General features: G+C 62.9%; 159 protein-coding genes, 1 tRNA gene, 3 pseudogenes and 1 riboswitch. Of the genes and pseudogenes, 63 read left to right on the top strand and 100 right to left on the bottom strand.

The features are described from left to right. Positions 1-360: 360 nt before the first annotated feature. From AK81_RS09500 to AK81_RS09460, 9 genes are all read right to left on the bottom strand, one after another. Positions 361-1,134 carry an enoyl-CoA hydratase gene (locus AK81_RS09500; RefSeq protein ID WP_043198529.1) on the bottom strand — a complete coding sequence of 258 codons (774 nt, stop codon included), beginning with the start codon at positions 1,132-1,134 and terminating at the stop codon, positions 361-363. A 13-nt stretch (positions 1,135-1,147) separates the two neighbouring features. Further along, positions 1,148-2,275: an acyl-CoA dehydrogenase gene (locus AK81_RS09495; protein ID WP_043198528.1), complete on the bottom strand. Its 1,128-nt coding sequence runs from the start codon at positions 2,273-2,275 to the stop codon at positions 1,148-1,150. Positions 2,276-2,283: 8 nt separating this feature from the next. Beyond that, on the bottom strand, positions 2,284-3,477 hold the full coding sequence (locus AK81_RS09490) for an acetyl-CoA C-acyltransferase (protein WP_043198526.1): 1,194 nt from the start codon (positions 3,475-3,477) through the stop codon (positions 2,284-2,286). An 11-nt stretch (positions 3,478-3,488) separates the two neighbouring features. Further along, complete coding sequence (locus tag AK81_RS09485) at positions 3,489-4,256, bottom strand: SDR family NAD(P)-dependent oxidoreductase (RefSeq protein WP_043198525.1); 768 nt, start codon at positions 4,254-4,256, stop codon at positions 3,489-3,491. A gap of 13 nt (positions 4,257-4,269) precedes the next feature. Further along, positions 4,270-5,916, bottom strand: a complete 1,647-nt coding sequence (locus tag AK81_RS09480; protein ID WP_043198524.1) for an acyl-CoA synthetase — start codon at positions 5,914-5,916, stop codon at positions 4,270-4,272. Positions 5,917-6,040: 124 nt separating this feature from the next. Then, the gene (locus AK81_RS09475; protein WP_050491856.1) at positions 6,041-10,534 is read right to left on the bottom strand and encodes an NEL-type E3 ubiquitin ligase domain-containing protein; all 4,494 of its coding nucleotides are present in this window, start codon (positions 10,532-10,534) and stop codon (positions 6,041-6,043) included. Between the two features lie 103 nt (positions 10,535-10,637). Further along, positions 10,638-15,122: an NEL-type E3 ubiquitin ligase domain-containing protein gene (locus tag AK81_RS09470; protein ID WP_043198523.1), complete on the bottom strand. Its 4,485-nt coding sequence runs from the start codon at positions 15,120-15,122 to the stop codon at positions 10,638-10,640. A 76-nt stretch (positions 15,123-15,198) separates the two neighbouring features. Continuing rightward, positions 15,199-16,221 carry an AraC family transcriptional regulator gene (locus tag AK81_RS09465; RefSeq protein ID WP_043198522.1) on the bottom strand — a complete coding sequence of 341 codons (1,023 nt, stop codon included), beginning with the start codon at positions 16,219-16,221 and terminating at the stop codon, positions 15,199-15,201. A 38-nt stretch (positions 16,222-16,259) separates the two neighbouring features. After that, positions 16,260-17,123 (bottom strand): LysR substrate-binding domain-containing protein, encoded by an 864-nt coding sequence (locus AK81_RS09460; RefSeq protein ID WP_043198521.1) that lies wholly within the window; start codon positions 17,121-17,123, stop codon positions 16,260-16,262. A gap of 112 nt (positions 17,124-17,235) precedes the next feature. Between AK81_RS09460 and AK81_RS09455 the strand changes: the two genes are divergently transcribed. From AK81_RS09455 to panB, 3 genes are all read left to right on the top strand, one after another. Then, the gene (locus AK81_RS09455) at positions 17,236-18,342 is read left to right on the top strand and encodes a 2-aminoethylphosphonate--pyruvate transaminase (protein WP_043198519.1); all 1,107 of its coding nucleotides are present in this window, start codon (positions 17,236-17,238) and stop codon (positions 18,340-18,342) included. Between the two features lie 34 nt (positions 18,343-18,376). Then, a complete protein-coding gene (gene phnX / locus AK81_RS09450; protein WP_043198517.1) occupies positions 18,377-19,204 on the top strand; it encodes a phosphonoacetaldehyde hydrolase in 828 nt (275 codons plus the stop codon). A 274-nt stretch (positions 19,205-19,478) separates the two neighbouring features. Continuing rightward, the gene (gene panB, locus AK81_RS09445; RefSeq protein ID WP_043198516.1) at positions 19,479-20,294 is read left to right on the top strand and encodes a 3-methyl-2-oxobutanoate hydroxymethyltransferase; all 816 of its coding nucleotides are present in this window, start codon (positions 19,479-19,481) and stop codon (positions 20,292-20,294) included. On the opposite strand, the gene AK81_RS09440 is transcribed toward panB, so the two are convergent. Continuing rightward, positions 20,282-21,691, bottom strand: coding sequence for a PLP-dependent aminotransferase family protein (locus AK81_RS09440; RefSeq protein ID WP_043198513.1), 1,410 nt, complete (start codon positions 21,689-21,691; stop codon positions 20,282-20,284). The genes panB and AK81_RS09440 overlap by 13 nt on opposite strands. Before the next feature lie 51 nt (positions 21,692-21,742). Continuing rightward, positions 21,743-22,807: an AI-2E family transporter gene (locus AK81_RS09435; protein ID WP_043198512.1), complete on the bottom strand. Its 1,065-nt coding sequence runs from the start codon at positions 22,805-22,807 to the stop codon at positions 21,743-21,745. 133 nt (positions 22,808-22,940) lie between these two features. Between AK81_RS09435 and yegQ the strand changes: the two genes are divergently transcribed. From yegQ to AK81_RS09405, 6 genes are all read left to right on the top strand, one after another. After that, a complete protein-coding gene (yegQ, locus tag AK81_RS09430) occupies positions 22,941-24,275 on the top strand; it encodes a tRNA 5-hydroxyuridine modification protein YegQ (RefSeq protein ID WP_043198510.1) in 1,335 nt (444 codons plus the stop codon). 81 nt (positions 24,276-24,356) lie between these two features. After that, complete coding sequence (locus AK81_RS09425; RefSeq protein WP_430297973.1) at positions 24,357-26,054, top strand: copper resistance system multicopper oxidase; 1,698 nt, start codon at positions 24,357-24,359, stop codon at positions 26,052-26,054. Further along, positions 26,047-26,910, top strand: a complete 864-nt coding sequence (locus AK81_RS09420; protein ID WP_043198506.1) for a copper resistance protein B — start codon at positions 26,047-26,049, stop codon at positions 26,908-26,910. The genes AK81_RS09425 and AK81_RS09420 overlap by 8 nt, the downstream gene beginning before the upstream one ends. Before the next feature lie 14 nt (positions 26,911-26,924). Next, positions 26,925-27,353, top strand: a complete 429-nt coding sequence (locus AK81_RS09415) for a DUF411 domain-containing protein (protein ID WP_043198505.1) — start codon at positions 26,925-26,927, stop codon at positions 27,351-27,353. Next, positions 27,353-27,790 (top strand): YqaA family protein, encoded by a 438-nt coding sequence (locus AK81_RS09410; RefSeq protein ID WP_043198504.1) that lies wholly within the window; start codon positions 27,353-27,355, stop codon positions 27,788-27,790. Before AK81_RS09415 ends, AK81_RS09410 begins: the two co-directional genes overlap by 1 nt. Positions 27,791-27,865: 75 nt before the next feature. Beyond that, the gene (locus tag AK81_RS09405) at positions 27,866-28,864 is read left to right on the top strand and encodes an alpha/beta fold hydrolase (protein ID WP_043198502.1); all 999 of its coding nucleotides are present in this window, start codon (positions 27,866-27,868) and stop codon (positions 28,862-28,864) included. A gap of 117 nt (positions 28,865-28,981) precedes the next feature. Here the strand turns inward: AK81_RS09405 and zapE are convergent, their stop codons facing one another. From zapE to AK81_RS09380, 5 genes are all read right to left on the bottom strand, one after another. Further along, complete coding sequence (zapE, locus tag AK81_RS09400) at positions 28,982-30,088, bottom strand: cell division protein ZapE (RefSeq protein WP_043198500.1); 1,107 nt, start codon at positions 30,086-30,088, stop codon at positions 28,982-28,984. A 190-nt stretch (positions 30,089-30,278) separates the two neighbouring features. Beyond that, positions 30,279-31,430: a PQQ-dependent sugar dehydrogenase gene (locus AK81_RS09395; protein WP_043198498.1), complete on the bottom strand. Its 1,152-nt coding sequence runs from the start codon at positions 31,428-31,430 to the stop codon at positions 30,279-30,281. Positions 31,431-31,452: 22 nt separating this feature from the next. Continuing rightward, positions 31,453-31,770 carry a hypothetical protein gene (locus AK81_RS09390; RefSeq protein ID WP_043198496.1) on the bottom strand — a complete coding sequence of 106 codons (318 nt, stop codon included), beginning with the start codon at positions 31,768-31,770 and terminating at the stop codon, positions 31,453-31,455. 227 nt (positions 31,771-31,997) lie between these two features. After that, complete coding sequence (speB, locus tag AK81_RS09385) at positions 31,998-32,963, bottom strand: agmatinase (protein ID WP_043198495.1); 966 nt, start codon at positions 32,961-32,963, stop codon at positions 31,998-32,000. Between the two features lie 25 nt (positions 32,964-32,988). Next, the gene (locus tag AK81_RS09380; RefSeq protein ID WP_043198493.1) at positions 32,989-34,068 is read right to left on the bottom strand and encodes a polyamine ABC transporter substrate-binding protein; all 1,080 of its coding nucleotides are present in this window, start codon (positions 34,066-34,068) and stop codon (positions 32,989-32,991) included. A 102-nt stretch (positions 34,069-34,170) separates the two neighbouring features. On the opposite strand from AK81_RS09380, the gene AK81_RS09375 reads away from it, so the two are divergent. Then, complete coding sequence (locus AK81_RS09375; protein ID WP_043198492.1) at positions 34,171-35,061, top strand: LysR family transcriptional regulator; 891 nt, start codon at positions 34,171-34,173, stop codon at positions 35,059-35,061. A 114-nt stretch (positions 35,062-35,175) separates the two neighbouring features. Here AK81_RS09375 and AK81_RS09370 read toward each other — a convergent pair whose 3' ends face one another. Continuing rightward, a complete protein-coding gene (locus tag AK81_RS09370) occupies positions 35,176-37,602 on the bottom strand; it encodes a TonB-dependent receptor (RefSeq protein WP_043198491.1) in 2,427 nt (808 codons plus the stop codon). 212 nt (positions 37,603-37,814) lie between these two features. Continuing rightward, positions 37,815-38,939: a sigma-70 family RNA polymerase sigma factor gene (locus AK81_RS09365; protein WP_043198490.1), complete on the bottom strand. Its 1,125-nt coding sequence runs from the start codon at positions 38,937-38,939 to the stop codon at positions 37,815-37,817. A gap of 135 nt (positions 38,940-39,074) precedes the next feature. Between AK81_RS09365 and AK81_RS09360 the strand changes: the two genes are divergently transcribed. Continuing rightward, complete coding sequence (locus AK81_RS09360) at positions 39,075-39,557, top strand: LEA type 2 family protein (protein ID WP_043198487.1); 483 nt, start codon at positions 39,075-39,077, stop codon at positions 39,555-39,557. Between the two features lie 17 nt (positions 39,558-39,574). Here AK81_RS09360 and AK81_RS09355 read toward each other — a convergent pair whose 3' ends face one another. Then, complete coding sequence (locus AK81_RS09355) at positions 39,575-39,838, bottom strand: hypothetical protein (protein WP_043198486.1); 264 nt, start codon at positions 39,836-39,838, stop codon at positions 39,575-39,577. A gap of 129 nt (positions 39,839-39,967) precedes the next feature. Between AK81_RS09355 and AK81_RS09350 the strand changes: the two genes are divergently transcribed. Continuing rightward, positions 39,968-40,288: a DUF883 family protein gene (locus tag AK81_RS09350; RefSeq protein ID WP_016500661.1), complete on the top strand. Its 321-nt coding sequence runs from the start codon at positions 39,968-39,970 to the stop codon at positions 40,286-40,288. 22 nt (positions 40,289-40,310) lie between these two features. On the opposite strand, the gene AK81_RS09345 is transcribed toward AK81_RS09350, so the two are convergent. Beyond that, positions 40,311-40,928 (bottom strand): tRNA-(ms[2]io[6]A)-hydroxylase, encoded by a 618-nt coding sequence (locus AK81_RS09345; protein WP_043198484.1) that lies wholly within the window; start codon positions 40,926-40,928, stop codon positions 40,311-40,313. A gap of 157 nt (positions 40,929-41,085) precedes the next feature. On the opposite strand from AK81_RS09345, the gene AK81_RS09340 reads away from it, so the two are divergent. Then, positions 41,086-41,949, top strand: a complete 864-nt coding sequence (locus tag AK81_RS09340) for a universal stress protein (RefSeq protein ID WP_043198482.1) — start codon at positions 41,086-41,088, stop codon at positions 41,947-41,949. 177 nt (positions 41,950-42,126) lie between these two features. Here AK81_RS09340 and AK81_RS09335 read toward each other — a convergent pair whose 3' ends face one another. The 7 genes from AK81_RS09335 to fepB all read right to left on the bottom strand — a co-directional run bounded on the left by AK81_RS09335 (position 42,127) and on the right by fepB (position 50,599). Beyond that, positions 42,127-42,330 carry a formate dehydrogenase subunit delta gene (locus tag AK81_RS09335; protein WP_043198480.1) on the bottom strand — a complete coding sequence of 68 codons (204 nt, stop codon included), beginning with the start codon at positions 42,328-42,330 and terminating at the stop codon, positions 42,127-42,129. Then, a complete protein-coding gene (gene fdhF / locus AK81_RS09330; protein ID WP_043198479.1) occupies positions 42,327-45,209 on the bottom strand; it encodes a formate dehydrogenase subunit alpha in 2,883 nt (960 codons plus the stop codon). The genes AK81_RS09335 and fdhF overlap by 4 nt, the downstream gene beginning before the upstream one ends. Continuing rightward, entirely contained in the window at positions 45,206-46,765 is a 1,560-nt protein-coding gene (locus AK81_RS09325) for a formate dehydrogenase beta subunit (protein ID WP_043198476.1), read from the bottom strand. Before AK81_RS09325 ends, fdhF begins: the two co-directional genes overlap by 4 nt. Further along, positions 46,759-47,241, bottom strand: coding sequence for a formate dehydrogenase subunit gamma (locus tag AK81_RS09320; RefSeq protein ID WP_043198547.1), 483 nt, complete (start codon positions 47,239-47,241; stop codon positions 46,759-46,761). Before AK81_RS09320 ends, AK81_RS09325 begins: the two co-directional genes overlap by 7 nt. 414 nt (positions 47,242-47,655) lie before the next feature. Then, complete coding sequence (locus AK81_RS09315; protein ID WP_043198545.1) at positions 47,656-48,696, bottom strand: FecCD family ABC transporter permease; 1,041 nt, start codon at positions 48,694-48,696, stop codon at positions 47,656-47,658. After that, on the bottom strand, positions 48,693-49,697 hold the full coding sequence (locus tag AK81_RS09310; RefSeq protein ID WP_050491855.1) for a FecCD family ABC transporter permease: 1,005 nt from the start codon (positions 49,695-49,697) through the stop codon (positions 48,693-48,695). Before AK81_RS09310 ends, AK81_RS09315 begins: the two co-directional genes overlap by 4 nt. A gap of 2 nt (positions 49,698-49,699) precedes the next feature. Beyond that, the gene (fepB, locus tag AK81_RS09305; RefSeq protein ID WP_043198473.1) at positions 49,700-50,599 is read right to left on the bottom strand and encodes a Fe2+-enterobactin ABC transporter substrate-binding protein; all 900 of its coding nucleotides are present in this window, start codon (positions 50,597-50,599) and stop codon (positions 49,700-49,702) included. A 109-nt stretch (positions 50,600-50,708) separates the two neighbouring features. Between fepB and AK81_RS09300 the strand changes: the two genes are divergently transcribed. Then, positions 50,709-51,500: an ABC transporter ATP-binding protein gene (locus tag AK81_RS09300; RefSeq protein ID WP_043198471.1), complete on the top strand. Its 792-nt coding sequence runs from the start codon at positions 50,709-50,711 to the stop codon at positions 51,498-51,500. Between the two features lie 144 nt (positions 51,501-51,644). On the opposite strand, the gene AK81_RS09295 is transcribed toward AK81_RS09300, so the two are convergent. After that, positions 51,645-52,463, bottom strand: a complete 819-nt coding sequence (locus AK81_RS09295; protein WP_043198468.1) for an IclR family transcriptional regulator — start codon at positions 52,461-52,463, stop codon at positions 51,645-51,647. Between the two features lie 219 nt (positions 52,464-52,682). Between AK81_RS09295 and AK81_RS09290 the strand changes: the two genes are divergently transcribed. Both AK81_RS09290 and AK81_RS09285 read left to right on the top strand, forming a co-directional pair. After that, the gene (locus AK81_RS09290) at positions 52,683-54,767 is read left to right on the top strand and encodes a TonB-dependent receptor (protein WP_050491854.1); all 2,085 of its coding nucleotides are present in this window, start codon (positions 52,683-52,685) and stop codon (positions 54,765-54,767) included. Between the two features lie 139 nt (positions 54,768-54,906). Further along, positions 54,907-56,214, top strand: a complete 1,308-nt coding sequence (locus AK81_RS09285; RefSeq protein ID WP_043198466.1) for an NtaA/DmoA family FMN-dependent monooxygenase — start codon at positions 54,907-54,909, stop codon at positions 56,212-56,214. A 150-nt stretch (positions 56,215-56,364) separates the two neighbouring features. Here the strand turns inward: AK81_RS09285 and AK81_RS09280 are convergent, their stop codons facing one another. From AK81_RS09280 to AK81_RS09260, 5 genes are all read right to left on the bottom strand, one after another. After that, positions 56,365-56,946 carry a hypothetical protein gene (locus AK81_RS09280; protein WP_043198464.1) on the bottom strand — a complete coding sequence of 194 codons (582 nt, stop codon included), beginning with the start codon at positions 56,944-56,946 and terminating at the stop codon, positions 56,365-56,367. A gap of 94 nt (positions 56,947-57,040) precedes the next feature. Continuing rightward, positions 57,041-58,135: a dimethylsulfone monooxygenase SfnG gene (gene sfnG / locus AK81_RS09275; RefSeq protein ID WP_043198463.1), complete on the bottom strand. Its 1,095-nt coding sequence runs from the start codon at positions 58,133-58,135 to the stop codon at positions 57,041-57,043. Between the two features lie 176 nt (positions 58,136-58,311). After that, the gene (locus tag AK81_RS09270; protein ID WP_043198462.1) at positions 58,312-58,599 is read right to left on the bottom strand and encodes a DUF3077 domain-containing protein; all 288 of its coding nucleotides are present in this window, start codon (positions 58,597-58,599) and stop codon (positions 58,312-58,314) included. A gap of 147 nt (positions 58,600-58,746) precedes the next feature. Continuing rightward, positions 58,747-59,004: a hypothetical protein gene (locus AK81_RS09265; RefSeq protein WP_043198461.1), complete on the bottom strand. Its 258-nt coding sequence runs from the start codon at positions 59,002-59,004 to the stop codon at positions 58,747-58,749. Positions 59,005-59,410: 406 nt separating this feature from the next. Continuing rightward, positions 59,411-60,043: a hypothetical protein gene (locus AK81_RS09260; protein WP_043198459.1), complete on the bottom strand. Its 633-nt coding sequence runs from the start codon at positions 60,041-60,043 to the stop codon at positions 59,411-59,413. Between the two features lie 207 nt (positions 60,044-60,250). On the opposite strand from AK81_RS09260, the gene AK81_RS30615 reads away from it, so the two are divergent. The 3 genes from AK81_RS30615 to AK81_RS09250 all read left to right on the top strand — a co-directional run bounded on the left by AK81_RS30615 (position 60,251) and on the right by AK81_RS09250 (position 63,208). Beyond that, positions 60,251-60,373: a hypothetical protein gene (locus AK81_RS30615; RefSeq protein WP_275452971.1), complete on the top strand. Its 123-nt coding sequence runs from the start codon at positions 60,251-60,253 to the stop codon at positions 60,371-60,373. A gap of 108 nt (positions 60,374-60,481) precedes the next feature. After that, a complete protein-coding gene (locus tag AK81_RS09255; protein ID WP_241496068.1) occupies positions 60,482-62,542 on the top strand; it encodes a TonB-dependent siderophore receptor in 2,061 nt (686 codons plus the stop codon). A gap of 105 nt (positions 62,543-62,647) precedes the next feature. Then, a complete protein-coding gene (locus tag AK81_RS09250; RefSeq protein WP_043198458.1) occupies positions 62,648-63,208 on the top strand; it encodes a nucleotidyltransferase family protein in 561 nt (186 codons plus the stop codon). Positions 63,209-63,211: 3 nt separating this feature from the next. On the opposite strand, the gene AK81_RS09245 is transcribed toward AK81_RS09250, so the two are convergent. The 6 genes from AK81_RS09245 to AK81_RS09220 all read right to left on the bottom strand — a co-directional run bounded on the left by AK81_RS09245 (position 63,212) and on the right by AK81_RS09220 (position 69,438). Then, positions 63,212-64,423 (bottom strand): MFS transporter, encoded by a 1,212-nt coding sequence (locus AK81_RS09245; protein ID WP_043198457.1) that lies wholly within the window; start codon positions 64,421-64,423, stop codon positions 63,212-63,214. 114 nt (positions 64,424-64,537) lie between these two features. Beyond that, on the bottom strand, positions 64,538-65,092 hold the full coding sequence (locus AK81_RS09240) for a helix-turn-helix domain-containing protein (protein WP_043198456.1): 555 nt from the start codon (positions 65,090-65,092) through the stop codon (positions 64,538-64,540). A gap of 139 nt (positions 65,093-65,231) precedes the next feature. After that, positions 65,232-66,590, bottom strand: coding sequence for an aspartate aminotransferase family protein (locus tag AK81_RS09235; RefSeq protein WP_043198455.1), 1,359 nt, complete (start codon positions 66,588-66,590; stop codon positions 65,232-65,234). Positions 66,591-66,660: 70 nt separating this feature from the next. Then, positions 66,661-67,434 (bottom strand): gamma-glutamyl-gamma-aminobutyrate hydrolase family protein, encoded by a 774-nt coding sequence (locus AK81_RS09230; RefSeq protein WP_043198453.1) that lies wholly within the window; start codon positions 67,432-67,434, stop codon positions 66,661-66,663. 75 nt (positions 67,435-67,509) lie between these two features. Beyond that, positions 67,510-68,856: a glutamine synthetase family protein gene (locus tag AK81_RS09225; protein ID WP_043198452.1), complete on the bottom strand. Its 1,347-nt coding sequence runs from the start codon at positions 68,854-68,856 to the stop codon at positions 67,510-67,512. Positions 68,857-68,883: 27 nt separating this feature from the next. Beyond that, a complete protein-coding gene (locus AK81_RS09220; protein ID WP_043198450.1) occupies positions 68,884-69,438 on the bottom strand; it encodes a helix-turn-helix domain-containing protein in 555 nt (184 codons plus the stop codon). A 213-nt stretch (positions 69,439-69,651) separates the two neighbouring features. Here AK81_RS09220 and AK81_RS09215 point away from each other — a divergent pair, with 213 nt between their 5' ends. The 4 genes from AK81_RS09215 (at position 69,652) to AK81_RS09200 (ending at position 72,309) form a co-directional block, all read left to right on the top strand. Continuing rightward, positions 69,652-70,545, top strand: a complete 894-nt coding sequence (locus tag AK81_RS09215; RefSeq protein ID WP_043198540.1) for a LysR substrate-binding domain-containing protein — start codon at positions 69,652-69,654, stop codon at positions 70,543-70,545. A gap of 99 nt (positions 70,546-70,644) precedes the next feature. Then, positions 70,645-71,349 carry an SDR family oxidoreductase gene (locus AK81_RS09210; RefSeq protein WP_043198448.1) on the top strand — a complete coding sequence of 235 codons (705 nt, stop codon included), beginning with the start codon at positions 70,645-70,647 and terminating at the stop codon, positions 71,347-71,349. Positions 71,350-71,408: 59 nt separating this feature from the next. Beyond that, on the top strand, positions 71,409-71,963 hold the full coding sequence (locus AK81_RS09205) for a pyridoxamine 5'-phosphate oxidase family protein (RefSeq protein ID WP_043198445.1): 555 nt from the start codon (positions 71,409-71,411) through the stop codon (positions 71,961-71,963). Between the two features lie 55 nt (positions 71,964-72,018). Continuing rightward, on the top strand, positions 72,019-72,309 hold the full coding sequence (locus tag AK81_RS09200) for a DUF1330 domain-containing protein (RefSeq protein WP_043198443.1): 291 nt from the start codon (positions 72,019-72,021) through the stop codon (positions 72,307-72,309). Between the two features lie 338 nt (positions 72,310-72,647). On the opposite strand, the gene AK81_RS09195 is transcribed toward AK81_RS09200, so the two are convergent. Both AK81_RS09195 and AK81_RS09190 read right to left on the bottom strand, forming a co-directional pair. Further along, on the bottom strand, positions 72,648-73,364 hold the full coding sequence (locus AK81_RS09195) for a murein L,D-transpeptidase catalytic domain family protein (protein WP_043198441.1): 717 nt from the start codon (positions 73,362-73,364) through the stop codon (positions 72,648-72,650). A 109-nt stretch (positions 73,365-73,473) separates the two neighbouring features. Then, positions 73,474-74,508: a L,D-transpeptidase gene (locus AK81_RS09190; protein ID WP_043198440.1), complete on the bottom strand. Its 1,035-nt coding sequence runs from the start codon at positions 74,506-74,508 to the stop codon at positions 73,474-73,476. Between the two features lie 227 nt (positions 74,509-74,735). On the opposite strand from AK81_RS09190, the gene AK81_RS09185 reads away from it, so the two are divergent. Continuing rightward, positions 74,736-76,325 (top strand): NCS1 family nucleobase:cation symporter-1, encoded by a 1,590-nt coding sequence (locus tag AK81_RS09185; protein ID WP_430297970.1) that lies wholly within the window; start codon positions 74,736-74,738, stop codon positions 76,323-76,325. A 392-nt stretch (positions 76,326-76,717) separates the two neighbouring features. Here AK81_RS09185 and AK81_RS09180 read toward each other — a convergent pair whose 3' ends face one another. Together AK81_RS09180 and AK81_RS09175 are read right to left on the bottom strand one after the other, a co-directional pair. Next, a complete protein-coding gene (locus AK81_RS09180; protein WP_043198437.1) occupies positions 76,718-77,002 on the bottom strand; it encodes a hypothetical protein in 285 nt (94 codons plus the stop codon). Positions 77,003-77,015: 13 nt separating this feature from the next. Next, positions 77,016-77,609, bottom strand: a complete 594-nt coding sequence (locus AK81_RS09175; protein ID WP_043198436.1) for a hypothetical protein — start codon at positions 77,607-77,609, stop codon at positions 77,016-77,018. A 233-nt stretch (positions 77,610-77,842) separates the two neighbouring features. Between AK81_RS09175 and AK81_RS09170 the strand changes: the two genes are divergently transcribed. The 3 genes from AK81_RS09170 (at position 77,843) to AK81_RS09160 (ending at position 81,864) form a co-directional block, all read left to right on the top strand. Further along, complete coding sequence (locus AK81_RS09170; RefSeq protein WP_043198435.1) at positions 77,843-78,346, top strand: sigma-70 family RNA polymerase sigma factor; 504 nt, start codon at positions 77,843-77,845, stop codon at positions 78,344-78,346. Positions 78,347-78,359: 13 nt separating this feature from the next. Further along, on the top strand, positions 78,360-79,328 hold the full coding sequence (locus tag AK81_RS09165) for a FecR domain-containing protein (RefSeq protein WP_043198434.1): 969 nt from the start codon (positions 78,360-78,362) through the stop codon (positions 79,326-79,328). Positions 79,329-79,410: 82 nt separating this feature from the next. Continuing rightward, a complete protein-coding gene (locus AK81_RS09160) occupies positions 79,411-81,864 on the top strand; it encodes a TonB-dependent siderophore receptor (RefSeq protein WP_050491853.1) in 2,454 nt (817 codons plus the stop codon). Positions 81,865-81,925: 61 nt separating this feature from the next. Here AK81_RS09160 and AK81_RS09155 read toward each other — a convergent pair whose 3' ends face one another. Together AK81_RS09155 and AK81_RS09150 are read right to left on the bottom strand one after the other, a co-directional pair. Beyond that, complete coding sequence (locus AK81_RS09155) at positions 81,926-82,393, bottom strand: hypothetical protein (protein WP_043198433.1); 468 nt, start codon at positions 82,391-82,393, stop codon at positions 81,926-81,928. A 184-nt stretch (positions 82,394-82,577) separates the two neighbouring features. After that, entirely contained in the window at positions 82,578-83,789 is a 1,212-nt protein-coding gene (locus tag AK81_RS09150; protein WP_043198432.1) for a DUF559 domain-containing protein, read from the bottom strand. A 330-nt stretch (positions 83,790-84,119) separates the two neighbouring features. Here AK81_RS09150 and AK81_RS09145 point away from each other — a divergent pair, with 330 nt between their 5' ends. Both AK81_RS09145 and AK81_RS09140 read left to right on the top strand, forming a co-directional pair. Beyond that, positions 84,120-84,740: a tyrosine-type recombinase/integrase gene (locus AK81_RS09145; RefSeq protein WP_043198430.1), complete on the top strand. Its 621-nt coding sequence runs from the start codon at positions 84,120-84,122 to the stop codon at positions 84,738-84,740. A 424-nt stretch (positions 84,741-85,164) separates the two neighbouring features. Then, positions 85,165-85,410: a hypothetical protein gene (locus AK81_RS09140; protein ID WP_033733270.1), complete on the top strand. Its 246-nt coding sequence runs from the start codon at positions 85,165-85,167 to the stop codon at positions 85,408-85,410. Between the two features lie 226 nt (positions 85,411-85,636). Here AK81_RS09140 and AK81_RS09135 read toward each other — a convergent pair whose 3' ends face one another. The 6 genes from AK81_RS09135 to AK81_RS09110 all read right to left on the bottom strand — a co-directional run bounded on the left by AK81_RS09135 (position 85,637) and on the right by AK81_RS09110 (position 93,431). Continuing rightward, entirely contained in the window at positions 85,637-86,752 is a 1,116-nt protein-coding gene (locus AK81_RS09135) for an HD-GYP domain-containing protein (RefSeq protein ID WP_028614250.1), read from the bottom strand. Next, positions 86,745-90,686, bottom strand: coding sequence for a response regulator (locus AK81_RS09130; RefSeq protein ID WP_028614249.1), 3,942 nt, complete (start codon positions 90,684-90,686; stop codon positions 86,745-86,747). Before AK81_RS09130 ends, AK81_RS09135 begins: the two co-directional genes overlap by 8 nt. Positions 90,687-90,991: 305 nt before the next feature. Further along, on the bottom strand, positions 90,992-91,447 hold the full coding sequence (locus AK81_RS09125; RefSeq protein ID WP_043198428.1) for a methyltransferase family protein: 456 nt from the start codon (positions 91,445-91,447) through the stop codon (positions 90,992-90,994). Positions 91,448-91,541: 94 nt separating this feature from the next. Beyond that, complete coding sequence (locus AK81_RS09120) at positions 91,542-92,249, bottom strand: anti-sigma factor (protein WP_043198427.1); 708 nt, start codon at positions 92,247-92,249, stop codon at positions 91,542-91,544. Then, positions 92,246-92,794: a sigma-70 family RNA polymerase sigma factor gene (locus AK81_RS09115; RefSeq protein WP_043198425.1), complete on the bottom strand. Its 549-nt coding sequence runs from the start codon at positions 92,792-92,794 to the stop codon at positions 92,246-92,248. Before AK81_RS09115 ends, AK81_RS09120 begins: the two co-directional genes overlap by 4 nt. Positions 92,795-92,903: 109 nt before the next feature. Further along, the gene (locus tag AK81_RS09110) at positions 92,904-93,431 is read right to left on the bottom strand and encodes a DUF3455 domain-containing protein (protein WP_043198424.1); all 528 of its coding nucleotides are present in this window, start codon (positions 93,429-93,431) and stop codon (positions 92,904-92,906) included. A gap of 216 nt (positions 93,432-93,647) precedes the next feature. Between AK81_RS09110 and AK81_RS09105 the strand changes: the two genes are divergently transcribed. The 8 genes and pseudogenes from AK81_RS09105 to AK81_RS09065 all read left to right on the top strand — a co-directional run bounded on the left by AK81_RS09105 (position 93,648) and on the right by AK81_RS09065 (position 104,052). Then, positions 93,648-94,049: a GFA family protein gene (locus AK81_RS09105; RefSeq protein WP_043198423.1), complete on the top strand. Its 402-nt coding sequence runs from the start codon at positions 93,648-93,650 to the stop codon at positions 94,047-94,049. 115 nt (positions 94,050-94,164) lie between these two features. Further along, entirely contained in the window at positions 94,165-94,650 is a 486-nt protein-coding gene (locus AK81_RS09100) for a sigma-70 family RNA polymerase sigma factor (RefSeq protein WP_043198422.1), read from the top strand. Continuing rightward, entirely contained in the window at positions 94,647-95,591 is a 945-nt protein-coding gene (locus tag AK81_RS09095) for a FecR domain-containing protein (protein WP_043198420.1), read from the top strand. The genes AK81_RS09100 and AK81_RS09095 overlap by 4 nt, the downstream gene beginning before the upstream one ends. A gap of 97 nt (positions 95,592-95,688) precedes the next feature. Further along, positions 95,689-98,214, top strand: a complete 2,526-nt coding sequence (locus AK81_RS09090) for a TonB-dependent siderophore receptor (RefSeq protein ID WP_043198419.1) — start codon at positions 95,689-95,691, stop codon at positions 98,212-98,214. Positions 98,215-98,392: 178 nt separating this feature from the next. Next, a complete protein-coding gene (locus AK81_RS09085) occupies positions 98,393-99,262 on the top strand; it encodes an AraC family transcriptional regulator (protein WP_043198417.1) in 870 nt (289 codons plus the stop codon). A gap of 136 nt (positions 99,263-99,398) precedes the next feature. Continuing rightward, a protein-coding gene (locus tag AK81_RS28045; RefSeq protein ID WP_154100751.1) for an IS5 family transposase occupies positions 99,399-100,255 on the top strand; the annotation gives its coding sequence in 2 pieces (ribosomal slippage) (positions 99,399-99,740 and positions 99,743-100,255; 855 coding nt in all). Between the two features lie 669 nt (positions 100,256-100,924). Next, positions 100,925-102,322, top strand: coding sequence for a hypothetical protein (locus AK81_RS09070; RefSeq protein ID WP_043198411.1), 1,398 nt, complete (start codon positions 100,925-100,927; stop codon positions 102,320-102,322). 293 nt (positions 102,323-102,615) lie between these two features. Further along, positions 102,616-104,052: pseudogene (locus tag AK81_RS09065) on the top strand (IS1182 family transposase). A gap of 378 nt (positions 104,053-104,430) precedes the next feature. On the opposite strand, the pseudogene AK81_RS09060 reads toward AK81_RS09065, so the two are convergent. After that, a pseudogene (locus AK81_RS09060) lies at positions 104,431-105,518 on the bottom strand (tyrosine-type recombinase/integrase). A gap of 80 nt (positions 105,519-105,598) precedes the next feature. Here AK81_RS09060 and dusA point away from each other — a divergent pair. The 3 genes from dusA to AK81_RS09045 all read left to right on the top strand — a co-directional run bounded on the left by dusA (position 105,599) and on the right by AK81_RS09045 (position 109,958). Next, positions 105,599-106,609: a tRNA dihydrouridine(20/20a) synthase DusA gene (dusA, locus tag AK81_RS09055; RefSeq protein WP_043198409.1), complete on the top strand. Its 1,011-nt coding sequence runs from the start codon at positions 105,599-105,601 to the stop codon at positions 106,607-106,609. A gap of 364 nt (positions 106,610-106,973) precedes the next feature. Next, positions 106,974-107,900, top strand: coding sequence for a transaldolase (tal, locus tag AK81_RS09050; protein ID WP_043198408.1), 927 nt, complete (start codon positions 106,974-106,976; stop codon positions 107,898-107,900). A 219-nt stretch (positions 107,901-108,119) separates the two neighbouring features. Further along, entirely contained in the window at positions 108,120-109,958 is a 1,839-nt protein-coding gene (locus AK81_RS09045; RefSeq protein WP_430297949.1) for an alkaline phosphatase D family protein, read from the top strand. A gap of 130 nt (positions 109,959-110,088) precedes the next feature. Here AK81_RS09045 and rssC read toward each other — a convergent pair whose 3' ends face one another. Then, a complete protein-coding gene (gene rssC / locus AK81_RS09040; protein ID WP_016500715.1) occupies positions 110,089-110,571 on the bottom strand; it encodes an anti-sigma factor antagonist RssC in 483 nt (160 codons plus the stop codon). Then, positions 110,568-111,749: a two-component system response regulator RssB gene (rssB, locus tag AK81_RS09035; protein WP_043198537.1), complete on the bottom strand. Its 1,182-nt coding sequence runs from the start codon at positions 111,747-111,749 to the stop codon at positions 110,568-110,570. Before rssB ends, rssC begins: the two co-directional genes overlap by 4 nt. A gap of 281 nt (positions 111,750-112,030) precedes the next feature. Between rssB and AK81_RS09030 the strand changes: the two genes are divergently transcribed. Then, positions 112,031-112,330 (top strand): PilZ domain-containing protein, encoded by a 300-nt coding sequence (locus AK81_RS09030; RefSeq protein WP_043198405.1) that lies wholly within the window; start codon positions 112,031-112,033, stop codon positions 112,328-112,330. Positions 112,331-112,363: 33 nt separating this feature from the next. On the opposite strand, the gene AK81_RS09025 is transcribed toward AK81_RS09030, so the two are convergent. Continuing rightward, positions 112,364-113,071 carry an MlaA family lipoprotein gene (locus AK81_RS09025; RefSeq protein WP_043198404.1) on the bottom strand — a complete coding sequence of 236 codons (708 nt, stop codon included), beginning with the start codon at positions 113,069-113,071 and terminating at the stop codon, positions 112,364-112,366. A 201-nt stretch (positions 113,072-113,272) separates the two neighbouring features. Here AK81_RS09025 and AK81_RS09020 point away from each other — a divergent pair, with 201 nt between their 5' ends. Together AK81_RS09020 and AK81_RS09015 are read left to right on the top strand one after the other, a co-directional pair. After that, positions 113,273-113,839 (top strand): phosphonoacetaldehyde phosphohydrolase-related protein, encoded by a 567-nt coding sequence (locus tag AK81_RS09020; RefSeq protein WP_043198402.1) that lies wholly within the window; start codon positions 113,273-113,275, stop codon positions 113,837-113,839. Between the two features lie 122 nt (positions 113,840-113,961). Next, positions 113,962-114,225, top strand: a complete 264-nt coding sequence (locus AK81_RS09015; protein WP_019471256.1) for a DUF4404 family protein — start codon at positions 113,962-113,964, stop codon at positions 114,223-114,225. Positions 114,226-114,368: 143 nt separating this feature from the next. On the opposite strand, the gene queF is transcribed toward AK81_RS09015, so the two are convergent. Next, positions 114,369-115,199, bottom strand: a complete 831-nt coding sequence (gene queF, locus AK81_RS09010; RefSeq protein WP_043198400.1) for an NADPH-dependent 7-cyano-7-deazaguanine reductase QueF — start codon at positions 115,197-115,199, stop codon at positions 114,369-114,371. A gap of 68 nt (positions 115,200-115,267) precedes the next feature. Beyond that, positions 115,268-115,777, bottom strand: coding sequence for a cupredoxin domain-containing protein (locus AK81_RS09005; protein ID WP_043198398.1), 510 nt, complete (start codon positions 115,775-115,777; stop codon positions 115,268-115,270). A 305-nt stretch (positions 115,778-116,082) separates the two neighbouring features. Here AK81_RS09005 and cinR point away from each other — a divergent pair, with 305 nt between their 5' ends. After that, positions 116,083-116,763, top strand: a complete 681-nt coding sequence (gene cinR, locus AK81_RS09000) for a two-component system response regulator CinR (protein WP_043198397.1) — start codon at positions 116,083-116,085, stop codon at positions 116,761-116,763. Beyond that, complete coding sequence (locus tag AK81_RS08995) at positions 116,760-118,112, top strand: heavy metal sensor histidine kinase (protein ID WP_043198396.1); 1,353 nt, start codon at positions 116,760-116,762, stop codon at positions 118,110-118,112. The genes cinR and AK81_RS08995 overlap by 4 nt, the downstream gene beginning before the upstream one ends. Positions 118,113-118,253: 141 nt before the next feature. Here AK81_RS08995 and AK81_RS08990 read toward each other — a convergent pair whose 3' ends face one another. The 3 genes from AK81_RS08990 to AK81_RS08980 form a co-directional block, all read right to left on the bottom strand. After that, positions 118,254-119,495, bottom strand: coding sequence for a lipoprotein-releasing ABC transporter permease subunit (locus tag AK81_RS08990; protein WP_043198536.1), 1,242 nt, complete (start codon positions 119,493-119,495; stop codon positions 118,254-118,256). A 61-nt stretch (positions 119,496-119,556) separates the two neighbouring features. Beyond that, positions 119,557-120,240, bottom strand: a complete 684-nt coding sequence (lolD, locus tag AK81_RS08985; RefSeq protein ID WP_169725112.1) for a lipoprotein-releasing ABC transporter ATP-binding protein LolD — start codon at positions 120,238-120,240, stop codon at positions 119,557-119,559. A 7-nt stretch (positions 120,241-120,247) separates the two neighbouring features. Next, entirely contained in the window at positions 120,248-121,498 is a 1,251-nt protein-coding gene (locus AK81_RS08980; protein WP_016500727.1) for a lipoprotein-releasing ABC transporter permease subunit, read from the bottom strand. 93 nt (positions 121,499-121,591) lie between these two features. Between AK81_RS08980 and AK81_RS08975 the strand changes: the two genes are divergently transcribed. Then, complete coding sequence (locus AK81_RS08975) at positions 121,592-122,176, top strand: PilZ domain-containing protein (RefSeq protein ID WP_043198395.1); 585 nt, start codon at positions 121,592-121,594, stop codon at positions 122,174-122,176. A gap of 31 nt (positions 122,177-122,207) precedes the next feature. After that, positions 122,208-122,924 carry a glycerophosphodiester phosphodiesterase gene (locus AK81_RS08970; RefSeq protein ID WP_043198394.1) on the top strand — a complete coding sequence of 239 codons (717 nt, stop codon included), beginning with the start codon at positions 122,208-122,210 and terminating at the stop codon, positions 122,922-122,924. Positions 122,925-122,972: 48 nt separating this feature from the next. Here AK81_RS08970 and sthA read toward each other — a convergent pair whose 3' ends face one another. From sthA to AK81_RS08955, 3 genes are all read right to left on the bottom strand, one after another. Continuing rightward, entirely contained in the window at positions 122,973-124,367 is a 1,395-nt protein-coding gene (gene sthA / locus AK81_RS08965) for a Si-specific NAD(P)(+) transhydrogenase (protein WP_043198393.1), read from the bottom strand. 204 nt (positions 124,368-124,571) lie between these two features. Beyond that, a complete protein-coding gene (locus AK81_RS08960) occupies positions 124,572-125,570 on the bottom strand; it encodes an FAD:protein FMN transferase (protein ID WP_043198534.1) in 999 nt (332 codons plus the stop codon). A 227-nt stretch (positions 125,571-125,797) separates the two neighbouring features. Further along, the gene (locus AK81_RS08955) at positions 125,798-127,261 is read right to left on the bottom strand and encodes a glyceraldehyde-3-phosphate dehydrogenase (protein ID WP_043198392.1); all 1,464 of its coding nucleotides are present in this window, start codon (positions 127,259-127,261) and stop codon (positions 125,798-125,800) included. A gap of 167 nt (positions 127,262-127,428) precedes the next feature. Here AK81_RS08955 and mfd point away from each other — a divergent pair, with 167 nt between their 5' ends. From mfd to AK81_RS28030, 3 genes are read left to right on the top strand one after another with little or no spacing between them, the layout of a single operon-like run. Further along, a complete protein-coding gene (gene mfd, locus AK81_RS08950) occupies positions 127,429-130,878 on the top strand; it encodes a transcription-repair coupling factor (RefSeq protein ID WP_043198390.1) in 3,450 nt (1,149 codons plus the stop codon). A gap of 9 nt (positions 130,879-130,887) precedes the next feature. Beyond that, the gene (locus AK81_RS08945) at positions 130,888-131,460 is read left to right on the top strand and encodes a CsiV family protein (protein ID WP_043198389.1); all 573 of its coding nucleotides are present in this window, start codon (positions 130,888-130,890) and stop codon (positions 131,458-131,460) included. A gap of 1 nt (position 131,461) precedes the next feature. Beyond that, positions 131,462-134,809: a DEAD/DEAH box helicase gene (locus AK81_RS28030; RefSeq protein ID WP_081042033.1), complete on the top strand. Its 3,348-nt coding sequence runs from the start codon at positions 131,462-131,464 to the stop codon at positions 134,807-134,809. Between the two features lie 197 nt (positions 134,810-135,006). On the opposite strand, the gene nagZ is transcribed toward AK81_RS28030, so the two are convergent. Genes nagZ through AK81_RS08925 form a run of 3 tightly spaced genes read right to left on the bottom strand, consistent with a single transcriptional unit; the run spans position 135,007 to position 137,300 of the window. Continuing rightward, a complete protein-coding gene (gene nagZ / locus AK81_RS08935; protein ID WP_193393752.1) occupies positions 135,007-136,005 on the bottom strand; it encodes a beta-N-acetylhexosaminidase in 999 nt (332 codons plus the stop codon). Between the two features lie 22 nt (positions 136,006-136,027). After that, positions 136,028-136,552 (bottom strand): L,D-transpeptidase, encoded by a 525-nt coding sequence (locus AK81_RS08930; protein WP_043198385.1) that lies wholly within the window; start codon positions 136,550-136,552, stop codon positions 136,028-136,030. Between the two features lie 40 nt (positions 136,553-136,592). Beyond that, entirely contained in the window at positions 136,593-137,300 is a 708-nt protein-coding gene (locus AK81_RS08925; RefSeq protein WP_043198384.1) for a TetR/AcrR family transcriptional regulator, read from the bottom strand. Positions 137,301-137,515: 215 nt separating this feature from the next. Here AK81_RS08925 and lexA point away from each other — a divergent pair, with 215 nt between their 5' ends. Next, entirely contained in the window at positions 137,516-138,124 is a 609-nt protein-coding gene (lexA, locus tag AK81_RS08920; protein WP_016500740.1) for a transcriptional repressor LexA, read from the top strand. Positions 138,125-138,137: 13 nt separating this feature from the next. After that, a complete protein-coding gene (gene sulA, locus AK81_RS08915; RefSeq protein ID WP_043198382.1) occupies positions 138,138-138,614 on the top strand; it encodes an SOS-induced cell division inhibitor SulA in 477 nt (158 codons plus the stop codon). Positions 138,615-138,664: 50 nt separating this feature from the next. On the opposite strand, the gene AK81_RS08910 is transcribed toward sulA, so the two are convergent. From AK81_RS08910 to AK81_RS08880, 7 genes are all read right to left on the bottom strand, one after another. Next, positions 138,665-138,898, bottom strand: a complete 234-nt coding sequence (locus AK81_RS08910; protein WP_004376430.1) for a hypothetical protein — start codon at positions 138,896-138,898, stop codon at positions 138,665-138,667. A gap of 50 nt (positions 138,899-138,948) precedes the next feature. Next, positions 138,949-139,464, bottom strand: a complete 516-nt coding sequence (locus tag AK81_RS08905; protein WP_043198379.1) for a DUF6586 family protein — start codon at positions 139,462-139,464, stop codon at positions 138,949-138,951. A 188-nt stretch (positions 139,465-139,652) separates the two neighbouring features. Continuing rightward, the gene (gene topA, locus AK81_RS08900; RefSeq protein ID WP_043198376.1) at positions 139,653-142,262 is read right to left on the bottom strand and encodes a type I DNA topoisomerase; all 2,610 of its coding nucleotides are present in this window, start codon (positions 142,260-142,262) and stop codon (positions 139,653-139,655) included. A gap of 100 nt (positions 142,263-142,362) precedes the next feature. After that, the gene (locus AK81_RS08895; RefSeq protein WP_043198375.1) at positions 142,363-142,614 is read right to left on the bottom strand and encodes a DUF1653 domain-containing protein; all 252 of its coding nucleotides are present in this window, start codon (positions 142,612-142,614) and stop codon (positions 142,363-142,365) included. A 76-nt stretch (positions 142,615-142,690) separates the two neighbouring features. Further along, entirely contained in the window at positions 142,691-143,866 is a 1,176-nt protein-coding gene (gene fadA, locus AK81_RS08890) for an acetyl-CoA C-acyltransferase FadA (RefSeq protein WP_016500745.1), read from the bottom strand. A gap of 31 nt (positions 143,867-143,897) precedes the next feature. Further along, on the bottom strand, positions 143,898-146,045 hold the full coding sequence (gene fadB, locus AK81_RS08885) for a fatty acid oxidation complex subunit alpha FadB (RefSeq protein ID WP_043198373.1): 2,148 nt from the start codon (positions 146,043-146,045) through the stop codon (positions 143,898-143,900). A gap of 623 nt (positions 146,046-146,668) precedes the next feature. Beyond that, the gene (locus AK81_RS08880) at positions 146,669-147,106 is read right to left on the bottom strand and encodes a hypothetical protein (RefSeq protein ID WP_043198371.1); all 438 of its coding nucleotides are present in this window, start codon (positions 147,104-147,106) and stop codon (positions 146,669-146,671) included. 110 nt (positions 147,107-147,216) lie between these two features. On the opposite strand from AK81_RS08880, the gene AK81_RS08875 reads away from it, so the two are divergent. Beyond that, positions 147,217-147,657, top strand: coding sequence for a universal stress protein (locus AK81_RS08875; RefSeq protein ID WP_043198370.1), 441 nt, complete (start codon positions 147,217-147,219; stop codon positions 147,655-147,657). 125 nt (positions 147,658-147,782) lie between these two features. Here AK81_RS08875 and AK81_RS08870 read toward each other — a convergent pair whose 3' ends face one another. Next, positions 147,783-149,711: an ATP-binding cassette domain-containing protein gene (locus AK81_RS08870; RefSeq protein WP_043198368.1), complete on the bottom strand. Its 1,929-nt coding sequence runs from the start codon at positions 149,709-149,711 to the stop codon at positions 147,783-147,785. Between the two features lie 221 nt (positions 149,712-149,932). Here AK81_RS08870 and AK81_RS08865 point away from each other — a divergent pair, with 221 nt between their 5' ends. Then, positions 149,933-151,858 (top strand): transglycosylase SLT domain-containing protein, encoded by a 1,926-nt coding sequence (locus tag AK81_RS08865; RefSeq protein WP_043198367.1) that lies wholly within the window; start codon positions 149,933-149,935, stop codon positions 151,856-151,858. 129 nt (positions 151,859-151,987) lie between these two features. Here the strand turns inward: AK81_RS08865 and AK81_RS08860 are convergent, their stop codons facing one another. Both AK81_RS08860 and AK81_RS08855 read right to left on the bottom strand, forming a co-directional pair. After that, positions 151,988-152,791: an MOSC domain-containing protein gene (locus tag AK81_RS08860; protein WP_043198366.1), complete on the bottom strand. Its 804-nt coding sequence runs from the start codon at positions 152,789-152,791 to the stop codon at positions 151,988-151,990. A gap of 55 nt (positions 152,792-152,846) precedes the next feature. Continuing rightward, positions 152,847-153,782, bottom strand: a complete 936-nt coding sequence (locus AK81_RS08855) for a chemotaxis protein CheV (protein ID WP_043198364.1) — start codon at positions 153,780-153,782, stop codon at positions 152,847-152,849. 351 nt (positions 153,783-154,133) lie between these two features. Between AK81_RS08855 and AK81_RS08850 the strand changes: the two genes are divergently transcribed. The 3 genes from AK81_RS08850 to AK81_RS08840 all read left to right on the top strand — a co-directional run bounded on the left by AK81_RS08850 (position 154,134) and on the right by AK81_RS08840 (position 156,555). Further along, positions 154,134-154,643, top strand: coding sequence for a hypothetical protein (locus AK81_RS08850; protein WP_043198363.1), 510 nt, complete (start codon positions 154,134-154,136; stop codon positions 154,641-154,643). Between the two features lie 366 nt (positions 154,644-155,009). Next, positions 155,010-155,906 carry a sensor histidine kinase gene (locus tag AK81_RS08845; protein WP_043198362.1) on the top strand — a complete coding sequence of 299 codons (897 nt, stop codon included), beginning with the start codon at positions 155,010-155,012 and terminating at the stop codon, positions 155,904-155,906. Further along, positions 155,896-156,555 carry a response regulator gene (locus AK81_RS08840; RefSeq protein WP_043198361.1) on the top strand — a complete coding sequence of 220 codons (660 nt, stop codon included), beginning with the start codon at positions 155,896-155,898 and terminating at the stop codon, positions 156,553-156,555. The genes AK81_RS08845 and AK81_RS08840 overlap by 11 nt, the downstream gene beginning before the upstream one ends. On the opposite strand, the gene yegS is transcribed toward AK81_RS08840, so the two are convergent. Further along, positions 156,539-157,426, bottom strand: a complete 888-nt coding sequence (yegS, locus tag AK81_RS08835; protein ID WP_043198359.1) for a lipid kinase YegS — start codon at positions 157,424-157,426, stop codon at positions 156,539-156,541. The genes AK81_RS08840 and yegS overlap by 17 nt on opposite strands. A gap of 309 nt (positions 157,427-157,735) precedes the next feature. Here yegS and AK81_RS08830 point away from each other — a divergent pair, with 309 nt between their 5' ends. Further along, positions 157,736-158,983, top strand: a complete 1,248-nt coding sequence (locus AK81_RS08830; protein WP_043198358.1) for a glycosyltransferase family 4 protein — start codon at positions 157,736-157,738, stop codon at positions 158,981-158,983. Here the strand turns inward: AK81_RS08830 and AK81_RS08825 are convergent. Together AK81_RS08825 and moaB are read right to left on the bottom strand one after the other, a co-directional pair. Continuing rightward, positions 158,972-160,159 carry a molybdopterin molybdotransferase MoeA gene (locus tag AK81_RS08825; RefSeq protein WP_050491857.1) on the bottom strand — a complete coding sequence of 396 codons (1,188 nt, stop codon included), beginning with the start codon at positions 160,157-160,159 and terminating at the stop codon, positions 158,972-158,974. The genes AK81_RS08830 and AK81_RS08825 overlap by 12 nt on opposite strands. Positions 160,160-160,181: 22 nt before the next feature. Beyond that, on the bottom strand, positions 160,182-160,721 hold the full coding sequence (gene moaB / locus AK81_RS08820; RefSeq protein ID WP_043198357.1) for a molybdenum cofactor biosynthesis protein B: 540 nt from the start codon (positions 160,719-160,721) through the stop codon (positions 160,182-160,184). Positions 160,722-160,907: 186 nt separating this feature from the next. Between moaB and AK81_RS08815 the strand changes: the two genes are divergently transcribed. Then, positions 160,908-161,129: a YgdI/YgdR family lipoprotein gene (locus AK81_RS08815; RefSeq protein WP_043198356.1), complete on the top strand. Its 222-nt coding sequence runs from the start codon at positions 160,908-160,910 to the stop codon at positions 161,127-161,129. A gap of 80 nt (positions 161,130-161,209) precedes the next feature. Continuing rightward, positions 161,210-161,286: transfer RNA gene (locus AK81_RS08810), tRNA-Pro, on the top strand. Between the two features lie 54 nt (positions 161,287-161,340). On the opposite strand, the gene AK81_RS30775 is transcribed toward AK81_RS08810, so the two are convergent. The 3 genes and pseudogenes from AK81_RS30775 to AK81_RS08800 all read right to left on the bottom strand — a co-directional run bounded on the left by AK81_RS30775 (position 161,341) and on the right by AK81_RS08800 (position 164,911). Further along, positions 161,341-162,054 carry a methyl-accepting chemotaxis protein gene (locus tag AK81_RS30775; protein WP_430297968.1) on the bottom strand — a complete coding sequence of 238 codons (714 nt, stop codon included), beginning with the start codon at positions 162,052-162,054 and terminating at the stop codon, positions 161,341-161,343. A 171-nt stretch (positions 162,055-162,225) separates the two neighbouring features. Further along, positions 162,226-162,384 (bottom strand): annotated as a pseudogene (locus tag AK81_RS30770) (HAMP domain-containing protein); the annotation flags it as partial. Between the two features lie 763 nt (positions 162,385-163,147). Continuing rightward, positions 163,148-164,911, bottom strand: coding sequence for an ABC transporter transmembrane domain-containing protein (locus AK81_RS08800; RefSeq protein ID WP_043198354.1), 1,764 nt, complete (start codon positions 164,909-164,911; stop codon positions 163,148-163,150). Positions 164,912-165,120: 209 nt separating this feature from the next. Between AK81_RS08800 and AK81_RS30210 the strand changes: the two genes are divergently transcribed. Further along, positions 165,121-165,294: a PA1571 family protein gene (locus AK81_RS30210; RefSeq protein ID WP_193393751.1), complete on the top strand. Its 174-nt coding sequence runs from the start codon at positions 165,121-165,123 to the stop codon at positions 165,292-165,294. A gap of 221 nt (positions 165,295-165,515) precedes the next feature. Here AK81_RS30210 and pdxB read toward each other — a convergent pair whose 3' ends face one another. From pdxB to AK81_RS08775, 4 genes are all read right to left on the bottom strand, one after another. Beyond that, on the bottom strand, positions 165,516-166,658 hold the full coding sequence (gene pdxB / locus AK81_RS08795) for a 4-phosphoerythronate dehydrogenase PdxB (protein WP_043198353.1): 1,143 nt from the start codon (positions 166,656-166,658) through the stop codon (positions 165,516-165,518). 60 nt (positions 166,659-166,718) lie between these two features. Further along, on the bottom strand, positions 166,719-166,961 hold the full coding sequence (tusA, locus tag AK81_RS08790) for a sulfurtransferase TusA (RefSeq protein WP_016500764.1): 243 nt from the start codon (positions 166,959-166,961) through the stop codon (positions 166,719-166,721). Positions 166,962-167,330: 369 nt separating this feature from the next. Next, positions 167,331-168,862, bottom strand: a protein-coding gene (locus AK81_RS28010; RefSeq protein ID WP_430297935.1) for an IS3 family transposase whose coding sequence is annotated in 2 segments (ribosomal slippage) — positions 167,331-168,397 and positions 168,397-168,862 — 1,533 coding nt in all. Because the reading frame shifts where the segments join, the coding sequence is not laid out codon by codon here. 531 nt (positions 168,863-169,393) lie between these two features. Further along, positions 169,394-169,945: a glutathione peroxidase gene (locus tag AK81_RS08775; protein WP_043198350.1), complete on the bottom strand. Its 552-nt coding sequence runs from the start codon at positions 169,943-169,945 to the stop codon at positions 169,394-169,396. A 138-nt stretch (positions 169,946-170,083) separates the two neighbouring features. Between AK81_RS08775 and AK81_RS29265 the strand changes: the two genes are divergently transcribed. After that, positions 170,084-170,254, top strand: coding sequence for a YhfG family protein (locus AK81_RS29265; RefSeq protein WP_154100748.1), 171 nt, complete (start codon positions 170,084-170,086; stop codon positions 170,252-170,254). Continuing rightward, a complete protein-coding gene (locus AK81_RS08770) occupies positions 170,254-170,850 on the top strand; it encodes a putative adenosine monophosphate-protein transferase Fic (protein WP_043198347.1) in 597 nt (198 codons plus the stop codon). The genes AK81_RS29265 and AK81_RS08770 overlap by 1 nt, the downstream gene beginning before the upstream one ends. Here the strand turns inward: AK81_RS08770 and AK81_RS30610 are convergent. The 14 genes from AK81_RS30610 to cobO form a co-directional block, all read right to left on the bottom strand. Next, positions 170,847-170,969 carry a hypothetical protein gene (locus AK81_RS30610; RefSeq protein WP_275452970.1) on the bottom strand — a complete coding sequence of 41 codons (123 nt, stop codon included), beginning with the start codon at positions 170,967-170,969 and terminating at the stop codon, positions 170,847-170,849. The genes AK81_RS08770 and AK81_RS30610 overlap by 4 nt on opposite strands. Then, entirely contained in the window at positions 170,966-172,168 is a 1,203-nt protein-coding gene (locus AK81_RS08765; protein ID WP_043198345.1) for an MFS transporter, read from the bottom strand. The genes AK81_RS30610 and AK81_RS08765 overlap by 4 nt, the downstream gene beginning before the upstream one ends. A 64-nt stretch (positions 172,169-172,232) precedes the next feature. After that, entirely contained in the window at positions 172,233-172,637 is a 405-nt protein-coding gene (locus tag AK81_RS08760) for a MarR family winged helix-turn-helix transcriptional regulator (protein WP_043198344.1), read from the bottom strand. Positions 172,638-172,698: 61 nt separating this feature from the next. Then, the gene (locus AK81_RS08755; RefSeq protein ID WP_154100747.1) at positions 172,699-173,814 is read right to left on the bottom strand and encodes a glycoside hydrolase family 5 protein; all 1,116 of its coding nucleotides are present in this window, start codon (positions 173,812-173,814) and stop codon (positions 172,699-172,701) included. Positions 173,815-174,025: 211 nt separating this feature from the next. Next, on the bottom strand, positions 174,026-174,748 hold the full coding sequence (locus AK81_RS08750; RefSeq protein ID WP_043198340.1) for an adenosylcobinamide-GDP ribazoletransferase: 723 nt from the start codon (positions 174,746-174,748) through the stop codon (positions 174,026-174,028). Between the two features lies 1 nt (position 174,749). Next, positions 174,750-175,316 (bottom strand): alpha-ribazole phosphatase family protein, encoded by a 567-nt coding sequence (gene cobC, locus AK81_RS08745; protein WP_043198338.1) that lies wholly within the window; start codon positions 175,314-175,316, stop codon positions 174,750-174,752. Next, positions 175,313-176,368, bottom strand: coding sequence for a nicotinate-nucleotide--dimethylbenzimidazole phosphoribosyltransferase (cobT, locus tag AK81_RS08740; protein WP_043198335.1), 1,056 nt, complete (start codon positions 176,366-176,368; stop codon positions 175,313-175,315). The genes cobC and cobT overlap by 4 nt, the downstream gene beginning before the upstream one ends. Further along, complete coding sequence (gene cobU / locus AK81_RS08735) at positions 176,365-176,886, bottom strand: bifunctional adenosylcobinamide kinase/adenosylcobinamide-phosphate guanylyltransferase (RefSeq protein ID WP_043198333.1); 522 nt, start codon at positions 176,884-176,886, stop codon at positions 176,365-176,367. The genes cobT and cobU overlap by 4 nt, the downstream gene beginning before the upstream one ends. Before the next feature lies 1 nt (position 176,887). Then, positions 176,888-178,342: a cobyric acid synthase gene (locus AK81_RS08730; protein WP_043198331.1), complete on the bottom strand. Its 1,455-nt coding sequence runs from the start codon at positions 178,340-178,342 to the stop codon at positions 176,888-176,890. Then, complete coding sequence (gene cobD / locus AK81_RS08725; RefSeq protein WP_043198328.1) at positions 178,339-179,331, bottom strand: threonine-phosphate decarboxylase CobD; 993 nt, start codon at positions 179,329-179,331, stop codon at positions 178,339-178,341. Before cobD ends, AK81_RS08730 begins: the two co-directional genes overlap by 4 nt. Beyond that, positions 179,324-180,232, bottom strand: a complete 909-nt coding sequence (gene cbiB, locus AK81_RS08720; RefSeq protein WP_043198326.1) for an adenosylcobinamide-phosphate synthase CbiB — start codon at positions 180,230-180,232, stop codon at positions 179,324-179,326. The genes cobD and cbiB overlap by 8 nt, the downstream gene beginning before the upstream one ends. Next, on the bottom strand, positions 180,229-180,879 hold the full coding sequence (gene bluB / locus AK81_RS08715; protein ID WP_043198324.1) for a 5,6-dimethylbenzimidazole synthase: 651 nt from the start codon (positions 180,877-180,879) through the stop codon (positions 180,229-180,231). Before bluB ends, cbiB begins: the two co-directional genes overlap by 4 nt. Continuing rightward, on the bottom strand, positions 180,876-182,171 hold the full coding sequence (locus AK81_RS08710) for a cobyrinate a,c-diamide synthase (protein ID WP_043198321.1): 1,296 nt from the start codon (positions 182,169-182,171) through the stop codon (positions 180,876-180,878). The genes bluB and AK81_RS08710 overlap by 4 nt, the downstream gene beginning before the upstream one ends. Beyond that, complete coding sequence (cobO, locus tag AK81_RS08705; protein ID WP_043198530.1) at positions 182,168-182,779, bottom strand: cob(I)yrinic acid a,c-diamide adenosyltransferase; 612 nt, start codon at positions 182,777-182,779, stop codon at positions 182,168-182,170. Before cobO ends, AK81_RS08710 begins: the two co-directional genes overlap by 4 nt. Before the next feature lie 121 nt (positions 182,780-182,900). Further along, a riboswitch (cobalamin riboswitch) is annotated at positions 182,901-183,121 on the bottom strand. Positions 183,122-183,474 lie beyond the last annotated feature (353 nt).

Genomic DNA, 183,474 nt, shown 5'->3' with positions numbered 1-183,474 from the left:
GTGTGTGGGATGTTATTTTCGGTCCAATCATCCTCGGTAGGATCGATGTGCGTGATGCCGTTGATGGCTATCTGACGCTCAAGGTGTCACCTATGTGAGTGTACTTTTATGTAACCCATGTGGGTGACCTGTACATGCGCTCCCATCATCCGGCCCCTACGCTTCGCTCCGGGGTCCCCTCGCTCCGGGCTTGCTCCCAGGAGGACCGCGCTGCAGGCCCCATCCTGGGGCCCAGCGCGTGACGGGCATCCATGCCCGTCACCTCCCTTCGCAAGCCCTGCGCTCGGCCTCCTGAAGTCGCAATCTGCGTCGCCTGAACTATCGCGCGCTTAAAAGCAAAAACAACGGCAACGAATCTGATCAACGATCCTTGAACTGCGCCTCGCGCTTGGCGATGAACGCAGCCATACCTTCCTTCTGGTCTTCAGTGGAGAAGGCCGCATGGAACACCCGACGCTCAAAGCGCACACCCTCGCTAAGGGTAACTTCGAACGCCCGGTTGACGCTTTCCTTGACCATCATGCTCACCGGGATCGACTTGCTGGCGATGGTCGCCGCCACCTTCAGCGCCTCTTCCACCAGCTCTGCCTGCGGCACGATACGCGCCACCAGGCCAGCACGCTCGGCCTCTTCAGCGCCCATCAAGCGGCCGGTCAGGCACAGTTCCATGGCCTTGGCCTTGCCCACCGCACGGGTCAGGCGCTGGGTGCCGCCCATGCCCGGCAGCACGCCAAGGTTGATTTCCGGCTGGCCGAACTTGGCGTTGTCCGCGGCGAGGATAAAGTCACACATCATCGCCAGCTCGCAGCCGCCGCCCAGGGCAAAGCCGGATACCGCAGCAATGATCGGCTTGCGCCGGTTGGCAATGCGGTCGGCATCGCTGAACAGGTCATCGACGTAGATCTGCGGGTATTGCAGGTCGGCCATTTCCTTGATGTCGGCGCCAGCGGCAAAAGCCTTGGCCGAGCCTGTCAGCACCACGCAGCCGATGTTCGGGTCGCGCTCGAGCTGGTCCAACGCCTGGTTGATCTCGCCAACAATCTGCGCGTTCAGCGCATTCAGTGCCTGCGGGCGGTTGAGGGTGATCAGGCCGACCTTGCCGTGGATGTCCAACAGGATGGTTTCGAATGCCATGCAGTCTGCTCCTTCAAAGATTGCGCGCAATGACCATGCGCTGAATATCGCTGGTGCCTTCGTAGATCTGGCAAACCCGAACGTCGCGGTAGATCCGCTCCAGCGGGAAGTCACTCAGATAGCCATAACCGCCCAGGGTCTGCAAGGCATCCGAACAGACCTTTTCGGCCATTTCCGAGGCAAACAGCTTGGCCATGGACGCTTCCACCAGCGCCGGGCGCCCGGCGTCACGTAGCGCGGCGGCGTGCAGCACCATCTGCCGGGCCACGGCAATTTTCGTCGCCATGTCGGCCAGGCGGAAAGCCACGGCCTGGTGTTCGATCAGCGCCTTGCCAAAGCTTTGCCGCTCATTGGCGTAGTCACGCGCCACTTCGAACGCCGCACGGGCCATGCCCACAGCCTGCGAGGCGATACCGATGCGCCCGCCTTCCAGGTTGGCCAGGGCAATCTTGTAGCCCTCGCCTTCTGCGCCCAGGCGGTTGGCCACCGGCACACGCACGTTGTCGAAGACAATCTGGCAGGTGTCGGACGCGTGCTGGCCGAGCTTGTCCTCGACCCGCGCCACCTGATAGCCCGGCGAATCAGTGGGCACGATAAAGGCGCTGATCCCGCGCTTGCCGGCCTCGGGATCAGTCACGGCAAACACGATCACCACCCCGGCGTTCTGCCCGGAGGTGATGAACTGCTTGCTGCCATTGAGCACATAGTGGTCACCGTCCAGACGCGCACGGGCCTTCAGGCTGCTGGCATCGGAGCCAGCCTGCGGTTCGGTGAGGGCAAAGGCACCCAGCATCGCGCCAGTTGCCAGGGGGGTGAGGAACTGCGCCTTCTGCTGCTCGCTGCCAAAACGCAGGATCGGTACACAGCCTACCGAGTTGTGCACGCTCATGATGGTCGAGCAGGCACCATCGCCAGCGGCGATTTCTTCCAGGGCCATGGCGTAGGCCACATAACCGGTGTCGCTGCCGCCCCACTGTTCTGGGACCAGCATGCCGAACAGGCCCAGCTCAGCCATCTCCTCGATGGCCTCCTTGGGGAAGCGGTGTTCCTTGTCCCACTGCTCGGCAAAAGGTTTAAGCCGTTCCTGGGCAAAAGCGCGTACCGCATCGGCGATCTGTTGTTGCTCGTCAGTTACCAGCATGGTTCACCTCAGTACAGGCATTCGACGGCCATGGCCGTGGCCTCGCCGCCGCCAATGCAGATGGCCGCCACGCCGCGGCGCAGGTTGTTCTGGCGAAGGGCCGACAGCAGGGTCACCAGGATGCGTGCGCCGGAAGCGCCGATCGGGTGGCCAAGGGCGCAGGCCCCGCCGTGGATGTTGACCTTGTCGTGGGGCAGGTCAAGGTGTTTCATGGCCGCCAGGGTGACCACGGCAAAGGCCTCGTTGATCTCGAACAGGTCGACTTCGGCCAGGTTCCAGCCGGTGCGTTTCATCAGTTTGTCGATGGCGCCGATCGGCGCGGTCGGGAACAGCGCCGGGGTGTCGGCGAAGGCCGCATGACCGTGGATCACTGCCAATGCTTTGAGGCCGCGCTTGTCGGCTTCGGAGCGGCGCATCAGTACCAGCGCCGCAGCGCCATCGGAAATCGAGCTGGAGTTGGCTGCGGTCACCGTCCCCCCCTCACGGAAGGCGGGCTTGAGCTGCGGGATCTTGTCCAGGCGCGCCTTGGGCGGCTGTTCGTCATCCTTGATGAGGCGCTTTTCCTTGCCCTCGGTGACTTCCACGGGCACGATTTCGGCGGCAAAGCGGCCGCTGCTGATCGCATCCTGGGCACGGGTAAGCGAGGTGATAGCGAACTGGTCCTGGGCTTCGCGGGTAAAAGCATTGGCCTGGGCGCAGTCTTCGGCGAAGGTGCCCATCAGGCGGCCTTTGTCATAGGCGTCTTCCAGGCCGTCCATGAACATGTGGTCGATGATTTTGCCGTGGCCCATGCGGTAGCCGCCACGGGCTTTGTCCAGCAGGTACGGGGCGTTGGTCATGCTCTCCATGCCGCCCGCCACCACCACGTCTGCGGTGCCGGCCAGCAGCAGGTCATGGGCCATGATCGCGGCCTGCATGCCCGAGCCGCACATCTTGTTCAGGGTGGTGCAGGTGGTGTGCTTGTCCAGCCCGGCCCCCAGCGCCGCTTGGCGTGCCGGCGCCTGGCCCAGGCCGGCCGGCAGTACACAGCCGAACAGCACTTGCTCGACACTGGCAGCATCGATGCCGGCACGTTCCACGGCACCACGGATGGCCGCGCTACCCAGTTGTGGCGCGGTCAGGCTTTTCAGGTCGCCCTGCAGGCCGCCCATGGGCGTGCGCACGGCGCTGACGATTACGATCGGATCATTGGCGAGGGCCATGTTCGCTCTCCTTACTTGGCAGCCATGCGCAGTGCACCGTCGAGGCGGATCACCTCGCCGTTGAGCATGCTGTTCTCGATGATGTGACGGGCCAGCGCAGCGTATTCCTGCGGGCGGCCCAAACGTGGCGGGAACGGCACGCCGGCAGCCAGCGAAGCACGCACTTCCTCGGTCATGCCAGCCATCATCGGCGTTTCGAAGATGCCCGGGGCAATGGTCATTACGCGGATGCCGAAGCGTGCCAGTTCGCGCGCGGCCGGCAAGGTCAGGCTGGCGATCGCGCCCTTGGAGGCAGCGTAGGCAGCCTGACCGATCTGGCCGTCATAGGCAGCGATGGAGGCGGTGTTGATGATCACCCCACGTTCGCCCGCCTCATCGGCTGCCCCTTCAGCCATGGCTGCAGCGGCCAGGCGCAGCAAATTGAAGCTGCCGACCAGGTTGACGTTGATTACCTTGGCGAAGCTGGCCAGGCCATGCGGGCCCTGCTTGCCCAGCACTTTCTCGGCACCAACGATGCCGGCGCAATTGACCAGCCCTTGCAAGCTTCCAAAGGCGCTGACGGCTGCATCGACGGCAGCCTGGGCAGCCTGCTCGTCGCTGATGTCGGCCACGGCGAAGCGGGCGTTGTCACCCAGCTCACGGGCCTTGGCCTCGACGGCCTGGGCATTGAGGTCGACCAGCATGACCTTGGCGCCGGCCTCGACCAGCATCTGCGCCGTGGCAGCACCCAACCCGGAGGCGGCGCCGCTGACAATGAAGTGTTTATTGGCTATGAGCATGATCGGTTTCCTTTCAGACGCTGGCAGGGGTGGCCTGTTGCGCTTGTTGTTTGGCGACTTCCTGGTTGCGCAGGATGAAGCGTTGCAGCTTGCCGCTCGGGGTCTTGGGCAGCTCGCTGACGAATTCGATTTCGCGGGGGTAGGCATGGGCATACAGGCGCTGGCGTACATGCTGACGCAGCGTTTCTTCCAGCTCGGCACAACCCACGACGCCTTGGGCCAGCACCACGAACGCCTTGATCAGTTCGGTACGTTCCGGGTCCGGCTTGCCGATGACTGCGGCCTCGACCACCGTGGGGTGCTCGATCAACGCGCTCTCGACGTCGAACGGCCCCACGCGATACCCGGACGTGGTAATCACGTCATCGCTGCGGCCAACGAAACTGATGCTGCCATCAGCGTTAAGCTCGACGGTGTCGCCACTGAGGTAGTACTTGCCGATGAACGCCTTGGTCGGCAGGCCGTGGTAGCCGCCGAACCAGCAAAGGGGCGATTGCTCGCGGTCGACGGCCAGGGTGCCCGGCTGGCCAGGCGGCAGTTCGTTACCCTGCTCGTCCAGCACCACGATGCGATGGCCGGGGATGGCGAAACCAGCCGACCCCAGGTGTACGGGGTGTGACAGGCCATGGTGGTTGCACAGCACCATACCCAGCTCGGTCTGGCCGTAGTGGTCGTGGATGGTCACGCCCAGCTCGTCGGCGAACCAGCGGATCACCTCCGGGTTGAGCGGTTCACCGGCACTGCTGACTACGCGCAGGCGGCCTTTGACAGGCGCCGAGAACGCACTGCCGGCAGCAATCAGCAAGCGGTAGGCGGTGGGCGAGCCTGCCAGGTTGGTGATGCCCAGCTTGTCGATCACCCGCGCGCAACTTTCGACGCTGAACGGGCCATCGTAGAACGTGGTGGCATGGCCCAGCGACAACGGGCCGGTGACCGCGTAGTACAGGCCATAGGCCCAACCCGGGTCGGCCAGGTTCCAGAAGTTGTCTTCGCTGCGCAGGTCGATGGCGTCGCGCATGTAGCCCTGAAACGCGACAATGGCACGCAGCGGCACTTCCAGCGGTTTGGCCGGGCCGGTGGTGCCTGACGTGAACATCAGCAAGAACGGGTCGTTACCCGAGCGCATTACCGGCTCACAGTCGCTTGCGGCACCCTCCAGACACTGCTGGAAGTCCAGCTCGCCGACGCGGGCCTTGACCGTGATGATGGTCGGGCAGGCATGCACGTCGTCCAGCTTGCCCCGGTTAAGGCTGTCGGTAACCACTACGCGGGCATGCGACTGCTCAAGGCGGTGCTCGATGGCCTTGGGGCCGAACGCTGTGAACAACGGCTGGTATACGGCGCCAAGGCGCCAGGTGGCGAGGATGGTGACAAGTAGCTCGGGGGTGCGTGGCATCAACCCAGCCACCCGGTCACCGGCGCCTACGCCTCGTGCTTTGAGCACATTGGCAAAACGGGCAGCCTGCGCCTTGAGCTGGTCGAAACTGTACCGCACAGTGTTGCCATCGCGGTCTTCGTGGATCAGCGCCAGCTTGCCGTCACCGGCATGGCGGTCACAGCATTCGACACAGGCATTGAGGGCTTCGAGGTGGCCATGCAGCGCCGCCGCAGCAGCCTGGCCATGGTCGAACGCACGAGCAGCCTCGGTGTAATCGCGCATCGTCAGACTCCTGGTTTCTTGTTTTTGGAGTTAACCATCGGTCTGACGATGTTCGCGCCGCTCATGCACGGCGGCAATGGCCAAAGCTGTCAATCTGGATGACTGGTTTGGCCGCCTTTGCGGGTCAGGCGGCGCCCCGGCCCAGGCTATGCAAGTAAGACTCGGTCAACACTGCCATCAGTCGCTCTGTGTCGCGTAGCTCCTGATCATCCAGATCAGCAAGCTGCGAGCGCAGCCGTGCAGCCGGAGCGGGAGGCTGCACAAGGCGCAAGTTTGCCCTGCGCTGGAGATAGTCGGTTCTGAGGGACTCGAACAGGGCCCGGTGCTGCTCACGAAGACAGGTTTGCCAGAACAATCGACTCACCAGGCTTTGAGTCAGCGCCTCGATCGTCTCGTTGGCGAGCACACCCGCGGCCACGCCGTTGACTTGTTGGTCGCTCAAGGCGACAGAGTTCGGGTAGCGCATCGCGCGTGGTTGGCCGGGCAAATCAAGACGCTCGCGCAGGCGCACACGGTATGCCAGTGCCAAGGCCGAGCGCCCCACCTGTTCACCCTCGCCGCCCTGGCGCAGTATCGCCCGGTTGGCCTGCTGCCACACCTGATCAAGCCGAAACAGCTGCCGGCCGAATGCCATCAACTGTGCCCGTTGCGTCAGGTCCCGCGCGTCGGTTTCAGCCTTGGCAAGCAACACCCTCACATTCAAGTTACTGAAACGATCGCTGACCATGTCCGAGCAGGAGACCGGTTGATTGGCCTCTTCAAAGACGCGTATCCGCAATGCCGGACTGCCCTCGATCGCCAGCAGCGCGGCCCATACATCACGCGCAAGTGCGTCCCGGCCGCCTCCGGCAACTACCGATTGATAATCGGCCGTATGCTCCAACAACGCCAAAATACGGAACAAGCCTGCGGCGCTCGGGTCGGCCAACAGGCCGTCCCACAGTACTGCGCGCGCAGCTCGATCGGCATCAGGGACATGCTGCAGCCACAAGGAGCGCGCATGAAGCAAGTCGATCCTGGCCATCGGTTCTGGCAAATGTCCATGCTCCTCGATGGGGTCCAGTGCGAACAAACGTTGCAATTGCCCCCCGCTCAGCGGGTTGCGGTCGACGAGAAGGGCCCGGCGCCAGGCATAAGGCATTGCCATCAATGCCTCCGGTGGTGCCAGCAACTGGTTGTCGCGCAGGTCACAGTGCATCAGCAAGCCGCACAGCTCGATCCGGTTGGGCCAGGTACCCAGCCGACAGTGGCGCAGGTTCAGGTGAGTCAGGGTCGAGAAATGGTGGAAGCTCAGGTCGAGCTGTTCCAGCCGGTTATAGCTCAGGTCAAGATGGGACAAGCCAGGCATTGCCTGCAGCACTCCGATTGCTTGCGCATTGAGGCGGATCTGATTGTGCGCCAGGCGCAAACGCTGCAGTTGCGGCAGGTAGGCAACCCCGAGCGGAAGGTTACGCAGCCGGTTGAAACTCAGGTCCAACTCGGTCAGCGTGGTAAACGGGCGCAAGAAGTCCACTGGCACCGCGTCGACCGCCGACTCCCGCAATCGCAGGCTGGAAATACGGTGGAAATCGATGGCAACCGGTAGCTCCGGCAGACTGGTGAGCAGCATGCCGCCCAGCGACAGGCGCTGACCTGTCGGAGAACCCGCAGCGTTGTAGATCCACTCTCCCTGCAGGCGCCAGGCCCGCACGATGACATCGGACACTCGCCGGCGAATCATCTGGCGCCCTTCGCTCAGTTCGGCGCTGATCCAGAAATTGAGGTGGCGAACCAACTGGTCATGGTCGTCCTCGAGTTCGACGAGGCGCTCATAGACGGGCCGCTGCCCATTCATCAAAAGTGCCTGTTCCTGATCCAGCTGCGCCTCGTCCAGCCCGGGATAAAGCTGGCGTAAACGCTCACGAACACGCGCTGACAGAGAACGGCTGTCACCCGCAGTACGGCCACTGAGCAAGTAGCCAACCCGGCCGTCTGCCAAGCGGCGCCCAGGGTTCAACCACTGCATTTGCGTCGGCCATTGCAAGAGCTCGGCGACCCCTTGGTGCGTGGCAGGAAGCCTGGCCAGCAGCCGCTGGCGTAGTTGAGCCCCGGCATCGCCTTGAACCATGCCAAGCGCCGCATGATGCTCAGGCGCCAAGGCAGCCGCAAGCATGTCGTAGAGGCTTGCCGGGTTGCCAGGGCCGAACGGCAGCCCACGCCCCAGGCCATCGTAAAGCTGGAACCGTCCCGCGTTGTGCACCACTAACCTGCGCACGAGGGGGTCGACAGCGGTGCCCACAGCCTTTAGCAAACGCCCGTCCGGTCCACTGTCGCGCAATTCCAGGCTGAGCGCTTCGCCAGACACGCCTGCGCTGCTTTCCAACTCGCCCTGGAGTAGCGCGAAAGCCAGTTGCCCGGTTTCGTTGCGGTAGCTAGCGGGCAGGTAAAGCCCCTCGAGCGTACGGTTCAATCTGGCCAAGCGCAGCAGGGAGCGGGCCTTGCTCGCGAGCCCCAGCGTCAAACGCCCGCCTGATGTCGCCAGGAACCGTTCGCCTTCGCTGGCCTGCGCCACCAGCGCCTGCGCATAGGCTTGCGGCAAACCGGCAAAGTCACGTTTGATCAAGGCCAGCAGCGCGTCGTCGGTAGCAGGTGGGGTGCTCAAATGCTCGAGAAGTGGCCCCTGCAGGGCAGCGCGCTGGCTCAGCAGGACATCGCTGTCGGTACTGGCAGAACGCGCCTGACACCACTCCAGCAATGCACTGTCTTGCGTGGCAAGCGAGTAGCTGGCCAGGCGAGTGAAGAACGACTCGATACGTGCATCGGCCTCGAAGCGCCGCAAGGTCTCGCGCAGGTTGACGGGCGCCGGCCGGTTTTCTACCAGCACGCCGCGCAACTCCTCGGCATCCACACCCGCCACTCGCAGCACCTGCGCCGCCCGCTGTGCATCCATGGCAGGATGCTGCGGCCACAGGCTGTCGAGCATCAGGCGCACGTCGCTCCAGCGTTGCGGTTGATCTTGCAGCAGGCGCCAGCCGCGCTCGCCGTTGTGCAGCACCGTCGGCCCGTACGCTGTGTTGCCGCCAGGGTGACGCAGGCGGTAAGGGGCCTCAGGCTCACTGCGCTGTACTTCATAGTAATGCTGGCCCCTGCGCATCCAGCACCTGCTCTCGTCACCATAAAGCCCATCATCACGCAGGGCGATGGTGCCCGGGTTCGACTCATAGGCCGTGATGTCATCGGAACACAGCAGGCCACGCCGCCCGCCCACGTTCACAGGCTGCAGGCTATCGACAAAGGTGCTGCGCAGAAAGCTCACAGCGCCCACGGTCACCGCTGTCGCAGCCACCGTCTCGGCAACCCCCAGCATGTGCTCCAGCGCCTCGTGCTGGTGCCCCCGGGCCCAGTCTTTGACGCCTTCGAAGACCTCGCCAAGCGTCTGCGCCACCAGCTGGCCGAGCAGTAGCGCGCCTACGACAGGGATGAAAAGCCCCGCCAGGTTGAGCAAGTCGAGCCCCGCGGCATGCCAGGCCCCATGGCGAGCGCGGGCGGCGGCAGCATCGGCGTCCGCGGTGGGTACCAGCAACAGCCGGGCGTCGTCCTTGACCCGCTGCAGCTGTTGCGCGGCCAGCGCGGCGAACAGGTCCCCAGACGCTGTAGCGCCCTTCAACGCCAGATCAGGCTGCGCATCCTTGAGGCGTCTACTCAGCACACCTGCGGTGCTTGCCCGATGTCGCAAGCTGATCAGCTGAATGAAGTAGTCTCGGTAGGCCTTCCCTTGCAATGCTGCAGCCATCGCGGCGTTCATGGCCTCTGTGGTATCGAAGCGGCGCAGGGCCTGCACGGGGTCGCTAGGCAGGTAAAGGACCACACCTCGGTCCTGGCCAACACTGTCTCGCAAGCGAATGAACAGCCCGTCAGCCACACGCTGGCCCAATACCTCCAGCAAGCCGGGGTAGCCATGCAGGCCAGTGTCGGAATGGGCACCAGCACCCTCTACCATCTTGCCCAAGGCCTGCTGCACCTGCTCGTCGATGTCGCCCTTGAGCGTCGCAACCTGCGCAGCCAGTGCCAAGCCTGAACGTTTGTCCTGGGCAAGAATGTCTTCGGTGGTCGCGTTGAACGTACGCTGCAGCTCGGCCTGGTAGAGCCTGCCCACATCCAGCGCACGGCATGTCGCAACCAGTTGCTCGGGCGTGCCGGTCAACACGTCATCCCGACCAGGGGATACCAGCCCGGTGCCCAGGTAAAAGGATTCGTCAGGGCCGAAGTTGCCCATCAGCCTCAGCAAACCACCCTGCCGGGCCGCCGAGTATTGGTAAGTCTGCTGAAACGTGCCGGGCAATGTTCCAACGCGTGGTGATACCTGCAGCCATTCCAGCCCTGCGAGGGCCATGCCTTCCGGCAGTGGCTTCACCAGCACGCCCAGCAGGTGCTTTTCGGCGAACACCTGCAGAGGTTGCAGGGTCAGCGTGAGCCCGCGCAGACGGGCCTGGCTGGCGTGGTGGGCATTGAGGCTGGCGCGCAGGCCGGCGATCTGGGCCTGGCTAGCGCGTTTCAGCCAGTCGGGTAGCCTGGCAGCGATGAAATCATCGGTTGCTTTTTCATGGTTGATCACAGGGTTGGAGGTGCTGGAAGTCATGGATGCCCCGGGAGCGAGAGGTGAGGTTGGCATGCTCGCCAACCTGCCCTGGACAAGGCACACGGAAATACAACCGTGCCCGTGCTTCGCCCCCCGGCTGCCTTCAGGACGGCGCCAGCAGCGCTTCGCGTGTCAAGCGCAGGGCCAATGCCTCCAGCGCCGCATCACGGTCCTTGCCTATCTGGTTGGCCTGTTGCACGTACGCTGCGCTGCCTAGTGCCTCCTTGCCCTCATCGAGTGCCTGCAATCGGGTGTCGAACTGTTGCTCAAGCGCCTCGAAAGCCTCTGCATGTTGCACCCGCAGCACCGGCAACCAGAAATCACGCTGGCTGATGAAGACCGCCAGTTCGTCGCTGGCTTCAGCTGCCTGCACGGCGCGGTACACCCTGTCCAGGTCATGGCGGGTCACCCCGGCAATCGCGCGAAACTGCATGGTACGTGGTTGACCGATCAGATCGAGCCGCACCGACAGCCCTGTCCGATAGGCGAGGCTGACCTCCACCTCGTCCACCGCTTCACCATTCCCGGGTTGTGACCGGGCCTCGAAGTCCTGACGTGCGAACGCTTCAACACGGTCCAGCCGGAAGAGGCGCCGAGCCAACTGCAGCCGCGCGTCACGCGTGGTCAGTGGGTCGCCTCCATGGGTGGCCTGGAGCACCTGCTGGCGCACTTCAAGGTGGCCGAAACAACTGGCAACGCTGTCCACGCAAGTGCGCGGATCAGCCGCCAGTTCGAACAGTTCCTGGCGCATGCGCGTGTCCTGGTTGAGCGCCTCGATCATGGCCCAGACACGCCGGCTCAGGTCAGTGCGCACCAGGCGATAGTCCGAACTCCCAGTAAGCTCGTCGAGCAACTGGAAGAACGCCGTGCTTCCCGGCTCCTGCAGCAATGCGTCCCATTGGCGGCGTGAATGTTCAATATCCGCCTCCTCCAGGGTAGCGAGCCAGCAGGCCTTGCCATCCACGGTTTCCGCTGCCTCGCCCCCCACGTGCACGTGCGGAGCCTGGGCATACAGGCGCTCGGTGATGTGCGCGGGCAATTCATTGCCTTGTACGGCTATCACGCGACGCAGAGGCTCCGGCGCATCGAGCAATGCTTCTGGCAGATCGCTGAGCAAGTTGTTGCGCAGGTCTACATGTTCCAGCATCCCCAACCACTCCAACCCTGTCGGCACCCGCAACAAGCCGCAGCGGAACAACCGCAAGTCACGCAGGCCGGACAACTGGTTGAACTGAAGGCTGATCGCACCCAACGGGTTCTCACTCAGGTCAAGCGTTCGCAATTGGGGTAACTCGGTCAGGGCGCTGGACTGATTTGCCGTTACCCGTATGCGGTTGCGCCGCAGGTTCAAGTGCCGCAACAGAGGAAGCCCGCGCAAATGGTCAGGCAAGGCGGCCAAGCTATTGTGACTCAGGTTCAGACTTCGCACGCCCGGGAAGCTGCGCAGAAAAGCGGCCGGCAGGGCTTCCAGACGCAGCCCCTCCAGCCGCAACTCGATCACATGGGCAAAGTCTGTACCGGCGGGTAAGGTTGGCAGCTCTCCCACCGGCCAACCGACGAGACTCAAGCGCAAGCCGGTCGCTTCTCCGCTGCCATCGACTACCTGCTCGCCCTCAAGCCGCCAGGCACGCCGGAAAGCGTCGGCGACCTCCCGCCGGGCATTTCTCGCACGGCCCGACACCGCCGCCGTCCAGCTTTGCAAGTGCTCATCGAGGCGCTGATACTCTTGCTCCATGCGCAGCAGGCCCGAGTAGACCGAGCCAGGAGCGCGCAGGAGAAGCTGCAGGAAGCGCTCGACTTCATGCTGATTGAAGCCCGGGTAAAGGCTGCGAATCCGCTGACGCAAAACCTGCCCTGAAGACACGGACGATGCGGCCCGACCACTGAGCAAGTAGCCAACCCGCCCGTCAGCAAGGCGCTTCAGGGCAGAAGGAAGCGTGCGTGCTTCACGCCAGCCAAGCAAACGAAGCACCCCCTGCCGTTGTGCTGGGACCCAGGCCTGCATCGACGCCCGAATGCGTGCCGGGGCATCTTCACCCCGCCAGCCGTGACGCTGCCGATAGGCTTCTGGCAGGCAAGCTGCCAATACTTCGAATATGCCTTGCGGCTCGGCGACTTCCAGCTCGCTGTGCAGCCCGTGTTCGTCGTAGAGATCGAAAGCGCCTTGCCGCCATACCAGTACAAGGCTGGGCTGACCACTTGCTTCGGGAAACAGCCTCGCCAGCACAGGGCCGAACTCGGACCCGTCACGCACTATCAGGTTGAAAGGAGACCGGCCAAGCCCATGGTGCCGTAATAGCGCAAAAACCAGTTCAACCACATCGGCACGGTAGCTGCCCCGCAGGTACAGCGCCTCGCGTAGTCGAACCAGACGGGCTTCCTGCAGCAAGCTGCGTGCGCGCTCCGCCAACGCCAGTGGCAGCCGCGCTTCGGCGCGCATGCGCAGACGCATCGCTTCATCGGCCGGTTGCAATACCTCGAGTGCATAGGCGTCAGGGAGCGTCGGGAAGTCTCTTTGCACCAGGCTCAGCGCCTCGTCTTCGACGAGGTACCGGGTGGAGAAATGCTCTAGCAAGCGCGGGCGCAAGCTGGCAGCACTGGCGTGGATCGAAGCGGCCTGCTCATCCTGTACCCTGCCTGCCAACCTCAGGTTATCGACACACCAGTGCCAGATGCCGGTATCGGCCTCGCTCGGCGCGGCAGCCTGGAAAAACCGTTGGATACGCGCATCCACCGTGAATCTCTCCAGGGTGTCGCGCAAGCGGACCGGCAAACGCCGCCCCTCCACCAGCAAACCACGCAGGTGTGCTTCGTCGACATCGGCGACCTTAAGGATCTGCCCTACGCGCTCGCTGTCCAGATCTCTGGCCGATGGCCAACACCGGCTCAACAACTCGACTTCGCCCTCCCACTCCAATGGGCGCTCCAAGGCCAGACGCCAGGCACGCTCGCCATTACCTTGCAGGCACGGCCCGAACGTGTCGGGCCGCTCTCGATGCAGCAGGCGCCAGGTACCTCGGGCATCCTGCGCCACCCGATAATAGCCTTGCCCATCACGCCACCAGTGCCCGTGGCCATCGCTATACAGCCCGCTGTCCAGCTCCACCAGTGACACGCTGGGCGCGGGCTGGCGGTAGGGTTGCAGGTCATGCCGCCACAAGCGTTGCGCACCCGCTTCGGTAGTGACAGGTTCCAGCACATCGAAGAACGCACTGCGGGCCGCGACGACGCCTCCTGCCACCAGACCTGTGGCAGCAAGGCTGGCCGCCAGTTGCAACAGGTGTTCAAGGGCTTCGTGCTGATGCCCTTGGCTCCAGTCCTTGGCCCCTTCATAGACGTGGCCAAGCAACTGCCGTCCCCAGTCGATCAGCAACAGCGCGCCAATCGCTGGCACGAACAAGCCCGCCAGGCTGAGCAACGCAAGGCCAGCGCTTTCCAGTTCGCTCTGTCGCCGGGCTGCAGTTGCGGCATCCGCCTGCTCCGTGGGCACGGCCAAAAAGCTTGCGTCGCGCTTGACCCGCTGCACATGCCAGGCGGCCAGCCCCCTGAAAGCGCCTTGCGAACCGGGTACCAACGCGGGTTGCAGGTCGGGCTGGTCATCGCCCAGGCGCGTGGCGAGCAATGTCAGGTAGCGAACCCGATCATGCAGCGTTGTCCGCTGCGCGAAAGCCTGGCGGAAACTGTCCTCTGCCAGGGCCGCAACCAGCCCCCGGTTGGCCGCTGACCAGTCATCGAAAAAGCGTAACGGCTGCTGTGGATCATCCGGCAGGTAAAGCAACACGCCCCGGGTTGCCTGCGGTAGAGGGATAGGGTGGCTGGGCAGCTCCCACGATCCCAGCAGCTCGAATGCCAGCACGCCATCCAGTTGGCACCCCAATACCTTGAGGCCGCCCACTACCACTCGCCGGCTTCGTGGATGGCTGACTGCCACACCGCGAATCGCCTGCTGCACCATCCGCAGATCATGCTCCGTCAATTGCCGCTTCATGCTCGTCGTCTCGGCCGCCACTGCCAGCTCCAGGCGCTTGTCGTCGGCCAAGGCGCGTTCGAAGTCATCGGTGTACACCTGCGCCAGGTGCCGCTGGTAGGCTGCGCCAACATCGGTACTGCGGCACAGGCTGACCAGGCCATCGATGTCACTGCACAGTACCTGTTCGCTTTGCGCGCCCGCCTGCGCAGCTTGCACCACGGCGGTATGGGCAAAGAACGATTCAGCCTCCTCGAAGTTTTGCACCAGCTTCTGCAGCGCAGGGCCCCTGACAAAGTAAGACGTGAATTCGCGTATCGTCCCTTGCGAAATGTCCAACCGCCGGCGCTCTTCCCGCCACAGCGCTGTGTCCAGATCAAGCGTCACGCCCATCCTGGCCTTGATGGCCGGCTCAAGCAGATGCTTGGCGAACGTGGGCAATGGCTGAAGTTGCCGGGTCAAGGCCGACAGCCGCCGCTGGCTGGCGAGATGCGCCCTGACCTTGGCGCGCAGGTTCTCTATTTGCAAGCCGCTGGCATTCTTCAGCCAAGTGGGCAGGCGCTGGGCAGTGAATTCAGCATCGGCATTTTGCACGCGGGTGTCAGTTTCAGTCTGTGGCATGGTCGGTTTCCTGGATGGGTGACGACCGACAACCTGCCTACACACCACCGCCAGCGGCAGTGGGAATCACCACCCTTCAGCCTGCCGTGCCCCTGGCCTGAATCAGCGCACGGTACTGGCCAGGGTTGCAGCCGAACCACTTGCGAAACGCCTTGTAGAACGAACTGCCATCGGCAAAGCCAAGGCGCTCGGCAATTTCCCCCATGGGCGCCTCGACCTGGCTCAACCACGCAATGGCCAGCTCACGCCGGACGCTATCCTTGAGCACCTGGTAGCTCTGCCCTTCCTCCGCCAGCCGACGCCGCAAGGTTGACGAAGACAGGCACAGTTTTCGTGCCAGGGCATCGGCATCGGGCCAACGCGACGGGTCCAGTTGCAGCAGGTCGGCGCGGATACGCCGCGCCAGGCTGGCCGGATCACGGTACTTGACCAGGATGTTGCCGGGCGCCTCGGCCAGAAAGCGCTGCAGGTCCTCGGGGCTGCGGCGCAGTGGCACGTCAAGGCAATCTGCACTGATGATCATGCGGGTGCTGGGCCGATCGAACTGCAGGTTCTCCGAAAACATCACCCGGTAATCGTCGCAGTACGGTGGTTCGGCACAGCGCAACTCGATGGCCAGGATGGCGATGCGTCGCCCGGCCAGCCAGCAGGTCACGCCATGCACGATCATCCAGAAGGTGAAATAGGTGAACGCGCGCCGTGGGAGATCGCGCGGCTCATTGATGACAATCTCGGCCAGGCCCTGCTGACGCACCAGGCTCGGCTGCAAGTCCTCGAGCATCAGCGATAGAAACGCCAGCGCGGTCTCCACGCCCTCGCCCAAGGTGGGCTGGGCCATGCTCGCCCGGCACAGGAACGCCAGGCTGCCGCTGCGCAGGCCGCGCGGGTCCATGGCAAAGAACTCGTCGTTGCAACGCCGCGCCAGCAAGCGCCAGAGGCGGGCATAGGCCTCGGCGCTGACCCGTGCATCCGGGGCCTGCAACTGCCCGGCATCGATACCGGCACGGGTCAGCAACCCCACATCCGGCTCACCCGCCGGGCAGGTCTGCAACAAGGCTTCGCGCACCAGTTGCATGGAAATGGTGTCTTTCTCGCTCATCAGCTGTCCATCAGGTTATGCCGGCATCTCAGGCCGGCTCAAAGGCTGGCCGCCAGGCCCAGGAATGCCTGGATCAAGCGTAACTCACGGCGCCGCTCCAGGCAGCCGACCATGTGCTGGTTGACCAGCCCCTGCCCGCCCAGCGGTCGCGCCACCACCCGGGGGTCGTTGGCCACTTCCGTGGACGACACCACACCGATGCCCAGCTGCGATGCCACCGCCTCGGTGACCGCCTCACGGCTGTCCAGCTCCAGCTGCACCCGTGGCTGCACACCGGCAGTAGCGCAGGCCTTGTCGAAGGTGCGCCGGGTAGTCGAGGTGGGTTCGCGCAGCACCATGATCTGTTGGTGCAGCTCGGCCAGGGGCAAGTCAACTTCGCCGCCAGCCCAGGCATGGCCCGCTGGCAACAACGCGCACAAGCGCGATTCGCACAGGTTCTGCAGGTACAGGCCCTTGCGTGGCTCAATCTCGGTCAGCACCGCCACGTCGGCATGTTCGGACAACAGTGCAGCCAGCGTCTCCTGCGCGTTACCCAGCCGCAAATTGACCGTGATGCCGGGGTAGCGCTCGCGTAACTGCGCCAGCATGGGCATGACCCGGTGCGGGCCATCGGCAGCCACCTCCAGGCGCCCGGTCAGCAACTGCCGGTTGGCTTCGAGCATGGCCTGCGCCTCCTCAGCCAGGCCGAACATGGCCCGGGTGATGGCCGCCAGCCGCGTGCCCTCTTCGGTCAACTCCACGCGCCGCGCGGTGCGCCGCAGCAAGGTGATCTGGTAGTGCTCCTCGAGGGCCTTGATGTGCCCGGTCACTGCCGGCTGGCTGATGAACAGGCGCTCGGCAGCACGGGTAAAGCTGCCCTCACGGGCCACGGCGTCGAAGGCACGTAGCTGGAACAGGTTCATATTTATCGGCCTGACTTATAGCTGGGATAACAACAAACAATTTGATTGATAGCAGCCCGAATTGCAACCTAGGCCCCGTAGTTTCACCCCACCGCTTGTGAGGAAAAACGGAATGAGCAACGCCCCTATCTTGCTGACCCCCGGTCCCCTGACCACATCAATCCGCACCCGCCAAGCCATGCTGGTGGACTGGGGCTCCTGGGACCGTGATTTCAACCAGCTGACTGCCAGCGTCTGCGAGCAACTGCTGGCGATTGTCGACGGCACCGCCAGCCACCACTGCGTGCCCCTGCAAGGCAGCGGCACCTTCGCCGTGGAAGCGGCCATCGGCACCCTGGTGCCACGCGATGGCAAGGTACTGGTACTGATCAACGGCGCTTATGGCCAGCGCCTGGCGAAGATCTGCAAAGTGCTGGGCCGCACCTACAGCACCTTCGAAACCGCCGAAGACCAGCCGACCACCGCCGCCGATGTCGACCGCCTGCTGGCTGCCGACCCCGCCGTGACCCACGTGGCATTGATTCACTGCGAAACCAGCACCGGCATCCTCAACCCGCTGCCCGAAATCGCCCAGGTGATCAAACGCCACGGCAAGCGCCTGATCATCGATGCCATGAGCTCGTTCGGCGCGCTGCCGATCGATGCCCGCGAAATCCCCTTCGAAGCGTTGATCGCCGCCTCTGGCAAGTGCCTGGAAGGCGTGCCCGGCATGGGCTTCGTCTTCGCCGAAAAAGCCGCCCTGGCGGCCGCCGAAGGCAATGCCCACTCACTGGCCATGGACCTGCACGACCAGCACACCTACATGGCCAAGACCGGCCAGTGGCGCTTCACCCCGCCCACGCATGTGGTTGCCGCCTTGCACGAAGCACTGCAGCAGTACTTTGAGGAAGGCGGCCTGCCAGCCCGCCACCAGCGCTACGCCGACAACTGCAAGACCCTGCTCGACGGCATGGCCGCCATCGGCCTGCGCAGCTTCCTGCCCGCCGACATCCAGGCGCCGATCATCGTCACCTTCCACGCACCGAACGATGCCCGCTACCAGTTCAAGGACTTCTACGAACGGGTCAAGGCCAAGGGTTTCATCCTCTACCCGGGCAAGCTGACCCAGGTCGAAACCTTCCGTGTCGGCTGCATCGGCGTGGTCGGTCCGGACGGCATGCAAGCCGCCGTGAATGCCGTGGCCGATGTGCTGCGGGAAATGGAAGTGCTGGACATCTGACCCTCTGCCCACCCGAATTCAGGAATTAGCGCACATGAACTACAGCAACCCAACCCAGCTGCAAGCCGCCATCCTCGACTGGGCTGGCACCGTGGTCGATTTCGGCTCGTTCGCCCCGACCCAGATCTTTGTCGAAGCCTTCGCCGAGTTCGACGTGCAAGTGTCCATCGAAGAAGCCCGAGGCCCGATGGGCATGGGCAAGTGGGACCACATCCGCACCCTGTGCGACGTGCCGGAAATTGCCGAGCGCTACCGCCAGGTGTTCGGCCGCACCCCCACCGACGATGACGTCACCGCCATCTACAACCGCTTCATGCCACTGCAGATCGAGAAGATCGCCGTGCACTCGGCGCTGATCCCCGGCGCGCTGGACACCCTCACCGGGCTGCGCCAGGAGGGCCTGAAGATCGGCTCGTGCTCGGGCTACCCGAAAGTGGTAATGGACAAGGTGGTGGAGCTGGCCGCGCAGAACGGCTACGTGGCCGACCATGTGGTGGCCACCGACGAAACCCCGAACGGCCGCCCATGGCCGGCCCAGGCCCTGGCCAACGTGATTGCACTGGGCATTGACGATGTGGCGGCCTGCGTGAAGGTCGACGACACCGTGCCGGGCATTCTCGAAGGCCGCCGTGCCGGCATGTGGACCGTGGCGCTGGTGTGCTCGGGCAACGCCCTGGGCCTGACCTGGGAAGGTTTCCGCGCACTCAGCGCCGAGATGCTGGAAAGCGAGCGCACGCGCATCCACGCACTGTTTGCCAGCTCGCGCCCGCACTACCTGATCGACACCATCAACGAACTGCCCGAAGTGATTGCCGACATCAACCGACACCTGGCCAAAGGCGAGATGCCGCAAACCTTCTGAAGCTTGCGCGAAACCTGCAGGAGCGGCCTTGCCGGGGCGCCGGACCGGTCGGATAGGGCTGCGCAGCGGCCCCGGCGATTTCGGTGTTGCGGCTGAAATCGAGGGGCCGCGTTGCGGCCCGATCGCGACACAAGGCCGCTCCTACAAAGGCCCGCGGCAGCCGGACGGAGCAAGCAGGTGGCCTGGGTCGCTTTTCAGCTTGGATCTGTGCATTGAGTTGCCGCTGCAAGTTCCCAAAAATGGGCCATCCCTATCCTGAGATGCCCAGCCCCCGATGAGCACACACACCCGCACCAGCCGCCTCACCGTCCCGCAACTGGTGGCCATGAAAGGCCGGCAGAAGATTGTTTCGCTGACCGCCTACTCAAGCGCCATCGCCCGGGTGATCGACCCGCTGGTCGACTTCATCCTGGTCGGCGATTCCACGGCCATGGTCGGCTACGGCCGCCCGTCCACCCTGGGCATGCGCCTTGAGGAGACCATCGCCCATACCCGCGCCGTGGTCGACAGTACCCGCCTGGCCTGCGTGATCGCCGACATGCCGTTTGGCAGCTACCAGGAATCCCACGAACAAGCCTTTCGCAACTGCGCTCAGGTATTGGCCAGCACCGGCTGCGACGCGCTCAAGCTTGAGGCCAACCAGGCGTTGGCGAGCACCGTCGAGTTCCTGGTTGCACGGGGTATCCCGATCATGGCGCACATCGGCCTGATGCCGCAGTTCGTCAATGCCATGGGCGGCTACAAGGCCCAAGGGCTGAGCCCGGACAGCGCTGCGGCGCTGCGTGCCGATGCGCAAGCCAACCTGCACGCCGGTGCCTTCAGCCTGCTGCTGGAGGGTGTGGCCGAGCCCGTGGCCCGCGCCATCACCGAGGCCAGCGACAAACCAACCATTGGCATTGGCGCCTCACCCGCCTGCGATGGCCAGGTACTGGTCACCGAAGACCTGCTGGGGCTGGGTGGTGACCACCTGCCCCGCTTCGTCAAGCAATATGCCGACGTCGGCCAGGTGATCCGCGAGGCCTGCGCCCGCTATGCCGACGACGTACGCGATGGGGTGTTCCCTGCCCTGCAGCACTGCTACGGGGCTTGAGCTTCGTCCTGAATGGCCTTGACCAGGCATTGCAGTGCCTGGGCGATATCCTTGCTCCAGTCCAGCGTGCAGCACAGCCGCAGGTGGCTGCGCCATAGGCCGCACTGGCTGAAAAGCTCCCCGGGGGCGATAACGATGCGCTGCGCCAGCAAGCGCTCGAAGACCCTGCGCATATCCACCGGCCGGGTCGCCTGCAACCACAGGCTGGCCCCGCCTTGCGGCTCGGCTATGCGCAGCCAGCCCTGGCCGTGCGCTTGCAGCAGCACTTTCATGTGCTGCAAGCGCTCGCACAACATGGGCAGCAAACGCTGTACATGCAGCTCGACCCGGCGCGAGGTAAACAGCCTGGCGATGGCCTTTTGGCGAATCGGTGACAAACGGAAAGCACGTTCAAGGAACAGCTGCTGCAAACGCTCGGTATGCTGCCGGCAAAGCAGGTAGCCAAAGGGCGCCTCTGCCCCAATCAGCTTGTCGAAGGTCGAAAACACCAGCAGCCGCTCCGGGTCGGCGAAGTCCCGGTAGCGCGCCGCTGACGCGTCGAAACACAACTCGCCGTAGCCATCGTTTTCAAACAGCCACACCGCGTGCTCGGCCAGCCAGTGGCAGACCTGCTGCTTGTCCGCCGCCGGCATCAGGCCACCTTGCGGCACGTTGGCCGCTGACGACAGCACTGCCAGGCGCACAGGCTGATCGCACAGCAGCCGGTGAAACTGCGGCAGGTCGAAGCGCCCGTCATCGCCCAGTGGCACTTCGATGATGGTCATGCGCGCAGCCTGCAACTGCCTCAGCACCGCCCAGTTACAGGGCGACTCCACCAGTGCCACCTGGCCTTCCAGGTCGAGGGCGCGTAACGACAATTCGAGGATGCTGCGCAAGTCCGCGCCGATGAACACCTGATCGGCGCTCCAGTAGTGCTGCGCCGAGCGGGTGTAGCGGTCGGCCAGTACGCTGCGCAACTCGGGCTCACCGAACGGCTGGAACAACGGCGCCAGTGAGTGCGGATATTGGCGCGCCAGTTCGCGCTCGATCATCAGTAGCGGCTGCTGCAGCGACAGCAACATGGCCGGCGCATCACTGCCCAGGGCCAGCATGCCCGGCTGACGGGCGCTGGCGAATACCGTGTCGAGCAGGTTCTGCGAATGCTGCCCATGCGTGGCGGGGGGACGGGTACGGCTGAAGTAGCCCAGCTTCGGCCTCGCATACACCCGCCCTTCGTCTTCCAGCAGCGCATAGGCGTACTTGGTACTGGATACCGAAACGCACAATTGCCGGGCAAGTTGGCGCAGCGACGGCAAGCGCTGCTCCACATCGCAAGGTGCAGCCTCGAGCCTGTCGAGCAAGTAGCGGTATACCGCCTGGTAGGTGTAGCTGGGCTTGTCGATCTGGCTGTTTTCCATAACGGCGTCTGTGACCGCATTGAACCCAACCTTGGGCACCTCGGTAAACCCCTATTGTGGCAATTGCACCTGCGGCTTGGTCGCGGCAAAGATCGCCCAGCTGGACACGAACAGCGCCGCGATCAATGGCCCGATCACGAAACCGTTGAGCCCGAACACCGCCAGCCCCCCCAGCGTCGACACCAGGATCAGGTAATCCGGCATGCGCGTATCCTTGCCCACCAGGATCGGCCGCAACACGTTATCCACCAGGCCAATGACCAGTACCCCGAACGCGGTGAGGACAACCCCCGGCAGTATCGCCCCGGTGAGCAGAAAATACGCGGCCACCGGCGCCCAGACGATGCCCGCGCCCACCGCTGGTAGCAGCGACAGAAACGCCATCAGTACCGCCCACACCAGCGCACTGGGAATGTCCAGCACCCAGAAGATGAACCCGCCCAGCGCCCCTTGGGTAATCGCCACCAGTACGTTGCCTTTCACCGTCGCCCGCACCACACGGTTGAATTTCAGCTGCAAACGGCGCTTCTGGTGCTCGGGCAGCGGCACGGCCTGCCTTACCCGGCGGGCCACTTCCGGGCCGTCGCGCAGAAAGAAGAACAGCAGGTACATCATGATGCCAAAGCTGACCACGAACTCGAACGTGCCCTGGCCGAAGCTGAACGCCTGGCTGGCCAATGCCTGGCTACCCTGGGTTGCCCATTTGGTGATCTTGTCACGCAACCCGTCGAGGTTGCCCATGCCCATGTTGTCCAGGCCATGCTGGGCGAATGCCGGGAGCAGGTCCTTGCCGTGCTCGACGTAACCGGCGATGTCCAGTTGCCCGCTCTCGATGCGCTGATACAGCGTGGCGCCCTCCTGGACCAGCAGCGCGCTGGTGATGATAACCGGCAGGATCGCCACCAACAGGCACACCAGGGTGGTCGTGGCCGCGGCCAGGTTGCGCCGCCTCCCGAAGCGGATCAGCAGGTGGCGCTGCAGCGGGGCAAACAGGATGCCGAGGATCACCGCCCAGAAGATTGCACCGTAGTACGGCAGCAGGATCCAGAAGAAGGCAATGGTCACCAGCGCCAGGAGTACTGCCAGGGCTTTGTTCTGAAGCGCGGTTTCGTTCATTGCAGTTTCTCACATGGCTTGTGAGTGTTTAGTGCACGGCACTCGGGCAAAAGTGCCGTGCTCACTTGACGCAAATCAATACGCGCCTTGTCCATCGCCCCTAGCATCCCGGCCTTTTTCCCCCGGTGCGCACATGAACCCTACCGCCAAGCCCGAACTGCTGGCCCCCGCCGGCACCCTCAAGACCATGCGCTACGCCTTTGCCTACGGCGCCGACGCGGTCTACGCCGGCCAGCCGCGCTACAGCTTGCGGGTGCGCAACAACGAATTCGACCACGCCAACCTGGCGCTGGGCATCCAGGAGGCGCATGCCCGGGGCAAGCGCTTCTACGTGGTGGTCAACATCGCCCCGCACAACGCCAAGCTCAAGACCTTCCTCAAGGACCTGGCACCGGTCATCGACATGGCACCGGACGCGCTGATCATGTCCGACCCCGGCCTGATCATGCTGGTGCGCCAGCACTTCCCGCATATACCAGTGCACCTTTCCGTGCAGGCCAACACGGTCAACTGGGCCAGCGTGCAGTTCTGGCAGCAGTTGGGCTTGAGCCGGGTGATCCTGTCGCGGGAGCTGTCCCTGGAAGAGATCGAGGAAATCCGCCAGCAGGTGCCGGGCATGGAGCTGGAGGTGTTCGTCCACGGCGCCCTGTGCATGGCCTATTCCGGCCGCTGCCTGCTGTCGGGCTACCTCAACAAGCGTGACGCCAACCAGGGCACCTGCACCAATGCCTGCCGCTGGAAGTACGACGCCACGCCGGCCACCGAGAACGCCACCGGCGACATCGTGCGCGAAGTGCAGCCCACCCTTGGCCTGGGTGCCCCTACCGAGCAGGTTTTCCTGCTGCAGGAAAGCAACCGCCCCGGCACAGAAATGCCGGCGTTCGAAGATGAGCATGGCACCTACATCATGAACGCCAAGGACCTGCGCGCCATTCAGCACGTCGAGCGCCTGGCCGGCATGGGCGTGCATTCGCTGAAGATCGAAGGCCGCACCAAGTCGCACTTCTATTGCGCCCGTGCCGTACAGTCGTACCGCCAGGCGATCGACGACGCTGTGGCCGGGCGGCCATTCGACCGTGCCTTGATGGGCAACCTCGAATCCCTCGCCCAACGCGGCTACACCGAAGGCTTCCTGCGCCGCCACGTGCACGATGAATACCAGAACTACCAGCGCGGCAACTCGGTCTCGGACCGCCAGCAGTTCGTCGGCGAGCTGACCGGCGTGCGTGTCGATGGCCTGGCCGAGGTCAAGGTGAAGAACCGCTTTGCAGTGGGTGACCACCTGGAGCTGATGACCCCGCGTGGCAACTACCACTTCGACCTGCACCGCTTGTGCAACCGCCAGCAGCAGGCCATCGACGTGGCACCCGGCGACGGCCATGTGGTGTACCTGCCCATCCCTGAACAGGTTTCACTCGAATACGCCCTGCTGATGCGCGACCTGCGCGCCGACGAGGTGGCAAGCTGACAACGCTGTAATGTGCGCCTCAGCTACCTGACAGGCACCTGCAGCGAACATCGTGGCTCCCCCGCATGAGGCCACGCCATGTTGCGCAACCCCACCCGCCGTACCTTCGTCAAAGGCCTGGGCGCCGCCACCACACTGGCGGGCCTGGGGCTGTGGCGCCCGCTGGCCCAGGCCGCCGAAGGCCAGGACCTGGCCGGCCAGCACTTCGAGCTGTTCATCGGCCAGACCCCGGTCAACATCACCGGCCGCCCACGCACCGCACTGACCATCAACAACAGCCTGCCCGGCCCGTTGCTGCGCTGGCGCGAAGGCGACACGGTGACCCTGCGCGTGCGCAACCGCCTGGCACAGGACACCTCGATCCACTGGCACGGCATCATCCTGCCGGCCAACATGGACGGCGTACCAGGCCTGAGCTTCGCCGGCATCGAACCCGGCGGCGACTACCTGTACCGGTTCACCCTGCGCCAAAGTGGAACTTACTGGTACCACAGCCATTCGGGGCTGCAGGAACAGGCCGGGGTATACGGGGCCATCGTGATCGAGCCGCGCGAACCCGAACCGCACGCCTACAAGCGCGACCACGTGCTGCTGTTCAGCGACTGGTCGGACCAGGCGCCGGAACAGCTGATGGCCACCCTGAAGAAACAGTCCGACGCGTACAACTACCACAAGCGCACGGTCGGCGATTTCATCGATGACGTGGCCGACAACGGCTGGAGCCCCACCGTCGCCGAGCGCACGGCCTGGGCGCGCATGCGCATGAGCCCTACCGACCTCGCCGATATCAGCGCCGCCACCTACACCTACCTGCTCAACGGCCAGCCGCCGGAGGGCAACTTCACCTGCCTGTTCCAGCCGGGCGAAACCGTGCGCCTGCGGCTGATCAACGCTTCGGCCATGACCTACTTCGATTTCCGCATCCCCGGGCTGAAACTGACGGTGATCGCCGCCGACGGCTTGCCGGTAACGCCGGTGAGCGTGGATGAGCTGCGCATTGCCGTGGCCGAGACCTATGACGTGCTGGTGACCGTGGGCGACCAACCTGCCTACACCCTGTTCGCCCAGAGCATGGACCGCACCGGCTTCGCCCGCGGCACCCTGGCCCGCGCCGCCGGGCTGCTGGCCCCAGTGCCTGCACCCGACCCGCGCCCGGTGCTGAGCATGGACGACATGGGCCACGGCGGCATGGGCAGCATGGCGGGCATGGACCACAGCAACATGGCCGGCATGGACCACGCCGCCATGTCGGCGATGCAACAACACCCGGCCAGTGAAACCGGCAACCCGCTGGTGGACATGCAGACCATGGCCCCGCGCGCCAACCTGGCCGACCCCGGCATAGGCCTGCGCAACAATGGCCGCCGCGTGCTGACCTACGCCGACCTGCGCAGCCCCTACCCCGACCCGGACGGCCGCACGCCATCGCGCGACATCGAGCTGCACCTGACCGGCCACATGGAGCGCTTCGCCTGGTCGTTCGACGGCATCAAGTTCAGCGACGCCGCGCCGCTGCGCCTGACTTACGGCGAGCGGGTGCGCATCACCCTGGTCAACGACACCATGATGACCCACCCCATCCACCTGCACGGCATGTGGAGCGACCTGGAAGACGAGCACGGCCAGTTTCTGGTGCGCAAGCACACCGTCGACATCCCGCCCGGCAGCCGACGTTCCTACCGGGTGACTGCCGACGCCCTTGGCCGCTGGGCCTACCACTGCCACCTGCTCTACCACATGGAGACCGGCATGTTCCGCGAGGTACGCGTCGATGAATGACACCCGCAACCGCAGCATCGTGGCCGGCGTCGCCCTGCTGACCCTGCTCGCCAGTGAACGCGCGCTGGCCGCCGGCATGGAGCACATGAACCATGGCCAGATGAACCCTGAAAGCATGGGCCATGGCCCGGCAACGCCCAGCCAGCCGCGCACGCCCCTGCCTGCCATCACCGACGCCGACCGCCGCGCGGCCTTCCCGCCATTGCTTGGGCACCAGGTGCACGACCGGGCGATGAACTGGGCAGTGATCGTCGACAAGCTCGAATACCAGCACTTCGAGAGCAGCAGTGCCCTGAACTGGAACGCCACGGGCTGGGTCGGTGGCGATATCGACCGCCTGTGGCTGCGCACGGAAGGCGAACGCGAGCAGGGCAAGACCCACAAGGCCGAATTGCAGGCGCTGTGGGGCCATGCCGTGAGCCCGTGGTGGGAACTGGTGGCCGGCGTACGCCAGGACTTCAAGCCCGCCAGCGGCCAGGCCTGGGCCGCTTTCGGCATCCAGGGCACGCCGCTGTATGGCCTGGAGCTGCAAGCCACCGCCTACGCCGGCGAGCGGCAACAGACCGCGCTGCGCCTGGAGGCCGCTTACGCTATGCTGCTGACCAACCGCTGGATACTGGAACCGACCCTGGAAGCCAACCTCTACGGCCGCAACGACGCCGGGCGCGAGCAAGGCGCAGGGCTGGCCGACAGCGAGGTGGGCCTGCGCCTGCGCTACGAGATCACCCGTGGCTTCGCCCCCTATGTCGGGGTCAGTTTCAACCGCCTGCACGGCAAGCGTGCCGACCAGGCCCGCGAAGACGGCGAAGACCTGGGCCAGACCCGCCTGGTTGCCGGTGTCCGCCTGCGTTTCTAAAGGAGTGCTCCACCATGCTGCGCAAACACCTGCTGACCCTGGGCCTGCTGGCCATCACCGGCCTGGCCCAGGCCGCCGAGACCATCGACGTCTACCGCGACCCCAACTGCGGCTGCTGCAAGGCCTGGATCAGCCACCTGCGTGACAACGGTTTCGCCGTCAACGACCACGTCGAGCCGAACATGAGCGCGGTCAAGCAGCGCCTGGGCGTAGCACCGCGCCTGGCCTCATGCCACACCGGGGTGATCGACGGCAAGTTCGTCGAAGGCCATGTGCCGGCCGAGCAGGTGCGCCTGCTGGCCAAGCGCAGCGACCTCAAGGGCCTGGCCGTGCCGGGCATGCCCATGGGCTCGCCCGGCATGGAAATGGGTGACCACAAGGATGCCTACCAGGTCATCGGGGTCACCCAGGATGGCCAGGACACCGTTGTAGCCAACTACTGATGCTCAGCCTGTGGGCGCTGTTCCTCAGCGCCTTTGGCGCCGCCACCTTGCTGCCGCTGCAATCGGAGGCCGTGCTGGTCGGCCTTTTGCTGCGCCAGCCCGAGGCCTGGGCAACCCTGCTGCTGGTGGCCACCCTGGGTAATGTGCTGGGTTCGGTCGTGAACTGGCTGCTGGGCCGCGCCGTCGAGCACCTGCGCGACAAGCGCTGGTTCCCGTTCAGCGCCGCCCAGCTGGAGCGTGCGCAGCAGCGTTACCAGCGTTGGGGGCAATGGTCGTTGCTGCTCAGCTGGATGCCGGTGGTCGGCGACCCGCTGACGTTGATCGCCGGCATCATGCGCGAGCCGTTCTGGCGCTTCCTGCTGCTGGTCACCCTGGCCAAGGCTGGCCGTTATGCGGTGCTGGCGATGATTACCCTGGGCTGGTTTCACGCCTGGTAACACCTTTCACGTTCCCGGCGCGCGCCTGGCTGCTAAAGTCGCCCTTTCCTACATGGCCCTACACGGAGTGCCCCCATGCTGCGCGCAACCGCCCTGGCCCTGGCCTGCCTTGTCGGCAGCCCGGCCATCGCCGCCGAAACGCCTACCTACGGCCCCCAGCTCGAAGGCTTCAGCTACCCCCACCCGCTCAAGCATTTTGAGTTCAAGTCCCAGGGCCAGGCCCTGCAGATGGGCTACATGGACGTCCCTGCACAAGGCCAGGCCAACGGCCACAGCGTGGTGCTGATGCACGGCAAGAACTTCTGCGCCGCCACCTGGGAAACCACCATCGACGCACTGAGCAAGGCCGGTTACCGGGTCATCGCCCCCGACCAGGTCGGCTTCTGCACCTCCAGCAAGCCAGCGCACTACCAGTACAGCTTCCAGCAGCTGGCGGACAACACCCATGCCTTGCTCGAACAGCTGGGCATCAAGCAATCCATCGTGCTCGGCCACTCCACGGGCGGCATGCTCGCCACCCGCTATGCGCTGATGTACCCGCAGCAGGTGGAACGCCTGGCCATGGTCAACCCGATTGGCCTGGAAGACTGGAAAGCCCTGGGCGTGCCCTATCGTACGGTGGACCAGTGGTATGCCCGCGAGCTCAAGCTCGATGCCGAGGGCGTGCGCGAGTATGAGCGCAAGACCTACTACGCCGGGCGCTGGAAGCCGGAGTACGAGCGCTGGGTACAGATGCTGGTGGGGCTGAACAAGGGGCCGGGGCATGAAGCGGTGGCGTGGAACTCGGCGCTGATCTACGACATGATCTTCACCCAACCGGTGTACCACGAGTTCAAGGACCTGCAGATGCCGACCCTACTGCTGATCGGCGACAAGGACACCACCGCCATCGGCAGCGATATCGCACCGCCGGACGTGAAGGCGAAACTGGGCAAGTATGAAGTGCTGGGGCCACAGGTGGCCAAGCTGATCCCCAAGGGTGAGCTGATCACTTTTGAAGGTATGGGGCATGCACCGCAGATCGAAGAACCGGTGCGGTTCAACCGTACGCTGGTCGAGTGGCTGGCCAAGTAACACGGGGGCGCTTTGCGCCCCTATCGCGACACAAGGCCGCTCCTACAGGTCATTTCGCCGTACCTGTGGGAGCGGCCTTGCGTCGCGATAGGGCCGCAAAGCGGCCCCCTGCAATCTTCAGCCAAACCGCTGTAGTTGCATCTCCCGCAACCGGCTCAAGGTGCGCTGGTACGGGAATGCCAGATACCCCTGCGTATACAGCTCTTCCAGCGGCACCTCGGCCTCCAGGTACAGTGCCACACGGCGGTCATAGCACTCATCGACCAGGGCAATGAAGCGGCGCACCGCATCGTCCTTGGGCGACAGCGCTGGCAGTTCACGGTCGCCTGCCACCACCCGCGCCGCACCATCTTCAGTGCCACGCGCAATGCGACCGGCCTGCTGCTTACCGCCCAGCGCCGGAATACCCGACACCAGGATGGCCGGAAAACGGTCGCACAGCGCCATGAATTCCATGGCCGCCAGCGGTTGTTCGCACAGGTCGGTGAAGCGGCACCAGATAGCCTGCTCGCTGCGCCGCACGACCTGCACATGCCTCGAGCCGATAACCAAGGGCTGATCAGTACCCGTGTGATCCGGGCTGAACTGGCAAAACACCTCGCCCAGCTTGCTGGCCTCCCCCGCCCCTGCCACCCAGTAGCGCTGCCGCTCTGCACCCGGGTGCAGGCGATGGTCTTGCTCGCCCGACACCGGCAGTACCTGCATGTGCCGCTCAATGGCGGCGATGGCCGGCAGGAACCGCTCGCGGTTGAAACCGTCGCGGTAGAGCTGTTCGGGTGGCTGGTTGGAGGTGGCGACAATCACCACGCCCTGGTCGAACAGTACCTGGAACAGGCGGCCGAGGATGATCGCGTCGCCGATGTCGTTGACGAACAGTTCGTCGAAGCACAACACGCGGATCTGCCGGGCCAGCTCCCGGGCCAATGCCAAAAGCGGGTCGGCGGTGCCATTGAGCTGGAACAGGCGCTGGTGGACCCAGGCCATGAAGTGATGGAAGTGTTGGCGCCGGCTGGGTACGCACAGGCAACGGTGGAACTGGTCCATCAGCCAGGTCTTGCCCCGGCCGACCGGGCCCCAGAGGTAGATGCCCTGCGTGAGGCGGCCCTGTTCGACGGACTGGAAGCAGGCTTGCAGGCCCTCGACGGCACGGGCCTGGGCAGGATCGGCGACGTAGCCATGAATGCTCAGGGCTTGCTGGTAAAGAGATTGGGGTGTGATGGCCATGCGGCATTCTAACCGAATGCCGCAACACACCTCATGGGAACAAACAACTTGTGCAAATACAGAAGGCTAACGCGGAACCCTGTGGGAGCGGGCATGCCCGCGAAGCAGGCAGCCCGGTGAATGGCACGGGCTTCGCCCGTGTTCGCGGGCGCGCCCGCTCCCACAGGGGACCGCGTAACATGCCGAGTGCTCAAGCTTCGTCGGCCAGGCCTACCTTCAGCAATGCGCCGTCCTTGTCGTCGGTCAGTACATAGATGTACCCATCCGGCCCTACCCGTACATCGCGGATACGCGCCTTCAAGTCACCGAGCAAACGCTCCTCATGCACCACCTTGTCGCCCTTCAGCTGCAAGCGGATCAGCTCCTGTGTCGCCAGCGCGCCAATGAACAGGTTGTGGTCCCAGGCCTTGAATGTCGGGCTGTCGTAGAACGCCATGCCGCTGATACCTGGCGACTTCTCCCACACATGATGTGGGTCGACCATGCCGTCCACATGCTTGCCCTTGGCCTCGGGGATCGGCAACAGCGAGTAGTTGATGCCATGGGTCGCAATCGGCCAGCCGTAGTTCTTGCCGGGCTCGGGGATGTTGATTTCGTCGCCGCCGCGCGGGCCGTGCTCGTGGGTCCACAGCTTGCCGGTCCAGGGGTTGAGCGCGGCGCCCTGCTGGTTGCGGTGGCCGAACGACCAGATCTCCGGCCGCACGTTGTTCTTGCCGACGAAGGGGTTGTCCTTGGGCACTTCGCCATCGGGCAAGATGCGCACGATCTTGCCTTGCAGCTTGTCCAGGTCCTGGGCAGTGGGGCGCTGGTTGTTCTCGCCCAAGGCGATGAACAGATAGCCGTCGCGGTCGAACACCAGGCGCGAGCCGAAGTGGTTACCCACCGACAGCTTGGGCTGCTGGCGGAAGATCACGCTGAAATTCTCCAGCCGCGCGCGGTCTTCGGACAGTTGGCCACGGCCGACAGCGGTACCGGCCTTGCCGTCACTGCCCTCCTCTGCGAAGGACAGGTACACGGTGCGGTCCTTGTCGAACGCCGGCGACAGCACCACATCCAGCAAGCCGCCCTGGCCCTCGGCCCAGACCTTGGGCACGCCGGTGATCGGCGGGCCGACCTTGCCTTCAGCGTTGACCAGCCGCAGGTTGCCGGCGCGCTCGGTGACCAGCATGTCCTTGCCGCCCGGCAGAAACGCCAGCGCCCAGGGATTGCGCAGGCCGTCGGCCAGGGTGCTGACGGTCAACGTGCCTTCTTCGCTGCGAAACTGTTGCTCTGCCGCCGCCTGTGCCAACAGGGGCATGAGTGCGGCGGCAGTCAGGGTGGCTAGCCAGGTTGCTCTGGGCATGCAGGATTCCTTTCATATGGGCTCACGGCGCACGCGTGCTGTCGCGGGGCGGCCGGGTCGGTTCCAGGTTCGGGGTTTGTTGCTGCCGACGCAGGTTGTCGCCGTTGCCGATGCCGCGGTTGTCCAGGCTGGGCGTGCGCTGGTACGGGTCGGTAGACGGCCCCCGCACGGGCGGCGCGGCCGGCATGCTGCCTTGGCGGCTATTGGGGTTGGCGCGCTGGATCGGGCTGTTGTAGGGGTTGTTGTTGCCGGCCGCAAGCTGCAAAGGCTGCTGCGGGGCCGCGTGCGCGGGCAGGCACAACGCCAGGCCGAGGGCCAGGATGGGCAATGTCGGGGTCATGCTTCACCTCCTGTACGAAAATGCCGCGCCTGGTGGGTTTGATAGCCTAAGGCGCTAGGGGTTCGCTGCAAAAGTGTGAATGCGGGTGGAGTTGATTCCTGATGTTTCAGTATGCGCCCATGGGGCTGCTTTGCAGCCCATCGCGACGCAAGGCCGCTCCTACAGGGGAACGCGTACCCGTGTAGGAGCAGCCTTGTGCTGCGAATGGGCCGCAAAGCGGCCCCAAATTACTGGCCCCTATCCACTTTGTGCCGCGCCGCATACAGGCACAGCATCTCCATCGCCAGCGTCGCCCCCGCCAGCGCCGTAATATCGGCATGGTCATAGGCCGGCGCCACCTCCACCAGGTCCATGCCCACCAGGTTGATGCCCCGCAGCCCGCCCAGAATCTCCAGCGCCTGCACGGTGCTCAACCCGCCACACACCGGGGTACCTGTGCCAGGCGCATAGGCCGGGTCGAGGCAGTCGATATCGAAGGTCAGGTACACCGGCCGCTCGCCCACGCGCTGGCGAATCGCTGCAATCACCGCCTCGGTGCCCTGGCGGTGCACCTGCCGTGCATCGAGGATGGCAAAACCCTGGCTGTCATCGTTGGTGGTGCGCAGGCCGATCTGCACCGAGCTGGCCGGGTCCACCAGCCCCTCACGGGCGGCATGCCAGAACATGGTGCCATGGTCGATACGTTTGCCCTCCTCGTCCGGCCAGGTGGCGCTGTGGGCATCGAAGTGGATCAGCGCCAGCGGGCCATGGCGGCGGGCGTGGGCCTTGAGCAGCGGGTAGCTGATGAAGTGGTCGCCACCGAGGGTAAGCATGGCGCAGCCCGCTTCCAGAATATGGTCGGCATGGGCCTCGATGCTGTCCGGCACCGACTGCGGTGTGCCGCTGTCGAAAGCGCAGTCGCCATAGTCGATCACGGCAAGGTGGTCGAACGGGTCGAACGCCCACGGCCAGTGCCGGGCCCAGGCCTGCTGCACCGAGGCGGCGCGGATCGCCCGCGGGCCGAAACGCGCGCCTGGGCGGTTGCTGGTGGCGGTGTCGAACGGCACACCGCTGACCACCACGTCCACACCACGCAAGTCGCGGCTGTAGCGGCGGCGGGAGAAACTGGTGATGCCGGCGTAGGTACTTTCTGCGGCAGTGCCATACAGGCTGTCGCGGGTCAGCGCCTGGTCGTTGCTTGCGGCTTGCTCCACGGTCGGGCTCCTTGGTTGTTATCAGTCACTGGCGGCTGCGGAAGGCTGTCCATAGGCGGTTGCGCTGGCGCAGGTCGGCCAGGGCCATGCTGCGGTCGGCGAACAGGCGCTGGCGCACTTCGGCAGGCGGGTAGATGTCCGGGTCGTTGCGCACCGCCTCGTCCACCAATGGCGTGGCGGCCTGGTTGGCGTTGGCGAAGAACAGTGTGTTGGTCAGCGCAGCCACCGACTCGGGCTTGAGCATGAAGGCGATGAACGCCCGTGCGGCCTCGGGGTGCGGGGCGTCCTTGGGGATGACCAGGTTGTCCTGCCACACCAGCGTGCCTTCGCGGGGGATGCGGTAGATCAGCTCGAACGGCTTGCCGGCGCGGCGGGCCTGGTCGGCCGCCATCGCGGCATCGCCGTTGTAGGTCAGCGCCAGGCACACACTGCCATTGGCCAGGTCGCTGATCTGCCGGCCATTGGCGACGTAGCTGATCGAGGGTTGCAGCTGGCTCAGCAGTTTCTGCGCGGCGGCCAGATCATCCTTGTTTTGGCTGTAAGGGTCCTTGCCCAGGTAGTTCAGGGCCACGCCGATCACTTCCTGCGGCGAATCAGGCATGGCGATGCCACAGTCCTTCAGGCGGCTGGCGTATTCGGGTTTGAACAGCAGGTCCAAGCTGTCCAGCGGCACGTCGCCGAGGCGCTGGCGCACGGCCTCCACATTCACCCCAAGGCCCAGCGTACCCCAGGTGTACGGCACCGCATGGCGGTTGCCGGGGTCGGCCTCGGCAAGCTTGGCCAGCAGGTCCTTGTCGAGGTTGCTGTAGCCGGGCATGGCCTGGGGGTCGAGCGGTTGCAGGGCATTGGCCTTGAGCGCCCGGGCCAGCACGGTAGATGACGGCACCACCACGTCGTAGCCGCTACCACCGGTCAGCAGCTTGGTTTCCAGCACTTCGGTGGTGTCGAAGGTGTCGTAGCGCACCTTGTAGCCGGTTTCCTGTTCGAAGCGCTGTAGGGTTTGCGGGGCGATGTAGTCCGCCCAGCTGTAGAGGTTGACGACCTTTTCTTCGGCCTGCAGCGGCAAGGCCAGGATCAGGGACAACAGGCACAACGATCGACGCATGACGGACACCTCGGCAAATGGGTGGATGCCGCGAGCATGCCAGCCGGGTTACATTGCAGGAATGGCAAGTTTGCAAAGCTGACATTCATCAGGAGCAATGTAATGCTCGGACAAGTGCACGACCCCGACCTGCACCTGCTGCGGCTGTTCGTCACTGTAGTCGAGGCCGGCGGCTTCAGCGCCGCGCAAGGCGTGCTGGGCCTGAGCCAGCCCACCATCAGCCAGCGCATGGCGCAGCTGGAAGCACGCCTGGGCTACCGCCTGTGCAGCCGCGGCAAGGGCGGCTTTCACCTGACCGAGAAAGGCGCGTTGCTACTGGAGGCAGCGCGCGGCCTGTTGCTGAACATCGAGCAATTCCGCCGGCAAGCCAACGGCGTTGCCGGGCGGTTGCTGGGGAGCGTGCGCATCGGCATGGCCGAAAACCAGGACAAGGCAGTGAGCCTGCGGCTGGCGGCGGCCATTGCGGCGTTCCGCAGGCGAGAGGAGTCGGTGCAGCTGGAGCTGATCAGCGCGCCGCCGGCGGAGCTGGAGCGGTTGTTGCTGGAGCAGCGGCTGGACTACGCCATCAGCTACTTTTCCGGCAACCAGGCAGCCTTTGATTACCAGCCCTTGTTCGAGGAGCGGCAACGGCTGTATTGCGGCAAGGGGCATGTGCTGTTCGGCGAGGCGGATGTCGGGCTTGAGCGGCTGCTGGAGATGGACCAGGTGCGCCATCCGTACCGGTTTCTGAAAGGGGGTGAGCCGTTTCAGAGCCGGCGCAGCATGGCGGTGGCGGAGCAAATCGAGAGCGTGCTGACGTTCATTCTGTCGGGGCGGCATATCGGTTATCTGCCCTGCCATTGCGCGCTGGGGTGGGAGGCCGAGGGGTCGTTGTGGGCATTGGACCCGGGGATGGATTTTGTGGTGCCGTTTACCCTGGCCCGGCATCGGGCCCAAGTAGCGGGAGAAGCACAGCAGGCGTTTGTGCGAGATTTGCTGGCAGCATTTTCCTGAGCCGGCCTCTTCGCGGGCTCGCCCGCTCCCACAGGAATCTCACGATGCCTGAGGGCGGCGCCGTACCTGTGGGAGCGGGCATGCCCGCGAAGAGGCCGGTTCAGGCGACAGCTGTCAGTAAGCCATGCTCCAGGTCAGGGTGTAGGTACGCCCGCGCCCTTGGTAGTCATACAGGTACGCCGGCCCGTAGGTCGGCGAATAGAACAGCGTCGCGCGCTGCCCCCAGACCGTGCTGTATTGCTTGTCCAGCAGGTTCTGGATACCGGCACTGAAGGTGCCGAAGCCGGTGTCCTGGCTGCCCAGCAGGTCGAAGGTGGTGTAACCGTCGATCTCGTGATCGGCATCGTCCTTCAGGCTGAACGCATGGTTGGCTTGCAGCCGCGCACTGCGGCCATCGCCTTTCCAGCCAACAAATGCAGTGGCCTTGGACAAGGATGCATAGCGGGCATCACGCTTGTTCCAGCCGCCGTCGGCAGCCTCTTCCTCGGAGCGGGTCAGGTGCAGGGTACCGCCCGCTTCCCAGCCCGTCTGGAAGTGCCGGGTCAGCGCACCTTCAAAGCCGAAGTCGCGGCTCTTCTGCTCCTCCACGTTGATGGTCAGCGTTTGTGAATCGACGTTGATGATCTTGTCCGACCAGATGTAGTACAGCGCCGCCTGGGCATCCCAGTCCAGGTCGGCATAGCGCCAGCCCATTTCCACCTGGCGGCTCTTGATGCCAGCCAGCGGGTTGTCGGCCACGCTCAGGCCCGGCTTGCCGTAGTACTTGGCAGGGTCCGGCAGGTCGAAGCCTTCGCCATAGTTGGTCCACACCTGGTGGCCGTTCTTGAAGTCGTAGATGGCGCCAACGTTGAACAGGTTGACCTGGTAATCGTTGCTGCCGCCCGGCACGCCCTTGAAGTCGCTGACGTCCACGTCCATCTGCTGGCGACGGGCGCCGCCGGAGAACGTCAGGTTGTCGGTGGCATGCCAGTCCAGCTGGGCGTACACCGACACGCCATCGACCCGGTAGCTGGGATAGCGCGCGGCCTTGCTGTCCTTTTCCATCTCCAGGCCACCCGATTCGGACGAGGTCAGGGCGTTGAAGGTGGTCTGCTCGGCATTGAAGCGCTCGCGATCCAGGTCGACGCCGTAGGTCAGTTTCAGCGTGTCCCACTGCTTGGCGAACAGGCCTTTGAGGCTGGTGACCTCGAAGTTCTGTTGCGAAGCCGCAAAGTACACCCCGCGCGAGCCGGTGGGCGTGGCGCGGTTGTAGTACGGGAACGGGTAGAAGTTGTCGTCTTCCTTGCGGTACGAGGCCTGCAGGTAGAAATCCTGGCCCAGCACGTCGCTGTGGTGGTAATTGGCGTTCAGCAACAAGCGCCGGGTACGCGGTTCCAGGTCGGACGAATAGCCGCTGCGCAGCTCGGCGTCTTCCAGGTCGGATGGCGCGTTGTAATTGAGGTTGGGGAAGTAGATGCCCGTGCTGCCATGGTTGCCCGAATCGTAATACTGGGCCAACAGGTCGAGGTTCTGCTGGTCGTTCAACTGCAAACCCAGGGTGCCAAGCACGTCGATGGTGCGGTTGTACTGCAGGTCGGTCTGGGTGTTGTCGATGAAGATCTGGTCGCCGGCACCGTCGTAGAAGGCTTCATTCTGCTCACCGGAAATACCTAACCGGGCATTGACCCGCTCGTTGCCGCCACTGATCGACTGGGCAAAGCGGGTGGCCAGGTCGTCGCTGTTGTTGAAACCGCTGCTGGCGCCGAGCTGGGTTTCGAAGCGCGCCGGGCCGGGCTCGCCCTTCTTGGTCACGATGTTGATGATACCGCCGGTTGCACCGCCGCCGTAGATGGCGCTGGCACCAGACAGCACTTCAACACGCTCGACGTTGAACGGCGAAATGCTGTCGAACTGGCGCGACAGGCCGCGCGAGCTGTTCTGGCTGACCCCGTCGATCATCACCAGCACATTGCGCCCGCGCATGTTCTGGCCATAGTTGGTACGCCCTTCCGGTGCCAGGTCGAGGCCCGGTACCAGCTTGCCGATGGCTTCTTTCAGGCTGACGCCGCTGTCGATCTGTTCGCGCAGCTGCTGCTGGTCGACCACCCAGACGGTGCCGGGGATTTCGCTGATTGCGGTGCTGGTGCGCGAGGCCACGCTGACTTCGATCGGCTTGAGGTTCACCGCCTGTGGCGCTGCCTGGGCCTTGCGCAGGGTCACGGTGCGCGCGTCGCTGAAGTGCCAGCTCATGCCGCTGCCGGCCAGCAACTGCTGCAGGGCCTGCTCGACGCTGTAGCTGCCGTGCAAGGCCGGGCTGGCAACGCCTGCGACGTCACCTGTGGTGTACAGCAGGTGCAGGCCTGCCTGGTCGGCGAAGGTGGTCAGGGCCTGGTCCAGCGGCTGGGCTGGCAGGTCGAGCTGAACCTGGCGAGCCTGCATCTGGGCCTGTTCGGCAGTGGTCGCGGCCCACGTATGCAGGGGGCCGACCAGCATGGCCAGGGCACTGCAGGACATCAGGGCGTGGTGAAGAGGACCGCGAGGGCGGTGCAAGGGCTTGAGCATCAGAGGCACGAATGAGCTTCCTGACAAGTCGTAAATGAGAATGGGTTGCTGATCAGTCCCACTACGACGATCTGGCTTGCAGGAACTTGCAGTGCCAAATGGAAAATATTTTTATTTCTGTGCCAGCCTCTTCGCAGCGCAAGGCTGCTCCTACAGGCATGTGCGATCCCTGTAGGAGCAGCCTTGCGCTGCGAAGAGGCCGGTACAGGCAGTCAATGAACAACAGCCAACCACGGCAGGTAGGTCACCTTCAGCCCATAGCGCTGCTCCAGCGTGCGCAACAGGGCCTCAGGCTCGTCAAGGTCAAACACCCCGCTCACCTCCATCGCCGCCAGCTTGCTGTCGGACAGCACGATGCGCCCATGCCGGTAACGCTCAAGCTCGGTCAGCACCTGCCCCAGCGGCTTGCCGTTGAAGATCAGCTTGCCGCGCTGCCAGGCCATCTGCGCACCGGCATCGGCCGCCACCGCCAGTTCATGTTCGCCAAGCTTGGCTTCACCGCGTGCCAACACCACGCGGCCATCGCGCCGCACGCTGAAGGTGGCGGCACCACCCTGCACCCGCTCGCCTGCCGTATCGACCACAAACGGCCGCGGGTCATCAGTGGTCTCGAACAAGGCCTCACCGGCATCCAGCACCACCCGGCGTTCGTGCTCACTGAACACCACACTCAGCGCACTGGCAGTGTTCAGTGTCACCCGCGTGCCGTCCGCCAGGGTAATCACCTGCCGTTCACCCACCGCAGTGTGGTAGTCCGCCAACAGCATCGGCGCCTGCTGCCAACCCGCCACAGCGGCGACCAGCAACACCACGGAGGCTGCCACACCGGCCTGCTTGAGCCAGTCGCGGCAATGGCGCAGGGCCTGGCCGATATATTTGGCCACCATGCTCTCGGAAACCCCCAGCCGCTGTGCAATCTGCGCCTGGGTCAGGCCTTCGACACGGTTCAGCAACAACGCCTGGCGGGCATTGTCGGGCAGTTTCAGCAGCGCATCGTCGAGGATTTGCAGGCGTTCCCGGGCCAACAACATCGCCTCGGGCGCTGGTGCCGGGCAGGTCAGTTCACCTGCGCCGTCACAGTCGTCATGGCTGGCAGCAAGGCGCTGCTCGCGGCGCAAGGCATCGATTGCCAGGTTACCGGCCACGCGGAAGATGAAGCTGCGGGCGTGCAGCACCGGCACCGCCTGTTCATCGACTTTCACCAGCTTCAGGTAGGTTTCCTGCGCCACGTCGGCGGCGCGCTGGCGGTCGCTCATGCGCCGGGTCAGGAACTGCAACAGGTCGTCGTAGTGCTCCTGGAAAGTCGCCAGCAGGCCCGACACGGGTGACGTCAGCATGGGTTTGGGCACTGCCAGCAGGATGAATTATCGGGCGTTAATGAGAAACAGTATCTTTCATCTGCAGGGAGACTTTCAACGCCGACGCGCATTTGCCACACTGACGGTTCGCTCACTCTGGCAAGGTCGCCCGCAATGACTGCCCGCCTGCACCACTGTACCCGCCTGTTTCTCGTCCTGCTGATGGCGTATGGCCTGGGCGCCTGCGCACTGTTCCAGCCACGCGACCCGGTCAACATCAGCGTGATCGGCATCGAGCCCCTGCCCGGGCAGGAACTGGAACTGCGCATGGCGGTGAAAATGCGGGTGCAAAACCCCAACGAGTCGCCAATCGACTACAACGGCATTGCCCTGAACCTGGAAGTGAACGGCCAGCCGCTGGCCGCCGGGGTCAGCGACCAGCAGGGGCACATTGGCCGCTATGACGAAGCGGTGATCGTGGTGCCGGTGAGCATCACGGCATTTTCCTTCCTGCGCCAGGCCTATGGGCTAGGCACCGTGGACTCGCTGAAGGGGTTGCCCTACAAGCTGCGCGGCAAGCTGGCAGGCGGGTTGCTGGGGACCGTGCGCTTTACTGACGAGGGCAAGCTGGACCTGCCCAAAGGCGCATACTGGTAAGCACCCGCCGGGGGTGTTCAGCGGCTGGCGCTGGCGGCGGCCATCAGCTTGTTGACTTCGCTGCGCACCATGCTGGCGTATTCGGGCGGCGACATGCCTTCCAGTTCGGCGCGCACCCACTCGGCCCATTTACCCTTGCGCCGCGGCTTTTCGGCGATCAGCCGGGCCGCATCGCCCTTGGCCTTGCCCAGGCTGCTTTGCCACAGCTCGAACAGCCGCGCCTTCTCTGCCTCGATCTGCGCCCGTTCCTCGAAGCTCATGTTGGCCAGATTGAAACTCATGAAGGTACCTGCAGGTTTGAAAATGGCCGCTATCTTACACCCAGGCAACGCAACATCGGAAAGCCGCCGCAACTTTCCCGACGCAGCGGCATCCATTGTTCACACCACCCCATCAACGAGGACGAGTTCATGGCCCGTAAAAACGCCACACTGGCGGACAGCGATCAGATCAAGGACCAGGTATTCAGCGAACTGCAATCGCTGATCGAAGAATCGGAAAAACTGCTGAACGACAGTGCCGCCCTGGTGGGCGAAGAAGCAGAAACCCTGCGAGCGCAGGTCAGCCTCAAACTGAAACAGGCGCGCCAGGCCGCGGGCACCATGCGCGACAAAGCGCAACCGGTGGTGGACGCCACCCAGGACTACATCGGCGGCCACCCTTGGCAGACCGTCGCCATTTCCGCCGGCCTGGGGCTGGTGGTGGGCCTGCTGCTGGGGCGGCGCAACTGAAGCCTTGGCCGCCTGGTGCGAATCAGGCGGCCAGCGCTTGCGGGATACCGCTGTGGAAGCGCAGCTCCTGGTCTGGGGACTGGATCAGCTCCATTTCTGCAGCGCGCACCAGTTCAACCCGGCGGGCAATGTCCGCCTCATCACCGTAGTTGTGCGCCAGTTTCAGGTAGCCCTGGTAATGGCGCGCTTCGCTTTTCAGCAGGCCGTGATAGAAGCGGCCCAATTCTTCGTCCAGGTGCGGCACCAGCGCAGCAAAGCGCTCGCAGCTGCGTGCCTCGATGAACGCCCCCACCACCAGCGTATCCACCAGCTTGACCGGCTCGTGAGAGCGCACCAGCCGGCGCAGCCCCGAGGCATAGCGGCCCGCTGACACCGGCCGCAGTGGCACGCCACGGCGCTTCATCAGGCGCAGTACCTGCTCATGGTGCACCAGTTCCTCGCGGGCCAGGCGCGACATCATGTTGATCAGGTCGAGGTGGGTGTTGTACTTGGCCATCAGGCTCAAGGCGGTGCTGGCGGCCTTGAATTCGCAGTTCTTGTGGTCGATCAGCAGGGTTTCCTGGTCGGCGAGCGCCGCTTCGATCCAGGCGTCTGGCGTCGGGCAGCCAAGAAAGGCATCGATTTCGGGGATCAGGGACATAAGCGTGCAACCACACAGAACAGGCAGGGCCGGCGATTATACCGGCGGCGGCGGGCGGCGCCAGTGGCTATGCTTCTTGATGTACATCAAGCGCCAGCGGGGGGCGCGCCGTCTATAGTCAGGCATCGGTCGCCACCTTTGAAGGGAGCTAACGCCCATGCAAGCCGTCCGCAGCATCCTCGTCGTCCTCGACCCAGAGCACGCCCACAGCCGGGCGCTGACCCGGGCCAAGCTGATTGCCGGCGTCACCGGCGCACGCCTGCACCTGCTGATGTGCGACAAGAAGCATGACCACCACGCACTGCTTAGCTTGCTGAGCAGCCAGTTGCACGATGACGGGTACGACAACGTCACCCATGAGGAGGCCTGGCGCGACAACCTGCATGACACCATCATCTATGTGCAGCAGGCCGAGGGCTGCGAGCTGGTGATCAAGGAGCACCGCCCGGACAACCCGCTGAAAAAAGCCCTGCTCACCCCCAGTGACTGGAAGCTGCTGCGCCAGTGCCCGTGTGCCGTGCTGATGGTCAAGAGCGAACGGCCGTGGACCGGGGGCAAGATTCTGGCTGCGGTGGACGTGGGCAACCAGGACGACGACCACCGCCGCCTGCATGCGAGCATCATCGACCATGGCTATGCCATCGCCGGGCTCGCCAAGGGCGAACTGCATGTCATCAGTGCCCACCCGTCGCCAATGCTGTCGGCCTCGGACCCGGCGTACCAGTTGAGCGAGACGATAGAAAACCGCTACCGCGAAGCGTGCAAGGCGTTCCAGGCTGAATACGGTATCAGCGAAGATTGCCTGCATGTGGCTGAAGGGCCGGCGGATGTGCTGATCCCGTTTACCGAGAAGAAGCTTGATGCGGTGGTGACGGTGATCGGCACCGTGTGCCGCACGGGGATTTCCGGGGCGTTGATTGGCAATACGTCGGAGGTGGTGCTGGATGCGCTGGAGGGGGATGTGCTGGTGCTCAAGAGCGAAGAAGCCATCGCTCACCAGGCCGAACTGGCCCGCGGCTGACGCAATTGACACGATTGGCGCGGTCCCTGTAGGAGCGGCCTTGTGTCGCGATGGGCCGCGAAGCGGCCCCAAAATCTGCACCCCGGATATTCCTGACAGACCGCACTCGCTGGTTTTGGGGCCGCTTCGCGGCCCATCGCGACACAAGGCCGCTCCTACAGGGACCGCGCAGACCCGCTAGGCAAACGCCTCGCGCACCTTCGGGTCCAGCCCCTCCCCCGCATTTTCCTCGATCCACTCCGCCAGTTGCCGGCGCATGGCCGGCGTCCAGAAGCTCTGCAAATGCTGCCGCACCCCTTGCACCGCCAGCGCCCGGTTTGGCTCACTGTCGAAGTAATGGGCAATCTGGTTGGCCATCTTGACCAGGTTGTCGCTGCTCATCGGCGCACCTCGGCTTTCTCCGCTGTACGGCGTTCCTTCAGCAAGCGCCGCTGTTCGTCACTGAAGTCCTGGTAGCGCTTCTGCCATTGCGATGGCTGGAACACTTTCACCACTTCCACTGCCGTCACCTTGTACTCGGGGCAGTTGGTGGCCCAGTCGGAGTTGTCGGTGGTAATCACGTTGGCCCCCGACTCGGGGAAGTGGAACGTGGTGTACACCACCCCCGGCGCCACCCGCGCGCTAACCTTGGCACGCAGCACGGTCTGCCCCGCGCGGCTGCCAATGCCGACCCAGTCACCGTCCTGAATGCCACGGCTTTCGGCGTCGGTCGGGTGGATTTCCAGGCGGTCGGCATCATGCCAGGCGACGTTGCCGGTGCGCCGGGTCTGGGCGCCGACGTTGTACTGGCTGAGGATGCGCCCGGTGGTAAGCAGTAACGGGTAGCGGTTGTTGACCTTCTCGTCAGTGGGCACGTAGCCGGTGAGCATGAAGCGGCCCTTGCCGCGCACGAACTGGTCGATGTGCATGGTCGGCGTGCCGTCGGGCGCAGCGTCGTTGCACGGCCACTGCAAGCTGCCATGGCGGTCGATCTCGGCGTAGCTGACGCGGCGGAAGGTCGGCGTCAGGCGGGCAATCTCGTCCATGATCTCGGACGGGTGGCGGTAGTTCATCGGGTAGCCCAGGGCGTTGGCCAAGGCTACGGTCCCTTCCCAGTCGGCCTTGCCGGCCAGCGGCTCCATCACCTTGCGCACCCGCGAAATGCGTCGCTCGGCGTTGGTGAAGGTGCCGTCCTTTTCCAGGAACGAGCTGCCCGGCAGGAACACATGGGCGAATTTGGCCGTTTCGTTGAGGAAGATGTCCTGTACCACGACGCATTCCATGGCGCGCAAGGCCGCCGTGACGTGCTGGGTGTTGGGGTCGCTCTGGGCGATGTCCTCGCCCTGGCAGTACAGCGCCTTGAAGCTGCCATCCAGCGCCGCTTCAAACATGTTGGGAATACGCAGACCCGGGTCGGGCTGCAAGGTCACGCCCCAGGCGCGTTCGAACTCGGCGCGCACGCCTTCGTTGGAAATATGCCGGTAACCGGGCAGCTCGTGGGGGAACGAACCCATGTCACATGACCCCTGCACATTGTTCTGCCCGCGCAGCGGGTTCACCCCTACCCCTTCACGGCCGATGTTGCCAGTGGCCATGGCCAGGTTGGCGATGCCCATCACCGCAGTGCTGCCCTGGCTGTGCTCGGTCACGCCCAGGCCGTAGTAGATGGCCGCGTTGCCACCGGTGGCATACAGGCGCGCCGCGGCGCGGATCTGCTCGGCGGGCACGCCACAGACCGGGCCCAGCACCTCGGGGGCGTTGTCTGCCTGGCTGACGAAGTCGCGCCAGCGGGCAAAGTCTTCGGTTTCGCAGCGGGCGTCGATGAAGCGCTGGGCAAGCAGGCCCTCGGTGACGATCACGTGGGCCAGGGCGTTGAGCATGGCCACGTTGGTGCCCGGGCGCAGTTGCAGGTGCAGCTCGGCGCGGGCGTGCGGCGAGTCGACCAGGTCGATGCGCCGTGGGTCGATCACGATCAGCCGCGCACCCTGGCGCAGGCGGCGCTTGAGCTGCGAGCCGAACACCGGGTGAGCGTCGGTGGGGTTGGCGCCGATCACCAGCACCACATCGGCCTGCATCACCGAATCGAAGCTTTGCGTGCCGGCCGACTCACCCAGGGTCTGTTTCAGGCCATAGCCGGTAGGCGAGTGGCACACCCGTGCGCAGGTATCGACGTTGTTGTTGCCAAACGCCGTGCGTACCAGTTTCTGCACCAGGTAGGCTTCTTCGTTGGTGCAGCGGCTGGAGGTAATGCCGCCAATCGAATCGCGCCCGTATTTGAGCTGGATGCGGCGGAACTCGCTGGCAGCGTAGGTCACTGCTTCGTCCCAGCTCACTTCCTGCCACGGGTCTTCCAGGCGCTTGCGGATCATCGGCTTGGTGATGCGGTCCGGGTGGGTGGCGTAGCCCCAGGCGAAGCGGCCCTTGACGCAGGCGTGGCCGTGGTTGGCGCCGCCGTTCTTGTCCGGGACCATGCGCACCAGCTGGTCGCCTTTCATTTCAGCGCGGAACGAACAACCGACACCGCAGTAAGCGCAGGTGGTGATCACCGAACGCTCGGGCTGGCCAAGCTGCACCAGGCTCTTTTCCGTCAGCGTCGCGGTTGGGCAGGCCTGCACGCAGGCGCCGCACGACACGCATTCGGACGCGAGGAAGTTGTCGCCACCCGCTGCCGCCACCCGCGACTCGAAACCACGGCCGGTGATGGTCAGGGCAAAGGTGCCCTGGATATCTTCGCAGGCGCGCACGCAGCGGCTGCAAACGATGCACTTGCTGGGCTCGTAATCGAAATACGGGTTGGAGACGTCCTTTTTCTCGGCCAGGTGGTTGGCGCCGTCGTAACCGTAGCGCACCTCGCGCAGGCCCACCTGGCCGGCCACGGTCTGCAGCTCGCAGTTGCCGTTGGCCGAGCAGGTCAGGCAGTCCAGCGGGTGGTCGGAAATGTACAACTCCATCACGTTGCGGCGCAGGCCGGCAAGGCGTGGCGTTTCGGTACGCACCACCATGCCTTCGCTGACCGGCGTGGTGCAGGAGGCCGGGTAGCCGCGCATGCCGTCGATTTCCACCATGCACATGCGGCACGAGCCAAAGGCTTCGAGGCTGTCGGTGGCACACAGTTTGGGGATGCTGGTGCCAAGCATGGCCGCAGCGCGCATCACCGAGGTGCCGGCAGGCACGCTGATGGCGCGGCCGTCGATGCTCAGGCTGACCTGCACATCGCTGTCACGGGCCGGGGTGCCGAGGTCGCTGCTTTTATCAGAAGCGGGGTCGAAGAAATTGATCACTGCGCGGCCTCCGTGGTGGTCAGCCCAAAATCGGCGGGGAAGTACTTGAGGGCGCTGGCCACCGGGTAGGGAGTCATGCCGCCCATGGCGCACAGCGAGCCGTACTGCATCGTGTCGCACAGGTCGCGCAGCAACAGGGCCTGGTCGTGGCGCTCGGTGAAATCAGTCGTTGCGATCAACCGGTCGACCACTTCCATGCCGCGGGTGGAGCCAATGCGGCACGGGGTGCACTTGCCGCAGGATTCTTCGGCGCAGAACTGCAAGGCGAAGCGCGCCATGCTGGCCATGTTCAGGGTGTCGTCGGCCACCACCACACCGCCGTGGCCGAGCATCGCGCCCATGGCGGCGAAGGCTTCATAGTCCAGCGGGGTGTCGAAGTGGCTGGGGGGAACCCAGGCGCCGAGCGGGCCACCGACCTGCGCGGCCTTCAGCGGCCGGCCACTGGCCGTACCGCCGCCGTAGCCCTCCACCAGCTCGCGCAGGGTCAGGCCGAACGCACGCTCTACCAGGCCGCCTTGGCGGATATTGCCGGCCAGCTGGAACGGCATGGTGCCCAGCGAGCGGCCCATGCCGAAATCGCGATAGAACGCTGCGCCCTTGGCCAGAATGATGGGTACTGAAGCCAGAGTGAGCACGTTGTGCACCAGCGTGGGCAAGCCGAACAGGCCCTGTAGCGCGGGCAATGGCGGTTTGGCGCGGACGATGCCGCGCTTGCCTTCGATGGATTCCAGCAACGCTGTTTCTTCGCCGCAGATATAGGCGCCGGCACCCACCCGCACTTCAAGGTCGAACGCCTGGCCGCTGCCGGCTACGTCGGTGCCGAGGTAGCCGGCGTCACGGGCGATGGCGAAGGCCTGGCCGAGCACGCGGATGGCATCGGGGTATTCCGAGCGCACATAGATGTAGCCCTTGTCGGCCCCCACGGCGAGGCCGGCAATGATCATGCCTTCGATCAACAGGAAGGGGTCGCCTTCCATCAGCATGCGGTCGGCAAAAGTACCGGAGTCACCCTCGTCGGCGTTGCACACCACGTACTTCTGCCCAGCGCCGGCGTCACGCACGGTGCGCCACTTGATACCGGCAGGGAATGCCGCACCGCCACGGCCACGCAGGCCGGAGTCGAGCACGGCCGCGACCACATCGGCACCGTTCAGGGCCGCGGCCGCTTCAAGGCCGGCGAAACCGCCATGGGCGCGATAGTCGGCCAGCGACAACGGGCGGGTGATGCCAGCGCGGGCGAACAGCAACCGCTGCTGGGTTTTCAGGTAAGGGATTTCTTCGACCAGCCCCAACGCCAGCGAGTGGCCACCGGGTTCGCCGGCCAGGGCATCGAGCAGTGACGGCACGTCTTGCGCAGTAACCGGGCCGAAACCCAGGCGCCCTTGCGCACTGTCGCACTCGACCAGCGGCTCCAGCCAGTACAGCCCGCGTGAGCTGGTGCGCTGGATGTCCAGCGGCAACTGGCGGCGTTCGGCCTCGCGCTGCAGGGCATCGGCAACGTGGTCGGCCCCTACGGCACGGGCCACCGAGTCGCAGGGGATGTAGAGCTTCAGCATGCTGCGTCCTCCTGGCAAGCGTTCACCAATGCGCGTAGCCGCTCAGGGGTAAGCCGCGCATGCACCTGGCCGTCCAGCTCCAGCGCCGGCGAGCAGGCGCAGGCACCCAGGCAGTACACCGGGCGCAGGCTGATAGCGCCGTCGGCGCTGGTGCCATGGTCGTCCAGTGCCAGCTGATCACGCAGTTGCGCGGCCAGGGCCTCGGCGCCACGGCTTTGGCACGATTCGGCACGGCACAGGCGCAGGGTATGGCGCGCCGGCGGCGATGTACGGAAGTCGTGGTAGAAGCTGATCACCCCGCGCACTTCAGCCAGGCTGAGGTTCAGGGCATGGGCAATTTCGGGGATAGCAGCCTCGGGGATGAAACCGATGTCGTGCTGGATGGCATGCAGGATCGGCAACAGGGCGCCGGGGGCGTCTTTGTCGCGGGCCAGAATGCGCTGGATCACGGGCAGGTGGAGCAACTCATCAGACATACAGCGGACCTCGGCATCACGGACCCCGCCTGAATTGTTGTGGGGGCAGGTATCCGGCGTGTTCTGCTGCGGCGCGTCGGCCACGTCACGGTTGCGCGGCGCGGACGGCCTCCTTGCCCACGGCCGCGCATCTGCGCACGCTGGTCCGAAGGCATCCTGCAAGCATGGCACTTGTGGCGCCAGGGGGTTGTGTGCGAACGACCAGGCGCATCCTGAAACCGACGCGGGTATTTTCTGCAGCTGCGCAGTCTGCTTCTGTGGGAGCGGGCATGCCCGCGAAGAACCCAGCGCGGTGGATGGCACCGGCTTCTCCGGTGTTCGCGGGCACGCCCGCTCCCACAGTGATCGAGCAAACTCTTAGATTTTGAACAAGACAGTTGCTCCCACAAGAGCAGACCGCGCAAGGCTTTGCAGCTATTGAGGGTGCTGTGGTCGCTGGGTCGTAATCAACCACAGCAAATAGCAACCACCCAACACCCCGGTCACCAGCCCCACCGGCAGCTGCGCCGTGGCCGCCAGGCGCTGGCTCAGCCAGTCAGCCACCAGCAGCAACGCTGCCCCCATCAAGGCAGCGCACACCAGCGGCACCCCCGCTGTGCGCGTCAGCCGCCGTGCCAGTTGCGGGCCGGCCAGGGCGATGAAGGCTATTGGCCCCGCTGCGGCAGTGGCAATTGCCGTAAGGCCCACAGCGGCAAGTACCAGCCGCAACCGCGAACGCTCCACCGCCACGCCCAGCTGGCTGGCCGTGCCATCGCCCATTTCCATCAGCGCCAGTTCACGCCTGTGCAGCAAAGCCACCGGCACAATCAGCGCCAGCCCCAGCGCAGCCGGCATCACATGGGCCCAGGTGCGGGTGTTGAGCGAACCGGCCAGCCACAGCTGGGCGAACAACGCCTGGTCGAGGTCGCCGGTAACCAGCAGCAGCTGGTTCAGGCCCGACAGCGTGGCGCCCATGCCAATACCCACCAGCACCAGCCGATAACCCTGGCTGCCCTGCCCGCGACGCGCCAGCAGAAGCACCAGCAGCGCGGTAAGCATGCCGGCTGCCACCGCCGCCAACGCGGTGGCCAACGGCCCGGCATCGAACAGGATGATCTGCACGATGGCACCGCTCGCCGCACCGGTGGTAAAGCCGATGACATCGGGCGAGCCCAGGGGGTTGCGGGCGATCGACTGGAAGATCGCCCCGGCCATGCCCAGCGCCGAACCTACCAGCACCGCCGTGAGCACCCGCGGCAAACGCACGCGGCTGACGATGCGGTCCACCACCGCGTTATCCCCCTGCCCCAGCAGGCTGGCCAATACCTCGCTTGCACGAATCGGCAGGCTACCCGTCCCCAGCAGCAGCACCGCCAGGCCTATCACCAGTAACGACAAGACGCTGCCGACCAGCACTGCACGCAGGCTGAAGCGCAGGCTCAGGCGCCCACACCGAAACACGCGCAATCCATTCACAGCTGACATAGCCGAAACCTGCCGATCAGTACGATAAAGGCCGGCCCGCCCAGCAACAGCGCCAGGGTCCCGGCGGCCAGCTCCGCGGGTGCTGCCAGCACGCGGCCAAGCAGGTCGGCACCCAGCAGCAACAGGGCCGCGATCAGTGCGGCATACGGCAGCATGCGCCGGTAGTCCGGCCCAACCAGCAACCGTGCCAGGTGTGGCGCCACCAGGCCGACAAAGCCGATCGGCCCGGCAATAGCGGTTGCGCTGCCGGCCAGCAGCATCAGCGCCACGCAGGCCAACGCCCAGGTCATGCGTACATTCACACCCAGCGCCCGGCCCAGATCACGGCCCAGCGCCAGGGCGTTGAGTTGTGGCATCAAGGCTGCCGACAGGGCCAGCCCCAAGGCGATGGCCAAGGTCGGCAATGGCAATGCAGCCGTGCTGCTGCCAGCCAACGAACCTGCCGCCCAATGGCGGAAATGGTCGTAGACCTGCGGTGGGGTGTTGAGCACCACGATCGCCGTGAGCGAGGCCAGCAGCATGCTCAGCCCCGCCCCGGCCAGTATCAGGCGCACCGGGTTACTGTCGGCAGCCCCCGCCTGCCCAAGCAGGAACACGGCAATACCGGCGATGCCAGCCCCGAGCAAGGCCAGTGGAATGTACTGGCTGACCTGGGTCAGGCCAAACAGCGCGACGCCGAGGATTACCGCCAGCGCGGCGCCGGCATTGACGCCCAGCAGCCCGGGCTCGGCCAACGGGTTGCGCGTCAACGCCTGCATCACCGTACCCGCCGCGCCCAGCGCCAGGCCAGCCAGCAATGCCACCAGCGTGCGTGGCACGCGCAACTCGCGCACGATCAGGTGCTCATCGTTATGCAGATCGGGCTGGTAGAGGGCATCGAACACCACGCCGAAGGCAATCGGGTGCGAGCCGATCAGCAGGCTCGCCAGCGCTGCCACCAACAGCATCAACAGCCCTGCCAGCAGCGCAGGGCGCAAGGTTTGGCCAGCCATGGTCAGCGGAAGTAGCCGGCGACGGTGTCGAGCATCTGCCGCCCGGAGTAATAGTCGATGCGGAACGAGCTCGGCCCCAAGGGGTATACGCGCTGGTGCTGCACCGCAGGCAGGTTGGCCAGCACCGGGTCGCTGAGGAATGCCTGGGCGTCTTTGTCGTCGGCGCTGAGCAGGAACACATCGGCATCACCAATGGCGGCGGCCAGGTTCTCGCGGGAAATGAACTGGAACTCGGTGGCGCGAATCACCTGCCCTGCCATGGCCTCGGGCAGCTCGCGCACCTGGAAGCCGAGCGCCGTCAGCAGTCGGGCTTGCGGGCTGATGGTGCGGCCGATGGAATAACTGCCACCGATGTTGTAGCCGATCAGCACCACCGGTCTTGGCGAGGGTTGCAGGCGGGCTGCCGTTTCGCGGGTGTAGTCGTCGAACTGCTGGATCACGGCCTTGGCCTGCTGTTGCAGCCCGGTGCGCGCGCCCAGTTCGGTGGCCAGTGCCTGCCAGGACTGGTTGGAGTAGTTCACCACCAGCGTCGGTACGCCCTGGGCCTTCAGTTCGGCCAGGTGCGGCGCAGCGCTGTCGGCCCCGGTAGCAGACACCACCAGCAGGTCCGGCGCGCTGGCCACCACGGCCTCGATATCGAACTGCAGGTTGCGGTACAGCACCTGCACCTCACGCTGGTCGGCCACGGCGGCCCATTGCGAGAAGAAGCCCTTGCCATCAGTCAGGCGGCTGGGGGTGGCTGCGGCGCTGGCCACCAGCGGCGCCTGCATGGCCAGCAGGATGCCGGTCACGCTCGGGGTGGTGGAGACGATGCGCGCAGGCGCGGCCGCTGCGGTCGGGGTTACGCCAGCCAGCGTCAGGGCGACGGCGGCCAGTGCTGCACAAACTCGAAAACGCTTCATCGATGGGCTTCGCCTTGGGGGAGTCAGCTGCGCATGATAATACTTCTCATGCAGATAATTCCATCATGTAGAATACGTTCCGCAAATCATGCATTGCCAAGGACCGACCATGAGCCCTCGCCTGCAAGCCCGCGCGCTGACGCTGCGCCGCGATAACCGAACGCTGTCGCACGACCTGTCGCTGGACATCCCCGATGGCGCCTTCACCGTGATCGTCGGCCCCAACGCCTGCGGCAAGTCGACCCTGCTGGCGGCACTGTCGCGGCTGCTGGCGCCCAGTTGCGGCCAAGTGCTGCTCGATGGCCAGAACATCCAGCTTCGCCCCGCCAAGGACGTGGCCCGGCGCCTGGCCCTGTTGCCACAGAGTGCCAACGCCCCGGACGGCATCCGCGTGGCCGAGCTGGTCGCACGCGGCCGCTACCCGCACCAGCGCCTGTGGCAACAGTGGTCGGTCGAGGATGAGCAGGCGGTACAGCGTGCAATGCACGCAACGGGTATCGAAGACCTGGCCGAACGGCCGCTGCATGCGTTGTCTGGCGGCCAGCGCCAGCGTGTGTGGATTGCCATGGTGCTGGCGCAGGACACACCGCTGTTGCTGTTGGACGAGCCCACCACCTACCTGGACATTGCCCACCAGTTCGAATTGCTGGAGTTGCTGCGCGACCTGAACCGTCAGGGGCGCACCATCGTGGCAGTGCTGCACGACCTGAACCAGGCCTGCCGTTATGCCAGCCACCTGGTGGCCATGCGCGATGGGGCCATCGTTGCCCAGGGTGCACCGGCGCAAATTTTTACCGAGGCGCTGGTGCAGCAGGTGTTCGGGTTGTCGGGGCTGGTGATTGAAGACCCGGTAAGCGGGACGCCGATGCTGGTGCCGCGTGGGCGTAATGAAGCGCGTTAAGGCCGTTCACACAAGCCCGGCCAGCCCGGCACCCTGTGGGAGCGGGTTTACCCGCGAAGAATACGACGCGGTGCATGGCACCGGCTGCGCCGGTGTTCGCGGGTAAACCCGCTCCCACAGGGATCGCGCAGGCTTTGGATACGCTTAAACGGGTAGCACTGGCTCAGGCGCACCCAGCATGCGCCCACCGGTAGCCTGGTTGACCTGCCCGGCCTCATGGAACAACGCCTGGCGATCCTCCGGCGCCCGCAGCTGCCCCAGGTCGGTCACCGTGGTCATCACGCACACAATCTCTTGCTGCGCATCGAACACCGGCGCCGCCTGCCCCGTCACGCTGGACAACAGATGGCTGGTCAGTTCGGCCCAGCAATGCTGGCGGATCTGCTCCAGCACCTTGGCACTGGGCGGGGTGCCGCGAAAATGCGCCGGCTGCAACTTGCGTGCGGCATCGATGGTGGCCTTGGGCAGAAACGCCTGGAAGATCAGCCCACAGGCGGTGTTGTCGATGGGCAGGATGTCGCCCAATGCCAACGGGTTGATCGAGAAGTAGGCGCTGCGGTACCAACGCACCAGGGTCGGGCCACGGTCGGTCCAGATCGCCACCCCACCGCTGGCAGCATGCCGCTGGGCCAGCCCCTTCATGTGCCGGGCGGCGATTTCCACTGCATCCACACGCTTGAGGGCGCCGATGCCGATGCTGAGCGCGGCAGGCCCAAGGTCGTATAGCGCGCTGGCCGGGTCCTGCTTGGCCAGCCCCTCCTTCACCAGGCTCTGCAGGTAGCGGTGCGCCGTAGAACCGCCGGTACCGGTGCGCCGGGCCACCTCGCCCAGGCTAAGTTCGTTCTCCGCGTTGGCCAGCACATTCAGGAACCGCGCAGCGATCGACACCGACTGGATGGTGCCGGAACGCTTCTCGCCCGGGCTCTCCGGCTCCGTGTCGGCGGGGGACTGCAAAGTGTTCAACGGGGCTATCTCCTCATTTCTGATTATCCGGCCAGGCGCCATCACGGTGGCCGGTTAGCGCGGCTGCCTATCATACCGCCCGCAACCCGGCCTGGCGCGGGTGCTGGAAAATGCAGGCATAACCATACCACTTTGAGGAATAGATTCTTTATTGCGGAATGCAATGGCACCGTGATACCTTGCGCCGCAAACGAGGATCGTTCTCATTTGGAGGTTGTCTTGAAGTACCCTGCGCAACGCTCGATCAGCCATGGATTCGGTGTGCTGACCCTGTCTACCCTGCTTGCTGCCCCCCACGCCCTGGCCGAGCAAGCCCCCACGGCCGGCAGCTCGCAGCTGGTTCTCACCCCGGTGCTGGTCAGCGGCGAAAAGGTCGAGCGAGACCTGCGCAACACCGCCTCGTCGGTATCGGTGAAAAGCGCCAGCGAAATCGACAGCCTCAAGACCGGCAACGCCTCGGTGCACGAAGTGCTCAACGACGTGCCCAACGTGATCTACACCGACTCGGTGGGCGCACCGATCATTCGCGGCCAGGACACCCAGGGCCCGAACAACGGCGCCAACGTGTTCTGGGGCGGCACCGTGCCGCGTGCCACCATCAACCTCGATGGGCACTACCTGAACTACAACGAGATGTACTTTGGCGCGCCGTCGGTGTGGGACGTGGACAGCATCGAGGTGTATCGCGGACCGCAGACCACCAGCCAGGGCGCCAACGCCATCGCGGGGGCCATCGTGGTCAAGACCAAGGACCCGACCTTCACCCCCGAGGCCGCCTACCAGGCGGAGATCGGCAGCTACCATTCGCGGCGCAGCTCGCTGGCCGTGTCCGGTCCACTCACCGACAACCTCGCCGGGCGCCTGGCGCTGGACTATTCCGCGCGCGACACCTTCATCGACTACACCAACCCCGCGTTTGCCAGCCGCAACACCGACCAGGACTTCCGTGCCCTGAACCTGCGCGGCAAGCTGCTGTGGCTGCCCGAAGCGGCACCCGGCCTGGGCCTGAAGTACACCTTCGCCCACGGTGACTCCAACCGCCCCACCCAGGAAGCGGCCTCGCGCCCCTTCCACGACCTGAACCACACCGGCGCCACCATGCCCAGCTGGCACCAGCAGAGCAACACGCATATCGTCGACGTGGATTACGAACTGGACAACGGCATGAAGCTGTTCAACCAGACCCAGTACTCGCTGTCCAACGTGCACCGGGTAACTGGCGTGGCGAACGGCGGCGATGCCGATATCCGCCAGAAGAACTTCTCCAACGAAAGCCGCATCACGTTCGGCGAGCAGCAGGACACCCTCAGCGGCATGGCCGGCCTGTACCTGGCGCGCACCGACTCGGACGAAATCCTGTATTACGGCGGCATCTCGGACTTCGACGACACCAAGCGCAACCTGGGGGTATTCGGCGAAGTCAGCTACCGCCTGAATGACCGCTGGACACTCACCACCGCCCTGCGCCTGCAGCAGGACAAGGTCCAGCGCAGCGGTACCTCGCCGTTCGCCGCCAATGGGCTGGACTACGACAAGACCTTCACCGCACTCCTGCCCAAAGTGTCGCTGGCCTACGCCCTGACCCCGCAATGGACCGTCGGCGGCATGGTCAGCCGCGGCTACAACCCGGGCGGCGTGTCGCTGAACCTGAGCAGCAAGCGCTTCGAGGAATTCGACGATGAGCGCATGTGGAACTACGAACTGTTCGCCCGTGCCAGCCTGCTGGACGACCGTCTGCACCTGAACGCCAACCTGTTCTACATGGACATGCAGGATGCCCAGTACAACATCCCGGTGGTGCTGGCCTCCGGCCTGACCCAGTCCTACACCATCAACGCCGAAAAGGCCCATGCCTATGGTTTCGAGCTGTCGGCGGACTACCGGGTGCTGGACAACCTCACCCTCAAGGCCAGCGCCGGTGCCCTGCAAACCCGCATCGACGACATCGACGCGAACAGCAGCTACGCCGGCAACGAGTTTGCCCGCTCGCCCGGCTACACCGTCAGCTTCGGCCCCAGCTGGGACATTACCGACCGCCTGAACTTCAATGCCCAGGTGCGGCACATCGACGGCTACTACTCGGACGTGGCCAACACCAAGAGCTATGCCATCGACGGCTACACCGTGGCTGACGCGCGCATGAGCTACCGCTTCAACGACCAGGTGCAGGTGTACACCTACGTGAAGAACGTGTTCGACGAGCGCACCCCGACCTATATGCAGACCAACCGTGGCATCGGCGGTATCGAAGCGAGCATGACCGAGCCGCGCACCGTGGGTGTCGGCATCAAAGGCGCCTTCTGATATCAACCGGGGCCGCTTTGCGGCCCTTCGCGGGCACGCCCGCTCCCACAGGTCATCACCCCCCCCCTGTGGGAGCGGGCGTGCCCGCGAAGGGCTGCAAAGCAGACCCACCACCAAAAGCCAGCATCTGGAGACACTGATGACATTCAAAAAAGGCCTGCACATCGGCATGTCGCTAGCCCCCACCTGGCTCAGCGGCGAGGGCTGGCGGCGTGCCGACAGCCGCGTAGAAACGCTGTTCGGCAGCGACTTCGCCATGGACATCGCGCGCCGCGCCGAAGCCGCGCACCTGGACTTCGTGTTCCGCCCCGACGTCAGTTGCGTGGTGGCCGACGCCCTGGAAAGCGGCTCGGGCTTCACCAGCCTCGACCCGACCGTGCTGCTGGCCGCGCTCACCCGCGAGACCAGCCGTATCGGCCTGGTGTCGACTGTTTCGACCACCTTCTTCCCCCCCTACCTGGTAGCGCGTCAGCTGCAGTCACTGAACTGGCTGAGCCAGGGCCGGGTTGGCTGGAACATCGTCACCGCCCTGCAAGGCCACGAGAACTTCGGCCTGGCGGCCATGCCCAGCGCCGAAGAACGCTATGCCCGCGCAGCCGAGTTCACCGAGGTGGTGCAGCGGCTGTGGCGCAGCTTTCCGCAACAGGCCCTGCGAATCGACCGCGAAAACGGTGTTTACGCCGACCCGGCGCAGGTTCAGCCAATCAACCACCAAGGTGACTTCCTGCAGGTGCAGGGCCCGCTCAACCTGCCCGAACAGGGCGCACGCATTCCGCTGATCCAGGCCGGCGCATCCGACAGCGGTCGTGACTTCGCGGCCCGCGTCGCCGACATCGTTTTTGCCCCTACCCCCGACCAGGCCGCGGCCGCGGACCTGCGCCGTGACCTGTCACGTCGCGCGCAAAAGCATGGCCGCCAGGCCGACGACGTTCGCCTGCTGCCTGGCCTGAGCCTGTACCTGGCACCCACCCGCCAGCAGGCACGCGAACTGTTCATGGAAACCCATGCCCGGGTAGACAAGGCACGCAAGTACGCCGCCATCGAGAAGATGATCGGCATCGACCTGGCCAGCTGGCCGAGCGACCGGCGTATTCATGCAACCGACTTGCCGCCGCTGCAGTTGCTGCCCGGCGCCAGCCGGACCCATGTGAGCCTGCTACGGCGCTTGATCGAGCGTGAGTCGCTGCTGCCTGAAGAACTGCTGATGCGCCCGGAAGTGCTGTCGGCGGCGCACTGGCAAGTGATCGGCACGGTAGATGATGCCGTTGCGGAAATTGCCGACTGGGCCGAGGCGGGAGTGATGGATGGCTTTATCGCCGCGCCGGGGGGCTCGTTTGGCTCGGTGTACAGTTTTCTGGATGATGTGGTGCCGCGGCTGGTGGAGCGCGGGTTGTTCCGTGAGCGGTATCACGGGGCGACGTTTGCCGAGCATCTGCAGCGGTATTGAAGGGTCCAAGGGGCTGCTGCGCAGCCCATCGCCGGCAAGCCAGCTCCCACAGGAATGTGGTGGCGCCAGCCACAGCGCTGAACCTGTGGGAGCTGGCTTGCCGGCGATACGGCCCGCGAAACCAGCACACCTGGCGGAGCTACCCTAAGGTCAAGGCGCACCCTTCGCCTCTACCGCCTTGGCGGTCTCAACGAGCTTGTCGAACTTGCGCCTCAGCTGGGCAGACGATTCATCACTCTTGGCCCGCGCTTTGATATTTGTTTCCGAGCTGGCTTTGTCGGCAATGGTCACCACCGTCCAGTCCCAGGATTTGGACACCCAGTAAACCAGTTCACCGTCCGCAGAAAACGCTTCCAAGCGGCCATTGGTATTCGGCACCTCCCTGGCCTGCTTCGTCATTGGCACCAGCTGCTGCACCCGCGCCTCATCGGTGGTTTCCAGCCGGACCTCAACCTGGCGAAGCTGGTCGGCCTCATTGAAAGTCGCCTTCACTTGCGAGATGGGGATACCGCCCAGGTTGTAATTACCCTTGGGGTTATCACCCTGGAAAAAATCGGTAGGCACCTGATAGTGCCACCCCGCCAAATGCTCAACCTTGCCAAACTGCTGCTGCAGAATGGCCAAGGCCTGTGGCTTGGGCATGCCCAGGGTAAACTCGCCGACTTCAAGCGCCGACCAGGCTTGCAGGGGGAAAATCGCGCAGGCGAACAGGAGCGGAAAGGTCCGTTTCATGGGGAAGTCTTCCTTGAAAATAGCCCGCCAACCTAACTCCTGCACGGCAATCAGACAATACTGGCAGGGTGCCAAGCCCACCCTGCCCCAAGCCTTAGGCCACTGCCTTGTCTATGCTGCGCCCGGCTTCCAGCTCACGCACCAGCGGCAACACGTGCTCGCCGAAATACGCCACTTCCTCCTGGAAATGCAGGAAGCCGGACAGGATCAAGTCCACCCCTACAGCCTTCAGCGCCACGATACGCTCGGCAATTTGCCGTGGCGTGCCGATCAGGTTGGTCTTGAAGCCATCGTTGTACTGCACCAGGTCCTCGAAGCTGGATTTCGCCCAGTTGCCCTCGCCCTCCGGGCTGGCAGCCCCGGCGTGCTTCACCTCCTGGCCAAACGCCCGCACCGCCTCGGGGTTGGCCTTGTCGATGATTTCCTGCAACACCGCACGCGCCTCTTCCTCGGTGTCGCGGGCGATGATGAAGGCATTCACCCCAACCTTGACCGAGTGGCCGTTGGCTGCGGCCTTGGCGCGGAGGTCATCGACCTGGGCCTTGATCCCTTCCACGCTGTTGCCGTTGGTGAAGTACCAGTCCGACACCCGCGCGGCCATGTCCCGCGCCGCACGCGAACTGCCGCCCTGGAAGATCTCCGGGTGCGGTTGCTGCAGCGGCTTGGGTTTGAGGTTGTAGTTACGGAAGCGATAAAAGTCGCCGTTGAAGGTGAAGTTGTCTTGCGTCCAGATGCCCTTGAGCGCGCGGATGAACTCCTCGGAACGGCGATAGCGCTCGTCGTGGTCCAGCCACGGCTCACCGACCGCATGAAACTCGCCCTTGAACCAGCCCGAAACCACGTTGATGGCGATGCGGCCATTGGTGAACTGGTCGATGCTCGCCAACTGCTTGGCCGCCAGCGTCGGGTTCCACGGGCCAGGCAGAATGGCAGCAATCACCTTGAGTTTTTCCGTGGCGGCCAGCAGCGCGTGGCTGATGGTGACCGACTCGTGCTGATTGTCGGCGCCGTAGCCGGCGGTAAAGCGGATTTGCGACAGGGCGTAGTCGAAGCCGGATTTTTCAGCGATTTGCGCAAGCTTGCGGTTGTAGTCGATGTCCCAGCTGGTGCGCTGCTCGATGGTGCTGACCACCAGGCCACCGCTGACGTTGGGTACCCAGTAGGCGAACTTGATCGGGGTGTGGCTCATAGGGTGGCTCCTTGAGAATCCTTGGGGTTCAAGGGGACAGGAGCAGCAACTGTGCCAACGGCTGAGTTGCTTTACTTTCAACGCGTTAGCGATATGGGCCGGCGATGTTGGCTGCATGTGGTCAAACACGCTGTCGGATCACTGTTGCCTGCGCAACATCGCCGCTTGCTGCTAACTCACCGGTTTTTGCGCATGCCCATGTGCGCGTCATCCATCAAGGCCTTGGCCATGTCGCAAAGAAAGTGCGACGCCCAGACCAGCACCGGTTCGTTGTCCATCACCCCGATAAACGATGCGCGCCGCGAGCAGTCCATCAACACCGAGGCCTGTTCGACGGCATGGTCACAGCAGTTACCGGGTTCGACACGGAACAGCTTCTTGCCGTCGATGATACCGTCCAGAAACGTGGCCGAGCCTACAGTCAGGCCCAAGGTACCGGTGTCGTCATCCAACTCTTTATCCATCTGAAACCTCTTCTGATTTTGCCGGCCAGTGAAGCTGCCCTATTGCAACGGCCCTGCTACGCGGTCGCGAAGTAGTCAGAACCTGGGGCTGCTCCCCCTATCCTGTGGGAGCGGGTTCACCCGCGAACACGGGCGCAGCCCGTGCCATCAATGCAACGTATGTATCTGCGGCCTGCCCCTGAGCTGCACCTGCGCAATCGCCGACTCCAGCAACGAACGCACAGCCTCCACTTCATGCATGACCGCCAGAGTCATGATGGTGGCGGGAGACTTGGGTAGCGTGGAGATGGCGTGATGGCCTACGGACAAGGCACAGAGTACGTATTCGGTGGCCTGGATCAGAGTGTCTTCCAGGTGGTGCGATGGGTCGGAGGAAATGGGTGGATCCGGGACAATTTTGAGCATGGTCACATCTCGATTTCGTGAGAGAAAACCACACCCCATCCCTTGCAGAGAATGGGTGGCGGCTGCGTACGGGCCTGCAAGACCGGGGAAGATCGAGAAACCCGGCTGACCCGAAGGTCACCCGCACGCAGCCACCATTAAGCACAACCATTGGCGCAGGCCAACGGCTAGAGGGTGAGCACGCTTTCGATACTTCCCCGGGCTTGCAGACCCGGTCGTTGAATTTGCAACGACAGGTCGAGACTAGGGGGCTCAGGTTTCCATCGCAATGGCGAAACGGCTTGAAAAGGATGATTCAGAAATGGACTACACGGAAGGGAAAAAAACTGATTCTTTCTTGTAGGACCAAGCAGGCCTTCCCTGAATATTCCTTGCACCCCTCACAACTTCGCGTGGCTTGTGCCCATCAAAGAGCCAACCGCGCCAGCCGTTGCAGGGCCAGAATCACTTCCTCGTCCTGCTCCTCCAGTACATCTGCCTGGATAAGAGCGATCACAGCCTTCAACAACTCGGTCTGGTTCACCCCTGTTTGTTGTTGCAGCGCAAGCATGTCCTGCGCCATGTGCGGGTTGACCTTCATCGACAACCGTCGCGTAGCACTGGAGCGCGCGAGCCCGCGCTGCTCTCTCTGTTCATTCAGCGCCTGGACGAATGTTTGGTGCGCAGCCTGCAATTGCCCATCCTGCTGCACCTGCGCCAACTGTTGGAAATAGTACGCAAGAAACAACTTGCGCAGATTGGCCCCCGCCTCGCGACTGACCGCATGCATGGCCGCATCCAGCACATCCAGGTAGACCGCCGGCAAACGCGCCTCGATCGACTTGAGCTGCTGCTGGCGCGCCTCGTGAATGGCTGGCGTGGATTGCGGTGGCAGCGCAACCACGCCATCGCAATGGGTACACACGCCCACCAGAATGTCCCTGGCCAACCCCTTGCCATCGCTGAACGGTACATCGCGTCGGGTATAGCGAGTGGGCACCACTGCCTGGCAGTGCTCGCACAGTGCTTTTCCGCTATCCCCTTCGAACAGAATCTTCATGATCTGGGTACTCACTGGTGAACGCTTATGAACCAGGTGTCAGGTTCGATAAAAAGAATGCGCGCTGGGCCTCCCTGAAGCCGATCTTCATAACTCACCCCTGCCAATACGAAAATCATCGTACAAAATCCGGATCAAATCCACAGCCCGCTAAGACAACGCGACCAGCGGTGCGCCTGCCGATTCGAGCGATAACCCGGAACACGCATGAACTATGGCCCTGACAGCCGCAAGGCGGCGCAAGGCAATGTAACCATTGTTTTCATGGCTGCTCGCGATGTGAAGAAGCATGAAAAATTATTTATCAATATATTTTCTCATTTGATGTAGCTTCTCATTCGCACAGAAATGCCCCCATTACCATTCTCCCGCCTCAGGACTTCTCCCTTGAAACGTCACCTCCCTGCCCGCCTCCTGCTGGTCGGCGCATGCAGCGCCATGCCTGTCGTTCATGCCGCCGACAACCTCACCCTGCCCGCGACCGAGATCGACAGCACCAGCGAAGCGGTGGATGGCGTGAGCCAGGGCTACGAAGGCAGGGCTTCTTCCAGCACCACCAAACTGGGCCTGACCGACAGGCAGACACCTCAAGGTGTGACGACCATCACCCGCCAGGCGCTGGACGATTTCAAGATCACCGGTATCAAGGACGCACTGCGCGCAGCACCCTCGGTAACCGTCGAGCAAACGGAAACCGACCGCACCGAATTCACCTCGCGTGGCTTCGATATCAATACCTTCGAATACGACGGCATGGGCATGCCCTTCGTAAGCAGCACGCTGGTAGGTGACCAGGACCTGGCCGAGTACGAGCAAATCGATGTATTGCACGGCGCCAATGGTTTGATGAGTGGCGCCGGCAACCCGTCGGCCACTGTCAATTTCGTGCGTAAACGCCCAACCGACACCTTCCAGGCGCAGGTCGATACCAGCGTCGGCTCATGGGACAGCCGCCGCATCGACGTGGATGTTGCCGGCCCGCTGACCGACAGCGGCAATGTGCGTGGCCGCTTCATCTATTCCCACGACAAGGGCAATTCGTGGATGGACCGCTACAGCCACGAGCGCAACGTCGCTGCCGGCCTGCTGGCGTTCGATGTATCCGATGTCGACACTGTGACCGTGGGTTTCTCCCAGCACAACAGTGACTCCAACGGCAGCACCTGGGGCAACCTGCCGCTGGTGGACAACGACGGCAATGCCATTCATTACAGCGGCCGCAGCAGCAGCATCGGGCAGCCGTGGACCTACTGGAACCTGCACACCCAGCGGGCCTTCGTCGAGCTGAAGCATGACTTCGGCAATGACTGGAACGCCACGCTCACGGCCACCGGGCAGCAGGAAAAGCAGAACACCAACATGCTTTATGTGGGTGGCGTCTCCGGTGATGTTGCCGACGCGTATGCCAACCACACCCGCAGCGAGGCACACCAACTGCTGGGCGAGGCCAAGGTGCAAGGCCCGTTCAGCCTGTTCGGTCGCGAACACCAACTGACCTTCGGGGCCGCGTATGGGCGCACGCATCAGAAAGGCCAGGAGTACGACGAAGACCTGGAACATGGCAGCTTCTTCAACACTTCGTTCTCGGGCATCCTGGCGGGCAATACGCCGATGCCCTCGTTTGGCGTCACCAGTGACGACCTGGCGCAGAACTTCCAGGACACGCAAAAAAGCGTCTTCGCCGGGGCACGCTTCAGCCTGGCCGACAACCTGCACTGGATAGCCGGTGCACGCATGCTCAGCGCCGACGGCAAGGGTGAGAGCTACGGTTCGGAACACTCCACACGTGCCCATGGCAAGGTCACGCCCTACACTGGCCTGGTCTATGACCTGAACGAGGCATGGAGCATCTACGGCAGCTGGACCAAGATCTACAACCCGCAGTACAACGTGGTCGGTACCGACGGCAAGCTGCTCGACCCTCTGGAAGGAAAGAGCATGGAAGTGGGCGTCAAGGGCAGCGTGATGGACGAACACCTGCACCTGACCGCTGCGCTGTTCAAGACCGAGCAGCGCAACGTGGCAGTGGATGCCGGGTTCGACGGGGTTCAAGAGGTTTACACACCGGGCGACTTCAAGAGCCACGGCGTAGAGTTGCAAGCCTCCGGCGAAGTGGCGTCGGGGCTGGACCTGCTCGCGGGCTACACCTATGTACGGATTGACGATGACAACGGCGAGCGTGCGCGCAAATATGTGCCGACCCACAGCTTGCGCGGCCTGGTCACCTACCGCTTGCCGACCCTGCCACAGATGAAGGTTGGCGCCCGTGTCAGCTGGCAGACCGGCGTGGAGAATGACACCAACAGCGCCATCCACCAGAACGCCTACGGCCTGGTTGACCTGATGACAAGCTACGACATCGACAGCAACTGGAGCACGTCGCTGAACCTGAACAACGTCACCGACCGCAAATACCTGCTATCGCTGTACAACAACGCGACAACCGCCAGCTACGGTGCTCCACGCAACCTGACGGCTTCGGTGACCTGGAAGTACTGACTTGGGTTTTAGTGTGTTGCAGCGGGCTGGAAGGCAGCATGTGATGGATTGGGCGTCATTGAGGTAAGCTCAACCCCTGTAATGCAACTATCAAGGACGGTTTCCATGCATTCACTGACTGACGATCAGGTTTTGGCGATCATCCACGAAAACCCGGTAAACCCGGCACTGCTGGCCGTGCTGGCAACGCTGGACATCCCCCGCTGCATGCTGGTGGCAGGTGCCCTGTTCCAGACCTTCTGGAACCACCGCGCAGGGCTGCCTGCCGGCTGGGGCATCAAGGACTATGACATTGCCTATTTCGACGCTGACCTGTCCTGGGAAGCAGAGGACCGGGTCATCACAAGGGTTCAGCAGGCGTGCGCACACTTGGGTGTCAACGTGGAGGTGCGCAATCAGGCCCGCGTTCACTTGTGGTACCACGCGAAATTCGGCGGCGCTTACACACCGTTGCTCAAGGTCACGGATGGCATCGACCGGTACCTGATCCGCTCGACCTGCCTGGGCGTTGACGTGCATACAGGTGTGCTCTACAGCACGCATGGCCTGGAAGACTTGCAGAACAACCTGCTGAGGATGAACGAACTGAACCCCCGCCCCGGTTTATTCAGGGCAAAAGCCGCCAGCTACCGGGAACGCTGGCCATGGCTTGCCTTGGTTGAGTGAAATCTACGCCATGGCGTTGCGTACGTTGGCCTTGCGCCAAACCAGCCGCCCAAGCGTGATCGACCAATTGAGCAAGGAAATACCCAGAAGAATCAGCAGCATCATCGATAGCCCGTTATCGATGATGATTTTGCCGGCCAGGAACGGAAAACCGAACACACCGACAAAATACGAAAGGCTGAACAGCAGCAGGGACTGGGTAGTGGTGCCTTCTGGCGCCTCGTTGGCTGCAAGGCCGTTGATCACCGAATAGGTCAGGCCATAACCGACACCCAGCACAATCGCCGCCAGAAGGTACCCAAGGCTACCGGCCACAACGAACTTGAACATCAGCAGGGATACCACGATCAACCCCGACAGCAGGCAAGACATCCGATAGGGGTCGCGCTTTACCACCAGCCCGGCTACAAACATGCGCCCAGCGATGGCAGCGCTCATGAAGCCAACAAAAAACAGCGAGTAATCGAGTGCTTTTTCCTGGGCATAGCTCGTTTGAAAACTCGACAGCCCGCCAAAGATCGCACCGCCCAGGCCAACCATGAGGATCGGGAACAAGGCCCTTGAGCCCAGGACTTTTTGTGTGGCCTGCCAAGACAGCCTGGAGACAGCAGCACTAAAGCGGTCGGGCAGTTGGCCCAACGGTTTCGCCATACGCCAGAACAGGGCCACACCGATCAGGCTGGCCAGCGCTGCCACATAAAACGTTGCCGTTACCGGCAGGCCCATCTGGCTTGCCAGGCGCCCGACCAGGGGCGCCGAGCCGATACCGCTCATCATGCTGCCCGAGAGCAGCGCAAAGTACCGCGAGCGCTGTGCCGGCGGCACGATCATGGCCACGATTATCGGGCCCAAGGTGTAGAAAACGCCCCAGCCCACACCCAGCAGCAAGCCGAACATCATCAGCAGATGCTGGTGGCTGGCACTCACGGCGAACCCAAGGTTTGCAATGACCAGCGCCAGGCCGCACAGCGCAATCGAGCGTGCCGCACCGAGGCGGTCCGACAAATGCCCGGACACCAGCACGGCGGCAAATGTACTAAGCATGGCGGCTGAAATCACATGGCCGGCATCCTGCTCGTTGCCACCATGCGCCCCCACCAGCAATGCCAGCAGGAAGGTGGAGCCATAAGACAGCGACAACAGGTAGCTGGCAAAACAGAACAAGCTGAACAGGGGCTTTGACACGGCGATCGTGTGTTCATCCTGAAAGTGCATGAGAAACCCTGAATTGTTGGACCAGGCGCGCAGTGTGCGTGGCAAGCGCAAACAGGGTAAATCCAGGATTGCTGATCTGAAGGTAAGCGACAACCAACCTAAGCCCGTGCGCTTTTAGCTGAATACCCAAAGCACGCGGGTGGGTTTGTCGGTGAGGTTGGCGTAGCGAAAACTGGCGTGGGGTTGCAGCTGAAAACTGTCACTGGCGTGCAGCGTTACCGGCTCGCCGCCATCCAGCCAGACGGTCAGCTCGCCTTCGAGCACGAAGCAGCCCTGCTCTGAGCTGTCGTCCAGGTACTCCTCACCACTGCTCGCCCCTGGCTCCAGGTGGCTATCGAGCATGGAGAACGCGCCCGTTATCGTGGGGGATGCCAGCACATCGGTGATGCCACCGGCCAGGTGAAGCGTGCGCCGCTCGTGAGGGCGGGTGACCCAGTCAAGCTCGCGGGGCTTGTCCAGTTTGTAAAAGTAGGCGGTGGAGACGCCCAGCTCTTCGCTGATGGCGGTGAGGTCGGCCACGGTCGGGCGCGACACGCCCCGTTCGACCTGGGACAGAAAGCCCACCGAACGGCCGATACGCTGAGCCAGCTCGCCCAGCGTCAGGCCTTTGAACTTGCGCAGGTCGCGAATCAGTACTGCCAGGCCTTCGATTTCTTCGTGCACTTTCATAGTTGAATCGCGACTTTCGGACGGGAAAATGAATGCCCTGAAAAGTACATGATTCATCTCATAAAGCAAAATTGTTCAAGGATTTGCAGCCTGTGAGGCAAGCAATCTGGGGCCGCCTTGCGGCCCAGTCACACTATCTTCAGCGAACAGCCTGATAAGTCAGGTCCAGGCACTTGCGGGCTTTTTCCACCAGTTCGTCGATCTCCTCGATGCTGATCACCAGCGGCGGCGCGATGATCATGGTGTCGCCCACGGCGCGCATGATCAGGCCGTTGTCGAAGCAGTGCTGGCGGCAGATCATGCCGACGCCTTTGCCTTCGTAACGGGCGCGAGTGGCTTTGTCTTTCACCAGCTCGATCGCGCCGAGCATGCCCAGGCCGCGCACTTCGCCTACCAGTGGGTGGTCGGCCAGTTCGCGCAGGCGTTGTTGCAGGTAAGGCGCGGTTTTGTCGTGCACCTGCTGGATGATCTGCTCGTCACGCAGGATGCGCAGGTTCTCCAGGCCCACCGCAGCCGCCACCGGGTGGCCGGAATAGGTGAAGCCGTGGTTGAAGTCGCCGCCTTCACTGATCACCTTGGCCACTTCGTCACGCACGATCACCCCGCCCATGGGGATGTAACCAGAGGTCAGGCCCTTGGCAATGGTCATCAGGTCGGGCTTGAGGTCGTAGTAATCGGTACCGAACCACTCACCGGTACGGCCAAAACCGCAAATCACCTCGTCGGCGACGAAGAGGATGTCGTACCTGGCGAGGATTTCCTTGACCTTCGGCCAGTAGCTTTGCGGCGGAATGATCACACCACCGGCACCCTGGATCGGTTCGGCGATGAAGGCGGCAACGTTGTCCACGCCAACTTCGAGGATCTTCTTCTCCAACTGCTCGGCCGCCCACACACCGAAGTCGGCCTCGGTCATGTCACCGCCTTCGCCGAACCAGTACGGCTGCGGGATGTGCACGATATCCGGGATCACCCCGCCCTGCTGGTGCATGCCGCTCATGCCGCCCAGGGCCGCACCGGCCACGGTAGAGCCGTGGTAACCGTTGATGCGGCCAATGATGACGTTCTTGTTCTTCTTGCCCTTCAGCGCCCAGTAATGGCGAACCATGCGCAGCACAGTGTCGTTGCCTTCGGAACCGGAGCCGGTGAAGAACACATGGTTCATGCCTTGCGGCGCCACATCGGCGATGGCCTTGGCCAGCTCCAACGCGGGCGGGTGCGCGGTCTGGAAGAACAGGTTGTAGTAAGGCAGCTGCTTCATCTGCTGGCTGGCGACGTCGGCCAGCTCATCGCGGCCATAGCCGACCGCCACGCACCACAGGCCCGCCATGCCATCGAGAATCTTGTTGCCCTCGCTGTCCCACAGGTACACGCCCTTGGCCGAGGTGATGATGCGCGGGCCTTTCTCGGCCAGCTGTTTGACATCGCTGAACGGGGCCAGGTGGTGGTCGCGGCTCATCGATTGCCAGGCAAGGGTCTGCGAATTCTTTTCACTCATTGACTTCTACTCCATCAAGTTGCGCAGCCAGGCTGCGCAAGTACTTTTTATAGTTGGGAACGGTCGGTGTTCAGGCCGACAGCAACAGCCTCTGGCGCAGTACCGAGCGCTGCCGGCAGGCCTTGCCAAAGGACTGGAAGATGGTCAGGTAATGCGGGTTGTCCATGACCTGGAACTCGGGGTGCCATTGCACGGCCAGGGCAAACCCCTTGCCGTTCTCGACCGAAATCGCTTCCACCAGGCCATCGGGTGCCAGCGCTTCCACCCGTAGCCCCGGGGCCAGTAAATCGATGCCCTGGCCATGGATGGAATTGACATCGAAGATCGCCGGCAAGCCCATGCGGTCGAGCAGGCCGCCGGGCTCCACATGCATGGTGTGGCGCGGCCCATATTGCTGGTCGATGGGCTCACCCTTGCCTTCGCGGTGGTCCATGAACACACCGGTCTCGTGGACCTTCTGGTGCAGGGTGCCGCCCAGTGCCACGTTCATTTCCTGGAAGCCACGGCAAATGCCCAGCACCGGCACGCCGGCGGCGATGGCCGCACGCATCAGCGGCAAGGTGGTGGCATCACGCAGCGGGTCGTGATGGGTGCCCGCTGCACTGGCCGCGCCGTTGTAATGGAACGGCTCGATGTTGGACGGCGAACCGGTGAAGATCAGCCCATCCACCACGTCGAGAATATCGGCGCTGTCCATCAGCTCACCGAGGCTGGGAATGACGATGGGCAGCCCACACGCCGCCTTGGCTGCCGCGCGTGCGTACTTCTCGCTGATGGTCTGGGTTGCATGCAGCTCGATCATGCTGGTGCATGCGGTAATGCCGATAACGGGCACACGTGGCATATCTTCCTCCGGCAAATCCATATTGCGCGTTGTGTTGAAAGGGAGGGTGCAGCGTCGCTGTTCGAACTTCGGCACCTACAGGAACCAGCGGTATTCGCGGGCATCGATGTGGCGCATGAAGTCCAGTTGCTCCTGGTATTTGTTTTCGCAATAGACCATCACGAACTCACTGCCCAGGCCTTCGTTGACCACCGGGTGGTGACGCATGGCGGCCAGGGCACTGAGGGCATCCTTGGGGAAGTCGATGCCGCTCTGACGGTTTTCGTTCAGCGGGGCGATGGGCTCGACGCCGCGGTCCAGGCCATGCTCCATGCCGGTCAGGATGGCCGCCAGCACCAGGTACGGGTTGGCATCGGCGCCAGCAAGGCGGTGTTCGATGCGCAGGTTGCGCGGGTCGGACTCGGGGATGCGAATGCACGCATCACGGTCTTCGAAGCCCCAGCTGGCTTTGCTCGCCGCGTTCACCATGGCGCCGTAGCGGCGGTAAGCATTGTGGTTGGGGGCGAAGATCGGCATGCAGTGCGGCAGCAGCTCCAGGCACCCCGCCACCGCATGGCGCAGCTTGCGCTGTTCAGCGCCCGCCAGGATGTTGTTCCCGGCAGCGTCATACAGGCTCACGTGCACATGCATGCCGCTGCCCGGCGCGTCCAGGTACGGCTTGCTCATGAAGCTGGCGCGGTAGCCGTGCTTCATGGCGATACCGCGGGTACTGCGGCAGAACAGCGCCGACCAGTCCGCCGCGCTCAGGGCATCGTCGCTGTGGGAGAAGTTGATCTCGAACTGGCCGGGGCCCAGCTCTGCGGTGATGACGTTCGCCGGCACGCCCTGCTCGTTGGCGCCATCGACCATCTCGTGCAGCACTGACGAGAAGCGCGAAAGCCGCTCGATGTGCATGTTCGGCTGGTCGTCTTCGTCGCCGGTCGCCGTGTCGCGTGGGTACTGTGGCAGGCCGTTGTCGAGCTTGCGGTCGAACAGGTAGAACTCCAGCTCGAAGGCCACCACCGGGCGGATGCCACGCTTGGCCAGGCGCTGAATCACCCGGGCCAGCACTTCACGGGGCTCGAACTCGATAGGCTTGGCGGTGCCGTCGGAGGTGATGAGCATCTGGGCAATCACTTCCTTTTCCCAGCGCACCGGCTTCAGAGTACCCGGCACCAGGCGCCGGGCAGCATCCGGGTCGCCGTCGGCAAAGCAGTAATCACCAATCGGGTAAAGGCCACCCTGAGTGCCCAGCAGCACGCAGTTCTGCGGCAGCTTCAGCGGCGCACCGGCTGCGACTTTCTCCAGCATGTCCATGGGGTAGCGCTTGCCGTAGAAGTGCCCGGGGATGTCCAGCGCAATCAGGTCGACATAACGAATGTCTGGGTGCTCCGCTCGGAACGAGCGCACTTCAGCCAGCAGATCCGCAAAGATGACACTCATCTTCTTATCCTTGTGAGGTGAACGAATTCAATTGAAGACCCAGAGCACGCGGGTGGGTTTTGCCGTCAGGTTGGCGTAACGGAACTGCGCGTGGGGTTGCACCTGGAAGCAGTCGTTGGCCTGCAGGGTCACGGCCTCGCGGTCGTCCAGCCAAACCGTGAGTTCGCCTTCAAGCACGAAACAACCCTGCTCGGAACGGTCACTCAAGTACGCCTCGCCACTGGTGGCGCCAGGCTCCAGATGGCTGTCGAGCATGGCGAAGGCACCGGCGATGGTGGGCGAAGCCAGTACATCGGTGATGCCCGACTCCAGGTACAGCGTGCGCCGCTCGTGGGGGCGCGTGACCCAACCAATGCTGCGGGGCTTGCTCAGGTTGTAGAAGTACGCGGTGGACACGCCGAGCGCTTCGCTGATGGCAGTGAGGTCCGCCACGGTCGGGCGCGAGACGCCACGCTCGACCTGAGAGAGGAAGCCGACCGAGCGGTTGATGCGCTCGGCCAGCTCGCCCAGGGTCAGGTTCTTGAATTTGCGCAGGTCGTGAATAAGGATCGCGAGGGCTTCAACCTCTTCGTGCATCTTCATCGATTGGGCTGCCGTGAAATTTTTAGTGTTATTTTTCATGAAAAATTACATGAAAATTTTCACGAGTCAAGCCGAACTCTGAATTTGTGCAGTCGCGAACAGAAGCAGCGGGGGGCAAGGATGCGGATTGGCAACGGTGCCGCGGGTTTCTTTAAAGGTGCTCAGGGAGTAGCCTCGGCGGTGAATCTTCCCAGCCCGGCCATTGCCCTCGTCATGCCAAACGGTTTCCCTGAATTGCCCCCGCTTAACGCGCTACGCGTGTTTGAAGTGGTTGCCCGCCACCTCAACTTTCGCCTGGCTGCCGAGGAACTGGGCGTGACCCAGGCGGCAGTTGCGCAACAGATACGCGGGCTGGAAGCGAACCTGAACCTTCGCTTGTTCGAGCGCCTGCCCCGGGGCCTGGCGCTGACCGATGCGGGCCTGGGTTACAGCGGCAGCATTCGCAGCGCCTTGGCGATGATCGATGAGGCAACCCGCCTGCTCCGGCCTCAAACCTCTCACCTGACCGTCAGCGTTACCCCGACCTTTGCCTCCAAATGGCTTATTCCCAGGCTGGGCAGCTTTGCCCAAAGCCACCCGGAGATCGACCTGCGCGTGCTGGCCACAGATCGGCTGTCGCATTTCAGCAGCGATGGCGTGGATATCGCAGTCCGCTATGGCAAGCCCGAGATCGGAGCGGGTCTGAACAGCGAACTGTTGATGGAGCAGCGCATCGTCGCCGTGGCCAGCCCAAAGCTGTTTGAAGGCTCCCATGCCCCTCCCAGCTTTGCGCAGCTACAAGATTTCATCATGCTTCACGATGCCCATAATTTCTGGCCCCAGTACCTTGCTGCAGTGTTCCCGCAACACACCCAACCGACTGCCAAGAACCTGCGGTTCAATCAGACTTCATTGGCCATCGACGCGGCCATCAGTGGTCAGGGCATTGCGTTGGCCAGCCTGGCGTTCGTCAGCGATGACATCGTCGCGGGCAGGCTGGTTCAGGTGTTCGCTCAGCAGCTCAGGCTGGACAAGTCGTTCTACCTGGTGTGGCCACGAAAGCTGCAGCAGCCGGAGTCGCTAGGCATCGTCCAATGCTGGCTCAAGCAACAGGCAGACGATAGTTAATCTACTGTCACGGTAAAGTTTGGCTGTCTCCCTCGTTACTGAGGCTGCTGCTAAGGTAAGTGCACCTAAGCAATCCACAGTTCACGTTCTGGAGGCAGCATGTCAGTAGAAAAAGTTGCGATTATCACGGCCGGTGGCAGCGGCATGGGCGCGGCAGCAGCACGGCGCCTTGCCGCTGACGGCTTCAAGGTTGGCATCCTTTCCTCTTCGGGCAAGGGCGAAGCACTGGCGGCCGAGCTTGGCGGCATTGGCGTAACCGGCAGCAACCAGTCGGTTGAAGACCTGAAACGCCTGGTCGACGCCGTGGTGGAAAAGTGGGGCCGCATCGACGTGCTGGTCAACAGCGCCGGCCATGGTCCGCGCGCGCCGATCCTGGAGATCAGCGACGAGGACTGGCACAAGGGCATGGACACCTACCTGCTCAATGTCATTCGCCCTACTCGCCTGGTAACGCCTTACATGCAACGCCAGAAGGGCGGCGTGATCATCAACATTTCCACCGCCTGGGCGTTCGAGCCGAGCGAGCTGTTCCCGACATCGGCTGTATTCCGCTCGGGCCTGGCTGCATTCAGCAAGATCTTCGCCGACAATTTTGCCGGGGATAACGTGCGCATCAACAACGTCCTCCCCGGCTGGATCGACAGCCTGCCGGGCACCGAACAACGCCGCGACAGCGTGCCGCTCAAACGCTATGGCACCAGCGAGGAAGTGGCCGCCACCATCGCGTTTCTGGCCAGCGAAGGCGCTGCCTACATCACCGGGCAGAACATCAAGGTCGATGGCGGCGTGACACGCAGCGTCTGACTGCCGTGGCCGCAGCACGCGCTGCTGCGGCATTCGCCTTCTGCAACATGGGTGCTCGCATGCTCGACGATCTGCTTCAGCGCATCTGGGCGCAATTGGCCATCCCGGTCGGCCCAATGCGTAACCCCTACAGGCTCATGCAGCTTTCTACGCTGGACGAACAAGGCTGGCCTGCTTCCAGAACGGTCGTGCTGCGCGACGTCGACGCCAGTGTCGGCACGTTGTACTTCTATGCCGACAGGCGCTCGGCCAAATGCGCACAGATAACCGCTGACCCACGCGTAGCACTGACCGCATTGAGCCCTTGCGGCCTGACGCAGGTGCGCATGGAGGGGCTGGCCAGCCTGGTCGAGGATCTCGCGCAGCGTCAACGGTGCTGGTCGGCGGCGCGCGACAAGACCCAGGCGCTGTTTCGACATGGCGCTGTGCCGGGGCACGCCATTGCAACCCCTGAAAGCGCCTACGCACGCAGCCAGGATGGTTTCGAACATTTCGCGATCATCTGCATCAAGCCACAGGCGCTGGAGTGGTTGGACCTCACCCAGCCTGTACAGCGTCGGGCGCGCTTCCGGCGCCATGAGGGGGTTTGGCAATCCTCCTGGCTAGCGCCCTGAGGTAGCCTTCTGCTGCGCAAACACTTATTCAGGCAAGTGAACACAGGAGTCGTTGATGAAGGGTTACTGGATCATTCTGGGCGGTGCTGTTACCGATACAGAGGCTCAACAGGAATACGGGCGGTTGTGGGGGCCCATCGCCGAGAAGTACGGCGCAAAACTCAAAGTCCTCGACCCCGCTGCACTTGTGGAATCGCATACCAGTACACGCGCACTGGCTGTCGAGTTCGACAGCTACGCCCAGGCCAAGGCGTGCTACGCCGACCCGGCTTATGCAGAAGCGAAGGCGATGGCATTGCGCGCCTATCACCGGGAGGTGCTGATTATCGAGGGTGATCTGGGCTGACCCAACGTGCAGGTGCCCCAGCGCCGCCTTGTGGGTGCAACTGTCTTGTTCAAAAGCTAAGCCCTGGCGCGATCACTGTGGGAGCGGGCGCGCCCGCGAACACCGGCGAAGCCGGTGCCATCCCCCGCGCAGGATTCTTCGCGGGCATGCCCGCTCCCACAGGGACCGCCCAGGCTTCAGGCTTATGCAGTACCTGTAGGAGCGGCCTTGCGTCGCGAAAGGGGTGCGAAGCGGCCCCGGCACTATGGGGTGCGAAGCTGAAATTCTGGGGGCGCTTCGCACCCCTTTCGCGACACAAGGCCGCTCCTACAAGGGCTGTGTATGCCTGGCGATTGAGGTTACTTGCTGGCGATCGACTGGTTGGCCAGCGGGCAGCTCTGGGCGTTGAGGAAACGTGATGTTTTCAGCCAGTTTTGCTGCGGGTAATAGGCAAACACGTAGCTGCCGCGTTGCAGCGTTTCAATCAGCTTGCCAGCAATCGCCGGCCGAACCGCAGGGCAGCCCTGGCTGCGGCCGAGGCGACCGAGACCAGGCACGACCTTGGGGTCGGCATATGCAGCGGCATGCATGACAATCGCCCGCGACATGCTGTTGTCGTTGAATCCCGGTTCCAGCCCCTGCAGGCGCAGCGAGCGGCCGTGCTTGCCGCTGTAGGTCTGGCCGGTCTCATACAGGCCGATGGAGGACTGGTAGCTGTTCGGCGCGTTGGAGAACATGGTCGGCACATCAGCGCCGCTGTTCTTGCCATGGGCGACCCACTCCTCGAACAACAGCTTCCTGGCGCGCAGGTCGAACACCCACAGGCGTTTGTCACGCGAGGCCTTGGAGTAATCGATCACCGTCAGCAACTTGCCCGCGTCGCTGTGACTGGCGCACGCGTAGGCGGTCAGTGCCAGTGCCAGGGTCGAAAGGCTGGCGTTAGGCGCCAACTGCTGCAGCTCGGCAGCGCTAGGCAGGGGTTGCGCGTAGGCAGCATGCCAGGCGCTGAGGAAAAACAGGCCAATACTGGCCGCTGAGAGCCTGAAGGCTCCCCTCAAGGGTTCAAACATCGACATGGATTACCCGGTTAAAAACCTGTCTGCGATTGGCAGGCCCTGCAAGCGAAACATCAGCTTGGTTGAAGCCAAAAGCCACTACTTTGCTTGATTCCTGCAACATTGCCGATCATTTCTTGACCAGCGGTTTAGATTCTTCACTGCCTTCAGTGCTGATCACCGTAAATTTTCCTTCGGTGCGGGTATCCCGGGTCGACGCCCAGTCGGTGATCACCAGCATCGTGCCGACGTCCATCGCCGTGCGTAAATGACGGCGAAACTCCGGGTTGATGTTCAGTTGCCCCAGTTGTTCATAGGGCGTATTGCCGTACTCCGGGTTGCTCAGGCCCACCACCGACCACCGTAAGGGTAGCGCGCCATCGAGTGCCAGGGCGGATGGTTTTTGCAGCAGGGAATACACCGCCATGCCACTGCGGTGCTGGCTGCCTTCAGGCGAAAGTGCTGGCGCCGAGCCGACCAGCTGCCCACCCCGGTACACATAGGCACGCAAGTCGGCGCGGCTGACCAGGATCGACAGTGGCCCTGCCGTCGGGTCTGGGTCGTTCCAGAATTGCTGGTTGCTCAGCATCAGCGGGCCCTGGGCCTTGCCATCGCTGACCGTCGGCGCCAGCACGCCCGGGTGGTAGACCTCCACCGGGGCACTGTTGGTATCGGAAACGATGACGGTGGTCGAACTGAAACCGGTGACTTCATACAGCTTCTTGGCAAAGCCCATCGGCAGGCGCACGCAACCATGCGAGGCGGGGTACCCCGGCAGATGGCCAGCGTGCAGGGCGATGCCGTCCCACGTCAGGCGCTCCATGTAGGGCATCGGTGCGCTGTTGTAGAGGCTCGACTTATGCTCGACCTTCTTCTGCAGAATGCTGAATACCCCGGTGGGGGTTTCCCGCCCTGCCTTGCCGCTGCTCACGGTGCTGACGCCAATGGCGATGCCATTGCGATAGACGTAGGCCCGTTGCTCGGTAAGGCTGACCACTACGGTCACCGGCCCCACCGGCGAAACCTGCGGGTACCAGAGAAACTGGCCAGGCTTGAGGCTTTCAAGCTGGCTCCTGAGTGCGGCCGGTGTGGGTACCTGCAGTGGCGCCGCTTCGACCAAGGCAGCGGCGAGTAACAGACCCAGTCCGAGCGTTACATGCAACATCCTATTGCCCCCCATAGAACCCTGCCGCCAGCTTAGTCGGAACATTACCCGCAAAGCCACCCGTTCAACGCACCGGCCCAAGCTGTAGGGTTAGCACGCGATCACACTGGGTGCAGGTGGTAACAAATGTGCACGGTAACTGTGCACAAAATTCCCACTTCAAAGCGCAACGCACGCCACAAAAAATGCTGAATGAAGGCCATGGAACCACAGAAATGGCCAAACGCATGGGCTGGTATGATTCTTGTGTGTATACAAATCCAAAAATAAAAGTACACAACCATCATGGAGTCCCGATGGCGTCGATTTCACGTTCCGATGTTGACCAGCTCGATGCGCTCCCCGCCGATACGGCTGGGCCCAGCCCGCTGGCGTTGAGCCCGCGGCTGTACAGTGCCGACTTAGCACCCACCCGCGCGGCAAATCGCACCTGGGGGCGCTACAGCCTGTTTGCGCTGTGGACCAACGATGTGCATAACATCGCCAACTATTCCTTCGCCATCGGCCTTTTCGCCCTGGGCATGAGCGGCGCGCAGATCCTTGCCGCCTTCGCGCTCGGCGCGCTGGTGATCTACGCCCTGATGAACCTGTCCGGCTACATGGGCCAGAAGACCGGCTTGCCCTACCCTGTCATGTGCCGGATCAGCTTCGGCATCCATGGGGCGCAGATCCCGGCACTGATCCGTGCAGTGATTGCCATCGCCTGGTTCGGCATCCAGACCTACCTCGCCTCGGTCGTCCTGCGCGTGCTGCTGACCGCCATCGCACCGGACCTCAAGGCCTACGACCAGAACTCGATCCTCGGCCTGTCGACCCTGGGTTGGGTCACCTTCCTCGGCATCTGGTGCGTGCAGGTGGCGATCTTCGCCTACGGCATGGAAATGGTGCGCCGCTTCGAGTCCATAACCGGGCCAATCATCCTGGTCGCTTTCACCAGCCTGGCGGGCTGGATGTACTGGCGCAGCGGCCTGTCGATTTCCTGGTCGAGCGGCAACGCGCCAACCGGCTCGACCATGTGGCTGAAGGTGCTCGGCGCCGCCGCGTTGTGGGTCTCGCTATACGGCACCATGATTCTCAACTTCTGCGACTTTACCCGTAACTGCCCGGATCGGCGCACCATCAGCGTGGGCAACTTCTGGGGCCTGCCGGTGAACATGCTCGGCTTCGCGCTGATCGCCGTGGTGCTCACCGGCGCGCAGTTCAGCATCGACGGCAAGCTGGTGCAGGGCCCGACCGAAATCGTCGCCGCCATCCCCAACACCGCCGGCCTGGTGCTGGCCTGCCTGGCCTTCCTGATCGTCACCGTGGCGGTGAACATCATGGCCAACTTCGTCGCCCCGGCCTACGTGCTGGCCAACCTGGCGCCAAACCTGCTGAACTTCCGCCGCGCAGGCTTGCTCAGCGCCGCCATCGCAGTGGTGATCCTGCCCTGGCACCTGTACAACAGCCCGTCGGTGATCGTGTATTTCCTCGGCGGCCTGGGCGCCCTGCTCGGCCCGCTGTACGGCATCATCGTCACCGACTACTACCTGGTACGCCGCAGCCGGGTGAACCTGCCGCAGCTGTATAGCGACAGCCCGGAGGCCGCCTATCACTACAGCGGCGGGGTCAACCTGCGCGCCGTCGCGGCGTTCATCCCGGCTGCGCTGATCGCCATCGTGCTGGCGCTGGTGCCGGCGTTCGAGACGCTGTCGCAGTTCTCCTGGTTCTTCGGGGCTGGTTTGGGCGGGTTGATTCATTACGCCATCGCCAACCGCAGCGCCAGGCACCTGGATGTGTCCGGCGAAAGCATTGCGGTGGATAGCGCGCAGCACTGATCGGGATTGGAAGCAGCCATGTGTGGCTGCTTTCGCCCCATGGCTGCCATTGCGAAAGTACTGCTACTGCTCATTTTCCGAGGCCGGCACGAACCCTGTGGAAGCAACTGTCCTGTTCAAACTCCAAAAGTTTGCGCGATCACTGTGGGAGCGGGTTCACCCGCGAAGAATCCTGCGCGGTGGATGGCACCGGCTTCGCCGGTGTTCGCGGCTAAAGCCGCTCCCACAGGTACTGCGTGAGCCTGAAGCATGCGCACTCCCTGTGGGAGCGGGCATGCCCGCGAAGAACCCAGCGCGCTCCTGAGATATGACTGGCAGCTATGGGTCGATAGCGGTCATTCACGCCTCCGCTATCGCCTACTGTACTTGGCCATGTTGCCGCCGACAGGCCCCTACCCATCAATCCGATCAATCTCCGCTCGGCTCATCGCACGCCAATCCGTCCGTAAAATACCGTAATCGACACGCGCGGACTCAAGCGCCTCCTCCAATGACAACATCAGGTGGTCGCCTTCAATCTGCTGACGGCAGTAGTCGATATACCGAATCTCCAGGTAGACCGGCGCTTCGCCTTCTCCCTCGACCTCAAGACCGAACAGCACGATAGCCGTTACGTTTGGGCGGTACTCACAAGGCTGCCGCACCTTGGCAAACAGGTACACGGGCTTTTCCGTCATGGGTTCAACTCCCCTACATGCCCGGATACAGACCCGCAGGAGGCTGGTAATCGGGGTCCTCGAACTGACTGTTACTATAAGTGGTTTTGCCAGTGGGCCCGCCGTGCGGGTAAGTCACTGCCTGGTTGGGGACGAGGTGCCACCCGGCGCCGTCCTTGTCGCGCTCGATCAGCGACGGGTACAGGGTGCAGGTACCGCCCGAACCTGATGTCATCCTGAACTGATAGTAGCGCCCTGCCTGAGGGGTGAACCTGGTTGTGACCATGCATGACTGGGTACGCGGCCCCTCCCAGAACATCCCCACCTGTGTTTCGATACCGGGCCTGACGCGTGTTTCGAAGTAGTCGAACGTCAAGTCCTGCCCTGCCTTGGGCATGTTTTGATCCTGTGTATGGATGAACGGCAGCGGCCCGGTGCGGATTACGCCGCCCGAGCGCACACCGTTTTCATACTGGTAGATATCGGCATGCTGAGTGAAGTTGACGATGCGTACCCAGGCAGGATTGGGCTCGCTTTCAGGCGCGACGAAGTAGTCGGTATGAGGGAGGTACTGGCAGCCCGCGAACAATGGCAGGACCAGCAAGCAGCGTGCGGCGTGTATCGACATGGTGCATGTCCTTTGCAGAGTGGTTCTACAGACCACGCTGCCGGGGATGCATTCCGTAGCCGTTCGAAAATGCCCCGGCCTTTCCGTTGTATGCGCGCGTTCTGGGCGCGTCTGGACGACAGCAGTCAGTCGGAACAAACCGCTTTCGACCAAGGGCGAACCCTCTAATCAGTAGAAATTATCAATTACGCATGTTAATTATTATCTTTTGATTGGCTGACGCGCACTTCACCATGTCAACGACTGACGCCTCACCTGCAACGGATTTCCACGCCCTGTACGTCGATCACCATGGCTGGTTGCAAGGGTGGCTGCGGCGAAAGCTGGGCTGCTGTGCTAGCGCCGCAGACCTGACCCAGGACACCTTCGTGCGCCTGCTGGCCAGGCATGAGCCGGTCCAGATCCGTGATTCGCGCGCCGTGCTGGTGACCGTTGCCCGCAGCGTGTTGAGCAACCACTTCCGCCGGCAGAAGCTGGAGCGCGCCTACCTTGAAGTGCTTGCCAGCGTACCCGAGCAACTGATGCCCTCGCTGGAAGAACAGGCGATCCTGTTACAGACATTGCAGGAACTCGACCGCCTGATGGACGGGCTGGAAGTGCCGGTGCGCCAGGCCTTCCTGTGGTCACAGCTTGACGGCATGGCGCATGCCGAGATCGCAGAGCGGCTTGGGGTGTCGGTGACCACGGTCAAGCGCTACATCGTCAAGGCCGGTGTGCAATGTTGCTTCGCCCAATGAGCAGGAGCCAGCCATGACCGCCACCATCGCCCCTGCCGTCGCCGAGCGGGCCGTCGAATGGATGATCGAGCTGCAAACGCCGCCGGTCCCGGCTGGCACTGTCGAGCAATGGCAGCGCTGGCTGCAACAGGACCCAGAACACGCCCGCGCCTGGCAGCACGTCGAGGCGTTTACCGAACGGCTGTCCGGCCTGGCCAACCATGCCCCGATTGCCCATGCCGCGCTGACCGCTTCGCCCGGCAGCAGCCTTGACCGGCGCGCCGTACTCAAGGCCCTGGTGCTGGCCGTCGGCACCGGTACGGTGGCATGGAGCTGCCGCAATACACCACTGTGGCAGAACCTGAGCGCTGACTATCACAGTGGGGTTGGCGAGCAGCGCAACATTGCGCTGGCCGATGGCAGCCAGTTGCTGCTCAACACGGATAGCGCGGTGGATGTCCGGTTTGACCAGGCCGTACGCCAGTTGCGCCTGCTGCGCGGCGAGGTACAAGTGCAGGTTGCGGTGGACCGCGCCCTGCGACCGTTCCGGGCACAGACCGAACAGGGTTGGGTCGAGGCTTCGCAGGGGCGTTTTCTGCTTCGCCAGGAACCGGGCTACAGCCGGCTTGCAGTACGTGACGGCGTGGTCACGCTGTACCCGGAACGGCTGGCCGGCGTACCCGTGGAGGCCGGGCAACAGCTAATGTTCACTCACGACCAGGTCGGCCCATTGCGTGCGCTGAGCGAGGCCGACCGGGCCTGGACCGACGGCATGCTCATGGCCAGTGACATGCCGCTGGGCCAGTTCCTCCAGGAACTTGGCCGTTATCGTCGCGGCCACCTGGGCTGCGCCCGCAGCCTTGCCGATGTGCGCGTCGCCGGTACCTATCCGTTGGCCGACACTGACCGCATCCTGCAGACACTCGGGGTTACGCTGGGTGTGGAGGTACGCCGATTCACCCCTTACTGGGTGACGCTGGAACCGAAAAACACCAACGCCTGAAAAAATCGCGACAAAGGTGGTCTGTTTACCGCGCTCGCGAGTCTCCACCAGAAAGACCTCGATCATTCTTGTGGAGCACGGCATGAACCACCCCTTTCGCCTTCGGGCACTGACCTTCGCCATGGCCGGCAGCCTGGCACCCTCGCTTGCCGGTGTCGGCCTGCTGTTCGCCACCGGTATCGTCAGTGCCGAGACGACCAGCCGCAGCTACGACATACCCGGCGGCGCCTTGCGCGATGTGCTCAACCGGTTCGGCCACCAAAGCAACCTGCTGCTGTCGTACCCTGCCGATCAGGTAGCAGGCCTGCATAGCCAAGGGCTTCGCGGTAGCTACAGTATCGATGCCGGCTTGGCCGTGCTGCTTTCTGGCACTGGCTTGCAGGCAGTACGCCTGCCCAATGGCAGCTACTCCCTGCAGGAACAGGCGCAGCCGGCGAGCGGCATGACGCTGCCGGTGTCGACCATCAGTGGCCGCGCGGAGCAGAGTGTCACCACCGGCATCGACGGCATCGTTGCCAACCGTTCCGCGGTCGGCACCAAGACCAATACCGCCATCAGTGAAGTGCCGCAGTCGATCTCGGTAATCACCCGTGACGAAATGGACAAACGCGGTGTGCAGGACTTCAACAGCGCAGTCGCCTACACCCCGGGCATTCGCGCCATCGACTACGTTGGCGGCCAAGGGGCGCCGGACATCTACATGCGAGGCTTCCGTTCGTTCAACCTGTTCGGTGTGTACAAGGATGGCCTGCGCAGCGGCTTCAACCAGTACGACACCGACTTCGAGACCTATGGCCTGGAACGCATCGACGTGATCAAGGGCCCGGCCTCGGTGCTCTATGGCCAGATGGCGCCGGGCGGCATGGTCAACCTGACCAGCAAGCGCCCCACCGACGAAGCCATTCACGAAATCCAGATTCAGGGCGGCAGCTTCGATCGCAAGCAAGGCGCCATCGACCTCGGCGGCCGGCTGGATGACGACGGCAAGTTCACCTATCGCCTGGTGGCGCTCAAGCGCGACAGCGACACCCAGGTCGACCATTCGCCAGATGACCGCACCTACGTTGCCCCCGCGCTCACCTGGAAGCCTGACGACGCCACCAGCATCACCGTCCTGGCCAGCTACCTGAAGACCCGCAAGGGCGGCGCCGAACAGAGCTTTCCGGTGAAAGGTACGTTGACCAGCACGCCCTTCGGCCACATCCCGTCGAGCACTTACCTGGGCGACCCGCACGTGAGCAAGAACGAGGTGGAGAACACCTCGCTTGGCTACATCTTCGAACGCCAGCTGAGCGATGACTGGAAATTCACCCAGAACGCCCGCTACATGAAGGTAGACGTCGATTACATCAGCAACGGTGCCCGCAACAGTGGCCAACTGGGCGCCGACGGCCGTACCTACACCTTCGGCTACCAGAAGCGGCCCAAGAACACCGACACGTTCCTGCTCGACAACAACCTGGGCGGGCACTTCAACACCGGCGCCATTGGCCACGATGTGCTGGTGGGCTTCGACTACGGCCACTACTCAGGCCGTGAGTCGCGCCGCGGTGTCGCGGCAAACCAGACTGTCGATATCTTCGACCCGGTGTATAACGCCAGCCCGACGTGGAACAGCGCGTTGCAGACCGACGGCAAGAGCGTCGTGTCGCAAAAAGGCGTGTACGTTCAGGACATGCTCAGCCTGGACAAATGGCGCCTGACCCTGGGCGGGCGCAAAGACTGGGTCGAGGGCCGCGAGTACAGCTACCTGAACGACACCCGCAACGTGCAGAAAGACCACAAGTTCACCGGTCGCGTGGGCCTGGCCTACCTGTTCGACAATGGCATCACCCCCTATGCCAGCTACAGTACGTCGTTCCAGCCGACCTCAGGTACGGCCCAGGATGGCAGCTACTTCAAGCCCACCGAGGGCGAGCAGTACGAAGTGGGTATCAAGTACGAGCCACCAGGCTACAACAGCTTCATCACCCTGTCGGTTTATGACCTGACCCAGAAGAATGTCACCACCACCGACCCGACCAACCCCAGCTTCCAGGTGCAAACCGGCGAGCAGCGTTCGCGTGGTGTCGAACTCGAAGGCAAGGCCGAGCTGGCCCGAGGCCTCGACCTGATCGCCTCGTACGCCTACACCGACGCCGAGGTAACCAAGGCAAACACCGTGGGCACTGGCGCAACCGCCTACAGCCTGGAGGGCAACGTGCCAATCTCGGTACCCAAGGACACCGCCTCGCTGTGGCTCGACTACACCGTGCAAGGCGGCCCGCTGGAAGGCCTGGGCATGGGCGTCGGCCAGCGTTATGTCGGTTCCTCCTACAACGCCAAGAACACGGTCAAAGTCCCTCACTACACCCTCACAGACGCCAGCGTGCGCTACGACCTGGCGCACCTGAGCGAGGATCTTGAAGGCGTTTCGGTGGACCTGAGCGCGAGCAACCTGTTCGACAAGCGCTACTTCACCCCGGGCTTTTATGAAGAAACCGTGTTCTATGGCACCCGCCGTACAGTGATCGGCAGCCTGACTTACTCGTGGTGACGTACGGGTAAAAGTGGTTGGCAAGTGGCCGTCCAGTAACAGGAGCAGACGCGCCACTCCCTCATCCCCACACCCCAAAAGACAAGGCACCGCAATAAATCACCGTAGTGCACGCGAGCATCTGGAGGACCATGAAGCCAAGGGTTGCGCCCAGAAATGCAATGCCTGCAACAAGCCATGGCAAGCTCGCTTTCACGCGATGTCTCAATAGCCAGGCAGACATGCCCGAGCCCACCCACATGCCGGGCATGGAAAACAGGTGCCCAAGTGCAAGTAGCCCATCGGGGCGTGGCAGGTTGAACATGATGTTCATGTAGGCCAGTAGGCTCGCCAGCGCTGCTGCTGTCGTACCAGTCAGAAACAGCGCGGGGACGCGCAGGATCAAACCCGGCAAGAGCGTCGCCACAGGTACACCCAGGAGATACCAGGCACCTGTGTACAAAGGATCGGCGCCAGTGCTTGCGTAAGCGATCAAGGGGGTGATCAGCAATATGGAATAGGCGAGATCATCTCGACGGCCGATTGTCATTCTCTTGCCCCGCTATCAGCTTCCTGCCTGCTGGAATAGCGTAGCTGATGCATATGTACTGGCCAGGAGGGTTTGCACGGGTTGGGGGCTGCCTGATGTTATGTCTGCGATGGGTCGAGAGTTGCAGGTCGCGAACGACCGTTTTCGACCCAAAGCAGCCCCTCACAGAGGTTAGCGGTATGCGTCAAAGATCATAGTCTGGGTCTGATTCACCATCATCCTCATATGCGCCCGAGTTCTCCGCATTCCCTTTATTCGCTGGATAACTAAGCTGAGCACGATCCTTCAAAATAATCTGTGCCACTCCATCTTTTTGCCCGACCTTTCCCTGCACGCAAATTGTACGGCCTTGAAGACCATGTTTTAGGCTTTCCCGGAATTTTTCGGCATCTTCCCCCCATATGATGACGGTCAATCGTCGTTTGGAGGGAAATGCTTCGCCCAAATTAATGAAGGTTGGCTTTCCGGTCGTGTTCCCGCGGGACACAACCTCAACCACCTTCCCTGCAAATGCCTTAACTTGACCTTCCTGATGCACTGCACCTGACCAGTTAAGGGGATCTTTGCAGGACTGTCCCGACAAACTTTCGCCGGATGGTGTAGATATGGTTGCTAACGTGATGGGTAATGATTCTATTGACGCTGAAGGTACATCGTTGACGCGTGAGTACCCCGCTGGCTCGTTCATTCGGTGGAACATGAAATACATCATGGCCATGATCAGCACCACAAATGCCCAAATGGTCGTTTTCATTAGTTTGGTCTCTCTCTTGAGGTTCGCAACTTCCAGTTGCGCCTGCTCTAATTGGAACAACCGCTTGTGTTCTGATCCAGACAGTCCTTGAGTTGTTGTGGCTGCCGCTACCAGCCCCTGCACCTTCTTCAACTCATTCTGGGCCACGTTGGCCGCGCCCGTTTGTTGTTCCAGTTGAGCGCGCAGCGCGTGCTCCCTGACGATGAGGGATTCCATATAGCTATTTTTGCTACGCTCGCTTCGTAAAAGCAGCGAGATGTGCTCAATGCAGCGTTTAGCCGAATGCTTTACGTCATAGTTCGCAAAGCGAATTACATCCCAACCTTGTGCCACCAGGCTGGCATGGCGTCGTTGCCAATCGACAAACTCCGCATGTGACATGCCGGCCCCGCGACCGGTCTTGTCATAGCCATCGATTTCAATGGCTATGCGTAGCGTTTCACCTTCCTGAATAACGAAATCACAGTAGCGGGTACCGCCTTCCGTATCGGTGAAACAATACTGCGTGTCCACCGAATCTAGATTGATGCCGGGAACATGGGCCAGCACGTTGAAAACAAATAGCTGTTCAAAAGGGCTTTGCAGCCTCGAAGCGTGTTTGCGTAACCAAGGTGCGATGTCAATCGGCTGGTAATCTGTCATTTTCGATTGCAATCATCCAAATTTTGGGCAAGGTAAACCTGCTCCCTGGAACCCATTTATCAATAATATGACTCACGTCATAGCATATTAACACTACGACTATGAACAGTCAGGAAAGTCTTGGTGATCCTTGACTTGCCTTAGGACTAAACGGTGGGGCTTAGCGAGGAGCCAGCTTGAATTCAGCCTCCGACGGCCGAGGCCCATGGTGGAACTCAGGAGCGTCCATATGGATCAGGCGCTACCGAAGAGGCTATGCCTGCCAAGGGTCGGTTAGCGCCTCTGGGTCGGGATGACCATCCTTGTCCTCCCTCACAAGGAGGACAAGCCATGAACGCCATTACGACCAGCAGCCATCAGCCTTGGAATAAAGGAAAATTGGTCGGGCAGAAAGCTCCGCTCCGACTGAAAGATATCTGGGCCATTCGGGTAAGGCTCCAAATCGCGGAGAAAACTCGTGATTTAGCCCTCTTCGATCTGGCCATCGACAGCAAGCTACGAGCCTGCGATCTGACCAAGCTTCTCGTACGCGACGTTGCTCATGGGGAGCACGTGTCATCGCGAGCAATAGTGATGCAGCAGAAAACCCAACGACCCGTGCAGTTTGAAATTACAGAGCAAACGCGGCTGGCCCTAGAGGCCTGGATACATCAAGCCCAGCTCCACAGCGAGGATTGTCTTTTTCCAAGCCGGTTACACGCATCAGTGCATCTCTCCACCCGGCAGTACGCCCGAATCGTCAAAGTGTGGATAAAGTCTATTGGGCTAGATCCAGCTATGTACGGCACCCACACGATGAGACGTACGAAGGCATCGCTGATCTATCGCAGGACAAAGAACCTGAGAGCAGTTCAGCTCCTGCTCGGCCATACAAAGCTTGAAAGCACCGTGCGATACCTGGGCATTGAAGTCGATGACGCATTGGAGATGGCAGAACAGACGGAGGTCTGACAGCGTCCAGCGACGGTCGAGGTATGACCGTCGCGATTCGACCCACAGCTGCCCTTCGCGACGGGCAGAAATCGGCCAATAGCAGTCATTGCTTACCCGATTGTCGCAGCTCGAAAGATTGCCGGGGCTGAACCCAATGCAATTCTGAGCAGCTTGTCCTACCTGGGTGAGATGACGTCCGAGGAATTCGGCAAACCGGATGCCGCGCGCGTCGGCTAGTTCGCGTTACCAATAACGCCGCTTATGTTCAAAAGGCCCCTACACTTGAAGCCAGTGTGGGGGCTTTTTTGTGGGCCGGTGAAAACCAGCCCCCCCTGCGCTTGTAGACCAACCCCCACAGCGGTGGTTTTACGCAGTGACCGCTAATTCGATCAGGAAGCGCCTTCCTGGCGTTATCCCTCACCTCAACAATAATGGTGAAAGAATGAGCGTCGTATTCTCGCGCAATGGTGTCAGCATGCCCGATCTGGTCCGCACCAAACTCGCCAATCACCTGGCACGCCTCGGCCGCCCAGCAGATGTGCCTGCCTTTGCACTGGCCGAAGAGCGCGCAGAAGGTTTTGTGGAGGGGGTGGAAGCCGCACATGCGCTAACCCCCGCTTCGATTGAGGGGTTGTTTATCGCCGTTGAAGACGCCGCCGCACGCCGGCGGCGGGATCTGGCGCCATGAATGGTGAAGCGATCCAGTCAGACACCTTGAGCGCTTTGGTCAGCCAGCACGCGATCCGCGAAACGGTGGTGGGCCGCGTGGCGTGGATAACCACGAACCATAACGGACGTTCAGGCAGATGTGATGCCAAATAATAGATGGAGTTCGCATTGCCTCTAGGGGGCATTTCAAAACCTCAAAAAAATGACCAAAAGCCCTTGGCATTGATTTCACGGCGATGCGTTGATTAGCCATCCTGACCGCGATCAGCAAAACGCACAGCGATAGCCTGGAATTGCTCATGGTTGGCCAGGAAAACCTCGCAAATATCTGGATCGAAATGCGTAGCACATCCCTGGCGGATTATCTCCAGCGCCTGATCGTGTGACATGCCTTTCTTGTATACGCGTCGGCTAATCAACGCGTCATAGACATCCGCCAATGCCATGAGCCTGGCGCTGATGGGGATGTCATCGGCACTCAGCCCATCGGGATAACCGGTACCGTCCCACTTCTCGTGGTGGCTGTAGGCGATCTCCTTGGCCAGGCGCAGAAATCCCACCGAGGTGCCCAACTGCTCTTCGGCATGCCGGATTGCATCGCGTCCCAGTACCGTATGGGTCTTCATCGTCTCGAACTCTTCCGGCGTGAGGCGCCCCGGCTTGAGCAGTATGTCATCGGGTATGCCGATCTTGCCGATGTCATGCAACGGAGCTGACTTAAACAGCAGGCGGATACTTTCCTCATTGAGAAACTGCTGGAACCTCGGATGTTCGCGAAGCAGCTCGGCCAGTAGTCTGACGTAGTGCTGAGTTCGTCGAATGTGGTTACCCGTCTCATTGTCGCGGGTTTCGGCCAGCGAGGTCATGGCCTGAATGGTCACATCCTGGATAGCGATGACCTCGGCGGTGCGGCGCTGGACTTCCTGCTCAAGGTAAGCCTTCTGATCACGCAAAAAGTCGGCGGCCGCCTTGATCTTCAATTGGGTTTCCACCCGTGCCAGCACGATGGGTGGGTTGATCGGCTTGGTGATGTAGTCCACGGCGCCCATCTGCAAACCCAGGATCTCGTCTTCCATTGTCGCCATGGCGGTGATGAAGATGATCGGGATATGAGCGGTGCGCGGATCGCGCTTGAGCTGCTCTGCCACCTCATACCCCGACAGATCAGGCATCATGATGTCGAGCAGAATCAGATCCGGGCGAGGCTCCTGCACCGCTGCCTTCAGCGCGCGCTCACCGCTGATGGCCACCCGCATGCGGTAGATGTCCTTCAGCAGGCCATTGATCAGCGTAATGTTCTCCGGCGTATCATCGACAATGAGGATGATCGGGGGAAGTGGGTAGTTTAGCGTTTCACTCATGATGTTCCCTCCAGCACGGGGTATCGCGGGCCGTCGATGCACGTTTGAGGGTTAGCCGTGCGGCCTCGAAGTCAAAGTTGTTCACCTCATTCATCAACTGCTCGAAACTGTCCTGGCCGAGTGCTCCGCGCAACGAATCCGCATACTGTTCCATATAATCCGGCGCTGCTCCGTCATTGGCCTCCAGCAGGTGGATGAGCGCTATGGCATGCTGTGCACAGTCGACGCTCGATACCACCGCCGGTGCTGCCTGGCCGCTACCCAGCGCTTGACGGATTGCATGCACGGCCAGCGAGAGCGCCTCGATCAATTCATTCACCAATGCGTCCGACTCAGCGTGTGCCCCGATCGCGGTTTCCAGCTTACCGGCCATGGCTTGCAGGCCGCTGAAACCGAGGTTGCCTGCAACGCCTTTCACGGTGTGGGCCATTCGCTCGGCCGTCGCCCGATCACCCGCACGTAGCGCGTTCCTCAGCGCTTGCCCTTCCATAGCCCTGCGGTCGGCAAATTGACCCAGCAGCTTGATGTATAGCTGGCGATTGCCCGCCACTCGCCTCAGTCCGTCGGCGCTATCTAGCCCTGGAATGTCCGGTAGGCGCTCCTCGCCCGATGCGGCGCTGGACGGCTCCACTGCCGCCGACCGAGGTACGACCCAGCGCAGAACCGTGGCGATGAGTGCTTGCGGATCCACGGGCTTGGTCACATGGTCGACCATGCCCGCCTCGATACAGCGCTCCCGGTCCTCGACCCTGGCATGTGCGGTCATAGCAATCACCGGGATCTGTGCGCAGTGAGGCCCGACGCGAATACGCCGGGTCGTCTCGAGACCATCCATCTGCGGCATCTGTACGTCCATCAGCACCGCGTCGTATTGCGCTGCAGCCAACATCGACAGCGCCTCGCAGCCGTTGCCGGCAACTTCCACCAGGGCACCGGCAGCCTCGAGAAGCTCCCTGGCAATCTGTTGGTTGATTTCGTTGTCCTCCGCGACGAGCAGGCGCACTCCGGCGAGCACCTTCGCCTGCGCAATGGGTACGGTTAGCGCCACCACGCCCGTTTGCGGCGCGAATAAGTTGACCAGTACCTCTACCAGCGAGGACTGGTTGACCGGCTTGACCAGGAACGCGCGAATGCCGGCCGCTTGCCCAGCGGCGTGCATTTCGTCATGCCCAAATGCACTGACCATGATGGCGTACAGTGCAGGCTGCAGGCCAAGCGCCCGGCGCGTCGTCTCGATGCCATCCATCTCTGGCATTTGCCAATCCACCAATAGCACCCGGAACGGGTCGTCGGCCGCAGCACCGCGAAGGCTCTCCAGAGCAGCCTCGCCTGACGCCACCGCGACCGGCGAAAGCCCCGCTACGAGAAGCATGTCGGAAAGGATCTGGCGCGCGTCGGCATTGTCATCGACGACCAGGACGCGCGCTCCGGCGAGCTCCGCAGGGACAATCTGGCGCTGCGTACGCATGTGCTGGTCAAGACCAAGCCAGACACTGAAAGAGAACGTGCTGCCGTTGCCCGGTTCTGAGTCAACCGCGATCGTTCCGCCCATCAACTCGACGATGCGCTTCGAGATGGCAAGGCCCAGGCCGGTACCACCGAATTGTCGCGTGGTGGAGCTATCGGCTTGGGCAAAGGCCTCAAAGAGTCGCCCGGTTTGCTCGGGAGTCATGCCGATACCGGTATCGCGGACACGAACCTGCAGTTGAACTTTGTCGCCGGTGCGGCCCAGGTTGCGAACCACGACCGTAACCTGCCCCTGTTCGGTGAATTTCACTGCGTTGCCTACCAGGTTCAGGATGACCTGGCCCAGACGCAGCGGATCTCCAAGCAGCGTCTCGGGAACGTCCGACGCCCGGTCGAACAGCAGCTCAATGGCCTTGTCGTAGGCCTTTTGCGCAATCAGCGAGGACACGTTGTCTAGCACTGCGTCTATCTCAAATGGCACTACCTCGACGCTAAGCTTGCCGGCCTCGATCTTGGAGAAGTCGAGGATGTCGTTGATGATGCCAAGCAGCGAAGTGCCCGCGTTGTGGATTTTCGAGACATAATCGCGCTGCCGCTGGTCCAGCGAAGTCTTCAGCGCAAGGTAAGACATGCCGATGATCGCATTCATGGGCGTGCGGATTTCGTGACTCATGTTTGCAAGGAAGTCGCTTTTTGCCCGCGTCGCCTCTTCAGCAATCTCCTTCGCCCGCTGCTGCGCGTGCTCTGCTGCCTTGCGCTCGGTGATGTCCTGCAGCCAGCCGAGCAGCCCTTGCTCCCCCTGGATCTGGATTGGCAGGTAGGTGACAAGTATGGTGCGTTCGCGCCCCTGCCGGTCACGCATCGGTACTTCTTGGTCCTTTGCGATGCCGTCGTCCGTGAGGCGTTCGACGATGGCTTCGCGATCATGCTCATTCGCGTAAATCTGCGAAGCAGCGTCACCGACGCCTACGCCGAACGTTTCACAGAAGCGGGGGTTGGCGAAGCGGATCACGCCCTGGGTAGAAAAGGCTATGTTGATTGGACTCGTATCGAGGATTGCCTGCAGCCGCGCGCGTTCTTCGCTAAGCGCCACTGCTGCCGCATGATGATCCGTGACATCGCGCACCCAACTGGCGACCAGGGTCTCACCGTGGATTGTCACGAATGATGCACCGACCAGAACCCAGAGAATTGATCCATTTTTGTGCAGCAGGCGGGTCTCGAAGTTTTCGACCTTGCCATTTCGTGTCAGCAGTTCGAGGAAGCGCTCGCGCTCCTCAGGGTCGACATACAGGCTCGTGGCGTTGCGCCCGAGCAGGTCCTCGCTGACATAACCGGTCGCCTGTGAAAAGCGTTGGCTTACTTCCCTGACAGCTCCGTTCCGATCTGCCAGCACCAGGCTGGCGGGGCTGGTATCCATGAGCGCGCGGGTGAAAGCCTCGCGCTCGGCTAGCTCTGCGGCAACGCGCTTGCGCTCGTCTACTTCCCGGTTGAGGCGTCGGTTCCAGGCCAGCATGGCGCCGAGCAACAGCAGGACCGCGACCAAGCTCGGGATCGCCCATCTCATTACGGTTTTAATATCGAGGCCGTCCTCGTTGAGGGACTCCTCGAACAGCCGGTATTCCATGAGCGATACGCGATAGTACCGCCGCCAGCTCGCATCGAGCGGCGAATCAATGCGATTGCTGGACTGGAAGAACTGCTCCAGCGCTCGTGCGAGATCCGGCGCGTTGCGCGCAACACCCCACCCAACGCTGGTCGCTTCGCTGACCGGAAACGCAATGGAGAGACGTTCGGGATCTTCACGGGCCCAGCGCAGCGCGCTTTCACTACCCAACACCGTGAAATCCACCTTCGCATCGGCTACCAGTTTCACAGCCTGCTCGGTTGGCGCATAGACGATTCTGACCGGCTGACTGGATAGAGGACCGCGGTTGGCTTCATCGATCCACTGCTCGTAGCCCGTACCCTTCTGCACTGCCGCCGTCAGACCGAGCAGATCAGACACCTCGTTGCCAAGGGACTGGTTGGAGCGATGGGCGATGACCAGGTTGCGTACCCGGTAATAGGGCACGAGCAACATCTTCGTTTCGCGCCAAGGGACGATCTGCAAGTCATTTGGATAAAGATCGCAGCGGCCGTCGGCGAGTAGCTTCGGGTCGTAGCTTGCCTCGCGTACGGTCTCGCCCCGATCGTCGTGAAACTGCGCATCGAAACTCGGCAGTTCCGTTACCTGTGGGCGTAAACCGAGTGACCGCGCGAACGCCTCCGCGTTAGTCCGGTAGAAGGAAGCGCTTGAGCCAGCCACGCATATGCGCAGGACGCCGCTTTCCCGAATCTGGGACAGCGTACGTGCTTCCACGCATGGCATGCCCAACACCAACAAGCCTCCCAGTGCAAGCAACGCTCCCAAGCGCGGCTCTGTTTTCAAAATGCTCCTGCTGGTAGGTAATTGCTCACGATCCAACTCGACATATCCTTGTGAACGCCCTTGCAAGAGCTTGTCCGCCGTTCTGCACTGGTATTATAGGTTTTGGAGTGTAGGCATACGCTGCAGCAAGCGCCAGCAACAAAAACTGGGCCAGCTAGCAACCTCCCACTGCTACTCACCGTTCGGAAAGTGAGTTTCCGGACGCTTACTTAATACTCGCACACCTAAGTTTCTCCAATGTCCGCTATGGGTCGAAAGCGGCCACTCACGTTCGGAAACCAAACAACCCATAACTGCGGGAGCCGGGTGGCAAAGCTCGGCAGATGGCAGACGTTTCGTTTCTAGAGCCAACGCCTGACCTGTTCGCGGTATCGCGTGAACTCGCCCCCGAAAAGGCTGGCAAGGGCCCGCTCCTCCGGCCCGATCTGGAAGCGGTTCATGTAGATCACGAAGCCCAACACGCCCAGCAGTGCTGGCGGCCAGGCGAGAAAGATCGACCAGGCTATCAGCACTGTGGCGAAGCCTAAGTACATGGGGTTGCGTGTGTACCTGTAAACGCCCGAGCGGACCAGGGCCGAAGCCGTTTCAGGCTTCAGCGGGTTGACCGTGGTACGTGCGTGACGGAAGGAAAGCACGCCGGCCAGGCAAACCGCTACGCCTGCCAGCAATACCACCAGCGCCAGGCCAATGCGCCATTCGATAGTCAGCTCCAGCGTTCCCGGCAAGTGTCGAGCAGCGAACCACGCCAATAGGCCGAACAGGGTAGCGACCAGCGGCGGAGGAATACGGTTGTCCATGATGAATGCCTGGTAGAAGGAAACTGGCTACGAGCGTGAGGGTTGTAGCCACTTCAGGGTCAAGCCGCTTGTGCACGTTAGAAACCACGGGGGCTCATATTACTTTCACCGCACGGCCAATGAACTTCACCGGGCCCGTTGGCGCACCGGTCGGGGAGCCGCCCGCTTTCTCGAGGGTCAGCTCGAACAGCTGATTAGGCTCAAGTTCAGGCAAGCGCCTCAGCGGCACGCGGTACTGTTCGCCCGGTTTGACCAGCCCCAGCGAAACAGGTGCCCGCCACTGCTCGCCCTTGGTCCAGAACTGCAAGGTCATGCCTTCGGGCACATCGTCCACGCCAAGCGGGATCAGTTCGATCATGCTCGCATCGTTGGCTTGCACTACCCACCCCGGGGCCTGGCCCGACGGGGCTACAAGCACCACCATATAGGTGGTCACAGGCGGTGCCTTGGTCAACAACGCCAAGGCCAGCAGCAAGCTCGCGGCAAGCCCCGCAGCGCTCAAGCCCTGCCAAAGTCCAAGCCGCTGCCACCAGCCAGCGCGTGGATGCCAAGTCGGTTGAGCCTCTTCAAGGCTGCGCTCGATCCGGCCCCACAAGCGGTGGCTTGGCGTGATGGGTTCAGCCTGCGTGGTCAGTTCGAGCAGGCGGGCCTCCCAGGCATCCACTGCGGCGCGTACGGCCGGCTCCGTTTTCAACCGGTCCTGCATGGCAGCACGCTGCTCGCCACTCAAGGTACCCAGCACATACTCGGCTGCAAGGTCGTCCAGGTCCTCGGCGCTGTCATCACCTGGGGTACGCTTCATGTCATGCACTCCCGCAGGGCCTTCAGGCTTCGCTTGATCCATGCCTTCACGGTGCCTAGCGGCGCACCCAGCAGGGTTGCGATTTCGGCATTGCTGCAACCGTCCACATACGCATGCAGGATGCAACGCTGTGGAGCGGGTTGCAGTTGCTCAAGGCAGCGATAGATTTTCGCCGAGCCTGACCACAGTTGCAGGTCGTCCAGCTCCGGGGCCAGGGTTACAGCCGCGATCATGCCAGGCTCGTCCAGGTCGGTTTCCCAGCGGCCGTCACGCACGAAGTTCAGCGCCAGGTGACGGGTGATGCTGTAGACCCAACCGCGTGCTGAACCGCGCGATGTGTCATAGCTGGCGGCACGTGTCCAGATACGCACAAAGGCATCGTGAACGATGTCCTCCGCGCTCGCCTGGTCGCGCACGATGCGCCGTGCGACGCCCAGCAAACGTGCCCCCTCATGCTCATAGAGCGCCTGCAAGGCGTGGCGGTCTCCTTGGGCACAAGCGGCAATACAGCCCTCGAAATCAAATGGAACAACGGGCGAATTCAAAATGGGGTCGTTCCTTCATCATGAAACCTGGACGGTGCCCTGGCTCACCGGCCTGGGGCACGTCCAGCAGCGTAGATGATCAATCGCGGGCGTGCTGCTCAAGCCCTCGTCATTTGGCTGACCAGAACACGTAGTCGGCCTGGTACTTGACTATCTGCTGCGCGCCTTTGCTCTGCGCCGTGCAGTCCATGGCAGGTGCTACGCCACCGCGCGTCGCCAGGCGCTGGATGTAGCTGACCCCTTGCATCGCGCCTTTGCCCTCGGCAGGGTTGGCCTTGACCAGTTGATACGGGATATCGCCTTTGGCCGCCGGGGCGACGGCAAGCTGGGTGCCAGTCACTTTCGAGCCGTCCTTGGCCTGCCAGGTGGCCGGAGGACCAAAATAGTCACCTACAGGTTTGCCGCTGCGATCATTGAGCACCGCCTTGGGGCCGACGAAAGTCCACTCCGTCTGGCCTGGCGCATTGGCCTTGTCGCGGCATTCGTAGGTGATCTCACCGACACCGACGGTTTCCAGCATGATGGCATGGCCGTCGGGAACCTTGACTGCCTCCGGGACGCCCGACTGGGCATGGGCGGGTGCAGACGCGAGTACCAGGCAGGCGGCGAGCAGGGAGAAAGCGGGCTTGATGATCATGAGGCGAACTCCTTGAGGGTCGTGGGTCAGGCAATCATCGACTGCCTGATAAGAACTACCCATCGGGTGCCGTTCTGGATGCACCGCCCCAAAAATAAATTTGCATGCCCGTAATCGACACCGTGCTGACGCCGAAGCAGGTGTGCCGGCTTGCGACGGTCGACTGATCAGGCCGGGGCGGTTACGCTGGCGTTTTCCACCTGCACGGAAGCGCCAGTGAAAGAGGCATACCAAGGAAGCTGCTTGTGCGCAGCGGTCAGTTACCTGCTGCTTACCCCGCCAAAAGCTGTGAGCCACTGCCATTGCAGCCAGTGCCGCAAAGGCCACGGGGCAGCTTTCGCGTCCTACGGCAGCGTTCAGCGCAGCATGCTGCGCATCCTTCGCGGCGCCACCAGTATCAAGGCCTATGCGTCTTCGCCGATGGTAGCGCGGGAGTTCTGCGTGGAGTGCGGCTCGACCTTGTTCTGGTCACGCTCCCAAGGTGAGTTTTCCGACTGGGTTTCGATAGCGCTGGGCACGCTTGATACTCCCTTCCTGCCCAAGCAGCAGAAACACCTTCACCTCGATTCTGCTGCCCCGTGGTACGCGCCCTGCAGCGCAGTGCCTCAACCCGACTGACATTGCAAAGCATCCTGATACCCCTATAATTGCGATCAATTCTTATCCGCACTTTATAATCAGGAAGATCCAGGTGCCCTACCCCCAGCCGCCCGCATCAGCCCGGCATGATGAGATGCACGCCCTGTACCGCGACCACAGCCAATGGCTGCAAGGCTGGATTCGCAGGCGCTTGGGTAATGCAGACCGGGCGGCCGATATTACCCAGGACACCTTCTTGCGCCTGATCAGCAGCGCGCTACGCCAGCCATTGGCAGAGCCTCGCAGCTTTCTGGCCACCGTGGCACGGCGGGTGATGATCGACCAACTGCGCCGACGCAACCTTGAGCAGGCCTACCTGGAGTTCCTCGCCAGCCAGCCGGTACTCGAAGAGTGCTCGCCCGAACAACGCCTGCTGATGCTGGAAACCCTGATGCAACTGAACGCCATGCTCGACGGGCTGGGCCACAAAGTGCGCGATACCTTCCTGTACGTGCAACTCGATGGCCTGACCTACCCAGAGGTCGCACAGCGCCTCGGTGTGTCGGTCAGTTCGGTGACGAAGTACATGGCCAAAGCCACCGAACGTTGCCTGCTGTTCGCTTTCGATGCGCAACTGTGAGCCCCGCCGACCAGCGCCAGGCCCTGCGCGACGCGGCACACTGGCATGCGCGCTTTCTGGCAGCACCTGATTGCGCGGAAAACCGGGCACAGTGGCAAGCCTGGCTCGATCAGACTCCTTTGCACGGTTGGGCTTGGGGGCGCCTGGAGCAGTTGCAAGCAGGCCTTGCCGGCGTGCATGGCCCGCTGGCACGGCACACCCTTGCCGCAGGGCAGATCGGGACGGGACGGCGTACGGTGCTCAAGACGCTGGTGCTCGGTGTGGGGCTGGCCGGGGTAGCCTGGACAGGCTATCGCAACACCCCCATCTGGTTGGCCGATGTGCGTACCGCGACCGGCGAACGCCGCAGCCTGACCCTGCAGGACGGCACGCGGCTGACGCTCAATACAGCCTCTGTGGTCGATATCCGCTACAGCACAGAGCAACGCCTGATCGTGCTGGTGGAAGGCGAAATCGCCGTACACACCGCCGCTGACTCTCGCCCGCTGCGCGTGCGCACGGTGCATGGCGACATGCGCGCCCTGGGCACTGATTTCACCGTGCGCCTGCATGGCGACTGCACCGAGCTGTCCGTTATCGAACACGCCGTTGCGGTGCACAACGCCGCGAGCGCCCATGAGGTGCGGGTTGAGGCAGGCATGGCCCTGGCCTTCGACAACGGTCCGTTGCCCGAACCACGCCCAGCCGACCTGGCTCGCACGGCTTGGCGCGATGGTCAGTTGGTGCTCGACGGCTGGCCGCTGCGCCGCGCCTTGGCCGAACTGCAGCGCTACCGCCCCGGCGTGCTGAGTTGCAGTGACGACGTGGCCGGGCTGCGCCTGGCTGGGGTGTATCCACTGGACGACACCGACCGCGCCCTGGTGGCGATTGCCGAGGCGCTGCAACTGAAGATCAGCACCTGGACGCGCTACTGGGTCAGGCTGATGCCTGCCCCGTCGTAATGTCAGGTGAAAATATTTCTCAACCGCATTGTCGGATTGGCCTCTCTCGTTCGAGCTCTCCTGCAAACCGCCAAAACAGGCATTTGAAGGAGCTGTCATGCCTAGAACAACAAGCTGCCCATACCCACGCCGAAAACACCTCACGTCCCTAATGCTTGGCGGCGCCCTCGCGCTGCATGCCGGGCTGCTGGCCCCGCTGCTGTCGACGGGCGCCCAAGCCCATGCCGAGCAGGCCAGCCGCGTCTACGACATCGCCCCCGGGCCGCTGGTGACGACCTTGAACCGCTTCGCCCGCGAGGCCGGCGTACTGCTGTCGTTCGATGCGGCCCTGACCCAAGGTCGGCTGAGCAGCGGGCTGCACGGTGGCTACAGTATCGAACAGGGGTTTGCCCAACTGCTGGCCGGCACCGGGCTACAAGCTTTGCTGGTGGGCAACAACTATGTGCTGGTGAGCCAGGTTGATGCAGGTTCGGCACTGCAACTGGGCGCAACCAGCATCACGGGTGAAGGTTTGGGCCTGACCACCGAGGGAAGCGGCTCCTACACCACCGGCGAAACCGCCGCCGCCACACGCCTGAACCTGAGCTTGCGCAAAACCCCGCAGTCGATCAGCGTGGTCACCCGCCAGCAGATGGACGACCAGAACCTGCAGAGTGTTTCCGAAGTCCTGAAGCAAACGCCCGGTGTCACGGTCAACCAGGAAAGCTCCGAAGCCTTTACCTTCTATTCGCGCGGTTTCAAGCTGGATAACTATCAGTTCGATGGCGTGCCCAGCCTGTCTTCCGACGGCGGCTCATTGCGCGACAACTACAGCATCGGCAACAGCCTGGTCTATGACCGGGTCGAAGTGCTCAAGGGCGCAACCGGCCTGGTCAACGGCGCCGGCAACCCCTCGGGGGTCATCAACCTGGTGCGCAAGCGGCCCACTGCCGAACTGCAGGGCCATATCGGCGCCGGCGCCGGGTCCTGGGACAAATACCAGGCCGACTTCGACCTTGCCGGCCCGTTGACCGACAGCGGTAATGTCCGTGGCCGCATGGTGGCTGGCACACAATCCCAGCACAGTTACGTCGAGTACCTGACCGGCGAGCAGAACACCTTCTACGGCGTGCTGGAAGCCGACCTCAGCGAGAACACCCTGTTCACGCTTGGCTACGACGTGCAGAAAAACTACGACAACGGCAGCACCACAGGTGCACTGCCCGCGTTCTTTCTCGATGGCCGTACGGTGAAGTTCGACCGTGACACCAACGCCGCCGACCGCTGGACCTGGCGCAACCAGGAAACCCAGCGTGCCTTTGCAGAGCTTGCCCATACCTTCGATAACGACTGGGTACTCAAAGGCGTAGCCAGCAGCCGTGATTACCGCTCGCGCGAGCTGATATCGGGCATCAGCAGCGAGGCCATCCAGGCAGACGGCAGCATTTCCCATGGCTTTATCGGCGGCAACATCGACCCGGAAACCGGCGCCGTGAACAACAACGGCACCGCGAGCAAGTTCAACACCACCAGCAAGGAAAAAGGCCTGGACCTGTATGCTCGCGGCCCGTTCTCGCTGGGCGGACGCGTGCATGAAGCCGTGTTCGGCTACAGCATCGCCCACACCGAATCCACCTCCAAGCGTCATGATGGCGTGACCAATGGCGTCATCGACGACGTATTCCAGTGGGACGGCTACGGCGATACCCCGACCAACTTCGAATGGTGGTCCACCTTCGATATCAACGCACGCCAGAGGGTCGGTTTCGCGGCAACCATCCTCAAACCTACCGACGCGTTGGCAGTCATCCTGGGGGCACGGATCGTCGACTACAAATGGGACATCGACACGATCAACGCCATCGGTCGCCGCCTCCCGGCCAGCGCCACCAACTCCAGCGAAATCGTGCCTTATGCGGGCATCACCTACGACCTGGACCGCTACCACACGGTGTATGCCAGTTACACCGACGTGTTCAAGCCGCAAGCCTATAGCCTCGGTACGGACGGTAAACCCATCGACCCGCTCACCGGCGCCAGCTATGAGATCGGGATCAAAGGCGCCTACTTCGAAAACCGCCTGAATGCCAGCCTGGCCCTGTTCGAGCTGAAGCAGGACAACTTCGCGGTGCTGACCGGCGGCACCACGCCAAGTGGCGGCGGCGCCTACCGGGCGGCGCAAGGCGTCACCACGCGCGGCGTCGAGCTGGAAATGAACGGCGAACTGATGAAGGACCTGCAAGTGATGGCGGGCTACACCTTCGCCGAATCCCACGATGCTGATGACCAGCGCGTGGCGACCAACCAACCGCAACATCTGCTCAAGCTGGCGACCAACTACCGCCTGCAGGGCGAATGGCGCAAGTTCACCGTGGGCGGCAATGCGTATTGGCAGAGTTCGACCTTCTTCAAGCCCAGCGATGAGGACTGGTACGCGATCGACGACCCAGCTGCCAAGTTCGAACAGAAGTCTTACGCACTGGTCGGGCTGGTCGGCGGCTATGACTTCACCCGCAACCTGAAGGCTACCGTCAACGTCAACAACCTGTTCGACAAGCATTACTACAGTGGCATTGGCAACTACGGCACGGTTTTCTGGGGGGCGCCGCGTAACCTGATGGTCAATGTGAAGTACAGCTTCTAGGGTATTCCCAAGCACTAGACCAAAGCCCCCGGCACCACCACGCCGGGGGACCGTGTCCATAATGAGTTCACTGCGCGTAAAGGGTTGAGAAATCTCCAACAGAGCAATCACGGCTAGGCACCTGGATGCCTGAACAACGGATGCTAGCGCTCACCGCACCTTCCAGAGACTCCGCTCGTTGACTGACTCTCAGCACAGCCATAACTACGCAAAACGGTTCGAAACCGTGCGTGCCTACATCGACAGCCACCTTGAAGGTGACCTGTCGGTGAATGCCTTGAGCCGCATCGCCAACTTCTCGGCGTTTCACTTCCATCGGCAGTTCACGGCATACATGGGCGTTCCGGTTTCACGGTATGTGCAGCTGATGAGGCTTCGACGTGCGGCGCACCAACTGGTCGCCTCGCCCGTAACGCCCGTGCTGGAAGCCGCACTCGGTGCCGGCTTCGAAAGCCCCGAAGCCTTTTCCAGGGCGTTCAAGCGTGCGTTCGGCATGGCGCCGAGCGTGTTCGCCAAGGCGCCGAACTGGCAGGCCTGGAGTGCGGTATTCGTTGTTCCACACCTTTCCAGGAGTATCACCATGCAGATCCGTATCGTGGATTTCGCCGAAACCCGCGTCGCCGCGCTCGAACACCGAGGGGCGCCCAGCCTGGTCGGTGAAAGCGTCGCGCGTTTCCGCCAATGGCGCATAACCAGCGGCCAGTCGCCGGTGGCCAGCAGCCGCACGTTCGGCATCCCCTACGACAACCCCGACACCACCCCACCCGACGCCTTTCGCTTCGCCGTTTGTGGGGAGATGGACGAGGCTGTGCAGCCCAATGAGTTCGGCGTGCATGAACGGGTTATACCGGCGGGGCGTTGTGCCGTGATTCGGCATAGCGGCTCGCCTGACTACATCGGCGAAACCATTTACCCGCTTTACCGGGACTGGCTGCCGTCTAGCAACGAAGAACTGCGCGACCATCCGTTGTTCTTCCATTACCTGAGCGCGTATCCGGAAACGCCGCTGGAGCAGTGGCAAACGGATATCTATGTGCCGCTGAAGTAGGCCGGGAGCTGTATGCCATGGCCTGCTCGTTTGCTGCACCCTAGTCTCTGTACGAAATCCCGAGAAACCCAATCGGCGCCCTTCGTAAGCTGGAATTCTGTAGGGTTCCCGGCCATCTACGGAAAGGAATTCTGTGATGGCAAAGCGTTACGAACTCTCGGATGAGGCCTGGACTGTGGTCGCCGATCTCTTCACTGAAACCCATGGTCGGGGGCGGCCCCGCCTGAGCGACCGCCTGATGCTCGATGGCGTGCTCTGGGTACTCTGCTCGGGCGCTGCGTGGCGAGATATGCCGGAACGCTTCGGCCCATGGTCAACGGTGTATCAACGGTTCCGGGGTTGGCGAAACCACGGCACATTCGATCAGATGCTCAAACGCTTGCACTTGAGATTGAATGAGCAAGGCTTGATCGATTTGCAAACCTGGATGATCGACTCAACTGCTGTACGCGCAACCCGAGCCTCATCTGGCGCCGGGAAAAAAGGGGGCCTGACGAGCCTGCCGATCACGCTCTAGGTCGCAGTCGCGGTGGACTGACCACCAAGATCCACATGCTCTGCGACGCTAACGGGACACCGCTGCGTTTTCTCCTCTCTGGCGGTCAAGCCAGTGACATTAGCTACGCCCAGCCACTGCTGGACGACGTCAGCATTCCATCAAGCCAACGAGGTCGTCCGCGCAAGCGCTGCAAATGGCTGCTTGCCGACAAAGGCTACGACGCCGAAGCGCTTCGCCGCTACTGCGACCAATATCGAATGCAGCCCGTCATCCCGCTGCGCTCAATGAAACGCAAACCCAAGCCCGGCTTACCCAGACTGTTTGATCTGCCCAAATACCGACAGCGCAACATCATCGAGCGCATGTTTGGCTGGCTGATAGAGAATCGCCGCATCGTGACACGCTTCGACAAGCTCGCGAAAAGTTATGCCGCTATGGTCTCGCTGGCTTGTTCCATGCGGTGTTTGCGACATCTCTTTTCGTACAGAGCCTAGTGTGGTGTTTCAGAAGTACCTTTGAAAATTACGTGCCCAAAGCCCGTGCCGCACGGGCGACGGAGGCCAGGGTGTCCTCGGCTTTTTTGTGGATTTTCACGGAATGTTGGGGAGTGGGGCTGCTATGTGCTTGACGGGAGATAGGGTGATGGGGGCCATCGAGCGCCGCCCGCGCGGCGCATCGCGAGCTACGCTCGCTCCTACATCCGTTTCGGGCCAGTCACGCCTGTGCCAGCGCGCGCGACCGCCTTGTTTGTCCGACACAATATCGCGTCGTGCCAACAAGGCGGTCGCGCGCAAATGCCACAGGCCTCACTGGCCCGAAACAAATGTAGGAGCGAGCGTAGCTCGCGATGCGCCGCGCGGGCGGCGCTCGATCTGATAGGCGCCGAAAATGCCAAGCCAGGCACGTGGTGGTCCCGAATACAAGCTCCAGGCATTCACAACCCCCCTGAAAAAGCCGAGGACACCCTGGCCTCCATCGCCCGTGGGGCACGTAATTTTCAAAGGTACTTCTGAAACACCACACTAGCATTTCTGACAGTTGTATTGCTGCATCGGTTACTCGATAGTTTATAGCGCTCTCGCCACATCAAGTAAGCGTAATCACCGCGTGCTTGACCTCGCGCCTGGCCTCGCTCATCACCTAAAGCAAAGGAGCCTATGAACATGCCTTTAATCAAAAATACAGTTGTTGCGGACTTCAGTGCACCTCAAGGGTTGTTCAAGTTTTCCTTGGGCCGGCAGTTAAGCTCCACGCCTGGCCACGGAACGAGTTTCAGCCCGGCCATTGTCAAACACCTTAGAAGACTCGGCGGTGTACGCGCGCGCGTATGGATTGAATTTGATCAAGCGTACGATTTGAAAGAACGGGAACCCAGGTACAGCAACCTCGGCCAGTACCTTGAGCGCTGGCGCGACCTAAGCAATCGGTTACTTTTAAACTGGCGAAGTAATTATGAGCATGTCCTCAAGGGCGAAATTTCCGTGGATGAAATGCGTAGTCTGCAGGTTGAGATGATGGCGTATTACAAAGCGCTTTGCCCTACGATCGAGTGGGTCGAGGCCGAGAATGAGCCTTCTTCGAGCATGGTCGAGTACTACACCAGGTACCAGTTCATTACGAGTGTTGTAAACGAAGTGAATGCCCGAAACCTGCCAGGCCCAAGCATGGGAATTGGCGGGCCTACCATCAACACGTTCGACGAGGAGAAGTTATGGACTTTTCTGAACTGCTACAGGGATGACAATACAAGCGATAAACGGTTGGACTTCATCGCTTACCATCAGTATCTCTTTGGACGCTCTGACGACCCTTTAGAGAATAAAGACTTCCCAGCGATGGTCAAGCACGAAAGAGACACCCTTGAAAACATGCTGAAAGAATACAGCTTGGAGCATATACCTGCCTTCGTGTCGGAAACCGGTTTTTTCCCCATAGACCGGGCTTCGTCGCGCGGCTTCAATTATGACCTTCATATTCAAGCGGCCGGCATGGCGGCCATGGACTATTTCTACGTTCAACAATCGAGAATAATTCCTTTTCACTGGACTGTCATACACCCGGACAACGGTCGAAAAAATTACTTTGCTAATCAGGCATCTGACGGAATCGCCAAGCCCGACCTGCTCGGCGATGTAAAAGACGGCACACCCCGTCCGTTTTATTTGCTGTCGCTGATGCAAACCCTATTACCGAATATGCGGTTTTATTCATCTACCCATCTCTGTGAACGAGGGTTGGGTGTAGGGACACTCGCGGGCGGGGACCATAACAAGGTGGCTGTGCTGAGCTGGAACTATCAGTGGTCGCATGACGTCACCCACGATATACAACTGGAAATGGTAGGTTTGCCCGAAGCCTTCAAGCGTAATAAGGTTCGCGTGCTGCGCTACCGTATCGCGCCTGACAAACACCACGGATCACTTGACGATATGAAAGTTGAGGATGACCTGCAAGGCCCACTGAGCAGTGGGTCGTACAGCCACCGCGCATTGCACGAACCCAATGCTGTTCGCTTGACGCTGCTGTCTGTAGTCACTGATTCGGACGGCGCCATTGGGTGACCTGCCAAAACGCCGAAGCCTCCGAAAACATAAACGTTTTCGGAGGCCAAAAAAATAATAGTACGCGAGATCTAGTCAAGCCCTAGCGACAACCCTCCAAGGGCGAGTTCCAATTCCATTATGGCAACTTCCACATCATTGAATCGCTCCGGGTTTCGTAGACACCTCCAAGCCTCATAATGAGGCTTGGAGGTGCCATGTGAATGACCAACGGGCAGCTATGGGTCCAGGCTGTGTGAAAACGCCTGCGATTGTCTAACCTTCTGATCGTCGAGATCGTGGCGGGGACGATCATGAAGCGATTCATTGGAGGTGAGGCTCGGACGCAAGTCACGTTGCTGCCGGAGTGCCTGGACGATTACATCACCGAAGAAAACCCAGTTCGGGTAGTTGACGTTTTCGTCGATGAACTCGACCTTGGAACACTCGGGTTCGACGGTGTCGACCCTGCGGCAACGGGTCGTCCGGCGTACCATCCAGCAGTGCTGCTAAAAATATACCTCTATGGCTAGCTCAATCGGATTCAGTCCAGCCGCCGGCTTGAGCGTGAGGCAGAGCGTAAAGTCGAGTTGATGTGGCTAACGGGCCGATTGGCGCCTGACTTCAAAACGATTGCCGACTTTCGCAAAGACAACGGTAAAGCCATTCGCAGCGTCTGCCGACAGTTCGTAGTGCTTTGCCGCAAGCTCAATCTCTTCTCCCAATCGATCATCGCCATCGACGGCAGCAAATTCAAAGCCGTGAATAACCGTGACCGCAATTTCACTTAAGGCAAAGTGAAGGCGCGCATGCAGCAGATCGAGCAAAGCATCGATCGCTATCTAGCGGCAATGGATTCAGCGGATCGAGCAGCGCCGGAAGTGGCCGAGGCCAAGACTGAGCGGTTGAAGGAAAAAATCGAAAATCTGAAACAGCAGATGCAAAAACTCAAGGACACCGAGGCGCAGCTTCAAGCCAGTCCGGATCAGCAAATCTCCCTTACCGATCCAGATGCCCGCTCAATGGCCACAAGCGGCCGAGGCTCCGGCACCGTTGGCTACAACGTACAAACAGCAGTCGACGACAACCACCATCTGATCATCGCCCATGAGGTGACCAACGTTGGTAATGATCGTGGGCAACTGAGCAATATGGCTAACCAGGCACGTGAAGAAATCGGTGCTGAGTTGCTGACGGTGGTCGCTGATCGAGGCTATTACAAAGGCCCGGAAATCCTTGCTTGCGAGCAGGCTGGCATCACCACTTTTGTACCGAAACCACTGACATCGAGCAGCAAAGCGGAAGGCCGATTCGGCAAGCAGGACTTCATCTATATGGCTGCATCGGACGAATATCGATGCCCTGCGGGCCAGTTGCTGACGCGCCGGCACTCCTCGGTGGAAGACGGCATGCTACTGCACTGCTATTGGTTTTCAGGATGCCAGAATTGCTCCATGCAGAAGCAGTGTACGACCGGTAAAGAGCGGCGAATAAAGCGCTGGGAGCATGAAGCAGTAGTTGAAGGCGTGCAGTTCCGACTGGAGCAAGATCCGGGGAAGATGAAAGTTCGCCGTCAGACGGTGGAGCATCCCTTTGGCACGCTCAAATTCTGGATGGGAAGTACCCACTTCCTGACCAAAACCCTGCCGAGGGTAAGCACCGAGATGAGCCTTCATGTGCTTGCATACAACCTCAAACGAATGATGAGCATCTTCGGCATCGCAGGGCTACTTGAGGCGATCAGGGCGTAAATTCCGCCGTTTATTGGCCCGCTAACAGCCATATAGGCCGCTGACGCGGCCCATATGGCATTACAAACGCCTTTTTCGCTGAGTAGGACTATTCGCGCTTTCGCCTGCTGATTTCACGGGCAATCCGCGCGACTCTCAGTTTTTGATGTATTTAATGCGTTTTCACACAGCCTGGGTCGAAAGCGGCCACCCTGCCAGTCGGATCGACCCAAAGCGGTGTTACGCGCACAGTAGATCATGGCCGCTTCGGGCTGATCAAACCATCCATTGGACTAATCAGGTTCGGTGCAATCGCATCGTCAAACAAGTGCAAGTTACGCTCAATTCTGCGCATCCCCCAAACAACTAATCAACTCGGGCGCCTAGGGTGACTGACGCCTAGATAATCCGTTCTAACCAACTCCACTCCAGGTATCTATCCCCACGCCCCCTCAGATGGGTGTAACGCCGCAGCGAGTTCCAGTCACGATTACCGGAAACACTCGATACGCGCGGGATATCCCAATCCATTTCGAACAACCGGCTCACACCTTCGTGGCGCAGATCGTGAAAATGCAGGTCCTCCACGCCAACCATCTTGCATACCCTGGACCAGGCCGTGCCGATTGAATCAGTGTTGTAAGGGAAGATCTCAGTGCACTGACGCGGCATGCTTTGCACAATCGCCCACGCCTCATCCGGCAGATGGCACCACACGTCGTTGCCGATCTTCTGTCCGGGGTTCTTCATGTCCCGCACTTTCACCGCTTGGCGGTGCTCATCCAGATCCTCCCACATGATGCGAGCGATCTCTTCCATACGGCGTGTAGAAAAGATGGCAAACGCCACAACCTTAGGCATGTGAATCACTGTCGGACGCCGTGCAAGCATCTCGAAAAAATGCTCGAGCACGTTGTCGAGTTCTTCGAGCGTTGGCCGGCGATCCCGCTCCCGGCTTTTCATGTTGTAGCCGAGGCGCTTCAGGACAAGGCGTGCGTCGGCATGGCTTGGGGGTTGATCTCGTACTCCCACGCTGCTCTAGCAAGTGACAACACTGAACCCAGGTGAGCCAGATCATTACCGGCTGTCTGCGGTTTGATTCCACCGCCGTCAGGGCTCATGCGCAATAGGGCATAGTCCACCAGCACCTGCTGGCTGATGTCGGAGTCGACCATTTCACCGAGGTAGCTGTTTTTGATGGCGTTCAGCGTCCGTCGCTTGGTCTCGCCCAGAGGCCGGGCTTTCTCTGCCTCCACCAGGTAACGGTCGATCATCTGCTTGACCGTATGCCCTACCCGGTTGGCGCGCTCGATAGCACCAGGCGCAGCCAACTCGATTTCCCGTCGCTTCGCCCAGGCCACCGCAGCCTGTTTGCGGGCGAACGTTTGGCTCTCTTGGTAGACTGTCACCTTGTCGCGATCAATGCGGATCTGGACGAGGTAGCTGGTGCTGCCATCGGCCTTTTTACGCGTTCTGATCGTTGCCACCTGACACTGGTACACGTCCTTTGTCGGTTGGTACATTCGCCCCAACCCCCCGAATATTGGTACAAAACACGTTGAACGAAATGACCGCAAAATCAGGCTACAAACCAGCAACCACGCGTCCTGAGCCGTCACGCCGCTTCAGCGTTGCACCCATGATGGATTGGACAGACCGCCACTGCCGCTTCTTCCTGCGCCTGCTCTCCAAACAAACCCTGCTCTACACCGAAATGGTCACCACCGGTGCCCTGCTGCACAACGACGCCCACCGTTTCCTGCGCCACGATGCCTCCGAGCACCCGCTGGCCCTGCAACTGGGCGGTAGCGTGCCTGCAGACCTGGCCGCCTGCGCGCGCCTGGCGGAGGAAGCGGGCTACGACGAGGTGAACCTCAACGTCGGCTGCCCGAGCGACCGGGTGCAGAACAACATGATCGGCGCTTGCCTGATGGCTCACCCGGCGCTGGTGGCCGATTGCGTGAAGGCCATGCGTGATGCGGTGTCGACGGCGGTGACGGTGAAGCACCGCATCGGCATCAACGGCCGCGACAGCTATGCCGAACTGTGCGACTTCGTCGGGCAGGTGCGCGAGGCTGGGTGCCGGAGTTTTACCGTGCATGCGCGCATCGCGATTCTGGAAGGGCTGTCGCCGAAGGAAAACCGCGAAGTTCCGCCGCTGCGCTATGACGTGGCGGCGCAGCTGAAGGCGGACTTCCCGGACCTGGAAATCGTGCTCAATGGCGGGATCAAGACCCTGGACGAATGCCGGGCACACCTTGAAACCTTCGATGGCGTGATGCTGGGGCGTGAGGCGTATCACAACCCTTACCTGCTGGCCGAGGTGGACCAGCAGCTGTTTGGCAGCGATGCGCCGGTGGTCAGCCGTAGCGAGGCGCTGGCGCAGTTGCGGCCTTATATCGTGGCGCACATGGAAAGTGGTGGCGCGATGCACCACGTTACCCGGCATATTCTGGGGCTGGCTCAAGGGTTCAAGGGGGCGCGGCGCTTCCGTCAGTTACTGTCGGCGGACATTCACAAGGCGGCCGAGCCGTTGGCGGTGTTTGACCAGGCGGTGGAGTTGTTGCAGGGGCGGTGATCCAGCTGCACGGGCGCAATGGCCGGCAAATCTGGCCTCACAGGCTGCCGGCAAGGTACAGGCATTTGCAAGTCTCTGTGGGAGCGGGCAAGCCCGCGAAGCAGGCAACACAATGAATGGCACCGGCTTCGCCGGTGTTCGCGGGCACGCCCGCTCCCACAATGATCGTGCAAAATTGAACATTATGCGTCGACCAGTTGCGTCCACAGCGGCCCGCGCAGGCAGATGCGGAACCTCATGGCGGCCTGGCACTCGAATCTTCACGTCTCGCACCGCCATTCGCGGGCAAGCCCGCTTCTACACCCCTTGAGCGGCTGTCGGGGCTCGGGTAATGTCGAGTAAATGCACAGGACAGAGCACGCCCATGACTTCCAAGCTGGAACAACTCAAGCAGTTCACCACCGTGGTCGCCGACACCGGGGACCTGGACGCCATCACCCGGCTGAAGCCGGTCGATGCCACCACCAACCCGTCGCTGCTGCTCAAGGCTGCTGCCATCCCGGGCTACGCCGACCTGCTCAAGCAGGTGAAGGCCGATGCCAAGGGCGATGTCGACCTGGCCTGCGACAAGTTCGCGGTGGCCGTGGGTTCGGGCATCCTCAAGGTCATTCCGGGGCGTATCTCCACCGAGGTGGATGCTCGCCTGTCGTTCGATGAGCCGGCGCTGCTGAACAAAGCCCGCCAGCTGATCGAGTTGTATGACGCAGCCGGGGTCTCCAAAGACCGCGTACTGATCAAGCTGGCCTCCACTTGGGAAGGTATCCGTGCTGCCGAGCAGCTGGAGAAGGAAGGCATCCAGACCAACCTCACCCTGCTGTTCTCCTTCGCCCAGGCCCAGGCCTGTGCCGATGCCGGGGTGTTCCTGATTTCGCCGTTCGTGGGCCGTATCTACGACTGGTACAAGAAGAGCACCGGCACGGATTACGTGGGCGCCGAAGACCCTGGCGTGCAGTCGGTAACGCGCATCTACGACTACTACAAGGCCAATGGCTACAATACCGTGGTCATGGGCGCCAGCTTCCGCAACATCGGCCAGATCGAGCAACTGGCCGGCTGCGACCGCCTCACCATCAGCCCTGAACTGTTGCAGCAGTTGAGCGATGACCAGGGTGAACTGCCGCGCGTGCTCAAGCCGGGCAATGCCGGCGAGGCCAAGCAGCAGCTGAATGAAAGCCAGTTCCGCTGGGCAATGAACGAAGATGCCATGGGCACCGAGAAGCTGGCCGAGGGTATTCGCCAGTTTGCACGGGATCAGGAGAAACTGGAGAAGTTGATGGCTGAAAAAGCCTGATACATATCGGATTTGCCTGACGGGCGGGAAGTGTTCAGCATTTTCCGCCCGTTTTTGTTTGCTATCGTTTCCGCGCCAGGCTTTAGCATTTTCTTGAATCCAAGGGCCCTTTCGCGGGCAAGCCCGCTCCCACAGGTAAAGTGCAGCCCTTGAGTGCAGTGCCGCACCTGTGGGAGCGGGCTTGCCCGCGAAGGGGTCGACTAGCCTTCAGAGCTGTTGATGACCCCATCCTTGCCCCTTGTACTCGCCGGCCCGGTACTGCGCCGCCTGGAACCCCAGCGCCTGGCCATCTGGCTGGTCGCGCCCCAACCGCTGCAACCCGAATTCATCTTCCCGGCAAGCGAGGCCAAGGTGGATTGCCAGGTCGTCCCGGTCGGCCAGCACGCCTTCATCCACCTGCTGGAAATCCACTTCGCCAATCCCCTGCCCTGCAACCAGCAGCTCGACTACGACCTGCTGATCAACGGCCAGGGCATCGCAAGCTGGGCACCGCACCTGCTCTACCCCGGCACCCAGCGCCCAAACCTGGTGCTGCGCGACCGTCTCGACCACTTGCTGCACGGCTCTTGCCGCAAGCCGCACCACCCCGCTGCCGATGGCCTGCTGTGTGCCGACCGCCTGCTGCAGGCCTGCGAGCAGCCTGAAGACCGCCCGGCCGTGCTACTGATGACCGGCGACCAGGTGTACGCCGATGATGTCGCCGGCCCGATGCTGCGTGCTATCCATAGCCTGATTGAGCGCCTGGGCCTGTTTCACGAGCAACTGGATGGCGCCGTGGTCGCCGACAGCCAGGCGCTGTACCAGCACCCGGCCAGCTACTACCACCGCGCCGACCTGCTGCCGGCGCAGGAAACCAACGACACTTTGCGCGAGCGGTTTTTTGGCGGCAAGCGCAAACCGATCTTCTCGTCCAGCAACGCCGACAACCACCTGGTGACCTTCGCCGAGGTCATGGCCATGTACCTGCTGGTTTGGTCACCCGTGCCTTGGCAGTTGGCGGACATGGCGATGCCCAGCGGGCTGACCGATCAGCGCCAGGCCCGTTATCGACAGGAGCTGCCGCTTATCCAGGGGTTTGCCGGGAACCTTGGCCAGGTGGCGCGGGTGATGGCCCACCTGCCCTGCCTGATGATCTTCGACGACCACGACATCACCGACGACTGGAACCTTTCGGCACAGTGGGAAGAAACCGCCTACGGCCACCCCTTCTCGCGGCGGATCATCGGCAATGCCCTGCTCGGCTACCTGCTGTGTCAGGCCTGGGGCAACGACCCGGACAGCTGCAAGCCACTGGTCAATCAATGCCAGGCACTGTGTAGCCAGACCCGCGATGAACTGATCGGCGAACTGCTGCGCTTTCAGGGCTGGCAATTCAGCCTGCCGACAAACCCACCCTTGCTGGTGCTGGACACCCGTACCCGCCGCTGGCGTAGCGAAAGCAACCTGGCCAAGCCGTCCGGCCTGCTCGACTGGGAAGCGCTTAGCGAGTTGCAGCAAGCCCTGCTCGACCACCCGTCAGCGGTCATCGTCTCGCCTGCGCCGATTTTTGGCGTGAAGCTGATCGAGACCGTGCAGAAGGTGTTCAGCTGGCTGGGCTACCCGCTGTTGGTGGATGCCGAAAACTGGATGGCCCACCGGGGTGCGGCGCAGGTCATCCTCAACATCTTCCGCCACTCGCGCACGCCGGGGCACTACGTGGTGCTGTCCGGGGATGTGCACTACTCGTTCGTCTATGAAGTGCTGATCCGCCACCGCCAGCGCAGCCCGCATTTGTGGCAGGTGACCAGCAGCGGGATCAAGAACGAGTTCCCCCGCCGCCTGCTGGATGTGCTCGACCGGCTCAACCGCTGGCTGTATGCGCCGCGCTCGCCGCTCAACTGGTTTACCAAGCGCCGGGAGATGGAGGTGGTGCCGCGTACGCCCAGCCACAGCAAGGCCGGGGAGCGTTTGTGGAATGGCGCAGGGTTGGGGCAGGTGTTCTTTGATGAACAGGGGCGGCCGATGCGGGTGTATCAGCTGGATGCGGGTGGGGGTGAGGCTACCGAGTTTATTGGCTGAGTGGAGTCTTCAGCCTGTGCCGGCCTCTTCGCGGGTAAACCCGCTCCCACAGGAATCGTGGGCCTTTCAGACCTGTGCAGAACCCTGTGGGAGCGGGTTTACCCGCGAAAGGGCCGGCACAGGTTAAGGATCAGGTCCGCTCCAGCGCATTGACCAGGTCATGGAAGGCTTCGCGGTTGGAGTCGTTCAGGCCCATGAGGATCTTGTGCGCCTCCAGCACCTTGGAGCGCACCACCTCTTCGTTCTGGTCCTGCGACGGCAGGTCGGTCAGGCACTCGGGGCACGGGATCGGGCGATCGACGATGTTGAACACCTGATCGAAGCCCATCGACTGCAACAACCGGGAAATGTCCGGGTTGGTGGTGACCACGGTTGGCAACAGGCCTACCTTCTGCCGCGACAGGATCGACAGCTTGGCCAGCAGGCCCAGGGTGGTGCTGTCGATGCTCTCGGTTTCGGTCAGGTCGATGACAATCGCCGAGAAGTTCAACGCCGTGAATATCTTCTCGATCGTTGCATCCAGCGCCGAACACAGGGTCAGGCGCACTTCACCGACGAACTTCAGTACGAAGGTGCCACTCTGCTCGGCGAACTGGATTCTACCGGTACTCATTGAAGGTTCCTGCTCAACACCAATAGGGCGATATCATCCGGCATATCCCCAAGCGTAGCTAATCCGAATCGTTGACGCAGCCCATCCAGGCTGCCACCTGCTGCCTTGACGATCTCCGGCAAGGCAGCCTCTTTATCTTTGAGCGTGTCACCCGGCAAAAGGTCCAGAATGCCATCGGACATCAGGCTGAGGCTGAACTGCGGTGGCAGCTCCACCACCAGGTCCTGGTAGGTCGCCTCGTCGAACAGCCCCACTGGCAGGCCACGGCCTTCCAGGTAGCGGGTGTGCCCGGGGGTATGCAGCACCGGCAGCGGCAAGTGGCCACCCACGGCGTAGGTCAACAGGCCAGCCTCTTCGTCGATCACCCCGCCGACCATGGTCACGTGCTTGCCCAGCTTGCTATTGATCAGGCCGCGGTTGATGTGGCTGAGCACTTCGGACGGTTTGAACTCGCGCATCTTGCTGCGCTTGAGCTCAAACATGAGCCGCGTGGTCATGAATTTCAACAGCACGGTGACAAAGGCCGACGACGCGCCATGCCCGGAAACATCCGCGAGGTAGAAGGCAATGCGCCGCTCGTCCACGCGGAAGTAATCGACAAAATCACCCGACAGGTACAACGACGGGATGATTTGATGCTCGAAGGCGAACTCGCCAGCCACCCAGGGGCTTTCCGGCAGCATGTTCATCTGCACCTGGCGACCAGCGGTCTGGTCCTCCTGCAGCAGGTGCAGGCTGGCTTCCAGTTCGCGGTTGGCCGTTTCGAGCTTGTCGCGGTAGCGCTGGTTTTCCAGCACCAGGCGCGAGCGGTCGAGGGCACGGCGCACCGAATGCTCAAGGACGGCCAGATCTTCCAGCGGCTTGATCAGGTAGTCGGCGGCGCCCAGGCGCAAGGCTTCCACCGCATCACTCATGACGCCGGCACCGGACACCACGATCACCGGCAACTGCGGCGCACGCTCGCTGACCTGACGGATCAGTTCGAGGCCGCCCATCTGCGGCATGCGCAGATCGCAGATCACAAGGTCGGGCTGGTGTTCTTCGAAGACCTGAAGCCCCTGCTGGCCATTACCGGCCTGGAGGACGCTGAAGCCACTGTCTTCAAGATAGGCGGCGAGGCTCGCACGGACCACGTCGTCGTCATCGATAATCAGCAGCGTTGCACTGGTTTTCTGCATGTGGGCGAACGGCGCCGATTTGGGTTGGTGCAGCGGTGTCGGCAAAGCAGACGGCCAGCTACGGGAATTCTTTGTGGTCACACTCTACTTGAGTTGTAGGACAAGAACACCTGCCCGGCAACTGTCTGGCAACTGTGAGAGCTACCTTGTAAGGCGCAGACGGTACTCCCATCCGCCAAGCGTTTCAAGCATGCAAGGGTCGACCTCGCCGCTCTTTACAGGGCAAATCACCGGGAGTTATAAGAAAGTCGACCAGCGCAACCCGATGGGAAGGATGCAGCATGCCTCACACGCCCTCCAGCCACAGCGAAAAACGCGATTTCATCCGCATGCGCATCGACACCGAGGTCAGCCTGCTGCATGAAGGCCAGGTGATCGCAGCCGTGTGCCTGGACCTGTCCAGCGGCGGCATGCAGGTGCAGGCACCGCAGCGCTTCCAGGTAGGGGATAATATTGAAGTGCGGATCGATTCCGACCATCCGGCGCTGAAAGGGCTGCATACCAGCACCGAAGTGGTGTGGATTGCCGATCAGCCGGGCGGGCAGCAGAAGTTCGGGCTGCGCATTCTGGCCATGCATTGAACCTGGGGCCGCTCGGCGGCCCCAGGTTACAGATCAGAAGTCGTCTTCGACTTCGCCATCCTTGACCTTGAACTCGCGGTTCTGCAGGTAGGCGTTACGAATGAAGATGTACTTGTCACCCTGAATCAGCTTCTCGGCAGACAGCAGGTCGGCACGGGTGTCGATCACGTCCAGGGCAAAGATCGAATTGCGCGTCGGCACATGGTCGATGTAGCGGTAAGGCTTGGTGTAGCTGTCCGGGTACTTGGCCACGCCGTCACGCACCGTGCTTGGCCCCAGCAGCGGGATGACCACGTACGGGCCGCTCGGCACACCCCAGTAGCCCAGGGTCTGGCCAAAGTCTTCATCGTTGCGCTGCAGGCCCATCTTGGTGCCCACGTCGAAGAAACCGCCCAGGCCGAAGGTGGTGTTTACGATCAGCCGCGCAGTATCCACGCCCGCCGCATGAGGCTTGAGCTGCAGCACGTTGTTGGCCAGGTTGGTCACATCACCGACGTTGCGGAAGATGTTGTGGATGCCATCTTCAAGAAACTGCGGAGTGACCGCCTGGTAGCCCTTGGCCAACGGCTTGAGGGCATACGTGTCGAGGGTATCGTTGAAACGGAAGATCGGGCGGTTGACCGCTTCCCAGGGATCTTCCTCGGTGGCTGCCTGGGTGGCTGCCACGGGCGCCAGCAGCATGCTGGCGCAGACACAGGCCTGGGTGACTCGTTCGATCACACTGGCACCGATCCTACGCATAGATGTCTCTCCATCGAATTTCTCGGCCGCAAACGCAACGGATCGCGCTGCTGGTAAGGCGGCAGTATAGAGGCTTGCGGCCTGATAAACAGCTTTACACATGTTTGCTCAATATTTTGTGAACAACTGTTGCAGGGGCCCTGATGTCACAGGGCGGTAACAATCACCGAATAGCCTGCGGACTATTTGGGGGAAGTTGCCATGGACGCTGCACCCGCCTTCACTGCTGTGCTGTTCGGCTTGCGCGGCTGCCTGGTGCAGGCTGCCAATGGTGGCGCCCCCTCGCCCGCCCCCGGCGCCCTGGCTACCCTCGCCAGCCTGCGCCAGCACCAGGTGCCGTGCATCTGGCTGGATGACCTGAGCGCCACCCAAAGCAAGCGCCTGGCCCACGTACTGCCCGACTGGCTGCCGGGGCATTCGGTAAACGGCGTACGCTGGCCGGCGCCTAACGCCTGTTGGCAGGCGCTGATGACCCTGGACAGTGAACGCCTGGACGGCTGCGTGCTGGTCAGCGGCGACCCGCGCCTGCTGCAGTCCGGCCTTAACGCCGGTTTGTGGACGGTCGGCCTGGCCGCCTGCAGCCCGTTCTGCGACCGCAGTTCGCGGCAATGGCAGGCCATGACCTTGCAACAGCAGGACGTGGCCCGCGGCAAGGCGACGCTGGAACTGTTCGGCTTGGGGGTGCACTCGGTAATCGACCACCTGGAAGCACTGGACACCTGCCTGCAGGACATCGCCCAGCGCCGGCGCAAAGGTGAAAAACCCTGATACAGCACCTTTGACGCGGATCATGCAAAGCGGCGGCAGGTGGATTACGCTGAAGACAGGCCAGAACCTTTGCTGCGTCGCTGAGGTCCATGGCTTGCCAAGCCATTGATGGAGAAATGCCAATGCCTGCCCGCGAATTGCAAGAGCGCCTGAACAGCTTGCGCGAGCAACTGGACCGCAACGTACCGCTTTCGGAAGACGAACTGGCCGCGTTGCACGAAGAAGCACGCCAGATCGAGGCGCAACTGAAACTTGAGGAAGCCACGCCGGACAACAACCTGGTGGATGGCGTGAACCTGGCAATCGAACGCTTCGAGGCCGACCACCCGGACCTCACCGCCACCCTGCGCAGCATTGCCAATTCGCTGCACAGCATGGGGATCTGAAATAGCTGGGGCCGCTCTGCGGCCCATTCGCAGCACAAGGCTGCTCCTACAGGTTCAGCGCAAAACCGTGGTCATGCGCTGAACCTGTGGGAGCGGCCTTGTGTCGCGAAAGGGGCGCAGAGCGCCCCCAACGTACTTGAGCCTTACTGCCGAACCAGCCGTTTGTTGTCAGGGCTGATCGCCCCAGTGCTACGGTACGGGTTGATATCCAGCCCACCGCGGCGCACATACCGCGCATACACCGTCAGGTGCTCCGGCTGCAGCAGGTTCTTCAAATCCAGGTAAATGCGCTCGACGCACTGCTCATGGAAGTCGGCATGCTGGCGGAAGCTGATCAGGTAGGTCAGCAGGCTGGCGTGGTCCAGCGCCCTGCCCTTGTACTCCACCACCACGCTGCCCCAGTCCGGCTGGCCGGTCACCGGGCAGTTGGACTTCAGCAGGTGGCTGTGCAAGGTTTCTTCCACTACACGCTCTGCGTTGCAGCGCAGCAGCTCTGGCTGCGGCTGCTCGTAGTTGCTGATGGCAACGTCCAGCGCATCGATGCACAGCCCCGGCAAGGCCTCCACGCCCTGGGCCTCGACTTCGGCCAAGGTGCGCACCTTCACGCCCACCGGCTTGCCGGCGGCGGCAGACAGGTCTTTCTCAAGGCAGGCCTGCAATTCGTCCAGCGAGGCGAACACCGTCTGGTTCAGCGAGTTGAGGTACAGCTTGAACGACTTGGACTCGATGATGTTCGGCGAATCGGCCGGGATGGCGAACTCTCCGATCGCCACGACTGGTTTGCCCGAGGGCAGCAGCCAGCTCAGCTCGAAGCAGTTCCAGTAATCCACGCCCTGCCAGGGCAGAGTCTGCGCGGTAACGCCCAGTTCGGCCCACTTCGCGGTGCGCGGAATCGGGAACAGCTGCTCCGGGGAGTAAGTGGCAATGTATTCGCTGGACTTGCCCAGCGGCGAGTGTTCGGCAGCAGGATGCATGGAAACTGACCTAGAGGTTCGAAATTGCCCCTAGTCTACCGGTTTTGCACCCTGCCTTGGAGCGCAAGTCACTCGATGGTCAACGCCCCGACCATGCCAGCCTGGTAATGCCCCGGCACGTTGCAGGCAAATTCGATGGGCGCCGACTTACTGAAGGCCCAGGTCAGCTCGGCGCGCTGGCCTGGCATGACCAGCACCGTGTTGCCGCCACCGTGGCCATGGCCACCGCCGTGATCCATCATCTGGCCGTGGTCCATGCCTTCGTGGTTCATGGCCTCGGTGAACATCTTGCCTTGCATGGCGACCATTTCCTTCTGGTGTTCGGCATGCATGGCCTTGTCGCCCAGGTTGAATTCATGCGGCAGCTTGCCCTCGTTGACCAGCACGAAGCGCACCGTTTCGCCGGCTTTTACCTGCAGGTTTTTGGGCTCGAAGGCGATGTCCTTGAGCACCACGTTGACCGTGCGGGTGGCTTTGTTCGCCAGGGCCGGCTCGCCAAAGGCGAAGGTTTGCGCCTCGCCGGCAATGGTCGGCAGGCTGGCCAGGGCAAGGGCGGCGGCGATGAACAGGCGTTTCATGATGACTCCGGAAATGTACAACAGGATGAGGCCACCTTAGTCAGGGGCCACTGGCAGCTACCTGACAGGGAGATTACAACTTTGTCAGCTTGGGCGTGCCTGCACTTCGTCACGTATCATTTCAGCTAAAGCCGGCGCGCTGTGGGGTAGCTGTCTTGTCCAAAACCCAACAGGCTGCACGATCTCTGTGGGAGCGGGCATGCCCGCGAACACGGGCGAAGCCCGTGCCATCCACCGTGTTGGCCTCTTCGCGGGCATGCCCGCTCCCACAGTGACCGTGTCTCTCCTGACATCTTGGTAAAAACATGAAACTGCTGATCGTCGAAGACCAGGCCCGCACCGGCCAGTACCTGAGCCAGGGCTTGAGCGAGGCTGGCTTCGCCACCGAGCTGGCCACCGATGGCGAAACCGGCCAGTTCCTGGCCCTGACCGGCGATCACGACCTGCTGATCCTCGACGTGATGCTGCCTGGCCGTGACGGCTGGCAGATCCTCCAGGCCGTGCGCCAGGCCGGCCTGGACACGCCGGTGCTGTTCCTCACCGCCCGCGATGCCGTCGAGGACCGCGTGCATGGTCTGGAGCTGGGCGCCGACGACTACCTGGTCAAGCCGTTCGCCTTTTCCGAACTGCTGGCCCGGGTGCGCAGCCTGCTGCGCCGTGGCACCAGCCCCAGCCAGGACACCACCCTGAGCCTGGCCGACCTGCGCCTGGACCTGATCCGCCGCCGCGCCGAGCGCGCCGGCCAGCGCATTGACCTGACCGCCAAGGAGTTCGCCCTGCTCGAACTGCTGCTGCGCCGCCAGGGCGAGGTGCTACCAAAATCGCTGATCGCCTCGCAGGTGTGGGACATGAATTTCGACAGCGACACCAACGTGATCGAAGTGGCGATACGCCGCTTGCGCCTGAAGATCGACGACCCGCACCCCAACAAGCTGATCCACACCGTACGCGGCATGGGCTATGTACTGGAAGAGCGCACGGAATGATGCGCAGGGTTTCCCTCGGCAGCCGTCTGGCCCTGTTGTTCGCCGCCTGCACCGCCGCCGTCTCGCTCGGCGCCGGCCTGTTGTTCAGCCGGGCCAGCGAGCAGCACTTCGTCGAACTCGACCAGCAACTGCTGGACTCGCGCCTGTCGTTGTTCCGCACGCAACTGGCTGGCATCGCCACCCCGACCGAGCTGCAGGCACGCCTGCCCGCCCTGCGCGATGAGCTGAGCCACCAGGCCGACCTGGCCCTGCGCATCAGCGGCAGCGACGGCACCACCTGGTTCGAAAGCCGTAGCGGGCTGCCGCAAGCACCGCTGCCCGCCGGGCTGGCCACCCTGCATGCACAAGGCATCGACTACCGCAGCCTGGCTGTGCACCTGGCGCAGGGCGCCGTGCAGTCGCCACAACTGGCCCTGTACCTCGACATCACCCACCACCAGCATTTCCTGCAGGGCATGCAACGGCTGATCTGGCTGACCGTTGGCCTTTCAGCGCTGGCCACCGCGCTGCTCGGCGCCTGGGCGGTACGCAGCGGCCTGCGCCCGTTACGGCAGATGGGCCAGGTGGCCGCCAGTGTCTCGGCGCGCTCGCTCACCACGCGCCTGCCGGTGGCGCAAATGCCCGAAGAGCTGGCCGAGCTGGCCACCAGCATGAACGCCATGCTGCAACGCCTGGACGATGCCTTCCAGCGCCTGTCGGCATTTTCTGCCGACATCGCCCACGAGCTGCGCACGCCGCTGTCCAACCTGCTGACCCACACCCAGGTCACCCTCACCCGCCCGCGCAGCCTTGAGGAATACCGCGAGGCGCTGCATGGCAACCTGGAAGAACTGCAGTGGATGGCGCAGATGATCAACGACATGCTGTTCCTGGCCAAGGCCGACCACGGCCTGCTGGTACCGGGGCAAGCGCCTTTGGCGCTGCATGACGAGGTGGATGCGCTGCTGGAGTACTACGCGCCCCTGGCCGAAGACAGTAACGTGCAGATGCTGCGTGAGGGGGAGGCCGTGCTGCACGGTGACCGGCATATGCTGCGCCGGGCACTGTCCAACCTGCTGGATAACGCCATGCGCTTTACTCCGGCGGGTGGGCAGATAAGGGTGACGCTGGCGCCGGGGCCGACAATCAGCGTGGCCAATACCGGGCTGGCCATCGAGCCGGCTGCTTTGCCGCGGCTGTTCGACCGCTTCTACCGGGTAGACCCGGCACGGCGCGAAGGCAGTAGCGAGCATGCGGGATTGGGCTTGGCGATTACCCGGTCGATCGTGCAGGCCCATGGCGGGCGCATTCGGGCGGAGTGTGGGGATGGGTGGACTCGGTTTGTGATCGAGTTCAGTCAGGATCGGTGAAATGGGGGCTGCTTCGCAGCCCATCGCGACGCAAGGCCGCTCCTACAAGGGACCGCGTATTCGCAGGCTGACGCGCCTCCTGTAGGAGCGGCCTTGCGTCGCGAAAGGGGCGCAAAGCGCCCCCAAAATCTCAGGCAAACATCAAACCGACAAGCCAATCGCCGGCTGCACCTGCGACGCGCGATAAGCCGGGTAAATGGTCGCCAAAAAGCTCATCACCAGCCCAGCCGTACAGATCATCACCACATCGCCCCACTGCAACTGCGACGGCAAGCTGCTGACGAAGTACACATCCGACGTAAAGATGTGCTGCCCGCTCACCCGCTCCAGCCAACCCACGATCTGGCTGACATTGAACGCCGCAATCACGCCCAGCACGCCACCGATCAGCGTCCCGACCACACCGATCAGGCTGCCCTGGACCATGAACGTGCCCATGATCTGCGCCGGCGTGGCGCCCAAGGTACGCAGGATGGCAATGTCCGGCCCCTTGTCGTTCACCACCATCACCAGGGTGGCAATGATGTTGAATGCCGCCACGGCGATGATCATCATCAGCAGCAGGCCGATCATGGTCTTTTCCATCTTCATGGCGCTGAACAGGCTGCCCTGGGTGTGCGACCAGTCATCGGCGCGGTAGGCGTCACCCAGCCCGGCAACGATCGCCTTGGACACCTGCGGCGCCGCATACAGGTCATGCAGCTTCAGGCGTACACCCTGCACCTGGCCCGGCGCCCAGCGTTGCATCTCGCCGGCATCGGCCACGTGGATGTAGGCCTGCGAACCATCCAGCTCGGCGCCAACCTTGAAGATACCGACCACCGTCAGGCGCTGCATGCGCGGGGTGATACCACCCGGTTCCTTGCTGATTTCCGGCACGATCAGGGTCAGCTTGTCGCCGGTGTTCAGGCGGAAGCGCCGTGCGGTCAATTCGCCGATAACCACACCGAACTCACCCGGCTGCAGGTCCTGCAGGCGGCCCTGGACAATGTGCTGGCCAACGATCGAGACCTTGCCCTCTTCGGCCGGGTCGATACCGCCCACCTGGATCGGCTGCATCGCACCTTTGTACGACAGCATGCCCTCCATTTCGGTAATCGGCGCTGCCGCCGTCACCGCCGGGTTCTGCAGGGCTGCGTCGGCCACCTTGCGCCAGTCGTCCAGCGGTTGTACGCCGAGGATGGCGGCATGCGGTACCAGGCCGAGAATGCGCGAGCTCATTTCGCGCTGGAAGCCGTTCATCACCGACAGCACCACGATCATCGCCAGCACGCCCAGCGACAGGCCGATCATCGAGGTCATCGAGATGAACGAGATGAAATGGTTGCGGCGCTTGGCTCGGGTGTAGCGCGCGCCGATGAAGATGGGCAAGGGTCTGAACATGTACGAAATCACCCAATGAAAACAGGAAAACGGGGCGGCACCTGCCGCCCCGAGCAGTCGATCAGATCGCCACCAGGTGGCCGTCGTCGAGCTTCAATACACGGTCCATCTGCCGCGCCAGGTTGAGGTCGTGGGTCACCACCAGGAACGCCGTGCGCGATGAGCTGGACAGCTCCTGCATCAGTTCCTGGATGCCCTGGGCGGTATGGTGGTCGAGGTTGCCGGTAGGCTCATCGAGCATCACCAGGCCGGGGCGGTTGACCAGTGCCCGGGCAATCGCTACCCGCTGGCGCTCACCGCCAGACAGCTCGGCCGGCTTGTGGCTCAAGCGATGGCCCAGGCCCACGCGCTTGAGCAGCGCTTCGGCACGTTCCCGGGCCTCGGGGATGGGCGTGCGGCCGATCAGCAGCGGCATGCACACGTTCTCGATGGCGGTGAATTCCGGCAACAGGTGGTGGAACTGATAGACAAAGCCCAGCTCACGGTTGCGCAGCAGGCCACGGGCACGTTCGCCCAGCGCCGACAGCTCTTCGCCCGCCAGCCATACGCTGCCCTGGGTCGGCCGATCAAGGCCGCCCAGCAGGTTGAGCAAGGTACTCTTGCCCGAGCCGGAGCTACCGACAATGGCCACCCGCTCACCGGCATGCAGCTCCAGGTTGAGGCCAGACAGCACCTTCACCGATTCCGGGCCCTCGTCGTAGGACTTGCCCAGGTTGCGGCAACTCAGAACGGCTTTATCACTCATGCGCGACTCACTCATAACGTAGCGCCTCTGCAGGCTGGGTGCGGGCCGCACGCCAGGCCGGGTACAGGGTGGCGAAGAAACTCAGGACCAGCGCCGCACCGCAGACCATGTACACGTCCTGGGACTGGATCTGCGACGGCAGGTAATCGATGAAGTACACGTCGGCGTTCAGGAACTTGTGCCCGATCAGCTTCTCGATGCCGGCGATCGCCGCGCTCACGTTAAGTGCGGCGACGATCCCGACCACGGCGCCGATCAGGGTGCCGATCACCCCGATCACCGTGCCCTGGACCATGAAGATGAGCATGATCTGCCCGGGCGTGGCGCCCAGCGTGCGCAAGATGGCAATGTCGCCGCGCTTGTCATTGACCACCATCACCAGGGTGGAAATGATGTTGAACGCCGCCACCGCCACGATCAGCAGCAACAGCAGGCCGATCATGGCCTTTTCCATGCGGATTGCCTGGTACAGGTTGCCGTGGGTGCGGGTCCAGTCACGGCTGTAGAACTCCTGGTCGCCCAGCTGCTGGGCGATGCTCCAGGCCACGCGGGGCGCCTGGAACAGGTCGTCGAACTTCAGGCGCAGGCCCTGCACCTGGTCGGGCTTCCAGCGGTGCAGGCGGGAAAGGTCGCTGATGTTGGTCAGCCCCAGGTAACCGTCGATCTCGCCTGCGCCCACGTGGAAGGTACCCACCACGGTGAAGCGTTTCATGCGCGGGAACATGCCGGCCGGCGTTACGCTGACCTCGGGGGCGACGAAGGTGAGTTTGTCGCCGATGGCCACACCCAGCTTGGCCGCGGCCTTGTCGCCGATCATGATGCCCCACTCACCCGGCGCCAGCTGGTCGAGGCGGCCCTGCAGGACGAAGTTGTCGATGATCGACACCTCGCGCTCGCGGGCTGGGTCGATGCCGTTGAGCAGCACCTTCTGCACCTTGCCGTCATGGGTCAGCAGGCCCTGCATCTGGGTGAACGGCGCAACCGCCACCACCTGCGGATTCTGCTTTACTTGTTGGGCAAGGGCAGGCCAGTCAGCAATGGGCTGGCCGCTCTCCAGCGTGGCATGTGGGATCATGCCCAGCACACGGGTGCGCATCTCGTGGTCGAAACCGTTCATTACCGATAGCACCACGATCATCACCACCACGCCCAGGGCGAGGCCGATCATCGAGGTCAGGGAAATGAACGAGACGAAGTGATTACGGCGTTTGGCACGGGTATAACGCGTGCCTATGAATGCGAAAAGAGGTCTGAACATGTCGGGGCTTGTTCGGATGAAAGGGAACGTCCTTGTGGCGAGGCGCCTACGGCGGCTTTACACTCGGACCACCGCCGCTACCTTGGGTTCGCCATGACGACATTAGACGAAGAAGATCGCCGCGAATACTACCGCATCGAAGATCGGATCGCACTTCAAATCAGCCCCCTCAGCGCGGCCGAAGCCCTTGACCCAGATGTATTGCAAGATGATTCCCCGCTGTTCAACCTGCTCAGCGAGCTGCACCTGTCCGACTTCGAGTCGCAGCACCTGCTGCGTCAGTTGAGCGACAAGGATCGCACCCTCGCGGCCTTCCTGCGGGCGCAGAACAAACGCCTCGACCTGCTCAGCGCAGTCGTTGCCCAAACCCTGCTCGGCGAAGTCGGCCAGCCTTTGCCGGTGGTGCTTTCCGAAGGCGGTATCGAATTCGCGCAGGCGACACAGATTGCCCCGGGCACCCGGGTGAAAGTGAAGATGGTGCTGATGCCGCGCGCCCATGGCTTGCTGCTGCGCGGCAAGGTCACCCATTGCGACCCCTGCCCCGAGGGCGGCTTCGAAGTCGGCACCGAATTCATCGACATGACCGACGCCCAGCGTCAACTGCTGGCTCGCTACATCCTGCAGCGCCAGCAACAACAACGGCGCCAGCAGCTGGACCAGAACGATCCCGCCTCATGAGCCTATTTTTCTCTGATTTGAAGGAACGAACGTGACCCTGATCTACGGCCATCGCGGCGCCAAGGGCGAAGCGCCCGAAAACACCCTGAACAGCTTCCGCCAGTGCCTGTCCCACGGCGTCACCCGCTGCGAACTGGACCTGCACCTGTCGGCCGACAACGAGCTGATGGTGATCCACGACCCAAGCCTCAAGCGCACCACCGGCCGACGCGGCAAGGTGGTCGACCACCCTGCCGCCGACCTGGTGAAGATCGATGCCCGCAACGGTGGCCCGGGCCACGTGCAGCCCTGCCCTATCCCGAAACTGGAAGAGCTGTTCGAGAAATGCCCGTTCGAGCACTGGCAGCTGGAGGTGAAAAGCGCTTCGCGCACCCGCGCCGCCACCACCGTGCTGGCGATTCGCGAACTGGCTCAGCAGTACGGCCTGCTGGACAAGGTCACCATCACCTCCAGCTCACGCGAAGTGCTGGGCGCCGCCCTGGAGCTGGTGCCGGACGTGAAACGCGGGCTGGTCGCCGAGTACGCCTGGCTCGACCCGTTGAAGGTCGCGCAGAACTACGGCTGCGAGCTGCTGGCATTGAACTGGACACTGTGCACCCCCGAGCGCCTGCTCAAAGCTCAGGGCCAGGGTTTGCACGTGTCGGTGTGGACGGTCAACGAGCCGGCACTGATGCGCCGGCTCGCTGACTTTGGCGCAGACAGCCTGATTACAGACTTTCCCGGTTTGGCCAAGACCACCCTCGGGTAGGGTTGAAATCGGTCTCTCCGACCGGCTCAGGCCACCGGTCGGAGCCGCTCAAAAAAGCCGGTTCAGGCCGTCGTACGCAGCCACCCGGTAGGCTTCGGCCATGGTCGGGTAGTTGAACGTGGTGTTGACGAAGTACTTCAGGTTATTCAGCTCACCCGGCTGGTTCATGATCGCCTGGCCGATGTGGACGATTTCCGAAGCCTGGTAGCCGAAGCAGTGCACGCCGAGGATTTCCAGGGTTTCACGGTGGAACAGAATCTTCAGCATGCCCTGCGGCTCGCCGGCGATCTGCGCACGCGCCATGCCCTTGAAGAAGGCCTTGCCCACTTCGTACGGCACCTTGGCCTGGGTCAGCTCTTGCTCGTTCTTGCCGATCGAGCTGATTTCCGGAATGGTGTAAATACCGGTCGGTACGTCGTTGACGAAGCGCCAGCTGCCATTGTCGACGATGCTGCCAGCCGCAGAGCGCCCCTGGTCATGGGCGGCACTGGCCAGGCTCGGCCAGCCGATCACGTCACCGGCACCGTAGATGTTCGGCACGGTGGTGCGGTAAGCCTGGTCGACCTCGATCTGGCCACGGCTGTTGACCTTGATGCCGATGTTTTCCAGGCCCAGCTTGTCGGTGTTGCCGGTACGGCCGTTGCACCACAGCAAGGCGTCGGCCTTGATCTTCTTGCCCGACTTCAGGTGCAGGATCACCCCGTTGTCCAGGCCTTCGACACGCTCATACTCTTCGTTGTGGCGCACGGTGATGTTGTTGTTGCTGAAGTGGTAGCTCAGCGCCTGGGAAATTTCCGAATCCAGGAAGCTCAACAGCTGCCCGCGGTTGTCCACCAGCTCTACCAGCACACCCAGGCCGCTGAAGATCGACGCGTATTCGCAACCGATCACGCCGGCGCCGTACACGATCAGCTTGCGCGGGGTGTGGCTGAGGCTGAGGATGGTGTCGCTGTCGTAGACGCGCGGGTGGTGGAAGTCGATGTCGGCCGGGCGGTACGGGCGCGAGCCGGTGGCAATGATGATGTGCTTGGCGTTGAGCTTTTCCACCACACCGTTCGGGCACACCACTTCAACGGTTTGCTCGTCGGCGAAGCTGCCGGTGCCGAAGAACAGGTCGACGCGGTTGCGGGCGTAGTAGCCGGTGCGTGATGCAACTTGCTTGGAAATCACCTTCTCGGCGCTTTTCAGCACGTCCGGGAACGAGAACCAGCGCGGTTCACCGATGGCCCGGAACATCGGGTTGGTGTTGAACTGCATGATCTGCCGCACCGAGTGACGCAGTGCCTTGGACGGGATGGTACCCAGGTGCGTGCAGTTGCCACCGACCTGGCGACGGTCATCGACCATCGCCACCTTGCGCCCTGCTTTGGCGGCGTTCATTGCCGCGCCTTCACCGGCCGGGCCGGAACCCAGCACCACTACGTCGTAGTTGTAGACAGCCATGCGTACTCCTTCAGAACTGGCCCGCAAGCCACGGTCGCTTGCGGGACGCGATCATGCCGCCGGGGCGTCATGAGAAAATTCGGGTGCAGTCTAATCAAGCGTGAACGCCGCGCACATTAACCCTTGGTCGCGTCGTAGGCCAATTTTGCCCGCACTACATATGGTTCACCCATTCCCTGGCGGCAATCATCCCTGCCTGCGCTTTCAATCGCCTTTCACTGCCCGTTCGAATGCGGGCGTAGCTCGAGAGACGAAGCCACCCTCCGCCCGAGTCACCAATACCGCGGCCAAGCCGTGCGCCACGGCAAAATCCCAGCCACGCTCAGGGCCAAGGATCAGCAGCAGCGTCGAATAGCCGTCGGCCTGCAACGCCGAGGCATCCAGCACGGTGACTGCAGCCAGGTCGTGCTGCACAGGGCGCCCGAGGCGGGCATCGAAGGTGTGCGAATAGCGCCGGCCATTCTCCTCGAAATAGTGCCGATAGTCACCCGAGGTTGAGACTGAAAGGCCATTGACCGCAATGATCTGCCGGGCGATCTGGCGGTCTTCGCGGGGCAACTCCAGGGCGATGCGCCAGCGGCTGCCATCGGGCTTGCGGCCAACCGCCTTCAGCTCCCCGGTAACTTCGGCGACAAAGCTGGCCACGCCCATCGCCTGCAGGCGTGCGGCGATCAGGTCGACAGCATGGCCGGCGGCGATGCTGTTGAAGTCGAGCTGCACCGGGGCGTCCTTGCACAGGGCATGGCCTTCGATGTGCAAATGCCGGTAGCCCACACGCTGGCGAACCTGGGCCAGGGCTTGCGGGTCAGGCACCTGCTCGTGGCGGGCCTGGGGGCCGAAGCCCCACAGGTCAAGCAAGGGCTCGACGGTGAGGTCGAAGGCGCCGTCGCTCTGCTCGGCAAGGTGCTGGCCGAGGCCAACCAGTTCGAGCATGTCGGGCGGCAGGGGCAGGCACTGATTGGCGGGCAACTGGTTGAAACGGCTGACGGTGGAGTCGCCGCGATAGGTCGAATAGTGCTGGTCGATGTCGCTCAGGATGGTTTCGACCGCTGCCTGCACCTGCGCCGGCGCCGGGCCACCGGGCTCACGGACGTACTGGATGCTGTAGCTGCTGCCCATGGTCGGGCCGCCCAGGCGCTCCAGGGTGGGGCCCTGGTTGCAGGCGGTAAGCAGCAGGAGGATGAACAGTAAGGCTGTGCGCAATGAGATCTCTCGGTTTTGCATGCCAGCACGGTCAGTGTAGGAGCGGCCTTGTGTCGCGAAAGGGCCGCAGAGCGGCCCCGGCATTTTTTGCATCACTGCTGAAATCCCGGGGCCGCTCTGCGGCCCTTTCGCGACACAAGGCCGCTCCTACAAAAAGCTCGACTGGTTTCGGGCAAAAAAAAACGGGAACCCGAAGGTTCCCGTTTTTTCATTGCCTTACAAGCGGATCAGCGTGGAAACGCTGGCGGGTTCACACCGGCCATGTCTTCCATCACGCGAACCACCTGGCAGCTGTAACCGAATTCGTTGTCGTACCAGACGTACAGGACAACGCGGCTGTCGTTGGCGATGGTGGCTTCAGCGTCAACCACACCGGCGTGGCGCGAGCCAACGAAGTCGGTCGAAACCACTTCCTGCGAGCTGACGTAGTCGATCTGCTTGTGCAGTTCCGAGTGCATGGCCGTCTGGCGCAGGTACTCGTTGATTTCCTCGCGGTTGGTGGCCTTTTCCAGGTTCAGGTTCAGGATGGCCATCGAAACGTTCGGCGTCGGCACGCGAATGGCGTTGCCGGTCAGCTTGCCCTTCAGCACTGGCAGTGCCTTGGCGGCAGCAGTGGCGGCGCCGGTTTCGGTAATGACCATGTTCAGCGGCGCGGCACGACCACGGCGGCTGCCCTTGTGGAAGTTGTCGATCAGGTTCTGGTCGTTGGTGAACGAGTGAACGGTTTCGACGTGGCCGTTGATGATGCCGTACTTGTCGTTGACAGCCTTCAGCACCGGCACGATGGCGTTGGTGGTGCAGGAGGCCGCCGAGATGATCTTGTCATCGGCAGTGATGTCACCGTGGTTGATGCCGTGCACGATGTTCTTCAGCGCGCCCTTGCCAGGTGCGGTGAGGATCACGCGGGCAGCGCCCGGGCAGGCCAGGTGCTGGCCCAGGCCGTCGGCATCACGCCATACGCCGGTGTTGTCGACGATCAGCGCGTTGTCGATGCCGTACTGGGTGTAGTCGACTTCGCTCGGGCTCTTGGCGTAGATAACCTGGATCAGGTTGCCGTTGGCGGTGATGGTGTTGTTGGCTTCGTCGATGGTGATGGTGCCATCGAACGGGCCGTGTACCGAGTCACGGCGCAGCAGGCTGGCACGCTTGACCAGGTCGTTCTCGGCGCCTTTGCGCACGACAATGGCACGCAGGCGCAGGCCGTCGCCACCACCGGTCTTCTCGATCAGGATGCGCGCCAGCAGGCGGCCGATGCGACCGAAGCCGTACAGCACAACGTCGGTGCCTTTGCGCGCCGAAGCGTTCTGCTGGCCAACCACGTCGGCCAGCTCTTCACGGACGAACTGCTCGGCAGTGCGGCCATTGCCTTCCTGCTTGAACTTGTTGGCCAGCTTGCCCAGGTCGACCGAAGCGGCGCCCAGTTTCAGCTCGCTCATGGCCTTGAGCAGGGGGAATGTCTCGTGGACGGACAGTTCGGTTTCGTCGGCTTGACGATGACGCGCAAAGCGGTGCGCCTTGAGGATCGAGATAACCGAACGGTTGATCAGGCTACGGCCATAAATCGAGCTCACCACGTTGTTGTTGCGGTAGAGCTGACCGATAAGCGGGATCATCGCTTCAGCCAGAGCTTCACGATCAATCCACTCACCAAGACACTGGTCGGGCTTCTGAGTCACGGGAACCTTCCACATGTAGGGACAGAAAAAAGGGGCTACATTATGACGCCCCGACGCGGAACCGGCAATGAGCGCCTGTCGTAGTGATGCAAGCCAGCGTTCACGCCCTTTCGAGCCTGACAGCCGGCACGCTCACCGGTACAATCGGTGTCTTTGCCGCAACGCTTGGAGTGCAATCTCCCGTGTCAGTTCTGCGCCTACCGCACATGTCGGCCACGGCCGGCAAACAAACCTGGGGTAACCTGCCCGGTGCCGCCCTCAGCCTTGCCATCGCCGAGGCTGCCAGCAACGCTGGCCGCTTCACCCTGCTGCTGACCGCCGACAGCCAGGCCGCCGACCGTCTGGAGCAGGAGCTGCGCTTCTTCGCCCCAGACCTGCCAGTGCTGCCGTTCCCCGACTGGGAAACCCTGCCCTACGACCTGTTCTCGCCACACCAGGACATCATTTCCCAGCGCATCGCCAGCCTGTACCGCCTGCCGGAGCTGAGCCACGGCATCCTCGTGGTGCCGGTTACCACTGCCCTGCACCGCCTGGCACCCACGCGCTTCCTGCTGGGCAGCAGCCTGGTGCTGGACGTGGGCCAGACCATCGACGTGGAGCAGATGCGCACGCGCCTGGAGGCCAGTGGCTATCGTTGCGTCGACACCGTCTACGAGCATGGCGAGTTCGCCGTGCGCGGTGCGCTGATCGACCTGTTCCCGATGGGCAGCAAACTGCCCTACCGCATCGACCTGTTCGATGACGAGATCGAGACACTGCGCACCTTCGACCCCGAGACCCAGCGCTCGATCGACAAGGTGGATTCGGTGCGCCTGCTGCCGGCACGCGAATTTCCGATGCAGAAAGAGGAAGTGACACGCTTCAAGGCACGCTTCCGTGAACGCTTCGACGTCGACTTCCGCCGCAGCGCGATCTTCCAGGACCTGGCCAGCGGCATCATCCCTGCCGGCATCGAGTACTACCTGCCGCTGTTCTTCGAAGAGACTTCCACCCTGTTCGACTACCTGCCGGCCGACACCCAGGTGTTTTCGCTGCCCGGCGTGGAACAGGCCGCCGAACACTTCTGGAACGACGTGCGCGGGCGTTATGAAGACCGCCGCGGCGACCTCAGCCGCCCGCTGCTGCCGCCCGCCGAGCTGTTCATGCCGGTGGAAGACTGCTTCGCCCGGCTAAAGCAATGGCCGCGGGTGGTGGTCAGCAGCGAAGACCTCGAGCCGGGCGTTGGCCGCGAGCGCTTCCCGGCGCGGGCCCTGCCTAACCTGGCCATCGAGGCCAAGGCCAACCAGCCGCTGGCCGAGCTGGCCAACTTCCTCGACCAGTTCCCCGGCCGCGTGCTGTTCACCGCCGAATCCGCCGGCCGCCGCGAAGTGCTGCTGGAACTGCTCGATCGGCTGAAACTGCGCCCGCACACCGTCGACGGCTGGGCCGACTTCATTACCGGTAGCGAGCGCCTGGCGATCACCATCGCCCCGCTGGATGACGGCCTGGTGCTGGACGACCCAGGCCTGGCCCTGGTCGCGGAAAGCCCGTTGTTCGGCCAGCGAGTAATGCAGCGCCGCCGCCGCGACAAGCGTGGCGAAACCGCCAACGACGCGGTCATCAAGAACCTCACCGAGCTGCGCGAAGGCGCGCCGGTGGTGCACATCGACCATGGTGTAGGCCGCTACCTGGGCCTGGCCACCCTGGAGATCGACGGCCAGGCGGCCGAATTCCTCACCCTGGAATACGCCGAGAACGCCAAGCTGTACGTGCCGGTGGCCAACCTGCACCTGATCGCCCGCTACACCGGCAGCGACGATGCCCTGGCACCGCTGCACCGGCTGGGCTCCGAGGCCTGGCAGAAAGCCAAGCGCAAGGCCGCCGAACAGGTGCGCGACGTGGCCGCCGAGCTGCTCGACATCTATGCCCGCCGCGCCGCGCGCAAGGGTTATGCGTTTGCCGACCCGTCCGCCGACTACGCCACCTTCAGTGCCGGCTTCCCGTTCGAAGAAACCCCGGACCAGCAAACGGCCATCGAGGCCGTGCGGGCCGACATGCTGGCGCCCAAGCCGATGGACCGCCTGGTGTGCGGCGACGTCGGCTTCGGCAAGACCGAAGTGGCCATGCGCGCCGCGTTCATCGCCGTGCACAGTGGCCGCCAGGTTGCAGTGCTGGTGCCCACTACCCTGCTCGCCCAGCAACACTACAACAGCTTCCGCGACCGTTTTGCCGACTGGCCGGTGACCGTGGAAGTGATGAGCCGCTTCAAGTCCGCCAAGGAAGTGGCAGCCGCAGCCGCCGACCTGGCCGAAGGCAAGATCGACATCCTCATCGGCACTCACAAGCTGCTGCAGGACGATGTGCGCTTCAAGGACCTGGGCCTGGCCATCATCGACGAAGAGCACCGCTTTGGCGTGCGCCAGAAGGAGCAGCTGAAGGCCCTGCGCAGCGAGGTCGACATCCTCACCCTGACCGCCACGCCGATTCCGCGCACGCTGAACATGGCAGTGGCCGGCATGCGCGACTTGTCGATCATCGCCACGCCGCCGGCGCGCCGTTTGTCGGTGCGAACCTTCGTCATGGAGCACAACAACAGCACCGTGAAAGAGGCGCTGCTGCGTGAGCTGCTGCGCGGTGGCCAGGTGTACTACCTGCACAACGATGTGAAAACCATCGAAAAATGTGCCGCCGACCTTGCCGAACTGGTGCCCGAGGCACGCATCGGCATCGGCCACGGGCAAATGCGCGAGCGCGAGCTGGAACAGGTGATGAGCGACTTCTACCACAAGCGCTTCAACGTGCTGGTGGCCTCGACCATCATAGAAACCGGCATCGACGTGCCCAGCGCCAACACCATCGTCATCGAGCGGGCCGACAAGTTTGGCCTGGCCCAGCTGCACCAGCTGCGTGGCCGGGTTGGTCGTAGCCACCACCAGGCTTACGCCTACCTGCTCACGCCTACCCGTCAGAAGGTCAGCGCCGACGCCGAAAAACGCCTGGAGGCCATCGCCAACACCCAGGACCTGGGCGCCGGCTTCGTGCTGGCCACCAACGACCTGGAAATCCGCGGTGCCGGCGAGCTGCTGGGCGAAGGCCAGAGCGGGCAAATTCAGGCGGTGGGCTTTACCCTGTACATGGAAATGCTCGAGCGCGCGGTCAAGGCGATCCGCAAGGGTACTCAACCGAATCTCGAGCAGCCGCTGGGCGGCGGCCCGGAGATCAACCTGCGCCTGCCGGCGCTGATCCCCGAGAGCTACCTGCCCGACGTGCATGCACGGCTGATCCTGTACAAGCGCATTGCCTCGGCCGCCGACGAAGAAGGCCTCAAGGACCTGCAAGTGGAAATGATCGACCGCTTCGGCCTGCTGCCAGAGCCGACCAAGAACCTGATGCGCCTGACTTCGCTCAAGCTGCACGCAGAAAAGCTCGGCATCAAGAAAGTCGATGCCGGCCCCAATGGCGGCAAGCTCGAGTTCGAGGCCGAAACCCCGGTCGACCCGCTGACCCTGATCAAGCTGATCCAGGGCCAGCCCAAACGCTACAAGTTCGAAGGCGCCACCCAGTTCCGCTTCCTGGTCCCGATGGAACGCCCCGACGAACGCTTCAATACCCTGGAGGCGCTGTTCGAGCGCCTGACACCACAGCCTGCCTAAGGAAGATCCATGCGTGCCATCCGTTGCCTGACCCTGCTGCTGGCGCTGTTCGCGCCAGCCGCCTTCGCCGAAGGCCTGTATCAGGTAGAAATGCTCCTGGTGCGGCAGAACAGCGTGCCCGCCTTCACCAGCCCGTTCGCCCCCGAAGACTGGAGCGCCGGTGCGCCGCGCCTGGCCAAAGACGCCGAACGCCGCCTGGCGCTGGAAGACGAAGCCACCCGCCTGGAAGCCACCGCCGACTACACCGTATTGATGCACAAGGCCTGGCAGCAGCAGGTCGGCAGCGAGCCCAGCCGCATCGCCCTGGGCGAAGGCGCCGAACAGTTCGGCCACTTCCCCATCGAGGGTAACCTGAGCATCGCTGAAGGCCGCTTTATCGCAGTCGAGGCCAACTTCTGGGTGAACCAGCTGGACGGCAACGGCAGCGTCCTGCAAAGCGAGCAGTTCAAGCAGAGCAACAGCAACGTCAAGGGCGGCCAGTTGACCTTCCTCGACGGCGGTCACCTGGCGGTGCTGCTGAAGGTGACACCACCGGGCACGCCGAAAATGCCGGTGATGGACCCGGAGATGATGGAGCAGTGATGTGAGCGAGACCGATGCGCAGTTCTTTATCCGGGGACTTGACACCTGGAGGTTCGCGTTTGACCGCAAAACGCTGCAACGCGGCCTCGACTATGCAGACGAAGGCAGGAGCGAAATCGTATCGATCCTGGACCTGACCATTCGCGCGCAGTGCACAGGCTCTGGCGGCCGCGCCTACTATCAACGCATCACGCTGGACATGACCGAGGATGGCCTTGAGTGCGAGGGCACCTGCTCGTGCCCGGTCGGTAACAATTGCAAACACTGTGCAGCGGCGCTCTATCTGCTTGAACGTGGTCCGGACTGGGTCGAAGGCACACCTGACGCCCCCCTTGCCGTCACGCCAGCAGCGCAGGAGTCCCTTGAACTGCCCCCCGAGCTGGCACATTGGGTCGAGGCCCTGGAAGTACCGGTAGCCCTTGCCACAGAACCCGCCAAACGCAAAGGCCCTGCACTCTACTATGTGGTGAGCAACAACCATGGCCAGTGCATGCTCAGCGTGTTCAAAGGTACCCGCCAGGCCGATGACAGCTTGAAGCTGGGCCGGCCCAGTTCGATGCCCGAGCTCATCTACTACACACCCAAGTACGTGACCGATGAAGACTTGCGTGCGCTGCGGCTGATCGATGCACTCAGCAAGGATTACAGCCTGCCCATCGCACGCCTGGAAGGCAAAAAGGGCGCCGAACTCTACGAATATGCCCTCGCCACCGGCCGCTTGCTGTACGACCAACAGCAGACACCTCTTGCCCAAGGCCCCGACCTGCACGCCGAGTTTCGCTGGATGCGGCTGGAAAACGGCAGCTACCGCGGCGCCTGGCACCATGCTGAAAATACCCACACACTGGCACTGCCGGTCGACCCTCTCTATTACGTCGACCCAGAAAGCGGGCAGACCGGCAAGCTGCTGCATGACCTTGACCCGTTCATTGCCAGCCAACTGGCCAGCGCACCGACGGTTCCCGAGCACCTGATCATCCCCCTGAGCCATCGTTTGAACGCATTGAACCGTCAGGTCCCGACCCCCACCAAGGTCCGCAGTGAACAGATCGACACGATCGAGCCTCGCCCCCACCTGACCCTGGGCAGCCTCGAGTACAGCGCCTACATGCCCAAGACCGGCCGCATGCAGCGCCAGATGCAGCACCGCGCCGCGCTGTCGTTCGACTACGACGGCCTACGCGCCAGCGGCAACGACGAGAAGCCGTTGACCCGCCTGGTGGATGCCACCAGCCAGCGCATTCGCCGCCAGCCCAAGGCCGAGCAAGCATTGCGCAAGACGCTACGCGACCTCGGCTTCAAGGCCGCCACCCGGCAGAGCAAGGCCCTGCCCGACAGCGCTGGCGAAATGCACCAACTGCCCGATGACGAGGCCTGGCTGCACTTCGCTCGCAACGGCTTGGCGCGCCTGCGTGAAGCCGGCTGGGTGATCGACATCCACCGCGATTTTTCCTTCAACCTGCACGAGGTGGACGACTGGTACGCCAGCATCGACGAAGCGCCCGGCCATGAATGGTTCGACCTGGAACTGGGCATCGTGGTCGATGGCCAGCGCCACAGCCTGTTGCCCATCGTGTTGCAACTGCTGCGCAGCAGCCCAGAGCTGCTGCGCCCCAACGAACTGGCCCGGCGCAGTGACGATGAACACCTGTTGATCGACCTGAACCGCGGCCGCCTGGATGCCCCGGCGTTACGCGTCGCCCTGCCCTACGGCCGCATCAAGGCCGTGATGGGCACCCTGGGCGAGCTGTACCTGCACGAAGCCACAGCGGGCCCGGCCCTGCGCATGGAGCGCGCCGACGCCGCACGCCTGAACGACATCGAAGGCCTGCCCTTGCACTGGGAAGGTGGCCAGCATGTGCGCGATCTGGGCCGCCGCCTGCGTGATGCCCGCGACCTGCAAGTGGCCCCACCCGCCGGGCTCCAGGCCAGCTTGCGCCCCTATCAGCAGCAAGGCCTGAACTGGCTGCAGGCCCTGCGGGAGATGGGCACCGGCGGCATCCTCGGTGACGACATGGGCCTGGGCAAGACCCTGCAGGCTCTGGCACACCTGCTGCTGGAGAAGGAGTCCGGGCGCCTGCAAGCACCCGCCCTGGCGGTCATGCCCACCAGCCTGATACCCAACTGGCTGGACGAAGCCCAGCGCTTTGCCCCCGACCTACGCGTGCTGGCACTGCATGGCCCGGGGCGCAGCAAGCATTTTGCCAAGCTGCATGAATACGATCTGGTCCTGACCACCTATGCCCTGGTGCCACGCGACCTTGAGCACCTGCGCGCCCAGGCCTGGCACGTGCTGGTGCTGGACGAGGCACAGAACATCAAGAGCAGCACCAGCAAGGCCGCCCTTGCCGTCTGCGAGCTACAGGCTGGCCAGCGCCTGTGCCTGACCGGTACGCCGATGGAAAACAACCTGGGCGAGTTGTGGTCGATCTTCCACTTCCTCATGCCCGGCTGGCTGGGTGATGTCAAACGCTTCAACCAGGACTACCGCACCCCGATCGAACGCCATGGCGACGCTGAGCGGCTGGGCCATCTGGTCACGCGCATCCGCCCGTTCCTGCTGCGCCGCACCAAGGAGCAGGTGGCCACCGAGTTGCCGGCCAAGACCGAAATGGTGCACTGGGTCGAGCTCAGCGACGCCCAGCGCGATACCTACGAGGCCGTGCGGGTGGCCATGGACAAGAAAGTCCGCGACGAAATCGCCCGCAATGGCGCGGCACGCAGCCAGATCGTCATCCTCGACGCCCTCCTCAAACTGCGCCAGGTGTGCTGCGACCTGCGCCTGGTCAAAGGTGTGGAAAGCAAAGGCAACCAGGCCGACAAAGGCAAGCTGGGCGCACTGCTGGAAATGCTCGAAGAGCTGCTGAGCGAAGGCCGTCGGGTGCTGCTGTTCTCGCAGTTCACCTCGATGCTGGCGTTGATCGAGCAGGAGCTGGAAAAACGCAACATCCGCTACAGCCTGCTGACCGGCGAGACCCGCGACCGGCGCACGCCAGTGCAGCAGTTCCAGCAGGGGGGCAGCGAAGTGTTCCTGATCAGCCTCAAGGCGGGGGGTGTGGGCTTGAACCTGACGGCTGCGGACACGGTGATCCACTTCGACCCCTGGTGGAACCCGGCCAGCGAAAACCAGGCCACCGACCGCGCCTACCGCATTGGCCAGGACAAGCCAGTGTTCGTGTTCAAGCTGATCACCCGGGGCACCGTGGAGGAGAAGATCCAGCTGTTGCAGCAAGAGAAGGCAGCACTGGCGGCTAGCTTGCTCGATGGCGGGCAGGCTGGGCAGTGGCGCATGGGAGATGAAGAAATCGAGGCCCTGTTTGCGCCATTGCCAGGCAAGCGCGGGCGGTAAACCCTTTATCTTCTGTTGCCCGTACCGGCCTCTTCGCGGGCAAGCCCGCTCCCACAGGACTTTCACAGCTGTCAAGGTCGGCGCTGTACCTGTGGGAGCGGGCTTGCCCGCGAAGAGGCCCGCACAGGCACTACACCACCCTAAAAACCAACGCCGCAACTGTGGGAGCGGGCAAGCCCGCGAAGAAGCCAGCACGGTCAATCGACCAACTGAGCTTCCTTCAACGCCCCCAACGCCTCCAGCCAGCGCGGCTGCTGGCGGTAGTCGGTCCGCGCAAACCCTTGTCCACGCATCCGCGCAATCCGCGGCGATGGCTTGACCTTCAACCGCTGCGCTGCGCTCAAAGCCAGCTCCGCCGCCGCCCGGTCATTACACACCAGGCCCATGTCACAGCCGGCACTCAACGCCGCCTCGATACGGCTGGCCGCATCACCCACCACATGCGCACCGGCCATCGACAGGTCATCACTGAAGATCACCCCGTCAAAGCCCAGCTCGCCGCGCAGGATGTCCTGCAGCCAGCGCCGGGAGAAACCGGCTGGCTGGTTGTCGACCTGCGGGTAGATGACATGCGCCGGCATCACCGCCGCCAATTGCCCGCTCAGGCGCGAGAACGGCACCAGGTCGGCCTGGCGCAATTGCTCAAGGCTGCGCTCATCGGTAGGAATGGCCACATGCGAGTCAGCCTCGGCCCAGCCATGCCCCGGGAAGTGCTTGCCACAGGCAGCCATGCCCGCCGCGGTCATGCCGCGAATGAACGCCCCCGCCAGTTGCGTGGCACGCAGCGGGTCACCCTCGAAGGCACGGCTGCCGACCACGGCGCTACGCTGGTGGTCCAGGTCGAGCACCGGGGCAAAGCTGAGGTCCAGGCCAACCGCCAGCACCTCGGTCGCCATCAACCAGCCGCACTGCTCCGCCAGGTATTCGGCGTTGTCATTGTCGGCCAGCGCACGCATGGCCGGGAGGCGCACGAAACCCTGACGCAGGCGCTGCACGCGGCCGCCTTCCTGGTCCACCGCCAGAATCAGCTCGGGGCGGATGGCACGGATCGACGCGCACAGCTCACGCACCTGGCGCGGGCTGTCGATGTTGCGGGCAAAGATGATCAGGCCGGCCACTTCGGGCTGGCGCAGCAAGTGACGGTCTTCGGCGGTCAGCCATTTACCGGCGATATCCACCATCAGGGAGCCTTGCAGGCTGACGGTCATAGGTAATCCTTCATTGCAGAACGAGAGAAGCCCAATCAGGGCATGCGGCCTCTGCGACCTGCACCGGGCAATGCACCCCGATACGGTCGAACAGGCCAAGCAAGTCAGTGTTGCGCAGGCGTATGCAGCCATGGGACAGCGCTATGCCCATGGGTTCCGTATCGGGGGTGCCGTGCAGGTAGATGTAGCGGCGGAACGTGTCGACCGCGCCCAGGCGATTGACGCCAGGCTGGCAGCCACTGAGCCAGAGGATGCGAGTCAGTATCCAGTCGCGGCCGGGGTATTGCGCATGCAACGCCGGCGACCACACCTCACCCGTCCAGCGCCGCCCGGCCAGTACCGCATTAAGCGGCAGGCCCGCGCCGATCTTCGCCCGCACCTGGTGCAGGCCGCGCGGCGTGCAGCCCGAGCCATTGCGCTCGCCGGCACCGTTGCGCGCCGTGGAAACCGGCAGGCGTACGCGCAGCTGGCCACGGGCAAAGCCATATAGGCATTGGTCGGCGAGGGAAATGTGCAGCAGGTCGAGATCGGGCATGGGCGCTAGCTTAGCCGAAGCGCCCTGCCCCGCCCAGCCTTCAGGCCTTGGCGGTGATAGCGGTAGTCTTGCTGCGTGGACGCAGCTGCGCCGTCGCCATGGCCTCGTCGGTGACGCCGCTGTCGGCACGCATGCCTGCGGCCAGGAACGGTACCATCAGGCGCATCACCTGCTCGATCGAGGTGTTGATGCCGAAGTCAGTCTCGGCAATTGCCCGCAGGGCCTTGATACCCGACATGCTGAAGGCGGCGGCACCCAGCATGAAGTGCACGCGCCAGAACAGCTCCAGTGGAGGAATACGAGGCGCGGCCTCGTTGACCAGCAGCATGTAGCGGCGGAACACTTTGCCGTACATGTCTTCCAGGTAACGCCGCAGGTGGCCTTGGCTCTGGCTGAAGGCAAGGCCCAGCAGGCGCATGAAGATCGACAGGTCGTTGTTGCTGCGAGGTTGCACGGCCAACGCCTGTTCAACCAGCATTTCCAGCAGTTCTTCGAGGCTGGGCTTGTGCTCCGGCTTGGCCTGGCGCCGCTCCAGCTCCCGCTCGAGGCTGGTGCAGAATGGCCCGAGGAAGCGCGAGAACACGGCCTGGATAAGCGCCTTCTTGGAGCCGAAATGATAGTTGACGGCTGCGAGGTTGACCCCGGCCTTGCTGGTAATCAGCCGCAACGAGGTCTCGGCGAACCCCCTTTCCGCGAACAGCTGCTCGGCAGCATCGAGAATGCGTTCAACGGTTTCCGATTGGGCCATGACTACTCCGCGTGCTCCGCCAGACAAACAGGTGTTTGAAACATACGTTTCAGCCCTGCTTCTGTCAAGGCTCGGTGACCGGGCGGTCGCCATTTAAAAGCGCCAGAGAGCCGGCTGCAAGCGCCACCGCTCAGGTTTATTGCGCCATTTGGCTTGCAGCGCATCCAGTACTGTATATAATCCCAGTCACTGTACAAAAAGACAGAGCGCTCACCATGTTGAAACTGACGCCACGCCAAGCCGAAATTCTCGCGTTCATCAAGCGCTGCCTGGAAGACAACGGCTTCCCGCCGACACGCGCCGAGATCGCTCAGGAGCTGGGCTTCAAGTCGCCCAACGCCGCCGAGGAGCACCTCAAGGCCCTCGCCCGCAAGGGCGCGATCGAGATGACCCCGGGCGCCTCTCGCGGCATCCGCATCCCCGGCCTGGATACCAAGGCAGAAGAAAGCGGCTTGCCGATCATCGGCCGGGTGGCTGCCGGCGCGCCAATTCTTGCCGAACAGCACATTGAGCAATCCTGCAATATCAACCCTGCCTTCTTCCACCCCCAGGCCGACTATTTGCTGCGCGTCCACGGCATGAGCATGAAGGACGTCGGCATCTTCGACGGCGACCTGCTGGCAGTACACACCTGCCGCGAAGCCCGCAACGGTCAGATTGTGGTGGCCCGCATCGGTGACGAAGTGACCGTCAAGCGCTTCAAGCGTGAAGGCAGCAAGGTCTGGCTGCTTGCCGAAAACCCCGAATTCGCCCCCATCGAAGTCGACCTGAAAGATCAGGAACTGGTGATTGAGGGCTTGAGCGTCGGCGTCATTCGCCGCTGATCCAGGAGGCGTCATGCAGCAGTTCATTCACGCACCCGAGCAAGCACAGTTGCCCCTGTTCGAAGCATTTCTCGCCCAGCCCGTACTACCGGGCCTGAAAGCCAGTGAGCTGGCACGCAAGAGCACCCAGCCCGAACTGTTCAGCGAATTGTCGCTGCGCGGCGCCCCTGGGCACTGCCAAAGCCTGCTGGCACCGGTACTGCGCGAGCTGAGCGAAGAGGACGAGGCCCGCTGGCTGACCCTGATCGCCCCGCCGTCGAGCCTGACCCAGGCCTGGCTGCGCGATGCCGGCCTCAACCGTGAACGCATCCTGCTGCTGCAACCTCGCGGCAACCAAACCCCGCTGCAACTGGCCTGCGAAGCCTTGCGCCTGGGCCTCAGCCACACCGTGGTCAGTTGGCTGGGCAACGTCAACGCCACTGCACGCCAGCAACTGCTGCGCGCCGCCAGTGTCGGAAACGCACAAAGCCTGAACATCCGCCTCGGCTGATGTTCAGGCTTTGCCTGTCATTTGAAAAAACCTGATGCCCCGCTGCACCTTCAGTGCAGCACGCGCGGCCCTTCATCCCGCTCAAGCTCGCCATCCATCAGGCGACCTGCCATCTGCACACCCACGCTGAGCATGGCCTTGGCCACTTCTACATGCTGGCCCTGCAGGAACGCCTTGGCGTCTTCCGAGAAATCCAAGGTTACCAGGGAGCCCTCATCCTCGGCGCGACGCAGTTCGATGCGGCCATCAGGCAACTCGACAATTTCCAGAAAAGACGTAGACATATATGGCAGTTCTCCGCGAAAGGCCAACATTGTACCAGCCGTAACGGCTATCAGCACTCACTCAACGCGTCGCGGAAACGTCTCACCAAGCCCTTGAGGTTGTTGCGCCAGCTTTCGAGCTCGGCACGTGACAGCGCAGGATGCTCAGGCTCATCGAGATTGACGGCCTGGATCAGCGGCTGGGTAACATCGGTTTTCGGCGCTTTTCTGGCGACCGGTGGTCGGAACAAATCGGCATAAGTACTGAGCATCTGCGCCAGCCAGGTTTCGCGCTGGCGGGCCAATTCCAGCAACTCGGCCACCTCCGGTATGGCGATGCCATTGAGCGCATCTTCGGCCAGCGCCTGCTCGACCGTTGCTACAACCGGCAAGCGGTAGAAGCCACCGATTTCATGACACAAGCCCAGCAGCGCGCCATACAGGTGGAACAGCGCCGACTCGCGCTCGGCCTGAACAAGGCCCTGGGCGTTCATGGCCTGGCTTTGCTCAGCCTTGGCCATGGACTCCAGGGCGAGGCCGGCGAAGAACAATTTCTGGTTGGTGCGAGTATAGAGTTCCTGGGCCATCTCAGTGCCCTCCCATGAGGCTGCAAGGCTGATAGCTGCATCATAAATGATTAGGGCCGCTTTGCGCCCCTTCGCGGGCTTGCCCGCTCCCACAGATATCGCGCCGCCTTTGAATGCAACGCAGAACCTGTGGGAGCGGGCAAGCCCGCGAAGGGGCGCAAAGCGGCCCCAATTACAGCGCTAAATGATCAGCGCTTGTCTTCAACCTTCCATGCATTGCCGTCGTAGAACGCCTTCCAGCCGGTCGGCTTGCCATCGACTTCGGACTGCACGTACTGCTCCTTGGTCTTGCGGCTGTAGCGGATTACCGTCGGGCGGCCTTCCGGGTCTTTCTGCGGCGCATCACACAGGAAGTGATACTTCGGATCGATTTCATGCTTGTGCGGCACGATTTCCAGCACCAGCGGTGCACGGGTTTCACGGTTTTTCGGGAACTGGCTGGCAGCCAGGAACAACCCCGAAGCACCGTCACGCAGTACGTAAGTGTCGTCGACCTTCTCGCACTTGAGCTCCGGCATGTCCACCTTGTCCATCTTCGGTGGCGCCGCCTCGCCGCTTTTGAGCAGCTTGCGGGTGTTCTTGCACGTCGCGTTGGTGCAGCCGAAGAACTTGCCAAAACGGCCGGTCTTCAACTGCATCTCGCTGCCACACTTGTCGCACTCCAGGCTCGGCCCTTCGTAACCCTTGATGCGGTAGCTGCCCTCTTCGATCTCGTAGCCAACGCAATCGGGGTTGTTACCGCAAATGTGCAGCTTGTGCTTCTCATCCAGCAGGTAGGCGTCCATCGCCGTGGCGCAGATCGGGCAGCGGTGCTTGCCCAGCAGCACGCGGGATTCCGACTCACCCTCGTCGTCAGCGGCAATCTCGTCACCCGGCACCAGGTTGACGGTGGCCTTGCAGCGCTCTTTTGGCGGCAAGGTGTAACCCGAGCAACCCAGGAACACACCGGTGGAAGCGGTGCGGATCATCATCGGCCGGCCACATTCCTTGCACGGAATGTTGGTCATGGTCGGCTGGTTGGCGCGCATGCCGCCTTCGCTGGACTCGGCAGTCTGCAGCTTCTTGCTGAAATCGCCGTAGAACTCGTCGAGCACGTTCTTCCAGTCACGCTCGCCCTGGGCCACGTCGTCGAGGTTCTCCTCCATGCCGGCGGTAAAGCCGTAGTCCATCAGGTTGGAGAAGCTTTCCGAAAGGCGCTCGGTAACGATGTCGCCCATCTTTTCGGAATAGAAGCGGCGGTTGTGCAAGGTCACATAGCCACGGTCCTGGATGGTCGAGATGATCGCCGCATAGGTCGACGGGCGACCAATACCGCGCTTTTCCATTTCCTTGACCAGGCTGGCTTCGGTGAAGCGCGCCGGTGGCTTGGTGAAGTGCTGGCTCGGGTCGATCTGAATCAGCTTCAGCGCTTCGCCCTGGACCATCTCTGGCAGCACGTCATCTTCGCCCGGCTTGCTCTGTTGTGGCAGCACGCGGGTATAACCGTCGAACTTGAGGATACGGCCCTTGGCACGCAGCTCGAAGTCGCCTGCAGCCACGGTGACGCTGGTAGACAGGTACTGCGCCGGCGGCATCTGGCAGGCCAGGAACTGGCGCCAGATCAGCTCGTACAGCCGCTCGGCGTCGCGCTCCATGCCAGTGAGCTTGGTCGGGTGGGTATTCACATCGGAAGGACGAATTGCTTCGTGCGCCTCCTGGGCCCCTTCCTTGCTGCCGTATACCAGCGGCGCCTCCGGCAGGTACTGCTTGCCGAATTCGCGCTCGATGTAGCTGCGCGCCATGTCCAGAGCGTCGACCGACAGGTTGGTCGAGTCGGTTCGCATGTAAGTGATGTAGCCAGCTTCGTACAAGCGCTGGGCCATCATCATGGTCTTCTTCACCCCGAAGCCCAGGCGGTTACTGGCTGCCTGCTGCAGGGTGGAGGTAATGAACGGCGCCGACGGTTTGCTGCTGGTCGGGCGGTCTTCACGCTTGACCACGCTGTAGCTGGAAGCCTTTAGCTTCTCCAGCGCAGCCATGGCCTGGGCTTCGTTCAGTGGCTTGAAGGCCTCGCCCTTCTCGCGCGACACCTCGAAACGCACCTTGGCGTTCTTGGCGGTACCGAGGTCGGCGTGGATCTCCCAGTACTCTTCCGGGATGAATGCGCGGATTTCGCGCTCGCGCTCCACCACCAGCTTTACCGCGACCGACTGCACACGGCCAGCGGACAGGCCACGGGCGATCTTGGCCCACAGCAGCGGCGAAACCATGTAACCGACCACGCGGTCGAGGAAGCGACGCGCCTGCTGGGCATTGACCCGATCGATGTCCAGCTCACCCGGCTGCGAGAAAGCCTCCTGGATGGCCTTCTTGGTAATTTCGTTGAACACCACACGCTTGTAGCGGGTGTCGTCACCACCGATGGCTTCGCGCAGGTGCCAGGCAATGGCTTCCCCCTCGCGGTCCAAGTCGGTTGCGAGATAGATGGTGTCGGCATCCTTGGCCAGGCGACGCAGCTCTTCGATCACCTTTTCCTTGCCAGGCAGGATCTCGTACTTGGCCTTCCAGCCGTGATCCGGGTCGACGCCCATGCGTGCCACCAGCTGGCGGCGGGCCTTTTCTTTCGGCGACAGCGCCGGAGCCTCACCCGCGGCCTTGCCACGCTTGGCGGCTGGCTCTTTGCTTGCGCTGGCCGAACCGCTGGTGGGGAGGTCTCGGATATGGCCGATACTCGACTTCACCACGTACTGGTTGCCCAGGTACTTGTTGATGGTCTTGGCCTTGGCCGGGGATTCCACAATGACCAGCGATTTGCCCATGGATCGGAGTATTCCTGAATCTGAAAATGAAAAACGCGTCAGGTGCCAGACGCGGCACCGCTATATATAGTGGCAAAAGTGTGAGGTCAAGCTCGGACGATCACTCGTGCGACTTGGCAAGCAACCCAGGCAGCCCCTCTTCGGCCTTGACCAAAGCAAAGCGTGGCACCTGCTCGCCGTCAACCTCGACAGACTCCTGGAACATCAAAAGGGGGCGCACCCAGAAGCTGTAATCACCATACAGGCATTGGTAGAACACCATCCACTCTTCGTTCTCGGAATGCCGCGCAACGCTGAAGACACGGTACTCAGGCCCTTTGTAATGCCGGTATACGCCTGGTTGTATCTGCATGTTGCCCACCCTCTTGAATAAATCCTGTAAAAACAAAACCGGGGCACAAGGCCCCGGTTGCTGTCCCGCAACGCGATCAGACGCGTTCGAAGACAGTGGTGATACCTTGGCCGAGGCCGACGCACATGGTCGCCACCCCCAGGGTACCGCCATTCTGCTTCATGACGTTGAGCAGGGTGCCCGAAATGCGTGCCCCGGAGCAACCGAACGGGTGGCCCAAAGCAATGGCGCCGCCGTGCAGGTTAACCTTCTCATCCATCTTGTCGAGCACTTTCAAGTCTTTCAGCACTGGCAAGGCCTGTGCAGCAAAGGCTTCGTTGAGCTCGATGAAGTCGATGTCGGCCATGGTCAGCCCGGCACGCTTGAGCGCTTTTTGGGTCGACGGCACCGGGCCATAACCCATGATAGCCGGATCGACACCCGCCACCGCCATCGAACGGATCACCGCCAATGGCTGGATACCCAGGTCCATTGCACGCTGGCCGGACATGACGATCATGCACGAAGCGCCGTCGGTGATCTGCGACGAGGTACCGGCAGTGACGGTACCGCCTTTCGGGTTGAACGCCGGCTTGAGCGACGCCAGGCCTTCGAGGGTGGTTTCCGGGCGAATGGTTTCGTCGAAATCGAACACCTTCAGGAAGCCGTTCTCGTCATAGCCCTGCATCGGGATGATCTCGTCCTTGAACTTGCCTTCGACCGTGGCCTTGTGGGCCAACTGGTGCGAACGCACGCCGAACAGGTCCTGCTGCTCACGGGTGATGCCGTGCATCTTGCCGAGCATTTCTGCAGTCAGGCCCATCATCCCGGAAGCCTTGGCAGCATGCAAGGACAGGTGCGGGTTGGGGTCGACGCCGTGCATCATGCTGACGTGGCCCATGTGCTCCACGCCGCCGATGACGAATACATCGCCGTTACCGGTCATGATCGCCTGGGCAGCGGTGTGCAGTGCGCTCATCGACGAGCCACACAGGCGGCTGACGGTCTGCGCCGCAGAAGTGTGCGGGATCGGGGTCATCAGCGACGCCATGCGGGCGATGTTCCAGCCCTGCTCCAGGGTCTGGTTGACGCAGCCCCAGATCACGTCCTCGACTTCCTTCGGGTCGACCTTGTCGTTACGCTCCAGCAGCTTGCTGATCAGGTGCGCCGACATGTCTTCGGCGCGGGTGTTGCGGTGCATGCCACCCTTGGAGCGGCCCATTGGCGTGCGACCGAAGTCGACAATCACCACGTCTCTTGGATTCAGGCTCATATCAAATCTCTCGCTCTAGCTCGTTGACCGCTCAGTTGAAGAAGCGCTGGCCGTTCTTGGCCATTTCACGCAGCTTCGCAGTCGGGTGGTACAGCGGCCCCAGATCGGCGTACTGATCGGCCAGGGCGACGAATTCGGCCACACCGATCGAGTCGATGTAACGCAGCGCACCACCGCGGAAGGGAGGGAAACCAATGCCATAGACCAGGCCCATATCGGCTTCGGCGGCGGTTTCGACAATGCCGTCTTCCAGGCAGCGCACGGTCTCCAGGCACAGCGGGACCATCATCCAGTTGATGATGTCTTCGTCGGTGACTTCGCGCTGTTCGAACACGATTGGCTTGAGCACGTCCAGTACGGCAGCGTCGAAGACTTTCTTCGGCTTGCCGCGCTTGTCGGTTTCGTAGGCGTAGAAGCCTTTGCCGTTCTTCTGGCCCAGGCGCTTGGCCTCGTACAGCGCGTCGACGGCCGAGCGGCGCTCGTCCTTCATGCGGTCCGGGAAGCCTTCGGCCATCACGTCACGCCCGTGGTGGCCGGTGTCGATGCCGACCACGTCCATCAGGTAGGCCGGGCCCATCGGCCAGCCGAACTTTTCCATGACCTTGTCGATGCGCACAAAGTCGACACCGGCGCTGACCAGCTTGGCAAAGCCGCCGAAATACGGGAACAGCACGCGGTTGACCAGGAAGCCCGGGCAATCGTTGACCACGATCGGGTTCTTGCCCATTTTCTTGGCGTAGGCCACGGTGGTGGCGACCGCCACTTCACTGGACTTCTCGCCACGGATCACTTCCACCAGCGGCATCATGTGCACCGGGTTGAAGAAGTGCATGCCGACGAAGTTTTCCGGGCGCTTGAGCGCTTTTGCCAGCAGGTTGATGGAGATGGTCGAGGTGTTGGACGCAAGGATCGCATCCTCTTTCACCTGGCCTTCCACCTCAGCCAGCACGGCCTGCTTCACTTTCGGGTTCTCGACCACAGCTTCGACGACGATGTCGACATTGGCGAAATCGCCATAGGACAGGGTCGGGCGAATGGCGTTGAGTGCCTCGGCCATCTTGGCCGGGGTCAGGCGGCCCTTGTCGACGCGGTTGCCGAGCAGCTTGGAGGCCTCGTTAAGGCCCAGCTGAATGGCTTCCTCGCGGATATCCTTCATCAGGATCGGGGTGCCCTTGACCGCCGACTGGTAAGCGATGCCGCCACCCATGATGCCGGCGCCGAGCACGGCGGCCTGCTTCACGTCGTGAGCGATCTCATCATGCGCCTTGGCCTTGCGCTTGAGCTCCTGGTCGTTCAGGAACAGGCCGATCAGGCTTTCGGCAACCGAAGTCTTGGCCAGCTTGGCAAAGCCTGCTGCTTCGACTTCCAAAGCCTTGTCGCGACCGAAGTTGGCCGCTTTCTGGATGGTCTTGATGGCTTCGACAGGGGCCGGGTAGTTCGGGCCGGCCTGGCCGGCAACAAAGCCCTTGGCGGTCTCGAAGGCCATCATCTGCTCGATGGCATTGAGCTTGAGCTTTTCCAGCTTGGGCTGACGCTTGGCCTTGTAGTCCAGCTCGCCACTGATGGCGCGCTTGATCAGGTCCAGGGCACCGGCCTGCAGCAACTCAGGGGCGACCACGGCGTCGACGGCACCCACTTTCAGGGCGTCTTCGGCACGGTTTTCCTTGCCGGAGGCGATCCACTCGACAGCGTTGTCCGAACCGATCAGGCGCGGCAGGCGCACGGTGCCGCCAAAGCCGGGGTAGATACCCAGCTTGACTTCTGGCAGGCCGATCTTGGCGCTGGTGGACATGACCCGGTAGTCCGCGGCCAGGCACATTTCCAGGCCGCCGCCCAGGGCGATGCCGTTGATGGCAGCAACGGTCGGCACTTCGAGGTCTTCGAAGGCGCTGAAGATGCGGTTGGCTTCCAGGTTGCCGGCGACCAGTTCGGCCTCGGGCAGCTTGAAGTTGTCGACGAACTCGGTGATGTCGGCGCCGACGATGAACACGTCCTTGCCACTGCTGACGATCACGCCCTTGACCGAGGCGTCGGCCTTGATGGCATCGACGGCCTGGCGAAGCTCGTTCAGGGTCAGGCGGTTGAACTTGTTGACGGACTCACCCTTGAGGTCGAACTTGAGCTCGACGATGCCACTTTCAAGAGCCTTAACCGTGATGGCTTTACCTTCGTAAATCATCAACTGATCTCCACGATATGGAAGCTGAACTGTACACGCCGATCGCTGCAGCAGAAGCAGGCCTAGCTGCCCTGCCCCAGGCACACCCGTCAGCGCGCTAGTCGGAAGTATGGCTTGGCGTCATGACATACAAACGCTCAATTCATACGCCCGTTTGATTTGGGTGTGCACACATTCTCCGAAAAGATCGGCGTTGTCAAATGCTCACGCGCACGGCGAAAACGCGACTTTCCAGTCACTTTGTATCGTCCGGGTACAAAACATGATGACAGTGATCGCCGACCATTCATGTCAGCGATTGACCACGCGCAATTGAACAGCGCTGCATTTTTGGCTTGCGAGGCAACCAAGGGCGACTACACTGCCACCTGCTTGAGTAAATACCCGGCCTGCCTGGCCATTTCTGCGCAGCAGAACGCAAAGCGGCGACTTGGCACCCCACCCCTTCAGGGTTCTGCCAAGCCGCCGCTTTGTCGTTTAAAGCTATTGAAACCGCCGCATTCCCTGTGGGAGCGGGCGTGCCCGCGAAGAATTCAACGCGGTGACTGGCACCGGCTGCGCCGGTGTTCGCGGGCATGCCCGCTCCCACAGGCGTCGGTGACAGCCATGATTAGTGGTGACTGTCAGGCCAGGGTTTCGAGGACGTAAGCAACATCCTGCAACACAGCCGTATCGCCCCGCTCAGTCCAGTAGAGGGCGATCATCCGCGCGTCGGCTTCGACCTTGTAGACGCTCGCCGGCAAGCGCGCCAAGGCCTCCATGAAGCGCGGATCTTCGCAGGGCTCGCGCCACTGGTTGCACCACACCCCCGGGCTGATCTGCCAGAAGCTGAAGCTGTCCTCATGCCCGCGACGCCGTGCCCGGTGGTATTGCGGGCAAGGGCTTGGTGGCTCCTTTTCGAGCCAGTGCGGCCACTGCTGCGGCGCCAGCTGCATGGCCAACCCCATGCGCCGCGCTTCCAGGCGCAAACTCATCTGCTCGCTCTGCTTGCGCGAGCTGCGCAGCCAGGAAAGCGGGCTGAGAATCAGCGCAAGGATTGACACCACCAGCAATACCGTCATATCAGTAGTTCCCATAAAGCGTTGCAAATGAGCTGGTTAGCCATTTTTCACGGAAGACCCGCCCGAAAGCGACCATACTTCTTCTATCGCGATTGCCAGGAGTACCGCTCATGCAATACGAACATTTGTTGGTCGCCGTCGACCTGACCGAAGAATGCGACCCGGTGATCAAACGTGCCATGAAGCTCGCCGAGCCCTCAGGCGCCAAGGTGTCCCTGGTACACATCGTCGAGCCGATGGCCATGGCCTTTGGCGGTGACGTGCCGATGGACCTGTCGCAACTGCAGCAGCAACAGTTCGACCAGGCCAAGGAGCGCATGGAGCGTCTGTTCAACAAATACCCCGGCATCCAGCGCGGTGATTCGCACCTGACCTACGGCCAACCGCGCCAGGAAATCCACCAGCTGGCCAAGGACCAGAAGTGCGACCTGATCGTGGTCGGCAGCCATGGCCGCCATGGCCTGGCGTTGCTGCTGGGCTCCACGGCCAATGACGTGCTGCATGGTGCGCCGTGCGATGTTCTGGCGGTGCGGTTGCAGAAGAAAGAATGATTTAACCTGTACGGGCCTCTTCGCGGGCTTGCCCGCTCCCACAGGATTTACACAGGCCTTTTAGCTGTGGTGATCCTGTGGGAGCGGGCAAGCCCGCGAAGAGGTCGGTACAGGTTAAAAGCTGATCAGCCTTCCAGCTCTGCCCAGCGCTCTACCAGCACATCCAGCTCACCTTGCAGCTTTTCGATCTTCGCGAGCACTGCGGAAGTTTCAGCAATCGACCGCTGGTAGAAGCCCGCCGCATTCACTTCTTCCTGAGCCTCAGCCATACGCTGCTCAATCTGGTCGATCTGCCCTGGCAGCATCTCCAGCTCACGCTGCAGCTTGTAGCTGAGCTTCTTCTTCGAAGCCTCTTCCGCCACCGGCGCAGCCACTGGCGCGGGCTTGTCCTCGACTTTCTCCACCACTGCGCTGTTGAGCGCGGACTTGCCGCCCTTGCTCTCGGTCACGCCCAGCAGCTTCGGCGAGCCACCCTGGCGAATCCAGTCCTCGTAGCCGCCGACGTACTCACGCACCTTGCCCTCGCCTTCGAACACCAGGGTGCTGGTGACGACGTTGTCGAGGAAGGCCCGGTCGTGGCTGACCATCAGCACGGTGCCCTTGTAGTTGGACAGCACTTCTTCGAGCAGTTCGAGGGTTTCAACGTCCAGGTCGTTGGTCGGTTCGTCGAGCACCAGCAGGTTGGCCGGCTTGCTGAACAGCTTGGCCAGCAACAGGCGCGCACGCTCGCCACCCGACAGCGCCTTGACCGGCGTGCGGGCACGCTGAGGGCTGAACAGGAAGTCGCCCAGGTAGCTCAGCACGTGGCGGTTCTGGCCGTCGATCTCGATGAAGTCACGGCCTTCTGCCAGGTTGTCGATCACGGTCTTTTCCAGCTCGAGCTGGTGGCGCATCTGGTCGAAGTAGGCCACTTCCAGCTTGGTGCCGCTCTCGACCTTGCCCGAAGTGGGCTCCAGGCCGCCGAGCATCAGCTTGAGCAAGGTGGTCTTGCCGGTGCCGTTGGCGCCCAGCAGGCCGATACGGTCCTGGCGCTGCAGGACCATGGAAAAGTCCTTGACCAGCATCGGCCCTTCGGGGTGATGGAAGCTGACGTTTTCCAGCACCATCACCTGCTTGCCGGATTTTTCTGCCGACTCGATCTGGATGTTGGCCTTGCCCTGGCGTTCGCGGCGCTCGCCACGCTCCACGCGCAAGGCTTTCAGCGCACGCACGCGGCCTTCGTTACGGGTGCGGCGGGCCTTGATGCCTTGGCGAATCCACACTTCTTCCTGGGCCAGGCGCTTGTCGAACAGCGCGTTGGCGGTTTCTTCGGCGGCCAGGGCGGCCTCCTTGTGCACCAGGAAGCTGGCGTAGTCACCGTTCCAGTCGATCAGGCCGCCACGGTCCAGTTCAAGGATGCGGGTGGCCAGGTTCTGCAGGAAGGACCGGTCGTGGGTGATGAACAGCACAGCACCGTTGAAGCTGCGCAGGGCCTCTTCGAGCCAGGCAATGGCACCGATGTCCAGGTGGTTGGTCGGCTCGTCGAGCAGCAGCAGGTCGGGCTCGGACACCAGCGCCTGGGCCAGCAGCACACGGCGGCGCCAGCCACCGGACAGCTCGGCCAGGGTCTTGTCGGCCGGCAACTGCAGGCGGCTCAGGGTGCTCTCCACCACTTGCTGCAGGCGCCAGCCATCACGGGCTTCCAGCTCGTGCTGGACGTGCATGAGTTTTTCCAGGTCTTCGTCGTTCTGGATATTCATGCTCAGGTGATGGAACTGTGCCAGCAACTCGCCGACGCCATCCAGGCCTGCGGCCACGACATCGAACACCGTGCGATCGTCGGCCACCGGCAGTTCCTGCGGCAGCTCGCCGATCTTCAGGCCCGGGGCACGCCAGACTTCACCGTCGTCACCCTTCTGCTCGCCCTTGACCAGGCGCAGCATGCTGGATTTGCCAGTACCGTTGCGGCCGATGATGCACACCCGCTCACCACGAGCGATCTGCCAGGACACTTTGTCCAGCAGCGGCATGGCGCCGAATGCGAGGGACACATCGCTGAATTTGAGCAGGGTCATGTTGGTCTCCATAAATCGGGCGCGCATTCTACCTGACTTGGCCCTCGACGGCATCCGCTTGGCCACCCGACCAGCGCTTTGCGACATCTGGTCGAAGTTAATATCCCGATACAAGCACAGTGCTTTCACCCGCCGCCGGCAAACGGCTAAGCTAAGGCAATTGCTTCCAAGTGTGCTGGCTCCGCCGTCACTTCCCCATGGTTCAACTGCCCGGACGTATCATGCGCAGCCGCCTGTTACATATTGCATCCTGCCTGCTGCTTACCGCTGCCACCTGCGCGGCGCAGGCCACAGACCTCACCCAGCAGCGCCAGTACTATGACGAGGCCAAGCGCGCGCTGGCCAAGGGCGACAAAGGCCCATACCTGCGCTATGCCCAAGCCCTGAGCGACTACCCGCTCACACCCTACCTCGCCTACGACGAGCTTACCGCCCGCCTCAAAAGTGCCAGCAACCAGGAGATCGAAGGCTTTCTCGCCAAGCATGGCGACCTGCCCCAGGCCAACTGGATGAAACTGCGCTGGCTACGCTGGCTGGCCGAACGCGGCGAATGGGACACCTTCGTCAAGTACTACGACCCCAAGCTCAACTTCACCGAACTGGACTGCCTCAACGGCCAGTATCAGCTCAGCCATGGCCTGCGCGCCGAGGGCTATGCCACCGCCGACAAACTGTGGAATGTCGGCAAGTCGCAACCTGCCGCCTGCGACACGCTGTTCGGCATGTGGGCGGCCGAAGGCCAGCTGACCGAGGCCAAGCGCTGGGAACGTACCAAGCTGGCGGCCCAGACGCGCAATTACGCCTTGGCCAACAACCTGGTCAAGACCCTGACCACCCTCGGCCCGCAGGGGCGCCTGCTGGTCGACGTGGCGCAGAAGCCTGAGCTGCTCAACCAGCCGTCGCGCTTCACCCCGGTCAACGAGGCCATGTCCGATGTCGTCAGCCTCGGCCTGCGCCGCCTGGCCCGGCAGGACCCGGAGCGGGCCATGGCACTGCTCGACGATTACGCCCAGCGCATGCACTTCTCCCGCGACGAAAAGGTGGCCATCGCCCGCGAAATCGGCCTGACCCTGGCACGCCGCTACGACCCGCGCGCGCTCGACCTGATGACCCGCTACGACCCCGAACTGCGCGACAACACCGTCAGCGAATGGCGCCTGCGCCTGCTGCTGCGCCTTGGCCGCTGGGAAGACGCCTACGAGCTGACCAAGCGCCTGCCTCAGGACCTGGCCAGCAGCAGCCGCTGGAAATACTGGCAGGCACGCAGCCTGGAGCTGGCCCAGCCGAACAACCCGCAGATCCCGCTGCTGTACAAGACCGTGGCACGTGAGCGCGACTTCTATGGTTTCCTCGCCGCCGACCGGGCACAGACGCCCTACCAGTTGAACAACAAACCGCTGCTGCTGAGCCCGCAACTGGTCAAGAAAGTGCGCAACACACCCGGCATCCAGCGTGCACTGGAATTCCACGCCCGTGGCCAGATCGTCGAGGGCCGCCGCGAGTGGTACCACGTCAGCCGCCACTTCACCCGCGACGAAATGGTTGCCCAGGCACGCCTGGGCTACGACCTGCGCTGGTACTTCCCGGCCATCCGTACCATCAGCCAGGCGCAATACTGGGACGATCTGGACATCCGCTTCCCGATGGCCCACCGCGACACCCTGGTGCGTGAAGCCAAGGTCCGCGGCCTGCATTCGAGCTGGGTATTCGCCATCACCCGCCAGGAAAGTGCATTCATGGAGGATGCGCGCTCACCGGTGGGCGCCAGCGGCCTGATGCAGCTGATGCCGGCCACGGCCAAAGAGACCGCACGCAAGTTCAGCATCCCGCTGGCATCACCGGCGCAGGTGCTGAACCCGGACAAGAACATCCAGCTGGGCGCGGCCTACCTGAGCCAGGTGCACAGCCAGTTCAACGGCAACCGGGTGCTGGCCTCCGCGGCCTACAACGCCGGGCCCGGGCGCGTGCGGCAGTGGCTGAAAGGTGCAAAGCACCTGAGTTTCGATGTGTGGGTGGAATCGATCCCCTTCGACGAAACGCGCCAATATGTGCAGAACGTGCTGTCGTATTCGGTGATCTACGGGCAAAAGCTGAATTCGCCGCAGCCGCTGGTGGATTGGCATGAGCGGTATTTCGATGACATGTAAGGTTTGCTGAGCCTGTGCCGGCCCTATCGCCGGCAAGCCAGCTCCCACAGGTAGCGCACAAGTCTTCGAACCTGTGATGAACCTGTGGGAGCTGGCTTGCCGGCGATAGGGCCGGTTCAGGCAACATATTCATTCCAGGACTTCCACCTGCATTCCTACTTCAAGCCACCCACTGCCATCCACCGCCAGGTTCTGCCCGAACAGCACATCCCCCTCCTTCTCGCGAAAGGTCCTGAGCGTGACCATCGGCTCGCGGTCCGCACTGCGCTCCCCGGTTGCCGGGTCAATCGTGGTAAAGATGCACCGCACACTGGGCTTGAGCACGCGAAATTCCAGGCTGCCGATGCGAATCCGCTTCCAGCCATCCTCGGCAAACGGCTCCGCCCCCTGCACCACCAGGTTGGGTCGAAAGCGCAGCATTTCCATGGGCCGGCCGATACGCCGGTTGAGCTCGTCGAGCGAGCCCTGGCCAATCAGCAGCAAGGGAAAACCATCGGGAAACGCCGCCCGATCACTGTTGAAGCCGTAACCATTGGGCAGGTAACGCGCGCGCTGCTCCGGGCAATGCACCAGGCGCACGGCCTTGCCCAGCAACGCACTCAACCAGGCCGCCGCCGCGTCGCCAGCGTCCGGCACGCGCAGGGTGTCGCGCCAGATCGTCACGCCACGCAGGGCGTCATCGCCTGCGGGCACAGGCACCCGCAACGGCGCTATACCGGGCGCTTGCAACAGCAACTGGCCGTTGTCGTCATCGTGCGCCTGAACCTGGCCAAGTTGCGGCCAGGCACGCTGGGTCAGGAAGCGTCCGTTTTCTTCCTCCACGACCATCCAGCGCCGGTCGCCCTGCAACCCCAACAGCCCCACCCGTGATGCCTGCAGGCTTTGCGCCTGGCCCGACTTCACCGGGTATCGATACAACTCACTGAGAAACATCCCTGCCGCCTCGCGTCATGCCAAAAGCCAAGCTTATACCTGGCTGGCCCAGCGATCACGCAGTGGCGACATCCAGCAGCAGGCGTTGCTTGACCACATCGACCAGGCGATCAGGCTGGAACTTGGACAGGAAGTTGTCGCAACCCACCTTCTTCACCATGGATTCATTGAAGCTGCCCGACAGCGAGGTGTGCAGCACGACGTAGAGCTTGCGCAAACGGGCATCGCTGCGAATCTCGGTGGTCAGCCGGTAGCCGTCCATTTCAGGCATTTCGGCGTCGGTGAATACCATCAACAGCTTTTCGCACACGTCCTCACCCGCATCGGCCCAGCCCTTGAGCATGCGCAACGCCTTCAGGCCGTCACTGGCCACGTGCAGCTTCACGCCCAGCTGGGACAGGGTGTCACGCAATTGCGCCAGGGCCACGCTGGAGTCGTCCACCAGCAGTACCTCGCGGCCGCGGGCACGGGCCAGCACCGGGTCGGCGAGCTTCTCGCCGGAAACACGGGCGTTATACGGCACAATCTCGGCCAGCACCTTCTCGACGTCGATCACCTCCACCAGCTTTTCATCGACCTTGGTGATGGCGGTCAGGTAGTGCTGGCGACCGGCGCTGGCAGGCGGCGGCATGATCGACTCCCAGTTCATGTTGACGATACGGTCGACGCCGCCCACCAGGAAGGCCTGCACCGAGCGGTTGTACTCGGTGACGATGATGGTGCTGTCCGGCCCCGGCTGCAGCGGGCGCATGCCGATCGCCTGAGACAGGTCGATCACCGGCAGGGTCTGGCCGCGCAGGTTGACCACCCCGCAGACGAAGGCGTGGCGCTGGGGCATCAGGGTCAGCTTGGGCAGTTGCAGCACTTCCTGCACCTTGAACACGTTGATCGCGAACAACTGGCGGCCGGCCAGGCGAAACATCAGAATTTCCAGGCGGTTCTCACCCACCAGTTGCGTGCGTTGGTCTACTGTGTCGAGAATGCCAGCCATTGGAAAACCCCCAGGCTTGAGTCAAAAAAGTGAAAACATCCACCCTGTATCGGCGGCTTCACGCACACCTTGACCCTTGCGGGAAAATGCCATGAAGCCAATTGATATCACTTTACCATCATGCTTTACTGCGGGGGTTCCACGGTAAATCAGCAGGGGCGACAAAAGTTCCCCACCTTAGCCCGACATCAGGGAAACCCTTAGCGGCAATCGGGTGCAACCTGATGTTCGCGATATCCTTTAGCCATTAATGTGACGCCATTCTCAATGCATGAATGGAGTCAGGCTTTTGCTAGCTATCGTTTCGGCGTGCCCGCCCCCTGCGCCTGCCCCACGCGCGGGGACCTGATCATGGACACTGCCTTATCGTTCGATGACGCCCTGCAGGGTTACCTGCTGGATGCCCAGGTATTGCTGACCCAGGCCCAGGAGTGCCTGCAGCATCTGGAACTGATCGACAATGATCCAGATGCCTGCCGGTGCCTGGACAACACCCTCGACAACCTTGCCCGGCAGGCCACACGCCTGGGCCTGCGTGAAGTCGCCCATTACACCGATGCCCTGCAACAGCTGCTTGCCCCCGCCTGTCATGGCGGCTGCCTGCAACGTGAAGCCCTGCCTGCGCTAGGGGCCTGCCTTACCTTGCTGGCCTGGCAACTGGAACTGGTCGATACCCGTACCGGGCGGCTGAACCTCGACATCGGTGAGCAACTGGTGCTGCTGAGCGACCTGGCCAAGGTCGTGAAGCAACCCTTTGCACCAGCCTGTGCCTCCTGCGACGAGCAAGGCAGCGTGTGCCTCCACCCGCACACGACAGTGGTAGCCAGCACGCGCCCCGGCCGGTGGAATCCACCCTATTAACCTGACACAAAGTGCAACTAAGCACGTTCTTTCAAGCCCCGCAAAGGTCGAACTTGGGAAGTTCTCCAAGTTTTCGGGGGGCGAAGTTGAATCATTAACGCACTAGTTACACGACAAGTGCGTAATGCGCGATCAAAGGGTGGCACTTTGCTACCCGCCAATGCCCGACCAGCAGGCGTTTCAAGGCGTTACCCAGCCGCCACCGATACAGTGCGAAGTGGTAATATGCGCCCCCACAAACGCTTGCAACCTGAAGAAAGGTTGAACGATCACGTGTTCGAAAAAACATCGAAAGTAGTGCGCCAAAGCCTCTGAGCAGCATTGTGCAAGGCCTCCATCAGCAATACTTCAGTGGCTTCCCTACCTATGCTCCCACGCTTGAAGACTTCTTTGCGTTGCTGCACCCGCGTTGCCCTGCTGCGTTGGGCGACGGCCGCGCTATGCGTGGCCTCGCTGGTCGCCAACCTGATGCTGTGCCTGGCCAGCCAGGCGGTCCCGGCCAGCCTGCTGGTGCTGCAACTGGCCGGTACGCTGGGTACCGTCGTCTACCTGGGCCTGGGCGCCAGGTCGATCAGCCTGCGCCCGGCAGAACTGGCCGAGCGTATGCTCAAGGTCCAGGAAGACGAGCGCCAGCACTTGAGCCGGGAACTGCACGACGACATCGGCCAACTGCTCACCGCCGCCAAGCTGCAACTGCAGTGGCTGCAACGGCGCATGCCCGACGACCTGCAGGGCCACTGCAACACCCTGCACAGCACGCTGGATGACACTCTGGGCAACGTGCGCGACGTGTCTGCCCTGCTCAACCCTCGGCAATTGGCCAGCCTTGGCCTGGAAGCCAGCCTGCGCGCGCACCTGGTGCGCACCCTGGCCAGCAGCGGCGTGCACTGGAGCCTGGCGTGCAACCAGCGCCTGGGCGGCATCGACGAGGCCGTGGCCATGGCGGTGTTTCGCATTACCCAGGAGGCCGTGACCAACATGCTGCGCCACGCACAGGCAGGTAACCTGATCATTCAACTGCAGCGCACCCCCGAGGGGCTGGCGTTGTCGATCCACGACGATGGCCGTGGTTTCGTTCCGGCGCGGCACCCGGCCGAGGCTGGCCAGCGCGGCCTGGCCGGCATGCAGGAGCGGGTCACCGCCTTGCAGGGCAGCCTCGACATCACCAGTCAGCTCGGCATGGGCACGCGTATCGAGGCGGTGTTCCCGTGGCCTGCACGTACCCAGCAACGCGCCGGGAGCAAGGCCACCCATGACCTGTAGACTGCTGCTGGTAGACGACCACTCGCTGATCCGCGCCGGCGTGCGCGCACTGGTCTGCGACATCCCCGACTATGCCGTGATCGGGGAAGCCGACGACGGCAGCCAGCTGCTCGAACAGGTACGAGCCCTGGCGCCCGACATCGTCTTGCTGGACATCTCCATGCGTTCGACCAGCGGCCTGGACGCCCTCACCCAACTGCGGGCAAGCGGCAATACCTGCAAGGTGCTGATCCTGTCGATGCACACCGACCCGGACCTGATCATGCGGGCCCTGGAAAGCGGCGCCCATGGCTACCTGCTCAAGGACACCAGCGCCACCGAACTGGAACACGCCCTGGGCGCGGTGCGCAACGGCGAACGCTACCTCAGCCCGGCCATTGCCCACACCGTCATCAACCAGGCACTACGGCACACCAAGCAGGGCAAGCAAGCGGCTGGCGAGCGGCATAACCTCACTGCGCGACAACTGGAAATCCTGCGCCTGATCGTGCGCGGCAAATCCACCCGGGAAATCGCCACTGGCCTGGGCCTGTCGATCAAGACCGTGGAAACCCACCGCTCGCAAATCATGAAGCGCCTGCAGATTCATGACGTGGCCGGCCTCGTGCTGTTCGCTATACGCGAGAAAATCATCAGCCTGGATGACTAAGCAACGGCGACCCGGCCGGCAGGTGCAGGCGTAACGCGCCAGGCCTGGCCTGAAAGCGCAGGTTGCCGGCCTGCAACGGCTCGCCATCGAGGTTGATGTCCAGGCCCTGCGCGCTCTTGATCTCGACCCAGGGCAACCTGGCGCGGACAAAAAGGCCGTCACCGGCCAACAGGTCGCGCACTGCCCCGACCACCTCTTGCGGCGCCGGCAAGATGGCAATGTCGAGCAAACCGTCGTTCACTACCGCCTCGGGGCATAGCACTTGCCCGCCCCCAGCCTGGCGACCATTGCCGATACCCAGTGCCAGCAAGCTCCCCTGCCACTGGAAGTCAGGCCCTTGCAGTTCCACGGAGGCCGCCTGCAGTTCGCTGAAGCGCGACAACCCGGTGAACAGGTAGGCTGCAGCACCCAGCACTTTTTTCAGGTCTTCGGAGGTGTTGGCGGTGACCTGGCTACCAAACCCACCCGTGGCCATGTTGAGGAACAACTGGTCGCCAGCCTGGCCCAGGTCAATGGCCTGCGCCGGCGTGTTCAGCAGCGCCAATGCCTCAGCTGGCTCCAGGGGTATGCCGGCGGCCCTGGCGAAATCGTTGGCCGTGCCCAGCGGCAACAGCGCCAGGCTGGCCTCGGCATCCGCCAGCCCCATGGCCTCGGCCACATCCCGCAACGTGCCGTCCCCACCGCCGGCGACGATATGGCTGTACCCCGCCGTCAGCGCCTCGCCGACCAGACGCTGCGCGTCACCCGCCTCCCAGGTGACACGTACATCCAGCACCCAGCCGGTATCGCGCAGGTCGCACACGGCGCTGCGCAGCGCTTCATTCATCGCCTGCTTGCCGTGCAGGATCAGCATTGCCTTGCGCCCTTGCATCGCGCTTCTCCGTGAAGTTGACCGACCCAGATCTCGACCATGCCCGCTCACCGATCGTTGCATGCCCACAAAAAAATACCGAAGCCAGCCTGGTCTTTTTCCCACACCCGACAATGCGCGCTATGCTCAGAAAATGAACTTTTGACAAGTTTTTGACCTAGGCAAACAAAACTCCCTGGGAAGTCAGCCTTTTGACTTCTGTTTGCCGGGCTCGAAACCCTAGCCATGGACGCGCCCCGGCAGTGGTGTTCAGCACACTGCCGATGGGCGCGTCTTTTCATCCGCGGCCTTTCACGAGGATTCCGGGTCATGCGCATTCTCTGGACACTGCCCTACCTACCCTGGCCGACCACCAGTGGCAGCAAGACCCGGCAATACCACCTGATGCGCGCACTGGCGCAGCAGGGCCACCGCATTACCCTGTTGGCGCAGTCGAAAATCCCCCTCAGCGATACAGCCCGCGAAGCCTTGGAGCCACTGCTCGAACGCCTGATCGTAATGCCCCGTCGGCCGCTGCACAGCCCGCTGAACCTATTGGCTTCGCCGATCATCGACTACCCCATGCGGGCCATCATCAACGGCCTGTCCCCTTGCCTGCGGCACCGTTTCGAGCAATTGCTGGACGAACCCTGGGACGTGATACAGATCGAGCACAGCTACAGTTTTCAACCGTTCGAGAAGGCCCTGCAGGCCCGCGGGCTGCCCTACATGCTCAGCGAACATACACTTGAGTCGGTGATGGGCGGTGCCTGCCACGACCGGCTGCCCCTGTGGCTGCGCCCCCTCAACGCCTTCGACCGCTGGCGCTACCGGCGCTGGGAGCAGCGGGTGCTACGCCAGCCCACGGAACTGGTAGCAGTCAGCGCCCACGATGCCGAGCTGATCGAGCAGATCAGCGGGCGCCCGGTGAACGTGGTGGTCAATGGTGTGGACTGTGATTTCTACCAGCACGTGGACCCCGCGCTGCACAGCCAGCGTCTGCTGTTCGTCGGCAACTTCGAATATGGCGCCAACCTTGAGGCCATCGAGTGGGCGCTGGAAGACATCATGCCGCAGGTGTGGATGAGCAACCCCGCGGTGCGCCTGGCGATAGCCGGGCATGCCCTGCCAGCCAGTTGGAAACTGCACTGGAACGACCCGCGCATCGAATGGTTCGGCTACCGTCCTGACCTGCGTGAATTGCAAAAGCGTTCGGCACTGTTCTTCGCGCCGCTGCGCTATGCCGGCGGCTCCAAGGTAAAAATCCTTGAGGCCATGGCCGCAGGCCTACCGGTGATAACCACCGGCAAAGGCGTATCGGGCCTGACCGCAAACAACGGCGAGCACTACCTGGGCAGTGATGACGGCGACCAGCTGGCCCTGCTGATCACCCAACTGCTCAACCAGCCGTGGCGCATGAGCCAGTTGAGCGCTGCCGGGCGCCAGTTCGCCCGCCAGCGCCACGACTGGAGCGTGGCCGCTCAGCAACTGGAGAACGTGCACATGCGCCTGGCCCAGGCAGCGCCCGCCGAGGCCGCGCCGCTGGGCAGTGCCTGGCTAGGCCGCTCAGCCAAGTAGCTCGCTGAAGGGAATGAACGGCACGCTGTCGCCCTGTTTCGGCGTGTTGCCCTCTCGCACTTCCACCAAACCCTCGGCCCACGCCGCGCTGCGCAGCACGCCGGAGCTCTGGTTCTTGTAGATACGCACCTGGCCCTGTTCGATGCGTGCACGCAGGTACTCGCGCCGCGTGCCGGGCTTGGGCCAGTCAAAGCCTGCCGGCATGTCGAAGCGCAGCGGCGTGACATCTTCCACGCCCTGGCGACGGAGCAGATAGGGCCGGGTCAGCAGGCCAAAGGTGACCAAGGTAGAGGCCGGGTTACCCGGCAGGCCGATCACCGGTACGCCCTGAAAGTGGCCGAAGGTAAGTGGCTTGCCCGGCTTGATCGCCAGCTTCCACAAGGCCAGCTCGCCGGCTTCGCGCAGGGCCGCACCCAGGTAGTCGGCCTCGCCCACCGAGACACCGCCGGTAGACAGGATCAGGTCAACGTCGCCCAGCGAGGCCAGGCAGGCGCGGGTAAGCGCCAAATCATCCGGCAGGATGCCTGCATCGACCACATCGCAGCCCAGACGCTGCAACCAGCTGACCAGCAGCCGGCGGTTGCTGTTGTAGATTTGCCCCGGCCCCAGCGGCAAACCGGGCTCGACCAGTTCATCACCCGTGGACAGCACCGCCACCCGCACCTTGCGCACCACGTCCAGGCGGCCGTGACCCAAGGTCGCCGCCAGGCCCAGTTCGATCGGCCCCAGCCGGGTGCCGGCGCTCATCACCCGCTCGCCCTTGCGGGTTTCCTGGCCTTGGGGGCGGATGTTCTGATCGGTATGCAAGGGTTCGAGAAAGCGCACCCGACCGTCGTCGTTCACGTCGGTATTTTCCTGCATCTCGACGCAGTCGGCACCTTCAGGCACGAGCGCCCCGGTGAAGATGCGCGCACAGGTGCCCGGCTGAAGGGGCTGCGGTGCATGGCCGGCGAAAATCCGCTGGCTGACCGGCAGTGGCTCGCCCTGCCAGTCGGCTTTGCGCAAGGCATAGCCGTCCATGGCACTGTTCGGCCAGGGCGGCAGGTCGAGCGAGGCCACCAGGTCGGTGGCCAGCACGCGGCCATCGGCCTCGGCCAATGGCAGGTTCTCGGTATCACGGATCGGCGCCGCCTCGGCCAGCGCCAGCAGTTGCTCCAGGGCTTGCTCCACCGGCATCAGTGGCCGGGCCTGGCTAACCTCAGCCACGGCTGTCACAGGCCGCTGCCTGCTTCAGGTGCGGCACGAAGTTGCACGGGCGATGGCGTGCATCGAGCTGCTCGGCCAGGATGCCGTCCCAGCCGGTGCGCACCGCATTGGTCGAGCCCGGCAGGCAGCACACCAGTGTGCCGTTGGCCAGCCCGGCCAGGGCGCGCGACTGCACGGTGGAGGTGCCGATGTCGGCCACGGAAATTTGCCGGAACAGCTCGCCAAAGCCTTCGACCTGCTTGTCCAGCAGGCAGGCCACTGCCTCGGGCGTGCTGTCACGGCCGGTAAAGCCGGTGCCGCCGGTGATCAGTACCACCTGCACAACGTCATCGGCAATCCAGGTGGCGACCTGGGCGCGGATCTTGTACAGGTCGTCCTTCAGCAGCACACGCTCGGCCAGGCGGTGGCCAGCTGCACTCAGGCGGTCGACGAACATCTGCCCGGAGGTGTCGGTGTCGAAGGTGCGGGTGTCGCTGACCGTGAGCACGGCGATATTCAACGGCACGAAGGGGGTATCTGCCTTGGCTTTCATGGGTGTCCGTCACCAGAAGATGGATGGCCGCAGTTATAACACAGCGCAACTTTGCCAGCGTTGTGCCCACGACCATTGCGCTGGGTCAACCAGCCCGATTTGTCGCTATGCTGCACTTGAAAGGAACTTGCACCAACGCCCTGCGTCTTAACTGTCATTCAGCACCATCGCAACTGGAGAATCACGATGATCAAACGGACCCTTCCCGCCTTCCTGCTCGCCCTGGGCCTGGGCGCCCTTGCCGGCTGTGCATCGCCGACCGTCATTACCCTGAACGATGGCCGCGAAATCCAGGCCACCGACACCCCGAGCTTCGATGAAGACTCCGGCTTCTACGAATTCGAGCAACTGGACGGCAAGCGCACGCGCCTGAACAAGGACCAGATCCGCACCGTAAAAGAGCTGTGATCAGGCACCCGTTTTGGCAAAGCCCCTTTTAACTACAAGGGCTTGTGGGCGAAAACGGGATGCAGTAGGATTTTGTTCATCGGAGTGTAGCGCAGCCAGGTAGCGCGTCTCGTTCGGGACGAGAAGGCCGCAGGTTCGAATCCTGTCTCTCCGACCAGATCCTCATCAAAAAGCCCGCCTTGCGCGGGCTTTTTGTTGCGTCTGAAAAGTGTCAGGCACTCAGGCGCGAGGTCACTTCACCCAGTTGCCCCGACAACCCATGCAGGCGTTGCCCTGCCTGCTCGGTGTACTGCACCGACTCCTGGTTGGCCGTGGCGATGCGGGTGATTTCAATCAGGTTGCGCGAGATGTCTTCGGCCACGCTGGTCTGCTCTTCGGCCGCCGTGGCAATCTGCCGGTTCATGTCGCGGATCGCCTCTACCGCCTGGGTGATACGCTGCAGCATCTGACCTGCCTGCTGCACCTGCTCGGCCCCCTCTTCGCTTCGCTGCTGGCCGCTTTCGATGGCCTTGACCGCTTCCACCGCACCCGACTGCACTGCTTCGATGATCTGGTGGATCTCGGCAATCGAGGCTGCCGTGCGCTGGGCCAGGCTGCGCACCTCATCGGCCACCACCGCAAAGCCACGCCCGGCCTCACCGGCGCGGGCCGCCTCGATGGCCGCGTTGAGCGCCAGCAGGTTGGTCTGTTCGGCAATACCGCGGATCACTTCCAGCACTTTGCCGATGCGCGTGCTGTCGTGTTCCAGGTCGCGGATTACCGCCGCCGTGCCGGCGATTTCGCGGTTGACCACGCCGATGATATCGATGGTCTGCTGCATCACCTGCTCACCCGCCTGGGCACTGTGGTCGGCGTCATCCGCCGCGCGGGCAGCTTCGGCAGCATGGCGGGCAACTTCCTGGGCGGTGGCAGACATCTCGTGCATGGCCGTGGCCACCTGGTCGGTACGCTGGAACTGGTCATGGGTGCCGCGGGCCATGTCGCCGGCAATGCTGCGCAACTGGCCGCTGGCACCTTCCAGCTCCTGGGCATTGTCCTTCAGCCGGCCGACGGTGTCGGCGAGGAAGTCGCGCAGGGTGTTGGCCGCCCGCGCCAGGCGCCCCAGTTCATCCTCGCGGCGGCTGTCCACCCGGGCGGCAAAACGGCCCTGGCTAAGCTGCGCGACGTACTCGATCAACTGGCGGATCGGCTCGATCAGGCTGCGGTTGACCAGCCACAGGCTCAGCAGCCCCACCAGCACCGCCGAGGCCAGCATCACCAGCAGGCCCAGCCATACCGTGCGCTCGGCGCTGGCGCTAATGCTGGCCGCACGCTGGCGGGCATCGGCACGCAGTTGCTCGACCAGTTCGCTCATCTGCTCACTGGCAGCGCGGTCCACGCCCTTGACTGCCAGGTCGCCGGCTACCGGGTCGCCACCGGCGGCGAGGAAGGCCTGGCGGCCCTGCGCATAGGCCTGGCCCAACTGCCGGTGGCTGTCACGCAGTTGCTGCAACGGTGCCTTGAGCCTGGCGTCGCTGCTGTCGATCAGTTGCCCGAGCAATTGTTGCACCTGCTGTTCGCGGGCCTGGAACTGCTGCCAGTACTTGTCCATTTCAGCAGGCTGGCGCCCGCGCAGCAGCACGTTCTTCCATTCCTGCACCTGGATCTTGAACTGCAGGTTGGCTTCGTCAACCAATTGCGAGGCCCGCAGCGGCCCGTCCACCAGCTCGGCGTAACCGCGCACGCTGGACGACAAAAACTGGAAACACACCAGGGCAATCAACAGCACCGCCACCAGGCTGCCGCCGAGCAGCGAGAGAATTTGCACTCTGAGGGATTTACGCAACATCGTGGATCTCGAAACCGGAAGGAAAGGAATGGCGCGCATCCGCAACACCAGGTAAGACATTCCATGTGCTTGTTGGCAGGCCAAAAAAAAGCTGCCATCAAGTAATGGCAGCCAGGTCGAGCACTTACGCAACAGTTGAGCCAGATACTCTCAGGCAATTGCTACAAAATTGTTACAAACTCGCGACGGGTTAGCCGGTTGTGAATTGCAAGGCCGCCAGCCGCGCATACAGCGGGCTTTCCTCGATCAACTGCCGGTGGGTACCCACCGCCACCACCCGGCCCTTGTCGATGACCGCGATGCGCTCGGCATGCTGCACCGTGGCCAGGCGATGGGCGATCACCAGCGTGGTACGCCCGGCCATCAGACTGGGCAACGCCTGCTGGATCAGGTGTTCGCTCTGCGCGTCGAGCGCGCTGGTGGCCTCGTCCAGCAGCAGGATCGGTGCATCGACCAGCAAGGCCCGGGCAATCGCCAGGCGCTGGCGTTGCCCGCCGGAAAGGCCGATGCCACCCTCGCCCAACGGCGTCTGATAGCCTTGCGGCAGCTGCCGGATGAATTCATCGGCATGGGCACCGTGCGCCGCTGCTTCGACTTCGGCCAGGGTCGCTTCGGGCCGGCCATAGCTGATATTGGCCTCCACCGTTCCGCGAAACAGTGAGGGGTTTTGCGCCACCAGGGCGAACTGCCGGCGCAGTTGCTCGGGGTCTAGCTCGGTAACCGGCTGGCCATCCAGCAGGATGCGCCCTTGCTGCGGGTCGTAGAAGCGCAGCAGCAAATCGAACAGGGTCGACTTGCCCGCCCCCGACGGGCCAACCAGGGCCACGGTCTGCCCGGGCTCGATGACCAGGCTCAGGCCATCGACGGCTGCCACCGAGGGCCGTGACGGATAGGCAAACACCAACTGCTGCAGCTCGATACGTCCGCTGGCCCGCTGCTGCGGTAGCTCTTGCGCCACGGTGGGTGGCAGGATCGCGCTGCGCGCCGCCAACAGTTCGGCAATGCGCTCGGCCGCACCCGCTGCACGTTGCAGCTCGCCGATCACCTCACTGAGGGTGCCGAACGCGCTACCGACGATCAGGCTGTAGAACACGAACGCCGCCAGTTCGCCTGCGGAAATACGCCCGGCGATCACATCCATGCCGCCGACCCACAGCATCACCCCCACCGCCCCCAGCACCAGCACGATCACCAGAGTAATCAGCCAGGCACGCTGGGCAATCCGCTTGCGGGCCACGCCAAAGGCGGCTTCGACCGTTTCGGCGAACCGTTCGCGGTCATGCGCCTGATGATTGTAGGCCTGCACCGTCTTGATCTGCCCCAGGGTCTCGGCCACGTAGCTGCCGACATCGGCCACCCGGTCCAGGCTCTGACGCGACAGGCTGCGCACCCGGCGACCGAACAGCAGGATCGGTGCCAGCACCAGCGGCAAGGCGACCACCACGATGCTGGTGAGCTTGGGGTTGGTGATGAACAACAGCACCACACCACCAATGACCATCAGCGCGTTGCGCAGGAACATCGACAGCGATGAACCGATGACCGATTGCAGCAAGGTGGTGTCGGCGGTCAGCCGCGACTGGATCTCAGAGCTGCGGTTATCTTCGAAAAAGCCGGGGTGCAGGCCGATCAGGTGGTCGAACACGGCACGGCGGATATCGGCCACGCAACGCTCGCCAATCCACGACACCAGGTAGAACCGGCTGAAGGTGCCTACCGCCAGGGCCAGCACCAGCAGCAGGAACAGGCCGATGGTCTGGTTGAGCTGGTGCGCCGAGCGGGTCATGAAGCCCTGGTCTACCAGCAGGCGGATGCCCTGGCCCATGGACAGCGTGATGGCGGCAGTGACCACCAGGGCCAACAAGGCCAGCAACACCTGTCGGCGGTACGGACGTACGAACTGCCAAGCCAGGCGCAAGGCACGGCGTTGGCGCGGGGAAACCGAATCGGGCATGGCGGCGGCTACACTGGCGGGGAAACCGCAGACTACCACTCATCCGGGCAGGGGGAATGGATGCAGGTTGCTATAACGCATCGGTCTAAACAGATGGTGGAGCTTTCACAGGGTTTCTGTTGGACTGTTGCTGCCGTGACACAGAAGCTGTCACAGGCCAGTCACGGCGCAGGGCTACCCTGAACTTGAACCTGAAGAGGAGACAGTGCATGAGCTTGCAGCATGGCAGTGACAACCAGAAGCCTCAGACCACCCCGCCACCACAGGCATGCGGTTCGATCATCGACGGCAAGGGGCGCGAAGTGCCTATCACCGAGCAGATGATCCAGCAGGCCTGCAAGGCCCTGGAAGAAAGCCGGGTCGAGCGCGTACACAAAGGTTGATCGGCGATTTTTTGCAACCCGGCGCTTGCGCCGGGTTTTTATTGCCCGACAGCCGGGTACACCGCCCTCCTGTAGGAGCGGCCTTGTGTCGCGATCGGGCCGCAAAGCGGCCCCTGCAGTCTAGACGGCGAAGCTGAAATCCTGGGGCCGCCCTGCGGCCCGATCGCGACACAAGGCCGCTCCTACAGGGGGACTGCAAAACCTGCGGGAATTGCGGATCTTCAGACCAACTCCGCCCCCAAGGCACTGACCAACTGCGCCAGCTGCGGCGACTCACCGCGCAAGCGCACTGCCAACCCTTCGATCTCGCGCCGCGGCGGGTATTGCTTGCGCAGCTGGTCGAACGCCGCGCGCTGCTGCTGCGGGTCATCGCTCAGGCTGCGACGGAAGTCGGCATCGTCGCGGCGGGGGTCGTACACGGCGCGGCACAGGGTCGCCAAGGCCCAGGCCGGGTCGGTGCTGGCATCCAGTTCGATCTGCGACAGCGGCGGTCGGGGCAGCAAGTCGGCCAGTTGCACCTGCTCGTCCACACCCAGGAAACGGCACAGCGCCTGGTAGATCTGCGCCGTGCCACGCTGGCGGCCGTCGAGGCTGTAGCCGGCAATGTGCGGCGAGGCCAGTGTGCACAGGTCGGCCAGTTGCAGGTCCACCTGTGGCTCGCCCTCCCACACGTCCAGCACCGCATGCACGTCTTCCCGGTCCAGCAGCAGCTCGCGCAGGGCGGCGTTGTCCACCACCGGGCCACGGCTGGCGTTGATCAGCCAGGCACCCGGGCGCAACTGCGCCAGCTGCGCCTGGCCCAACAGGTGCCAGGTCGGGTGCTCGCCACCGCGCTGCAACGGGGTATGCAGGCTGATCACATCGCACTGTTGCACGATGGTTTCCAGGCTGACGTAGTTGCCACCCTCGGCGGCCTGGCGTAGCGGATCGCACACCAGCACCTTCCAGCCCAGGCCGTGCAGCACCCGCACCAGGCGGCCACCCACCTCACCCGCGCCCACCACGCCATACACGCGCTCGGGCAGTGCCGCGCCATCCAGCTCGGCCAGGGTCAGCAGGCTGCCCAGCACGTAGTCGACCACTCCCCGGGCATTACAGCCCGGCGCGCTGCTCCAGCGAATGCCGGCTTCGGCAAAGTAGTCCAGGTCCAGGTGATCGGTACCGATGGTGCAGGTGCCGACAAAGCGTACGCGGCTGCCTTCGAGCAACTGGCGGTCGACTTTGGTTACCGAGCGCACCAGCAGGATATCGGCGTCCTTGACGCTGGCGGCATCGAGGCTTCGGCCGGGGAAACGGCGGATTTCACCGAAACCCTGGAAGAAGGCATCGAGCAGCGGGATGTTCTCGTCGGCAACTATCAGCATGGCGCTCTCCTGTCTGGGGAACGCAGTGTAGGCGCAACGTCGGGCGTGTTCCAGAGCGCTTCAGTCGGCTTTCTTGCGGATCCAGTACAGGAAGGTACCGGCGTCTTCTTGCTGCTGCAGCAGTTCGTGACCGAGGAAGTTGCAGAACTTGGGGATGTCGCGGCGGGTCGACGGGTCGGTGGCGATGACCTTGAGCAGGCCGCCAGCGGCCAGGTCACGCACGTGCTGGTGCAGCATCATCACTGGTTCCGGGCAGTTCAGGCCGGTGGCATCGAGGATGGCGTCGGGGGTGAAATCGGTCATGGGGGGCTCCGAAAATGATCGCTATTGTCGCGCATAGCGCGACGCGGTCCAAGCACCGCTTGAGAAATGCGCAGCTGCCAGCCAGCCCAGCCCAGCTCTTGATCTTGATCTTGATCTTGATCTTGATCTTGATCTTGATCTTCGCGACTTCAGGAGGCCGAACGCAGGCCTTGCGAAGGGAGGTGACGGGCATGGATGCCCGTCAAGCGCTGGGCCCCAGGATGGGGCCTGCAGCGCGGTCCGCCCGGGAGCAAGGCCGGAGTGAGGGAACCCCGGAGCGCAGCGCAGGGGCCGGATGATCGGAGCGCAGCGTTTTTTGGTTACTTTTTGTCGCGTTCGGTGCGTGTCAATGTACCTGTCGCCTTAACTTCAGCTAGCTATGGCAACGCCAGCTTCCGGGCGCTCCGGATTCAAGTAAACAGCATCTGCAAGTCGCCAATTTCGCGTCTGGCCGCTCCAGCGTGTCGGATTAGCTGCTTTGGCAGACGAATACAATGCCGCTCGCGCCTGTAGCAACGCGGTCGCTCTGCCTTCGTGACGCTCGTTGGGCGTGACGTATCGCAGGGCACTGTGCCGGTGCTCTTCGTTGTACCACTCGACAAATTTCTGCACCCAGAGTCTCGCTTCCATAAGGCTGTCGAACGGACGATCTGGCCACAGTGGGCAGTACTTCGCAGTGCGGAAGAGTGTTTCCGCATAAGCATTATCATTGCTCACCCGCGGACGACTGAACGAAGGCTTAACACCCAGCGAAACCATTTGTTCGCGTAACAGTGAGCCCCTCATCACAAGGCCGTTGTCAGAGTGCAGTACCAAAGGGCGACCCGCTGTTCGCTCACGCAAACACCCTTTCTCAAGCAGCACACAGGCGTTCTCAGCACATTCGGATTCATGGACTTCGTTAACTACAAGCTTGCGGCTGTAGATGTCTTTGACCATGTACCAGTAGTAGAAACGCCCCTTGATCGTGGTTGGCAACCATGTGATGTCCCAGCACCACACCTGGTTTGGGCCATCCGCTCGATGCGTAGTCAAGATTCGGCGTTTCGGGGCTTTAGCCCGGCCTCGGCGCACATTTTGATTCGCCTCTTTGAGCACTCGATAGAAAGTCGATTCCGATGCCAGATAAATACCTTCATCTGCTAACTTGGGCACGATCTGATGCGGTGTCAGGCTGGCATAACCTGGCTGATTTGCAGCCGCTAATACTGCCTGTCGCTCCGCCACACTTAGCTTGTTCGGTGGTGCCTCGCGTTGAACTGTCTGACGCCTATCACCGTTGCTATGGCGCCAGCGCTGGATCGTTCGAAGGCACAGCCCTAGCTCGCGGCACGCATGGGATTTTCTTGCCCCCGCTTCGACAGCTTCGGCTATCAAACCTAGTGCCTGCATGCGATCTGAGGAACTGATCAGTCTTCCTTGTCCTTGCCCCAGATCGCATTGGCTTTTTTTCGCAGTTCCAGTAAAGCCTCCGCCTCTTTGCGACCAGCATCAGACTTCGACAACTGACGTTCTAGTTCCTTGATGCGCCTTTGTTCTGCAGTTTTCTTGGCACAAGGTTGGGGCTCAGCTACCTCGTTGGCGTTTTGGCAAGCCAAACGCCATTGCTGGATCTGCTCAGGGAATATCCCTTTCATACGGCAATACTGAGAGAGCTCGATCTCACTCAAGGGAGCTGTCTCCATGACAGTATTGAATTTGTCGGCGCTGGACCATTGATCGCTGGTCTTGTTGTTACCAGGGACGATCAACCCTTTCTCTCTAGCCATTTGTCTCCAGTTTCGCAGGGACTGCGGAGTAACGCCGATTGCAACGGCAAGCTCCGCCACAGAACGGTTCAGAGGCGGCATCATTTGCTGAACAGCCCAGTCTCTGAATTCAGAGTCATAACGCTTTTTCATTACCTTGCACCTTCGCCCCCTTGGAAGATTGAGTCAATCAATAGAGGCGACAGGTAGGCTGACACGGGGGGCGTTTGACAAAAAGTGACTCGCTGTAAGAGCGAAAAAGTGAGTAAGCGTCGCCATCGCAAATGGACTATCCGCTATATCAAAACCACCGCTTAAGCTTCTTGGTTTTTACGATGTGGGCCTCACCACAGTGGAGACATTCGTTCGCGCAAGTGGCGCTGAGTCACCTTTCCGCCCTTCCGGCGGGTCCCTTTTTGTCGTGGCAAAAAGGAACCAAAAACCGTCCGCTCCCATCATCCGGCCCCTACGCTTCGCTCCGGGGTCCCCTCGCTCCGGGCTTGCTCCCGGGAGGACCGCGCTGCAGGCCCCATCCTGGGGCCCAGCGCTTGACGGGCATCCATGCCCGCCACCTCCCTTCGCAAGCCCTACGTTCGGCCTCCTGAAGTCGCAATCTGCGTCGCCTGAACTATCGCGCGCTTAGAAGCAAAAGCCGGAGCAAGAGCAAGAGCAAGAGCAGCGAAATTACTGCTGCGAAGCGATGGCCTTCTCGATGGCTGCGCGGAATTCCGGATCATCCGGTTTGGTCAGGCTAGAGAAGTTACCGATCACCTTGCCCTTGCGGTCGACAACATACTTGTAGAAATTCCACTTCGGCGCACTGCTCTGGCTGGCCAGCTCGGCGAAAAGCGGTATCGCATCCTTGCCCCGCACCGCCTGCGTCTTGGTCATGGTGAAGGTAACGCCGTAGTTGGCATAGCAAACCTTGGCAGTCTTCTCGCTGTCGGCATCTTCCTGCTTGAAGTCGTTGGACGGCACGCCAAGCATTTCCAAGCCTTCCTCGTGATACTCCTTGTACGTCGACTCAAGCCCCTCAAACTGCGGTGCAAACCCACAATAGCTGGCCGTGTTGACCACCACCAAAGGCTTGCCGGCAAAGCGCTGGCACAGGTCGACCTGCCCCTTGCCACGCAATTCCGGCAGGCTGCCCTGCAACAACGCCGGGCAATCAGCAGCCCAGCTCGACGTGCTGGCAAGCACACCCAACAACGGCACAGTCAACCAATGAGCACGCATGATTCGTTTCTCCTGCTAGACAACCCCTGAGATTGCAGGGTAGCGCCAGACAGGCACTCATGCCCACCCAGCGCCGCAAACCTTTCGCGAGCACTTTGCGTTATAATTTCCGCACCTCAACACTGAACGAGTCAAACAATGGCCCCGATCAGTCTACAAGCCAAAAAAGCCCATGCAGCCAGCAAGCGGCGCTCAAACTACATGGCAAGCCTGCGCCTTGAAGGGTTCACCACCTCTGCCGAGGACGCCGAAAAGCCTTTGCCGGCCAAAGAAGACGTGCTCAGAGCTTTTCTGAAACGCAGCAGCTGATGCGCGATAAATACGGTATCGCGCAAGACCCCTACTGCTACCCCCGCAGTCAGACACTGCGTAACAAGCTGGGAATCCAGGAAGATGACCAGCTAGAAAAAGCCGAACGCTTGCTTACTGCAATTTCAGCAGAACAGATCGAGTTCGAACCACCACCCTACGACCTGGCTTATCTCAGAAGAATCCATGCCGCTTTGTTTTCCGACCTTTACGACTGGGCGGGACAGTTGCGGACGGTCGCTATATCAAAGCAGGACACGCGCTTCTGCCAACCCGAGTTCATGGAAAGGCAGGCGGCTCAGGTGTTTCAGCGCATAGAAGCGGCTGACTGGTACGAACAAATGTCGCGGGACGAACTGATTGTATCGGTCACCAATGAGTATTCCGAACTCAACGTAGTTCACCCTTTTCGCGACGGAAACGGTCGGGCTCAGCGCATACTTTTCGAACATATTGTCTACAACGCAGGCTATGACATCAGCTGGTGGGCGGTTGAGCCAGACCAGTGGTTAGACGCCAACATCGCGGCTTACCACTGCAATCTAAGGCCTCTGACAGCAATTTTTGGCAGGTGCATTGGCGCCCGCCTTACCTAACAAATACTCATGCCCAGTTGCATCAATGCCATCCCACCCTTGTGCCACCCCCACCACGCCAGCGCCAGCAGCACCAGCGCGCCGAGGGCAAGCAACCCGCGGGCCAGGTAGCGGTTCATGCGGCCTGGGCCTGCAGGCGCGCAACCGGCCGTTCGCGCACGGGCCAGTTCAGGGCAGCGGCCAACAGACTGAGCAGGATGGAAATCTGCCAGACCAGGTCGTAGCTGCCGGTGCGGTCATAGACCACCCCGCCCAACCAGCCACCGAGGAAGGCACCCAGCTGGTGGAACAGGAAGACGATACCGCCGAGCATGGACAGGTTACGCACCCCGAACAGCGTAGCCACGGTGCCATTGGTCAGCGGCACCGTGGACAACCACAGCAGGCCCATGGCGATGCCGAACAGGTAGGCACTGAACGCGCTCACCGGCGCCCAGAGGAACAGCACGATCACCACCGCACGCAGCAGGTACAGCCCGGTCAGCAGGCGCGGCTTGGACATGCGACCACCCAGCCAGCCAGCCGTGAACGTACCCACAATATTGAACAGGCCGACCAACGCAAGCACCGTGGTACCGGTGGTCGCGGCCAGGTGCTGGTCGACCAGGTAGGCCGGCAAGTGCACGCCAATGAACACCACCTGGAAACCACACACGAAGAAACCCAGCGCCAGCAACCAGAAGCCGGAATGCGAGCATGCCTCGCGCAGCGCCTGGCCCAGGGTCTGCTCGGCGCCATGGCTGGGCAGCGGCCGGTCGCGCAGCAGGCCGACGAAGGGCACGATAAACGCCACCATCAGGCCCAGCACCAGCAACGCTGCGGACCAACCCAGCCACTGGATCAGGCCAAGGGTGCCCGGCAGCATGGCGAACTGGCCAAACGAACCGGCGGCGCTGGCAATGCCCATGGCCATGCTGCGCTTCTCTGCGGGCACCGCACGCCCGACCACGCCGAGGATGACCGAGAACGATGTGCCGGACAGGCCGATGCCGATCAACAAACCGGCACTGAGCGACAACGACCAGGCAGAGTCGGCCATGCCCATGAGGATCAAACCGACGGCGTAAAGAATCCCGCCGATGATCACCACCCGCGCCGCCCCCATACGGTCGGCCAAGGCACCGGCGAACGGTTGCGCCAAACCCCAGATCAGGTTTTGCAAGGCAATGGCAAAGGCGAACACCCCACGGCCCCAGCCAAAATCGGCGCTCATCGGCGCCAGAAACAGACCAAAGCCGTGCCGCACACCCAGAGACAGCGCCAGAATCAAAGCCGCCCCTACCAACACCCACCCGCTGGTTCGCCACACCGAAGTCATTGTCGTTATCTCCAGCACATCGCAAGGTTTTTGCGGGTATATACCCGCTTATAGTCGTATCAATTCAAGCCAGTTGGCCCAGCAAACGCACCAGTTCATCCCGCTGCCCTGCGCCCAACCGCTCCACCAGCTCGATCTGGGCTTGTTCCCAGGCCGGATGCGCGGCGCGCAGCAGCTGCGTTCCAGCCTCGGTCAGCAGCACCACGCGGTTGCGCTGGTCGTCGCCATCAGCCAGGGCCACCAGCCCTTCAGCCTCCAGCACCCGCACGTTACGGCCCAGGGTACTGCGCTCCAGGCCCATGGCCTCGGCCAAGGTAGTGATACTGGGGCGATCAAGCCGCTGCAGGTGCCTTAGCAGGGAAAACTGCGCGACATTGACCCCGAAGCCGGCAAGGGCCTCGTCGTAATGGCGGCTCACCCCGCGGGCGGCACGACGCAGATGGGTACAGATGCATTCACTGGTCAGCATGGATACGTGTATATACCCGCATTATGAGTGTTGCAAGAGGTTTCACAATTGGTGATGAGCGTCATTCCGGGTTCAAGCGCCTTCGAATCGGCTCGAACTCAGCCGTGGCCGTGCGCGCCAACGGGTCTGGCGCACCTAGCTCGATCGCCTGCCAGTAGCGCCACGGCACCTTGGCCGAACCCAGTTCATAGTCCATGCCGTCCCAGTTGTCTTCACGGAAGCTATAGAAAGCCCAGTGCAACTGGTTGCGATCCAGCACGGTGAGTACGTCTTCCAGATACTGCGAGCAACCGGGTAGCCTGCGCATGCAGCCAAATTCGCCTACCACCAGCCGCGACCGCGGCAGGCCCATGGCTTCGGCCCATGCCAGCGGCTGGCGCAAATAGCGCTCAACGCGTTGCCAATCCCACTGCTGTGTCTGCCCGGCGAAGGGTGCGGGGCCGGGGTAGGCGATGGGGTATTTACGCGCCATGTTAGGCGCACTGGTAGCGGCATAGGGTTCGTACATGTGCACGCTGTACAGTACTCGCGGGTCTTCCAGGGGGGCAGGCCAGTAGCCGAAGGCATCTGCAGCGGCATACCAGCCGGCATCGACCATGATCGGCGTGCCGGCGTCCTCCTCGCGAATTGCCGCTATCAGTTGCCGGTACAGCAACGGCAGATCGCGCGCGGTGCCCTGCTCTTTCACATACCACTGCCGCATTTGCCCCAGTTCGGCGTGTTCGGCCAAGCCGCCCTGTTTTTCCGGGGCGGGTTCATTGACCAGGTTGTAGGCGGCAATGGCCGGGTGGCCCTTCAGCTCACGCGCCATGTCCCGCCAGAAGGCCGCAGCCTGGGACCAGTAGCGCTTGTCTTGCCACAGCCGATCATCAAATTGGCCCTGGTTGTTTTGCGACCAGCGCATACCGGGTAGCGAGAGAGGGGCAATGACGACCTTGAGCCCCGCTTGATGAGCACGATCGAGGGTGGCGCGCAGCGTAGCCAGGTCGGCGGCGGGCAGGGCTTCATAGGCATCGGCATTACCGAGGAGGAAATCACGTTCCTGCGGTTGCCATTTGTCGTACGACAATCGTACCCATGTCGCGCCATAGCCCCTCAGGGCATCGAAGTAGGCTTGATCGGGTGGCAGCCGGTTGAAGCTGTTGCCGCCGTGCCGTGGCGCGTCCCAGAATGCCATGAGATCTGCCGCAGTGGCTGGAAGGCTGGACAGCACCAATAGACTGGCGAAGATCCGGTTTCGCACGGGAGCCTACCTGGTTGCATGGGGGGAGACTGAGAATACGATGACAATGGAGATGCAGGACTTACCGAACCGTTGCCAGAAGTTACTGCACCCTCGTTACCGGCAAGGCACATGCCCCTGCAGATCCCAGGCCCAGGCCGGGTGATTAAAGGTCCAAGGCCAAGCCAAGCATCACTGCCAGTTCGAGCAACTCCAGCAGCGCTCCAGCGGTATCACCGGTGGTGCCACCCAGGCGCCGGCACATCAGATGCCGCAGCCAGGCAAACACCGCCAGCGCCAGCACCACCACCCAGCCGCCCAAGACCAGGCAGAACAGTGCACTGCCCAGCAGCACCCACCCGACTGCACGTCGGGGCAAGTGCTCGGCCAACGCTTGGCCCAACCCGCCAGGCCGCACATAAGGGGTACAGAGGAACAGGCCCAACATCGCCGCGCGCCCAATCAAGGGAGCCAGCAGCAATTGCGCCCCGATCCCCTGCTCCACCAGCACCCACAAGGCGCAGAACTTCAGCAACAGCACCAGCACCAGGGTGACCACGGCAATCGGCCCGCTACGCGGGTCTTTCATGATCTGCAGGGTGCGCTCACGGTCGCCGAAACCACCCAACCAGGCATCGGCGCTGTCGGCCAGGCCATCCAGGTGCAAGGCGCCACTGAGCAGTACCCACACCGTCAGCAGCAAAGCCGCATGCAACGGCGCTGGCGTCCCCTGCAGCAGAAGGCTGGCCAGCCACAGCAGCAGCCCGAACAACAGCCCGACCAGCGGATAGAACAGCAGCGAACGCCCCAGCTCACGCGGCTCCGGCATGCCCGGCAGGCTCACGGGCAAGCTGCTGAGGAACTGCAAGGCAATCCAGAACGGCAACATCTTAGTGCTCCTCGGCCAGATGACCGTCGTCACCCATCACCAGCCGCACCAGCGCCCCATGCCCGACTTCAACCTGCAGCAACTGCTCCTTCGGCAAGCCCCGCGCCCGGGCCAGCAGCAACCGCATCACACCGCCATGGGTGACCAGCAGCACCCGCTTACCTGCATGCTGGCGGCTCAAACGCTCGACAGCGTCCAGCACGCGCTCGGCGAATGCCTGCACCGGTTCGCCATTGGGCGGGGTGTAGGCGTACGGGTCCGCCCAGAAGCGCCCCAGCGCATCCGCCTGGTCTTCCATGATCTGCGCCGCGCTACGGCCTTCCCAGTCACCGAAATGCAGCTCTTGCAAACCGGGTTCACGCTGCACAGGCAAATCAAACCGCCCACCCAGTTCATCGGCAAAACGCGCACAGCGCTGCAGCGGCGAACTGACTAGCACCTGCCACGGGCCGGCTTCGGTCACGGCGCTGCGCATCTGCGCCCAGCCCTTGTCAGTGAGGGCATCGTCCAGACTGCCGCGCAGGCCGCCCTGCTCCGTTTCACCGTGGCGCAGCAGGTCGAGGATCATGCCGGGCGGTCCGCCACAGCAGCCTCGGCAAAGGTCGCCATCTGCCCGTGCAGCGCACAGGCCAGGCGCAACAGCGGCACGGCCAGCGCAGCACCACTGCCCTCGCCCAGACGCAGGCCCAACGCCAACAGCGGTTCAGCCTGCAATGCATCCAGCAACGCCTTGTGCCCAGGCTCCGCGCCCTGATGGGCAAACAGCAACCACGCCCGGCACTGCGGGTTGAGGCGCACCGCCACCAGGGCGGCAACGCTACAAATGAAGCCGTCCACCAGCACTACAATGCCCGCCTGCGCGCAGCCGATATAGGCCCCGGCCAAGGCCGCGATCTCAAAACCGCCGACACAACCCAGTGCCTGCAATGGATCTGCGGCCTGCAGGCCATGCAGGCTCAGCGCCCGCTCGATGACCTCGGCCTTGTGCCGCACGCCAGTGTTGTCCAGGCCGGTGCCCGGGCCGCTCAGTTCAGCAGGCGGGCAGCCTAGCAGGACGCTGGCCAAAGCAGCGGCGGCCGTGGTGTTGCCAATACCCATCTCGCCGCCGATGAACAGCTGCGCGCCCTGTTCGGCGGCACGCAAGGCGCTGTCGCAACCGGCCTGCAAGGCAGCTTGCAACTGTCCCTCGGTCATCGCTGGCTGACGGGCGAAGTTGGCCGTACCGGCCCCCAGGCGCAGGTGGCGCACGCCAGGCAGTTCCAGATGAGGGTCGATGGTGCCCAGATCGACCACCTCGAGGCTGGCCTCCAGCTGGCGGGCCAACACGCTAATCGCCGCACCACCGCCAACGAAGTTGCGCAGCATCTGCCCGGTGACCGCCTGCGGATAGGCCGAGATACCTTCTTCGACCACACCGTGGTCACCGGCAAAAATGCTGATGGCCGCGTGGTCCAGGGTTGGCCGTTCACGCCCTTGCAGGCCCGCCAGCTGGATGGCCAGGCCCTCCAGCTGGCCGAGTGAACCGGCAGGTTTGGTCAGCTGTTGCTGACGGGCGCGGGCCTGGTCCATGGCGGCGTTGTCGAGGGGTTGGCAGGCTTCGCGCCACCAGGCTTGAGTCATAGTGCAGTTCCTTTGAGCATTAAGGGCAGGCCGGCCACGGTCAGCACCACACGCTGGCAGCGTTCGGCCACGGCCTGGTGCAACCAGCCGGCCAGGTCGACATAGCGACGGGTCAGCTCACCCATGGGCACCACGCCCAGGCCGGTTTCGTTACTGACCAGAATGAGGGTGCCAGGCAGCTGCTCCAGGCAGGCCAGCAGGGCATCGCGCTCTTCGGCCAGGCGCTGGTCGTCTTCGAGCATCAGCAGGTTGGTCAACCACAACGTCAGGCAGTCCACCAGCAGGCAGCGCCCTTCGGCCGCTTCGGCGCGCAGCACTGCGGCCAGGGCCAGCGGCTCTTCGATCAGCCCCCAGTCTGCGGGACGGCGCTGGCGATGCAGCGACACGCGTTCGTTCATTTCACCATCCAGCGGCTGGCTGGTAGCGATGTAGGTCACTGGCAGGCCGCTGGCGCTGGCCAGCTGTTCGGCCAGGCGGCTCTTGCCGGAGCGGGCGCCACCGAGGATCAGGCTGCGCATGTCAGGCCACCCCGCACAGTTGGCGCAGGTGCGCGGTGTCCAGGTGCTTTTCCACCAGGTCGGCCAAGCGCTCGATGTCGCGTTCGCGCAGGGCTTCGTAATCGATGCTCTGCACATCCTCCAGGCCAGCCCAGCGCAGCAGCGCAGCACACGACTGGCTGCCCTCGAACAGGCCGTGCAGGTAGGTGGCGAGGATCTGTCCATCGGCACTGACAGCGCCATCGCAGCGGCCATCGGCCAGCTGCACGGCGGGCTGCTCCAGGGCAGGGCCGGTGGTGACGCCAGCGTGAATTTCATAGCCGCCAACCGGTGCTGCTTCAAGGTTCAGCGTGCCGGCAACGTTGCGCAGTTGCTTCTCGGCTTCCAGCACCGTGGCGTAATCGAGCAGGCCCAGCCCCGGGCTTGAACCGGCCGCCCCTTCGAGACCCAGCGGGTCATGCACATCGCGGCCAAGCATCTGCAGGCCTCCACAGATCCCGATCAGCTTGCCACCGTAGCGCAGGTGCCGCTCGATGGCCTTGTCCCAACCGCGCTCGCGCAACTGCGCCAGGTCACCGCGCACGCTCTTGGAGCCCGGCAGGATGATCAGGTCGGCAGCCGGGATCGGCTGGCCCGGGCCTATGAATTGCAGGTCCACCTGCGGGTGCAGGCGCAACGGATCAAAGTCGGTGTGGTTGCTGATGCGCGGCAATACCGGGACGATCACCTTGAGCACACGCTCGCTTTTGGCGCCTTGGCGCACATCGATGCCGTCTTCGGCTTCCAGGTGCAGGTCGGTGACGTAAGGCAGCACACCCAGCACTGGCTTGCCGGTGCGTTGCTCCAGCCAGTCCAGCCCCGGCTGCAACAAGGCGATATCGCCCCGGAAACGGTTGATGACAAAGCCTTTGACCCGCGCCTGCTCACTGGGCGACAGCAATTCCAGCGTGCCCACCAGGTGGGCGAACACACCGCCGCGGTTGATGTCGGCGACCAGGATCACCGGGCAGTCCACCGCTTCGGCAAAACCCATGTTGGCGATGTCGCCGGCACGCAGGTTGATCTCGGCCGGCGAGCCCGCGCCCTCGACCATGACCACCGGGTACGCGGCACTCAGGCGCTGGTGCGAAACCAACACCGCCTGCATGGCAATGGCTTTGTAGTCGTGGTAAGCCACCGCGTTCATGCTGGTGACCGCACGCCCGTGGATGATCACCTGGGCGCCGGTATCGCTGTTGGGTTTCAGCAACACGGGGTTCATGTCGGTGTGGGGTGCCAGCCGGCACGCCTGCGCCTGCACCGCCTGGGCGCGGCCAATTTCACCGCCATCGGCCGTCACCGCGCTGTTCAGCGCCATGTTCTGTGGCTTGAACGGCACCACGCCAACGCCCTGGCGCAACAGCCAGCGGCACAGGGCAGTTACCAGCGTGCTCTTGCCGGCGTCGGAGGTGGTGCCTTGCACCATGAGGGTGGTCATGCCGATTCCTTTTGATAGTCCGCCAGGGCCTGGGCCAGGCGCTGTTCGTCCGCCACACATTCAGGCAGCCCCAGGCGCACGGCCGGTGGATGCTCGAACAAGCGCACCAGGATGCCGCGGCGGGCAAGAAAGTCATGCAACTGCGCGGCGCGCTCGCTACGCACGTACTGGAACAGGTCGCAGCCGCCGCTGGGCGCAAGGCCGTTACTGGACAGCAATGTTGCCAAGCGCTGGCTGGCGGCAGCGCAACGTTCGATCTGCACGCGCTGGGCAGGCTTGTCGGCCAGGCTGGCCTGGGCCAGCACCCGGGTTGGCCCGTTGACCGTCCACGGGCCAAGCAGCTCGGCCAGGCGCAGCAACAGGCTGCGCTCGGCGGCGACGAAGCCCAGGCGTACCCCGGCCAGGCCAAAGAACTTGCCGAACGAGCGCAGCACGATCAGCCCCGGGCGCTCGGCGCAATCGACCACGCCATCCGCCGGGGTGTTGTCCATGAACGCCTCATCAACCAGCAGCCAGCCACCACGGGCAGCCAGGCGGGCATGCCAGCCCAGCAGGCGCTCACGCGGCACCCGCCGCCCGGTCGGGTTGTTGGGGTTGACCAGCACCAGCACATCGAGGCGGTCGAGTGTCGCCTCGACCTGCGCCTCATCCAGCTCAACCAGTTGATGCCCCGCCCGTTGCCAGGCGTACGGGTGTTCGGCATAGCACGGCGTCAACACCCCTACCCGGCCAGCCGCACGCAGCAGCGGCAACGCCTGGATCGCCGCCTGGGAGCCCGCCACCGGCAGCAACTGGCGGGCGCCGTAATACGCACGGGCAGCCTCTTCCAGGCCGTCCTCGGTCTCTGGCAGGCGGGCCCAGGCATCAGTGGGTATCGGCGGGATCGGGAATGGCCAGGGCGCGATGCCGCTGGACAGGTCGAGCCACTGCTCGCGAGGGATACCGTAGTGCTGCACCGCACGCAGCAGGCGGCCACCGTGTTCAAGCATTGATGTAGGCCCCCAGACAGATCAACAGCAGCCACAGCCACACGCCGCGCTGCACCAGGCTCCAGCCACGCTCGATGGCATCGGCGTCAGCCATCGGCCCTTCACCCAGGCGTGGCCGCTCATGCAGTTCGCCGTGGTAAACCGCCGGGCCGCCCAGCTCTACCCCCAGCGCACCAGCACCGGCTGCCATCACAGGCCCGGCGTTGGGGCTGTCCCACAACGGGCCCTGCTTGCGCCAGCAGGCCAGAGCCAGGCGGGTCTTGCCCAGCAGTGCGTAGGTCAGCGCCACCAGCCTTGCGGGAATATAGTTGAGCACGTCATCAATGCGCGCCGCGCACCAACCGAAGCGCTCGAAGCGCTGGTTGCGATAGCCCCACATGGCATCCAGGGTGTTGCTCAGGCGGTACAGCACCACGCCCGGCGCACCGGCCACCACAAACCAGAACAGCGCGGCGAACACCGCGTCACTGCCGTTTTCCAGCACCGACTCGGTGGCCGCCCGGGCCACGGCGGGCTCGTCCAGCTCGCGGGTTTCGCGGCTGACCAGGTAGCCGACACGGCGCCGTGCTTCTTGCAGGTCGCCCTGGCGCAGGGCGTTGGCCACCGGCAGCACATGCTCACCCAGGCTGCGCAGGCCCAGGGCGCAGTACAGCGCCAGCACATCCACCAGCCAGCCAATGTAGGGCAGCCAGGACAGGATCAGTGCCACCAGGGTCAGCGGCACCACCGCCAGAAACCACGCACTCACGCCGTGGCTACGCCAGCCGCGGCCACCTGCATTCAGGCGGCGCTCCAGGTTACCGGCCATATTGCCGAAGGCCACCAGCGGGTGGCGCCGCTGCGGTTCGCCCAGCAAGGCATCCAGGGCCACCCCGGCCATGGTCAGCAAGGCCACGCTCATTGGCGCTCTCCCCATTGGTTTTCGTACAGCATGTCACTCAAGGGCCGTTCTTCGGCCCAGTTTTCCAGCACCAGCATGGGTGACGGGTAAAATTCGGTCACCGGCCCCAGGCACAGCACCGCCACCGGCTTGGCCCCATCAGGCATGCCCAGCAGTACCGCCAGCTCCAGGGGGTCGAACAGCGACACCCAGCCCATGCCCAGCCCTTCGCCACGGGCCACCAGCCACAGGTTCTGGATGGCGCAGGCCAGCGAGGCCAGGTCCATCTCCGGGAGGGTGCGACGGCCGAAGATGTGCGGCTCGCGGTTGTCCATCAAGGCCGCTACCAGCAGCTCGGCACAGTCGTTGATGCCTTCTACCTTCAGTTTCATGAAGTCATCCGACCGCTCGCCCAATGCTTCGGCGGTGCGCAGCCGCTCCGCCTCCACCAGGGCCTGGATGCGGGCGCGCAAGTCACGCTGGGTAATGCGGATGAAACGCCAGGGCTGCATCAAACCGACGCTGGGCGCCTGGTGCGCGGCCGCCAGCAGGCGGCCAAGCAGCTCCGGCGCCACCTGGCCACCTGCGAAATGGCGCATGTCACGGCGCTCGCCGATGGCGCGGTAGATCGCGGCGCGTTCGGCGTCGCTGTAAGCGTGTTCGCTCATGGTCGCAACAGCGCCGCCGCCGCATGGGGGTTGGAGGGGAAGTAGAAGTGCACGTAGGAGGCCGTCAACCGGCCCAGGCGATACACCCCTTCGTTGCCACGCCCGCCGTTGGGGCTGAGGCCACGGGCAATCGGTTCCAGCGCCGTGCTGGTCAGCGAGTGGTGATAGGTGTGACCGCGCAGGGTACCTTCCGGCAGCTCCACTGCCTGCAAGGCAAGGGCCGCCAGGCGCTTCTGCATGGTCGCCTCGCCCGGCAGCAGGCCGAGCAGTTCGGCACGTTCGCCGGCCACGTCAGTCAGGGCATCGAGCAGGTAGAGCATGCCGCCACACTCGGCCAGCAACGGCTTGCCCTGAGCATGATGGGCACGAATTGCCTCGCTCATCGGCACATTGGCGGCCAAGGCGTGGTGATGCAGTTCGGGATAGCCACCCGGAAGGTACAGGCTGTCCACCACCGGCAGTTCACGGTCATGCAGCGGCGAAAAGAATTCCAGCTGCGCACCCAGGTTACGCAGTAGTTCAAGGTTGGCGCCATAGGTGAAGGCGAACGCCTCGTCCCGCGCCACACCAATGCGCACGCCAGCCAGCGAGGCACCACACGCCTGTGGTTCGGGTTCGGCAAACGTCACCGGCGGTGGCAAGGTTGCGTCGCAGCTGGCGCCCAGCGCCTCGGCCGCGGCGTCAAGACGGGCATCCAGGTCATTCAGCTCGCTGGCTTGAACCAGCCCAAGATGACGGCTGGGCAACTCGATGCCGCGCTCGCGGGACAAGCCGCCATACCAGCGCAAGCCTTCGGTCAGGCTGCCTTCCAGCAATTGTGCATGGCGCAGGCTGCCCACCCGGTTGGCCAGCACGCCGGCGAACGGCAGGTCGGCCTGGTAACGCGCCAGGCCCAGGGCCAGGGCGCCGAAGGTCTGGGCCATGGCCGTGCCGTCGATCACCGCCAGCACCGGCACACCGAAGTGGCGCGCCAAGTCGGCACTGGAAGGGGTGCCATCGAACAGCCCCATCACCCCTTCGATCAAAATCAGGTCGGCCTCGCCGGCCGCTTCCCACAGCAGGCGGCGGCTTTCCGCGGCACCGATCATCCACAAATCCAGCTGGTACACCGGCGCGCCGCTGGCCCGTTCGAGAATCATCGGGTCCAGAAAGTCGGGCCCACACTTGAACACCCGCACCTTGCGCCCGAGGTTGCGGTGCAGGCGGGCCAGGGCAGCAGTGACGGTGGTCTTGCCCTGGCCAGAGGCGGGTGCCGCGATCAACACGGCGGGGCAGTGGCGCGATTGACTCACAGTTCGACGCCCTTCTGTGCGCGGATACCGGCCTGGAAGGCGTGCTTGAGCATGCCCATCTCGGTCACGGTATCGGCCAGTTCGATCATTTCGGGCTTTGCAGCGCGGCCAGTGACGATCACGTGCTGCATGGGCGGACGGGCCTGGATGTCGGACAGTACCTGGTCCAGGTCGAGGTAGCCGTGCTTGAGGGCGATGTTCAGCTCATCCAGCACCACGAACTGCACACTTGGGTCCTGCAGCAACTGGCGCGACACCGCCCAGGCGGCTTCGGCGGCGGCGATGTCGCGCTGACGGTCCTGAGTTTCCCAGGTAAAGCCTTCGCCCATCACGTGGTAGCGTACCTGTTCGGGGAAGCGGCGGAAGAACAGCTCTTCGCCGGTGCTGTTGCGGCCCTTGATGAACTGCACTACACCGCACTGCATGCCATGGCCCAGTGCGCGCGCGAGCATGCCAAAGGCCGAGCTGCTCTTGCCCTTGCCATTGCCGGTCAGCACCAGCAGCAGGCCGCATTCGTTGGGGGAATTGGCGATGCGTTCGTCGATGACCGCCTTCTTGCGCTGCATGCGCGCCAGGTGGCGTTCGTCGCGTTCGGTGGGTTCGCTCATCAAGGGTTCTCCGCAGGCTGGCACCACGGCAATGCGTGGCGACAGGTAATAGGCAGGCAGACGGAGAACGCGCAGGGGCCATGGCAGGGCGCCACGGTGCACCGCGCATCACCCTCCGTGATGCCGTTGACAGTTTCAGGCCGGTCTCCGGGCTTGTGAGCGGGCCTTGGCCCTGGCCTGCGCGCCTTCCCGGATGCTGGCATCCAGTGGCCCTGCGCGGCCTTCTACTCACCTACCGTTGCGGGGGCAGCGCCGGAATCGCGCCATGCTGGCGCCCACCGGCTTCCCAGTTTCACCCTGCCCAGTGGGGGCTGGCAGGGCACCTGAAACACGCGCGAAGGTTAGAGGGTTGCACCCGGAGCGTCAATCGAAGCGGGTGCTGCAGCGACGTATGCTCTTGATCTGGCTTTGGATCTGGCTTTGGATCTGGCTCTTGATCTGGCTTTGGATCTTCGCGACTTCAGGAGGCCGAACGCAGGCCTTGCGCAGGGAGGTGACGGGCATGGATGCCCGTCAAGCGCTGGGCCACAGGATGTGGCCTGCAGCGCGGTCCTCCCGGGAGCAAGGCCGGAGTGAGGGAACCCCGGAGCGCAGCGCAGGGGCCGGATGATCGGAGCGCAGCGTTTTTTGGTTACTTTTTGTCGCGTTCGGTGCGTGTCAATGTACCTGTCGCCTTAACTTCAGCTAGCTATGGC

Origin of the sequence: Pseudomonas putida W15Oct28 (assembly GCF_000708715.2) — a bacterium.
GTDB lineage: Bacteria > Pseudomonadota > Gammaproteobacteria > Pseudomonadales > Pseudomonadaceae > Aquipseudomonas > Aquipseudomonas putida_R.
Note: the sequence above shows the minus strand (reverse complement) of the source record. Positions and strands in the feature narration are given on the sequence as shown.

What these genes read in the sequence shown, in the direction of transcription:
- AK81_RS09020 (WP_043198402.1), top strand. Translation starts at nt 113,273, where the DNA reads ATGGACGCTGCACCCGCCTTCACTGCTGTGCTGTTCGGCTTGCGCGGC.
- pdxB (WP_043198353.1), bottom strand. Translation starts at nt 166,658, where the DNA reads ATGCTGATAGTTGCCGACGAGAACATCCCGCTGCTCGATGCCTTCTTC.
- cobO (WP_043198530.1), bottom strand. Translation starts at nt 182,779, where the DNA reads ATGAGCGAACCCACCGAACGCGACGAACGCCACCTGGCGCGCATGCAG.
- AK81_RS09415 (WP_043198505.1), top strand. Translation starts at nt 26,925, where the DNA reads ATGCTGCGCAAACACCTGCTGACCCTGGGCCTGCTGGCCATCACCGGC.
- AK81_RS09135 (WP_028614250.1), bottom strand. Translation starts at nt 86,752, where the DNA reads ATGAGTGAAACGCTAAACTACCCACTTCCCCCGATCATCCTCATTGTC.
- AK81_RS08770 (WP_043198347.1), top strand. Translation starts at nt 170,254, where the DNA reads ATGCGCGATAAATACGGTATCGCGCAAGACCCCTACTGCTACCCCCGC.
- AK81_RS08760 (WP_043198344.1), bottom strand. Translation starts at nt 172,637, where the DNA reads ATGCTGACCAGTGAATGCATCTGTACCCATCTGCGTCGTGCCGCCCGC.
- AK81_RS09380 (WP_043198493.1), bottom strand. Translation starts at nt 34,068, where the DNA reads ATGCGTCGATCGTTGTGCCTGTTGTCCCTGATCCTGGCCTTGCCGCTG.
- AK81_RS09240 (WP_043198456.1), bottom strand. Translation starts at nt 65,092, where the DNA reads ATGAAAGTGCACGAAGAAATCGAAGGCCTGGCAGTACTGATTCGCGAC.
- cinR (WP_043198397.1), top strand. Translation starts at nt 116,083, where the DNA reads ATGAAACTGCTGATCGTCGAAGACCAGGCCCGCACCGGCCAGTACCTG.
- AK81_RS08880 (WP_043198371.1), bottom strand. Translation starts at nt 147,106, where the DNA reads ATGACGGTATTGCTGGTGGTGTCAATCCTTGCGCTGATTCTCAGCCCG.
- AK81_RS08910 (WP_004376430.1), bottom strand. Translation starts at nt 138,898, where the DNA reads ATGTCTACGTCTTTTCTGGAAATTGTCGAGTTGCCTGATGGCCGCATC.
- AK81_RS09340 (WP_043198482.1), top strand. Translation starts at nt 41,086, where the DNA reads ATGCAAGCCGTCCGCAGCATCCTCGTCGTCCTCGACCCAGAGCACGCC.
- AK81_RS09480 (WP_043198524.1), bottom strand. Translation starts at nt 5,916, where the DNA reads ATGCGCGATTACACCGAGGCTGCTCGTGCGTTCGACCATGGCCAGGCT.
- rssB (WP_043198537.1), bottom strand. Translation starts at nt 111,749, where the DNA reads ATGCAGAAAACCAGTGCAACGCTGCTGATTATCGATGACGACGACGTG.
- AK81_RS09345 (WP_043198484.1), bottom strand. Translation starts at nt 40,928, where the DNA reads ATGTCCCTGATCCCCGAAATCGATGCCTTTCTTGGCTGCCCGACGCCA.
- AK81_RS09220 (WP_043198450.1), bottom strand. Translation starts at nt 69,438, where the DNA reads ATGAAGATGCACGAAGAGGTTGAAGCCCTCGCGATCCTTATTCACGAC.
- phnX (WP_043198517.1), top strand. Translation starts at nt 18,377, where the DNA reads ATGAACTACAGCAACCCAACCCAGCTGCAAGCCGCCATCCTCGACTGG.
- AK81_RS09495 (WP_043198528.1), bottom strand. Translation starts at nt 2,275, where the DNA reads ATGCTGGTAACTGACGAGCAACAACAGATCGCCGATGCGGTACGCGCT.
- AK81_RS09355 (WP_043198486.1), bottom strand. Translation starts at nt 39,838, where the DNA reads ATGAGTTTCAATCTGGCCAACATGAGCTTCGAGGAACGGGCGCAGATC.
- AK81_RS09300 (WP_043198471.1), top strand. Translation starts at nt 50,709, where the DNA reads ATGAGCCCTCGCCTGCAAGCCCGCGCGCTGACGCTGCGCCGCGATAAC.
- AK81_RS09195 (WP_043198441.1), bottom strand. Translation starts at nt 73,364, where the DNA reads ATGTCGATGTTTGAACCCTTGAGGGGAGCCTTCAGGCTCTCAGCGGCC.
- AK81_RS08765 (WP_043198345.1), bottom strand. Translation starts at nt 172,168, where the DNA reads ATGACTTCGGTGTGGCGAACCAGCGGGTGGGTGTTGGTAGGGGCGGCT.
- AK81_RS09360 (WP_043198487.1), top strand. Translation starts at nt 39,075, where the DNA reads ATGACTGCCCGCCTGCACCACTGTACCCGCCTGTTTCTCGTCCTGCTG.
- rssC (WP_016500715.1), bottom strand. Translation starts at nt 110,571, where the DNA reads ATGAGTACCGGTAGAATCCAGTTCGCCGAGCAGAGTGGCACCTTCGTA.
- yegQ (WP_043198510.1), top strand. Translation starts at nt 22,941, where the DNA reads ATGAACCCTACCGCCAAGCCCGAACTGCTGGCCCCCGCCGGCACCCTC.
- AK81_RS09455 (WP_043198519.1), top strand. Translation starts at nt 17,236, where the DNA reads ATGAGCAACGCCCCTATCTTGCTGACCCCCGGTCCCCTGACCACATCA.
- cobC (WP_043198338.1), bottom strand. Translation starts at nt 175,316, where the DNA reads ATGATCCTCGACCTGCTGCGCCACGGTGAAACGGAGCAGGGCGGCCTG.
- AK81_RS09270 (WP_043198462.1), bottom strand. Translation starts at nt 58,599, where the DNA reads ATGGATAAAGAGTTGGATGACGACACCGGTACCTTGGGCCTGACTGTA.
- AK81_RS09410 (WP_043198504.1), top strand. Translation starts at nt 27,353, where the DNA reads ATGCTCAGCCTGTGGGCGCTGTTCCTCAGCGCCTTTGGCGCCGCCACC.
- AK81_RS08870 (WP_043198368.1), bottom strand. Translation starts at nt 149,711, where the DNA reads ATGACCCTGCTCAAATTCAGCGATGTGTCCCTCGCATTCGGCGCCATG.
- AK81_RS09325 (WP_043198476.1), bottom strand. Translation starts at nt 46,765, where the DNA reads ATGCTGAAGCTCTACATCCCCTGCGACTCGGTGGCCCGTGCCGTAGGG.
- fadB (WP_043198373.1), bottom strand. Translation starts at nt 146,045, where the DNA reads ATGATTTACGAAGGTAAAGCCATCACGGTTAAGGCTCTTGAAAGTGGC.
- AK81_RS08815 (WP_043198356.1), top strand. Translation starts at nt 160,908, where the DNA reads ATGATCAAACGGACCCTTCCCGCCTTCCTGCTCGCCCTGGGCCTGGGC.
- AK81_RS08865 (WP_043198367.1), top strand. Translation starts at nt 149,933, where the DNA reads ATGCGCAGCCGCCTGTTACATATTGCATCCTGCCTGCTGCTTACCGCT.
- sulA (WP_043198382.1), top strand. Translation starts at nt 138,138, where the DNA reads ATGCAGCAGTTCATTCACGCACCCGAGCAAGCACAGTTGCCCCTGTTC.
- AK81_RS09500 (WP_043198529.1), bottom strand. Translation starts at nt 1,134, where the DNA reads ATGGCATTCGAAACCATCCTGTTGGACATCCACGGCAAGGTCGGCCTG.
- AK81_RS09260 (WP_043198459.1), bottom strand. Translation starts at nt 60,043, where the DNA reads ATGAAGATTCTGTTCGAAGGGGATAGCGGAAAAGCACTGTGCGAGCAC.
- zapE (WP_043198500.1), bottom strand. Translation starts at nt 30,088, where the DNA reads ATGGCCATCACACCCCAATCTCTTTACCAGCAAGCCCTGAGCATTCAT.
- AK81_RS08845 (WP_043198362.1), top strand. Translation starts at nt 155,010, where the DNA reads ATGCTCCCACGCTTGAAGACTTCTTTGCGTTGCTGCACCCGCGTTGCC.
- AK81_RS09120 (WP_043198427.1), bottom strand. Translation starts at nt 92,249, where the DNA reads ATGAAGCGTACCCCAGGTGATGACAGCGCCGAGGACCTGGACGACCTT.
- tusA (WP_016500764.1), bottom strand. Translation starts at nt 166,961, where the DNA reads ATGACCGATTTCACCCCCGACGCCATCCTCGATGCCACCGGCCTGAAC.
- AK81_RS09145 (WP_043198430.1), top strand. Translation starts at nt 84,120, where the DNA reads ATGAACGCCATTACGACCAGCAGCCATCAGCCTTGGAATAAAGGAAAA.
- AK81_RS08855 (WP_043198364.1), bottom strand. Translation starts at nt 153,782, where the DNA reads ATGGCTGGCATTCTCGACACAGTAGACCAACGCACGCAACTGGTGGGT.
- AK81_RS09390 (WP_043198496.1), bottom strand. Translation starts at nt 31,770, where the DNA reads ATGACCCCGACATTGCCCATCCTGGCCCTCGGCCTGGCGTTGTGCCTG.
- AK81_RS09090 (WP_043198419.1), top strand. Translation starts at nt 95,689, where the DNA reads ATGCCTAGAACAACAAGCTGCCCATACCCACGCCGAAAACACCTCACG.
- AK81_RS30775 (WP_430297968.1), bottom strand. Translation starts at nt 162,054, where the DNA reads ATGCACGAGATGTCTGCCACCGCCCAGGAAGTTGCCCGCCATGCTGCC.
- cobT (WP_043198335.1), bottom strand. Translation starts at nt 176,368, where the DNA reads ATGACTCAAGCCTGGTGGCGCGAAGCCTGCCAACCCCTCGACAACGCC.
- AK81_RS09155 (WP_043198433.1), bottom strand. Translation starts at nt 82,393, where the DNA reads ATGACAATCGGCCGTCGAGATGATCTCGCCTATTCCATATTGCTGATC.
- AK81_RS09015 (WP_019471256.1), top strand. Translation starts at nt 113,962, where the DNA reads ATGCCTGCCCGCGAATTGCAAGAGCGCCTGAACAGCTTGCGCGAGCAA.
- AK81_RS08930 (WP_043198385.1), bottom strand. Translation starts at nt 136,552, where the DNA reads ATGCCCGATCTCGACCTGCTGCACATTTCCCTCGCCGACCAATGCCTA.
- sthA (WP_043198393.1), bottom strand. Translation starts at nt 124,367, where the DNA reads ATGGCTGTCTACAACTACGACGTAGTGGTGCTGGGTTCCGGCCCGGCC.
- AK81_RS08800 (WP_043198354.1), bottom strand. Translation starts at nt 164,911, where the DNA reads ATGCCCGATTCGGTTTCCCCGCGCCAACGCCGTGCCTTGCGCCTGGCT.
- AK81_RS09365 (WP_043198490.1), bottom strand. Translation starts at nt 38,939, where the DNA reads ATGCTGACGTCACCCGTGTCGGGCCTGCTGGCGACTTTCCAGGAGCAC.
- AK81_RS08945 (WP_043198389.1), top strand. Translation starts at nt 130,888, where the DNA reads ATGCGTGCCATCCGTTGCCTGACCCTGCTGCTGGCGCTGTTCGCGCCA.
- AK81_RS09350 (WP_016500661.1), top strand. Translation starts at nt 39,968, where the DNA reads ATGGCCCGTAAAAACGCCACACTGGCGGACAGCGATCAGATCAAGGAC.
- yegS (WP_043198359.1), bottom strand. Translation starts at nt 157,426, where the DNA reads ATGCAAGGGCGCAAGGCAATGCTGATCCTGCACGGCAAGCAGGCGATG.
- AK81_RS09030 (WP_043198405.1), top strand. Translation starts at nt 112,031, where the DNA reads ATGCCTCACACGCCCTCCAGCCACAGCGAAAAACGCGATTTCATCCGC.
- AK81_RS08825 (WP_050491857.1), bottom strand. Translation starts at nt 160,159, where the DNA reads ATGCCGGTGGAGCAAGCCCTGGAGCAACTGCTGGCGCTGGCCGAGGCG.
- AK81_RS09435 (WP_043198512.1), bottom strand. Translation starts at nt 22,807, where the DNA reads ATGAACGAAACCGCGCTTCAGAACAAAGCCCTGGCAGTACTCCTGGCG.
- AK81_RS09005 (WP_043198398.1), bottom strand. Translation starts at nt 115,777, where the DNA reads ATGAAACGCCTGTTCATCGCCGCCGCCCTTGCCCTGGCCAGCCTGCCG.
- AK81_RS09485 (WP_043198525.1), bottom strand. Translation starts at nt 4,256, where the DNA reads ATGCTCATAGCCAATAAACACTTCATTGTCAGCGGCGCCGCCTCCGGG.
- AK81_RS09215 (WP_043198540.1), top strand. Translation starts at nt 69,652, where the DNA reads ATGCCAAACGGTTTCCCTGAATTGCCCCCGCTTAACGCGCTACGCGTG.
- AK81_RS09280 (WP_043198464.1), bottom strand. Translation starts at nt 56,946, where the DNA reads ATGAAACGGACCTTTCCGCTCCTGTTCGCCTGCGCGATTTTCCCCCTG.
- tal (WP_043198408.1), top strand. Translation starts at nt 106,974, where the DNA reads ATGACTTCCAAGCTGGAACAACTCAAGCAGTTCACCACCGTGGTCGCC.
- AK81_RS09405 (WP_043198502.1), top strand. Translation starts at nt 27,866, where the DNA reads ATGCTGCGCGCAACCGCCCTGGCCCTGGCCTGCCTTGTCGGCAGCCCG.
- AK81_RS08980 (WP_016500727.1), bottom strand. Translation starts at nt 121,498, where the DNA reads ATGTTCAGACCTCTTTTCGCATTCATAGGCACGCGTTATACCCGTGCC.
- AK81_RS08895 (WP_043198375.1), bottom strand. Translation starts at nt 142,614, where the DNA reads ATGCAGATACAACCAGGCGTATACCGGCATTACAAAGGGCCTGAGTAC.
- AK81_RS09285 (WP_043198466.1), top strand. Translation starts at nt 54,907, where the DNA reads ATGACATTCAAAAAAGGCCTGCACATCGGCATGTCGCTAGCCCCCACC.
- AK81_RS09420 (WP_043198506.1), top strand. Translation starts at nt 26,047, where the DNA reads ATGAATGACACCCGCAACCGCAGCATCGTGGCCGGCGTCGCCCTGCTG.
- fadA (WP_016500745.1), bottom strand. Translation starts at nt 143,866, where the DNA reads ATGAGCCTGAATCCAAGAGACGTGGTGATTGTCGACTTCGGTCGCACG.
- AK81_RS08905 (WP_043198379.1), bottom strand. Translation starts at nt 139,464, where the DNA reads ATGGCCCAGGAACTCTATACTCGCACCAACCAGAAATTGTTCTTCGCC.
- AK81_RS09070 (WP_043198411.1), top strand. Translation starts at nt 100,925, where the DNA reads ATGCCTTTAATCAAAAATACAGTTGTTGCGGACTTCAGTGCACCTCAA.
- topA (WP_043198376.1), bottom strand. Translation starts at nt 142,262, where the DNA reads ATGGGCAAATCGCTGGTCATTGTGGAATCCCCGGCCAAGGCCAAGACC.
- cbiB (WP_043198326.1), bottom strand. Translation starts at nt 180,232, where the DNA reads ATGAGCGTGGCCTTGCTGACCATGGCCGGGGTGGCCCTGGATGCCTTG.
- queF (WP_043198400.1), bottom strand. Translation starts at nt 115,199, where the DNA reads ATGCATCCTGCTGCCGAACACTCGCCGCTGGGCAAGTCCAGCGAATAC.
- lexA (WP_016500740.1), top strand. Translation starts at nt 137,516, where the DNA reads ATGTTGAAACTGACGCCACGCCAAGCCGAAATTCTCGCGTTCATCAAG.
- AK81_RS09230 (WP_043198453.1), bottom strand. Translation starts at nt 67,434, where the DNA reads ATGCCACGTGTGCCCGTTATCGGCATTACCGCATGCACCAGCATGATC.
- AK81_RS09335 (WP_043198480.1), bottom strand. Translation starts at nt 42,330, where the DNA reads ATGAGCAGCGACAACCTGGTCAAGATGGCCAACCAGATTGCCCATTAC.
- cobD (WP_043198328.1), bottom strand. Translation starts at nt 179,331, where the DNA reads ATGCTTGAACACGGTGGCCGCCTGCTGCGTGCGGTGCAGCACTACGGT.
- AK81_RS09110 (WP_043198424.1), bottom strand. Translation starts at nt 93,431, where the DNA reads ATGATCATCAAGCCCGCTTTCTCCCTGCTCGCCGCCTGCCTGGTACTC.
- AK81_RS09175 (WP_043198436.1), bottom strand. Translation starts at nt 77,609, where the DNA reads ATGTCGATACACGCCGCACGCTGCTTGCTGGTCCTGCCATTGTTCGCG.
- AK81_RS09045 (WP_430297949.1), top strand. Translation starts at nt 108,120, where the DNA reads ATGACCCCATCCTTGCCCCTTGTACTCGCCGGCCCGGTACTGCGCCGC.
- AK81_RS09255 (WP_241496068.1), top strand. Translation starts at nt 60,482, where the DNA reads ATGCCTGTCGTTCATGCCGCCGACAACCTCACCCTGCCCGCGACCGAG.
- AK81_RS09320 (WP_043198547.1), bottom strand. Translation starts at nt 47,241, where the DNA reads ATGTCTGATGAGTTGCTCCACCTGCCCGTGATCCAGCGCATTCTGGCC.
- AK81_RS08730 (WP_043198331.1), bottom strand. Translation starts at nt 178,342, where the DNA reads ATGACCACCCTCATGGTGCAAGGCACCACCTCCGACGCCGGCAAGAGC.
- AK81_RS09140 (WP_033733270.1), top strand. Translation starts at nt 85,165, where the DNA reads ATGAGCGTCGTATTCTCGCGCAATGGTGTCAGCATGCCCGATCTGGTC.
- AK81_RS09250 (WP_043198458.1), top strand. Translation starts at nt 62,648, where the DNA reads ATGCATTCACTGACTGACGATCAGGTTTTGGCGATCATCCACGAAAAC.
- AK81_RS08860 (WP_043198366.1), bottom strand. Translation starts at nt 152,791, where the DNA reads ATGTTTCTCAGTGAGTTGTATCGATACCCGGTGAAGTCGGGCCAGGCG.
- AK81_RS09170 (WP_043198435.1), top strand. Translation starts at nt 77,843, where the DNA reads ATGTCAACGACTGACGCCTCACCTGCAACGGATTTCCACGCCCTGTAC.
- AK81_RS30210 (WP_193393751.1), top strand. Translation starts at nt 165,121, where the DNA reads ATGAGCTTGCAGCATGGCAGTGACAACCAGAAGCCTCAGACCACCCCG.
- cobU (WP_043198333.1), bottom strand. Translation starts at nt 176,886, where the DNA reads ATGCGCAGCCTGATCCTCGGTGGCGCCCGCTCCGGCAAGAGCCGCCTG.
- AK81_RS09205 (WP_043198445.1), top strand. Translation starts at nt 71,409, where the DNA reads ATGCTCGACGATCTGCTTCAGCGCATCTGGGCGCAATTGGCCATCCCG.
- AK81_RS30615 (WP_275452971.1), top strand. Translation starts at nt 60,251, where the DNA reads ATGAACTATGGCCCTGACAGCCGCAAGGCGGCGCAAGGCAATGTAACC.
- AK81_RS09025 (WP_043198404.1), bottom strand. Translation starts at nt 113,071, where the DNA reads ATGCGTAGGATCGGTGCCAGTGTGATCGAACGAGTCACCCAGGCCTGT.
- AK81_RS09185 (WP_430297970.1), top strand. Translation starts at nt 74,736, where the DNA reads ATGGGCTGGTATGATTCTTGTGTGTATACAAATCCAAAAATAAAAGTA.
- AK81_RS29265 (WP_154100748.1), top strand. Translation starts at nt 170,084, where the DNA reads ATGGCCCCGATCAGTCTACAAGCCAAAAAAGCCCATGCAGCCAGCAAG.
- AK81_RS09460 (WP_043198521.1), bottom strand. Translation starts at nt 17,123, where the DNA reads ATGAACCTGTTCCAGCTACGTGCCTTCGACGCCGTGGCCCGTGAGGGC.
- AK81_RS08750 (WP_043198340.1), bottom strand. Translation starts at nt 174,748, where the DNA reads ATGTTGCCGTTCTGGATTGCCTTGCAGTTCCTCAGCAGCTTGCCCGTG.
- AK81_RS09190 (WP_043198440.1), bottom strand. Translation starts at nt 74,508, where the DNA reads ATGTTGCATGTAACGCTCGGACTGGGTCTGTTACTCGCCGCTGCCTTG.
- dusA (WP_043198409.1), top strand. Translation starts at nt 105,599, where the DNA reads ATGACCGCAAAATCAGGCTACAAACCAGCAACCACGCGTCCTGAGCCG.
- AK81_RS09475 (WP_050491856.1), bottom strand. Translation starts at nt 10,534, where the DNA reads ATGACTTCCAGCACCTCCAACCCTGTGATCAACCATGAAAAAGCAACC.
- AK81_RS09180 (WP_043198437.1), bottom strand. Translation starts at nt 77,002, where the DNA reads ATGACGGAAAAGCCCGTGTACCTGTTTGCCAAGGTGCGGCAGCCTTGT.
- AK81_RS09440 (WP_043198513.1), bottom strand. Translation starts at nt 21,691, where the DNA reads ATGGAAAACAGCCAGATCGACAAGCCCAGCTACACCTACCAGGCGGTA.
- AK81_RS09100 (WP_043198422.1), top strand. Translation starts at nt 94,165, where the DNA reads ATGCACGCCCTGTACCGCGACCACAGCCAATGGCTGCAAGGCTGGATT.
- AK81_RS09375 (WP_043198492.1), top strand. Translation starts at nt 34,171, where the DNA reads ATGCTCGGACAAGTGCACGACCCCGACCTGCACCTGCTGCGGCTGTTC.
- AK81_RS09225 (WP_043198452.1), bottom strand. Translation starts at nt 68,856, where the DNA reads ATGAGTGTCATCTTTGCGGATCTGCTGGCTGAAGTGCGCTCGTTCCGA.
- AK81_RS08830 (WP_043198358.1), top strand. Translation starts at nt 157,736, where the DNA reads ATGCGCATTCTCTGGACACTGCCCTACCTACCCTGGCCGACCACCAGT.
- fepB (WP_043198473.1), bottom strand. Translation starts at nt 50,599, where the DNA reads ATGAAGCGTTTTCGAGTTTGTGCAGCACTGGCCGCCGTCGCCCTGACG.
- AK81_RS09245 (WP_043198457.1), bottom strand. Translation starts at nt 64,423, where the DNA reads ATGCACTTTCAGGATGAACACACGATCGCCGTGTCAAAGCCCCTGTTC.
- AK81_RS09370 (WP_043198491.1), bottom strand. Translation starts at nt 37,602, where the DNA reads ATGCTCAAGCCCTTGCACCGCCCTCGCGGTCCTCTTCACCACGCCCTG.
- moaB (WP_043198357.1), bottom strand. Translation starts at nt 160,721, where the DNA reads ATGAAAGCCAAGGCAGATACCCCCTTCGTGCCGTTGAATATCGCCGTG.
- AK81_RS08755 (WP_154100747.1), bottom strand. Translation starts at nt 173,814, where the DNA reads ATGGCATTCTGGGACGCGCCACGGCACGGCGGCAACAGCTTCAACCGG.
- sfnG (WP_043198463.1), bottom strand. Translation starts at nt 58,135, where the DNA reads ATGAGCCACACCCCGATCAAGTTCGCCTACTGGGTACCCAACGTCAGC.
- AK81_RS08925 (WP_043198384.1), bottom strand. Translation starts at nt 137,300, where the DNA reads ATGGCCCAATCGGAAACCGTTGAACGCATTCTCGATGCTGCCGAGCAG.
- AK81_RS09150 (WP_043198432.1), bottom strand. Translation starts at nt 83,789, where the DNA reads ATGACAGATTACCAGCCGATTGACATCGCACCTTGGTTACGCAAACAC.
- AK81_RS09490 (WP_043198526.1), bottom strand. Translation starts at nt 3,477, where the DNA reads ATGGCCCTCGCCAATGATCCGATCGTAATCGTCAGCGCCGTGCGCACG.
- AK81_RS09265 (WP_043198461.1), bottom strand. Translation starts at nt 59,004, where the DNA reads ATGCTCAAAATTGTCCCGGATCCACCCATTTCCTCCGACCCATCGCAC.
- bluB (WP_043198324.1), bottom strand. Translation starts at nt 180,879, where the DNA reads ATGAGCGAACACGCTTACAGCGACGCCGAACGCGCCGCGATCTACCGC.
- AK81_RS09210 (WP_043198448.1), top strand. Translation starts at nt 70,645, where the DNA reads ATGTCAGTAGAAAAAGTTGCGATTATCACGGCCGGTGGCAGCGGCATG.
- AK81_RS09235 (WP_043198455.1), bottom strand. Translation starts at nt 66,590, where the DNA reads ATGAGTGAAAAGAATTCGCAGACCCTTGCCTGGCAATCGATGAGCCGC.
- AK81_RS09165 (WP_043198434.1), top strand. Translation starts at nt 78,360, where the DNA reads ATGACCGCCACCATCGCCCCTGCCGTCGCCGAGCGGGCCGTCGAATGG.
- AK81_RS09125 (WP_043198428.1), bottom strand. Translation starts at nt 91,447, where the DNA reads ATGGACAACCGTATTCCTCCGCCGCTGGTCGCTACCCTGTTCGGCCTA.
- AK81_RS09470 (WP_043198523.1), bottom strand. Translation starts at nt 15,122, where the DNA reads ATGCCACAGACTGAAACTGACACCCGCGTGCAAAATGCCGATGCTGAA.
- AK81_RS08850 (WP_043198363.1), top strand. Translation starts at nt 154,134, where the DNA reads ATGGACACTGCCTTATCGTTCGATGACGCCCTGCAGGGTTACCTGCTG.
- AK81_RS08995 (WP_043198396.1), top strand. Translation starts at nt 116,760, where the DNA reads ATGATGCGCAGGGTTTCCCTCGGCAGCCGTCTGGCCCTGTTGTTCGCC.
- AK81_RS09465 (WP_043198522.1), bottom strand. Translation starts at nt 16,221, where the DNA reads ATGAGCGAGAAAGACACCATTTCCATGCAACTGGTGCGCGAAGCCTTG.
- AK81_RS09160 (WP_050491853.1), top strand. Translation starts at nt 79,411, where the DNA reads ATGAACCACCCCTTTCGCCTTCGGGCACTGACCTTCGCCATGGCCGGC.
- AK81_RS09200 (WP_043198443.1), top strand. Translation starts at nt 72,019, where the DNA reads ATGAAGGGTTACTGGATCATTCTGGGCGGTGCTGTTACCGATACAGAG.
- AK81_RS08955 (WP_043198392.1), bottom strand. Translation starts at nt 127,261, where the DNA reads ATGTGGAAGGTTCCCGTGACTCAGAAGCCCGACCAGTGTCTTGGTGAG.
- AK81_RS09395 (WP_043198498.1), bottom strand. Translation starts at nt 31,430, where the DNA reads ATGCCCAGAGCAACCTGGCTAGCCACCCTGACTGCCGCCGCACTCATG.
- lolD (WP_169725112.1), bottom strand. Translation starts at nt 120,240, where the DNA reads ATGAGTGATAAAGCCGTTCTGAGTTGCCGCAACCTGGGCAAGTCCTAC.
- panB (WP_043198516.1), top strand. Translation starts at nt 19,479, where the DNA reads ATGAGCACACACACCCGCACCAGCCGCCTCACCGTCCCGCAACTGGTG.
- AK81_RS08775 (WP_043198350.1), bottom strand. Translation starts at nt 169,945, where the DNA reads ATGCGTGCTCATTGGTTGACTGTGCCGTTGTTGGGTGTGCTTGCCAGC.
- AK81_RS30610 (WP_275452970.1), bottom strand. Translation starts at nt 170,969, where the DNA reads ATGAACCGCTACCTGGCCCGCGGGTTGCTTGCCCTCGGCGCGCTGGTG.
- AK81_RS08840 (WP_043198361.1), top strand. Translation starts at nt 155,896, where the DNA reads ATGACCTGTAGACTGCTGCTGGTAGACGACCACTCGCTGATCCGCGCC.
- AK81_RS08990 (WP_043198536.1), bottom strand. Translation starts at nt 119,495, where the DNA reads ATGTTCAGACCCTTGCCCATCTTCATCGGCGCGCGCTACACCCGAGCC.
- AK81_RS08875 (WP_043198370.1), top strand. Translation starts at nt 147,217, where the DNA reads ATGCAATACGAACATTTGTTGGTCGCCGTCGACCTGACCGAAGAATGC.
- AK81_RS08975 (WP_043198395.1), top strand. Translation starts at nt 121,592, where the DNA reads ATGACGACATTAGACGAAGAAGATCGCCGCGAATACTACCGCATCGAA.
- AK81_RS09310 (WP_050491855.1), bottom strand. Translation starts at nt 49,697, where the DNA reads ATGGCTGGCCAAACCTTGCGCCCTGCGCTGCTGGCAGGGCTGTTGATG.